Raw genomic sequence first — 230,686 nt, 5'->3', positions numbered from 1 at the left:
CTCCGCCGATTCAGTGCTCCCACCGGTAATCGAATGTGTGCTCGACATATGCTCCCTCTGTGGCGGATCTCCGGCGGACTCGCGTGGATGGGAGGAAGACCCACCAACTCATTTGTCCGGCCGGACATCGGCTCGGACCGCGCCAGACGCTTGTCGGATCGCAGTGGTGCAGCTGTGGAGATCTCCATCGGATCCACTTGTGTCGGCGGTGCGGGCGAACGGCCTATACGCCGCCGTTGAGTGAGCAGTGCAGGATTCGAAACCTGGACGACAGATAGCGACGTCCAGCGGGTTCGAGCGCCGCCATGAAGGCGGCGTGGCGAGTCGAGCGGTGTTGCACTGCTTTCGAACCCGGGCCCGTCCCGATCGCCGGGACGGCGTTCGGGGTGTCCGGGCCTTCGGGAAGAACGGAGAGTGGAGGCCCGGACACTTACTTGGACGGACCGACGGCGTGGTCGGTTCCCGGGCGATCTGGATGTGCGTTGGAACCTTCGGGTCCGCTCGCGACGCAGCGCCGTGCGTGGGAGTCCGGATGGCCGGTGCCGAAGGGGGTATTGACCCGACACGGGTGCATTTACACCTCAGTGACAGGTGGTCGGATGTTGAACGTCTGGGTTTAGCGCGGCCTCGGTTCTGGCAAGCACGTGATGGTGTGTGGCCGTGCAAACAGCTTGTTCATCGTGTGGACGTGAGACGGCTGCGGTGGCTGATCGGTGCCGACCGGTGCCGGTCTGGCTGATCAGCGGCGGCCGATGACAGTGATCAGTTCCAACCCCGTCGCGTTCCGATGACTCAGCTTTCGTCGATCCGGACTGGTCGAACTTGAGTGTCCTCGCGTTCTCGGAGACCGTTCGTACGCGGCTCTCGTTGAAGCCTTGGGAGTCGGTCGCCTCGATTTCGATTCGCACTGTCACGCTGGTGTTCTCGCCGGAACGAAGGTGGGCGAGCACCTCGTCGACAACATTTTGAACTCCAGCGCCGATCTTGTCGGAATTGAGGGTCTTCACCCCGTAAAAGCGTGTCGGCCAGACGATGTCGACCCTCGGACCCGGACCCGGCGACGGGCCGGGACCCGGCCGCGGGCCCGGGCGGGGGGCCGGGTTCGGCTGAGCGCTGCTGCTCCGCGATGTCGGGACGGACAAGAAGGAGCGAGTCGGTTGCGACCGGTGTACTCTCCTTGTCCTCCGGCGTCCAGAGACCGACGTACCGGACGGCGGCCTCGTCGTAGCCAACTGCGAGGGCGAATGCGTCCGTCTGCCAAATCATCGGCAGGTCATGGATTCCCGCGTCATGAACGCACCGATCGCGCAGGCGCGGCATGTAGGGGTATTGCGAGTACAGCCCCCACAACGAACCCAACGAGACGTGGCCGTCCTTCCAGATCTGCGGGATCTTGCCGATCGCGAGACGGATCGTCGCCGCGTCTTGCCGCGTCGTCAGGTCACCGTCGTTGCCCAGGCGTCGCGAAACGCGCTCTGCGAGAGTGTCGGACTGGCCCTCGACTTTGGTCTCCTTGATCAGGAAAGGCGCGCCCGGGTCGGGCTGCGCGGGAACCAACGCCCACGTGAAGCTCTGCAGTAAACGGGCGGTGACCGTCCAGTCGGCCTGAGCCGCCCGTTGCGACGCCTGGTTCTTCTGGTTCTGGATCAGATCGAGGTCCGTCTCGTTGGCTAGACATGCGTCCAGCCGAGATAGTCACGTGTCGAATTGTCGAGCTCCTCGACGAGCCGGGCCTCGTCGGCGGCGAGGTAGACGAGTGCGTTGCGATGCGTCCGGTTCGAGCTGCCGAGCACGCCGGTCTCGTTCTCGATGGTCACCGCGCTGAAACCCCGCACCACCCGCGAGGTCACGAACGCCTCCACGCAGTCGAGCTGGAACAACACCGGATCGGTCGGCGCCGCATCCGTCTCTACCGTCCTGCCCTGCACCACACGCAATGCGCGAATCACGCCGCACACGTTAGAACTACCTTGCCCATAAAGGTGGCGCCGACACGAGCACGATCACACCTCGAAAACAACGAACCTACGAGACCCCCAAACGTGCTGCTAGCAGTACGTTTCCCGCGAGCCGAACCTGTGGCAGTTGCAGTTGAACTGCTCGCCATGATGGCCGACCCGCTGCTCGCGCAATCAGCGATCGACCGGCTGCAATCGGCGGCGTTCGACCTGATCATCGAAGGACCCTCCTACCGGCAACGGCAGAAGCCCATTATCGCCACCACGACGAACAGCACAACCGGGAATTGACGAACCCCCGCACCACGGGCCACCATCAGCACACGGCCCCGCGACCGGGCAAGCCCGTTCCCACGCCTATGGTAAAATAGTGGCCCCTTCACCCTGGCAAGCGACACACTGGGGCGTCCCCGCGCGGCCATCCGCGAAACGCAAACTCAGGCAGACAAATCCGAAAATAGATCGCCAACACAGCCGACGGGCGAAAGACGAGGTTAGGCACAGGGATTGTGAGAGCGTTATATCACGGCGAGTATGCCCCTCCACTGCAAAACCAGTCGCTGTTGGCCAGCGTAGAATATGTCACTCCTTCATAACCATTGCGCATGTCTGATCTGTGACTCAGTGCCATCTCGCTCAGGTCGTTTCGAACACCGATGGGCCCAACCGACTCGACGAGTCGCGTCACCTTGCCGCGTAACCCACTGATGACCCGGTTCGCCTGGACAGAGTACCGACGTGATAATTTGTAGACTTCAAAACTTCGTTTGACGCGTGCAACGGTCACATGGTCCCACGATTCGGGAGGCTCAACAGAGAACCTCAGAAATGCTGGCGAGTCTTCGATTAGTTCAGCGTGAAGCCACTCGTCATCGTCGACTGTGTCGTAGTAGGGGTGAAAGGTTTGGTCGACTGCCGACTGGGGTACCGTATCCCGCTTCTCTTTATTGCAATCTGAGCACACCGGAAACAAATTCCCGACAGTAATGCACAGCGCGGGATACTTTTGTTTCGGAAGATGATGCTCAAGGGTTTTCACGACTCCAAATCCGCATACAGGGCACCGGTCGAGCTTTGAAATCGACATTAACTTGTCGTAGTATTCGCGGCCGGCCCTTCTGCCGACAAGCCCGCATGTATAGAGATTGTTAACAATATAGGTGGGATCGTTGAACGGATCTGCGGCGAAGTCGTTGGTGTCTAGCTTATGAAGCTCATGAACTGCAATGGCGGCCTCGAACTTTTCTTCCGCAGAAGAAATTCTCGGCGCATACTCCTGCATGTCTCGCTTGATTCCAGCGTCGACGAGGCCAGCGATGCATGCTTTAAAAACATCATTCGTTTTGAGAGGCGGGCGCTTGAGGATCAGCATCAGGGAATTTCGCCCGTCAGATCCTTTTCGGTCATCAAGATACGAGCTAGACCTCTGGCTTCGCTTCCTAGCTGGTGTTCGAAGCGCTCGAGCACATCCTGATATGTTGCAGCATCGCTAACGGCTTCACGAATGTCGCGATGGAATCCAGAGCCCTCGATTTCAAGGCCGAAAACGTCGTGTGTCAGGATGCCTACATTTTCACCGAATGTTTCAGTTTGTGGCCTCTCGGCGTTGGATATGTCTCCATGCCGCCGGAGAACCCAAACGCACCGACTCGGAACTTCTTGTAGTACCACCGGGGAATGCGTAGCTATGAAGGCTACACCGTTGCGCTCGGTCAACAAGTCGGACAATGCGCGAAGCAACGCGGCTAGCAATGGCGGATGCAAGTGCGATTCCGGTTCGTCCAACAACACAAGTGTTCGCTCGGATACCTTTTCGACAACTCGGGTGATCGTAAGCAACACGATCTTGTGGCCCGAACTGAGTGTATTGAATGTTTCTTGAGCTGGGTTCTCGGTGGGTGGTTTCGTCGAATGTCCTGGCGATTTTGGCGCCGTAAAGTTAGCGAGCTGTCCGATGTCGTATGATTCGAACAGAGGGTCGTTTTCGAGAGTTTCAATCGCGCTTAACCAACGGTCCTTCTTGGTAGTTGATGCCAGGACAATCCTGAGGCTAGATACAAATTGGGAATCCAGAGAGTATCCAGGCTTTCGACTGTCCTGCGATTCTTCGTCCTTGCGCCCAATGCGCGATGTCAAGCCGACATGCGAGAATTCGATCTTCGAGGCTGCATCATCGTTTTTTTCGAACTCATGAAACGGGTCAAAAGCGCTGAAAGCTATCATAACCATGTTGACAAATGGGATCCCGGTACCGTCGAGACTTTTCACACTGCCGGTTGATCTATCGGCACCGTCTGTCACGAGTGATCTCACGAGGTTGCGAAGTAATGTCGTCTTTCCGACGCCATTTCGGCCTATTAGGACATGTAGATTCGTGGGCGGATGGGAGTCCGGAATGACCGTAAAGTCAAGGATGGGGTGACGTCCAAAATGATCCTGCTGAGGCAGGTGATATTGGAATTGGTAGGAGACCAGGTGACTCCCTCCGCGCGCAATCCTCCGAAACTGGCCGGTGACCATGCGCGCGTTTATCGAACGGAATAGCGACGTTTCAGTGACGGGTTCTGACTCAGCAACAGAAAAGGAATCGTGATCGATCGCGATGTCGCGGAGTGATGTGAGAATATCTTCCCGAATTAAGGGACCCAGTTCTTGAATTCTTCGGTAGTACGAATCGTCTTGCCCAACGGAAAAGTAATTGTTGCCGAGGGGTCCGTGCCGCCCAGGCTCTAACGGCCTAGTTAGCGTTACAATTCCGACGTAGCCTATCTTCACGCCACCTAGGTCGACGATATGTTGGCCTGAATCATAGTACAAATCATAGAGTGTCGTAAATCCGAAGTCATTCCAATTGTCTGGCCGTAGCACTATACGCTTCGTCCCCGTGGAACTAGGATAACGACGGTCAGCAAGGACGGTGATTTGCATTGCGCCTCCATATCCTGGTCATGACGCTGTTGAGCCGATCGCGCCAAGTGTACTGAACCAGCCCGACACGTCGCAGGACAGCTGAGGGTTGATGTTGCGATTTGCTTTCCACGACGCCCAAAAATTTCGCGCGCTTGGCCGCACTCTGAGCACGGATGAGTGCCTCCGCTGTGGAGGTCCGAGGGACGCCGTAGAGCGCGATGCCGTCGACCATGACTACCTTCTCGACATCCTCGAACTCGAGGTCTTCGACCTCGCGAAGGTTGGGCGAGTAGAAGCTCTTCCCCAATTGCTCACAGGGCTGGCCCCAGCGACTTGAGCCATGATGTTTGTTGTGCGGCGAACTGCTCCACCAACTTGGTGACGGAGTCACTGATCCCGAAGCCGATGGTTTTCGTAGGTAGGCCCAGCCGATGGCTTCGATGCAGCCGTGACTGCGGACCACGGTGATCGTCCGGTCCGCTGGTGCGGACCCCCTGGTTCGTGGTTGGTGAGGACCGCTGATGCGGTGGTCGTCGTCCGCCTCGCCACGAAGCCGGCCGCGACGATGCCGGCGAGGAGGAAGCGCGAGGCGAGTGAAGGCGTGGACTGCGCGAGTGCGGTGTCTAGGGCCAGGAGCGCGACGAGCAACACGGGTACTGCGATGATCGCGCGTGTTCGGCGCGGGGTGACTAAGCTGCGGCGCCGTATGGCGTGGGCGGCTCAGGTGCTGCATCGCAGGGCACGTAGCCGCGTGCCGGTGCGGGTGGTGCGATTGGCGGCCGCCCATTTGCGGGCGTTTCGCCAGGTCGTCGCGGGTGATGGTGCCGGTGTTATGCGGGGACACTGATCCGTGCCCGATGCACAAATCACGTTTGGCCCTGATCATCCCGCCTGCTTTCGCGAGAGCGCCCCAAGTAGCATTTCGTGATCCGGGTGATCGCCACGGCGAGACCAAGTGTGAAGAGGGCGGAAGCAAGGATTGTCGTTCCGAGCCGCCCAGCGGTCCCCGGCAACTCGTTGCCCTGCGGACATGTGGTGACTGTCATTGCCGGCGATTATCGCGGTTCCGTTCCAGACGCTCCAGAAACCGTTGTCTGGCAAGCTCGTCAATCTCGCCCTCGGTCATCAATGTCACGTTGGCGCGTGCATTGATCAACGCGGCAGGTACGCACCATTTCGCGGTACGGCGTGTTCTCCTCGACCAACCCGAACTCACCGAGGTCGGCGTCGTCCGGGAGTTCGACCCTGAGAACCTGGTCACCTGTTGCGCCTTCGTTAATGTTCATCAGCGAATCGCCGAGAAATACGCCCGTCAGTTCGAGGGTGGCCACCATGTACGACCCGGTGGTGCCTTTGAAGCCGTGGCGGAGGATCGCCTCGGCTGCATCGGTGGTGTGGTAGCAGATCATGTTCCGTCGTCCCATCCTCGCGTATTGCCGTCGGCGTAGGTCAATAGTCGAGCCTGCCACGGCGGTCGGCAATGATGTCTTGTCTGCGGAGCTGCTCGTCATCGCGCATCGGCTCTGCGATCCGGGCGTCTTAGCGTGCTCCGAAGGACGTCCGGGGTAACTTCCACCTATACCAACAAGAACAAGGAGACCACCGGCACCATGGCGCAGACCAATGCCAACCTGATCTGGAAGATCGCCGACCTGCTGCGCGGGCCGTACCAGCCGAATCAGTACGGCGACGTTATTCTGCCGTTCACGATCCTGCGCCGGCTTGACTGCATCCTGGAACCTACCAAGGATGAGGTGCTTACCGAGTACAAGAGGCTCTCCGCGACCAAGGTCGACCCCGACGTGCTGCTGAAGGCCAAGTTCAAGCTGCCGTTCTACAACACCTCCCGCTGGAGTTTCGCCTCCCTGATCGGCGACCCGGAGGGCGTGGGCGACAACCTGATCGACTACATCGAGCACTTCTCCCCGAACGTGCGCGACGTGTTCGACGGATTCGGGATGCTCGACGAGATCGCCAACCTGGCCAAGTCCGACCGGCTGTACCTGATCGTCAAAGAGTTCGCCGCCATCGACCTGCACCCCAACGTCGTCACCCAGCACGACATGGGCTACATCTTCGAAGAGCTGATCCGCAAGTTCGCCGAGTCCAACAACGCACAGGCCGGTGATCACTTCACCCCACGCGAAGTCATCGCCCTGATGGTGGACATCCTGTTCCACACCCAAGACGAGGTGCTGACCAAGCCCGGCACCGTGCGCACCATCTATGACCCCGCCGCCGGAACCGGCGGGATGCTTTCCACCGCCTACGACCATCTGGTCGACATGAACCCCAAGGCCCGCCCGGTGCTCTATGGCCAGGACGTCAACCCCCGGTCCTACGCGATGTGCAAGTCGGACATGATCGTCAAGGGCCAGGACGTCGACAACATCTACCTCGGCGACACCCTCACCGATGACGGTTTCCGCAACAAGCGTTTCGACTTCCTGCTGTCCAATCCGCCGTTCGGCGTCGCCTGGAACACCCAACAGAAGACAGTGAACGACGAACATGAGCAGCGCGGCTTCGCGGGACGCTTCGGTCCCGGCCTTCCACGGGTCTCGGACGGGTCGCTGCTGTTCCTGCTGCACTTGATCTCCAAGATGCAGCCCGTCAAGAACGGCGAGGGCGGCAGCCGCCTGGCCATCGTTCTCAATGGCTCACCGCTTTTCACCGGCGGCGCGGGGTCGGGTGAGTCCAACATTCGGCAGTGGATCATCGAGAACGACCTGCTCGACTCGATAATCGCGCTGCCGACCGACATGTTCTACAACACCGGGATCTCGACCTACGTCTGGGTTCTGGACAACAACAAGCCCGCAAAGCGAAAGGGCAAGGTCCAGCTCATCAACGGCGTCAACATGTTCGGCAAGATGCGCAAGTCCCTCGGATCCAAGCGCAAAGAACTACGCCCCGATGACATCGAGCGGATCTGCCGCCGCTACGACGGCTTCCGCAATGAACACGACACCGACGAGCACCCTGCCGTCTCGAAGGTGTTCAAGGGTGAGGAGTTCGGTTACTCCACCATCACCGTCGAGCGTCCATTGCAACTGCGATTCACCCCCACCGAGGACAAGATCGACGAAGTCCTGGCCCAGAAAAGCATCGAGCGGCTCAAGCCAAGTGAGCAGGCCGCGATCCGCCAGGCGCTGACCGGGCTGATCGGGTGGGAGTGGAAGGCTCGCAACGACTTCATTACCGAACTCAAGGACGCACTGCGAAACGCAGGGTTGCCGAAACCTCCTGCCCCCCTGGTGAAGACGATCTGGTCAACAATTGGCGAGCACGACGACGAAGCCATCATCGTCACGAACTCGAAGGGCGACGCTGAACCCGACCCATCCCTGCGCGACACCGAAAATATCCCGCTCACCGAGGACATTGATGAGTATTTCGCCCGGGAGGTACTACCGCACGTTCCCGATGCCTGGATCGACCATGAAAAGACCAAAATCGGTTACGAGATTCCGTTCACCCGCCACTTCTACCGCTATGTGCCACCGAGGCCACTTGAAGAGATCCAGAAGGATCTCCGGGTTCTCGTGGCTGAGATCCAAGCCATGCTTTCCGAGGTAGGCGCATGAGTTGGCCTGCGTACCGGGACTGCACGCCCTCGGCGGTGCAGTGGCTCCGTGACGTTCCCACGCACTGGGAGGTCCGCAATCCAAAGACTCTGTTTACGCTCCATCGGGAGCCTGCACGTGAGGGCGACCGGCAGCTCACTGCGTCACAAAGTGATGGCGTGGTGTACCAGGACGAGTACATGGCGTCGCGTGGGACGAGAGTCGTTCAGGTTATTGAGGGGCAGGCTGGACTCAAACATGTGTCTGCCGGCGATTTCGTCATTAGTCTCCGAAGTTTCCAAGGCGGCATCGAATGGAGTGCTGCACCGGGAAAGATCAGCCCTGCTTACACCGTGTTGACCCCGCGACGACGAGTAGTGGAACGCTATTTCGTCTACCTGCTCAAGTCTGATGGATTCATCCAAGAATTGCGAAGCACTTCCAATCAGCTCCGTGATGGCCAGTCCCTCGGAGTCGAGCACTTCGCACAAGTGCCGGTTCCACTCCCGCCTCCTACAGAGCAGGAAGAGATTTCGCGATTTCTCGACCGCGAGACCGCCAAGATCGATGCACTGATCGCCAAGCAGGCGCAGCTCATCGCCACTGTGCGCGAGGACCGCACGGCCACCATCACCCGCGCCGTCACAACGGGCCTCGACAGCCGAGTGTTGATGAAGGCGTCCGAGCTTGAGTGGATCGGGGAGATCCCTGCTCACTGGACGGCGACACGCCTAGGACGTTTGTGCCGGTCGATTTCTGATGGTCCACATTTCTCGCCGTCCTACGTCGATGATGGGGTGATGTTCCTATCTGCGCGAAACGTCAAGGTGGACGGTTGGTTTCTCGAAGACGCGAAGTATATTTCCGAAGACGACTACAAGGAGTTCTCCCGGCGGGTGGTTCCTGAGGTCGGAGATGTCCTGTACACCAAAGGTGGGACGACGGGGGTCGCACGAGCTGTTGACCTCACTCAACGATTCCAAGTATGGGTTCACGTTGCGGTGCTGAAGCTCCGCCAGGGTCTAGTCACACCCGACTACCTGGCCTATGCCCTTAACAGCAGTGCCTGCTACGAGCAGTCCCAGCTCTACACACGTGGCGCTACCAATCAAGATTTGGGCCTTACGCGGATGGTGCGAATCGTCCTCGCACTTCCGCCACTCGATGAGCAGAGCGAGATCGTGAAGTTCCTTGATGAGCGATGCGGCAACATCGACGCGCTCATCGCCAAGGCCACCGAGGTGATCGAGACCCTGCGGGAGTATCGGTCTGCATTGATCACCGATGCGGTGACGGGCAAGATTGATGTGCGAGCGGCGGCCTAGCGGTGGCGCAGCAGCATCATGAGTCTTCGTTCGAGGCTGGAATCTGCGAGCACCTAGCCGCGCAAGGTTGGTTGTATTCGCTCACCGATGCCGGATACGACCGGGAGTTGGCACTGTTCCCGGAGGATGTGTTCGGCTGGCTATCCGAGACCCAGCCGGAACAGTTGGCGAAGCGGGTCAAGCCGGACCTGACTGGCGACGCATTGGCGAAGGCCCAACGCGGTGTGCTGAACACCTTGGTGAAGTCGCTGGGGGCTGATCCCAAAGCCAATGGCGGCACCCTGTCGGTGCTGCGGCGGGGTTTCAAGGACCTCAATGCGCAGTTCCAGATGTGCCAGTTTCGGCCCAACACATCGCTGAACGAGACGACCGCCAAGAAGTACGGTGCAGTTCGGCTCCGTGTCATGCGGCAGGTGCATTACTCGACGCAGAACGCCAACAGCATCGACCTGGTGTTCTTCGTCAACGGCATCCCGGTGGCGACCGCGGAGTTGAAGACCGACTTCACCCAGAACATCACCGACGCCGTCTTGCAGTACAAACTCGACCGGCTCCCGAAGGGGGAGCCGCTGCTGGGGTTCGGATCTCGGGCGCTTGTGCATTTCGCGGTGTCCAACAGCGAGGTGCAGATGACCACCAAGCTGGCGGGCAAGGACACGTTCTTCCTGCCGTTCAACCGGGGCAACAACCATCACGCCGGGAACCCGCCGAACCCGGACGGCTCACCCACGGCGTACCTGTGGAGGGAGATCCTGGCGCGTGACACATGGCTGGACATCCTCGGGCGGTTCATGCACTTACAGGTCGACGACACCGTCGACCTGGTCAGCAACAAGAAGATCCGCAAGCAGACGATGCTGTTCCCGCGCTATCACCAATGGGACGCGGTCACCCAACTCGTCGAAGCCGCCCGCGAGCAGGGACCGGGGCAGCGGTACCTGATCCAGCACTCGGCGGGCAGCGGGAAGACGAATAGCATTTCGTGGCTGACGCACCGGCTTTCGGTGCTGCACGACAAGGCGAACCAGGCGGTGTTCGATTCGGTCGTCGTGATCACCGACCGCAACGTGCTCGATGCCCAGTTGCAGGAGGCGATCCGTCAGATCGACCGCACCCCCGGCGTGGTCGCCCACATTGCCGGTCTGGGCGGGGCCAAGTCGCAGGAGCTGGCCGATGCGCTCACCAGCGGGACGAAGATCATCATCGTCACCATCCAGACCTTCCCCTATGCGCTCGAGCTGATTCGCACGCAAACAGACCTGAAGGGCAAAACCTTCGCGATCATCGCGGACGAGGCCCATTCCTCTCAGGCTGGGGAAGCATCGAAGCGGCTGAAAGCTGCCCTGACGGCCACGGAGCTGAGCGATCTCGACGACGGCGGCACTGTGGATGCCGAAGACGTGCTGGCGGCCGAGATGGCCGCGCGGGCCGAGTCGAAGAATCTGTCGTTCTTCGCGTTCACCGCCACTCCGAAGGCGAAGACGCTGGAGCTGTTCGGGCACAAGGGCGTCGACGGGACACCGCGCCCGTTTCACCTGTACTCGATGCAGCAGGCCATCGAGGAGGGTTTCATCCTCGATGTGCTGAAGAACTACACCCCTTACAAGACCGCGTTCCGGCTCACCCACAACGGGCAGACTTTCGAAACCGAGGAGACCGCCGCTACGGGCACAGTGCAGGTGTCCGGCGTCACCAGTACCGACTTGGTGGACAAGAGCGCGGCGATCAAGTCGGTAATGAACTGGGTGAAGCTGCATCCGACCAACATTGCGCAGAAGGTGCAGATCATCATCGAGCACTTCCGCGACAACGTCGGCTGGCGGCTGGACGGCAGGGCCAAGGCGATGGTGGTGACGTCGTCGCGCAAGGCGGCTGTGCGCTACAAACTGGCGTTCGACAAGTACGTCAACGAGCAGGGGTACACCGACGTCGCGGCGCTGGTGGCGTTCTCCGGTGAGGTCACCGACGAGGAGTTCGCGCTGGAGAAGGTGACCGAGACGTCGATGAATCTCGGTTTGAAGGGCCGCGACCTGCGTGATGCTTTCGCGACCGACGAGTACCAGGTGATGCTGGTGGCCAACAAGTTCCAGACCGGGTTCGATCAGCCGCTGCTGGTGGCGATGTATGTCGACAAGCCTCTGTCCGGGGTGGCGGCGGTGCAGACCTTGTCGCGACTCAACCGCGTCGCGCCGGGCAAGGACCAGACCTTCGTGCTCGATTTCACCAACACCGCCGAGGAGATCGTGGAGGCGTTCGAGCCGTACTACGAGGCCACCACGCTGGCCGATGTGACCGACCCGAACATCGTCCACCAGAGCATGAACAAGCTCGATGCCGCCGGGATCTATCAGGAGTCCGAGGTCGAGGGCCTGGTCGCCGACTACCTCGCCAACAAGGGCAATAACGCCCTGACGAAATGGGTCACGCCGGCCAGGGACCGCTTCCGCGACCGGGAACGCACCGCGCTGGATACCAACGATGCGGCAGCACTGGACGAACTCGTGATGTTCCGGAAGGACGTCGGCACGTTCCTGCGCCAGTACGACTTCCTATCCCAGATCGTCAATTACGAGGACATTTCGCTGGAGATGCTGTCGATCTATCTGCGCCACCTGGCCCCGGTAATCACCGCCGAGCAGCTCCACCACGAGATCGACTTGTCGACCGTGGACTTCGAGTATCTGGCTCAACGCGAGCAAGGCACCACCTCGGGCAAGCTCGCCGGTGGCATACCGCTGGAACCGGCCAAGGAAGCCGGCACCGGCACCGTCAAAGACCCCGAAATGGTGGCTCTCGAGGCGGTCATCGCCCAGATCAACGACCTGTTCTCCGGAGATCACCCCGACTCCAGCGTGCGCAACGTCGTAACCCAAATCAAAGACCGGCTCGAAGAAAGCGACACCCTGCAAGAGCAGGCCCAGAACAACACCCTCGCCCAGTTCTCGGCCAGCCCCGACCTGCAGAGGGAGTTCGTCGGCGCGGTTATTGGGGCGATGGCATCGTCCGAGGACTTGTCCACGCAGATCCTCAACAAGCCGGAGCTGTCGTCGAAGCTGCTCGGGGAACTGATTCCGATCATCTACCAGGGACTCAAACCGTCGGCCTAGGGACAGTCCCTCATTGAGCGATGACCTCGAGCCTGATCCGCACCGATACCGGATGGATCGAGCCGGTCCCGGAGTGCTGCGGGAACGGGCACCGGACGCACTTCTGCCGCGCGTGTGGCGAGGCTGTCTGGAAGCCGCAGATCGGTGACCCGTGCCGGTTGGCGAGCCTCGAAGTCGCTGAGGTATGGAAGCGGCCTGCCCTCGTGGGGGACGAGGCAGGCCGTGAATCTGCAGTGCTGGGGTTCGAGGATCGCCTTCCCCGACCGGGTTGGCGAGTCCCGATAAGTCATTGTGAGGTTTTACCTGGTAGGCCCGACTGCGGCCGGGCGTGACGAAGACGGGGGTTGAGGCTCACAACTCACGGGTAGAACGGCTAGCTGTCGGCGGTGCGCCGCGTTCAGCTAGCTCAAGCACCTTGCGGCGGAACTTCTTCGGGATAACGCTTCGGCACGGACACGGCTCCTTCGACGGGCGTCGTGACCAAGAGCAAACCGATCTTGCACAACCCGGGGCGCATCACCTCCTCTCGTATGAGGGGGCGAATCCACCGATCGGCAGCACTCGATGCACACTGACGCAGTGCAGAGAACGAATGGTTGTCGAAGGTGTGGCGCTCCGACGAGACTTCTACGTTCGTATTGCCCCGGATGCCATGAGTTCGCGCATACGGCCCTCGACCGCTATACGGAGCGTGCGAAGCAGATCCTGGGGACAGTTGGCCCGCTGAGTGATGAATGGGCCGATCTCAATCAATGGCTCGCGACCTGTGGGGTGCCCGCGGAGGATGCAGCGAAGCGCATCAAACGGTTCGCGTTGGATGGCCTCCGCCGCTACGTTGCGTTCGCGGAAGCCGACGGCGTGGTTACAGATGACGAGGTAGCGACATTTCGGGAAGCCATAGCGGAACTCAGATGCGAGCCGGACGACGTTCGGCCGCTGTTCGAGCAATTGGTGAGACGGAACTACCTCGACAACATCCGGTTCGGGACAATCCCGACCGTGACATCGCCCCTGCACCTCTCGATCGACGAGCTTTGTCACTTTGCGGAAGGTGCGACTCGTTGGCGACGCCTTAGTTCCGGCCCAGTTCAGTCGCCGGGGCAGCTCGTCGTCACGAATCGGAAGATTCGGTTCGTTGCGCACAAAAACGGTGGAGAAGTACCGCTCTCCAAGGTTCATCGGGTAACGCGCGTCGGTTTGTCTGAGGTCAGCTTCGAAGCCACCACGCAATCTCTTGCGGGATCGTTTCAGATACGCGACCCCGAATTGCTTGCGGTCATCGTGGATACGGCGGTGCGGATCGACCGGCGAATGCTGCTGGGCGGCCCCCAAGCATCCCGTTCTATTCCCCAGCACGTCAAATCTGCTGTATGGCAACGAGATAGCGGCCGATGCCGACAATGCAACGACAACAACTACCTTGAGTTCGACCACATCATCCCGTTCGCGCAGGGTGGCGCGACAACCGAGGGAACCTCCAACTCCTCTGCCGACGATGCAATCAGCAAAAGGGCAATCGCATCTAGCCTCGATCTTTCTTGGGGGACGTGCTGGCCTGATCGGGTTCGGAGTGGTATTCGTGGGCTGGTTTGGTTTCCGGCGAATGTTGATGCGCTCGACTCGAGGCGGTGCACGGCGGCGACGACGAGAACCGGATCTGGTGTGCGATCGTGCAACTCGCCGGGGACGTATGCGCAACCGTGTTTGGCGAGCTTCGGCGATGGGATGAGATCGCGCGTCCGTATGTCATCACACCGGTTCTGGGGAGTTGAAGGGGACGCGAAGCGTGAGGAAATTGTTGGCGAGGGCCGTGGCGCTGTCCCTGCTCAGCCCGGTCGAGTACGAGAAGTCGCTGGATGCGGCCCTATTGGCCGCGTAAACCACTGTCCACTTTCGGGGGGCTTCAGTCTCCCGGAAACGAAACTCAAGGCTCCAGCGCACGCCACCGGTCGAGCTCTGTGCGAGTCTTCTCGATACCCAGGGTGTCGCCGGGGAACATCTTCTCACGGTCGGCGAGCACATTCGCGAGATCGGCGACGGCGCCGGTTACGTCACCGCGCGTGCCCCGGAGCGAACCCAATATCTCGCGAGCGTTGAGCGTTTCGTGGTGCGTAGCACCGTGTACGTCGGTGTAGATGCCGGCGAGCTGGGTCGCCTCGTCGAGGACATCGTCACCATGCTCGCCGAGTTGGATACGAAACTGCAGGTAGCTCGACCAACTCGCCAGCGTGTTGCGGTGAGACAGGCCAAACATGTCGATGCGCTCGGCCAGTACGGCCTCCAGAGCGGCGATGGCACCCTTGATGTCGCCGGCGCGCCCGCGCATGTATGCCAGATTGCTGCGGTATCCGGACACGTCACGGTGGTGTGGGCCCAACGCTTTCTCGGCGTCGTCGAGGACCGCTTGGAGCACCGTGACGGACTCCGCCGGTTTGCCCGCTTCTCCGATCCAGTAGCCGAGGTTGTGTCGAATGTCGAACATCATCCGGTCGTCGGCCGCCAGCACGGTCTTCGCATCGGCCAGCACGGGTTTGAGGAAGTCGACCGCCTGAGCGGCGTTCCCGCCCTTGCCTATCCAGTAACCTGCCTCGTTCCCAGCGCTCAGCGTGCTGCGGTCCAGCGGACCGAAGACGCGCGCCATGTCGTCGGCGACCGCGAGCAGGCCTGCCACGGCGGCCGCGGGATCACCGGCCTGGCCGCGCTGGTAGGCCAAACTCGAGCGGGCCTCAAGCACCACCGGGTCGCGGGGGCCGAGAAGGCTTTCCGCATCTACGACAACACTTTTCAGCGTCTCCACCGCCTCTTTGCCGCTACCGGCGTCACCCTGCCAGCCGGCGAGGTCTCTACGCCAGCGGAACGTACAGCGATGCCTCCGGCCGAGACGGCGTTCGGACTCGGCGCACATGTCACGGGCATGGCGAATCGCGTGCTCGATCAGCGCGCCGTCGCCGAAGCTCCGGTTGGCCCGGTTCAACACCGGGTGGTTGTCCTCGCCGTTCCACAGGGCGTCGGGACAATGGTCGTAGAGGGCGAATGCGTTGGTGCGTAACAAGTCGGCTTGGCCGCGATCCTTTTCGATCTCGGGCCACGCCGTTAGGAGCGCGTCGGCTGCGGTCAGCGCGACCCTACGTTCGTCGGCTTGCAGGCTTTCGCGCACTGCCCGCTGTACCAATGCGTGGACGCGTGCCAGCGACGCAGTCTTCTCGTTGACTACGAGGTTGAACCGACCCAACACTTGCAGGGCGTCGTTGCAGTCGGTCGGCCGTAGCGTCTGTCCGGCCGCCGCCCCGATACGGCCCGAGATCCATTGCTGTGCTGGTCCGGTCGTGAACACCTGGGTGGGAATCCCGTTGGCGTCCAGTTGGCTGGCGAGTTCGAGCACGGGACGGGCGATCCCGCTGGGGCGGGACTCGTTCGCTGCGTCGATGGATACCTGCCAGGTGCTCGCGACGACACGTGCGTGACTGGACCCGGTACTGAAGTCGCTGAACAGTTCCTCGAGACGACGCGTGCGGTCAGCTAGCCGTGACCGGTACTCGTCGTACGTCAACTCGAGATCTTGCATGTAGGCCACCGCGTGGGCCATTGCCAGCGGCAGGTAACCGAGATCGGACGCCAACAGAGCCGCGCTACTCGACGGGCCCAACTTGTCTTGCAGGAATGCCTCCGCCTCGTCGGCAGTAAACACGCCCACCTCGACGTGCGAACCGAGCGAGAGCAGAGCGGTATCGCGGCGCCGCGTGGTAACGACCGTGCACCCGTTCGGCCGCTCCGGCGGCCAGCAGTCTCCGATGTCTTTCGGGTCTTGGAGATCGTCGAGCACCACGAGCCAGCGTCGCTCTGTGGTGGCGAGCCAGACGACGAATCGCCGTGCGGTGGCTGCGGCGTCAGCTCCGTCGAGCTGCAACCGATCGGCTGCTTCGCTGAAAACCGCGACAAGGCTTGCGCTACTGTCGGCGGCCACCCACACCAACAGATCCACATCGGTTTGGGCCCGTTGTGCGAAGTCTGCCGCCAGTTGCGTCTTCCCGACGCCGCCTAGTCCGGTGACGATCAGCGTCCTGCCCCAGCCGCTGATCTCGAAGTCGCTTGAGGCCGTACGCTTGTAAAAATCCTTCGGTTGTGGCCTCGCACCGATCTGTTGCGGCCAGGTGACGGGCGGGCGTTCGTTCCAGTAGTTGTTGACGACGCCTTGGCCGACGAGCGTGCCTTTGGAGTCCTTGACGATGACCCCCGCTGGGGCGAACGCATCAGTTGAAGGTTTGGGTGATGGTGGCGTGATCACCGACGACCGTGCCCTTCGAGTTCTCGACCGTTACAACGTATTTCCCGGCCTGTGAGCCGGCAGGGTCCGCGTTCTTAAGCAGTTCGGTGGCTACCACGCGGATCGTGTCATCGATATCGGCATCGGTGAGCTCACCGCCGAGGTCGACCTTCAGCTTCTCGGGATCCTTCTCGTTTACCACCGCCGGGTCTTTGCCTTTTTCCGCGAGTTTGCCGCCGATGAGCTTCTTCAGCGCGTTGTAGGCCTCGGTGATCGCTGTCCCGGCGACGTTTGTAATTCCGGTGGTCGCGCCGGCCGCCAACGCCGCGATCACTAGGGAAACCGGTTCCATCGCCGCTCCTCTCCATGGACTCGTCGCGTCAAGTATGGTCGAGCAAGCTGGCCGTGACGTGAGTATCGCACTACCTCACTCTTCGTCGCGCCACCGATATCCGTCGAGCTAGCCTCGATCTTTCGTGAGTGCGCCGTGTCGGCCTGAGCGGCATCGGATTGGGTGGCGCGACGGCAAATCCGGTATTCGGCTGTGAGCGAGCGCCCGGCACGGTCGGGTGGGTCCGGGTCCATTTTTTGAACTTGTGGACCCGAGATTTTTGACAGCATGTTCCCGCGCTCGTGATCTAACCTCTCAGCGCCCGCGCCCGCAGTGCCAGGACGACGGTGGCCATGTGGCGATCCAAAGCTGCCGTCGGGCACGGACCACCGCCATGCTGGGGTGCTCGAGGCCAGCGATCGAGCCCGCGTCGCGCACGAACTCGCGGCTGGGATGCTTCGTGTGAAGGTGGCGCGTCGGCCCGTGCGCTTCCGGCGGCGTGAGTGCCGCCGCCCGGGCCGTCGCGCTCCCAACCTAGCAGGTTCCGAACATGCGTTCGATTTGTGAGTACCGGTAACGGAAATTACGCCATAATCACTGGTCGGTAGCATTGCGCCCCTCGCAAATCCCCTCCATCTCCAACTCGTGAACCCGAGTGCGCGGGCGACCGAGAGTGGTCAGCCGCGCCTTACGGGAGGCGGGGGAGATGTGCGAAACCTGCAGTGTGGCGTTCAGGCTGCGGCGGTCCGGGAGGGCTTGTCTCGGAATGGGAAGCATGCTGTCCGAGACGGTCGCCGGGATTCGGTCGACATCCACCTGTCGCCCTTGGGGTTGACTCGACAACGGCTCGTGACCCAGTCATCGCCGCGCGCGGAGTGGCTAGAGACAGGGGCCCTGCCTCGCGACGAATCGAAACTTGGTTTGTTCGACATCTGTTGAGGACGCGCGGGTCGGGCGACGGTTACGCCCGGCCCTGGGAATCGCCTCGGCCGCACGGGACTCGATCGCCCACCACGCGCAGGAGGCCGGTGATGTTCGAGAACCGGTCGATCTGCTTTGAGCCGGCAGTGCTGCGCGAGGTCCTGTGGTGAGTCGAGAAGCTTGCTGCGGGAACGACGCCGCGTCGCCACGCACCCGGCGTGGGACAGACCCGAGCTGGTCGCGCACGCGCCATGACGTGTGGAGCTGAGACATCACGCGGGTGCACGGTCCGCCCTCACCTCACCGCACGTAGAACAGTGTTTCCTCTGTCACCCAAATCGCGGCGTAGGTCGCCTGTTACCCCTGTGCTACATACGGGAGCACAGCGTTGTCGGTGACCACCCGTAGGATCGCGATGTGAGTTTTGGACAGGTTGAGCCGATTTGCTGGTGGTGCAGTGCTGGAGCCGATTCCCGCGAGCACCGAGTCAAGGCGTCTCAGCTCCGAAAGATGTTCGAGACTTCAGACCACCTGATGCTGAGCGGCAAAGAAGGCGAGCACCCTACGCGCTTGAATGGCGTGAAGGCGAAGCCGATGCTCTTTCCGAAGATTCTCTGCGCGAAATGCAACAATGCCCGCAGCAAGCCGTTTGACGAAGCATTTGACGCTTTCGTTCAGAAAGTTTGGAACGATCCCGAGTACTTCCGCCATCGGGCAGAATTCGACATGAGCGACATCTTCCACGCGGATCCAGACGGTGAGATGAAGCTGGCACGTTACTACGTCAAAAATATCGGCTGTCGCATTGCCGAGATGGGCTTCGCCGTCCCGCAACAGATGATCGACTTCATGAACGGCGCACCTGTCATGCCGAACGGTGTGATCCTGCTCTACAAGGACTTCTCAAACTACGATCAATTTCGGCGTGCGGGGGTAGATGGGCACTACCCATTCGCGAACCGCATGTATACACCGGCGGCTCCCGAAGCGGGTCCGCTGATCGCAGTATGCGCCGAGGTTCAGAATGGTCCCGTTGGTGCCATCTTTTGGTGGGACGCTTCAACCAATCTCGGCACAACGTTCTGTCTCCAGCGCCGGACGTTTCTAAGGGATCGTCGCGAGTTGCCGTATCAAGAACTGCACGAGGATGAGTGGAAGCGCGCAATCCTTATGAAGCGCGCACAAGACCAACAGGGCATTCCTCCGTCGCCTAGCCGGAAGATGTCGGGATAGGCGGCGTAAAAGCTCAACGCGCCCTCGACGAGGTCCGCCGTGCGACCTTCTCGCAGCCAGCGCGGACGACGCGGCACAAGGCCGGGCCGGGCATGGATCAACCGGCGCCGACTGCTGCGCGGAGGCGGTCTTCACACTGCGTACGTAGGCCACACGCGCCGCTTACGGCCCGGATATAGTGCTGCAAATGGGCGCTGAGCGGCCAGAAACCGGCAGGCCAAACCGCTGCCACCGTGATCTCGACGGTCAGCTGTGTCGAGCCTTTCTTCCGACTGGGGTCGTAGAGTCCGATTGTTGTGGAGGGTTGAGGAGTGGTTTGCGGCCGGAGACACCGCCTGCAGCCGTACGGCGGGCGTTGCTCTCCATCGTGCGCAGACGAATCAGGCCGGACTCGAACTCCGCGAAGGTGGTCGACAACATCGCGAACACCGTTCGCCCGATAGGCTCCCGCGGGTCGTGGACAGTGCCGTCGAACATCAACAGCACATCGCGGGCCTCGAGATCGGTGGCGTTCGCGCTGATCGGCGACCGAGCGGGCCACCCGGTCCAGCGAGGTGACGACCAAGGTGTCCCGAGCGGACAAGGCCGACATGGCCGCGGTTAACGCTGGTCGGGGTCTGTCCGTGCCTATCAGCCCGTGATCTACATGAATGGAGTCATCGGCCACGCCTACGACTCGCAGCTGATCGCGCGGCCCTGTTCGTCGTCCGTGGACGACGAACAGCGTGCGTACCCGATCAACATGCACTAATCGTATTCTACGAACAAACCCCTTCACGTAGCACTCGCCAATGCGTTCTCATGGAGATTGCCGCGCGACATACCTGACGGCAGGAGGCGCGGAAACTGCACTACCGCGGGGCCGGGCCTAACGGGTATGTAGGCGATCCCGGCGCCCGACTCTCTAGAAGGTCTGCGACACAGCGATTGCGGCGACGGGCGAGGGACAATCCACCTCTACGATCGGCGCAGGACCCGCGGAACCTGTGCTGCCTTGCACCCGCCAGACTGCAAAGGACGAACGACGTGGCTTTCACCAGTCTTGCTGTCAACGTCATGCTTTCCGGACCCGGCGACGTTCGACCGCACCTTGATCTGATCGAGAAGGTCATCTACGACTGGAACCGCGAGCGTGCCATCCACAGCAGTGTGGTGTTGCTACCGCGCCATTGGTCGACCGACACTGTCTCGTCTTTCTCACTCGGTCTCGACGGGCAGGCTGAGATCAACCGACAGCTGGTCGACCAAGCTGACATCGTGTTCGCGGTGTTCCATGCCAAGCTCGGAACGCCCACCCCACGTTCTGTTTCGGGGACGGCCGAGGAAGTCGAGAAGGCGATCGAAGATGGTCTTCCTGTGCACGTCTTCTTCTCGGAGGCACCGGTCCCTCACGACCACGACCCGGACCAGTATGCCGCCCTTCGTCGGTTCCGTGAGTCGCTTGGCCCGCGCGGCCTATACCGTGCCTTCACGACCGAGGATGACGTTCGTGGATTCGTACGGCAGTCATTGGAAGCAGACGTTGCCGCCATCAATGCGGACCCGGCCGAGACCCCCGTGGCTGGCAAGCAATCGGGCGCGCAGCTCACGGCGCGATACGACTTCCGCGAAGTGACAGAGACAGACGCAAAGGGGCGGACGAGAACCCGTAAGAAGGGGGAACGGATTGTCGTTCGCAATGCCGGTGATCGGACCGCCTACAACGTGACTGTCAAACTCGAGCCAGGAGGGCAGGGAGACGCGCCATTTCTGCACACCGAGGATCGAAATCCGGCGCATTTCGAGGCGATTGCTCCAGGAACGGAGGTTGGCATCATCACTGCACTTCACATGGGTGTTGCGCTGACTCAGCGAGTGATTTTGCGGTGGGAGGAGGAGAACGAGCCTCGCGAATACAGCCACACTCTGACGCTCTGAGGAGGGTCAGTCTGTGGCTGCACCTTCTGGCCTGTCTTTCGAAAAGTTCAGATAGAGCACCTTTCCGCGTTCGGCGGCCGAAGCCGAGGGTTGCAGCCGAACGTTAGATAAATCTTCAATCGTGAAAGCGCCTTGTCTGCCTTTGAGCAGCTTCATCGCTGGGGGATCCTGCATTCTTGAAGTAGGCAACGAGCTGAGACCTGTATATTTCGTCCACATCAGTTCGAATCCTCCGTGTGGGATTTGGAGCATAAGTGACGGCGATTTGGAAACAACTTCGCCCTCGGCATTTTCGGATGGGAAGTAGTGGTCTGAAATTTGGAACCGGGCGTCCCTGGGTGAATATATATCGCCTTCGCTGGAAGTGCCAGGTTGACTAGCATTGCGTACTAGGCATTCGGAACTTAATGACAGCTCTTGCTTCTACGGGCCTTTTGAAGCGAACGTCGAGTCCGATCCAGCTGCTATCAGGTGCGCCAGTCCAGGTAGACGTTTGACGCGGACCGGCCCGGCCCGACCTGAAGGCGACGCCGCTACACTGCAACAACCGCGGCACCCACCAGAAATCGCAAGCGGCTTCGCGCGAGCGCAATGCGAGTGGGGCCTTACGCGCGCGGGGGAGTGTTGGTTACGACCGTTCTCCGGGGTAGGTGAGGCGTCTGGCGGGCTGCTTGCGGCCGCACATGTGAACCGCATTGCTCAATGACTGCGGAGCATTGTCGCGACTTGCACGACAGCGGCTTCGAAGCGGTCCCGCCCGCCCGGAGAGTTCAATCCCCGGTCTGAGCAATGCGGGATATTCCCCGGTACGACATACAGTTCCCGATCGATTGTCGCGCGCGCCCATCCATCACGTGCGGCGACTCCCAGCAACAAGACGATTTCGAGTCGTGGACACAGGTCGACGAATGCGCGAGTCCACTTGGCCGCCTTGTCGCGTTCTCCCGGTGTCGAACCGCCGTTCCGGACACCGGCCACGGGGAACGGGACGGCGTTCCAGTGGACAACGTCTGACCACATGACGCCATGTCTTGCGTACGACTCGCGGCAGTTTCGGGCGGTGCGATCGTTGTTGTCGAGGCTCAACAGTCCGGAGCCGGTCCCCGCTTCAGCCTTTGTGGAGGGGTTGTCCAGCAGCACCAACAACCGTGCATTGATCCCTCCCAAATCGGGATCGACGTACGGCACGTAACCTCGCGGCAGGTTGAGAGAATCGGCAATCCGGTCGGAGAGCTCGTTGAGTGGACCGACGTGCGGTTCCTGTATCCGGGATAGCTTCTCTGCAACGACTCTGGGATCAGCGTTGCGCCCGTTCGGCATTCGACTTGCTCCTCCCTGGCGAAACGACCTAACCAGGCTGCATCGACCAACCCAGTTCTATGCCGGGCGAGCGGGTAGGACAACGATGGACGCGTCGGAGCTGCGCGCGATATCGATTGCCACGTCGGTTTGACGATCGGTGGTGTCGATGCCGCTCCCCAGCTCGCGTAGCCGACGGGATGTGCGAAGTAGTTTGTCGACGTCGCCGGCCTTGAACACGACGTCTCGCACTCCGTGCGAGCGGTCCAACTCGAGCATCGACAAGCCATGCAGGAGGGCGTCGATATCCGTTTCGAGCTTCGCGACGCGTTGCTGGTCACGGTTCAGGGTGCGGACAAAGCTGTCGAACGAGTTGGATCGATCCATCTGCGCGTGCTCCACCGCCTGGAGCACGATGACGCGCTTCTTCAGGGCGATGGCCAGGCTGGCGAGTTCGAGGTGCGCGCGGAACTCACCGGATTCTTCATCGATTCCAGCGAATTCCTTTCGCAGCGGGGCAAGTTCGACCCGCCCCTCTTGCAGTGTCTTGAGGCCGCGCTGCCACTTCTGCAGGCGCAGTTCGGCATCCGCGAGTGCGACGCTGATGGAGTGCACTGCGGAGTCCAATCCCAGCGATGCGCCGACGCGGCCTTGGTCGAGGAGAACGGCAGTAGCTTTTTCGATGGCGTCGCGGCATCCGTTGAGCCGGCTCTTCTCACTTTCGAGCGAGTCGCTGTGGAGCTTCTCCAGGAGTTTGGTGATGTTCTCGACTGCCCGTTGGCGCTTGTGATCAGCCTGGGCGCTCACCCCGACGGCTACAGCCAGCATGACGAGTGGCGCGGCCACGGTGAGTGCGGCAGATCCTCCGACTGCTACGCCGGCCGTCGCGGCGGAGCCAGTCGTTGTGCCGGCCACCGCCGCTTTTCCGGCGACCGGCACGAACGTCTCCTTGGCTGCCCTGCCAGAGGTTCCGATGAGCGCACCAAGCACACTGCCGGGTTCCGTCTTCGACAGCATCGGCTTGATGAACCCGGTGCCGATCTGTGCCGCGACTTTTGCCGGCACAATCATGCGATACAGCGTCTCGAGGCTCGTGCCGATGCCCACGACGGGGGCTGCTCCTGGCGTTTCGGTGATCAGTTGGGACAAGTGGGTGGCCAGCGGGCTCGAACTTTCGAGGTGGATGCCTTGACTGAGATTGACCGACTTGGGGAGCGGGTGCGCTTCGAGAGTGACGATCGGAGCATCGGCTAGGACAGCAAGCACGGTCCGCAGTTCCTCGAGGCGTTCGGGCGACATGGGCTCGTCACCTGCAATGGTGGGGACGCTCACTTCTCGGGTTGCCAGCGTCCACACCGGTACCTGGTTCGCGTTCTCGTCGACCACGGTGAGCCTTCCTCGCAACTGTTGTTCACCGTAATCGAGTAGAGCGAGGAAATGGTTCGGAAGGTCAAATGATCGATCCCGCAACGTTGACTCGGCAGGGGCGCGGATTTGCGTGCTGACGGCGCACGGTGAACACGGTCCACGTGTCGCCGACCAACGCCGTCCGAGGTCATGGTCGATACATCGACATTGGCAGACGCCGGACGGGTGTTGCGCACGACCGAAGGCCCGGAGCCAGGGGGAGGACAAGGCCGGCGGTACTGCCGCGGATCGACCTGTGCGAGCCGGCCAGCTGGGTCGGGCCAGCTCCCGAACCGGATGACAGGCTGGGTTGGTCCGGTGGTGATCGCCACCATGCCGCCGTGAGGCATCGGGAACGACCGTGACCCACCGCGCGGGTCACGCGCGTCGCGCTGGGAGTTGTGATCAGCGCTTCGATCAGAGCGGGATGAGCACCCTTCGATTGCAGCGGAGGTGGCGAATCCGGTGTTGTCCGCAGGTTTCTCGCACGCGGGCAACTTCCTGTGGGGCATAGCGTTTCACCCGCATGTAACACCGCGATCTTCGCGGGTGACAGGTATAGCGAAAGCGATCCGAGCCGCAGGGCAATCTCCTAGGTAGGCGTTCGATGACACAGCCCGGTTGGTACCCGGATCCGCAGGACCCGCGGCGACAGCGCTGGTGGGACGGTCGGCAATGGGCACCGCCAGCGCAATGGGCCCCGCAGCAGCCACCGCCCCGGAAGCGGTCGGGTGCCGGCAAGGTGCTGCTCGCTATCGGTGGCGCGGTTGTTGTCCTCATCGTGATCGGCGTGCTCGTCGGCCCGGACGACGAAAAGAACAGCGCGAGCACCACTTCCGCGACAGAGACCATCTCGCCCGAGGCAGTGCGGGGCGAGGCCGAGCGCCGCGCCGCCGAGGCCACCAGCGCTGCGCAAGCCTCCAGTGCCGCTCGGGCTGCGGTCGATGCCGAGCGCGCTCGCAATACCGACCCTGCCAACTATGCGCCGATCAGTGACCAGGATTTCGCGATTCTCGCGAAGGATCCCGCCGCCCACACCGGTGAGCGGATCGTCGTGTACGGGCGTGTCTCGCAGTTCGATGCGAACACCGGAGCAGACACCATGCGGATCAGTGCGGGCGGGCAGCCGGCGGACTGGTACGACTACGACGTGAACGCGATCGTGATCGGCGACGACCCGGGAGTGCTGGCCGAGGTCGTCGAGGGGAATCTCGTAACGCTGCACGTGCGCGTGAACGGCGAGACGTCGTACCCGACCTCGATGGGCGGTGAGCTCGCCGCACCCGAGTTCCAGGCCTACATCGCCGAGGTCACCGGCACGACACCGTGATCCGGCGCGGGCGACGCGTGACCGGTTCGTTCGCGGTGCCCATGTCGTCGGTGGCCGCTCGCGCGTCACGACACCTTGGGCCCGCGTCGGTGCTGTTTTCGGCTATTGGCCGCGACGGTGCAGTTACTCACTCGCTCGGCATGCCAGGACATATTGCCGAGTACAACCATCTGTCGGTGCGCTGTGTAAGGATCCCGGCGTGTCCGTTCCGGCTCGCCTCGACGAGTATCTGATCGCCCCGGTCTTCGCTCGCGCCCAGGTGCTCGCACGCCCCTGCCCTGTCCCGGTTGCGGCCGGTGTCTACGGCTGGTGGTTCCGTGAGCTACCCGCGGACATCGATACCAGCGGTTGCCGGACGCGTGATGGTCTGACGCTGCTCTACACGGGGATCAGTCCGCGGCGCCCGCCGCAGAACGGCCGGGCACCAAGCAGGCAGACGTTGCGCACGCGGATCACCTACCACTACCGAGGCAATGCCGAAGGATCGACGCTGCGGAAGACACTGGGCTGCCTGCTGGGCGCCGAACTCGGTATCGACCTCAGGCGCTACGGCTCTGGCACGCGCCGGCACTTTGGAACCGGAGAAGCCATCCTCAACCGTTGGCTGGAAGCCAATGCCTTCGTATCCTGGATCGCTTGCGATACGCCGTGGGTGGTCGAAGAGGAACTCATCCAGTACCTCGACGTGCCGCTCAACATCGACACCAACAGTCACAACGCGTTTTACCCCAAGCTGAAGGAGGTCAGAGCGGCCGCGGTTCGGCACGCAAACGAGTTGCCGGTTCTGCCGAATCCAGGGCGGTCCCGAGTCGTGTAGCAGATCGATGGAATCGCGGCGAACGCTCGCTTGGGAGCATCGATATCACGATCGCCATGCGGTCGCGGATTTGTGCGAACGTAGCAATAGGGTAAACGCGACGATCGGTAACGCCGAGCAGCGGTGACCCGATGGTGGGCTGTTACCAGAGAGCTTCCTGCTCCGAGCCCCCGAGCGGACCAGCACAGTACGCCGCCTGGGCGCGCGGATTGGTCTCGGCGCCGGACCAGTACTGCACATCGTAGGTTTGGCGAGCAGCACCGTCGCCGGAACTCTTACGCTTGAGCATGTCGCAGGATGCGCTAATCGCAAGGTGGTCAGGGGTCCAGACTCGGACGGCGCTGAATTCTTCTGTGAGCCAGATGTCCTGACGGTCGGTTCCGCCGACGCCGTCGGCGTCTCGGACGTCGAATTTTATCGTCGCGCCTTCGGAGCCGTCGGTTCGGACCGGCGTCACAAAGTACCAGCCTCCGGGTGTGAACTGGTTGAAGAGGTTGTAGGACTCGTGCTGTGCCACGTAGGTGACCTGCGCATGCAGCATATTGAAGCGGGCGTCGGCGTGCGCCGTCCCACTGTTCAATGCCGAGACGGCGAAAGTTGCGCCGATAGCGATCGCGGCGCTGATGATTTTGATCATGATGAACTTCCTGCGCGTTTTCGGTTTGGTCGTTGTGTTCTCGAGCGGGTGGCGATCTTCCAGCACCGCGTGACTCGCGTTCGCTCCGCGCGAACTTAGGTGCATCGTGTTAGGTGTAACGACCGCGGGACCAGCCTCGGAATGCACGACGGACTAGCGTTCGAGTGTGTTGTCGGGCAGACCCGCATATTTGTTACGAAGGTGGATGGACCCCCGCGAGGTTGGGCGTCGGGAGCGATCGCTGGCTCAACGAATCCCTACGACGGCTTTATTCAGCGTCGCCATTCAGGGTGGTTACTCCGCGATCCGTAGCACGGCGTCTCAAGAATCGTATCCTATTCCAGTGAGACCGATTTCGGAATTCTCACGGTCATTCGAGTTGGTGGGGGTAGTCGTGACGATTCAACTCGTGAGTCGGTGCCGACGTGGTCGGACCGCCATTGGAGTGGCTGTTGCGTCGATCGGTGCTTGTGTGCTGTTGCTCGCTGCGTGTGGCTCGGTGGGAGAACGAGCACCGGGTGCGGCGACCCCGACGACCGCTGGTGCCGTGCAGACGGCCGAACCGAATACGTCCACGCCCGCGCCGCCACCCCCGGTCGAGCAGGCAACCGATGCCGCCCCGCCGGAGGCGACCGACTCAGGCCCCGCGGCAGCGAATCCGCAAGCCGGTGATTGCGACATCGGGACCGACGGTGTGCAGGCACCCTATTGCGCGGCGGCGGGGGAGAAGGTCATCGAGTATTGCGGTGACTACGGCGTGCAGGAGAAGGGCACCACCTTCTACACCGACGGCACCACGGGTTGGACTCAATACTGTGCCGACGTTTGGATGACCGGCTACGACGCGGCGCACAGTGATGTGTCCGAGTCGAGCCCGTGTCCCGGGCTCGGCTACCGACCGATGACCCAGGCCGAATGCGACGTGGTCCTGGACGCCGAGAGCAATGCCGGCGTGCCAACGTGGGATCAGGATTCCGACACCTGGACCGACGAGAACGGCGACGGCGTGATGCAGGGGTACGAACGATGCGGTACGGCCTGTGGTGACGCCCCCACGAGCGGCGAAATCCAGTCGCGGTGGGCGTGTGAGCAAGGGACGATGGACGCCGCGACATGTCGGCAACTCGGCTACTGAGAAGAGGAGTTTATTCAGTCGTGTTTCGACCCACCCACTTCTCGCAATCCTCGAATCGAGGATTGTTGTGGACCAGCTATGGACCACACGTCATGCACGGTGCGCGCTTTCTGCACGTCGGTGGGGCGGTTGGTTTCGCGCATATCGTGCGTGACGTGCATAAACGGGTGAACACCAGTTCTGGGGGTCAAGTGGTCGCAGGGGCCAAATCCTGTCAGCCCGACCGTGTTCAAGTCATTCCTTAGGAGCGGGTCGACCCTTGGCCCGGGGCGAAGGAAACCGGCCATGTCTCGAGCACGTGTCCAGACTTCCTGCGTGCTGTGACGCGTCGGCCGGGGCGCTTTCCGCGGCGTGTGTGCCGCCGACTGGGCCGTTGCGCTCCCAACCTCGCAGGTCTCGAACACGGGTTCGATTTTCAACTGCCGATAACAGCGAGTATGACGTTTACCTGGTAGGTAGCGCTGCGGCCGGCGCGACGACGACGGGGTTGACACGGCTTTGGGTTCGTCGCTGCAGCACCCTGGTCCGACGTGCTCGTTGCCAAATTGACTCGCCTCGACCCGTTGACGTGCCGACCTCCGGACCACGACCCCCGAACACCAGCGAAACCGACGGGCCACCGGAGTCGTGGACCCCTGCGCAACCCGACAGGGTCGGGCTCCCGGTTGTGCGCCGACACCATAACCAGCGCATCAGACCCCGTGCAGGTCGGGCTAACGGGGCCCACCGCGGTGATCATCGTTCCGGCATCGTTTTCGCAACGAGGTGCCGACCGTGGACGTCTGACGCCGGGTTGCGTCCATGAGGATGGTGTACGAGCCGGTTCAGGATGTGCCCGGCGTGTCGTAGCCGGAATGTAGGTGGTCACCGCGTGATTCTTCGAGAGAGCTACCAACTCGACTCGACGAAAGAGCACGCGATGACCATTGCCCACGATATCGACCTGCACCAGTTCCTGACCGATCGCCTCACCGACGCCAGCCCCGATCTGCTGCGCAGCCTGTTGTCCACGTTCATCGACGCACTGATGGGCGCCGAGGCCGGCAGCCTGTGCGGGGCAGGTTTCGGTGAACGCTCCGCGGACCGCATCAACTCCCGCAACGGATACCGCCACCGCGACTTCGACACACGCGCCGGCACACTCGACGTCGCGATCCCCAAACTGCGTCAGGGCTCGTACTTTCCGGACTGGTTGCTGCAGCGCCGCAAACGCGCCGAGCGGGCACTGACCTCGGTGGTGGCCACCTGCTACCTGCTCGGGGTCTCGACCCGGCGGATGGAAAAGCTCGTCGACTCGCTCGGCATCACCTCACTGTCGAAATCACAGGTCAGTGTCATGGCCAAGGACCTCGACACCCAGGTGGAGGCATTCCGCGGGCGGCCTCTCGACGCCGGCCCGTACACGTTCGTCGCCGCCGACGCCCTCGTCCTGAAGGTCCGCGAGAACGGGCGGGTGGTAAATGTGCACGCGTTGGTCGCGGTCGGGGTGAACGTCGAGGGCTACCGGGAAATCCTGGGGTTGGAGGTGACTTCCGCCGAGGACGGCGCCGGCTGGCTGGCGTTCTTCCGGTCGCTGGTCGCCCGCGGTCTGAGCGGGGTGCGACTGGTGACCTCCGACGCCCACGCCGGCCTCGTGTCGGCGATCGGCGCCACCCTGCCCGGGGCCGCGTGGCAGCGGTGCCGGACGCATTATTCGACCAACCTCATGTCCCAGACACCGAAGAACTCCTGGCCCTGGGTGCGCGCGCTCCTGCACTCGGTCTACGACCATCCCGACGCCGATTCTGTTCATGCCCAATATGATCGGGTGATCGATGCCCTGTCGGAGAAGCTTCCGAAGGTCGCCGATCACCTCGATGCGGCCAGGGTCGATCTGCTTGCGTTCACCGCGTTCCCCAAGCAGATCTGGCGCCAGATCTGGTCCAACAATCCCCAGGAGAGACTGAACAAGGAGATCCGGCGCAGGACTGATGTCGTCGGGATCTTCCCCGACCGCACCGCCCTCATCCGACTCGTCGGCGCCGTCCTCGCCGAGCAACACGACGAATGGATCGAAGCCCGCCGCTACCTCGGCCTCGACGTGCTGGCCCGATCCCGCGCCACCCTCACCACACCCGAACCCACCGAGGAGGTGACACCAGCGGCACTGACCGCATAACCATCAGACGAGGAATCATGCGACGACGTCGTACACCACCTCACGGGACTTGACCTGACGCCGGAGATCCCTCTCCAGGTACTCATATCGAGGGCCGAGATCGAGCATCGCCGTCGAGCGCGTCCGGCACGACTAGGCCTGCTGTTAACAACCGTGGGATCTCGTACGACTAGGCAACCGTGGGATCCCGTACGACGTCATCGACCGTGACGCTTGCTGATGGACAGGTCGATGCAGGAGTAGATTCCTCGGTGCCGAGGTATCGTATATGGACGGAGCGTCGAGAGGCTTGCGACTATAACGTTCCCGTAAAGAAGAAACACCTTCCAGCGATCCAATCACTTTTCTCAGGCGATTTAGATCAGGCCGCTGAAACGCTATTTGTAGATGCTGAACTAGTTTGCGAACCGGACGGCCTTCGCGGGCCTTGGAGCATTGCGGTTCGAGTAAAAGGGCGAACAGTAGGATATATCCGTAGGAGCGATTCTAAGAAATGGGCGCAACCACTCCGGAGGATCCTTGCATCTGGGTACATTCCGATAACTAGGTGCCGAATTTGGGCATTCGAATTTGACCGCTGGGGCCGGCACGAGATTGAGTCGATCATTAATATCGCGTTCGATGATCCAATCGAAGCCATACCCCAGAATGGGCCTCCGCTGGGGCCGCACACACTTCTGCCAAAATCGGCTATCGTGCAAGTTTCGAAGCAGGATCTGTATTGCAACGAAATACAAAAATACGTCGCGCGAAACGACTATGCCTTGGTTGTCGCAACTCTCCACGAAGCCAACCTAAGGGCCAGCAGATCGACGCCGTTCGTCGAAGTTCGGATTTCGAATCTGAAGGTGGGCGAGTTGAGCTCCCCGATGAGCCAGAGATACCTTCCGCTGATACGATATTTTGCCCACAAGGGTCTCACTGTTGCTTGTTGGGGCGATATTCAACGCACTGAGTCTCGACCAAAGCTTCGGATTGATGGGATCCGCTGGGATGAAGCGACTCCAGACGTTCTCGATGGTCCACCGGTCGTCGTTCCCCGACTCATAGCGGAGTGCGAAGATCCTCTGCAGTACGACGTTTCGGATCTTAGCGAATATATGCGGCCGCGAGATCTCATTCCGAAGACGCGCCGCTCGGCGGTCGAAATTCCCGAACCGCCGGAGGGATCTGTTGTCCGGTTTGTCATGGCCGGGTGGTACAACTACATCGCGATTAGGCGCGGGGATCATTGGGAAACCTCAGCATCATTTTCGGGACTTGTAATCGAGCAAGTAATGAGATGGAGCGAATTGCTCAAGTTAGTTCGAAGATTCGAGATCGTTGACGAGTGGGCGCCGGTTTTGGACTGTACAAGCGATGCGCGACTGCTCGAATGGAGAAGTGTCGTACGATTCGCGGTGGTCGGGGAAACGGTCGCTGCGATCAATGTATGCAACGACCTATCGTCAGACGGCAATTGGTTTTCCACGCTGACCGACGCGACAAACCGCAGGTTGCCAGAAGGCGTCCGGCTGCATTCGCTTGAAGATATTGCAGTCGGGACCGAGACGCATATTGCGTCGTCGTGGCGAGACTTGGTCGAACCGCCAAAACCCTCGGGGCGCACTAGGTGAGCGCACGCGCGGCGCGACACAGAGTGCCGCTGTTTGCGTACAGCGAGGAGGCGCACGAGTTCTGGCCTCACTCGATTGGGGGCCGTTCGGCTGTCCGGAGGGTGAGCAATTCACCGGTCGCTGTTCATCCAGCCGGCACGGTAGACGGGCAGCGGGACGCCCGCTGGGAGTCAGGTGCGACACACCGGTCACAATGGCACCGCTTGGCTCGTCAGTACCACACCATAGAGTGGCGGCGGATGCAGGAAACCGCAGGTAAGGGGAGCATGCGATGGCGGACCGGTCGGCGATCGAGTGGACCGAGGCGACCTGGAACCCAGTAACCGGCTGCGACCGCGTCTCTACCGGTTGCGATCACTGCTACGCGATGACCCTGGCTAAGCGCCTGAAGGCGATGGGTTCGGCGAAGTATCAGGTCGACGGCGACCCGCGCACTTCCGGTCCCGGCTTTGGTGTCACGGTCCACCAACAGGCCCTCGACGAGCCGCGGCGCTGGCGCAACTCGCGCGTGGTGTTCGTGAACTCGATGAGTGACCTGTTCCACGCCCGGGTGCCGCTGGACTTCATCCGCGAAGTGTTCGATGTCTGCCGCGACACCCCGCAACACACCTACCAGGTGCTGACCAAGCGGAGTGTGCGTCTGCGTCGGGTCGCCGACAAGCTGGACTGGCCGAAAAACCTCTGGATGGGGGTGTCGGTGGAGAACGCCCAGGCCCTGTCACGCGTTGACCATCTGCGCGAGGTTCCGGCCGCCGTCCGGTTCCTGTCCTGTGAGCCGCTGCTCGGGCCGCTCGATGGGATTGATCTCACCGGTATCGGCTGGGTGATCGCCGGCGGCGAGTCCGGTCCGCGGTACCGACCGATGCAGCTGTCCTGGGCGCAGGGCATCCGCGACGCGTGCCAAGATGCTGAGGTGCCGTTCTTCTTCAAGCAGTGGGGTGGCCGCACCCCGAAGGCGGCCGGACGCGAGCTAGAAGGCCAGCTGTGGGACGAGATGCCCAGCGCAGCAACGGGTTAGGAAGCACCGCCGTCCTCTCCTTCATCCGGTCCCGCTTCGAAGATTCGAATACGGCACGTGGCCGGCCACGGTGAGTTCTTCGGCGCGGTTGCCGGAGACAATCGGACCACGAGTCCCTCGCGGAACAACTCGTCGAGGGCGGTGCGCACGTGAGGTTCTGTGTGACCGAGGATTTGCGCCCGGCTGACCAGCGCGGTGAAGTCGTGAACACCGATGCGCTTCCGGAAGTCGTCGATCAGGGGTTGGATGTCAGGTTCGAGCAAGCTTGGTTGAAACGCCGTGGCGGCGCTGGCCCCGCGGCCGCTCGTAGGGTCCGCGGACCACTTGGCAGAGTTCCAGCATTCGAGACCAGCTTGATGATGCGTTGCGAAGATCAGTGAGTACCGGGTGTACCGGCGCGCGACGTCAACGTCGAACGATGAGGTGTGGCACCCGAGCGCTTCGAGCTTGTCGCAGTAGAGCTTGACGAGCGCGGCCTTGGACTGCGCAGTGGTGAGCCTATCGGGAACGTTCTTCCAGGAGTCGTCGCCGTAGAGGCTGCCCATCACCGACACCATGGCGGGGTTGGTTCGGTAGCGGTGCGCTTCGTCGGCCATGAACGTGATCACGGCGTCGTTTTTGGGAACCGTCACTGTCTCGGAGACGATGGACCACGGGATCTGCTTCAGCCCGTACGGATCGATGATCCATAGAGCCTGTTTGCCCCGAGGTGCGTGCTTCTGCCGCACCTCGCCCACGATGTCCTCGAACTTCTTCGGGCCGACCGGCACGTGCTGAATGCCGTCGTCTAGAGGCAGACCCTTCATGCGTCCGTCCAGGGCCTCGCAGCGTCGCGGGTCCAAGTCGTTCGTCACGTAGGTGAGCGGCTGGAAGTTCGGGCGGCAGATGTGTTCGCGGAACAGCTTTGCGGTCATGATCGCGCTGCCGTCGAGCCCGTCGGAGTACATGCCTGAACCGGCGAACCCGTCGATAATCGTCCCCGGCTTTGCCCACCTGCCTTGCAGCACCTTGCCCATCCAGCATGCGATGTACCGCCGGTAGAACGCATGCTTGAGGCGGGTATGCGGGTCCGATTTGTAGTCGGTCTGGGAGCGCAAGTCTTCTCTGCGTGTCACTTCGGCGCTCCTCCCGTCAAGGTGGAGCGTATCTACCAGAATGGCCACTGCCGGGTAGCCGCGCCGCGTGCCCCGAACAGCCGGGTGTGGACAGTAGCGCCGGTGTTTAGGAGTCGGCGTCCACCGTGAGGAGGAGTTCAGTGACCACCTCGACGGCGACCTTCGTGCCGGTGTCGGTCAAGTGTTCACGGATCTGCGCTGTCCCCAGGACTGAACTGAATCGTCTGAAAGTCTTTACATGGCTGGCCCGGTGCTGGCTGAACCGTGCCGGGTTTCGTGCCGCTCCTATGCTGGTGACGGCTCCGGCTGGAGTGTCGTTTGTTGAGCGTAGTGGGCGGCCTCGAATTCGTCGGGCGCGACGTAGTTGAGGCGGCTGTGCAGCCTCGCCCGGTTGTCCCTGTGGCAGTTGCAGTTCGCTGGGGCGAGGTATTCGGCGACGACGTCGTCGCGGCGGCGATGATCGACCGCCTCGTGCACCACGCCGTAGGTTTTCTCCCTCAAAGGCGACAGCTACCGACTCAAAGACCGAGACCTCGGCCGCGTCCCCGCGACCACCAAACAAACCTAGGAAGGGGTCCAGATTCACCCGTCGAAATAGGGTTCACATTCAGGCGACGTTGACAGGTGAATTCGTCATCCATATCTGAGTCGACGCAGTAACCCCGTGCCCGGTTCCGTCGGCACCACAACAACTGCGGTGCGCTCGTACGGCATGCGGGCAATCCCCCTCAGCCATCGGCGACGTGCACGCGAACCGGCGGCGGAGAAGATCCGTAGGCGTAGCCGTTTGGGTTCCCTGCACCTGGCCGGGTCGGTGTGAAGGCCAGCATTCGGGTCCACGCGGTCAGTTCGTACCCGAGTTGGACGATTTCTAGCCAGATCGGGTTCTGGTTCACCCATGCAGCGGAAGACTCTGTAGACCGGTCCGTTTGGTGGTGCGGATGCGGTCCTCGCGGTCGGGCCCTGGGCTCCGGTGTCGCACATTGAGAGCGGCAAGTTGTCCGCGGGCGGTGTTGGTGACGAACGCGGCCAGGCACGGCCCGTCGTGGTCGGCGAACCGTGACTGGGCGCCGCCTGCGCCGTCGGCGCGGATCAGGACTATCCGCGCGACCCGGTCGCCCAGATTCGATGGCAGCCTCGCCAGCGCCATCTTGATGATGGTGACGTAGTCCGCGGCAGTGTTGAACGGGCGCTGCCGGGACGCAGCAGCATCGCTACCGGTCCCGCGTGCCGCCGTCACCGTGGTCGGCGAATACGCACAATGGGTGAAAATCCGAAGCTTCACTTGGAGTTTGGTGCCCCGCCTGCTCCTTGTCCGAGCGTGCCGTCACCAAATTCGCATGGAGGTCCACGATCACGGGCTCTTGGCGGTGGTGCTGTGGTCGGGGGCGTGCTCATCGGCCGCCGCCCAGGCGTACTTGCGGACCGTGGTGATCGCCGCGGCCTCCGTGAAAATACGAGGTCAAGTCGGATCTGCGCCGTGCGAACAGCCGATACTACCAACCTCGTCCGGATGTGTTCACACCCGATGGTCCCCCACTGGTCGATGAATCTACGGCGCACGATTCGGCGCGCTGCTCCCGACAGGGGCCGCCACGTCACCTAAGGTAGCTCATCACGCGCGCCAAATCTGGAGGACGACAAAGGTGTACAGAGCACTGTTGATCTGCAACTCCGTGTACCCAGCCGACCCTGCGCGGTTCCCTGCGCTCAACGGGCCGACCAGCGATGGCCTGGGGCTATGGCGTCAATTGACAGATGCGGATACAGGACTATTCAAAATAGACGATGTAGACGTCCTGTTCGAAAATGGGCAATCAGAAATTCTAGAGACTATCGACCGCATCTATTCGAGAGCGTCTAACGACGACACAGTGCTTCTGTACTTCTCAGGCCACGGCTTGATAGCGAACGAAAAACTATATCTGTGCGGGCGTGATTCGATCGGCCACTCTATTCGCGCAACTGGCATTAGCACTGAGCTAATCTCAGACATTATCCACGCCAGCAAGGCGGGGGTATCGGTAATCATTCTCGATTGTTGCCATAGCGGAGGCTTCAAAGGAAATACAATCGATGATGTGGCACTACGTGAACTCAGCGGAGAAGGACGTTACGTCATTACCGCGACAACCCTTACAGAGCGTGCATTAGACGCCTCCGAACGCGGAGCTCCAAGCCCGTTTACAGCTGCGCTAATTCAGAGCCTGGCATCCGGTGCAGACGATGCCAACAGTGACGGCTTCGTAGACATCGACGACCTGATGCGAGATTTGCAGGACCGTGTCCCACCTAACGCACCTCGTCCCGAGCGGGATTTTGATGGCTCAGGTATTGTGCGGATTGCGCGACGGATCTCCCATACAAGTGAGGACCGCGCCGACATCGCAACGAGAATCACGCAAGCGCCAGACGCCCAACCAACGACGATTTTTAAGGAAGGCTTCTCTGCAGGACTCGCACTATCCCCTAGAAGCCGAGGGGACATTACGCGTGCAGATGTCCGGCGGTGGGTTCCCGTAGCTCTGGCCAGTATGTTAGCGTTCTCAACGGGAGCTTACACGCTGTCAACGATTTCGACCTACGTTGGCAATCGAGACGACGAAAAGTTAGTCGCCCTTTGTGCTGTCCTCGTTGGCGGAGCGCTGCTTTCATTATCCCTGATCGAAGCCGCATACTTCTGGTATCACAAGATTACATACCTGCCACGGCGCGAAATTATTGAGACGCTAAGGGCAAGTCCGCCGAGAGTGTTACGCCCTGTCCAGTACGCTGTCTTTATCGGCGCCTTGGCAATCGTGCTGTCTCCTGTATCAGGTCGCGGATACGTCATGTGGGAATGGATTGTCTGCCTTTCCTGCCTCGGCGCGACTCTTCTGCTGTTCGCATTTCGTTGGCTCAATCGCGGCGACGAAGCCATCTCCACAGCTGGAGCGCTCACAATTATCGGTAACGTGGTCCCGGTCGAAACTGCGACCGCAAATGGACACTGGGAGTACCCTTCGGGAATGCAGAGTTACGATGGAATTATCTACATCGCAATTGGACTCGCGCTGTCGACGGCTTGGTACTTCCGCTCGCCGAAGGTGGTCGTGGCTGGAATGCTCGCTCTTTTATTCTTATGCTTGTTGGCTAATGCAGGAACTGCGATCTATGAGGTTCACTCGTACTGGTTTTCCACAGCGTGCGCGTTGGCGATCGGAACTGCAGGCGCGGTCCTTGGTTCCGGCGAATACATACCACTTCATGGCAAACTGGCGCGCCAGCGACATAGCGTCTGAGCTCGTACACGCGAAGGCTGATTCCGATAAGATCCATTACGTCGGAATATCAGGCGTTGCGTTATAGGGAGCTCGATCTGGATATGGTCAGAACTTAGCAATTCGATTGGGAGGAGAAAAGTGTCCGATGTCGTTGCCATAGTTGGCGTTGTTGTGATACTGGTGGGGTTACTAATGGTAATCGCAGGAAGTCTCCTAGCCGCACGGGAGCAATTTGACACGCGATCACGCACAAAGGGGCTCTCGGCAACAATCGACAGTCTCGCAAAACTCGCGGATGCGCTCGCTAAGCATCCCGTCGGCCTTAGGATCGTCTTCCTCGGCATCTTACTGATAATCATCGGAGGGCTGCTCGCAGGCGCTACGTCATTGCTAGGGCCTTAGCCCGGAGATTTCACGCTGATTCAGCGAGTTTGTGTGTCGGACATGGGGAAGGTGACCCTGCCTGGGAGAATGCGGATTGCTGAGGTCCGTGTTCACCCTCGTGGAAGGTCACCTTTCTGGTGCGTAAGTCTACGTCGCCCTACCCGCAGTTGTCGGTAGCGGCTACCGGTTCCGGTGTCGTGTCTCACGCGGGCGCGGTGGTGCTGCTGCGCACCGCCGAGAAGGCCGGCCTGATCAGCGAATTGTCGGGTGTGCTGAGCCGGTGGCGCAAGCCGCTGGCCTCGCACGATCCGCCGCAGAGCTGAACGCACGACCCTCCGCGGTCACTTTATAGTCGAGCTATTCATGACGAACCTCAGGCGGCGCGATCGCCCCATCGACACCGGGACGCGACCGCGGGCGTCGTCGGCGAAGGCGATAGCGACGCTCGGTCGCCGCCGGATAGGAGCCCGTTGCTGTATAGGTTAGTGCGGCGAGTTTCTCTGCCACGAAGCTGATTTCATCGATTACGTGGTCGATGGCATTAAATTCGGCGCCAATGTCCAGGCCGATATCGCCTCGGTGTTTGCGACGGGAATTCGCATTGAGTTCTAGTCGGTTTGGATGACGACCTAGACTCGGGCTCCTTGCGCTTCGTTTATGAGCGGTTTGATGATGAGCGGGAATTCGCGGCGGGCCGCTGGATTGCGGCATTCTAGTGAGCACCACCGGTTCAGAGTCCGTCGACAACGGAGCCGAATCTGGTCCCTCGTAACGAACAGTCGGTTCGAGGCGCCTGGCAGAGGACAGCGAACCGCGTCTCGCAGATTGCTGCCAAGCGTCATTGGAAAACGTGAACATCAGTGTGGTGGCGTCGTCGTGAGGTCAGAGGTCCGGGGACGGCACACTGCACCTCGGCGACGGCGGGTGCTCGGCCACAAACGATCCCATATAGCTATGCGCCTTGCGAGTCGACCATGTATTTTCGCTGATGATGGTCGTTCTCAATATTTGATCGGATGCTATGGCCAAAATCATCGCGTTTGACGAAGAGGCCCGTCGCGGCCTCGAGCGTGGCCTGAACAGCCTCGCCGACGCAGTAAAGGTGACGTTGGGCCCCAAGGGTCGCAACGTCGTGCTGGAGAAGAAGTGGGGCGCCCCCACGATCACCAATGACGGTGTGTCCATCGCCAAGGAGATCGAGCTCGAGGATCCCTACGAGAAGATCGGCGCCGAGCTCGTCAAGGAGGTCGCCAAGAAGACCGACGACGTCGCGGGCGACGGCACCACCACCGCCACCGTGCTCGCTCAGGCGCTCGTGCGTGAGAGCCTGCGCAACGTTGCGGCCGGCGCGAACCCGCTCGGCCTCAAGCGCGGCATCGAGAAGGCCGTCGAGGCCGTCACCGCGCGCCTGCTCGAGACCGCCAAGGAGGTCGAGACCAAGGAGCAGATCGCTGCCACCGCCGGTATCTCGGCCGGCGACCCGTCCATCGGCGAGCTCATCGCCGAGGCCATGGACAAGGTCGGCAAGGAAGGCGTCATCACGGTCGAGGAGTCCAACACCTTCGGCCTGCAGCTCGAGCTCACCGAGGGCATGCGCTTCGACAAGGGCTACATCTCGGGCTACTTCGCGACCGACGCCGAGCGCCAGGAAGCCGTGCTCGAGGATGCCTACATCCTGCTCGTGAGCTCGAAGATCTCGACCGTCGAGGACCTGCTGCCGCTGCTGGAGAAGGTTATCCAGTCCGGCAAGCCGCTGGCGATCATCGCCGACGTCGAGGGTGAGGCCCTGTCGACGCTGGTCGTCAACAAGATCCGTGGCACCTTCAAGTCCGTCGCCGTCAAGGCGCCGGGCTTCGGTGCCCGTCGCAAGGCGCAGCTCGCCGATATCGCCATCCTCACCGGTGGCGAGGTCGTCAGCGAAGAGGTTGGCCTCTCGCTGGAGACCGCAGGCCTCGAGCTGCTCGGTCAGGCGCGCAAGGTCGTCGTCACCAAGGACGAGACCACCATCGTCGAGGGCGCGGGCGATTCCGACGCCATCGCCGGGCGCGTCGCGCAGATCCGCAGCGAGATCGAGAACAGCGACTCCGACTACGACCGCGAGAAGCTGCAGGAGCGCCTGGCCAAGCTGGCCGGCGGTGTTGCGGTGATCAAGGCCGGAGCTGCCACCGAGGTGGAGCTCAAGGAGCGCAAGCACCGCATCGAGGATGCCGTGCGCAACGCCAAGGCTGCCGTCGAAGAGGGCATCGTCGCCGGTGGTGGCGTGGCCCTGCTGCAGTCTGCCGCTGCCGTGGACCAGGTTGACCTAGCTGGTGACGAGATCGTCGGCGCGAAGATCGTCCGGATAGCGTTGGAGGCTCCACTGCAGCAGATCGCTATCAACGCGGGAATAGAACCGCACGCTGTCGTCGAACAGGTCCGGAATGCTCCGCTGGGCGTTGGACTAAATGCGGCGACTAGCGTAGTGGAGGATCTGTTTGCGGCGGGGATTGTCGACCCGGTCAAGGTGACGCGTTCAGCGCTGGAGAACGCGGCGTCCATCGCGTTGCTGTTCCTCACTACCGAAGCGGTTGTTGCAGACAAACCGGAAGACCCGTCGACCGGGGTGTCGGCCCAAAATCCAAAATATGTCGAACACGTTAGAGTTGGATCCCAGTCCGACTTTGAAGCTCAGGTCAATCTTCGTGCTGGCCAACGGATTGCGGTTACCCTGGCCGAGGTGCCTTCGTCGGGCTACGTCTGGGAGTTGCGGAGTATGCCACGCCTGCTTCGGCTGACGGCTCACGGCGACATTGTACAAAGCGCTGCACCTACCCGAGGCGACGATGAGGATGAGGATGAGGATGACATGTTATTCGACATGGAAGTCGACCGAACGTACGCGTTTGCACTGGATACAACTTTGTTGTCAGCGTACGCGAATGAACCTGCGACGATCGTATTCGAGCTAAGACGACCGTGGGAAACGGATTTGCCACCTAAAGCGACAGTGCTGGTCGCTGTTCGACTAACGAATACCGCAGACAATATACACCCGTTGGCTGCTCCACTTGGGACAATCGAAGTTGGGCCGGTTGACTTCTGATGGATTGGGGTTCTCAGGAACGGGTTGTGATTGACCTGCGACCCGCCGCACTCGATTCATGGCCGGCCAGGGATCAAGCTGATCCCGAGATCCGCGCCAATTCTTGCGTCGCTTTCGCGACAACTGCGCTGCACGAACTCAAGCGATTTGTCAACTCGATTCAGGATCTGAGCGAGGCATCGTTGATTCTTGTGACCGCCAATAAGGGAGCGACGGGCATCAAGCTCAGGCACGCTATTCTCGCGCTTGAAAATAGTGGTCAACTCAGCAGGGTGGAATATCGTCAACTTGTCCAGTCAGGGAGTGCCTCAGTCCTATTGACATCGACCGATCTAAGTTGGAAGCGCGCCCGAATGGCTCGTATCGAGGCTTCCCCGCAAAATATTTTGAGGCAGCTGCAGCAAGGGAATCCGGTGCTACTCGGTCTCGAGCTAATGTCCTCGCTATTCTTCGCTGACCAACGCGGAATTGTTCACCTTGAAGACGGGGATCTACCTCGCGGTGGTTATCACGCGGTCGGTGTGATTGGGCAGGCGGTCGTCGGAGGAGGGGACTACTTTCTGATTCGTAACTCGTGGGGCATCGGATGGGCTCGTGGAGGATACGCCTTGCTATCGACCGCATACGTGCAGAAGTATGGAAAGTTGGCTGTGGTAGTCGATGAGTTGCTGTAAGCCGCTCGAGGAAGGGTAGTCATGACAGCATTTGGGATGGGTTACAGCGCGCTAAAAGAAGTGGAGGTTGGTGCCGAGTCCCAGCTAGCTCCGCCGGAGCAATCGCCCTCAACAGGAGGAGCCGAATGGCGAGATAGACTGCTCACGTTTATACCAGGCGACATTGTCGGTGGGTACACGCTGATAGCTGCTATGATCCCCGACGAGATAGAAGTCGCCTGGGCAGTCGCGATAATTTTCACGCTTCTCTCCCCATTCGTTGTCTTCTGGGGACTAAGCGTGAAAGCTGATGAGGTCGACACGCGCATTCCGCGTAGCGACATTCCCTGGTTTCGGATTTTCGCCGCCCCCATTTCATTTGCGGCCTGGGTGTTCGCGCTTCCTGGGAGCCCAGCTGACTCATTTGGCGACCAAAACGGCTGGATGAAGCCGGCAGTTCTGGTCTTGGTTGCCATAGTAATTTCAGGGCTAGCTAAAAAGTATGATCGTGCGCCTGTCCTCGCCTAATGAAGCTACCCGTAATTCGCCATTGCGAATCCCGCGCGCCGTTCCGCAAGGTACGCCCTTGACCGCGCGCAACCGGAACCGAGCGTTGCCACTATGCCGATTACGCCAATCGCCATTGGAGGAGGCATGTGACCTGTCAACTACGTCGCTCAGGTCAAGTACGCCGGTCCACCCGCACCGCCGATTCACTAAGAAACTGGGCACGCGGCCAGCTCAAGCTCGCCGGCCTTGTCCCGCGAGAAAGTCAGATCGAGTAGTTTTGGATCGGTGGAACTTCGGCTGTCCGACTCCGACCTTGAGGTGACCGCACTACTACACATCCCCGCGAGCTTGTCGTTGCGTTCGAACGCCTCGATCGACTGCTGGCCGAAGTGGTTCAGAATCACCTGGTTCTCGACCTCCGGAGCGGGCTGGCGAAAATTGTGCAGGCACTTCATCAACTCAGCGGACAGCACGACGCTGATCGTGTTCGGACACAGATCGACTTACTCGACGCCGCCATCGAGGCAGTGCAGCCAGCCCAGTCATGACCAACGACTCCGCCGGGCGGGCGGGCCTACGCCGACAATCTCACATCCGTCTGGTCTGCCGGCCTGACAGGTGGTGTGACTGAGGTGATACCGCCAGCGCGCCCGCCGGCTTTGACCAATTAGTCGATGGCGCCACGGAGTTCGATCCCGTTGCGTCTCACGGCACTGGGAATCACAACCCGGTGATGGTTGGCTGGTGGTTCAAGTCACGCGCGGCCATCAGCGGTAATGGCTAGGGTCCTGTGCGAGGGTGGGGCGGCTTCCAGTTCCGATACGTGCGTCCGGCGACCTGGACGCCGCGCTCAGTGAGCACGGCGCAGATCGACTCGACCGGGTGCCCTGCGGCACGCATGTCATCGATGAATTGACAGATCAGCGGTGGCGAGGGTCGAGTTCTCTCGCGAAGAAGATCGAGGCCGCCTTCAGGATCTCGTTGGCCTCCTTCAGGTTTCGATTCTCGCGTTCGAGTTCCCTGATCCGCTGCTGCTCCGCGGTCGTGGCGCCGGGTACCTGCTCGGCGTCGATTAGGGCCTGCCGCGTCCACGCTCGCAGCGACTCCACTCCGATGCCGAGCTTGGGGCCGATGGCTTTGCACGCCGCGTACGGGGACGGGTACTCGTCGAGGTGATCGAGCGCCATTCGCACCGCACAGTCACGCTGATCGGCCGGGTATCGGTTGGGCATGAACTGCATCCTCCTCAAGGAAGGAAACGGCATCAAACCCGGCGCGGTTCACTCCTCGACCTCGCAAAAGCTCAGCGGGAACCGGTGATAGAGCCACACGCAGTGGGCGGGGATCTCTCGGGTAGCGGTGCCCCTTGTACGACGACGTTGCGGCGATCACGACCACCGAACCTGGCAGCGACCAGCCAACCCACCACCTTGACAGTGCCGCGGTAACGTATTCGCTGAGAAATAATGGACGCCTTGCCCAGTCTCTCCCAGGTGTAAATTACTTCGCCCCAGAATGCATCCGCCGTATCCGATTTTACATCTTCGAATCCGGAATCCAGATTGTCGAATTGCGTTCCCAAATTCTTATAGGTTCTGAGGTCGGTATGTACATTCACATACCCGACACGAAATATACTGTTCAGTACGGGGTCGGTATTGTCCGGAACAACGCCCCCATTGGAGTAGAACACCTGATCTTGAACCACCGCCGACGGAACTCTGAAGTGATATGGTACGGGATCGTTTTCAGCCACGATATGTAGCACGTGGACGCTGGACGGATATTCAGAGGACGGCCGTGTTATCGGCGCTCCAAACGTAACAACGTTTGTGACGTTTAGCGTACTGTCCCGAAGTCGCAATATTCTGCGCATCTATGCCGCCTTGACTGTAGCCGACGAGGATAATCGGTACCCTGGATTAGCTTCGACGGCTTCATCTAGCACCGCTAACAGCTTCTCATCGGGATCGGCCCATAGCGCCGCACCGAGGTTTTCACTCCACGGCTGATTTGGGCCTATAAAGTCCGATGTCATTCCGCCGATATAGACGATTAGACGATCTTCATCGTCAGTACCGCGGACTTTCTCAATATAGATGCCGTGCTCGTTTTTGGTCACCTTGCGAAGTCGGTCGTAGAGTGCGGCGGTGGAGACGGCCGTCGCGCCGTCTTGGCCGTCGATGGCGGTTCCGGCCCCTCCCTGATATCTGATGAACCGTCGCACGACCGCCCGGTCCGCCGTGACCTGGTCGAAAGCGCGCTTCAATATCATCAACGGAAGGTACGTCACTCGGTGCGCCGTCGCCGCCGATGCCGCCAGTTGCGTCACCCGACGAGGCGGTCGCATCACCGCCCCAACCACCCGAACCACCCTGGTAACCGCCTCTTGCGCCGTCGCCGCCGTTGCCGCCCTTTGCGTCGCCGTACGAGGCGGTCGCGTCACCGCCGTCGCCGCCCCAACCACCGAAGTCGTTGCCTATGGCGCCAGCGCCGCCGTTGCCGCCCTTTGCGTCGCCGTACGAGGCGATCGCGTCACCGCCGTCGCCGCCATCACCGCCTTTGCCGAAGCTATCGCCGCCGCTGTTGCTCCGTTGCCCCCGTCGCCGCCGTAGGCGGGCCCTTGTGCGCTGTCGGCATTCCCACCGTTCCCGCCGTGTCCACCCGCATTGGTGCCAAACGCGCCGTCGGCGCCGGCTGCGCCGTAAGCGGTTCCGCTTCCCTGGGTTGAGGCATCACCGCCCTCGCCGCCGGACCCGCCGACGATGCCGGCGGACCCAGCGGGGCCGCCTTTAGCGGCCGCACTTAAAGCGGTGTTATAGACTGGCCACGATGGGCTTCCGTTTTCGTCCATGCCCCGATAGCTGAAATTGTTTGCGGAACGCTAGCACGGCGGAGGGGGCGTGGCGGGCGGTAAACTGCGCCGGCCGACACGATCGACGGAAACCTGCTGTGGGGCTGCGCATAACGCAGCCGCACGGTGGGCAAATCTGGAGCTCCGAGTGTAACGAATTCCGTAGCCAAACGATTGCTACGGTCGATTCTGCTCAACGCGCCGACGTGGGCGGGTGCGACCAGACCCCCAACGCTGTCCCGGCGAGACCGAGGTGCCCCGGGTTGCACGGAGCCGATCGCCTCGACGACTGGTCACGACGTCCGAGGCGATGCGCACGCCGGAACCGAGCCACACGCACTGCGTGACAGCTGGGGCGGGTCGAGGGGGAGCGAGGTGTTGCAGGACGTGCGTCATGTGGGTGGTCTCCTGGTCGTGGGTGGACCTCGAGAATCGAGCGATCAACTCGGGGAGCCGATCGGTGGTCGACGGCGCGCTCACGGAGCGCTGTTCACAGTGACGTCCGTCCGGTCGGGTAGCCGAATATCGCAAAACGATAGGCGGACAAGCGTTCAGGGCGCTGTCCCACAAACAACGGACCGCCCCTGCGGCGGGCATCCAGGTTTAGCCGGATGCAGCGTCGGGGGCTGCTGGTCGCATACATGGTGTGCTCGAGGTGACCTGGTAGACGAGGCCGACCTGGAGCACAATGCGACGGTCGAGTGACGATCTGGCCTAGGAACCGCAATCATCGCTGTTGGGAGACCTTCCTTCGCCGCCGACGCGCGATCACGCCACTACCGTGAAATCTGCCCTTAAAGCAGGCGGCCGCGCATCAACGAACGCCGCTCGCCACGCGGAACAGCCGAGATTGGCTGCATACACTCGCAGTGTGGGGGTCAGGGGTTCGAGTTGCCTGGCTCGCCCAGTCCGGGTTCACCCGGCTACGGCGAGTTTCGACTCGGTGCGACCCCCTTTCGGCCAGGGAGGATATCGGTGTTGGTGCGCATCGGTGTTGTCCGTGACGGCGATGCGGTGCGGCACCGAACAAGGGGGAGGTGCTCGATGATCTCGACCAACAAGAGGTGTGCCCGGTTCGGGCGCGGCACGCGGTGTCACGGCATCCGGTGTCACCCGATCACGGTGTTGGTCGAGTGTCCATGTGGCCGGTATCTGGCCAACGGGTCGGATGGACTGGTCCAGTTGGTCCAGTTGGGGGAGTGAGTCCGGTCTGACCTGGTAATTCCGAAATCACTTGGGGTGGTGTCCATTTCACACGCGGAAGGTCGCTGGTTCGATCCCAGCCGGGACCACCACAAAACCGCAGGTCAGGGCGTTGTAACCAAGATCATTTCCAGAGTCGTCTAACAATAACGGTCAATATTTGGCCATATCCGGACAGATCCTCCTGGCGAGTCTTCCTCGATCGCGGTCGTCGTTTGCATCGATGGCTGGAACGGCCGGCTGGACGGGGGTGTGGGTTGGGTATCGTCGTTGGTCATCGTGTATCGAACCTGGGACGTTCTAGTCCGGATGAAATAGATTGCTGTTCAGTAGGATTCGCAGGTTCGGACTGTACCGGCGGTGTGTAGGGAGTGATCCGATCGCCCGTGTCGACTGGGGCGTGAACCGCGGGGCGGGATTCCCGATGGGCGTGGTATCTCTCGGCGCGGTGCGTCGGTGGGGGTGTGACCTTCCGCTCGCGAGATGCACCGTCGGGCTCGACCACGACAGTCGGCACAGGCCGATCAGCGTGATCGCCGGCTCTACGCGGGATTGAGGAACGGTTTGCCGACAGCCAGTGCCCCACGCTGGACGTCACGCTCCAACGCGAAGGCATCCTTGCCGTTTCCCACTGTGACGTAGCGGTATTCGAAGCGATCATGGATGTAGTTTCGCGTGAGCGCGTCGAGCGACAACTCACCGTCACCGATCTGGGCCTGCTGCTGATCGGAGAGGTGCGGCACCACGAACCGGTCGCAGACGTACACGCAGAATTGGTCGCCGCTTCGCCGGCCCTGGGCGTGTGAATTCAACCGCGTCCATAGACCCTTGGCCTTGGTGGGTTGGTCGGGTGCTTGGGTGTCTTCGGTTGTCATCGCTCGGCCCGACATTCCGACGTAGATCAGGCGGCTGTCATCCCAGATGGTGTAGACACCGGCGGCGACTTTCGGCACCGATTGGTTGGGCCAGTCCGAAAAGCGGTGACTAGGGCCAGTTTCCAGCGCCGCGAGCAGGTGCTGGTCTGTCATCAGAACGCCGGGTGCAGTTCCTCGGGCGCGACCCACGGCGCCCGTGCACCACGGACCGACACGTCATCGAGGGCACGTTTGAGTGTTGCTGACCGTTCTGAGGGTGAGTCACCGGTCTGGGCCATCAGGGTTGGCCGCAGCGGGTGGTAGCTGCTGATCAGGTATTCGTTGCGGATGTTGAGTCGCTCGACGTAGCGCTGGTGTGGTGGGCGGTCGGACTTTTCGTGCCAGCTGTTGCAGCGCGCGCATGCCAGGACCAGATTCCACACACCATCGACAGGCGCGCCGCCGACCAGGGGTCCTGCTGACCAGGGGAAGAGATGATCGACCTGGCAGGTGGTCGCCGCCCCGCTGGCGATCTCGATAGCAGTAAAGCAGTAGAAGCAGTGGCCCTTCTGGTAGCCGTTGAGTGCGGGCCGCGCTCCGGTGATGGTGGTGCGCCGCCGCGGCACCAGCAGGGTGGCGGTTTCGGGTTCGAATTCCACGGTCAACAGGTGGCGGGGGAGGTTGAGTTCCCATGCTGTTTCCACCAGCCGCCAGCGGGCCTCGGCCTCGTCGCGCAGGTTGGGGCCGTGTCCGTCATCGAGCAATTCGCGCAGGTGATCGGTGATGCGTACGCCTTTGTTGGTCTTGCGCTCATCGATGAAGAACCGTTGCGGAACTTCTGACTGGTCGACGATGTGGAAGGCGTCGATCACGTTCTGGAAGCCCAGCCTCGCGGTCTTGGCGCGCAGGCCTTCGGTGTCGAGTTCGCCGCTGTTGAATGCTCGGCACGCGTCGAGGAACTGACTTTTTTGGAAGGTGCCCTGCTTGTCGTGTGTGCGGAGATGTTCGGCGACGCGCGTAGCGAAGGGCAACGCGAGCACATCGAGGGTGACCAGCTCCGCGTCGGCGCCGACCTCGAGCAGAGCCCCTGCCAGGGCGAACTTGTACGAGGCGACGTTCTGACCGAACAGCACGATGGCTCGCCAGTACGCATCCAGCGACGGAACCTCGTAGGCGAACCGAGCGACGGCATCTGCACGGTCCATCAACTACTCCTCACCCCATTTGCGCTGATTCAACAGCATGACCCCGACACGGGGCCCGGGTTCAGGGAGCTCGCCAACGTGTCCTCGTCACCCCATCGGCGTGCAAAGGATGCCACCGGGGCGTGCTGCTACTTCCGGTCATGTAGAAGACTGTGATGGTGGTGGGTGCGGCACTGACTGCGCTCACGTTCGTTCCGGCCGTGGCCTCGGCCGATCCCCGCGCCGGGCTGCCGACCGGGCTGGGACCCGGGTGGTCGACGGTGACATGATGAAAGTTCTCGAACGCCGTGCGCGGTGAAGTGACCGTGCGGATCCTCGGGGTCGATGCCCCGGAGACGAAGAAGCCCGGCTACACCGTCGGCTGCTGGGGACCCGAGGCTGCCCGGTTCGCCACTGACACGCTGCTCAACCAGCCCGTGCAACTGGTCACCGACCCGACCCAGGATCGGGTAGACAGGTATGGGCGCACGCTCGCGTATGTGGTGAAGGTCGATGGGTGGAACTTCTCGGTCGAGGCCGCCCGCGCCGGAGTCGTGCACAGCTACGTGTACAACGATCGCCCGGTCGTGAAGGCGACCGAGATCGCGGCCGCCGAAACACACGCCCGCGACGCCGGGACCGGTCTGTGGGGCGCCCCGTGCAACGGCAACACCGACTCGGTGTCCGAGATCGCGGTCGCCCCGCCGGCTCCCGCGCCGGCACCGCCGGGAGGGGACGTGTACTACAAGAACTGCCGCGCGGCCTGGGCCGCTGGCGCGGCGCCGCTGCGCACCGGCGACGCGGGGTACCGTTCCCCCCTCGACGCGGACGGCGACGGCATCGCATGCGAGGTACGCCCCAACTGATATGCAGGGCAGATCTGTCAAGTGGGCGCCGTCGGAATGGTCTGCTGCGCCAGATCGATGCGGCGCTGTGAATGGTGCGACGCAAGCGTGATCCCGATTGTCGATGAAGCCCGGCGCGTCGGCACAACGCTGCCCGTGGGATTGAGCCCATTCCCGCGCTGTCAACGTCGGTCACGAAGTAGGGTCAGACGAGTGCAGGCGAGGCAACTGCTGTGACGACCGATCCTCGGCAGCGGCGAAAAGCCGCTCTCGATCGCAGGATCAAGGCGTGCCGCAAGTGCGACCGCCCCGACCGCCTGAATGAGCCCGGCGTCACCGAATCAGCGCCGGGTTTCGGGTCGATCGACTCACCCGTCGGGATTGTCGGTGAGGCCCTGTGCCAGGCGTGCATGGAGAAGCAGGAGCCCTTCTTTGGCGGCAGTGGGCGCGTCCTCGATCGCTGCTACGAGCGAGCTGGACGCGACAAGACGGACCTGTTCATCACCAACTCGATCCACTGTCACCCGCCCGACGATCGAGACCCGTACCCACATGAGACCGACAACTGCGCGGGCTTCCTGCGGATAGAGCTGCGTGAGATCGTCCAGCCGCGCCTGGTGATCGGGGTCGGCAAGTTCGCCAGGGCCGCGTTGCTGTCGCTTTATCCCTATCCCGAGGCACGAGAGCTGAATTGGCCCTTCCGTGTTCCCCGGTCTCGGATGTCTGATCCGTCGGAGCTGACATATCTCTTGTTCCCTCCGCACCCCTACTGGATCATGACCCGGCCCCCACCGGAGCGAGAGAAGTACGTGCGGAGACTGGCCCGCGCGATCGAGTGGGGCTTCGACGCCGTGCGGTAGGATGCATACCCAACTTGCCCTAGGGTTATACGTCGATGTCGGGGGACTGTTGCCCTGCAACAGTTTTGTGACACGTCGACCGGCCGGCGGTGCGCGCCGATCCAGAAGCGTCACTCATCGGCACCTGTGCACCCAATGTGGCTACCGGCGCATGCGCGAAGCCTTGGCAGGGGTGTCGCAACAAGTGCCGGATCCATCCGATCTACCCAACATCGGTTATTAAACCCCACTCGCACCGCGCCTGAATGGATTCCTTCAGGGAACCGCGTGGGTTGTCCCGCGAAGCCATGACGATCTGCGTGCGTGCTCGAGCCCGTCGCAGCATGACCCGCTCGACCGCCGCGTTGATCGCTTCGTCGGACATGTCGATGTGGTCGAGCAGCAAGATGTCGGCATCGCTGGATAGCTCGGTACCGTCCAGGCCGGCTAGGTCGACGTAGTCCACTGTCACGTCGCTGTTCTCGTGCTGCGCGTGGTGCCCGAGCGCATGGAGCAGGTGCGTCTTGCCGGCGCCCGGCTCACCCCACAGGAACAACGGGTTGTATGCCCGGCCGGGACTCTCCGCCACGGCAGCGGCCGCAGCGTGACCGAATCGGTTGTTCGCGCTGATGGTGAACGTGCGAAACGTCAGGGCCGGATCGAGCGCGCCGGAACTGGGCATGTGACCTCCACAGGCTTGAGCGGGGCAGCGGCGAAAGCCAGTGTGCCGGTGCGGAATGGAGCGGGCAAGGGCCGGGGACGTAGGCTGTGGACAACCTCGCTATTCGAACGGGCGTTCGAGTACAATGGGGCGATGTCCCGCCTGCGCCGAACCTGTCGTGGCTGGGAGGAACAAGCGCCGACGCATTGCCCCGCGGGCCATCGGCTCGGGCCACGCCAAGCGCTGGTCGGGTCGCAATGGTGCGCTTGCGGATCTCTTCACCGAACGCACTGGTGCCGGCGTTGCGGCCGGACGACCTACACGCCGCCGCTCGGGAAGCGGTGCAAGGTGCAGGATCTCGATGGGCGGTAGCTGGTTCACCATCACAGCAGATGTCGGGGCACCCACCGAACTGTTTGGTGGGGTCAGGGGGTTGGTGCGAACTCTGCGACCCAAAGGCACCACGGCAACGGTACCTAGTCTCCAACACTCGCGGTGGGGTCACGGTCCGCAGCACCAGCGGAAGTTCATCGGGGATGAGAGGTTCGACTGGGCGAGGGAGTTGGCCTCCGACGCCCGCGTGGTCATCGAAAACGTCAAGGACGACTACAACCATCGACACCGGCGTTCGGCGCTGGATACCTGACACCGGCCGAGCATCGTTGCCCGATGCACCCACACAAATCATCCTGTCGGCTGCGAGATCGCCTGAACGGCGAGCCAGTCACCACCTGGCTCCAGAATCACCTGGACCGACTATCGGGGACGTTCCAGCCGGTCGAAACAAATCCATGATGGGGCGGGGCGACATGATGGCTAGACGTCTGGGAATTTTGGCGCGTAGGTGACAACGATCCTGAGTCGGTGGCAAAGGTCGCGCCACCGCTGGTCTCGTGGCTTGCGTTCGAGAATCAGGACCGGCGTGACCTTCTGGGGTAGCAGCTGTTGTTGATAGTCCAACAGCTGGCCGATCCCGAGCCGTATTTGCTGGTCTTGGTCGGTGGCGGACAGACTCTTGACTTCCCCAACGAAGACTCTGGATCCGTTCGCCCACCCGACGTCGAACCGGGGTGCAGTGTTGAGCGGGGCGTGTACCCGTATGTCATGGCCGTGCAAGTGACGCTCCAGCGCTCTTAGGGTTTTCTCGTGAGCTTCGGTCGCGGCGTCGAGCTTTGACAGATCGACCGTGAGCGCATTGCCCTCGCGGGTCGTCGGCTTCCGGATCTTCAGTGGGCCACCGAGTATTCCTTGGCCCTCGGGGCGTTCTACGACGACGGTGCGACGGGCCTTGGTGAGGCGGAGGCAGTGCGCTGGTTGTCTTCGCAGCAGACTGGCGAACCCGGCTTCGTCGACGACGTGCACGTGGTCTCCGTCGCGGCGTCGATCGTCCGCCTTGATCAGTTTGCGGCTGTACTCCCGGTCGGGGTCGGACACCACATTTACGGGGAGTCCGCCCCAAATCAGCAGCGTTGTCGACGACGAAATGTCGGTGGCGGCGCGGTGGGCACCTTTTGTCTTGGCGCGCCGCATACATTCGGTCTGATTGACGTGTTCGTTGCCGATACGCACCCTACCGGTGATGGTCGCGTCTTCTCCCTTCAAGGACGTCACCCATCCATTGCAGTTGCCCATAAGGCTCGTATTCCCGCCTCTTGTCGATATTTTGAAGGTTCTTCCGTCCACGGTGCCATAGTTAGCCTTGCGCTTAGATTCCAACGCACGACACGGGCCATAAGGCCAACCGGAGTTCGAGCGATCTGCACCGAGCGAGTTTTGCATTTTTTCTGGTGCGGGTTCGGGTTCGGGGACGGGGCAACCCAGGGCATGCGGTTCGTAGCTTCGAGCACCTTGACGGGCCGCTCCCTGCGGTCGAGATCGTTCGGCGACCGCTCTCGCCTCGCCTGACTCGGCAACAGCCGCCGGCACCACAGAACCCGCATTCCGCCCATCGGCAGGATGCGGGTTCACCTTTTTCGCCACCGAACCAGACCGCCACGCTCACGCCGCACAAACTGTTCAACTGTTCAATGGCCGTAATAGCGGCTGCTGCAACGCCGTTCAGGTGTAACGACCACGAGAACCCGCGGCGATATTTACCAGCCGCAACAGTTACGGAACTGCACGACAGCCGTAACTGTTACGCCTGAACGGTTCCGTCCGGCGGAGGGCGGGACGAGAGGGAGCGGTGGGGAACGAGCATGCGGTCGATTTGGCGTCACCGCGCGGGGTTGTTCGTAAGATCCAGGTCATGCCATTGCACAGTGGCGACACCTTCGCTGGCTTCACGGTTGTGCGCCTGCTGGGGTCCGGCGGTATGGGCGAGGTGTACCTGGCCCGGCACCCCAGGCTGCCGCGACTGGAGGCGCTGAAGGTCCTTCACACCGACGTATCCGCGGATCCCGACTATCGCGCACGTTTCGAGCGGGAAGCGGACATCGCCGCCACCTTGTTTCACCCGCACATCGTCGGGGTGCACGATCGTGGCGATTCCAGTGGACAGCTGTGGATTTCGATGGACTATGTCCAGGGCACCGATGTCGACCACCTGATCAGGGACCGCTATCCGACCGGCATGCCGGCCGATGAGGCAGCCAAGATCATCACCGCCATCGCGAGTGCGTTGGACTACGCGCACCAACGCGGACTCGTTCACCGCGACGTCAAGCCGGCCAACATTTTGCTTGGCGATGCAACCGGGGATGACCAGCGCGTCTTGTTGAGCGATTTCGGGATCGCCCGCGACGCCACCGAGGTCAGCGGGCTGACCACCACCAACACGACGGTCGGGACGGTAGCCTACGCGGCGCCGGAGCAACTGATGGGGGAGCAGCTCGACGGCCGCGCCGACCAGTACGCCCTCGCAGCCACGGCCTTCCATCTGCTCACCGGGACAACGTTGTTCCCGAACTCCAACCCGGCAGTCGTCATCAGCCGCCACCTCAGCACACCGCCACCCAGCCTGGCGGAGACTCGTCCCGACCTCGCCGCCCTGGACCCGGTCCTTGCCACGGCGCTGGCGAAGAATCCCGACGACCGGTTTCCCCTTTGCACGGACTTCGCACGCGCCCTGGCCGATCAGACCGGAGTAGCCCATAAGACAACGACGCCCATGGCCGTCACTACACCCGCACCGGCTACCCGAACTCTCGCTGCTGCTGACCTATCCGACACCCCGCATGCGCGGACGACGGAAGGCGTTGGCTCGCGGAGATGGTGGCTGGTTGCGGCAGCCATCATTGGTGTCGCTGCGCTGGCCGCTGTAGGTGTTGCGGTGTGGCGGCCGTGGCAGCAGAGCAGTTCGACCAGCGCTCAGATCACGAGCGTCGTACCACCGCCGGTCATCGCCACGACAGAACCTCCAGCTACCACGCCGATCGCGCCACCGCCGGTGACAACTACCGGGCTACCACAGGGGAACGGCTACGCCCTTACAGGCTGCTATACCTCTCGAAATCCCCCGACAGACCGTCCGACCACTGTCCGCCTGGTGTCTTGCATAAGCGGTGGGATGGAGTTGCGGAACATTGCATGGGATTCGTGGGGACCATACGGCGCTGATGGAATGGGTACGGTAAATAAGCTGGTTTGTGAGCCGACCTGCGCCAACGGCTACTACGTGGGCGTCCCGGTGGTAGTACATGCCTGGAACGCCACGCCACCCCCGTACAACTCCACTTGCCCCAGTGACATCGAGTTCTATGCCGACATGATCTTGGCTTTCCCGAATAGCGAGCCGCCACCGGAAGCAAGCATGGGGGCCGCCCTGTCTAGGTATAGCGGGATGCCTGCGATCCAGTTCACCACCTATAACAACTCAGCTCCGCCGATCCGGGTTATGCCTCCGCCGTCGTGTTGATCAGTGTGTGATGAGTACGTTTCGTCCGAATCGGGCCCCGCCATTGCGGTCTGTCACGCAACGAATTTGAATCCATTTCCGACGAACAACCGCCGTATTCGGCTGGGCGCTATGACTTCCGCTATCAACATTGACGGCACATCACGATCAACCGCCGGTCGCCGACGTGAAGTGGGCCGCGATGCGCCGATTGATTCGACCCGACGACGATCCTTCCCCGCACCGCGCTGACGCAGCTTCAGCGCAGAAAACCGTCCAATCTCAGCCGAGCCGAACGATTGAGCAACGAAGGCGGGGCAGTCCCACGCATCGGCAGCCCTCCGTTGCGCGTTACCGAACATTTAGGGCCGCCGATGTCCCCCGCCTTCACTTCGAGTTGTGCCCGTCGCGGCGCAAAGGGTCGGGCTTGCTCTGCATCTAGCACATGCATAATACTTCATGTATTGTTTGGGCATGTCGGATACCAACGCGCAGTCGTTCGCGCAACTACGTGAGAGGGCGGGGCTGTCACAAGCGCAGGTTGCTCGAGTGCTTGGCGTCTCTCAGGAGGCTGTCGCGAAGCTCGAGCGGGGAAGCAATCCCCGCGTCGCAACGGTATTCGCATATTCGGTGGCGCTTGGTGGATCAGCCGAGGTCACCGTCACCCTGCATGGGAAGGACTACACCCTGTTGTTTTCCGCGCCAGCAACTGCCGATACCGCCGAAGTCACCGCATGGAGCGTTCGAGGTTGGAACGACCGCGCCCACGAGAGTGCGTGCCTTGGACGGGGCATCATCGCGATCAGCAACGGGGACGAATTCGACGAAAGCATGGCGGCAGGAAGGTCCGATGCCGAGTTGCGTGCGGTGATCGCCGAACGGTATCCCGACCGGACCGCGCGCGCGATCAGTGTCTTCGTGGGCTATTCGCGCGCCTTCGGCGAAAGAGTCACAGTTGGGGATGTGATTGCGATGCCTCTCTCGGGGCATCGAGACTCCGGTGGCAATCACGCCGTCACGGTCAACGGGGAACTAAGGTGGATCAGCGGGTACAACGTCGCGATTGGCGTCGTCACTGGTGAGTATGCATTTGTGCCGGAGGAACCCGACCCCTTCCTTCGGCACCGGCGAAGCGTCGACTGGTTGGCGGTTTTCCCCGTCGATAACCTGGAGCGCGACGTCCGCTTAGCTGTAAACGCGCCGGGCACAATTAAGAAGATTAACGCGGACGACGCGGCACAACGAGTTCTTCGGATCGCACGATGAATGCGATCGTGCTTACCGCCGACGTGCAGATCGCGCGCGCGATTTGTGCTCCAACTCATTTCGACAAGATCGCCCGTCCTTGCCCGTCTCGTGGGTTCATCAACGCTTCGTCGGACTGGGTGGTCCACCGGAGTTCGTTTACCAGCCTGCGAAGAACGCGCGCGCAAGGGGACTCGCTTGTGGCGAGCGGCATTTCGTCGTCGTAGTGGCCGACGGTTCGAACCATGTGGGCCGGCACGGCGAGGTCGAATTCCGAGTCGAGTGCCCGTGCATGCTCGATGAGAGATCGCCCTCTTCGTCGGTCGGCCGCCGCCGCCGAGCACAGGCTGCGGCGGCGATGGAACCGCGACAGCGCTCGCCGACGGTGCCCTCGCGGGGCTGCGGATTGCGGTGGTCACCGGCTGGCAAAAGCCTGCCGAGCGCGCGGAAACGATGCACGCCTTCACCAGCGGGGAACTCGATGTGCTCGTCGCGGCCACGGTGATCGAGGTCGGTGTCTCCGTACCGAACGCGACGACGATCACGATCCTCGACGCCGGCAACTTCGGGCTCGCGCAGCTCCACCAGCTCCGCGGCCGCGTCGGGCGTGGCCTACATCCAGGGTGCTGTGTGCTCACCGGTGATGTGTCCGACATCGGGCGCGCCCGGATGGACGCGATGTGCAACCACAGATGGCTTCAAGCTCGCCAACGTCGACCTCGAGCTCCGCGGGCCCGGCGCGCTGGCCGGCACTGCCCAGGCCGGGCACCGCGCGGGACTGCTCGTGGCGGACCCACTCGCCGACGCCGACCTGATGCACGCGGCCCGCGTGGACGCGCAGCAGAGGCTGGCCGCTGACCCGCAGCTGGCGCGCCGACCGACGCTGCGCACCGAAGTGGAACGCGCACTGGGCGACAACGCCCACTACCTCAGCCGCAGTTGACGCACGCCGACGGCAAGCCGTCCGAAGGCACGGCGCACGAACGGCGGGATGGTTGGCTTGCCGCGCCGGTCGGCGACGTCCACTGGATGCCGCGGAATTGCAAACTGTCTTGAACGTGGTCGATTTCGAGACGCAGGCATTGGCGTCACCGATGTGCTGACAGTCGACCAAGGCCGTGTCCGCACGGAACGGGTGGGCCTTGCGGATGGGTTGGCGTTGATGGCGGTGGTGTGGGATCGCGTACACGGGACGTCAGCCAGGCCGGGACCCTGGCGGTGCCGGGCGTGGCAGGTCAGCCACAGTTACGGCCCTGCTAATCCTGCTGCATCCCGGTACTAGCACTTCTCCGTGCGTTTATGTGAAGCCTCACAGGCGGTGTGCGGCATGCAGCGAATTGACAGGATTCCTGATGATTCGAACGACGCCCTCGTGTTAGTGTTCCGCAAACAGCGTCTGGTGTCGGGGATGACCGAGGGCGGAGACCTTTCATGGCAGGTCGAAAACGGCGGAATTCTCGGAGCGGTCGCCATCGTAAGGCTTCGACCAAGACGGCCGACACCTGTGTGCAAATATTGCGGGTGGGTGTCGTGACCGCGGGTCTTGGCGCGGCGGTTGTGGCAGGTCAGGGCGTCGCTGCCGCGGGACCGGTTGGCGGGTCGGGCTCGGGTCACGCGTCGGGCACGTCCGCCTCGTCGAATACCTCGTCGTCGTCGGATTCCTCGACAAAATCGGGAGCGTCGTCGACAAGATCAGGCGCGTCGAAGTCGTCCAGCACCGACAAATCGTCGACAGCCACGTCGAAGTCGGACTCCGCCGACAACTCGTCCACTGCCACGTCGAAGTCGGACTCCGCCGGGTCCGGCAACACCGACTCCGCCGGGTCCGGCAACACCGACTCCGCCGGGTCCGGCAACACCGACTCCGCCGGGTCCGGCAACACCGACTCCGCCGGGTCCGGCACCACCGACTCCGCCGGGTCCGCCGGGTCCGGCACCACCGACTCCGCCGGGTCCGGCAACACCGACTCCGCCGGGTCCGGCAACACCGACTCCGCCGGGTCCGGCAACACCGACTCCGCCGGGTCCGGCAACACCGACTCCGCCGGGTCCGGCAACACCGACTCCGCCGGGTCGGGCACGAGCACGACGGACTCCACCGCTGACCTGAGCGAGGCGACCACTCGATTCGACACCGCAACAACGCAATCCGTCGGACACCCCTCAACGACACGGTCGGACGGAAAAGCTGCGATCACGTCTGCGTGGACCCCGGAGCACGGGGCCTCATCGACGAACAATGACGACTCCCTTGCCGCCGCGAAGGCGCGAAGTCTCAGCGGCAGCTCGTCCAAGCCGTCGGATGGGGCGGGTTCAACCCAAGCATCAGAGATCTCGACGCTTGACAGCGCGGCACCACCCGCGATCACCACATCGGCCGAAGCAGCGACAGCGGTGTCGGCAGCAGTCGACCCCGTCTCGCAGAATGCCGTCACCACCTTGGTGGCCGGTCTGCTGACCGGTGCGGGGTTCGGCCCGACGCAACCTACCGGTCCTACAGCGCCGAGCGTCGTCTCCGAACTGCTTGTGGCGGGCTACCGCCAACCGAACACGTCAAGTTCTCCGACAGCGTCGCAAACGGCTGAGATTCAGTCGAGCGAACCCTCGTTGTCCAGCGAGTTCGCCATGTCTGCCAACGCGATTGCGACGGACTCTTCCAGCTTGACCGAATTGCCTGATGGTGGCCAGCAAGTCGAGCCGGCTCTCGTAGCCGTATCGGCGAATAATGCCCTTGCGGTACAACCGCCCGGATTTCAGATCCGCGACGAGGCGGTTATCTACACCAACCTGACCGACCACGAGGTCAGGGTCATATATCAATTCGACGATCTGCCCGAACAAGAGACGACCGCGCAACCCGGGGAAACGATCACGCTTTCCAGCTGCGCTTCGGCATCGACAGTTTGCAACTACGGTGCCGTTTCGCGTGATGCGCAGGGGCGAGAGACCGTTGATGCCATCACCACCATCCGCAAAGACGGTGAAATCGCACCCGGCCCGAACTCGCAATACACACAAGTCTCTGGCACCGGATACTACAGTTCGGGATTCGCCGAAGACGGTGCCGATGTCGTCTATACCAACAACACCGGCGAGACCGTCACAGTCCTCTACTACACGACTGGCATCGAGGACCGACAGGTCACCACTGCCCAGCCCGGGCGATCGGTCCGCCTTCCGGGATGCAGTGAATCGACCGGTGAGTGCATCTATGAAGCTGGGTCCGGGGATCCCGAAGACCCCGATTGGCAACCGATCTCGACGACGAGGATCAACAACTCCGGAACCGAATTCTACGAAGTCGGCGGATACGGACCCACACTCGCTAGGGACGAGAATGGAGTGGCCTACACCAACACGACCGACCGAAATACGATGGTGGCCTTCGAGGATGCAAACGGGAACCGCGTCTATGTCACTGTGCCGCCCGGACAGTCGGTCGTCCTTCCACCGTGCGATGGAGTGGGCAACACATGCCGTTACATCGCGATTGTGCCCAACATCGATGGCGAAACCGCTGACTCACTGATACTCGTGGCCGTCGAAACAGATGAACCCGACGTGCCAGAGCAGCCGGGCGTACCGCCGTCTGCACCCCACGCCCAGGCACCGAAAACGACCAGGATTCCCCAGCTGGTCCGTCCAGCACCGTACAATTCCATGCAAAGCAGCCGTGGCAGCACTGGAGCGAACCAGCTCGTTTCGGCCTCGACGTTGGGCGACGACGGATGGCGTGTCTCCCCAGCGCAGATCAATTTTTGCAACCAGATGGGGGGAAGCGCCGGTTATGCGTGCGCCGGATACGAACTCGGGAATGCAATCGGTCGCGGAGACGTAGGTGCGATCCTGTCGGCGAACATGGGGTTGCTCGGCGACACGCTCAAGGCCAAGTACCCGGGCGGGGTCGGCTACGGCGTCGGCGTTGCCCTCAACGTCTGGTCGTACACCGTCGGAGAGGCAACGCACACAGACTTTTCGAGCAAGACAATGGGGGAGACTATCGCCTACGGCGCCGCCAACCCGCAGGTGGTCGTGCAAGAGTCAATAAAAGCAGTCGGAGTCGTCGCGACCAACATCTGGAGCGCTTTCGTCCCTTGGTGAACCGTGCCGGGTTTGATGCCAATGTCGTAACTTTGGCGTCTTTGCAGGTCAATGGCTTGTATCCGGGAAAGCTGTTGCAGCGGTGTGGGTTTGGCTGATGAATTGTAGGTTGATCCAGCGAAGGCGATGTGGTGGACCGGGCGGTTTTCGGTGCTCAGAATTGCTTCTAGAGAATGGTTGTGCTGCAACTTATTCCACGTACAGTGTGCATCTATGGCCGACAGGAATCCGGTAGTAAACACGGTCGTGAAGACCGGTTGACCGACGGAATCGGCCTAGGTGTGCTGACCGGGCTGGTGCACCGAGATCTCGTCGATGAGGTGCCCGCCGAGACCGGGCGCACCGAGGGTCGTCGCCGCCCGCTTCCGCCCCGGGTGGTGGTGTATTTCGTATAGTAGCCGGCCAGGACCTCGGTGATCGTGGCGTCCCACAGGGCCCGCTTCGAGGGCGCCCGCTTGACCCAAGCGTAGAACGTGCGCGGGGCGACCGGCACACCGTGCTCGGTCAGCACGCGGCAGATCGGAGCGACCCGAAGCGGTACCTGTTCTCGGCGATGAACGCGCAGACCGATCTGGTCAGCGGCGGTTGCGCGGATCGCTCTCCCGCACGAAGAAAGACATAGCCGCCTTGAGGATTTCGATGGTCTGCTCGAGCTCGGCGTTACGCCGCTTGAGTGCCCGGATCTCCGCGGCAGCCTCACTGGACATCCCTCACGCTGCCCGTCGTCGACCTGCACCGTCGCCGGTGGGACACTCGGGATGAACTGAGGATCGCGATCGTCACCTGGATCGAACGCACCTACCACCGCCGTCGACGCCAGACCGCTCTCAGGCGGTTGACCCCGATCGAATTCGAAGAAATCATGACCACACCGGCCAGTCAGGCCGCATGACTAACACTGTCACCTATCGGTGCAGCAGACCATTTTTTTAGCAGCCGCAGGTCGGCGCCGGCTTTGCGTGCAAGCGCAAGCATAGGTATGGCGCAGGTCGTGGACGCGGAGGCTCGGTCGCCCGAGAGTCGCAATCGAGGCCTTCCAGGCGACCGCGGCGCAATGCCTAGGTGTGTCAGTGCCTGGTGCTATCCATGGTGCAGTACGCCGAGATGGAGGTAGTTCATGGTGCAGAGCACGCCGGTAGAGATCGTCAGCGACGAGCTGGTGCTGGGTCCGGTGACGGTGAATTTTCAGCGGACGCTGCGAATCCCCGAGACGGGGTTGCATCCGCTGCCGCCGGGTCTGGGCCGGTTTCCGTTGCGGCGGGTCTCGGATTATCCCGACACGGCACCAGCCGAGTGGCTGGGTCGTGGCGGCGTCATGCTGCCGATCTACCAGCGCGAGGCCCTGTGGCTGTCGTTCCATGCTTCCGAACCCACTGCTCTGCAAGTTGGTGTGGGCAAAGTGTGCGCGGTCAGCGGCTTGCCCTGGATCGAACACCTTGTTGGTGATCCGCAGAATTACGTTGCGCTGCCCGATCAGCCTTGGCTGGAGGGTATCAACGCCGGTGACGGGTTCATCCGCCAGTTCGTCGCCGCGCCGCTGGGTTCGGGGGCCACCGTCGAAGGTCAGGTCACCGGGCAGGAGGCCCATGGCGGAGTGCAACTGCGCGCCGTCGGACTGACCGAGCAGGCGCTTGCGGAATGGCATGCGGCGCAGGCGTTGCGCACAGACATGGTCGGTGACGAAGCGTGCTGCGCGGACCTGATGGCCGCCGGCATGCTCCCGGCGCCCTCGGCGAGCATGGGGCTGGGGGCCGGCGGGCGGATGCGGCAGGAGGTGTACACCGATGATCGCTCGCTCGCTGACTACGACGAGAGCGGTGCCCGGCGGGTGTTCGTCCATTTGTGTTCGGCCGCGCGGTGGACTGCGATCACTGGTGAGTTGGCGCCGCCGACGCCGGTCGACCGGGACGCGTACGTAGACGCTGGGCTGCCGTGGTTCGATTATTACGACGCTGACGCGCAGGGCCTCGCGCCGTCCAAGATCTTGTCGAAGGTCGAGAGCGTCGGCAAAAAGCTTGGCACCGAAGAGGATCCGTTTGTGCCCGTCGACCCGAAGACGGTGGTCACCATCGGTGGGGTCAGCCCCGACGTGGTCACCGACGGGAAGTGGTAGCTCGTTCGGTCTGATCAGCCGAAAGTTCGCAGGCTGCGGGGCCGACAGTCAATCGAGCCTTCGTGGTCACCACGCAGGACCACGACTGTGACCTTTTCTGTTGGCGACATCTCGCCGCAATGCGCGCAGTAGGTCATTCTGGCAGTGGGTGTCGAGATCGCCGACGCCGACTATGGCATGACCGGGCTCGAAAGCGCCTGCTAGAGTCCACGACGCCGTCGAATCAGGGCGGGAAGTGAAGCGTTGTGCGCCTGCTCTGCCCGTGGGGCTGGGCATTCCTATGCGTCGCTGAGTGCCGCGGAACTAGTGAGCTTCAGGTTTCGGACCCGCACATGGACGGAAGTGGCGGACTCGTCGGAGTTAGTGTCGATCTCGCGGTCGAGGAAGGAGTACCCAGTCCCTCGTGGTCCCCTCGTGCCTATATACCTTGCCAACGCTGACAGTTCCGCACTCTTCGCAGCGGTGGGCTGGCCGCGTTTCGATAGCATAGGCGATCTGTGGGCGCGCGCGTCGCGTTTCGGGTGGGATTGCCTGCACTCGTTTTGCGTACGCCTGCAACGCCGCCGATAGTCTGCGAGCTTCGGAAGGCGCGAGTGTCTCGCCGAAGTCTTCGATTTTGCGGAGGACTTCCTCCACCTCCAGTGCAAACTCGTTCGCACGGACCGTCTCCACGACTTTCGGGTGCTCGACATGGTATAGCAGGCGACTATCCAGGAAGCGGAAGAATTTTGTGCCTAGTTTGTAGCAACCATCGTCGGTACGGCGATCGCGAAAGAGCTCGTATCCGTTGTCCAAAACAGCTACGCGATCGTCGTTGACGAACTCGACGCAGCGCAACCGAACCATCCCACCGGTCACCACTCCCGGGAGTGCGCCCCCGTCTTCTTCGAAGACGACGCACTCGACGCCCGGCTTGAGCCAGTCGAATGGTTGCTGAACCTGTTCGTCTGCCATTCCGCTGAAGAGCCTTTCAGTTTGGTTGTCGGAATCGATTGTCGACTATCTCTACGCTGCCGGCTCAGCACAGGTTGACCTTCTCGAAATACTCGGAGTGCCCGTTGACGCGATCGCTGACGTCGTGATCTTTGATGGCGGAGAACTCTGTAGTGAACCCGCGTAAACCGACAGCAACGCTCCCGGCCTGGGCGACTGCGTAGAGGATCTTCAATACCGCGTCGTTGGTCGAGTAGTAGTTGTGTACTGCGTCGATTACGGACTCGCTCAATGGGCGCCAGTCCTGCTTCTTTCCTTCTGCCGTGCCCAATAGGTGAACAGTCTCGATCGAGGGTGCCACCCTGCTCGTAGCGAGTGTCTCCGCGGCGGTGATCATTGCTCGGCCACCGAGGCTGTGTCCGACGAGAACGTACTTGTCGCATTGTGTGTGCGCCAGAATGCCAGCCAGAGCCACCCCAGTTCGGTCTGCACGGACAACGGCCGTGTGCCAAGGGTTCTTGGCAACGTCGGCGGCGAAAAGGGCCGGCGCGAGGGGCATTAATTTCTTCGCGGCGGCCTTGCCCGCTTGTGCCGCAACCATGGCACCGGCACCCGCCGCCTCCTTGACACCGATGTTCTTAGCGACAAATGCCGCCAGCGACGTTAGTTCCTTACTGCCCCAGTGCAACAGGTAGATTGGAGAGTCCGGATAGCGCCGGTCAACTAGTTGTACGGCTGTGTTCCAGTTCTGGTTGCTCTGGGTTAGGAATCCGCGGGCGATGATTACAGGCGTCCCACTGCCGTGTCGAAACCGTTCGATCCGGAACGATTTGTCTTCGCTGATGTAGGCGTTGGTGACGCTCACACCGAGGGCGGAACCGAGTGCCGCACCTGTCGCGGCGACGACAAACGTCCCGCCGACCATTCCAAACCCGCCGGCGGCGATAGCGCCACCACCTAGGAACGCAAGCCCGTAACTCGAGGCGGCCGCACCGCTGTAGCCGGCGAGGACTCCGATGGCGCCTCCGACCGCGGGCGCAGCAAGTACGCCCGCGGTTGCTGCCGCTCCCGCTAAAGCAGCACCCGCCAAGGCGAGGCGTGAGCCACGTGAGAGGTTGCGCTTCTCGAAGACGTGCAACGATTGGTAGTCGTTCAATGAATCGACCTTGCGTTGCGCCCGTTCGAAACTGGGTAGCTCGTGGCGGTGTTCTGCGCAGAACCGCGGAATGCGGATCGAACCAAACCCCCGCGTGGCCATGTGACTGCAGCGAGGCGCAGCGCACTTCAGTGTGGGTGACCCGCACGTCGTGCACATGTACGTGGCAACGCTAACGGCACCTTGATCGACCTTCTGGTGGTCAGTGAACGTGTAGCACCCCGAACACCAACCCTCCCTGCTGCCGGTCACCAGGCAATCAATGAGTGACGCCACTCCCTTGGCGGCCTTGGCGTGGACCTCGGCTTGCTTCTGGTGACTGGCTTTCTTTTCTTTCAGCAGGTACTTCCGCGCTTGCTTCTCATGTTTGGCATAGGCCCACGTGTTGTGGACAAGGGCCGGGTTGTGGCGCATCAGGGGATCGCCATATTTTTTGGGTTCGATCGTGTTCAAGTCTCCAGAGACCCTCAGGCGAAGGCCGCGTGGTGACCGAATCTCAGCGACCATCCCGAAGGGGGAATCCGTGTATTCGATCGTCGCCGACATGACAGACGTACTCCTGACCATTGCGGTGCCTGGGCAAGCCTAAGTGCGAACATCCGCGCGCACTACCGAGTCCGTACAAATTCGGGTCCTCCGGAATCAGAGTGCGTCTATCCATTCCTGGAGTTGGTCGGAGTGGATCAGTGACCGCAAGGTGAAGTGGCGAAGGTTCCGGAAGCCGAGGGTCACCCCACGCACGTGTTCGAGGCGCCCGTTGATCGCCTCGATGGGACCGTTGGACACACGGGTCTGCTATAGCATCGGTGGCTCTGGACTGGCTTGCGGGCCGGTGGGCCTGTTCGGGAGGGTCGCGGCCGGGAGCGACACGGGTGCAGGCGAGGACGTATATGACGGCTGGAACGGACCGGAACGTGCAAGACGCACTGAGCAGCCGAAACGGGACAGCTGTGGAATCGGGGTCGAGTCCGCCCCGGCGGCCGCACGCGTGTGATCGCACATCTGGTCCCGCACCGCTTCGGTGGCGCCGGGCGGGACAAGCGTCAGCCCGTTGCGTGTCGCATCGGTTGCCGTCCGCGTGCCGCGGAGAATGGTGGTGCCAGCTTTGATGACGTCGCGGGGAGGGGAACGCAGTGTCCCAAGAATATCCCGACGCCGCCGAAACGTAGCGGAGAGGTGAGGCGGTGCGGAACGCGAAAGCCCGCGGCGATGCGGCCCCGGCCAAGGGGACGTGCTCGACTCTCGATCATCACGAGGCGGGCCTGGTTCGGGCGTGGCACGCGGTGCCGCGGCACTAGGTGTCACCCGAGGACGGTGTTGGTCGAGTGTCCATGTGGCCGGTATCTGGCCAACGGGTCGGTTGGACTGGTCCAGTTGGGGGAGGTGAGTCCGGTCTGACCTGGTAGTTCCGAAATCACCTGGGGTTGTGTCCATTTCACACGCGAAAGGCCGCTGGTTCGATCCCAGCCGGGACCACCACAAAGTCGCAGGTCAGAGCGTTGTAACCAAGCTCATTTCCAGAATTGTCGCAACGATAGTGGTCTCTATCCGGCCAGATCCGGTCAGATCCTCCTCTCGAGTCTTCCTCGATCGTGGTCGTCGTGTGCATCGGCGGTGGGAACGGCCGGCTGGGGATGGGGGTGGGTCGGGGAGTCGTCGTGGTCATCGTGTATCGAACCTGGGTCGGTCTCAGCCGAATGAAAGATATTGCTGTTCAGTAGGATTCGCGGGTTCGGATCGGGCCGGCGGTGTGTAGGGAGCGATCCGATCGCCCGCGTCGACTGCGGCGTGAACCGCCGGGCGGGATTCGCGATGGGCGCGGTATCGCACCGGTACGGTGCGTCGGCGCGTGTGACCTTCCGCTCGTGAGATACACCGTCGGGCCGTGATGAAATGAATGGTTGCTCGACCTGCACCGCCACAACAAAAGCGGTGCACGTCGAAGTGGCCTCCCCCCAGTCCGTGGAGGCATCGCCGACGGCGAGCTCGAGATCACGAGCTGCTACACGCCCGACGACGCGCTCGGGCGCTGACCTGATGGCCGTCAACCTGTACACGGCCAAGCCGACCGTCCAGACGCGCCCTTCGTGCGGCCGTGTTGCCGTCCACGACCAAGTCGGTCGTCGTGATTGTCGCGCCGAGGCCTTGACTGCTGGTTCGACCCTGAGCAGCGCGATCGTCACCGGCACGCATAGGTACGTTGGATCCATGAGTGACAGGGTCGTGTTCAGCGGCGTGGTCTCGGCGGGTCTCGTATTCGAACTGTCCGACGACCGGCACAGGGCTACGGTCGCCACCCTGGGGCCGGCCACTGAACGCATCGTCAGCTTCGGTCCCGTCACCAAGCGGACGGCCCTGCGGTACGCGGTCGGTCGACCCGGCGAGTGCTCAAGCGTCTTCCGCGTATGGGCGAACAAGGGGAAGCTCGATGTCTACGCCTCGATCCGGACGTGGAAGGACTGGGCCAAGTTCTCATTCCATCAGAGCGGCCGATTCATCTTTCACCTGTCCTCTGTCGATCATCCGGGTGCCGAGTGGGTTGGGAGGCCCGACTCCGACAACAGGCGGATAGACGACTGGGACAGGCCGGAGCCGTTCGTGCCCGGGTGGACGCACTTGATCACGTTCATGGTCCCTACCGAGGACGTACGGCCGGCTGCGAACTCCGGGTAGGAGGACCACAGGAAGGTTCGGTGGGTCAGGAAGCCCGACCGCGTCGACACCGTGACCGAGTTCCGGGTGGCGATCGGTGACCCGGGGATGCCGTTGATTGACGCCGGGCGGGCCGAATACCTGCTCGACGCGGGGATTGTCGACGGCTTCGTGCTTGCCAGCGGGCGGTTGGTGCTCGTCACGATGCACGTCACGCACCTCGACGAGACCGGCCGTCGGCTCCTCGCGGATCTCCGGGATGAGTACGTGCGCAGGGCATCGCGTGCTGGATTCGACCTGTCAGAGGACCTCGGTCCTCGGTTCGCCGACCACACGATGCAACCTGACGGCCGCCATGCTCTCTGGGACATCGGACCAATTCAGGCGTGACCCGTCACATCGGCGGTGTATCACGTCCCGACAACGGATCGTCACTATGTCCCGGGACCGAGCAGATCGACGTTGCCGGAGGACGCCGCGGTGAGGGCTGTGCCGGTGCTCAGCCAATTGCCCGCTCGAGGCAGGCGGTCGCTGAGCACCGATCAGTTCCGTCTGCGCCAGAAAGAGTTCGGGGAGAATCACTCCGGCGCCAGAATCTGTCCGACCGCGCGTCCACCGAGCACGGTTCATGGGTCCCCCATAACAGGAACGCGGGCCCGGTGCGGCGATGGCAGTGCTGAGGACATGTAGTTCGTCGTTGCGCTGAGTTGATCGAGATTGCCGACGCGCAGCCCTGCAACGATATTCGCCAGCGGGATTCCGATCGCCTTGATCCGCACCTTCCGGTTTGTGGGAGCTGCCGGAACGGTAAGTTCCACCGTCGACGTTGTGGGATGCGTTGTCGCCAACGGATAGACGAGGTACGACGTGGGAAGCACGGTCCACCCGGTATAGCACTGCGCGTAGAGCAAGAGCTGGTAGATATCGGACTGGGAGATCTCCCATTCGTCGTAGCGTTTGTACTTCGCGTCGATCGCAGCCTGCTGGTTGCCATCTCGGACGACCAGATCAGGTGCGATTGATCGGCGCGACAAGCCATCGACGGTGATGAGCGAGGGATTTCGTTGTTGCGCACGCAGGTCCAACCCAGTTCCGTCGAAGACTCGGGCCATCAGCCATTCGACGAATCGCTCGAAGAGTGCGTTCATATTGATCAAAAATGACTCGATCTGGGGCCTATCCGATGGCGTAGTGTCGTCAACCCGACCGAGTCTCAACAGTGATCGGCACCACGTGTGCGCGACCCGGTAATGGGCGTTGCGGCGCCCATAGACGACCGGCGTCGTGAGGAGTTTGCGTACTGTCGGGATAGTCGGAGCGGTGACGGCCAGTTGAGCTTCCAGATCCGCTGCGCGGCGACGTATATGGGCATCGGTGGTGCCGCGCCGCGCGGCCCGCACTCCCGCCAGCAGGAGATGATTCTCGACGGTGTCGCGGTCAAACTCATCGAATGTGCATGCCAGGGACGTGAACTGGCCGTGGTATACCGTCGCCTGGCGATAGACGTCAAGCCGTCCACGAAGGAAGGGCAGGTCGGCAGAATGGTGGCGGTAGTCGCGGATCAGCCCCCGGACCACGACATCTTCGGTGTGTGTCACCACAAGTCGGCACAGCAGTTCGATCGCGTCCTCGGCGGGATTGTCCGAAAGGCCCCGGAAGTAGCGGGGAAGATCCTGCAGTGGACTGCCATCGGTGATGGCAAGCATGGTAAGTACACCCAGGTCGTTGCCGGCGAGTTTCGGTACGACACGAACACGTAACTCTGGAGTCAGGTTGACGCTACCCACCCACGATGATGACCGAATCTGTACGCGGTCGGTGGAGAGCCACCCGACTGACAGGCGATTTCCCAGCACGCTTGTCATGCGCTCCTGGCCCTCGACGGATATCGGCGCCAGGGAACAGGTCTCGGTGCAGTGTTCAGCGAGTTCGATCATTCTGTTGTCGACTGAACCTTGAGTCCGTAGTGGTCGGCCAGTGCCGCGACGAGGCGGGAGTCGTCATTCACGAGCGGTGTCAGGCGCGAGTTTGCGGCGTCGACGATGGCGCTGCCCAGGTAGTCGCGGAGTTGCCCGTAGTCGTCGTAGGCGATCTCCTGGAGTAGGGGGATGATGTCGGTGCGGACGATTTCACCGAAGGTTTGAGCGGACTCGATGGGTGTTCCATGGTCGAGGAAGTACGAGTGTCCGATCTGTCGCTCCCGACCGACGCTGTGCGTGATTTTCCTGTTCAGTTCTGCGAGGAACTGGTCGAGGGGCAGGTCGTCAATAGTCGTCTCGGACAATAGATCGGTGATGGGCATCAGTTCGATGAATCCGAACCGACGCCGGAGTGCGGCATCGAGGGAACGGATGCTCTGGTCGGCGGTGTTCATCGTGCCGAGGATTATGACGTTCGGAGGGATGGCAAGCCGGTCACCGCTGGTTGGCAGCGTGACCGACTGTCCGCGGCGGCTTTTTTCGACGACCGTCATCAGTTCGCCGAACACTCGCGGTACGTCGGCGCGGTTGATCTCGTCGATGATGATGACGTGGGGGTCGGGGGCATGTTTCGTGGCTTCTTGCGCAATGCGTTTCATAACGCCGTCGCGGAGTTCGAGCTTCAGTTCGGTTTCGCCGGATTTGGGTCGGAAACCTTCGATGAAGTCTTCGTAGGCATACGAGGCGTGGAACGTGATTTCCGTGAGGTGATTGTCGGAGGTGTTGGCGCCGAGAAGCCATGACGCGAAACCCTTGGCGGCACGGGTTTTCCCCGTGCCAGGCGGACCGTAGAAGATCAGTTGCCCTTTGCGGTCGAGCACCTTCTTCCAGGCGGCGTACCTTCGCTCGTCCTCGGGTGTGATCTCTGGGGGGAATGGAGGAGGTTCGGGGTGATGGTCGGGATCGAGGATCTGGTCGATCTTGGTCGAGGGGATCTTGGCGATCGTCGTTGTCGCCCAGAGCTTCACCGGCTCAGAAAGCTTGTGAGCCAGGCTCGTATCCCAGTCGACATTGATCGTGTGCTTGTACTCTGCGCGCTCGGGCCGCCACTGATAGCCGGTCGCAGTGACGGTGCCGACACCGAGGATCTCGGAGGTTCCGCGGTTGGCGACGATCTTGTCGCCCTCGCTGATCTCGACCATGCGCCAGAGCTCTTTCGCTTTGCGTGAGACGGCCGACTTGTTGCCCTTGTATTCGTAGGCCACGCCGAACGCTGCGGTGAAGTCGTCTTCGGTATCGAAGACCGACAGATCGCCGATTTCATCCCAGCCGACACAGATATAGCCGCCTGCCAGGCATTCCTCCCACAGCCGGCCCTTCTCGCCAGGAGCGATCTTCCAGTACTTCGGAGTGTGCGAGCCCGGCGGAGGGGACCACGAGTACAGAAGACCGATGAATTCGAGTGCATCACGCTCCGCCAATTGGGGTTTTCCACGGAGGTGTCGCAGGATACGGCGGTTGATGTCGATCGCATCGCCTGATGTGTCGAGGCCGAACTCGGTCGCGAAGTGAACCAGATGGTCGTAGCTGTAGATCGGCAAAACGTGGTCGGGGAAGTAGAGGAACAACGACTTGAGCCGGACGACCCGGGCTCCCCGCAGGATGTCGATTTCCGAGGTCGAGGTCCAGTCCTCGGCTCGTGCCCGGTCGAACATCTCGATGAAACCGGCTCGCAGGGCATCCCACGCCTCGTCCGCGCTGCCATAGCCGCTCGGATACGCCCATTCGCCCGTGTTGCGTCGGAAGATCACGTGTTTGTGTGCGCTACCACCGGCGATGCTGCCGAGGTCGGGGGTTCCCCACTCGAGAAAATACGAGTAGCTGTTCCGGTAATCGGGAGTGTTGAGTGCGTAGTCATCCAGTGTCAGGCTGGGCCAGCTGTCGAGCGGAAAGCGCGCCAGGAATGCGTTGCGCTGGTCGTCCTGCCGCGCGCGCAGATCCTCGGGGCGGCCTCCGAAACCCGCGTCGAACGCATCACTGAACTCCATGTCCGGCTCCTCGCGATGTTGACGCACTTCATGGCCGACACAGCCATGGTAGAGAGCGGACGCCCCCTTTCACCGGAGTTTCCTAACGGCTGGTCGGGCTGGCCTCCAGGGTCGATGAGGTCGCGACGTCCGAATAAGACTAGCTATTCGTTGCCGCTTTAAAGGGGTACTCGGTCCGGGATGGTCCACCCGGCCTTAGCAGGTTGGCGATCTCGTGCATGCGATGCTGACCCCTACTCGACGGGTCGAGCCCACGCGATCTGGGTTTCACGTCATTCGGCTACCGTGGGCGTGTCCGGTTCGGCGTCTGCTATCAAGGCTGTCGCAGCGGTCAATACTGACCGTGCGTTCTCTGTCAGGCGGATCAATCCCAGACGATCCAGTACTGCACGAAATAGCTCGTCCTCCGACTGCAGATCGTCACCTAATGACAAGTCGGAGAGGTGGTGACAAAGTTCAGCCGGAGGGACCAGATCGAGGCTACGCGGCCCCAATTCCCTTGGCGATACATCCGGTTGACTCGGCAGGCGGAATGTCCGGGGTTTCAAGCCACTCTCGTTCAATGGATTGTCCGAAGTGATATGGCCGTGGCGTTCTGCGATGGATATGGCGCGGTTGAGCAGTCGCGCTATCTCTTTCCCGACTCGATGGCCGCCGTAGGCATCCCGATACGCATTGTGTATCCGATGGCCGAGCACTGGCCCCTCGGCCGACACGATCTTGACGACGTTTGCTTCCATCTCTTCGAGGGACGACTGATTGACGGGCGGGAGGGGCTCTCCGAAGGAGACGTAGGGTCGCAGCACCGACCCGACAGTCGTTTCGAGGTTAGGCACAACACGTAGGTCGGCTTCCGGGACACGTTCAGCGGCCCGCGTGGGAACCTCGACAATGGTGTGTTGCCGGTCGATTTCATCGACCGCGTCTAGATCGTCGAGCAGTTCGTGTTCGACATTGCTTGACTTGGCAGAACGGTGTCGTCCGCCAGATGATGTCTCGATGTCCAGGTCGACATCAGGTGCATGATCGACGATCTCGGTCGAGTTTGCGTCGATGACGGAATTCAGTTCGCGGAGGGCATCTCCGGCATCGGCGACGTCAGCGATTGCTTCGTCGACGAGAAGCTCGTCGATTGCGCCGGCGATCTCATCGGGGACGTCCTCGTCGAAGCTCGGGTCGATCCAATCAGCGGTTCGTATGTCGAGCTCGTCGAGTGTGTCCCACAGCTTCTTCAGCGACGATGCCATGTCCGCGTAGAAGATGGATTCACGGATGCGGAAGAACTCCCATCCGCAGCGCTCGAGTTCTCGTTGTCGGGCCAGGTCGGCTTCGTAAACATCTGGCCCATGCCAGAAGTCGCCATCGCACTCGACTGCGAGCTTGCCTTTGGCTCCGATGATGACCAGGTCGATGTTGTAGCCGAGGGCGGGGTACTGAGCGTGGACTGTATATCCGCGGTCGATGATGCGGTTGTAGACGCGTTGCTCGAAAAGCGAATCGAACGGAGCAACGAGCACATCGTCAGGGACAACGCCGAGAGACGGGCCGTCATTCCGCGCCTGGTTAGCCACCCCGTAGCAATAGTCGAGCAGCTGATACCGCATGTCCTCCGTATTGCCGAGGTCCTCTCTCGCCATCGAGTGGTAGACCCACATCTGATCCTTGGCGCGCGACGCAGCGACGTTGAAGCGTTGCACATATTGCGTGGCGGTGAGTGCGGACAAGCGCCGCGTCTCGGATGGCGCCTTGACCATCGATAGGAACGTGATGTCGCGTTCGGACCCTTGGAAGTCGGGCGCATCGCCGCATCGCAACTCGCGCGCAGTCCACTCTTCCGGCGGAACCGCGTCGAGCAGCCTGTGTTCGATAAGCCTCGCTTGCTCCTTGCCCAGCAGTGAAATGACGCCGATGGTCTTGCCATCGTATTGTGGCTCCGCCAAGCACTTTCGGATCTGGTCGACGATGGCCTCCGCTTCGACCGGGTTCGTCTTGTTGTCGGTCTCGTACCCGTCTTCGAGGTGGACGACGCGGATCGGTTCCAATCGCTCGGCTCCGAACTGGCGCACAGGGACGAGTCTGATGCCTTCGGGTTCGTATGCGATGCGATTGGAGAATCCGATGATTTCGGGTACGCACCGCCGATGTTCGACAAGAGTGATGCGGCCACCGAATCGCATCGTTGCCTCGTCGAAGTAGCTGCGCTTCGGGTCGAGCCACGATGCGCGGTAGGGGTCGGTCGCGAGGTATTGGTTGGCGAGGTCGCGAAGCTGCTGTTGATCGACTCCCACCGCGGACGGGGACACCTGTTTGTCGTCGCCGATGACGACGATCTTCGGCGCGAGGTACTGCAGGAACGATGCCTCCAAGCCCGCCTGCGATGCTTCGTCCACGATGACGACGTCATACAAATTGGGTTGGACGCGAACTTGTTCGGCGATGCGGTAGATCGGCATGATCCAGACCGGAACCGATGGGCGGCATCGGTCCATCGCCTCGGTGATCTCGGCACGCTTCTTCGCTGCGTACTTACCCGTGCCCTTACCCAGGGATGCGACCAATTGGGCGTACTGGGTGAGATTCGCGCGCGCGCTTCCCGTCAGCCTGCCTGGTGCCACCGCATGTGCCCATGCCCGTTCGGCGGCAAGGTGTTCCACCTCATTGCGGATCTGGCGATCAATGTCGCTCAGCTTCGCCTTGAGAACGTTGACGTCCTCATCGTCCTGGGCAAGTATCCAACGGCTGGTCAGTTCCCAGCGCCAAGCTTTTTCGTAGCTGCCGAGTCGTTCGTCCCACTCGAATGCGCCAGGGTCGGCCACGATGGCGTCCGCGAGTCGTGGAGCGGACGCCATAAGCGCCGCGTGTATCCGCTCCCGGTTGGCAACGGTGTTGGCTACGCGGTGCAGGTGCTCGAGCCTTACTCGTGCGGCATTGAATCCGCTGAGGTCTCGCTCTGACATAGCGCGAACAAGTTCGGCCGTGATCGGCACCAGGTTGGGTCGCGGTCGGCGTTCGCACACCTCATCGACAAGCTGCTCGATCGGATGTGATGCTGCCGCCGCTTCGTCGGTGGCGGCCGCGGCCTCAACGAGGGTCGCATAGCGACGGATCTCTTCCAGGTCGTTCCAATTCGGAACAGGGAGTGAGTTTCTCGTGAACCACGCTCGTTCGACTTCGACTTGCTCGCCTAGAGCGAGGACCTTGTCGAGTTGTTCGACTTCGGTCCGATGCCACTGGACCCGCTCTCCGAAAGTGTCTTCGTGAGGAATCACGACCGACACCGGCCAGGCCTGATCCATCGCCGTGACGGTGCGACTCGCCTCAACCCAATCGATCACGGCTGCCAACTGGTCGGTCGTCGTGGCGGGCACACCGTTGACCTTGACGTCCCTGAAGAACCCGTCACTCTGCTTAACGGTCTTCGACGTGAACGCACCCACCTTCGGTGCACCGTCCGCCTGAACCTTGATTTTCCCGCCCGACTGCAAATACGCCAGAAGTGTTTTCGCGACTTGCTGCTGCACGCTGAAGTCGCCGGGGACGACAACGGTGGTCGTTGGTCCGAGCCTATCGAGAATCAGCGAGGCGCTATCCCCCAAGGCCTTGACCTGCTGAGATCGTGAGATCCAGGTCTGCTGCCGACCGCTGCGGACGTCGCTCAAAGCGTCGTTCATCCACGTTTCGTGCCGCTGCTCTAGCGATACCGCGCGCTCGGCAAGCGCAGAAACTCTTTCTCGCAATTCGTGCCGTAATGCGGGATCGAGGGATCGTACGAACTCGAACGACTCGTGCGACAGCAGGACACCGAACTGCTCCCTGGTCGAAACGGCTTGCTGCTCGCGAAGCACCATCGCTGTGAACGCGTCCGAAGTCGGTACGACGGCCTGGGATGGCAGCTGATCGACGGCTTCGGCTTCATGGTCGATCACGTCGCGATCGAGAAGGATGGCCCGCCATCGTTTGATCTCGTCGTCCGACACGGTGCTATCGCCGCCGCGCGGGTCGACGTCGAACTCTCGAATCCATTCGTACTGTGGCTCGTCCTGCAGGTTGCGGTACGCAATCGACGCGAGGGTGCCTTCGACCGGCCCGTCGGTACGCGTTTCGATCTCCATCTTCCGAACCTCGACCAGCCGCGCCTGGGTCTCGGCACGTTGGCGCCGCAACTGGTCGAGCTTCGCATGGTGCTGCTCGATCGCTCGCGCTGATTCGGCCGGTTCGAACTCGTCAGCGCGACGCGAGATGTTCTCCACCGCGGTACGCAGGTCCGCCATATCCGAACGGGATTGGCCGATTACCGACACCGCCAGCGACCGAATCTCACGCGGCAACTTGGCGCGGACTTCACGCAGGGCCCGGTCTGTATGCGCCGTGATCAGCACACGCTTGCCCTGTGCGAGAAGGTGTGAGACCAGCGCGGCAGCGGTGTGCGTCTTGCCGGTACCCGGGGGACCTTGCACCACCGTTTGAGCTGTCGCGTCAACGCGATCGATGACTCGGCGTTGCGCCTCGTTGACCGGTAGCGGAAGGAAGTCTTCCTCGTCGATGGTGACGACTGCGCCCGGCGTGTCGTTCGGCTGCGCCTCTGGTTGTTGGTCGGGGTCGATGAGCGGCAACACACCGGAGGGAACCTCGTTGCTCGCGAGGATCTGCGCCACGATCTGCTCGTAGATCTGAACAAGTCCGCGATTGGTGCGGCGGCGCAGGATGAACGCCGGCGCGAAAGCCCCGCGAGGGTCGGCGCCGGTCGGGGCCTTCAACACGTCGTCATAAGAAGCGTCAGGGTCGAGTCGGATGATCAGCCGCCGGCAGATGTCGCCGACGGCCGCCGCGTCGAGCACATGTGCCGAGTACTCACCGGCGGCCACTCTGATCTCATCTATCGCGGCGGGGGAGGAAACCAAGCTCGGATCCAGCATGTCGAGCTCGACAACGACGGACTGCGGTGACGGCACTTGGCGGACGGTAAGCGTCCCCGACGACTCGTCGAAGGCGACTGCGACCTGCGCCGTGGCGACGTGTCGTTGGACCTGCGCATGACCTTCAGGGCGCCAGGCGAGGCAGCCGACGCCCACGACGAGCTCGAACTCTTCACTATGGTCGGTCGACTTCAGATAGATCGCGAAGAGATCCTTGTACAGGTCTCGCGCTACCGCATCTTCGCGTTCGCGATCGGCCCATGCTTGCCAGGTCGGCAGCCATTCTTCGAACGCCTCCGACACACCGACGGCCTCACTGAGAAGGACACGCCGCCGGTCGCGTTCGTCGTCCGGCGATTCGTCGTTCACGTCCTGAGGCGCCGTCCACTTCTCCGGCTCGTCAGTGAAAATCGCCTCGCGCACAAACGGATGCTGGTCGATATCGTCAAACGGTCCGCTCACCCACTCGACCAGCCTTGCGGGCAGGTCAGGCGGGTCCAGCCGTGGGACGCGGTCGACCTCGACCAAGGGTTCCTCAGCCTCGAGATTCGCACTTCCGTGGCGACTCCGAACCGCGGGGTGGGTTGGCAACTTACTGAACCAGACCACCTCTTCGAAGCCTTCTACGGTGTGCACAGGCTTGACGAGGAGCTGCTGAGTGCGTCCGAGGAATGTGAACAGGTTTACGGCTTTGCGAACCAGACCGTCCTCGTCCGACTGCAGATCAACCAACTTCAACACTCCCATCAGCGACTGAACGGCCCCATTGGGTCGGGAGACTTCGTGAGCTGAGGACGCAACCGGCGGCTGGCCTCCGGTGGTCAGCGTAGTAGGCGGTCTCAAGCCCGCGGTGGGATGGAGCCGGAGTGCTCGTGGAGGCCGTCGGTGGTACTACCAGTCGACCCAGCGGGCGGCTGTAAGTTCGCCGTCCGCGAGGGTGCGCCAGGGGTGCGTAGTGTGATCAATTCACATGCGTGCCGAGTCGCCAAGACCGCCCACGACTGTAAGACGCGATGAGCCGCCGGTCGCGCAAACACCTAGTGACAATTCTCGTCAGCGTCGCTGACACGAACGGCCATGTCGTTGCTGATTCTTCCGTGCCCGAACACCCGGCAGCCGAGCCGCACAACGACTCGAAGAGTACGGCGCCGAGAGGATTGAAGGGGCGGCGCGTCAGGCGCGACCTCTTCAATTTACTGCTGGCTCGAACTAATTGCCGACTCCACCATACCTATCGAGCTGTCGATGACACCTAGCTGCGAGTCCACGATACCTATCGAGCTGTCGATGAGTCCTAGCTGCGAATCTAGCGAGCTCCAATTGGACTCCGACGATGAGTGATGGAGTTTCGCGTCCTCTTTGATGTCGTCCAGCAAGTCCGCGATGACCTTCAACTGATCCAGAAGTTCTCTAAACTGTGCGTCGTTCACCCGGTTGCCCTCCTACGCGGACTTTTGCCGCAGGATTGCGGCGAGGTCGACGGTACCGGCCGGGGTCGTTGCTTCGGCGGCGACCAGAAATCCAGCGTTGCCGCACGCTGGGTTGCAGATCTCGTCAGAAGGCTATGGAGGTTATGTCCTGTCGCCAAAATGTCCTCGACGCCGCCGCAACGCCGCGGCGAGGTGAAACCGGGCGGATCGCCCTGAGCCCGATCAGCTGGCCATTCCGGTACGCGGTGGAGCACCATGGAACAGCCGACATTGGCTGCACCTGGCAATGCGGGAGTCGGTGCGACCTTCGTCCCGAGAGAATGTCGGTGCGCATCCGTGCTGTCCGTGGTGACGGCGATGCGGTTCGGCATCGGCCAGGGCGAGGTGCTGGACGATCCAAATCATCACGAGGGGTTCCCGTTCGCCGTGGCACGCGGTGCCACGGCATCCAGTGTCACCCGATCACGGTGGTGGTCGAGTGTCCATCTGGCCAATATCTGGCCAACGGGTCGGACGTACCGGTCCAGTTGGTCCAACTGGAGGAGGCGAGTCCGGTCTGACCTGGTACTTCCGAAATCACTTGGGGTTGTGTCCATTTCACACGCGGAAGGTCGCTGGTTCGATCCCAGCCGGGACCACCACAAAACCGCTGGTCAGGGCGTTGTAACCAAGATCATTTCCAGAGTTGTCAGTCAATAGTGGTCTCTATTTGGCCAGATCCGGACAGATCTTCCAGGCGAGTCTTCGTCGATCGCGGTCGTCGTGTGAATCGATGGCGGGAACGGCCGGCTGGGCACGGGTGTGGGTCGGGGTGTCGTCCTGGTCGTCGCGTATCGAACCGGGACCGTCTCGGTCGAGTGAAATAGCCTTCCGTTCAGTATGATTGCGGGTTCGGGTCTTTATTGGCGGTGTGCGGTGTGAAGCGATCGCGCGTTGGCGGCCGTGGCGTGGGCACGCGGTGCGTCGACCGGTGTGACCTTCCGCTCGCGTGGCGGAAGGTCACGAACATCTGGCCGGAGTCCCGATTCGAATCAAGGTGCAGGTCAGCGACCGAATCGGAATGGCCGCTGGACTCGGCCACCAATTCCGTCGCCGATGACGTTCCGCCTGGTGACTCCGCTGGCACCCAAGGTCGTGGCACCGAGTGCCGTTCGCGATGCGCCGAGCCAACGGCGGCCGAGAGGATCTAGGGCGGTGCCACTCCGAGCGTCTGTACGACCAGTTCAAATCTTCGAGTATGTCGATACGACAGAAGCTTTCGCGCATTTCTTCCATGGCGTGCATACGGGTGACGGCGATCCTACTCGCGCTGAGGCCGTCGAAGCGGCGATTCTGAAAGGCGCTGTGTCCCTGTTAATATCGCGCCATCTTCTGCTACGGAAGGAGCGCCGCTGCGGCGGGACGCTCGGAGGCAGCGCAGAAACCCTCAACGTTCTCGGGGGAGCCCAACCCGTGGTGATTGGGTCGGTTGTGAGGAGGGTTTCTGATCGTCCGTTGATCGTCTTTGCGGAGCGGATTCCATGGACTATCACGTTGCCATCACCGGTGCAGTCGATCTGTCTTCGCCACGTGTGCCTTCAGTTTCGTCAATGCCCGGTGCTGCGCAACTCGCACCGCGCCCGCTGTGCTGCCCGTCATTGCCGCTGTTTCCTCCGCCGACAACCCCATGACCAGGCGCATGATCAAGATTTCCCGGTGCTTCTGCGGGAGCGTCTCGAGCAGTGCGGTCACTTCCCGGGACGCTTCGTACTCCAGCATGCGCTGTTCGGGCCCGTAGTCATCGGTCACGACATCGGGTACATCGGCCATGGCCTCGGCTTTGTTGCGCGAGGCATTCCGGTGCGCATCTGCAACTTTGTGCGACGCAATGCCGTAGACGAAAGCCATGAACGGCCGGCCCTTATCCCGATACCGCGGCAGCGCGGTCATCACCGCGAGACACACTTCCTGCGCCACATCGTCGGCGGACGTGTTGCCCCGTGCATGGACGCCGACGCGCGTGCGGCAATACCGGACGATCAGCGGCCGGACCATTTCGAGCACCCGGCCGAGCGCGCCCCGATCGCCCTGGGCGGCTGCCGCCACGGCTGCCTCCAAGTCGTCTACAGCGGTCGGCTTTCCTCGAACAGGACTCTGGTGACGTCGGCTGGACTGTGCCGTGCGGGCTGAGTTAGTGATGACTTCGGCGGCCGTTGTCACCGTGGGGCTCATCGGTTTACGGATATCAGATGTGACTGCTTGCACACCGTCGACGATGGGGTCTTGCTCTGTGTCTGTGATCACGCCTGCACGCCGCTGGACCATGGCAGCGCGGTCTGCTGAGACACGCGAGCGTAGTGCCTGCACGGCCGGTCGATTCAGGGACGACCATGCCATCAGTTCCTCAAGCTGATCTTTCATCTGCTCTTCCCGATCGCTGTGTGTCATTCGGCCGCCCTCCCTTCGCTCTCAGATGTGCAACCCATGGTCGCTTGTGCTTCAACTTCGCCCATCGTCCCTCGATCGTCTTGGACGCGAGCCCTCCGAGCATCTCGCCGATCTCCCCATACGTGTAGCCCACTGCCACCCACCACAGCAGGCACCGCTCGTCTTCGGTCAGGTCGGCGAGTTCTCGTCGGACGTATTCCTGGTCGTACATACGACCGGCGAAATCGATCTCGAACCGACTCTCCGGAAAATGCGAGCCACCTCCGGAGCGTTGGGCGGGAAGTTCCTCCCCTGCTAGTCCTGTCGGTGTGGATAGGCCGTCGAGATCCCCACGGCGCTGAAGTTTGCGGAACTCGTTGACGAACTCTTGTACGCACCGGTTGACGAAGTAGACCCGCAGCGCGGCGCCGCCGTCCGCGCGCCATCCTTTCCCTTCCATCGCGGCGGCGCGGAACTTTCTCAGCGCAGCGATCACGGCTTCGTTCACGAGATCGTCGGCCACATCACCGGTGACACGTGCCCGCTGAGCATCGGTCGCCCGTAGCGGCATGCCCTTCTCCCTCGCAATGGCGTAGACGTTGCGGGATCCCACCCACCCGTCCATCACGGCGATGCCGTACCCGACGATCCCCTCGACGATGAAGTCCCACGCCGGTCCCACGAAGCCCGCTTTACGTGCGATGTCGAATAAAGCGCCATCGGCGTCCGAAGCACCATCGTCCGAGGCGCTATCGGGGCCGCCCGCCGTAGACCGGTCCACCCCGGTCGGAAGTTCTTCCGCGAGACGCCGATAACGCGGATCGAGCGCGGCGTCTCCTCGCCGCAACTTGTCGGTGAGTGAAAGATCCTGCTCGTCGGGGACGACCGGGACCTCGAACGACGGCCGGCGCGGGTCGTCCCCGCCATCGTCGCCGTCGTCGCCGAACGTCATTCCACCTCCTCGGATCCCCTTCGAGTCGTTATAGGCACCTCACACCGATAACCCCTGAGCTCAGGCGGCGGCGGTCCGCCGTGACGGGGAACTGTGTGCAATTGAACGCCGATGACACCGTTCGTGAAGGCGCAAGCGACAGACATGGGGATGCCGCGGCATCCCATGGCGCTAACGTTGTTGGCGGATTGGCGCTGGCCCTGATGGGTGCCGGATGGGTGATCGCCCGGGCGAGTGGGTTGCTGTCATGTTGGCGGGCATGCTCGCGTGATGTCACTGCTTACTCAATCCGGCGAGACGCGCCAGATGACGCCCGTTGACGTTGGCCTCGAACACGCAGTCTGCGCGCTGCCGATGGGGCCGGCGGCGAGTGCCCACGTTCATGGCTACGGAGCATGTTGCAGGGCCGTACACGATGCAGTGCATGTACCCAACTGCCCCCGGTGCTTACTGCACGGCACGGCCTCGGCCTCGGCGGCACGGGCAGCCGTCAGGGCCGAGCCTCCTGCAATCATTAGGGCTACAACAACTCCGACGATCGAAGTCCACATGTGCTTGGTCCACTTCGGAAATTGGCTGGCATTGATGGTCTCGCTGACTGGCCGGTCAGATATTTTATCCAGCACGCCGCCAGAAAGCAGGGCACACCGAACCGAATTTCCACATCGCTGCACTACGCCCACCAACACCACGGCTGCGGGGCGCGGCGTGGACGTCGGGCTTGGAGCGCGGCGATAGTCTCCGGAGATGCCGTCACTGAATCCCAACCTCGTCGGAAGGGTGTTCCCGCCGACGACGTACCTCGTTGGCCGCGAGAAGATACGCGAGTTCGCCCGCGCGGTCCGTTCGACGAACCCGCTTCACCACGACGTCGAGGCATCTCGGCCCGCCGGCTTCGCCGACGTCGTCGCACCCACGACTTTCACCACCGTCGTGCAGTGGCCATCAATTATTCAGGTCGTCGAGACGCCCGACACCGGGCTCGACCTCCACCGCGTCGTTCACGGGGCCGAGAAGATCGAGTACCGCCGCACGATCGTCGCCGGTGACGACCTGAGCACCACGTTCACGATCACCGACGTCGCGGAGCGTGCCGGCAACGCGATTCTGTCCAACCGCGCTGCTCGAAATGGTGACGTAGTCAGCCAATTGGTCCCCGACCTCTGATGCGCCATGAATCAGAACCACGTCTCGGCTCATTCGTTCTCCTTGTCTGGGGACACGGCAGGTGAAGGATATCTCGATTCGGACTGACGAGAGCTCACCAGGATCGAAGGTCGCCAGACTGACGCCGACCCAGGTCGGTGGCGTAGAGCCGGAGTCTCGATCGGCGCGGTATCTCTGGGTGCGGTACGTCGGCGCGGTGTGACCTTCCGCTGGCGAGATGCACCGTCGGGCTCGACCACGACAGTCACCATCGGCCGACCAGCGCGATCAGCCGACTCGCCCCGTCGAGCACCTACGTGTTCCCGACCTGGCCGGGTCTAACAGCGGTCTGCTGCACGAGCGGGCCACCCAGAACACTTACAGGCGATTCATTGCTACGGAACCGGGATCGGTTCGAGCGGGTTGCCCGGGGTGATCGAGGAACAGTTCTGCGGTGCTGGCAGGTCGGCGAAGCGCTGCTGGATCCAGGCGATCGAATGCGTCAGCCAGGGCACCAAACTCGCGATGTGGCCGAGCAGATCGTACTGCTCGTAGTGGACCTTGGTGCCCTTCGCGCAGTAGTTGCGGGCCAGCGTGCGCACATCGCCGGCAATCATCACCCCGTCGCCGGCTCCGATGCCCGCCTTGTCGCCCGGCGTGCCCTCAGCCACACCGAAGGCGCCCTGGCCGATGAACAACGGGATGCTCGGCGTACCACCCGTGCCCATGATCAGCTTGTTGGCCGCCTCGACGTAGAGCGGAAGGCTCTCGGGAGTCGGGTACGCAGGGATGATCAGCTTCTGCCAGGTCAGACCCTTGTAGCGGCCCAGGACGTCGACGATCGAGGCGCTCTGCATCTCGTTGAAGACCGCCACACCGGTCGCAGTGAGGTAGGGCGTGAAATCGATCTCGAACGCGCGCGCGATACCGACGAGCGCCATCGGCAACACGCCACCCCAAAACCAGGTTCCCTCGACGTAGTGCAAGTTGTGCGCCGGATCGACCAACACTCCGCCCATCGCCGCGCCGATCATGCGCGCGTTGACCTCGGGTGCATACGTCGCGGCGAGTTCGGCGGCCCACTCGGTGGCGATCGCACCGCCGGAGTAGCCGAGCATCGCAATCCGTGCGCCGTCGGGGAGCCCCACGGTCGAGGACGGTGAAAAGGCGGCGCGGATCGAGTCGAGGGTGTTCATGCCGTACTCGGGCCCTGCGGCGAAGTCGGCCCGCTGGCCCTCGGTGTCGGGGACGATCACCGTGTACCCCTCGGCGAGGAACGGACCGAAAACCGTCAACTCCACGTTGGGAACGAGTCCACCCAGGGTGACGCCACCCGAGATCGCATACGACGGCTCGTCTTCGTGGTTCAGCGAGTCGTAGGCGGACTGGTAGGAGATCACCTTTGGGTTCGCACCCTGGTCGGGTGGCTGAATGACCGAGGTGACGTTGACGGTGGGATTGCCGGTCTGGCTGGTCGACCGGTACAGCAGCTGGGTGGCCTTGAGCCATGTCGGGACACCGAATGCGCGGTAGGGAAAGCTGCGAGTCTTGAACACCGTTCCCGGCCCGATCCCCGCCAGGCTACCGCTGTACCGGTAGAAGGGATCGTCTTTCGGCCGCGGCACGGCTATGCCCGGCTCGCGACCGGGGTCGTGATGCCAATCTGTTGGTCGCAGTGATTCAGTCATCGCTCCCCTTTAGTCGGCCGCCTGGGGTGGCGCTGGCGTCGCTGAGCCGGGATCGTGATCCACACCCGACGGCAGAATTCGTCGCACCCTCCAGGCTGGGAATCAGGCGTTTTCCGCGTCGATTAGTTTCTGGCCGACTTCGCCTACGGCCTGTTGCGCCTCCGCTGAGTCGACATCGTTGAACAGCGCCATCACCTGCTCGGGGCTGGGATGCACATACAACTCGACCTGGATGTTGTCAGGGTCGCGAAAGACGACAAGAGGGCCGAGTGGAGTCTCTTTGATGCCTGAATGCGCGACACCCATCTCGTCCAGATGGGTTAGCCAGCGCAGCATTTCGTCGCGATCGGCAACCTCGAATGAGATGTGGTCAAGCCCGATGCATCGCTCGTCGAATACGCTGGTCAGCGGTTCGTCATGTGTCTTGACCGAAACAACCACACCGGTTGGGTGAACCAAATCCCGGTTCTGATAGGTCTCGCCGCCTCCACGATGAACAGGTGTGAATCCCATAATGTCGTGCCACCAGGCGGCTGCTCGATCAAGATCTGTCACCGTCAACTCAACATGCGAGATACCCTTCAACGCTGGCATGAGGGTGTGTCCTTGCTCCTCGAAGCGCACTCATTGTCGTGTGCATTGCGCCATGTCGACCGGATGGTTACGACTACGGGTCGACAGGCCGGTGGTAGGGGCCAGCACGTTCTCAGGCCAAGATTACGCGGCACCATCGGCACCGGTGTGTGAATGGATACCGCGGTCGTGGGAGTTATGGAAGCAATTCGAATTCTTGCCAGCCAGCGAACCGAGTTTCGAGACTCCACTATCCTGCGGTTGCCGCCGCCTTGGACGATGTCCTGGGCGCCTGCACGGGCAACGGGGAGCGTTGATCGGCCGCCCGCGTTTCGATCATGCACCCCGACGATGTGCCGGTAAAAACACGATCCGGCCCGACGAGGGGCATGTCTATGACTACGAGTGGGAAACCGGCCCGAATCCGTATGGCTTCACGAGTTCGGTGCGGGTGGCCGGCGATCCGAATGCGGTGATTCCACCGCAATCGGTGGACGATCATCGAAGCGCGATCCGCAACTTTCTCGACCTGATCAACCCGGAGATCGGCTACATCGGCGACTGAGTCGAGCCTCGGGGGATCAGCAGGCCTCGGACGTCGTCAAACACTGGTGCCATGAAAGCCGGCCGACACGAGTGGGAGATCTCGGACGTCGTCGAGGACGTCTCGCCGGCCGACTGGATTCTGGCGGCGATCCGGTCGTTCGGGGCGGGTATCGGAGCTTTGGTGCCGCCGGTGTTCGCGGCACACAGCAGGCTGCTCCACCCCGCGTACGGCGTGCGCGAACGAACAGGGCTGCAGGTCACAATCACTCGTCCGGTGGAGGACGGTCGCCGAACATACGCGCGCGGTCATCCACCCCAACCGTGGAGTGGGGTTCGGTCCTCGAAGCCGGCATCCGCAACGGCCGTGGCGACGGAAGTGGAGTCGTGTGGGCGACTTCGCCCGACACCGGCCAGCTCGACCCGCACGATTTGCCGGTCGCTGCCGACATCCTCGCCATGCAGACCTCATGTCCGGACGACTGCTGGTTCAGGTTCTGGGAAGGGCTGGGATTCAACGACATAGACGTCGACGGTCCTCGGATGGCCTTGCCCGAGCGCCATCACGTTCTCTTCCACGGAGCCGTGGCCGACGCGGTCACCCGATTCCAAGGCTTCGCGCCGAGCATCTGGTGGCCCGCCGACCGGGCATGGTTCGTCGCCACGGATGTCGACCTCATGTCGACCTATGTCGGCTCCACCACCGAATGCGCGAGCCTGCTCCGCGATTCGGGAGAACTCGAGGCAATCGAAACCAGCGCGGACCGCACCACGTGGTGGGACAGCGACACCATCAACCCCCTTCCGCCGGAGCCGATCTGACGGTCAGAACCGTCCGGCGTCAGTCATAAGCGGCACGGCCACAAAGTCGCTCTCACGGTGGCAAATTGGATCCCGGGTGGATCAGAACGCCTCGACGAATCGGTACCAGTCGCCGGCGACATGCTCATATCCGATGTCCCCGTCGTGGCGAGGTTCGCCGGGTACGGGGCGGCGCCCGGTATGTGCGTGACGCCAAGGAATCGATCAGCCCGCCGCGGGTGTGTCGGATTCGGTGCGTGTTCTGGGATCTCGATGCATGGGGACGTGGGTGGTGGCGCAACTAGAATGCGCGAGTGTCCGTGTTGCGAGCAGTCTGGTGGGCGTTGGCCGCGGTCGCGGTGGCTCTGACCGTGTGGGACGGTAGTTCACCCATATCGGATGTGGATATGTCGTGCCGCAAGACCGGCGTGTTGGACCTCGACGGCGCTCCGGCTTCGGCACAGTGCGACGACTCGATAGTGCACGTGGTGGGCGTGTGGCCGCTGGTCTGGCTCGGGCTACTCGTGGCGATCCCACCGGTGGTCGCGGCGCTCGCAATGCGGCGATGGGTGTCCTGGCTGGCCGTCGCTGCGCTGGCAGGGTTGGCGTTCGTTGGAATGGGGAACTGGTCGACATTCTGGGGCTTGCTACTGAAGGCGGTCCCGCTGACAGCCATCGCAGTGATCGTCGCCATCGTCCAGCAGACGCGGCACCCGGCAGGAACGGGTAGTCGGATGGGTTGAGTTGCTGCTATAGGGCGCGGCTGCTCGTCGCACGACAGTGACCTCGCGGACCTCCTGGAGGGGATGCTCGCCATCGTTGCGGGCGCGGCGATCGTGCGGGTGATCGTGTTGCACATCCGGCTACGGCGCGTGTTCGCCGTCGACCGCCGCTCCCCGCCGGGCGGTCATCGGCTTTCGGTGGGTGCCGGCGATACCGGCCGCGGTGACGGAGTACGCGCGGTCGGGTGTCACCAGCGCTCGGCGATGGCGCCCCGGCACCCCGGGGGCGAGGCGGCCAGCCGCATGCGAGGTGTTCCATCCGAGGGCGCAGGTCAGTTCACGTGGCGCACCGACTCATTGAAGGCGAGTATCGCGTATCGAGCAGCGTTGAGTGGTGCGGGCCTGCTGCCCGGCCGCGGGCACGTGGTCGGTGCCGGTGGACCGGATGGCGCGGGCGGGACAGCCCCGGCCCGGGGCGGTCACCGGGGGAGCACGAATCTCGGTGTCGGAACCCGGACGTTCTGGTAGACGAAGTAAGGGGAGCTCGCGCTGACGCACGCGATGTGGACGTCCTGACCGGCGAACCACAGGGTCCAGATCGGCTGCGCGCCGCCGACGATGACTTCGTCACGCAGACCGCTGTACGGCGTCGGCCCGACGGTTCCGAGCAGGCAGGTCCACGTTTCGCCGGCTGGTGCCGCCAGCACGATTTGTTCGCCGCTCGGCGTAATCGATGGGGACGCGGTTGCTGTTGCATTTCCGCCGACCGCGAGGGCAGCGGCGATGAGGCTCGCGTATCCGATCGTCCTCGATCTCATGTTCGGTTCTTCTCCGTTGGGTTTCCGGACGGTTCGTATCGGTCGCGACTGGAATCGGTCGCGAACGACAGCGTGTTACGGGGTCGTCGAATCGCAGTGCGCGGAGTGGCAGGCAACATCGGGCTCGTCCGGCCACCCCGTGAAACTTGCCGGTGCTCGAAACGTGCTGGCGCACCGACTCGTTGACACCGCTTGGGTGCGCCGGCGACGTATCGGCGCGGTCGGCTGGGTCGGCGGCGTTCGGAGTCGGCACGCGCCTAAATGGCGTGCTCGCGGGCCCGCGGCGCGTTCGGACGCGCGCGGCGCGGACGAAGGGCGTCGGTTACTTCACTGCCGCGGCATCGAGGGCCGCACCGAGCGTCGTATGAATCGTGAGACGCTTGTCGAGGCCGACTAAACGCAGCGGTCGCCCGACGACAGGTCCGTCTGCGACGACGGCGAATCTAGCGAATCGGCCGATCTGTTCGTGCGTGGCGATGAGTACCGTCATGCCCGTCGAAGCGAGGAACTCCACCCCGGTTAGGTCCACCATGACCGCGGCCGGTCGGTTCTCGAGCGAATTCTGGATCGCGTCGGTGAGCAACCAGATTGTCCTGCCATGTCACGGCGATTTCGACCCCGTTCGCGGCGATCCCCGGCTCGGCACTTCCGGCCGAGTCATCTCCGCTCTGAGATTCCGCCACCGCTCACCACCTGTTCAACCAGCCCACGTGCTGCAGCGCGCGGACTGGCACGTCGGACGACGACCTGCTCATACTCCGGTTCCTTTGAAGAGGGACAACGATGAGACAAGGACCCGCCGGGTTCGCCCCGGGCCAGACTCGTTCCGCCTCCACACCGATCACGACGGTGTGGAGGCAAGCGAACGGTCGCCTCACTTTTCGATATCGAAGAACGAATCGCCGTCCTCGGGTGTGCCATCGATCTGTCCGTCTGTGCGGCCGTGCACAGTCGGGTCCAGCCGATCGATTGCGTCGTTGGACTGCAACTGGATCGACTCATCGTCGGTGTCCATGTCGGGGTCGATGGCGTCGGCGTCAGTGGGGTCGATGTCGTCGGGTCCGACGTCGGGGACCTCGGCGGCCAGTCGCTCGTCGAGGGTTTCGTTCTCTTCGGCGTCGATCCACTGCTCGGGCGGATCGACAACCGTGTCGCCGTCGTCGTTGCGGACCTCGTCGGAATCGAGTTGCTCCGCTGGCGTCAGTGGGTTGTCGTCGGGGACGTCACGTGCCATGCACACCATTGTCGACGATCGCAGGCACACCCGGCGCTAATCCCGACGACGTGCACCGGCGGGGCGAACCCCACTTTCTCCTCCCGCCTGCGTTCACGGTGCGGCGCGGTCTCCCCCGAGGCAAAGTTCAGGGTGGAAATCCGGTGCTTCCCCGATGTGTAGGAATGCTCGGGCGCACAACACTGGCAGGCATGACAACCTATGAAAATGGTGGCGTGAAGCGCCTGACCCGCTCGAGTTCCGACAAAATGCTGGCCGGTGTCTGCGGTGGCCTCGCGGAGTACACCGGCTGGGACATCGCACTGATCCGCTTGGCGCTCGTCGCGGCGACCGTCTTCAGCGGCGGCGCGGCCATCATTGCCTATCTGGCCGCGATCGTGATCATGCCGGCGCAGTGAGACGCATCCTCCGCCGGCGATCGCTCCTCGGACAAGGCGGAGCATCCCCCCGCCGGTCGGTGGTTCAGGTGAGCGCGGTCGTCGCGGCGTCGAGGCGGTCGCGGGCGGCGCGGCATTCGCGACCGAGGACGCACATCTGCTCAAACAGTTCGCCCTCCCTGGCTGTTTCGGCGACCTGGGTCAGGCGCGCGCCGGCGATCGAGTAGCCGCGGCGATAGGACTGGGACAGGATGGCGAGGGCGTAGTGGCTCGCGTCATGGGCGCGAGCGTCGCCGATCGCCACATCGAGTAGAGCTCGCCGGAGGTAGTCGCTGCGGGTGCCGGCGTCGCGCTGCAGTTGTCGGCGGTGCGGGTCCGCAGCTTTCTGCGAGCGAGCCAACTCTCGGCGTAGTCGCGCAGCATCACCGACGAGGCCGCTGCCGTGCCCCAGGGTGCCCATCTCGATCTCGCGCTGCCGGTCGGCCAGCCACCTTCGGCCCGGCCTTGGGAGGTGTACGTCATGGGCGCGGTGTACAGCCGCCCATCCGGCCCGAGGTAGCTCGCCTGGTACTTGCCGTTGGGCAGCTTGCGGAGCCGACCGAACTGGCGGCGAGAGCGACTGGTCATGGTGTTCCTCCGTGCGAGCTACTTGCAATAGGGCGTGCAATTCCGTGCAAGAGAATCCTGTCGGAGCACCACAGCGGACCCGTGAATAACCATGAATAACAGGGCATTTGGGCTGGCCGGGGGAGTGCGTCGAACACGACGCTAACAGATTCAAGTCCTGTCAGCCCGACAACGAATCGTTTCGCCTGGTCAGGAGCTATTTGTGAGGAGAGATCAGAGGTTGAGCGGAAGTCCGGCGGTCTGGGACGCAGCGGGACGTCGAGAGCGTTTTCCCAGTTCAGAGGCTCTTTCTTGCGAATCAATTGTGGTTAATTCGGAGGGCGCACCGGTATTCTAGCCGTAGGTCTTCCGGTGAAAAGCGTTGTGGCGCAAGTGGTCCACAACGGGTCCACAGCGGGATTTCGCGCCGCCGGCGGCAGCCGTTCGCTGGTAAACCCCGCCCGAACAACTTGATCGGGTCGGCGCGCCGCCGGTCCGCGCCGATGCCGAGAGTCCCGCGAACGCGACTTCGGGCGTCGGCCAACCCAAGGGCAGAGTTGGAGCCGCTTCTTTCGCTCGCGCGGATATGGATGGCCCCTGGCGTTCAGCTCTGGAATGGAGCGAAGCGGCTCGGGGGTGCGACTCCAAGGCGCGGCGACGGTGGCATCGAGGTCGTCGGTGCGAGGTCTGGGCGTATCGGGGGTTAGCTTCCGGGGCGACGGGTGCACCAGACGCCTTCGTCGGGTTTGGCTGATGAATCCGGGGTGATGTCCGAGCAGTCGACTGGTTGGTTCGGGGATTCGGTTTGATCGGCTAGTCGTGGGCACAGGTGTGTGATCGCGAAGTGGACGCGGTAGGTGAATATTGGTTTGTCCGTGTCGGACAGACCCGTCGCGTAGTCCCGTAGCGAGCGGGTTCCTTGTCTGCGATGGTGTTGCAGTCGGTGTGACCGGTTTCGACGAGTTGGCCTCGTGTTTCGCGGATGGGTGTGGAGGTTCTCACGCCGTCGAAGCCGGTGAGTCCGGGGAGTCCGCAGACGGCACGCGCGTAGGCGGCGTCGGCGCCGGGTTGTATGTGGGCTTCGATGCCGTCCTTCCACACCGATCGCCGGTATTCGGCGATCGCGCTCTGCCGGGCTGCGGTATTGGTGGAGGGTTCCCGTTGGAGTCGGTGCATGACTGCCTCGTCGATGGTGAGGTTCGGTAGATCGTCGTCGATGCAGGGCACATCGGCGCGGAGTGCGATGTTGCTCGGTACTTGGCTGAACAGTGCAACGGCAGGGGTCGATGCGTTGGTCGGGGCCGGGGCCGGGGCCGGGGTCGCGTCGCTGGTGGAGTCGGAGGTCGTGCTCGACCCGCCGCAACCGGTCAGAATGGCCCCAACGGCTGCCACCAGAATCGGCGCTGTACCGCGAAGCATGCCTGCGTGGAAGGGGCGGGGCAGCAACATTGTTCAGTTCTCCTCGAAGAATTGCCCGGCGAAGTTTTGGCACTCGGTCCTTACCGACCTGAAGAATCGGGGCGTCAGGGACATCTTTTTCGTCGTCTGCGACGGCGTGAAAGGGTTGCCCGATCGTCGAGGCGCCGGCGTGTGCCGCGCCCTGCAGCGCATTGGCACCGATCCCGCCGATGCCCATCACGATGACGGTGTCACCGGGGCGCACGGGTGCGGAGTTCACCGCACCCCCAACCCTTCGGTACTCCCCAGCTGAGCAGGGCTGCCTGCTCGAGTGGCACCGACTTGTCTATCTTGACCACCGAAGCCGTTGATGCCGTGGTGTATTCGCTGAATGTGGAGACTCCGCGCTGCTGGCCGACGGGTTACCGTCGAGGTGCATGCGGAAGCTAGTGGGATCCTCCGCACGGGCACCGGTCAACAGCGAAGCGCCGAGGTCGCACAGGTTCGACAGTCCGCGGGCGCAGAACTCGTATCGACCGCAGGCGGGGGACTGTCCCCTGGTTTGCGGGGTTTCGCCCAGGTCGAGTTCGGGTGCGGTGGCCTGCGAAGTCGCCACCGAGGTTCGGGCGGCCTGTGAGGGGACCGAGGCCGAGCCCGTGGTGTGGAGACACCACGGGCTCGGCACGCGCAGTTATTGATTGCGGCTGGTTTCGGCGGCTCGAAGCTGGTTCTTGAGCGCCAGAAGCACCAGCGCAGCGGCGAGCATGACCGCTCCGACTACCCAGAGTCCAGCGCGGGAGTTGCCGGTGAGGTCGAGTAGCCATCCCGTCATGTACGGCGCTGCCAGGCCGGCGGTGGCGCCCACGGTGTTGACCAGTGCAATGCCGGCCGCCGCGCCTGCTCCGGTGAGGAAGGAGGACGGCAGGTACCAGAAGACCGGGAATGCGGCGAAGATCCCGACGGCCGTGATCGAGATGACGACCATCGCCGCCATCGGTGAGTGCATATAGAGCGCCACCGGGATGCTCACCGCGGCGAGAAGCATGGGGAAAAATACATGCCAGACTCTTTCATTCTTGCGGTCGGAATGCCGCGACCAGAAGAACATGGCGATGGCGCCGGCGGTGAACGGCACGGCGACTATCAGTCCGGTCTCGAAGACGGAGAAACTGGTGTCGAAGGTCTCGGCGAAACCGGCGACGATGGTGGGGAGGAAGAAGGACAGAGCGAAGAGGCCGTATCCCAATCCGAAGTAGATGACACCCAACGCCCACACCTTGGGGTCGCGCAGGCTCTGCCGGGCCGAGCCGTGACCCTCCGGCGTTCCGGCTTGTTCGCCGGTCATGGTGGTATCGAGCCACTCCCGTTCGGGGGTGGTGAGCCACTGAGCCTGGCGGGGCCGGTCCGTCAGGTAGAACCACGCGACGATGCCGAGCAGGACGGTGGGGATTCCCTGCACGAGGAACAAGACCTGCCAGCCGGCCAGGCCGAGGAACCCGTCCGCGTATTGGACGATGGCGCCGGAGAGGGGGGCACCCAATGCCTGGGAGATGGGGAGGGCGAGCATGAAGATGCCGGTGAGGCGGACACGCATCGCGCGGGGGAACCACCACGTCAGGTACAGGATGACGCCGGGGAAGAAGCCCGCCTCGGCGATGCCGAGCGCGATTCGGGCGATGTAGAGCCACGTGGCGCTGGGCACAAAGGCCATCAGTGCGGAGACCAGTCCCCAGCTCACCATGATCCGGGCGATCCACCGGCGGGCGCCGAAGCGGTTCAGAGCGAGATTGCTGGGCACTTCGAACAAGACGTATCCGATGAAGAAGAGCCCGCTGGCGAGTCCGTACATCGTGTCGGTGAGCCCGAGGTCCTCGCTCATCGTCAGCTTCGCGAAGCCGATGTTGGTGCGGTCGAGGTAGTTCAAGAAGTACGCGAGCGCGAGGAACGGGATGAGCCGGAGCGCTACCTTGCGCATCACTCGGTCTTGCATCGTGGTGTCGTCCGGCACCGAGGGTGACTTTCGAACGTTGGAAATCATGGGGAGCAACCTCCTAATGGGTGTCCTCGCATAAGCGGTCTCGGAGCGCCGATCGGCTGCGGCCGCGTCCTGGAATTCCCCCCTCGTGCGGGAAGATGGCCGGCCCCTCACCGGGTTACAGGGCCACAGTCGCAAGACGCCACGACCTTTCAACGGGTGGCGACTACTTGTGACCCGCGAGCGAGGCCGTAGACGCGGTCACGGGTGACCAGAACGCCCGTAGAGATTCAGGCGGTTTCGGTGATCGGGCGATCGACCCAGCTCATCAGGTCGCGCAGCTTCTTGCCGGTGACCTCGATCGGGTGCTCGGCGTTCTCCTTGCGCAGATCCTCGAGTTCGGTGTTGCCGTTCTCGACGTTGGCAACGAGGCGCTTGGTGAACTCACCGGACTGGATGTCGGCCAGGATCGCCTTCATCCGCTCCTTGGTGCCGGTGTCGATGACGCGCGGTCCCGACAGGTAGCCACCGAACTCGGCGGTGTCGGAAACCGAGTAGTTCATCCGGGCGATGCCGCCCTCGTACATGAGGTCGACGATGAGCTTGAGCTCGTGCAGCACCTCGAAGTAGGCCATCTCGGGCGCGTAGCCGGCCTCGACCATGACCTCGAAACCGGTCTTGACCAGTTCCTCGGTGCCGCCGCAGAGCACGGCCTGCTCGCCGAACAGGTCGGTCTCGGTCTCTTCCTTGAAGGTGGTCTCGAGGACGCCGGCGCGGGTGCCGCCGATGGCTTTGGCGTAGGACAGCGCGAGCGCCTGGCCCTCACCCTTCGGGTCCTGGTCGATGGCGATGAGCGCGGGAACGCCCTTGCCGTCGACGAACTGACGACGCACCAGATGGCCGGGGCCCTTGGGGGCGACCATGCCGACGGTGACGAACTCCGGAGCCTTGATCAGGTCGAAGTGGATGTTGAGGCCATGGCCGAAGAACAGCGCGTCGCCGTCCTTCAGGTTCGGCTCGATCTCGTTCGTGAAGATGCTCGCCTGCGCCGTGTCCGGGGCGAGCACCATGATCACGTCGGCCCACTCGGAAACCTCCGCGGGGGTACCGACGGCCAGGCCCTGCTCCTCGGCCTTCGCCCGCGACTTCGAGCCCTCCTTCAGGCCGATACGCACATCGACGCCCGAATCGCGCAGGCTCAGCGAGTGCGCGTGACCCTGGCTGCCGTAGCCGATCACAGCGACCTTACGGCCCTGAATGATCGACAGGTCGGCATCGTCGTCGTAGAACATCTCGACCGTCAAATTTCCTTCATTGGTGAGCACGTTGCTGCTTTCTCTTCTTCATATCTGGTGGATCGGTTCGATGGTCAGGCCTCGCGCGTGGACCTTGTGGGTCTGCACGCTGCCGTTAACTGAATTGCCGTGCCGTGCTGCGGGTGTGACGTACGGCTGGTGCTGCTGATCGGCGGTTCCGCGTCAGACGCTGAGCATTCCGGCCGCCATGAATCCGCCGTCGACGGGAACGACGTGGCCGTTGATATAAGCCGCGTCGTCCGAGGCGAGGAAGCTGACGGCGGCGGCGATCTCGTCCGGTTGGCCGTACCGCTGAGCCGGCACCAGCTGGTTGTAGGCCGCGCGGGTCGCGGCGGTGTGGACCGCCTGGGCCTGCGGCGTTTCAATCGGCCCGGGAGCGACGGCATTGGCGGTGATGCCGTGGGGCGCCAGCTCGATCGCCATCTGGCGGGTCAGTCCGATGAGGCCTGCTTTGGTGGTTCCGTAGGCGGTGCGACCCGCGCCGGCACGCATACCGCTGATCGAGGCGATGTTGATGATGCGTCCCCATCGCTGTTCGAGCATCAGTCGCGCAGCATGCTGACCGCAGCGGAACGCGCCGGTGAGATTGACGTTCAGGCTCGCCTGCCAGTAGTCGTCCGGGCAATCGACGAACGAGTGGATCTTGGCGAACCCGGCGTTGTTGACCAGAATGTCGCAGCGCCCGTACGTTTCGGAGACCCACTTGAACGCCGCCTCGATCGAGGCCCGGTCACCGACGTCCATCGCCAGAGCGTCCGCACTCATTCCGCGGTCCTTCATATCGGCTGCGAGAGCGCTGGCACTCTCCTGATTCAGGTCGGTGAGAACCACATGTCGACCTGCCTGACCGAGCCGCTCTGCGATGGCGGCACCGATCCCGGCACCCGCACCGGTGACCAGTGCGACGCGGTTGTCCTTCATCTCGGTCTCCTCGGATTGTGATGTGGGGGAGTGTCGGTGGGCCCTGCCGTGTCGGGTCCCCGGTGAGGTCAACGGCCGGTTGTGACCGGAGCGGGTTCCAGGTCGGCATCGGTGTGCTGCCCGGACAGTTCTGCATCACCGCTGGCCCCCGTGCCACGGGAGTCGAGAATCTTCACGATCAGGGCGGCGATGATGACCCCGACCCCGATGATCCAGAATCCCGATGCGGTGTTGCCGGCGGTGGCGACGAGGCCGATGAGAAGCGGGCCGACCAGTCCGCCGAAGTTGCCACACAGGTTGACGAAACCAACCGAGGCCCCGGCCTGGTTGCGGGGAACGATCTGCATCACCCAGGTCCACCAGAGTGCGAGGGCTGCGTAGATGGAGCCGGCGGCGACGACGAGCATCGCGAAACTGAAGACCGCTCCGAACTGCACGAAATGTTGGACGATCATCGCTGTGCCGCTGATCGCGATGGGCAGTGCGATGAACGAACCGAGTGAGCGGCCACTGGCGACGGCACGCTTGGTGACCAGATAGAGAGCGGCGGTGCCGACGAGGAACGGGATGGCCGTCAAGAGTCCGACGAGGAACGATCCTCGTCCGGTGAGATCGCCGATGACGGTTGGCAGCCACAGGGTCAGTGCGTAGATGCCCATGACCCAGAAGAAGTAGATCAACGCCAGCAACCACACCACCGGCCGCATGAACACCTGCAGCAGGGTCGATTCGTCGGTGGTCTCCACGGTGCGGGTGGCGATGATGTAGTCGCGTTCCTCCGCGCTCAGCCGCGGGTGGTTTTCCGGCTTCTCCGTGGCCGAGAAGTGCAGCCAGATCGCGACGAGGATGGCGGGAACGGCTTGGATGATGAACATCGCGCGCCAGCTGGTGACCTCGATCAGCCACCCGGACAGCGGTGCCATCACCGCCGAGGACAGCGGCACGGTGTACATCGTCAAGGCGACGGCGATGCCGCGTTCACGGGAGGGGAACCAGCTGATGAACATGACGGCGAAGGCCGGGAAGATGGCGCCCTCGGCGAGCCCGAGGACCATGCGCGCTGCCATCAGGACCGGCAGGTTGTGGACGACACCGGTCACTGCTGCGGACAGTCCGATGATCACCATGCACGCCACGATGATGTTCTTGGCGTGCCCCTTGCCGGCCCAGGCGCCGGCGGGCAATCCGCTGAGCACATAGCCCCAGAAGAAGGCCGAGAACACCAGGCCCATCGCCGCCGCGCTCAACTGCAGTTCACTGGCCATGTGGGGGGAGGCGACACTGATGTTGGTGCGGTCCATGAAGCAGATGAAGTAGGTCACGAACAGCGGGATACCGATTCGTGCCCACCGAACCTGTCGGATGTCGATTCGGGGTGGGCGTTCGGCCGCGGACGTCGGAGTCATTGCGGGTCCTGTCTTTCGTCCTGATCGAGTGGCCGGAGGAAGGGCTTGCTAGCGGGTTCTGCACCGCCCTCCTTACCGAGGAGGCCAATGAGCGTGATCTGAGTCACGATCTGGTGCGACTGTGTTCCCCGCAAGGCTGCGACGTCAAGCGAGCACCCGAAACCGCAGGAAATCGGTCCACATTATGAAATTGTTGACCGAGATCCAGGTCACCTTTTACAGTCGATTGCAAGCCGGGATGCCGAACTGCATTCCAAACCCGCGAAACGCCCGTCCGGGAGGATTCCATAATGCGGAACGATTCCACCGAATCGGTGTCGGCCCGCGCCGGCCGGGACGCGCTTCCGGGTTCGCAGAGTGTGCGCCGCGCCCTCGATCTGCTGTCGATGGTGGCGGGCTGGGATCGTGTGGGCGGGCTATCCCTGGCGGAGTTGGCCTCGGAGAGTGGGCTCAGTAAGCCGACGGTGCATCGATTGCTGTCGGAGCTGGTGAGCACCGGCTATCTCGAGCAGGCCGAGGACCGTCGGTACCTGCTCGGTCCGGAGGCGTACACCGTCGGAAATGCCGCCGAACGGCGGCACGGACTGCAGCAGCAGGCCCTGGCCTCGGTGGTGCGGCTCGCGCAGGTGTCCGAGGACGCGGCCTTCATCTCGGTGCGCCGCGGCACTCACTCGGTGTGCGTCCACCGGGAGGAGGGAACGTGGCCGATCCGCAGTCACGTTCTGCAGGCCGGCGACCGGTACCCGCTCGGCGTCGGCGCGCACGGCATGGCCTTGCTCGCTGCCCTGCCTCCGCAGGTCGCCTCCAGTGTGATGGCGGCCAATGCACCCGAACTGGCCCAGCGGTATCCCGACCTGACGCCCGACCGGTTGCTCGAGCAAGCCGAGCGCACCCGCCGGCGCGGGGGCATCGCGGTCAACGAGGGCATGGTCGTACCCGAATCGTGGGCGATCGGGATCGCCGTTCTCGACTCCCATGGCGAACCCGCGCTCGCGCTGAGCATCGCGGCCATCAGCTCCCGGATGGGACCGGACCGACAAGCGCGTCTGGCGATCCTGCTCAAGGAGGAAGCCGCCCGGCTCGCCCCAACCCTGCGCACCGAATCATCAGCCCTGTAACCACAACCACCGCGGCCACCTGCCCCTGTCGCCGCGACACCGATATCGGAGAAAACATGACTTCTCGCACTTCCATCACCGGGTGGGGACACTCGAAATTCGGCAGACTGAACGAACCTGACATCACCGCCCTGATCGGTTCCGTCGTTCCCGAAGCCCTCACCCACGCTCAGTTGGAGCCCAGTGAAGTCGACGGCATCTTCGTCGGCGTCTACAACAACGGCTTCTCCGACCAGGACTTTCAGGCGTCCCTGGTGTCGCTGTCGATGCCCGAGTTCCAGCACACTCCCGCGATGCGCGTCGAGAATGCCTGTGGCACAGGAAGTGCCGCAGTTTACGCCGCATGCGACTTCATCGACTCCGGCCGCGGCGACGTCGCGTTGGTCATCGGTGCCGAGAAGATGACCGCAGTCGATACCCCTCGCGCCGGGGAGATCCTGCTCTCCGGCTGCTACCGGCCCGAAGAATCGAACGTCACAGGCGGATTCGCCGGTGTCTTCGCCGGAATCGCCCGCGCCTACGCCGAACGCTACGGAGATCCGAGCGCGGCAATGGCCGCCATCGCCGCCAAGAATCACCACAATGGCATGAGCAACCCGTACGCCCAGCTGCACAAGGACCTCAGCTTCGACTTCTGCAACACCGTCTCCGACAAGAACCCCTATGTGGCGGAGCCGTTGCGGCGCACGGACTGCTCCCTGCTCTCCGACGGCGCAGTGGCGCTGGTGATCACCAGCGCCGACCGCGCCCAGGCCGCACCGCGCCGGGTGGCCTTCCGCGCCCGCGCCCACGCCAACGACTTCCTCCCGCTCTCGCGCCGCGACCCGATCGAGTTCGCCGGCGCCCGCCTGGCCTGGAATCGGGCACTCGAGCACGCGGCGACCTCGACCGTCGACCTCGATTTCATCGAAACCCACGACTGCTTCACCATCGCCGAACTGATCCAGTACGAAGTGTTCGGGCTGGCAGAACGCGGCCGCGGCCACGAGGTGGTCGACGAGGGACTCGCCCTGCCCGACGGCAAGCTCCCCATCAACCGCTCCGGCGGCCTGAAAGCCAAGGGCCATCCGATCGGGGCCACCGGGGTGTCGATGCACGCGATCGCGGCCATGCAGCTCACCGCCGAAGCCGGCACCTTCCAACTCCCCACCGCAGACCTCGGAGGCGTATTCAACATGGGTGGTACCGCCGTCACCAACTACGCCTCCATCCTGGAAAGGTGGTGACCAGCGTGTCCGCCCTCGAGACCAGCACCGCACCGCAGCGCACCACCAACCTGGCCACCCTGCTCACCCAGGCCGCCGCCCGGCTCTCGGACCGGCCCGCCGTCATCCGCGGGGACGACACCTGGACGTGGGCCCAGCTCGACGACCGGGTCAGCGCCCTGGCCGCCGCGATGCGCGGCCATGGACTCACCGCCGGATCGGTGGTGCTGCTCCACAGCCCCAACTGCATGGACACGCTCACCGTCTTGTTCGCCACCTGGCGGCTCGGGGCGGTCATCGTCCCCACCAACTGCAAGCTGGTACCCGACGACGTGGCCCCCCTCGCCGACCTCGTCACACCGGACCTGGTGATCTGCCATGACACCTGCGCCCCCCACGCCGAAGCGCTGAACGGATACGAAACCTGGGCGATCGGCGACGACCGCGACGCCGCCCGGTTCGGCAGCGCCCACGTCGCGGAACTGATCGACAAGCACCTCCCCGACGCGGTCGGCGTCGACGCACCGGTCCATGTCGGAACTCCGGCCTGGTACTTCTTCACCTCAGGGACCAGCGGGCGACCGAAAGCCGCGGTGCTCACCCACGATCAGATGGCGTTCGTGGTCACCAACCACCTGTGCGATCTGATGCCGCAGCTCACCGACCGCGACGCCACCCTCGTGCTGGCACCGCTCTCGCACGGCGCCGGGGTGCACGCCCTGACCCACGTCGCCCGCGGAGCGGCGATCGTGCTGACCGGCAGCGACTCCCTCGACGCCGGTGAGGCCTGGCAGCTGATCGAGCGGCACGCGGTCTCGACCATGTTCACCGTCCCGACCATCCTCAACAAGCTGGTCCAGGCCGCCGACGGTCACGATCCCGCACGCAGCAGTCTGCGCTACGTCGTCTATGCGGGCGCCCCGATGTCCTCACGGGACCAGCGGATCGCCCTCGAGGTCCTCGGCAAAGTGCTGGTTCAGTACTACGGCCTGTGTGAGGTCACCGGCAACATCACCGTCCTGCCACCCGAATTGCACGGCACGACACCGGAACCGGACGGCATCGGGACTGCGGGCTACGCCCGCACCGGCATGACGATCAGCATCCAGGACGACGACGGCCGCGAACTGGCCGCCGGTGAGCGGGGCGAGATCTGCGTATGCGGGCCGGCCGTATTCGCCGGCTACCTCGACAACCCCGAGGCGAACCGAAAAGCCTTCCGCGACGGCTGGTTCCGCACCGGTGACCTCGGCTACCTCGACGCGTCCGGACTGCTGTACATCACCGGGCGGGCCTCGGACATGTTCATCTCCGGTGGCTCCAACATCGACCCCCGGGAAGTGGAAGAAAAGCTGCTCAAGCATCCCGACGTGGTCGCCGCCGGTGTCGTCGGCGCTCCCGACCCCACCTGGGGAGAGGTCGGCTACGCCCTCTGCGTGCTGCGGCCGGGCTCGACCCTGACCACCGACGAGCTACTCACCTGGTCCCGATCGAACATGGCCCGCTACAAGGTGCCCAAGCGGATCGAATTCGCACCCACCCTGCCCACCTCCGGCTACGGAAAGGTCACCACCACCCTGCTGAAGAACGAATTCTTCCAGTTGGGGCTGTGGCCGAGCGAGGTCGGCTCGTGACCGTCCCCGACATCTCCCTGCTCCCGGAGGTGCCGCGACTCGAGCACCCGGGCCCGCCCGCATCCCAGCGGGTGGACGCCTATCCGGCGACCCTCCACCACATCGACACCGAACTCCCCGCAGGTCAGGCGCTGCTCCCCGCCCTGCACGACGCGGTATTCGCACGCGGATTCACCAGTGCCTTCGGGGAATTGCGCGGAGGGACATTCCAAGCCTTCGACTACTACATCCCCTCGATCTGCCACGCCGGTACCAGCGTGGCGACCTTCAGCGAACCCCGGCGGGGCCAGGGCCCCGCGACCTTCGTCCGCGGCGGGGTGACCATCGGAAAGCGTGACGGCGAGATCTTCGCGCACTGCCATGCCCAATTCGTCGGCGCCGACGGGGTCATGCGTGCCGGGCACCTGATACCGGACTCGGTGCTCCTCGGCGCCGGTGTCCTGGCCGATCTCTACGCCACCGACGACGTCGTCATGACGGTGACCCCGGACCCGGAGATCAACTTCCCGGTGTTCCAACCAGAACCGGCGCAGAACCACACCACGACACACGCGGGCGGGCTGCGTTCGGTGGTGGCCCGGATCCACCCCAACGTCGACATCGTCGCCGCCGTCGAGGACCTCGCCGAGACCCACGGGTTCGACAACGCGGTCGTGCGCGGCAAGATCGGGTCCTTCATCGGCGCCACCCTCACCCAGGGCACACAGGTCATCACCGCACCTGGGCCGGCCACCGAAGTGATGTACCTCGACGGGGCGATCACACGAGACAGCGACGGCCGGGCACGGGCAGAGCTGTCCTGCGCCGCCGTCGCGATCGACGGCAACGTGTACACCGGGTCGCTGGTACGCGGCCACAACCCGGTCGCCATGACCTTCGAACTCGCTCTCTCCGAACCAGTTAGGACCCCACAGTGACCGACGATCTCGGCCTCACCACCCCGGCGAAGAGCACCCCTGCCACCTCACTCGACGGGAAGATCGCCCTCGTGTTCGGTGCGGGCACCGCTCCCGACGGGTGGAGTAACGGCGGTGCCATCGCCCTGACCTATGCCCGCGCCGGCGCCACCGTCATCTGCGGGGACATCGACATCGCGGCAGCGACCCGCACCGCGGACTGCATCACCGCGGACGGCGGCGACGCCACCGACCTCCAAGTCGACATCACGACCGAAGACTCCGTGGCTGCCGCCGTCTCCACCGTGATCGACCGGTATCACCGTGTCGACATCGTGCACAACAATGTCGGCGTGACACAGATGGGAAGCCCCGTCGACCTCACCACCGAGCAATGGCGACGCGCCCTCGACATCAACCTCACCGGAGTCTTCCACTCCCTCAAATACGTGCTGCCGCATATGCGCGCGGCCAAATCCGGGTCGATCATCAACACCTCGTCCCTGGCCGCGATACGGCACACCGGACTGCCCTACAGCTCCTACTACGCCACCAAGGCCGCGGTCAACCACCTGACCGCCACCTCCGCGGTCGACGAAGCGCCCCACGGCATCCGCATCAACGCCATCATGCCCGGCGTCATCGACAGTCCACTGATTTACCGCCAGATCGCCGGCCAGTACGCCAGCGTCGAGGACATGGTCGCCGCGCGCAATGCGGTCGCTCCCATCGGCCGGATGGGCACCGTCTGGGAGATCGCCAACGCCGCCCGCTTCCTCGCCAGCGACGACGCCAGCTACATCACCGGAGTCTGCCTGGCAGTGGACGGCGGGCTCGGATCGCGGTGCATGGCATGACCGGCACCCTGCAGTCCACCGCACCGTCCCCTGCTGTGCTCGCTGCCCTACCGGCGGCCTGCACCACCACCGACCCCGCCGTCCTCGACGCCTACTCCCGCGATCAGGCGAGCTGGGCACCCCACGGCACCCCCGTGGCGTTGGTTCGACCCACCACCGCGGACGAGGTACAGCAGACCGTCCGCGCCTGCTACGACCGCCACGTTCCCGTCGTCGCCCGCGGCGCCGGCACCGGCCTGGCCGGTGCTGCGAACGCCGTCGACGGTGCCGTCGTCATCTCCTTCGAGAAGATGAACCGCATCAAGAAGATCGACACCCTCGAACGCTATGCCGTCGTCGAACCGGGCGTCGTCAACGACGACCTGCGCGCCGCCTGCGCCGCCGAAGGGCTCTGGTACCCGCCCGATCCCGCCAGTTCCCCGTGGTCCACCCTCGGCGGCAACGTCGCCACCAACGCCGGCGGCCTGTGCTGCGTCAAATACGGCGTCACCCGTGACTACGTGCTCGCCCTCGACATCGTCACCGGAACCGGGGAGCGGACCCAGGTCGGCCGCAGGACGGCCAAGGGCGTCGCCGGATACGACCTCGTCGGATTGCTCACCGGATCCGAGGGCACCCTCGCCCTGGCCACCGAGATCACCGTGCGTCTGCGCCCCCTCCAGACGCCGCCAACCACCATCATCGGTTCCTTCGACTCCACCGTCGATGCCGGCAACGCGGTCCGCGCCGTTGCCCGCGCCGGACTCACCCCCGCCGCCCTCGAACTCATGGACCGCCACTGCCTCGAGGCCATCGACCGATGGAAGCGGATGGACCTGTCCACCGACGCCAACGTCCTGCTCCTCGCCCGCACCGACACCCCGGGGGACAGCGGCATCGAGGAAGCCGGCGCCATCGTGCAATGCTTCACCGACTCCGGCGCGACCTGGGCGACGCGATCGAGCGATCCCGACGAAGCCGAGGCGCTGTTCGCCGCCCGCAAACTGGCCTACCCCGCGGTCGAACGCCTCGGAAACGTCCTCACCGAAGACGTGTGCGTCCCCAAAGACCAACTGCCGGCCATGCTCGCCGCAGTAGCGGAGATCGCCCACCGCAACGACACCTACGTCGCGACGATCGCCCACGCCGGCGACGGCAACCTCCACCCCCTCATCGTCACCACCCCCGGCGATGCCGACCAGGAAACCCGTGCGCGGCGCGCGTTCGAGGAAATCATGGACGTCGCACTCGACCTCGGCGGCACCATCACCGGCGAGCACGGCATCGGCACCCTCAAAATAGCCGGACTCGCACGGGAACTGCCGCCCGCCGTCCAGCAGATGCAGACCGCCATCAAGAACGCCCTCGATCCGCGCGGCATCCTCAATCCTGGAAAGGTGTTGCCGTGACAGCCTTCGTCAGCATCAACGGGCACGAGCCGACCATCGCGGCGACCGCATGGGTGGCACCAAACGCCACCCTCATCGGTGATACACACATCGGCGACGAATCCGGTGTCTGGTACAACGCAGTGGTCCGCGCCGACGCGGACCGCATCACCATCGGGGCGCGGACCAACATCCAGGACGGGTGCGTCCTCCACACTGATCCGGGAAGTCCGTTGAGCATCGGCTCCGGGGTGTCGGTCGGACACAACGCGGTACTGCACGGCTGCACGATCGACGACGACGTTCTGATCGGCATGGGTGCGATCGTCATGAACAACGCCAGAATCGGTAGCGGAACCATCATCGCCGCCGGTGCCCTGGTATCCGAAGGTGTTGTCATCGAACCGAACTCTCTGGTGGCAGGCATTCCCGGCAAGGTTCGGCGCAGCTGCACCGAAGACGAGCTCGACCAGGTGCGCCGTAATGCCGACAACTACGTCAAGAGGTTGACCCACTACCGCTGAACCGGTGCACGTACGGCCCCGGTGTCCGCGGGCGGCGGGGCGGTACGCGCCACCTCGGTCGTTGCCGTCGTCGAACCGATCCGGGGAAGGGGAGCGCTGACCAGTACGAACCCGGTAGATCCGTCCGTGACATTCCTGCCCAGGCCAGAGTCACCGGGCACGGCAACGGGTCCAGCGGCTCGGCCTGCTCGTCGGGGGAATAGTGATCCATGAACGGGCAGTCGATGGCATCGTCCATCACCTCCAACATCCGCGCGGTGCTAAGGCGGTCACCGTGACACGCGCCGTCACGGAAACCGAGGCGGCGGACCACTGCGAACCTGAGACTGAGTGGCGCTATCGGACGGGCGGCGCGGGTGAGCGCGCGGAGCCTGCGTATCTTTCCCAGGACTTGTTTATGAGAATCGCTGTCCCACCAGAAGCCCGCCGGGGAGAAGGCGCAGACGCTCGCGGCGCGCCCACGCGGTGCCAACTCGATGGCCACCTATCCGCCCAGAGAGATCCCGGCGAGATGCGGTCGCGCCAGACCATGCTCGTCCAGATAGTGTTCGGCCGCGTCCACCACGTCGCTCACCCCCGCCGGACGGCGCTGGATGGCAGGCCCGCCGCGATGCCCGAGCAGAGTCGGCGCGTCAACATCGTGACGCTCGGACACCAGCGGAACAACGTCGTGCCAGATGCGGCCAGAGGCGGTTGCCGAATGCAGCAGGACCAGGGGCGACTTCTCTGAACTCACGGCAAAAGTGTGACACCAGCCGTGCGTAGTCCTTACGCGCTCGCGATGGTGGTGATGATCTTGGCCGCCTCGGCGGGCATGCCTGCGGCGGGCACACCATCGGGCCGCCGGGATTACCGGTCTGAATCGCCCACTCGTTGCCCGCTGTCGCGCCCACCCCGGAGGTCGGGGCCCAGCTGCAGCCCTGACGATTCTGTCGACCGCGCGGTCCGGGCTATCCGCCGGTGCCGGGCGGGACTCCGATCGCAGGCAACACCAGGGTGCATTCGACCGGTTGCGGGTGTGCCGGGTCGAGGGCGTTGAGGACCAGTCGGGCACTTGCGGGGTCGGAGTTGATCGACAGGTGGTCTGCGTAGTCCTGCGGGCAGAAGTCCTGAATGGTGTAGTTCGTCGAGCCGGGTTCGTTGATGATCCCGGTTGTATAGGGAACGACGATCTCGTCGTAGCGGGTGACGATCTGGGTGTAGGCGACGCCGGGCACCGTGATCCCGCCCTCGTTGAGCTTTCGGGTGAACGCGGACGTGGCGAGGAATTCGAATACCGAAGGCCCGCCCGCAGAGCCGGTGTCGATCCCGGTGGAAGCAAGCTCTTGTCCGCCGAGTCCGTGCACGGCGGGAGCGAGTCCGATCATTCTCGAAACCTTTGCCGCACCGCCACCGAACTTGAGGTACCAGTAGGGCATTGTGGCGCCCTCGGAGTGTCCGACGAGTGCGACCTTCGGCGCTCCGGTCGCGTGTCGTACCCGGTCGACGAACGCATCCAGCGTGGCCGCGCTGCTTTCCATCGACGTAAGACCGCCGATCAACGAATCGGGGTTGCCGTCGGGAGAGCCGTAAGTCAAGGCGAAAACACAGTACCCATTGTTTTTCAGCAGCGGTCCATAGGTCTGCCAATTGTCGTTGCGATTAGCGAGCAAGCCGTGGAGCAGGATGACCGGTTCGGGGTGCTCCGCCGACGGCTTGCAAGACCAGTCGTTGGTTCCCGGTGGGCTGGTGCCCGGGCCCAACAGGGTCTGCACTGCACCGCGGACGGCGTCGATGAGGAACTGGTTGGGCACCGGAAGGGGTGCCGCGGGTGTGGGGTCGGCGTGAGCGGTCGCCGCAACACTCGGAAGCGCGACGGCAAACGCGGCGGTAGCGAGCACGCCCAACCGGAGCGCACGAGCCCTGAGCGAACTCTTCGCCTTGCTTTTCGGGATCCCCATGTCTGAGAGGATCGCATGGTTAGGGTGCGAGACAATAGCCGTTTGGCTAGTTTTCCTGTGCTGGCCGCGTGATTGAATTTTGCCGCAATCGGATCACCCCGCGCCGAGCCCTTTCGCCGGGGCAACGATCTCGCAGAGACTTCCGGTACCCCCGGATCATGCGAATCGATCGTCGAACGACCCGAAGGACAGGATCAGGAGGCCGCAGCATGAAGGTCGACCGACCGCCGGAATTCCACTCGGTCACGCCGCGCATGGTCGTGAGCGACGCCGCAGCAGCGGTCGAGTTCCTGCGCGCGGTCTTCGATGCTGTCGGCCAGGTGCAAGCCGGGCGTCCGACGGAAGTGCGCATCGGTGACTCTCTTGTCATGGTGACCCCGGCAGGCGAGCGCGAACTGTTCCCCGCTTTTCTCTACGTCTACGTCGACGATGCGGACCTGGTCTATAACCGAGCCCTCACCGCCGGAGCAATGAGCATGGAAGCGCCGCTCAACACCCCCTACGGCGACAGACGGGCCATGGTCCGCGACCCGTTCGGCAACGTCTTCCAGATCGCGCACCGCACAGACGAACGCTCCTGAGTCAGCCGCATACCGATCCACAGATCTTGACTATTCCTGACGACCGCTGCTTCCACCGCTACCGGCTGGTCGCTGGCGGTCATGAACGAGTGATCGCCACCCTGTCTGCTTCCTTCCGAGGCGTGGTGACAGCGCATGGCCGACCCGCGAAACACCTATGAGCAGACCCCGCGGTCGACGCTCGATGCTAGATACGCGGATACGGTTCAGCCGAAACCCCTTCCTGCGGTGTCTAATCCGCGTATATCAGTCTGACCGCGCGGTGCCAACGACACGCTCACCACAGACTCGCCGAGGAAGCAGCCAGGCGCCGTCGGGGTCGCTCCCCGGCGGCGCCTCACCATGCCACTCGACAGACTTGACCTACATATCAGGTGGTCAGGCCTGCGGGAACGCGCTGCCGAAGAGGGGTCACTCGACGGACTGCTGACCGATGCCCTGGCCGTGCTGGAGTCGACGCTCTTCGACGAGTCGCAGGCGTGGGGCCGGCGCGACCTCGGAAATCATCTGGTGGGGCACGTCGAGGCGTTGTGGTCGGTCGCGGCGGGTGCGGCGGATACCGCCATCATCGTCCGAGCGATGAAGATGTGTTCGTGGGCCGTGCGCCAACTGCTTGCCGCTGCGGACCTGACCCGAGCGATCAAACTCGGACGTTGCGCCCCGACCGACTCGGAGCAAGTGTTGGGTCCCGACCACCCGGACACGCTGGCCTCCCTTCAGGATCTCGTTGGCCTCCTTAAGGTTTCGATTCTCGCGTTCGAGTTCCCTGATCCGCTGTAGTTCCGCGGTCGTGGCGCCGGGGATCTGCTCGGCGTCGATCATGGCTTGTCGCGTCCACACGCGCAGCGACTCCACCCCGATGCCGAGCTTGGGGGCCGATGGCTTTGCACGCCGCGTACGGGGACGGGTACTCGTCGAGGTGATCGAGCACCATCCTCACCGCACGCTCACGCTGATCGGCCGGGTAAGGGTTGGGCATGAACTGCATCCTCCTCAAAGGAAGGAAGCGGTATCAAACCCGGCACGGTTCAACCTGAAGGGATCACCAGCGCCGCGACGCATCCGCCGCCCCCGGCCTACGACGGGCGCGGTGATGGCCGAGGGGCGTCAGTGGAGGGCGGGGTCGCGTGATGGCCGCCGCGCCTGCCGGCGGTGGTGAAAGGCCGGACGTGCCGCGGGGCGGGTGGGTCAGGACTCGAGTGTGTGGGTGGCGAGGGTGCGGGCGATGCCGGTGAAGAGCCGAGCGAGGTGGTTGACCAGGGCGGCTCGCTCGATTGCGAGTTGGCCGTCGGCGAACGCCCACAGGGTGTCGGACCAGCCGCCGATGAGCAGGAAGCACGCCGTATCCAGCATGTGCTGGTCCGGGGTGCCGAATTCGGCTGCGGCACGTTCAAGATAGGGGCGCGCAATGGCGACGGAACTCAGTAGCAGCGCGTTGCGGCGACGGGCGATGGTGGGCTCGGCGGGGCTGTGCAGGATCTGCAGCAGGCGTGGGTCGTCCACGAACGCTGAGACGAGGATGTCGATCGCCTGGTCCACGGTCGCGTGGGGCTGGTTCGCCACCAGTTCTGCGACGTTGTGTCCCAGGTCCTGCTCGAGTCGGTCGACCAGGGCGTCGAACAGTGTCTCGATATCGGTGAAGTTCTCGTAGAAGTAGCGGTTGTTCAGGCCGGCTTCCTGGCACACCCGGCGGACCGTGACCGCCGCGAATCCCTCGCTGTCGAGCAGGTGAAGAGCAGCGTCGAGCAGCCGTTCGCGGCGTGCGTTCTTCCGGTCCGCGAACGGCACACCGGCGTAGCGCTGCCGCGCGGCGTCCTCGGCGCTGCTCATGCGGATCGACTTCGCGGCGACCATTGCGTTCCCACCCGCCCGACGATACTTTGGCAACAGTTGTTACCAAAGAGGGAGGGGTCGATTTTGAGCATCGAGATTCCTGCGACGGCCGGCGGGGAGTCCATGCTGCCCGGAACACCACTGCGCGAGTTCGAGGCGTTGCACACCGAGCACGACTACATCCTGGACACCGAATTCGGCGAACTACCGGCCGAACTGCGCGGCACGCTGTACCGAAACGGCATGGGACGCTGGGAATCCGGTGGTTCGCCGATGGGTCACATCTTCGACGGCGACGGAATGCTGGCCATGTTCACCATCGACGGGGGCGAGGTCCGTTTCCGCAACCGCTACGTGCGCACCAATCACTACCAGCGTGGCAATCGCTCACGAGGTCCGGCGGGACGCGGCACCGGGACGATGCGCGGCAACGGGGGAATACTGGCGAACGCCCTGCGCTGGCCACTGTCGAATCAGGCCAACACCAACGTCGTCTGGCACGCGGGCAAGCTGCTCGCCTTGTGGGAGGGCGGCCGCCCGCACGCAATCGACCCGGAAACGTTGGCCACCGACGGTATTCACGACTTCAACGGTGAACTCAAGGGATTCGGCTCGTTCTCCGCGCACCCCAAGATCGACCCGCGCACCGGCGAACTGTTCAACTTCGGCACAACGTTTTTCCCCGCCCCCGGCATCGTCGCCTACCGCGTCGATCCGACCGGCAAACTGCACAAACTTGCGAGCTGGCGCACACCGACACCCCGGTTCAACCACGACGTCGGGCTCACCAGCAAGTACCTCGCTTTCGCGATCTCGCCGATGGCCATCTCACCGATCGGCATGCTCCCGGTCTTCGCCGGCGCGCGACCACTCAGCAGCGCGATCGGCTTCCGCCCGGATCTGGGCACCGAGATCGTGCTGGTCCCACGCGACGGCGGGCGCAGGATCCACGCGTTCACCGAAGCGCAGCTGCACTTCCACATCGGCAATTGCTATGACGACGGCGACGACACGGTACTCGAATTGGTCCGCTACAACACCGATTTCGACACATTGTGGAACTACTTTCACACCGGCTACCGATACCTGTCGGACAGACCGATCCTCGGTGGCCCGCTCACCCGGTTGCGGGTGACGAAGTCCGGGCGCGTGCTGCGCGAAGACCTCACCGACGGCTTTTCGGAATTGCCACAGATCGACCCCCGCGCCACCGGGCGCCGCAACCGCTACTCCTACACCGTCGACGTGGTCCACGCCGGGCAAAGCGACCTCAACAGCGCGAGCGGCTCGCTCTCGCACGCCGGGATCACGACTCTCGATCACGATCGAGGCGTCGAATCGACCTACGAGGTACCGAATTACGGATCGGTGAGTGAAGCGGCCTTCGCGCCGCGCTCGGAATCGGCTCCCGAAGGCGACGGCTGGCTACTCAGTGTCGAGTACGACCGCGACGAGCACCGCTCGCGGTTGATCGTCCTCGACGCGCAAGCGCCCGAACGGGGGCCCGTCTATGCGGGCAAGCTGCGCCATCATCTGCCGTTCGGATTACACGGAACGTTCGTCCCGCGCCACGCGGACTGAGTTCGGGAAACCGGGGAGCTCGGGTGAAACCGGGGATGATCGGGTAAACCGGTACGTTGCAGATTGTGGGTATTTAGCTTCGTTCGTACATTCGGGGTCGATCAGTTTGTCGTTAGCGTCTGGTTCCGGCGATTGTGAGGAATGGCGTACCTGCGACTCGCTGAACGGCGGTGTCGACAAGGTCTTGGCCGGCGATGACGCGGCGGGCGTCGTCGAGGTCGAGGCCTTGTCCGGCGACGTAGGTGCGGAACATCCAGAGATAGGGCAGGCGTAGGGGCGTTGGGAGACGTGCGCTGCGGGCGAACCGGCGCGCGTCGTCGAGGTGGCAGCTGCGGTCGGTCTCCGTGATGAGCAGTCGGCCGCGGTCTTTGAGGACTCTGACCATCTCGTGGACACCCTTCTCGCGGTCGGGCCAGTGCTTGATGGAGGCGATGCTGACGACCGCATCGAAGGTGTTCTCGGCGAACGGGATGTCCAGTGCCGAGGCGGTTTGGAAATGAAGTCTCTGGCGATCCTTCAGGGGAAGGGCGGTGCTGCGCTTGTTCGCCCGTGCGATCTGTTCGGCTGATAGGTCGATGCCGGTCACGCTTATCCCGGGATGCAGGCTGATCAGTCGGTGGGCGAATTGCCCTCCACCGCAACCGACTTCGAGCACCGAACCGCCGTCAGCGACGGCCGTGCAAATGTCTGCGACGACATCGGACACCGCGTCGAGCACTGCATCGGCCGCGACCGTGTCATAGAACCACGACACGGCGGGGCTGTATATCGCCGTTATGTCCGTCACCGACACAGCCCACTCCTCGAAAACGCTCACGCTCATCCACATGGTCTGTGAGCACACGCTAACCGGTCTATGCCGGCGACCTGTTGGCGACGCCACCCGAAATGGGGTGGGCCACGCGGCAGGGTGTTCCGAATCCCCGACATTGGTACTACGGTCGGTAGTAGTGCGTTGAGACAGGGGAGCCAATGGCGCAAGTGCAGTTGAGTGCGGGTCCGGTCGAGTACACCGACACCGGGGGTGAGGGTCCGGTGCTCGTGTTCGTGCACGGTCTGTTGATGAACGGCACAGCGTGGCGGAACATCCTCGATGATCTGGGTCGTGATTTCCGGTGCGTGTGCCCGACCTTGCCCCTGGGCGGGCACCGCTTGCCGATGAACCCCGACGCCGATCTTTCCCTCACCGGTATCGCGAAGCTGCTCGCAGAGTTCATCGAGCGCCTCGACCTGGCGGCGGTGACCATCGTCCAAAACGATTGGGGCGGTGCCCAGGTGCTCGTCGCCACCTCCGACACCACGCGTCTGGCCGGGCTGGTGTTGACGTCGTGCGAAGCGTTCGACGTGTATCCGCCGGTGCCGGCCCGTGTCATCGTGCTGGCCGGCCGGATTCCGGGCGGGCTTCGGCTGGCGATGGCTGTGCTCAACACCCGGTTGGGGCGGCGCGGGCCGGGCGCGTGGGGGTGGATGAGCAAGCGCCCGATCCCCGACGCGATTGTCGATGACTGGTTCCGGCCCGCCACCGAGCAACCACAGATTCGCCGGGACCTGCGTAAATATGTTCTCGGTGTTCCACCCAGTGCCGAGTTGCTCGCCATCGCGCAACGCAGCACCGGCTTCACCAAGCCCGTCACGGTGGCGTGGGCGACCGAGGACCGCATGTTCCCGGTCGCGCTCGGTCGTCGACTCGCCGCCACTTTTCCGCACTCACGATTCGTCGAGATCACCGACAGTTACACGCTGATCGCCGAGGACCAGCCGCAGCAGCTGATCACCGCGATCCGCGGGCACTTCGGGCCGGCGCAGTAGATCGCTCTGGGGCTGGGAGGCACCGGTAATGGAACAAGTTCGATCGGCAAGACCACGCGCGGGGATCGTCGGCGGGGGAATCGGCGGGCTGACGGCCGCGATCGCGCTCGGCAAGGCAGGGTGGGCCGTCACGGTGTACGAGCGTGCGCCCGAGTTCACCGAAGTGGGCGCCGCGGTCGTGTTGTTCCCCAACGCGCTCGCGGCGCTCGACGAAATCGGTGTCGGCGACCAGGTGAGGGCGGTCTCGCTTCGCTACAGTTCGGGCGCGATCAGGAATCTGCGCGGGCGGACTTTGGTGTCGCGCAGAAGTGGCGATCTGGCGGGCGGCCGCGATCTGGCAATTGTGCACCGCGCCGAGCTGATCGATGTGTTGGCTCGCGCGATTCCCTGCGAGTGTCTGCGCACCGGAACCAGGGTCACCGGGGTGGGTGTCGGCGGCGAAATCGTCACCGACGCCGGCGTCGATTGTTATGACCTCGTCGTCGCCGCGGACGGTGTGCACAGTGTTGTCCGCCAGCAGATCTGGCCCGGGGAGGGGACCGTGGAACGGACCGGGGTGTCTGCGTGGCGCTGGATCGTGGATGCACCGCCGCTAGGTTTCGTCGGACAGGTGTGGGGGATTGCAGGGGAGTTCGGCATTCTCCCGTCGGCGGGCGATCGCACCTATGCCTTCGCGGGTGCACGACGCGGGATCGGTAGCCTCGAGTATTTCGCCGATTGGCCCGAACCGGTGGCGCAACTGGTCGCGAACGCCGATCCCGCCCGGATCATCGAAGACGAGCTACTCGAGATTCGGACCCCGAAGTCGTTGACACGAGGCAAGGTTGCGTTGATCGGCGATGCCGCGCATGCCATGCGCCCACACCTGGGGCTGGGTGCGGCCCTCGCGATCGAGGATGGGGTCACACTCGCTGCCTACGCCGACGATCTGAGGGGCTACAGCAAGGCGCGACGTCGTCGAGTACACGCCGTGCAATGGATTTCGCGACGCATGTCGACCGTTGTCATGCCGGCGAATCGTCCGCTCGCTGTGGCGCGTGACGTCGCCGTGCGAATGAGTCCCGACGCCCTCGCCTTGTCGATATACGGAGTGATCAAGCGCTGGCGCCCGCAACCGATCGCCTGCCCGCCACACGAGGCTGCGAGCAGATTCAGCCCCTGACGTTCGTCGGCGTGCGTGATTGGGGACTCCTGATCGCTGGTGGGATGTGATGCGCTGGCGACCGGGGGTGGCGAGTTGGCAGCTCAGGTCGAAGGCAGTGCTCCACCAGTGGTGTGGTGGCACAGCCCCCTTTGTCGATTCCGCGTCGCTCGAGTTGTCGACAACGCTGTTGGGCCGGCAACGCCGTCTGGTAATCATCGACGGACCGGGTCACGGCCGCAGCGGGGCGTTGCCCTCGCCGTTTACCGGCACGGGTGTGCCCACACAGCCGTGCCGGTCTTCGAGCACATAGTCATTGACGGCGCCCCCGACTTGGTGGGCTGCGCGTATGCCTGAATTCACTGCGACGGTTGGTCGGCGTGCACCCAGGATCGCCGGGCGACGAAACCACTGTGTTTTTGTCGGTGCTAAGCCTGGGTTGGTGCCGCCGTGCAGATCAACAGATGGGGTGCACCGTTGCTGTCATTGATCCGACGGTGTTGCACCGTGAAGCCGGCACTGTGCAGCGTGTCGATCACCTCGGGTATGGGACGAAGGCGGAAGCCGTGGCTGGTGAACGGTAACTTCGCCATCGCTTCGGGGTCGGCCACGCCGACGACGAGGCGTCCCGAGGGTGCGATCACGCGGGCCAGTTCGGTGAACGCTTCCCCCAGCCCGGGGACGAAGTAGATCGTGTTTACGGTCAGGGCGCCGGTCAAGGCCCCATCGGCGAACGGCAGCCGGGTCAACGACCCGTTGTGCAACGTCAGCCGGCCCACCGCGATGTCGCGGCGATAGCGCCTTGCGGCCTGCGTGAGCATCGTGTCCGACACCTCGACACCATGGACCCGCCCCGTGGAACCGACGCTGTCGAGCAACAACCTCAGGCCTACGCCGCCGCCGAATCCGACATCGGCCAGCACGGCATCGTTGTCGGCATGTAATTCCTGCACGGCCGCGTTCACGAAGGCGCGGTTGCCCCGATTGAGCGCGAGCCCAACGACCCGGCCACCCACACCGCGTGGATGGCCGAGCTGCTTGGCGATACCCGCCATCAAAGCGCCCCGGGCGGCCATCTCGTGACCATACCGGCGCGAGACGTTCGACACCTGCACAAACTCGGCGACGCCGGAGTCGGTAAGCGCCGCAATCTGAGCCAACTCGGTGCCGCGGTGTGAACGGCTGCAGCGGGCCTCCGATTCCGACCGGGCCATCGATTCCTACCGGGCCGTCGGGGGATGACGGTGACACGCCGCAACATGTGCTGCTAGTCTCGCCGGACTTTGCGATGTGGCGGCGATCACTCCGCCCACATGTGGGTGGAAGGTGGCGACGATGCCGGCTGGCGGGATGCGGCGTGGCGGTTTGGTTGTGGCGGCGGCGCTTTCGCTGGCCATGGGGCTGTGCAGTCCTGCATCGGCGTCCGCCGGGACGGTCTGGATCGGTGATGTCGGCACTGTGTCGGCGGCCCGGGCGGAGTGCGGTCCGGGTTCGCTGCCCGAGACCGGACTGCAGGGTGACGTCCCGGCCGAGGACCGCAACAACGGCCGCAGCATGCAGGGATACCGCTGCAATATGACCCGGGTCGGTCAGTATCAGGGCAAGGGCGCCGGCACCGTGTCGGCGGACTACGACCACTGCTCCTATACCGGCACGTTGTTCCCCGCCTCGCTGAACGAGCCGCAGGGCGTGCAGGTTATCGACGTGGCGGACCCGAAAAACCCCGTGCCGACGACCACGTTGGGTGAGCCCGCGATGGTCGGCGGCACGTGGGAGAGTCTCAAGGTCAACAAGGAACGCAAACTGCTCGCGGCGACGGCTGTGCCAATGATCGAGGGCGCCGGGTACTTCTCGGTTTACGACATTTCCGACTGCGCGCACCCGAAACTGCTCAATACCCGCGCCGGGACCGACCTGACGATGCCGCTCCCGTTTCTCTCGCATGAGGGCGGCTTCTCTCCGGATGGCAGGACGTACTGGGCCTCCGGGGTCGCGCCGGGTGTGATGAGTGCGATCGATGTCTCCGATCCCTCCAACCCGCGCATCATCTGGCAGAGCGTGCAGGGCCTGTCCGAGCACGGTTTCGGGATCACGCCGGACGGCAACACGATGTACCTGTCGGTGATGAGTGGGATCACCATCCTCGACATCAGCGCGATCCAGCGCCGCGACCCGTATCCGGTCGTGCCGCAGTTGGGCACGTACCTGTGGCAGGACGGGCAGTTCAACCAGCACAGCATTCCGGTCACCTACAGCGGTAAACCGTTCATCTTCAGCCCGGATGAGGCGGGATCGGGTGGGGTGAAGGTGTTCGACGTGTCCAACCCGTCGGATGCCAAGCTGGTCAACCGGATCAAGCTCGAGATCAACCTGCCCGACAACATCGACTCCAACGTGCGAAGTTCGATGGGCGGCGGCGCATTCGCGTACGACTCGCACTACTGCAGCGCGAACCGGCCGGTAGATCCGACGGCACTGGCGTGCGGGTGGTTCGGCTCCGGTGTTCGGGTGTTCGACGTACGGGACCCGCGAAACGTCCGCGAGATCGCGTACTACAACCCGCCCGCGCAGAAAAACAAAACCGCCGAGCTGACGAACTCCCCGCATGCGCTTGCATCGTCGTCCTTGGCCGTTCCTCTCGTCGACTCCGCTTCGATCGCGCGCGCGATCGCGGAGGGCAAGATGGATCCGGCGGTCGCGCTCGGTCCGCGCGCCGGGAACCTGGTCGGTGACATGTCCTCGGACTGGTGCTCGTCGCCGCCGTTCTTCCATGGCAACCAGATCTGGGTGACGTGCTCCGACAACGGCTTTATGACCTTGCAGCTGGACAACAACGTCTATGCGGCACCGGCGAACCAGGACACCGTTGTCGGCTCCTGACGCGCGGCGGCGGTCGATTCTCGAGACACCGCGCCGACGCCGCTGGACCCGCACCTTCTGCCGCTGGGCCGGGGGAGTCGCGGTGCTACTGGTCGGCGTACTGATCGGATCCTGGTGGCAGCAGGGGTCCGACGGCGTCGAGGTGACAATGTCGAAGGCCGACATCGCCTTCGCTCAGGACATGTCCGCGCACCACGCCCAGGCAGTGTTGTTGGCGCAGACGCTGCCGCGGGGCGTGGTCCGCGTAATAGCGGATCAGATCATCACTGCACAGAACGCCGAGATCGCGACACTGCAGGGCTGGTTGACACTTGCAGACCAACCGATGACGCCGCCGCCGCCGATGAGTGCGTCCATCACGGGCCATCACGGGCCATCACGGGCACGACGGGGACGGGCACGGCGATGGTGCCGCCCCGATGCCGGGTATGGCGAGCACCACCGAGATCGCCCGGCTCGCGCAGGCACGTGGAGTCGACGCCGAGGCACTGTTTCTGCAGCTGATGATCCGTCATCACACCGGTGGCACCGTCATGGCCCAGGATGCGTTCCGTGCCGGGTTGTCGGCCCCGGTGCAGCGGACCACGCTCGCGATGATCCGCGACCAGGGCAACGAGGTGGGTGTCATGTCGGCGCTCCTGGCGGCCCGGCATTCGCAGCAGCTGCCCTACCCGTGAGCGCACCGAGCCCAGACGCACCAGGGCGCCGCCACCGATATCGGTGACGGCGCGGTGGCCGCTTGCATGGTCTGAGTTCGCGGCAGCTATTTGGCTCCGTACCGACCGCTCCCGATGGTGGCATTGCGCATGGTTTGGGCAGTCGTCACCAGCGAACTGTGTCGTCCTCACCGGCGACGACGTGCTCAGGACTGTGGGCGAGCGGATTCTTCAGCGGGCGCCTTACTTCGAGCTCACGACGCCAGGACGCCAGGACGCCAGGACGCGTGGACGCCAGGACGCGTGGGTGGGGTGCCTGGGTCGGACCCGAACTAGCGGAATCGATAGCGCCGGGTTACAACCCGCCAACACTATTCCGAGCGAGTGCTCCCGTAGCGAATGTCGGGTGCGGACGCCGTAGACGGGTGGAGACGCCGGCATCGGGCGTGTCGCCTCCGTTGCCACCCCGCGCAGCGGGCAGTCGTGGAATTGCTTGCCGCGGGCGGTGGGAGGGAAAAGTGCAGTGTCCCAAGAATGTCGCCGACGCCGCCGAAACGTGGCGGGGGAGATGAGACGGGCGGGAACGTGATGGGCCTGCTGAGTTGAGCAGTCCGTTGCGCCGCGGGAAACCGCGGAATTTGGCGAGATTGTCTGCATACACTGGGAACGTGGGGGTCGGCGGTTCGAGTTTGCTTGGCTCGTCCGGGCCGGGTTCATCGGCCTAGGGCGAGTTCAACCTTGGTGCGCGTCCCCCGTCGCAAAGAGGATATCGGTGGTCGTGCGCATCGGTGTTGTCCGGTGGTGACGGCGATGCGGTGCGGCACCGGCCAAGGGGAACTACTCGAGTGTCTCGATCATCACGAGGTGGGCCCGGTTCGGACGTGGCACGCGGTGTCACGGCACTCGGTGTCACCCGATCAGGGTGTTGGTCGAGTGTCCATGTGGCCAGTATCTGTCCAACGGGTCGGTCCAGTTGGTCCAGTTGGTCCAGTCGGGGGAGGTGCGTCTGGTCTGACCTGCTAATTCCGAAATCACCTGGGGTTGTGTCCATTTCACACGCGGAAGGTCGCTGGTTCGATCCCAGCCGGGACCACACAGTAAAGCCGCAGGTCAAAGGGCGTTTTGAAATTCGATTCTCCGATCAAGGAAATGTAATTCCCGCAGTCCATAGGGCCAAACGTGGGAAACGGCCGTTTCCGAATCAAGGCACTGGGTGCCACTGCTTATTGCGAGTAACAAGAATGGCACAGGGTGCCGCAGAAGTCTTGGTGGCTGGTCAACCCCGGAGAGTGCAGGGCCGTCGTCGGCGAGTTTTCACCTGGCGAGTTCTACTGTGGGACTGGAACTGTCGGGGGAGTGAAAATTCCTCGGAGCGTGTGGGCGACGGAGGAGGACACGCGGAAGGGCCCGGAGCGTGGGTTGACGAGACGGGCCCCCGGCATGGTGGGATTGGGCGACTCGGACGAACTTTCTCAGCCACACGTCGCGACGCCGGAGGCGGCGCAATGCTTTTCGCGGGTGTCGCGTCAGCGGCTGCCGTGTTTCTTGATGCGGACAGATCTGGGTGATTGAGCGGGAGCGGCGTTTGTCCGGTAGGGCTCTGTGTCGCGGCAGCCCTGTTCTTCGATGACCGATCGGATCGCGGTAGCGCTCGTGTGGAGATCCTTCGGCCTGGGCCTTGTCATCTCGTGAACAGATGCGGTGGTGGCTGTCGCCTGGTTCCACGAGGACCCGCACGTAGTTCGCTGACGAGTTCGATATCCGGCCGCGGAGATTATATTTGGAAGGGTTTGAAATTGACCGGAGCTCCGCTCTATGCGCTCATCCAGAGCAGGAATCGCACCCGGTCGAGTCGAGCGAATAGTTGCCGTGCCTCGTCGTTGTCGGGGCAGGGGTGGCCGCCGGCGTGGAGTTCGGCGATATGCAGCTCGTGCGGGTCGAGGTCTTGTCGTTGTGTTCACCGGGTACGGCCGGGGTCATATTTCTATCGGACGCTGGAAACACGCTCTGTGGTGCCGGTTTCGGCGGTGTTCAGGGCGGTGTGATGGCAACGGCGGGCATCCATTGGTCGGGTTCGAGTGATCCTCGGCCACAGTGCACACCGACAACGTCCGGACGAGAGTTGGCGCGGATCCGATCAAGCTGGGGCCGTGCGGCGCTCCGACGCGGTCCGAGCGGACCGGACCGGGGCTCGAATTAGTTGTGGCGGTGGTCAAACCGGATTCAACTGGCCTCGTGTGTCTTCTGGGTTGCGATCCACGAGGCGATCTGTGCGCGTGATGCGAAGTCCAGCTTGGCGAGTATGCGTTCGACGTGACCGTCGATCGTGCGTGTGGAGAGCACGAGCATTTCGGCGATCGCTCGATTGCTCATGCCATCAGCGACGAGATTGGCGATTTGAGTTTCTCGTTTGGTGAGCGGGGACTTCACGGATGCTCGGATACGGCGGGGTGAACTGTGGCCTAGTGCCAAACCTACGGCGTCGTCGATTGTCATCGATGCGTTCTGCCGCGCGAGCTGCGAGACCGTCCGGTCACCGAGATGTTGCATCACCGACGCCGCCGAAGTGGTGGAGTCGGCATAGAGGTGAGGACCGAAGGCCTGAACATCGGTACCGAGTCCCGTCCAGACCGCGGTGGCGGCACCAGCGAGTTCGGCAGCAGTCTTGAAATCTGCTGTCGACGAGGCGATCCAGGACAACAGTTCAACGGTCAGTGCGGTACAGATGCTGTCCTTGAATTCGCGCTGCATCGTGAGAGCTTGAAGTGCCGCCTTCTTGGCGAGTGCCATTTCACCGAGGCGCCAGTGGCACAACCCAGTGATCCACAGGGCGTATGTGCGGTTCCACTGTTCACCGTTGTCCTTGCTCATCTTGATCGCGCGACGACAAGTTTGCAGCGCTGCGTCGAGTTCGGGGTGATATGTCTGTGCCATTGCGAGTTGGAAGAGACCCGTGAGAACTGATGCGGTGTCGCCGAAGCGTGTGTGCACGTCGATGCATCGGCGGAACAGTTTGATTGCTTCCCCGGTGTCGCCGGAGAACAGTAGATGTATCGCCGACCATTGCATGGCATGTGCGGACAGTTTGCTGTCTTCGAGTGCGGCAGCAACGGACTCACATTCGGAGAGGTAGTAGGCGGCGGCGTGGCGGTCTCCCTGCATGAGTGCGATCCATGCTGCAACCCATAGCGCATTGCCTCGTTGTGCGGCGGGTTCTACTGTACCGGAAAGTATTTGGTCCAGCCATCGGCGGCCGTCACTGAGGAAGCCGCCCGCGACCCAGTGGTACCTGAGCAACGAGGCCAGTTCCGCGGCAGATCCGATTTCCGGTGGGGAGCTCGCAGACCATTCGAGTGCGGAGAGCAGGCTGGCGTGGTCCGCTTTCATGACAGCCAGTGCCGCGGCCTGGCCCGGGCCGCACCAGCGGTCGACCATGATGGCGGCTTTGCGGAGAAAGTGGTCTCGATGACGGCCCTTGAGCTGCTGGTATTCCCCGGATGCGCCGAGGAGCTCGGAGCCGTACTCCCGGACGGTCATCAGCTGCCGGTAGCGAACACTCTCACCGGTGCGCTCGGTGAGGATGATCGACTTCGCTACCAGTCGGTCGAGCAGATCGATGATGAGTTCCGGGTCCAGCGCGCCGAACCCGCATATTTCCTCCACGGCGTCGAGGTCGAAGGTTCCGGGGAAGATCGAGAGCCTCGCCCACAGGAGTTGTTCACTCTGCGTGCAGAGGTCGAAGCTCCAGTCGATCAGGGCGCGCAGGGTCTGCTGTCGCGGCATCGCCATCCGGTTGCCACCGGCAAGCAGGCTGAAGCGTTTGTCCAGTCGGTGGACGATCTGCGTCACCGAGAGCGACCTCAGTCGTGTGGCTGCCAGTTCGATCGCGAGGGGGATTCCGTCGAGCCGGTCGCAGAGCTGAACTACCGCCTCGACGTTTTCGTCGGTGACGGTGAAGTCGGGCAGGACGTTGCGGGCGCGATCGACCAGCAGGCTCACTGCTTCGTAGTGCGCTATCGCTTTCGCGGTGTGTGATTCCTGGGCGGGCGGGCTGGACAGCGGCGGGATCACACAGAGGTGCTCGCCGCCGATTCCCAGCGGCTCTCGACTTGTCGCGAGAACTCGCAGGCCAGGAGATTCGTTCAATAACACTTCCACCAACGCCGCGCACACATCGAGTAGGTGCTCGCAGTTGTCCAGCACGATCAGCAGTTGCCTCTCGCGTAGGTAGCTGATCAGCTTCTGTTCTGGGGGGCGGTTGGACTGGTCCGGCACATGTAACGCCGAGACGATCGCCTGTGCAAGACGTGACTCGTCCTCGAGGCTGGCGAGCTCGGCGATCCAGACGCCGTCGCGCAGGCCCCGGCGTGATCGATCCGCTACCTCGAGGGCGATACGGGTCTTGCCGACACCCCCGGGTCCGGTCAGTGTCACCAGGCGTGACTCGGACATCAGGTTCTTCACTTCGGACAACTCTCGACGTCGTCCGACGAAGCTGGTCAGGGAGGCCCGCCCACCACCGGCCGAGTGCGTCGAGGTCGCTTCTGGCATGGCAATCAGCTCGTTTCTTGCACTGAACGGCCGGGGGTTTGCCGGAGTCTCTCGGCTACCGCCACCTCGACCGAGGTGACCCGCTGATGTTAGCGCTGCCCGTACTCGACTGGCGGCAGGGAGTCGGTCGCCGAGTGCAGTCGCATATCCAAACCAGGCGACCCACGACGCGGTCTCGCGTGAGGTCGGCCCGCCCGCTCCAGCTTGTCCGACGTCGATGAGCTCGGTTTTGTACAGTCCCACAGCTGATTCCATGAGGCAGTGCCGAACGCATACCCGACGGTCCGATCGGGCCGGCGATCCCCCGAGTGACGCAATGCCTCGGTGAACACAATCGACGTGTACCGACTTCCAGCGCGTGTGGTGAACCAAACCATTCGCAGTGAACGGAATTCGGAATCGTGCACGCCCGGTTTCGTCGTCGGATCCCGCCGCGCCTCGACGGCGATCCGTGTTGCCGGCTCCCTCAACTCCTGTGGACACTTCCGCTGTGTTGCCATGCTCTCATCCTTCACGGGTGATGAGAGTCTCTCAGCGGATCCAGTGCTGTTCACACCGGTGCGCTGCAATGTCCGGATTCGATGGACCAGAAACACAGGTAGTCGGTGGGGTGATCTCCCCCGCGCGGTACCGGGGTGGACGACGCAATGCTTGATGACACCCCCACCGCCCTAGGTGCGACACATTCGCCGCCCAGATCTTCGGTGGCCCAACGGAAGGACCGTCATGACTGCCGGGCAGACCTCTACCTCGACCGCCGATTACGACGCCATCGTCATCGGTGCCGGCTTCGCTGGGCTGTACGCACTGCACAAGCTGCGCGATCAGATGGGACTGCGCGTCCGGGTCTTCGAGGCCGGCGACGACCTGGGCGGCACCTGGTATTGGAACAGGTACCCGGGCGCACGCTGCGACATCGAGAGCATCCACTACTCCTATTCGTTCTCCGCCGAACTCGAACAAGAGTGGGAGTGGTCCGAGAAGTACGCTTCGCAGCCCGAGATCTTGGCGTACCTGAACCACGTCGCCGACCGGTTCAACCTGCGCGATGACATCGAGTTCGCGACGCGGATCACCTCGGCGGTCTGGAACGATGACCGCGGACTCTGGCAGGTCGGCAGTGGGGACGGCTCCGTTTCCACCGGGCGCTACCTGATTTCGGGCGCCGGCAACCTGTCGGTCCCGAAGAATCCGGAGTTCGACGGCATCGACACCTTCGTGGGCGAGGTCTACTTGACCGGAAAGTGGCCGCATGAGGGCGTGGACTTCACCGGGAAGCGGGTCGCCGTCATCGGCACCGGGTCGAGCGGAATCCAGGCGATCACCGAGATAGGTAAGCAGGCCGGTCACCTCACGGTCTTCCAGCGCACCCCCAATTACGCCACCCCGCTCGGGAACGCCCCGTCGGACCCCGTCCGGGTCGGTCAGGTCAAGGCCAACTACCCGGCGGTGCGTGATGTGGCGAGAAGTTCGTTCATCGGCGTCCCGTACGACCAGGCACACCCCTCTGCACTCGGGGTCTCGCCCGAGACCCGGCGCCGCATCTTCGACGAATGCTGGGACGAGGGCGGGTTCCGGTTCTTCATCGACACCTTTCAGGATGTCTTGTTCGACAAGGCCGCCAACGACACCGTCTCCAACTACGTGCGCGAACGGATCCGTGAGCGGGTCAGCGACCCTGTCGTGGCAGAGAAACTGTCGCCGACGAACCACCCGTATGGCACGAAGCGGCCCCCGTTCGAAACCAACTATTACGAGACGTACAACCGGGACAACGTGAGGCTGATCGATGTGGCCAGTTCGCCGATCACCGCGGTGACCGAGAACGGTGTCCGCACCGCCGAGGGCGACTACGACTTCGACGTCATCGTTCTCGCCACGGGATTCGATGCCATGACCGGGCCGCTGTTGGACATGGGCATCGTCGGGCGAGATGGTCGCAAGCTGTCCGACAAGTGGGTGGACGGGCCGCACACCTACCTCGGGCTGACCATTCACGGGTTCCCGAATCTGTTCCTCATCACGGGACCGCAGAGCCCCTCGGTGCTCTACAACATGCCGCTGGCCATCGAGGACCACGTCGACTTCGTCGCCGACGCCATCGACCACCTTCGCCGGAACGGTCTCGACACCATGGAACCGACACTCGACGCCGAGACCAAGTGGGTCGACCACGCGAACGAGCTCGCCCAAGCCACCCTGCTCCCCGGAACCGACTCCTGGTGGATGGGCGCGAACATCCCCGGCAAGCCGCGTGTATGCCTGGTCTACCTCGGCGGCGCTCCCGCCTACCGGGAGATCTGCGCCGATGTCGTCGACAAGGGTTACGAGGGATTCACCCTGTCGTGCGAGGGAGTCGCACGACAACTGACCCCCACGCAGGCCTGACAGGTCCCGCTCGACCCCCCGCCAGAACCGAAGCGACAGACACCCCGGCCCGCTCGGGTGGAGCAATCAGCTTTTGCTTCCTCCGAGTGCCCCGGCCCAGCCAGTCACCCCATCCTTCGAGGAGGATCCGATGCCAGTCGACGCCGCAGTACAGGACTTGATCAACGGGTTGAACGCGCAACGCGTGCGCTCGTTCGAGCAGATGAGTGTCAGCGAAGCCCGCGACCTCGTGGCCACCTTCACCGATCTACAGGCCCCGGCCCGCGAGGTAGCAAAAGTCGTCGACACGACCTACCCCGGCCCCGACGGTGACCAGCACATCAGGTTGTACATCCCCGATGCCCCCGGCCCGTTGCCGATCGTCGTCTACTTCCACGGCGGCGGCTTCATCGCCGGTGGGCTCGGTGTGGTGGACGAGCCGTGCCGCGCGTTGGCCAACGACGCCGCAGCCATCGTCGCCGCCGCGAGCTACCGGCTTGCACCTGAACACAAATTTCCGGCCGCAACCGATGACACCTTCGCCGCGCTGCAATGGGTCGCCAACAATGCGACCGACTTCGGTGGGGACGCGAACCGTATAGCAGTTCAGGGTGATAGTGCCGGCGGCAACCTCGCCGCAGTCGCCGCCCAGCGCGCCAGGGACGAGGGCGGACCGCACCTAGTCGCCCAAGTGCTGACGTACCCGGTCATCGATTCGACGGCGAAGTTGCCGTCCAGGTATGAGTGCGAGGAGGGCTACGTCATTACCGCCGCCGGCCTCGATTGGTTCTGGCAGCAGTACCTTTCCTCTCCGCAGGATGCCGACAATCCTCACGCGACACCCTCGAAGGCTCCTTCGCTGGCAGGGTTACCACCCGCCCTCGTCCTCACCACCGAATACGAGGTGTCCCGCGACGAGGCCGAGGCGTACGGCAAGCAGCTCGTGAACGCCGGCGTACAGACCGACATCATCCGATTCGACGGGCTAGTGCACGGCGTCTACTGGATGTCCGGGGCAGTTCCGCGCAGCTCCGAAATGCACACAACCATCACCGACTTCCTCATCGCACGGTTCACCGACCGATCGCGGCAGCAGGAAATGACACAGTAGAGAACCGATGTCATGACATGATCCGGAACGGCCGGGGAACCATTGTCCCCGAGAGGGACAAACCGTGGGAGGCTACGGCATCGAGTGATCCGGGACGCAATCGCGCAAGCGTTTGTTGTTCTGCAATACCGGCTCGCTAGTGGTCCTACGAGTGGAATTCGGTCCGGTCGGATCGGCAACAAGCGATCCCGCACAAGGGGTGTCTTGTGCGGAACCGCTTGTTGCTGTGTCGTTAGCGTGAGAGTTCTTCGAGCACTTTGCCCTTGGTTTCGATGCCGAACACGTACTGGATCCCGATGCCGGTGACGATGAATCCGACCAGCATGGGTCCGATCGAGGATCCGGCCCGCAACCAGGCGCTGCCGAACCCGGTGCCGATCGCGCGCGCAGCCGGGTCGGGTACGATCCTGCCTTCTCCGGTACACGATGAGGAACACGATCCAGCCGACCATCGCGACGAGGATGAAGCTGATGCCGCGATAGACGAACGCCGACCCGCCCTTGATCGTCCGCTGCAGGTGTTGATCCGGCCGCGGGGCAGTGGGCGCGTTGGTATAGATCCGGGTCGAGCTCAAAGCCGCATGACCGAGGATCGCCTGGACCACGTCGAGTGGGACCGAGACTGCCCAACGGGTCTTCGCCGAACGTGGATTGGCGGCATCGCTCGAGGACATCGCCCGCGAGTCCGGAGTCGGAGTGGGCACCTTGTACCGCCGGTTTCCTACCGTAAAAAGTTGATCGGCGCGGCCTGCGCGAGAAGGTGGCCGAGTACGCCGACGCTGCGAAACGCGCGCTGAAACACCCCGATCCGTGGCAGGGCTTCTGCTCTTACGTGGAGACCATGTGCAGCTTGCAGGCCGCGGTCCGTGATGTCGGATCGCTGCTGCTGGAACGCTGGGCCGCCGCGTAGCTCGCGCGGTTCCGCAGCCGAGATAGGTCCCGCCTACTTTTGAAGGCGGCGCACCCGCGCCTGCATCGCTAACCCCGAGGGACGGGCGTCGAACGACACCCATGCAGGAATTCGCTCAGGATTCTCGCGCACTGTTACCGCACGGGTGGGCGATCGTGCCCTGAGAAGTGCCGCTCGGGGGTTCGTGCTGAGAAGCTGGGGTGTCGGTTCCGTCCGGATCGGCCGGTGATCCGGTCCTGGTCGCGTGAGGAGGAGGTTGGCAGGGTGGTCGATCAGGCGAAGCCGTCGTCGTTGGTGCCGGGCGCACAGGCGTTGACGCGGCGGCTGCTGGTGGACGATCCCGCGCGGGTGGAGCACATCAGCGGGGTGGCCGCACGTGCGGTCGCACTGTCGGGCACGGTCGATGTCGGCGACCGCGACACCCTGGTGGCGACGGCGTGGCTGCACGACCTCGGCTACGCCCAGGATCTGAAGGACATCGGGTTCCACCCGATCAATGGCGCCCGCTACCTCCGCGCCCGCGGTTGGCCGCCACTGGTCTGTGAACTGGTGGCGCACCACTCCGGGGCACGGTTCGTGGCCGCGGTCCGCGGGTTCGATGCGGAACTGGCCGAGTTCGGATTCGTGCAGGACGCGCTCACCGATGCGTTGACGATTGCCGATCAAACCTCCGGCCCGCACGGGCAGACCGTGACCGTCGATCAGGGGTTGCGCGACATGCTCGACCGGCACGGCCCGGACTCACCGAACGCCCGCGCCCACCCGCAGCGCGAACCCTACATCCGTGCCGCCCTCGCCCGCGTCGAAGACCACCGGAGCAGCGGTGCACCCGACCCCGACCGCGGCGGGTAGCCACACCGTCAGTCCAGTCGGGGGCCACGCCTGTTCGATCACCACGGTCCGACCGGACCACGATGCAGGGTGCGGCCAGAACCGGAACACCGGCCGGCGCAGCATGTTTCGCAGCGCTACCAGTTCCCGATTCAGCTTCACGGTGGACCCCGGTTCGGCCGCGGCATGCGGTGTTGGGCAGGCATGTCACCCGATCACGGTGTTGGTCAAAGTGTCCATGTGGCGAGCATCGGGCCAACGGGTCGGACGGACTGGTCCAGGTTGACCAGTGGGGGGAGTTGCGCCGTGCTGACCTGGTAGTTTCGAAATGACTTGGGGTCGTGTCCATTTCACACGCGGAAGGTCGCTGGTTCGATCCCAGCCGGGACCACCACAAAACTGCTGCTCAGGACGTTGTGACCAAGATTATTTCCAGAGTTGTCAGACAATAGTGGTCTCTATTTGGCCATATCCGGACAGATCCTCCTGGCGAGTCTTCGTCGATCGCGGTCGTTGTGGTGCATCGATGGCGGGAACGGCCGGCTGGGCACGCGCGCGGGTCGGGGTGTCGTCGTGGTCATCAGTATCGAACCGGGGACCGTCTCGTTCAGGTGAAATAGCTTTCTGTTCAGCGTGATTCGCGGATTCAGGTCTTTACTGGCGGTGTGGGGGTGCTGATCCGAACGCGCGTTCGCGCCGTGCCGTGGGCACGCGGGGCGGGTCTCCGATGCGCGCGGTAGCGCTCGGTACGGTACGTCAGCGCGGTGTGACCTTCCGCTCCGGTGGCGGAAGGTCACGAGGCTCCGCCCTGGGTCCTGATTCGCGTCACCATAGCCAGAGGATCGGGAGCGCCGAGAGGTCGAGTTCGTCCACGAGGTCGGACGCCGCTGCGTCGATGACTTTGTAGGCGAATTGCGCCGGCAAGCGTGCCGGTGGCAACCGGGTGCGTCATCATTGTGCCTCAGCAACTGGCACGGACGATCGCACTGTTTCACATCGAAGGTAGGCGCGCGCCGAGCCGGCGCCGAAGTGGGCAGTCTTCAACAGGAAGCTAACGAAGTGAAGCGATTTGATTTGCGCAGTTTGACCGTTCCGGTGATTGCCGCGCCGATGGCCGGCGGCCCGTCCACTCCGGCGCTCGTGGCCGCGGCGACCAACGCCGGGGGTCTTGGCATCATCGCAGGGGGCCTGCTCATTGCCGAAGCCCTCGCCAGCACATTCGAAACCACCGCCGCCCTAACGTCAGGCCCATTCGGTGTGAACCTCTTCGTACCGCAGCCAAGCGTCTGTACACAGCGTGAGCTCGCAGAGTATGCCCGTACCCTTGAGCCCGAGGCGCAGCGCTACGGTGTCGAACTCGGCGCCGTGCAATACAACGACAAGCAGTGGTCCGCCCAACTGGCGATGGCACTCGATGTCCGCCCGGATCTGCTTTCGTTTACATTCGGCGTTCCCAGTGCCGAGGAGTGCTCGCAGCTACATGGCGCCGGGATCAGCACACTAGCCACCGTGACGACGCCATCGGAAGCCGCAATGGCCGAGGCCCATGGCGTCGATGCAATCGTTGTACAAGGCCCGTCAGCCGGCGGCCATCGCTCCACATTCAACCCTGCCCACCAACCCCCCAGTGAGCTGCTGCCCGCGCTCCTTCACGCAGTGCGTGCCCGAGTGGATATGCCCGTCGTCGCGGCTGGAGGTATCGCCACAGCTGAGGACGTTGCCGATTCCCTCGCGTCCGGCGCGATCGCCACGCAGGTCGGCACAGCGCTCCTATTGGCCGACGAAGCGGGCACCCACCCGGCTCATCGCGCTGCGCTACAGGATGAGGGTTTCACCGAAACCGTTGTCACGCGGTCATTTACCGGCCGATACGCGCGCGGACTGCGCAACCGATTCATCGACGATCACGATAGCGCGGCGCCTCTGGGGTTTCCCGAGGTGGCGCACATCACCGGTCCTCTGCAGACGGCCGCAGCACACCGCGGCGACCCCCACGGTATGGCCTTATGGGCGGGCACCGCGTTTCGTCAGGCACGCGCCGCTTCGGTCGCAGAGATCATGCACGCACTGCTCTGACTACGACGGAGCATCCCCCCGCAACCAGGTGAGGTGTCCGATCGGCTGACTCACGCCCTTCGAAGACCGCACTGCGCCGCTCAAGAAACGCGGTAATACCCTCCGCGGCATCTCGGCTGGGCAAGACCACGCGATTCCAATCGAGCAGGGTCTGCGCGGCCGCATCGCGGGATGCACGCTCGGCGTCCCGTGCGAGGCTGTGATGACGGCGATGCGGTGCGGCACGGACCAAGGCGAGGTAATCGAGTGTCTCGATCATCACGAGCTGGGCCCGGTTCGGACGTGGCACGCGGTGTCACAGCACTCGGTGTCACCCGATCAGGGTGTTGGTCGAGTGTCCATGTGGCTAGTATCTGTCCAACGGGTCGGTCCAGTTGGTCCAGTTGGTCCAGTTGGAGGAGTTGAGTCCGGTCTGACCTGGTAGTTCCGAAATCACCTGGGGTTGTGTCCATTTCACACGCGGAAGGTCGCTGGTTCGATCCCAGCCGGGACCACCACAAAACCGCAGGGCAGAGCGTTGTAACCAAGATCATTTCCAGAGTTGTCAGTCAATAGTGGTCTTTTTTTGGACAGATCCGGACAGATCCGGACAGATCCTCCTGGCGAGTCTTTCGTCGATCGCGGTCATCGTGTGCATCGACGGTGGTAACGACCGGTTCGGCATGGGTGGGTCGGGGTGTCGTCGTGGTCATCTCGTATCGAACCTGGGTCGGTCTCGATCCGATTGAAATAGATTGACGTTCAGTATGATTCGTGGGTTCGGGTCTTTGCTGGCGGTGTGCGGGGGTGAACCGATCGAGCGTTGGCGGCCGTGGCGTCGCACTCGGGGCGGGATTCTCCGATGCGCGTTGTATCTCGCGGCGCGGTGCGTCGACCGGCGTGACCTTCCGCTCGGGTGGCGGATGGTCACGGATTGCGCGCCCGGTTCCCCGATTCGCAGCAAAGGCGCAGGTCAGCGCCCGAACCGGAGTGCGCGGTTACCGATTGCGCCTCCGGTGACATTCCGCTTGGTGACTCCACTGGCACCGAACATCGTGGCACCGAGTGCCGTTCGCGATGCGTCGAGCGATCCGGGGCCGTGAGGAACTCCCGAAATCGGTCGCGGTCTTGTTTTCAGTGCTGGCCCGGTTCTCAATTGCGGACCACCCGGACGACGTCGTCACGGAACTCCCTGGGATACGGCTTCGGCACAGTCCACATCCTTCCAGCAGCGCCTCTCGGCACCACAGATCAGATTTCACCTATCCGTGCAGCACTCCCTGACGTGTATGTCGTGGGCTCCGGCGTCGTTCGAATCAGGATCAGTTGGTGCCGAGCTGAAGCGCGAGCAGCGCGGAGGAAGCCACGAGAACGACGAGGGCGGGGGCGAAATCGAGCGCCTTGTCTCCCGCGCGAGCGTGATATACCACAGCACCGATCATCATGGCGCACGTTCCGAGGATTGCGGCGATTCCCAACCCGGTGAATCCGAAGGTGATCCCGACGAGACCAAGGGCCGCAGCGCATTCCGCGAGACCGATCAGACGTGCGAGGGGCACACTGACGCCGAGGTGATCGGTAATTGCGCGCGAACTCCGCAGACCGACGAGTTTTCCGATGCCAAGGAATCCGAGGAAGACGGCAAGCAGCAGCGATATGACGATGATGGTGTTGTGCACCGTATGTTCTCCAAAGCGGAAGAGTGTGAGGGGTGGGAGGTTTGCGTTAGCGCGCGGTGCGCTGTCGTGCGTGTGTTCTATGCCGTCGCCGAAGCCGCTAGCACAGGGGAGGGGTCCATGAAGATCAGGTACTCGGTGACTTTTCCGTCGCTGACGCGGGTGCGGGTAACGGCGGGAAGGATGAACTGCTCGCCGTTCTGCATGGTGTAGGTGACCTCGACCCGCAGGGCTGTGACGTCACCGTCGGCCCATTCATCGATGATGTGGTGTCGCATGCCGGCCACGGATCCCAGGTAGGTCGCTACCCAGTTCTGAATGTTGTCGCGACCGGTAACGAGGTCGTTGTTCGCCATGCGGAAGGAACAGTCGTCGGAAAAGTAGCCGAAGAAGGCTGCGATGTCGGTGTCGGCGGCAGCGAGGAGTGCGCGACTGGTCTCCAGACCGCTGGTGGTGTTCGTGGACATGAATTGCTCCGATCAGAGGCGGACAGGGATGAATTGGGGGAGCTCAGCGCGAGGGCGGGGCGTCGCGGAAGCGGTGTCGCATGTGGCCGATGTTCTCGACGTAGGTGAGGAGTTCGTCGCGTGCGGTGATGAGGCGCTTGGGTTCTCGTGCCCAGCCGACGCCGGCGGGCGTTCCGGTGAAGATGAGATCGCCCGGGAACAAGGGCAGGACCGCGGATAGGTAGGCGATGATGTCGGGAATAGAGAAGATAAAGTCGGAGGTCCGGGCCTTCTGCATCTGTTCACCCGACAGGGTGCACCCGATCTCGAGGTCGTCGGGATCGGCGAACTCGTCCGGAGTTACCAGCACGGGCCCGATCGGGGCGAAGCCGGCGAAAGACTTGCCCAGACTGAACTGGGCGGGGGCGGGCGGTTTGAGTTGGACCACACGATCGGACAGATCCTGGCCGATCGTCAGGCCGGCCACATGGCTCCAGGCGTTCTCCGACTCGACATGCCGGGTTGGTAGGCCGATCACCACGACCAGCTCGGCCTCGAAATCGACTGCTGCCGATGGTAGGTCGATCGTTGTCGTGGGACCGGTCACGGAGCCGGGGAACTTGGTGAACACCTGGGGAGTGGCCGGGAGTTCGAGCCCCGCTTCGGCGGCATGGTCGCGGTAGTTCAGGCCGATGGCGAAAACCTGCGGCGGGCGCGGCACCGGCGGTCCCAGTGCGGTCGCGTCCAGTTCGGTCACCGGACCGTCGGGTGCTTCGAGGGCCCACTGCCGAAATTTGCGCCACTGGGCGAATATTGCAGAGGGATCGCTGGGGAAGCGTCCACCGCTGGCGGTGTTCACGTCCACTACGCCAGCGGCGGTGATCAGGCCGAGGCGATTGTGCTGGTTGACGATTCGCATTGTGGCGAACTCCTTTGCGGGCATCCACGCCTCTCGGAACACCGGGAGGGTCGCTCGGTAGCCGAGATGGGCGGACGGCCCATCGTCGATTCTTTCAGGTCCGGCGGCGGACGTGGCATCTATCACTATGCCCGCAATATGTTATAACAGCAACCGTTCGCGGAAAGTTCTTGTATCGAGAGATGCGGAGATCGGGGCAAGAGGTCGGGCTGACTCCCGGTTGCCCCGGCGCGTTCGATTGACGCGCTCAGTGACCGAGAAGAGACGAAATTGTCAGTGCAACACGCAGTTTGGTCGTAGGCGCCCCTGCAGGGTGCGCGCAAAGCGTCATGGCCTGGTTGACCCGGTAGGTCACGGTGTTTCGGGAAACGTGTTCGATCTGGGCGACCTTTGCGAGGCTGTGGTCCAGGTCGAGGTAGTGCCGCAGGGTCGTGCGAAGTTCGCTCAATCGCGGATCCGTACCGGCGAGCCGTCCGAGGTGTCGCTCCACGAAGCGGCGGGCGGCCTCGAGATCCGACAGCAGCAGCACCTCCAGATCGATGTCCTCGTGGGCGGTGGTGGATGCGGTGGTGGAGGAGGAGAGGCTGCGGACGACGCGTTCGACTGCGCGTGCTTCGGCATGGCTCTGCCGGAATCCGTTGGGCCCTGTTCCGGGTTGCCCGAGCACGATGTGGGTGGCCTCGAATTCCGGCAGTCCCGGTGCTTGCGGGGGGTGTGGTGTGCCCGGAATGGCGGCCCAGGCCCAGATGCTGCGTGATCCGACCGGCACGATGAGGGTGGAAGTGGGCGGCGCCCATCGACGCAGGACGGGTTTGATCACGTTGCGAAGATCGTGTCCGGTTGTGTGGCGCGATGTTTCGTCGGTCCAGGCGATCACCGCCAGGTGCTGGGAGTCGAGCGAGTAGCCGAGTATCTGCTCGGTGTGCTCGCTGTCGAAATCGTCGCCACGCAGGATCGCCTCGACCAGGTCGAGTCGCGCTGCGGAAATACTGGCTGACCAGGTGCTTTGTTCGTCGAGGAACGCGGCGGCGGCCGCCCTGGTGAACTCGTCGAGCTCTTCGAACAACAGAACCGAGATCCGCCGAACTTCGGCGGTCGTCTCGGCGCGCGGTGCCAGCGCACTGGCGCTGTCGAGCAGTGCCGCGGCGAGCACCGCATATCCCACGCGGATCGAGCGCAACAGATCGTCGAGTTCCATCCCTCGTCTGGCGAAGTCGCGCGCGATGTCGACCACCTCCGCGCCGGCCAGGGAAATGTGTTGCCCGCCGAGGTCGCAGACCAGGGTCAAGGCCCGCAGCACGGTCGAGGTGGTGGCGCGACGAATAGCGTTGAAGTTCGAAACCCCTTCGCCCAGTTGCGGAATATCGGCGGTGATCCGCTCGGCAATATCGTTTCCGACCTCGACGGCCCAGCCGACCGCGCCATCGCCGAGTGCTCCGCGGACCCGTCCGCCGTCGGGTCCGAGCCATTCCAGTTCGGGACCGTGCGCGCGCTTGCCGGTGAGTTGGACCGCCCAGTGTGGCATGTCGTCGTCCTTCTCGGAGCGGGAGGTTTGGGTTCCAGCCCAAATCGGGCGTGCGTTCCTGTGATGCAGACAGTGGTTTCACGCCTCGGATCTGCGTTGCAATTGTGACACAAGCCACAAGCCCGTCGGAAGACGGTAAACACTCTCACAACATGGAGGGTCACCGATGACCGCAACACCCAAATTCGCGCACGTAGTGCTCCAGACGAGCCGACTCGAGCAGATGCGCGACTGGTACTGCACAGTGCTGAACGCGCACGTGGTGTACGAAGGACACGGCTTGTGCTTTGTCACCTTCGATGAGGAGCACCACCGCATCGCGTTCCTGGGCGCTCCGGTTCAGCTGGATCCGAAGTCGCCGACTGCCGCAGGTATGCATCACACCGCCTACACCTTCGACACCCTCGACGACCTGCTCGACCGGTACGAGGAACTCGAAGGTAAAGGGATCTCGCCGAAAGTCCCGATCCAGCACGGTGTCACGACCTCGATCTACTACCAGGATCCGGACGGAAACTTCGTCGAACTACAGATCGACAACTTCGCGACTCCCGACGAAGCCACCGACTACATGCGGGGCCCCGAGTACGGCGGCAACCCGGTCGGCGTCGGTTTCGACCCCGCGCTGATGCGCCGGGCGCGCCAGGCCGGCACACCACCCGCTGACCTGATCACGCGGTCCTGGGCCGTCGAAGCGAGCCCCGACCTGCCCGACCCGATGAGCGTCCTGGCCGGCGCCTGAAACTCCCGAACCTGCTTCTCACGCAGATTCGCCTCGGCATTACCTGCTCGATTCCGCAGTCCACCATTCAACGCAAGGATCACCCATGTCTACAACCATCGACATCCCCGTCCTCATCATCGGCGGCGGCGGATGTGGTCTATCCAGTTCGATCTTCTTGTCCAACCTCGGCATCGACCATCTGCTCGTCGAACGGCACCCGAGCACGTCGGTCCTGCCGAAGGCGCACTACCTCAACCAGCGCACCATGGAGATCTACCGCCAGCACGGTGTCGCCGACGCCATCTACGAAGTCGGTTGTCCGATCGAGAAGTTCGGTCAGATCCGGTGGATGACCTCGCTCGGCGGTGACGGCGTCCTGGATCGCAAGGAAATTCACCGGATGGACGCGTTCGGCGGAAACAGCCTGCGGGAGCGTTACGATGCCGACAGCCCGGTCACCGCGACCAACTACCCACAGTTACGGCTCGAACCGTTGCTGCGCGCCGAGGCCGAGAAGCGGGGCGCCGAGCGGATCCGCTACAACCACGAGGTGCTCGACTGGGAGCAGACCGACTCCGGTGTCGTGGCCACGGTGGTCAATCGCGACACCAACGAACGATTCACGGTCAACGCTCGTTACGTCATCGCGGCTGACGGGGGCAAGAGCGTCGGCCCCCGCGAAGGGGTCGCGATGGTCGGCCCGACCGGCATGGTCGACATGGTGAGCACCCACTTCACCGCGGACCTCTCGGAGTACTGGGACGACCAGACACTCATCACCTGGTTCCTCAACCCCGAGGGTGAAAGTTCCTGGGGGGCAGGAGCGATGGTGCAGATGGGCCCGACGTGGGGACGCAATTCCGAAGAATGGGTCGTGCACTTCGCGTTCCGGCCCGATGACCCGGAACGGTTCAACGAGGAGGCCATCGTCCCCCGACTGCGCGAGCTGCTGCGCTTGCCCGACCTGACGCTGCAAGTGCATAAGGTCAGTCACTGGATCCTGGACCGCATCGTCGCCGACCGCTGGCGCGTCGGTGACATCTTCCTGGCCGGCGACGCGGCGCACCGCCAGCCGCCGACCACCGGTCTCGGCTTGAACACCGGCATCCAGGACGCCTACAACCTCACGTGGAAACTGGCCCAGGTGATCAAAGGCTCCGCCACCGACGCCCTGCTCGATACCTACGAAGCCGAGCGCAAACCGGTCAGCACCGACGGAGCGGACTGGGCGCTGATGGCATTCGCCAACCACACCGTGATCGACGCCGGGATCGGGTTGACCCCCGGCGCGCCCCTCGAGGTCAACGTCGCGGCTTTCCATGCGCTGTTCTCTGACGGACTGCTTGGCGACGCGTTGCGCGCGAGGGCCGAAACAACCATCAATACCCAGCAGGCCGAGTTTCAGGCCCACGACGTGGAGATCGGCTATCACTACGCAATCGACGGTGCGGCCGTTGTGGCGGACGGATCCGCGCCGCCGCCGCGGTCCGCGACCGGGACGATCTATACACCTTCGACCCGGCCCGGTCACCGGTTGCCACATGCCTGGCTGGACAAGCAGGGTGACCGGATCTCCACCCACGACATCGTCGACAACACCGGCGTTTTCGGGTTGATCACCGGCTCCGACGGTTCGGCGTGGGCGCGCGCCGCCGAGGTGGCCGCCGACAAGTTCGGCATCCGGGTCAACGTGGCCCGCATCGGTGCCGACCTCGCCGACGAACACGGCACGTGGGCGAAGTTGCGCGAAATCGGTGACGGCGGAGCGATCCTCGTCCGGCCGGACAACCACATCGCCTGGCGCAGTGTCGAACTCGCCGAAGACACGGAACACACCATGACCGCGGCGTTCGAAGCGATTCTCGGCCGCCACTAGCGGCTCGGCGTCGGTGGGGCGGTTGACTAGGACTGATCCGCGCCGCCTCACCGACTTTCACTTCCCCACAACCGATCCATTAAGCTCGGAAGGAATCCCCTCGATGTCGAGCGAGACCCGCGAACTTCTGTGGACCCCACCCCCGGGGCGCGTCGCGGATTCGAACATGGGCCGCTACCAGCGGTGGCTCGCCGATACCCACGGCGTGACCACCACCGATTACCAGTCGTTGTGGCGCTGGTCGACCGAGAACACAGACCAGTTCTGGGGCACAATCTGGCAGTACTTTCGCGTGGAGTCGCTCGACGGTCCACCGGCGGAGGTCCTGGCGTCACATTCGATGCCCGGCGCACGCTGGTTTCCGGGTACACGCGTGAACTGGGCACAGAACCTGCTGCGCCGGTTCCAGTCGGAGGCAACCGCGATCGTCGCCCTCGACGAACGCGGCACCCGCAGCCACACCTCCGGCGTCGAGTTGACCCAGCAGGTCGCCAACCTCGCCGCTCATCTACGAGCCATGGGCGTACGCCCCGGTGACCGCGTCGCGGCCGTGCTGCCCAACACCGCGCCGGCGATAGTGTCCATCCTCGCCTGTGCCAGCGTCGGAGCCGTGTGGTCTTGTTGTGCACCGGACTTCGGGCTGAAAGGACTCGTCGACCGATTCAGGCAAATCGAACCTGCACTGCTGATCGGTGTCGACGGCTACCGGTTCAACGGGAAGACCAACCACCGACTCGATTTGATCGCCGAACTGCGCGCACAGCTTCCGACTGTGCAGCACACGATCCTGGTCCGCAACCTCGACCCCGAGGTGCCGGCACCGGAGGGCTACCACGACTACGACGATCTGATCCGCGGCGAAGCGACAGCCAGCTACGAGCCGGTTCCCTTCGACCACCCACTGTGGATCCTCTACAGTTCCGGCACCACCGGCCTGCCCAAGGGCATCGTCCATTCACACGGTGGGATCTTGTTGGAATCGCTCAAGGCCAACGCCCTGCACTACGACCTCGACGACAGCGACCGAGTGTTCATCGCGGCCAGTACCGCCTGGGTCGTCTGGAACATGCTCGTCGACGCCATGGTCACCGGTGCCACCGTGATCACCTACGACGGCAGCTTCACCGCCCAGGGCCCCGGCACGCTGTTCGGCATCTGCGGCGAGCACGGAGTCACCCGTTTCGGCACCGGCGCAGCATATCTGAGCATGTGCGAGAAATCTGGCGTGAAGCCCGGCGCGGACTACGACCTGTCCGGTCTGCGCTCCATCATGAGTACCGGCTCGCCCCTGCCCGACACGACATGGCGATGGGTGTACGACGCGGTCAACGCCGACGTTCACCTGGGATCCGACAGCGGCGGCACAGATGTCGCGACTGCGTTCGTCGGCGCGAACCCGCTGCAACCGGTCTACCGCGGTGAGATTCAGGGACCGTGCCTCGGCGTCGCAGTGCAATCCTGGGATCCCGACGGCCGACCGGTCGTCGACGAAGTCGGCGAAATGGTGATCACCGCGCCGATGCCGTCGATGCCGATCTACTTTTGGAACGATCCGGACGGGCTGCGGTACCACGACGCGTATTTCGGCACCTTCCCCGGCGTGTGGCGACACGGCGACTGGATCAGTTTCACCCCCCACGGGACGTGTCGAATCCATGGCCGATCCGACGCCACCATCAACCGCGGCGGTGTTCGCATGGGTTCCGCCGACATCTACCAGGCTGTCGAGTCCCTGCCGGAGATCACCACCGCACTCGTGATCGGCGCGGAACTGCCCGACGGCAGGTATCACATGCCGCTGTTCGTGGTGCTCGAACCGGGGATCGACCTCGACGATGCGCTCACCGAGAAAATCCGCACCACGATTCGTACAGCGGTGTCACCCCGACACGTCCCCGACGAAATTCTCGCGGTGCCGGCCGTTCCCGTCACCCGCACCGGGAAGCGGCTCGAGATCCCGATCAAGAAACTGATCCAAGGGGCTGCGCCCGAGGCCGCCCTCAACCGGGCGACAGTCGCCGAGGCCGCGACTTTGGACTGGTTCATCGACTACGCCCACAACTTCAACCAGGCCGCCCGGAGCCGGTGACGACGCTCGTGGACCACACCAGCTCGCCATCGCGCGCGGCACGCAGGTGTGACGGTGGTTCATTCGGTGAGGATCGCGCTGTCGACGGCAGGCGGCACGCCACCGCGGGCGGCCTGCCGGATCAACATTCCCACCTTGGTGGCGACCGCCAGCGCCGACCACCTCAACGCGTGGACGGGTTGCTACAGAACCACTCAGATCATCGCGAACAGTACCTTCGTCCTGAGCCACTCCCAGGCAGTTTCGTGCGAGACATCGATCCAACATGAACCTAGTGCTCCCGCACGCATCGGTGCAATATATTATAACAGGTAGGCGCCTCGCCGGTGGACTGCCGACGTTGGCCTGGTATCGCGGTGTGGATCAGACAACAGCGGTGGGGTTGCTCTGCGCGGTGAGGCGTTGTGATCATTAGCGCACTGTCAGAAGGGAATTCGCTGTGTCCTTGTCGGTACAGAATGTAGGTCTCATTGTCGGCAGCCTCCGTCGTGAGTCGATCAACCGGAAACTGGCGTCTTCGATCGTCGGATTGGCTCCGGATCGACTCAAGTTCACGGAGATTTCATTGGCGCAGTTGCCTATGTATAACGGCGATCTCGAAAACGACAGGCCAGCGCCGGTGCGGCGGTTTACCGACGCGGTCCGCAACTGCGATTCCGTTTTCATCGTGATGCCGGAGTTCAACCGATCGCTGCCGGCAGTGCTGAAGAACGCCATCGACTGGGGGTCCAAACCGCAGCCGGAGAACGTCTGGTTGGACAAGCCCGTTGGGATGACCGGCATTTCACCCGGCGCAATCGGTACCGCGGTCGGCCAACAGCACCTGCGCCAAATATTGGGCGTGCTGGGTGCGGCCGTGGTCGGCGGCGAAGCCTACCTGACCAACCGCCCCGAGCTGTTCGATCCCGCCGGGATGCTTGCCGACTCCTCGACCGAAGAGTTCCTGCGCAACTACGTGACCAGATTCGCCGACTTCGCCGACAAACTGCTAAGGCAATGACCCACCATGACCAGTGACATGCACACCGCCACATCCGCTGGAGGTACCGGACGCCTCCCCGTCGCTGCGACACACGCGGCGTTCCTGTCCTGCCAGCAAATCATCGCCGATTCGTACGCGCGGGCAGACGCGGGACGGCGAGCCTCGGTCGCTGAACTGTTCGTCGAGGACGGATGGCAGCGTCTGGGCCCGATCCTCATGCAGGGACGTGCCCGCATTCGAGAAGTGATGGCCACCCGCGATGACGACGGCCGACGAACCCTGCACACGACGACCGATCTGCGGATCACAGCAGCCCCGCGGCCCGACGAATTGCACCTGTCCTACCATCTCACGTTGTACGTACTCTCGGGTGAAAGACCTTGCATCCCAGATTCATTGGCAGCGGTGACAGATGTATTCGTGCGCCGCAACGAACAGTGGTGCCTGCAGAGCCGAGACCTGTCGCTGCTGGCCCCCACAGACTGACGACTCTCGGCAGCGGCTCGTCTGGACTCACTGGAACCCTCCCCGGACACACCCGGGACGGACTGGAACACACGCCGTTGACGCGATGCCGGACCGCTGTATGCGCGCGGGCTTCACGGCAGATTCGTTATATGATTGCACGAACGAATCACAAACGGGAGGCAGAGCATGGCCGCGACCGCCGGCGCCGACGAGAAGCCCGCGCTCGTACGGTCCCTGACCACCACATCCGTACCCGAACAAGTATCGAAAGAGATCAGACGTGCAATCTTGTCCGGCAATCTCGAGCCGGGACAGACCTTCTCGTTGCGTGAGATCTCCGGCCAACTCGGCGTCAGCTTCATTCCGGTCCGTGAAGCATTGCGTGAACTGGAAGCTCAAGGGCTCGTTGTCATCCGACCCGGCAAGAGCGCGATGGTCGCCCCGTTGAGTCATGCCGATTTGCACGGCATCTATCGTTTACGACGTCAGATCGAACCGGAGATCGCTGGTCGCGCGAGCAAATTGCTTACAAACGCCGATATTGCCCGCGCCGAAGCCTATCTCGCCGTGTTCGCTGACGAGACTCTGGACATCGATGACATCTACGAGGCGCACCACGCCTTTCACTATCAACTGCTACGTCCGGCGGCGACGGAATGGGATCTGCGGATTCTGGATGGATTGTGGCTCGCTGCCGAACGTTATGTGCGGTTGGCGTTCGCCGGCCGAGACGCCGATCCGGACGAACCGCACCGCCGCTGGCACACCCACCACGAACTCCTGACGGCCACATTGACCCGCAATGTACGCACCGTCGCGACCGCCACCCGCAAACACCTCGACGACAACGAACAGATCGCGTTACGGGCGCTCGATCCCATCGCGCCTTGACGTTGCAGTCGCAACCCTGAAGCGGCGGCCAGTCGAAGGCGGCGTCCGGGTCTGCCCGATGTTCCTGAAGGCGTCGGTGCCGATCAGTCGGCTGCTCACCTGTCCGGAAATCGCCATGAGCGGAACCGAATCCATCTGTGCGTCATTGATCGCGGTGACCAGGTTGGTGGCACCGTGCCAGGTGGCGTGGCGCGTTCCATTGTGCGCGTTGGCTCTCGGTGTGGTGCGCGTTCAGCGTCTCGTTGTGTGCGGGTTGCCCTCGGGTTGCTTCAGAGCGAGTTTGCGGTAGCAGAGCTGTCGCACCAGGCGGCAGATCGGTTGGTCGAGGCCGTGGTCCTTGCTGGTGTTGACCAGCCAGAGCACGCGTTGGTAGAAGACGGGCGGAGTGATTCCGAACGTGGGGAGGATGTATTCGTCGCCGCCGTCGAACTGGTGCCACCGGGTGGCGAATTCCAACATCGAGTGTTCTTTCGGAGTCATGGGTTCGTCGCTCGCTTCCCGTCGGGTCAGGTCAGATCGTGTGCGGTGAAGCCGTTTTCGAGCGTGTGCTTGACGGCGGTGAGGTACCGCGCGGCGTCGGCGCCGTCGACGATGCGGTGGTCGTAGGAGACCGAGAGGTAGGCCATGGATCGGACGTTGATGGTCAGGTTTCCGTCGTGGCGTGCCGGGACCAGGCGTTCGACCACGGCGCCGGTTCCGAGGATCCCGGTTTGGGGCTGGTTGATGATCGGGGTGTCGAACAGTGCGCCGCGGCTTCCGGTGTTGGTGAGGGTGAAGGTTCCACCGCTCAGCTCGTCCGGGGTGATCGTGGCCGTGCGCACCTTGTCCGCCTTGTCTGCGATCGCCCGGGCGAGCCCGGCGATGGTCAGGGTGTGGGCATCGCGGATCACCGGCACCATCAGGCCCTTGTCGCTGTCGACGGCCATTCCGAGGTGCACGTGGTCGAAGTAGGTGACCTCGGTGACCTCGGGGTTGAGCGAAGCGTTGAGCATCCGGTGGGCGGCGAGAGCTTGGACCGCTGCTTTGGCGAAGAACGGCAGGAACGAAAGCTTCACGCCGGTGCGGGCGAGAAACGCGTCTTTGTGTTGCGCGCGCAGGGCGGCGATGGCGGTGACGTCGACCTCGAGAACGCTGGTCAGCTGCGCGGACGTCTGCAGTGACTCGACCATGCGCTGGGCGATGGTCCGCCGGATCCGAGGCAGCTTCTCGACCGTGCCGCCGGACCCGGCCGACACCGCCGCGGCGTCGGTCCGGGCGGGAGGCGGCGTAGCCGCGGGCGACGGCGAGCGCACCTCGGGCGCGGGAGCAGGTTCCGGCAAAGGAGGCGAGGCTTCCGGTGCCGGTGCCGGCGCCGGTGCCGGCGGTGGCGGTGGTGGCGGCCGGTGGCGGCGTGGCGGCGCCGGACTCCGCTGCGATGATCGCGAGCGCTGCGCCGACGGCGACGACACTGTCCTCTTCGACGAGGATCTGGTCGAGGGTCCCTCCGGCTGGGGCGGGAATCTCGGTGTCGACCTTGTCGGTCGCGACCTCCAGCAGGGGTTCCTCGGCCTCGACGCGGTCGCCGGGTGCTTTGAGCCAGCGGGTGATGGTGCCCTCCTCGACGCTCTCGCCCAGGGCGGGCATGTGCACCGTGGTGGTGGCTGCGATCTGATCGGTTGTCATGGGTAGCGGGCTCCTGGGTCGGGTCCGGATCAGGGCTGGATGTCCAGCGCCGCGCGCACGATGCTGTCGGTGTCGATGCCGTGATAGCGGTAGACGTCGTCGAGCGATCCGACCTGGCCGAACTTGCTGACTCCGAGGGCGGTGCTGCGCACCTGGTTGATCCCGGACAGGAACGCCAGGGTGTGGGGATGCCCGTCGAGGACGGTGACCATCGGCGCCGCGCGGTCGGCGGGGAAGAGCTGGTCGAGGATCCAGCTCTCGCCGGTGCCGCGCCCCTGCCGGGCCTGCAGTGCCTCGAACAGCAGACCGGGACTGGTGACACACACGACGTCGGCCGGCACCCCGGTCTGCTCGAGACGCTCCGCGGCGGCGAGCGCTTCGGTCAGCAGAGCTCCCATCGCGACGATGGTGAGCTGGGCACCCTCGCGTCGGACCAGTGGGTAGCCGCCGGCCACGACCTGACGTCTGCGGCGTTCGCGAGCGGCGGGATCGGCCGGCACATCGGCCAGGGTCTGGTCGACGGGGCGAGTGGACAGCCGCAGGTAGGCCGAGGACCCGTCGGGGCGGCCCATCCTGGACAGGCTGGCGAGCAGCGTCCACTCCACGTCGATGGCGAAGGCGAGGTCGTAGCTGATGCAGCCGGGCTGTTCCAGACCGATGGTGGGCGTCTTGATCGACTGATGCGCGCCGCCCTCGGCGGCCAGGGTGACCCCGGAGGGCGTGCCGACCAGGATGGATTGGCCGCCTGCGTAGATGCCGTAGGACCAGGGTTCGAGGGCGCGCTCGACGAAGGGGTCGTAGAGCACCCCGATCGGGAAGAGCGGTTGCCCCCAGCGGCTCCAGGTGGCGCCGAGTTCGCCGATCAGGCCGACAAGGTTGGTCTCGGCGATGCCGAGTTCCATGTGCTGGCCGGTGGGGCGCTCGTTCCAGTGCATGATCGTCTCGGCGTCGTCGGCGAACCAGTTGTGTCGTTCGTCCGACGACCACACGCCCACCTTGTTCACCCAGCCGCCCAGGTTGGTGGTGGAGCTGACATCGGGGCTGACCGTCACTACGCGTTGGGCGGCCTCGGGCGCGGCGCGGGTCAGATCAAGCAGCGCACGGCCCAGCGCCGCCTGGGTGGTGGAGGTGCCCTTGGGGATGCGGCCGAACTCGGTCGGGATGCCGACCTCGGGCAGAGCGGGCACCGGGTCACGGTGCAGGTGGGCCGCGGTCGTCTCGCACAGCCGCGCTGCGTCGGTGTCGGCCGGGAAGCGCTGCCACGGCTGGTTCGGGTCGTACCCGATCCCCTCGGCGAATCGGGTGTACTCGTCGACGCTGAGCAGAGCGGAGTGGTTCTGCGGATGTCCCTGGGTGGGTAAGCCGTAGCCCTTGATGGTGTAGGCGATGATCACCGTCGGGCGCGTGTCGTCGATCTGCCGGTATGCCTGGATCAAGGCGGGCAGGTCGTGGCCGCCGAGGTTGCGAATCGCTGCGGTGAGGGTGTCGTCGTCCAGATCGGCGATCAGGGCGGCGATCGGTTCGCTTCCGGCACCGGTTCCAGGGAGCCGGGTGCGAACCTCGGCGGCGCTGCACCGCAGCAGCCGCTGGTACTCCGGGTTGGACATGTCGAGGATGCGCGCGCGCAGTGCGCCGCCGCCGGGGCGCGCGAACAGCGATTCGAGCAGCCGTCCGAACTTGACGGTGATGACCTGCCAGCCCGCGGCGTCGAACATCTTCTCGAGCCTGCGCGCGGCGATGTTGGGCACCACGCGGTCCAGCGACTGGCGGTTGAGGTCGACGATCCACACCACCTCGCCCAGCTCCGCGATGCCGGGATCCAGGATCGCCTCCCACACCGCGCCCTCGTCCAGTTCGGCGTCGCCGACCAACGAGTACTGGCGACCCGAGCCCGTGGTGGCCAAATGGGTGTCGACATAGCGGCGGGCCATCGCTCCCCAGATGGGGGCGGTCGCTCCGATGCCGACTGACCCGGTGGAGTAGTCCACGGTGTCGGGGTCCTTGGTACGGCTGGGATAGGACTGCAGACCCCCGAACTCGCGCAGCGTCGTCAGGTACTTTTCGTCGAGTTCACCGAGCAGGTAGTTGATGCCGTGCAGGACGGGGGAGGCGTGCGGTTTGACCGAGACCCGGTCACCGGCGCGTAGCTGGACGAACCACAGCGCCGTCATGATCGAGACCATCGACGCGCACGAGGCCTGGTGCCCGCCGACTTTCAGCCCGGTGGGATTGGGTCGGACCCGGTTGGCGTGGTGGACGATCGAGGTGGATAGCCACAGCAGCCGCCGCTCGATCGACTGGAGGGTGTCGAAATCCGGATCGCCGGCGGCGCTCGATGGCGCGGAGCTGGTCGACGTGGCAACGGGGGCGGGGTTCATGAACCTCTCCTAGCGAGCAGGATATTGCGTCGGCGCAGCGTGCGACTGCGGCGGGAATGGGTTTAGTGGCCGTTTTGCGCGGAGGCGGGTGGGCTCGCTTCGCACGGGCGAGGCAGGTGGTCGAACCGATGGGTTGCGTGGTCGACCACGTCCTGCCGAGGGGTGATAGGGGTGGAATAGGGCGTTGCTAGAGCATCTTGCTATATGTGATAACAGCGGCGCCCAGCCACCTTGTTTCGTGCATTTCGTAAGCGGTGTCACAATTCAAACCAATTTCCGCCCGGTTCACCACGGGCTGTGAACCAAGAAAGATTGCAAACATTGGTTCGAAGCCCATACGGCCGATCCCGAGAGGGAGACGACCGAGGGGCCGAAGCGTGCGCACTGGTCTGCGGGCTTGGCGTCGAGCCGCATCGCAGCGGCCGAGCCCGGCTGGCTCGGCCGCGAAGCCGGCCGATCCGGACTGCGCGGCGCATCCACGAGCGGGCGTACTCGCCCTCGCACGATCAACGCCGAGGTCGCACCACGCGATCGCTCACTCCGGGCTGGTTCAGAGACCAGAATCCGATGCGAACCCTGTGTCCGGCACCAGTGCGATCGAGGTAATAGCTCCGTTCTACTTGTGGTGTAGGACACAGCAGGGCGGTATTCCGGCGGAAGCCGATGCGATACGTCGCCTGTGCATTCGACTCCTCTCCAATGCACACCGGCTTCGGCTGTGGTTCGACAAAAGGAGGTGCCCGTTTCGATCTCCTTCCAGCAGTGCGTCATTCACCGCGGTCCTGACGGGCCGGGACCCGGCCCCGCCGGCTACACCATCGACAATCCGAGGAGCTCTTCATGACCAGAAACATCACCGCACACCCCAGTGAACTCGAGATCACCCGCGACCTGCTCGAAGCCGCCGACACCGACATCGCCCGATTTTTCGGCTACTTCTCCGAGGACTGCACCTTCCGCATGGGCAACAACGACACGATCCGAGGCAGCCGAGCCATCCAGAAGTGGGTCGCGAGCTATCTCGGGGCGGTCGCCGGGATGCGGCACGTGATCCTGGAGGAGTGGCCTGCCGGAGCCGTCACCGCTCTGCGCGTTGACGTCACCTACACCATGAACGACGGCGCCGAATTCACCCTGCCCGCGGTGACCCGCACCCGGGTCGAGGACGGGAAGGTGACCGAGTACCTGATCTTCATGGACCCCGGCCCTGTCACCGCCGGCCGCTGACCCTGCCGAACCCTCGCACGCAGTCGGCGTTCTGGAACCACGGCATATCTTGTCTGAACGGAGCATCATGATTCACCCCATTCACCCCACACCGGAGAACCTCGACGAGAAGGTCGACACCTCCTACCGGCGTCCGGTGCTGATCTCGGGAGCCGGCCCGGTGGGAATGATCCTCGCGCTGGAACTCAGCCTGCACGGAGTCAAGAGCACCCTCGTCGAACAGAACCCGCAGACCACGCGTTTTCCCAAGATGGACCTCACCAATGCGCGCAGCATGGAACTGCTCGCGCGTCTGGGTCTGGACGTGGAGATTCGCTCGGCCGGAGTCGGTTCCGGCTACTCCCACGACGTGGTGTTCTGTACCTCGATGGCCGGCCGCGAGGTAGGCCATTGGAGTTACCCCAGCGTCGACGAGATGTCGGAGTGGATCGCCTCCCGCAACGACGGCACCACGCCGGCCCGCGCCTGGCAGCGGGTCACCCAGATCGAGGTCGAGAAGCTGCTCATGCGTCGCTGCCTGGCCGACGACAACATCGAGGTTCTGCGACCGTGGCGCGTGAGCGAAGTCGCGCACGGCGAGGACGGGGTCAGGGTTCGGATCGTCTCCCCGGTGGGCGGCGCCGATCACACCATCGAGGCGGACTACCTGATCGGCTGCGATGGCGCCGGCTCGGTGGTTCGGCGCGCCATGGACCTGCAGATGGAGGGCGAGCGTGGGGTGATCACCTTCTGCCAGGTCCACTTCAAGTCCCGGGATCTGGCGACGCTGCACGCGCACGGGCAGTTCTGGCACACCTTCTTCGTCGGAGGCGGCGTCGGGGCCATCATTGCCCAGGACGAGCGCGACACCTGGACTCTGCAGACCAGCGCCATCACCGACGGTGTGCGCACCGCGGACATCGACAAGCAGCAACTGCTCGACAAAGTTTGCGGCAAGCACCTCGAGGTTGACGAGGTCCTGCAGAGCAGCGTCTGGCAGGCCAACGTCCTCGTGGCCGACCACTACCGGCTCGGCCGGCTGTTCGTGGCCGGTGACGCCGCCCACGAAGTCATCCCCACCGGGGGATACGGGCTGAACACCGGCATCGCCGACGCGGTCAATCTCGGCTGGAAACTCGCTGCGGTGATCAACGGTTTCGGCGGCGACGACCTGCTCGACAGCTACGAAGCCGAGCGCCGCCCGGTCGCGCTGCTGGCTCGGGACTGGTCTTTCCGGCATCTCAACGTGCACGTCGCGGCCCAGCAGCTGATCGACCCCGACCTGATCGAGTCCGACAGCCCCGAAGCCGACGCGCACCGCACGACGCTGGCCGACTACTTCGCGGCCAACACCGGAGAACACGAGAGTTACGGTGTCGAGATGGGCTACCGCTACCACTCCGCGGTGCTCGCCGACGACGACGCGAGCGGTCCCGACCCGGACGTGTCCACATACACCCCGACCACGGTCCCGGGCGCGCGGGCTCCGCACGTCCGCCTCGCCGACGGCACCTCCGTGATCGATGCGTTCCGCGACACCTTCACGCTCGTCAGTTTCGTCGGCAGGGAGGTAGCCCGGGAGCTGGCCGCCGTGTCCAGGGAGGAGGGTGTCCCCTTCCGGATCTTCGCGATCGACGACGCGGTCGCGCGCACGATCTACGAGCGGGACCTGGTGCTTGTGCGCCCCGACGGTCATGTGGCCTGGCGCGGCGACACACTGCCCGAGGACGTGCGAGCACTGCTGTCGACCGTCACCGGCCGCAGTGCGCTGGCGGCAACTGCCTGACCTCGCATCGAAGCGGCGTACGCACCGCCACCGCCCGCGCAGTCGTCCGTCATCCCGCGAAACTGTGACGTGGACTTCGATCACAGCGGTGCGTACGCGACCGGGCCCGAATCGCCGGCCGACGCGAACCATCGGCGTTCTCGAGGTGCGCGGCGCGCTCGGCCTGATCCTGCCACCGCTGACCGCTATCGCGGTGGGTCTGGCGATTGCGGTGGCGGTCGCACTGGTGGTGCTCCAGGTCTGTGCTCTCGCGCTGCATCTCAGGCGCGGCGAGGTCGGGCTGATCGGTCTGAACGTCATTTCGATCGTCCTGGGCGGCGTCGCGGTCTGGTTGTCCACCACCTGGCGGCAACGGACGAAACGTCAAAAGTGACACTTTGCCCACGTCGCGTTTGAAGGGTTGCCACCTGCGCCGCGGCGGCAGTTAGGCGCCAGTTGCGATGGTGCGCCACATTGGCGACGCGATGCCGGCGCCCGACTCGACTGCTGGGGCCGGTTCAGCCGGTTACTGTTTGGCAAGTTCTCCAATGCGATGACGCCCTGTGGGATCTGCGCTGCGAGCTAGGCGAAGGGTGCGCATTCCGGGCGCGGTTGTCGGTGACGAATGGCAGGCTGGAGCAGTCTGCGCTTTGTACCGATTCGCCAGTCGATGCACAGGTCGACAAATCAAGTCCTAGTCCCGCTCGAAAGGAGCGAACTTGGCGCGATCGCCGTTATTGCCGATGTTTGTCGGGTTGGTCCTGACCGTCAATCTCGTCGTGAGGCTGAATCCGGAATGGTGGTGGTCCCTGGCATACGCAATCGGGATTTTCAGCAGCGGCTTTGAAGCCTGCAGGTTGTCGATCAGGAAAAACCAACAGCGCGAGGCCGAGGGCCGACCTGCGACCGAAGGCTTCCTGAGAACATGGTGGCAGAACGCGGTTGGAACACGCGAGGGGTGAGTCCCACCCAGAAGCTAGCGAATCCTGTTGCGATCGCGAAGGCGATCATTGGTAATCGGCGGCATACGCTCTGGCAGTGTGGGGGTCAGCGGTTCGAGTTGCTTGCTCGCCCGGGCAGGGTGGCGCTCGGCACTACGGCGAGTTTCGACTCGGCGCGACCCCCTTTCGTCCGGGGAGAATATCGGTGGTGGTGCGCTTCGGTGTTGTCGGTGGTGACGGCGATGCGGTGCGGCACGGACCGAGGGGGAGGTACTCGAGTGTCTCGATCATCGAAAGGTGTGCCCGGTTCGGGCGTGGCACGCGGTGTCACGGCACTCAATGTCACCCCCTTAGGGTGTTGGTCGAGTGTCCATGTGGCCAGTATCTGTCCAACGGGTCGGTCCAGTTGGTCCAGCTGGTCCAACTGGAGGAGGTGAGTCCGGTCTGACCTGGTAGTTCCGAATTCACCTGGGGTTGTGTCCATTTCACACGCGGAAGGTCGCTGGTTCGATCCCAGCCGGGACCACACAGTAAAGCCGCAGGTCAAAGGGCGTTTTGAAATTCGATTCTCCGATCAAGGAAATGTAATTCCCGCAGTCCATAGGGCCAAACGTGGGAAACGGCCGTTTCCGAATCAAGGCACTGGGTGCCACTGCTTATTGCGAGTAACAAGAATGGCACAGGGTGCCGCAGAAGTCTTGGTGGCTGGTCAACCCCGGAGAGTGCAGGGCCGTCGTCGGCGAGTTTTCACCTGGCGAGTTCTACTGTGGGACTGGAACTGTCGGGGGAGTGAAAATTCCTCGGAGCGTGTGGGCGACGGAGGAGGACACGCGGAAGGGCCCGGAGCGTGGGTTGACGAGACGGGCCCCCGGCATGGTGGGATTGGGCGACTCGGACGAACTTTCTCAGCCACACGTCGCGACGCCGGAGGCGGCGCAATGCTTTTCGCGGGTGTCGCGTCAGCGGCTGCCGTGTTTCTTGATGCGGACAGATCTGGGTGATTGAGCGGGAGCGGCGTTTGTCCGGTAGGGCTCTGTGTCGCGGCAGCCCTGTTCTTCGATGACCGATCGGATCGCGGTAGCGCTCGTGTGGAGATCCTTCGGCCTGGGCCTTGTCATCTCGTGAACAGATGCGGTGGTGGCTGTCGCCTGGTTCCACGAGGACCCGCACGTAGTTCGCTGACGAGTTCGATATCCGGCCGCGGAGATTATATTTGGAAGGGTTTGAAATTGACCGGAGCTCCGCTCTATGCGCTCATCCAGAGCAGGAATCGCACCCGGTCGAGTCGAGCGAATAGTTGCCGTGCCTCGTCGTTGTCGGGGCAGGGGTGGCCGCCGGCGTGGAGTTCGGCGATATGCAGCTCGTGCGGGTCGAGGTCTTGTCGTTGTGTTCACCGGGTACGGCCGGGGTCATATTTCTATCGGACGCTGGAAACACGCTCTGTGGTGCCGGTTTCGGCGGTGTTCAGGGCGGTGTGATGGCAACGGCGGGCATCCATTGGTCGGGTTCGAGTGATCCTCGGCCACAGTGCACACCGACAACGTCCGGACGAGAGTTGGCGCGGATCCGATCAAGCTGGGGCCGTGCGGCGCTCCGACGCGGTCCGAGCGGACCGGACCGGGGCTCGAATTAGTTGTGGCGGTGGTCAAACCGGATTCAACTGGCCTCGTGTGTCTTCTGGGTTGCGATCCACGAGGCGATCTGTGCGCGTGATGCGAAGTCCAGCTTGGCGAGTATGCGTTCGACGTGACCGTCGATCGTGCGTGTGGAGAGCACGAGCATTTCGGCGATCGCTCGATTGCTCATGCCATCAGCGACGAGATTGGCGATTTGAGTTTCTCGTTTGGTGAGCGGGGACTTCACGGATGCTCGGATACGGCGGGGTGAACTGTGGCCTAGTGCCAAACCTACGGCGTCGTCGATTGTCATCGATGCGTTCTGCCGCGCGAGCTGCGAGACCGTCCGGTCACCGAGATGTTGCATCACCGACGCCGCCGAAGTGGTGGAGTCGGCATAGAGGTGAGGACCGAAGGCCTGAACATCGGTACCGAGTCCCGTCCAGACCGCGGTGGCGGCACCAGCGAGTTCGGCAGCAGTCTTGAAATCTGCTGTCGACGAGGCGATCCAGGACAACAGTTCAACGGTCAGTGCGGTACAGATGCTGTCCTTGAATTCGCGCTGCATCGTGAGAGCTTGAAGTGCCGCCTTCTTGGCGAGTGCCATTTCACCGAGGCGCCAGTGGCACAACCCAGTGATCCACAGGGCGTATGTGCGGTTCCACTGTTCACCGTTGTCCTTGCTCATCTTGATCGCGCGACGACAAGTTTGCAGCGCTGCGTCGAGTTCGGGGTGATATGTCTGTGCCATTGCGAGTTGGAAGAGACCCGTGAGAACTGATGCGGTGTCGCCGAAGCGTGTGTGCACGTCGATGCATCGGCGGAACAGTTTGATTGCTTCCCCGGTGTCGCCGGAGAACAGTAGATGTATCGCCGACCATTGCATGGCATGTGCGGACAGTTTGCTGTCTTCGAGTGCGGCAGCAACGGACTCACATTCGGAGAGGTAGTAGGCGGCGGCGTGGCGGTCTCCCTGCATGAGTGCGATCCATGCTGCAACCCATAGCGCATTGCCTCGTTGTGCGGCGGGTTCTACTGTACCGGAAAGTATTTGGTCGAGCCATCGGCGGCCGTCACTGAGGAAGCCGCCCGCGACCCAGTGGTACCTGAGCAACGAGGCCAGTTCCGCGGCAGATCCGATTTCCGGTGGGGAGCTCGCAGACCATTCGAGTGCGGAGAGCAGGCTGGCGTGGTCCGCTTTCATGACAGCCAGTGCCGCGGCCTGGCCCGGGCCGCACCAGCGGTCGACCATGATGGCGGCTTTGCGGAGAAAGTGGTCTCGATGACGGCCCTTGAGCTGCTGGTATTCCCCGGATGCGCCGAGGAGCTCGGAGCCGTACTCCCGGACGGTCATCAGCTGCCGGTAGCGAACACTCTCACCGGTGCGCTCGGTGAGGATGATCGACTTCGCTACCAGTCGGTCGAGCAGATCGATGATGAGTTCCGGGTCCAGCGCGCCGAACCCGCATATTTCCTCCACGGCGTCGAGGTCGAAGGTTCCGGGGAAGATCGAGAGCCTCGCCCACAGGAGTTGTTCACTCTGCGTGCAGAGGTCGAAGCTCCAGTCGATCAGGGCGCGCAGGGTCTGCTGTCGCGGCATCGCCATCCGGTTGCCACCGGCAAGCAGGCTGAAGCGTTTGTCCAGTCGGTGGACGATCTGCGTCACCGAGAGCGACCTCAGTCGTGTGGCTGCCAGTTCGATCGCGAGGGGGATTCCGTCGAGCCGGTCGCAGAGCTGAACTACCGCCTCGACGTTTTCGTCGGTGACGGTGAAGTCGGGCAGGACGTTGCGGGCGCGATCGACCAGCAGGCTCACTGCTTCGTAGTGCGCTATCGCTTTCGCGGTGTGTGATTCCTGGGCGGGCGGGCTGGACAGCGGCGGGATCACACAGAGGTGCTCGCCGCCGATTCCCAGCGGCTCTCGACTTGTCGCGAGAACTCGCAGGCCAGGAGATTCGTTCAATAACACTTCCACCAACGCCGCGCACACATCGAGTAGGTGCTCGCAGTTGTCCAGCACGATCAGCAGTTGCCTCTCGCGTAGGTAGCTGATCAGCTTCTGTTCTGGGGGGCGGTTGGACTGGTCCGGCACATGTAACGCCGAGACGATCGCCTGTGCAAGACGTGACTCGTCCTCGAGGCTGGCGAGCTCGGCGATCCAGACGCCGTCGCGCAGGCCCCGGCGTGATCGATCCGCTACCTCGAGGGCGATACGGGTCTTGCCGACACCCCCGGGTCCGGTCAGTGTCACCAGGCGTGACTCGGACATCAGGTTCTTCACTTCGGACAACTCTCGACGTCGTCCGACGAAGCTGGTCAGGGAGGCCCGCCCACCACCGGCCGAGTGCGTCGAGGTCGCTTCTGGCATGGCAATCAGCTCGTTTCTTGCACTGAACGGCCGGGGGTTTGCCGGAGTCTCTCGGCTACCGCCACCTCGACCGAGGTGACCCGCTGATGTTAGCGCTGCCCGTACTCGACTGGCGGCAGGGAGTCGGTCGCCGAGTGCAGTCGCATATCCAAACCAGGCGACCCACGACGCGGTCTCGCGTGAGGTCGGCCCGCCCGCTCCAGCTTGTCCGACGTCGATGAGCTCGGTTTTGTACAGTCCCACAGCTGATTCCATGAGGCAGTGCCGAACGCATACCCGACGGTCCGATCGGGCCGGCGATCCCCCGAGTGACGCAATGCCTCGGTGAACACAATCGACGTGTACCGACTTCCAGCGCGTGTGGTGAACCAAACCATTCGCAGTGAACGGAATTCGGAATCGTGCACGCCCGGTTTCGTCGTCGGATCCCGCCGCGCCTCGACGGCGATCCGTGTTGCCGGCTCCCTCAACTCCTGTGGACACTTCCGCTGTGTTGCCATGCTCTCATCCTTCACGGGTGATGAGAGTCTCTCAGCGGATCCAGTGCTGTTCACACCGGTGCGCTGCAATGTCCGGATTCGATGGACCAGAAACACAGGTAGTCGGTGGGGTGATCTCCCCCGCGCGGTACCGGGGTGGACGACGCAATGCTTGATGACACCCCCACCGCCCTAGGTGCGACACATTCGCCGCCCAGATCTTCGGTGGCCCAACGGAAGGACCGTCATGACTGCCGGGCAGACCTCTACCTCGACCGCCGATTACGACGCCATCGTCATCGGTGCCGGCTTCGCTGGGCTGTACGCACTGCACAAGCTGCGCGATCAGATGGGACTGCGCGTCCGGGTCTTCGAGGCCGGCGACGACCTGGGCGGCACCTGGTATTGGAACAGGTACCCGGGCGCACGCTGCGACATCGAGAGCATCCACTACTCCTATTCGTTCTCCGCCGAACTCGAACAAGAGTGGGAGTGGTCCGAGAAGTACGCTTCGCAGCCCGAGATCTTGGCGTACCTGAACCACGTCGCCGACCGGTTCAACCTGCGCGATGACATCGAGTTCGCGACGCGGATCACCTCGGCGGTCTGGAACGATGACCGCGGACTCTGGCAGGTCGGCAGTGGGGACGGCTCCGTTTCCACCGGGCGCTACCTGATTTCGGGCGCCGGCAACCTGTCGGTCCCGAAGAATCCGGAGTTCGACGGCATCGACACCTTCGTGGGCGAGGTCTACTTGACCGGAAAGTGGCCGCATGAGGGCGTGGACTTCACCGGGAAGCGGGTCGCCGTCATCGGCACCGGGTCGAGCGGAATCCAGGCGATCACCGAGATAGGTAAGCAGGCCGGTCACCTCACGGTCTTCCAGCGCACCCCCAATTACGCCACCCCGCTCGGGAACGCCCCGTCGGACCCCGTCCGGGTCGGTCAGGTCAAGGCCAACTACCCGGCGGTGCGTGATGTGGCGAGAAGTTCGTTCATCGGCGTCCCGTACGACCAGGCACACCCCTCTGCACTCGGGGTCTCGCCCGAGACCCGGCGCCGCATCTTCGACGAATGCTGGGACGAGGGCGGGTTCCGGTTCTTCATCGACACCTTTCAGGATGTCTTGTTCGACAAGGCCGCCAACGACACCGTCTCCAACTACGTGCGCGAACGGATCCGTGAGCGGGTCAGCGACCCTGTCGTGGCAGAGAAACTGTCGCCGACGAACCACCCGTATGGCACGAAGCGGCCCCCGTTCGAAACCAACTATTACGAGACGTACAACCGGGACAACGTGAGGCTGATCGATGTGGCCAGTTCGCCGATCACCGCGGTGACCGAGAACGGTGTCCGCACCGCCGAGGGCGACTACGACTTCGACGTCATCGTTCTCGCCACGGGATTCGATGCCATGACCGGGCCGCTGTTGGACATGGGCATCGTCGGGCGAGATGGTCGCAAGCTGTCCGACAAGTGGGTGGACGGGCCGCACACCTACCTCGGGCTGACCATTCACGGGTTCCCGAATCTGTTCCTCATCACGGGACCGCAGAGCCCCTCGGTGCTCTACAACATGCCGCTGGCCATCGAGGACCACGTCGACTTCGTCGCCGACGCCATCGACCACCTTCGCCGGAACGGTCTCGACACCATGGAACCGACACTCGACGCCGAGACCAAGTGGGTCGACCACGCGAACGAGCTCGCCCAAGCCACCCTGCTCCCCGGAACCGACTCCTGGTGGATGGGCGCGAACATCCCCGGCAAGCCGCGTGTATGCCTGGTCTACCTCGGCGGCGCTCCCGCCTACCGGGAGATCTGCGCCGATGTCGTCGACAAGGGTTACGAGGGATTCACCCTGTCGTGCGAGGGAGTCGCACGACAACTGACCCCCACGCAGGCCTGACAGGTCCCGCTCGACCCCCCGCCAGAACCGAAGCGACAGACACCCCGGCCCGCTCGGGTGGAGCAATCAGCTTTTGCTTCCTCCGAGTGCCCCGGCCCAGCCAGTCACCCCATCCTTCGAGGAGGATCCGATGCCAGTCGACGCCGCAGTACAGGACTTGATCAACGGGTTGAACGCGCAACGCGTGCGCTCGTTCGAGCAGATGAGTGTCAGCGAAGCCCGCGACCTCGTGGCCACCTTCACCGATCTACAGGCCCCGGCCCGCGAGGTAGCAAAAGTCGTCGACACGACCTACCCCGGCCCCGACGGTGACCAGCACATCAGGTTGTACATCCCCGATGCCCCCGGCCCGTTGCCGATCGTCGTCTACTTCCACGGCGGCGGCTTCATCGCCGGTGGGCTCGGTGTGGTGGACGAGCCGTGCCGCGCGTTGGCCAACGACGCCGCAGCCATCGTCGCCGCCGCGAGCTACCGGCTTGCACCTGAACACAAATTTCCGGCCGCAACCGATGACACCTTCGCCGCGCTGCAATGGGTCGCCAACAATGCGACCGACTTCGGTGGGGACGCGAACCGTATAGCAGTTCAGGGTGATAGTGCCGGCGGCAACCTCGCCGCAGTCGCCGCCCAGCGCGCCAGGGACGAGGGCGGACCGCACCTAGTCGCCCAAGTGCTGACGTACCCGGTCATCGATTCGACGGCGAAGTTGCCGTCCAGGTATGAGTGCGAGGAGGGCTACGTCATTACCGCCGCCGGCCTCGATTGGTTCTGGCAGCAGTACCTTTCCTCTCCGCAGGATGCCGACAATCCTCACGCGACACCCTCGAAGGCTCCTTCGCTGGCAGGGTTACCACCCGCCCTCGTCCTCACCACCGAATACGAGGTGTCCCGCGACGAGGCCGAGGCGTACGGCAAGCAGCTCGTGAACGCCGGCGTACAGACCGACATCATCCGATTCGACGGGCTAGTGCACGGCGTCTACTGGATGTCCGGGGCAGTTCCGCGCAGCTCCGAAATGCACACAACCATCACCGACTTCCTCATCGCACGGTTCACCGACCGATCGCGGCAGCAGGAAATGACACAGTAGAGAACCGATGTCATGACATGATCCGGAACGGCCGGGGAACCATTGTCCCCGAGAGGGACAAACCGTGGGAGGCTACGGCATCGAGTGATCCGGGACGCAATCGCGCAAGCGTTTGTTGTTCTGCAATACCGGCTCGCTAGTGGTCCTACGAGTGGAATTCGGTCCGGTCGGATCGGCAACAAGCGATCCCGCACAAGGGGTGTCTTGTGCGGAACCGCTTGTTGCTGTGTCGTTAGCGTGAGAGTTCTTCGAGCACTTTGCCCTTGGTTTCGATGCCGAACACGTACTGGATCCCGATGCCGGTGACGATGAATCCGACCAGCATGGGTCCGATCGAGGATCCGGCCCGCAACCAGGCGCTGCCGAACCCGGTGCCGATCGCGCGCGCAGCCGGGTCGGGTACGATCCTGCCTTCTCCGGTACACGATGAGGAACACGATCCAGCCGACCATCGCGACGAGGATGAAGCTGATGCCGCGATAGACGAACGCCGACCCGCCCTTGATCGTCCGCTGCAGGTGTTGATCCGGCCGCGGGGCAGTGGGCGCGTTGGTATAGATCCGGGTCGAGCTCAAAGCCGCATGACCGAGGATCGCCTGGACCACGTCGAGTGGGACCGAGACTGCCCAACGGGTCTTCGCCGAACGTGGATTGGCGGCATCGCTCGAGGACATCGCCCGCGAGTCCGGAGTCGGAGTGGGCACCTTGTACCGCCGGTTTCCTACCGTAAAAAGTTGATCGGCGCGGCCTGCGCGAGAAGGTGGCCGAGTACGCCGACGCTGCGAAACGCGCGCTGAAACACCCCGATCCGTGGCAGGGCTTCTGCTCTTACGTGGAGACCATGTGCAGCTTGCAGGCCGCGGTCCGTGATGTCGGATCGCTGCTGCTGGAACGCTGGGCCGCCGCGTAGCTCGCGCGGTTCCGCAGCCGAGATAGGTCCCGCCTACTTTTGAAGGCGGCGCACCCGCGCCTGCATCGCTAACCCCGAGGGACGGGCGTCGAACGACACCCATGCAGGAATTCGCTCAGGATTCTCGCGCACTGTTACCGCACGGGTGGGCGATCGTGCCCTGAGAAGTGCCGCTCGGGGGTTCGTGCTGAGAAGCTGGGGTGTCGGTTCCGTCCGGATCGGCCGGTGATCCGGTCCTGGTCGCGTGAGGAGGAGGTTGGCAGGGTGGTCGATCAGGCGAAGCCGTCGTCGTTGGTGCCGGGCGCACAGGCGTTGACGCGGCGGCTGCTGGTGGACGATCCCGCGCGGGTGGAGCACATCAGCGGGGTGGCCGCACGTGCGGTCGCACTGTCGGGCACGGTCGATGTCGGCGACCGCGACACCCTGGTGGCGACGGCGTGGCTGCACGACCTCGGCTACGCCCAGGATCTGAAGGACATCGGGTTCCACCCGATCAATGGCGCCCGCTACCTCCGCGCCCGCGGTTGGCCGCCACTGGTCTGTGAACTGGTGGCGCACCACTCCGGGGCACGGTTCGTGGCCGCGGTCCGCGGGTTCGATGCGGAACTGGCCGAGTTCGGATTCGTGCAGGACGCGCTCACCGATGCGTTGACGATTGCCGATCAAACCTCCGGCCCGCACGGGCAGACCGTGACCGTCGATCAGGGGTTGCGCGACATGCTCGACCGGCACGGCCCGGACTCACCGAACGCCCGCGCCCACCCGCAGCGCGAACCCTACATCCGTGCCGCCCTCGCCCGCGTCGAAGACCACCGGAGCAGCGGTGCACCCGACCCCGACCGCGGCGGGTAGCCACACCGTCAGTCCAGTCGGGGGCCACGCCTGTTCGATCACCACGGTCCGACCGGACCACGATGCAGGGTGCGGCCAGAACCGGAACACCGGCCGGCGCAGCATGTTTCGCAGCGCTACCAGTTCCCGATTCAGCTTCACGGTGGACCCCGGTTCGGCCGCGGCATGCGGTGTTGGGCAGGCATGTCACCCGATCACGGTGTTGGTCAAAGTGTCCATGTGGCGAGCATCGGGCCAACGGGTCGGACGGACTGGTCCAGGTTGACCAGTGGGGGGAGTTGCGCCGTGCTGACCTGGTAGTTTCGAAATGACTTGGGGTCGTGTCCATTTCACACGCGGAAGGTCGCTGGTTCGATCCCAGCCGGGACCACCACAAAACTGCTGCTCAGGACGTTGTGACCAAGATTATTTCCAGAGTTGTCAGACAATAGTGGTCTCTATTTGGCCATATCCGGACAGATCCTCCTGGCGAGTCTTCGTCGATCGCGGTCGTTGTGGTGCATCGATGGCGGGAACGGCCGGCTGGGCACGCGCGCGGGTCGGGGTGTCGTCGTGGTCATCAGTATCGAACCGGGGACCGTCTCGTTCAGGTGAAATAGCTTTCTGTTCAGCGTGATTCGCGGATTCAGGTCTTTACTGGCGGTGTGGGGGTGCTGATCCGAACGCGCGTTCGCGCCGTGCCGTGGGCACGCGGGGCGGGTCTCCGATGCGCGCGGTAGCGCTCGGTACGGTACGTCAGCGCGGTGTGACCTTCCGCTCCGGTGACGGAAGGTCATGCGGTGCCCGCACGGCCGTCCCACTTCGCCAGAAAGGTGCAGGTCAGCGCCCGAACCGGAGTGGACGCCGGACGCGGCTACCCTACTGCCTCCGATGACGTTCCGCCTGGGTGATTCGACTGGCACCGAACACCGTGGCACCGCGTGCCGTTCGCCTTCCGCCGAGCGAGCCCTGCGGCCCCAGGGCGAAGGCCGATACGCGGAAGCCGACGCTGCAAGGCTATTGACTAGATCGGCGCGGATGTTGTTGCCTCCTGCGCCGTTCGATGAGCGAGGCCCAAGGCCTCGATGGACTGTAGCCGATTTCGGTCCGCAAATTTCCCCGGCGCCGCGACTTTGGCGGGTTGAGCCGGCAGAACGGTCGAACTGTTTCTGTCTTCTCCCAACGACCTCGCTGCGCCGAAACCGCAGTGAGGATGCGGACTTAGGAACCCGACCCGATCTCGGAGGTTGCTGCTGATCGTGGCGAGGAGCTCCTGGGTCCTCAACCGCGATGCAGTACGAGCGGTCGCGTTCGCACCGAGCTGCACGACGCGCGCAGCGAGGTCGGTGACGCCGGCATCGCAGTACTACCGCAGGCGGGTGAGTATGGCCTGTTCGTCTCCGGCGGAATGCCGCAGCACTATCTGAACCGCAGGCGCGTGCGTCTCCTCGGCTAGGCGCGTGCCCACGGGGGATCACACCGCCATGGGCTGTCAACCTGCGAGTGCTGGCCCAATGCGCGAATCAGATCACCTAATACGCACAGATCCGGGTGAAGCGGGGTCTGTGCCTTGCGAGTGCTGATAGCGGCATCCTCGATCGCTTGGGTCAATTGGTTGTGGTCGCTGCTAATCAACTTGCGCCCGACCAGCCATTTCTTGATGTCGACGGGACCATTCTTGAAACCTGCTGATTCCCTCTTCCATGCGGCAGTCAGATTCGGCCAATCCTTGTTCGTTCGCGCGAGAATCCGATCTACGGGCAGGTAACAGATCACGTCAGGCTGACTCAGCCCAAAGACGTGTATCCGATCGAGCCGCCCAGTTTCGAGGGCCCGCAACGCTAGTTGGTGAAGGAATAGTGCTTCCGCGGTCTTCCCGCCGTCCTTTAAGGTATCCACGGCCGAACGTGCCTGGTCGAGTTCACCCACCTGCACGAAGTCGATGATCCGCTGCCAGTCACGATTAATCCGATCGTTTCGGAGGTTGTCTAGGACCAAAATTATGTCGGCATCCGTTCCGTCGAACAGCAGCCTTGCTTCGGCGAGCGATACCGCCGATTTGGCGCCGTGCATCGGTAGTATCGTGGCGGGCGCATGGTCGAGTTGGTCCCTGAGTAGATTGCTGAAGACGAGCTCGTCGTGGCGGCCTTCAACAACGACTGCAATCCGCAGGAGGGAGAACAGATCTGCAACCGCCACGCCAAGTTCGGTGCTACTGACTTCTGCTGAGAGTCTGTCGACCATGCTCAGCGAAAGCGGTTTGACCGCTGTTGCCCCACTACCTCTTTGATGTACGTGTAAGGGTGTCACTTGTGAGTCGGCGAGCATGTGCGTTGAGTGGGTGGCCACGAGTACCGCGACGTCCTCGCGTGCAGCGAGCGCCGCGAGGCCCGTCGGGATGCGCCGCTCGGCATGCTTGTGAAGTCCTCTTTCGGGTTCGTCGCAGAGGAATAGGTTTCCCGAGTAAGAGGTTGCGACGCGGACCGCAAGTTGGGCCCACCTCAGTTGAGCAGAGGAGAGATTGTCGAGCGGGAGCCAGTTTCCGCGGGCGTTGAACAACCATCGCGGCCGCCGCCCTCGAAACCAGCTGTCAACGTTCCCAAGTTCGTATCTCAGTTCGGGCGCGCGGTCGATCATGTCCTGGAAGACGCCGTTCGTGCGGCGCTCGATCTCGTTGACCAGGGATAGCATCGTTGGGTGAAACTCAGTGGTGTCGGCGTTTGTGGCGCTGACGGGAGCAGCCTCCACATACTCCAGGTAGGTATGATCGATCAGGATCGAGTCTTTACCTTTGGAATATGAATCATGGAGTGCATTCGGGAATCGTCTGAGCGCATAGTCGAGGGTCTCTTCGTCGTATTCCTTTTCGTCCTTACCTAGCTGATGTAGCAAAGCAAAATTGATTTCATCGACAACGACAATCGCGGGAATCTGCAACCAGTCGGGCCAAAGCGAGTGCGCAGGATTACGGGGTCCGCCTTTGGATCGCGTAAGTCGGCTCGGCTGAAAGAAGGAATACAGGAGCTCTTGGCTTACATATCCGTACGCGATCTGGTGCGTGAAATCGCTTGGCCGTATGGAGCCGTCACGGGGTAGGTGACGTTTGTGTGCTGGAAGGTCTGGAGCTATTGGGTCGTCATCTGCTTCATATTCGAGGTTGCTAACCTCTCGCAGCATCTTCTGCCATTCTTCCCCCTCGTGGGCTACTCCGGAAAGCCATACTCGCCACGAGGGTTTGTCGCGGGAACCTGTTGCCTGCAGTGATAGACGGCCTTGGCTGGCTGCCTCAAAATAGGCGCCTTCCGCGGAAGTGTCCACTTCCATAGTGGTGAGCAATATTTCGACGGTGGATTTAAGCTTTTCACCGAATGGTTCGAAGCCCATTTTCTTGTTGATCCGAAGCTCGGCCAACATATTCTCTTGTTCAGTTTCGCTGCGGGTGTCCCACTCGGGATCTGCCTCGATTAGTTCATGCTCGTCGGTCATGTTGTCGACCCACGATCCGAGTTGGCCGTGTTGCTTGGCGATGGTTTTCCGTAGTCCGGCGACGACCTGGCCGAGAGGAAAACTCGTTGGTGACGCCTGCGGGTCGAGAACGCGAATATGGAGGAACGCGTAGCCCCCGTCGCGAAGAACGCCGGTTGCTGCACTGTTGATCTGGCTGAGGATCCATGACTTTCCGGCCCCGTTGAGCCCGTACAGAGCGGAAACGCCGGCATTGAACTCAATATGCACTGGATCCGAAAGCGGACCAACTCCTCCGACCGTCGCCCCGGTAACTTCATATTCGCCGACACCGATCGCCATTGCGCGGACTCTACCGGCCTCCTGCGGAGGCTCAGGAGGGACGTCTGCTTCACCCCTCGATCGAGTGCAGCGGCGGACCCGAAGCGCGATGCCCAGTGGCGGGAAGTGCATGCGAGCAACAGTTCGTGAGGAGATCAGGCTTGACACGGGCAGGCCGATCCGCATCCCCGAGGCCTGGTCGATCGGCTGAACGCGGGGCAAACGGTGACAGTGAAATCGGGAGCGCGGAAACTGGCTGGTCGATGACTTTGCTGGCTGTTCGCCTAGAACTCCGTGGTCGATGCCAGGATCGGTGGTCGTGACCGCTGCATCGTCATCGTACAAAGGGACACGGTACCCGCGGAGATCATCGCTCACTGCGTGTGGCTGTGTCACCGGTTCCCGCTGAGCTTTCGTGAGGTCGAGGAACCGACGCTTGCGAGTGTGGTGGTCAGCTACGAAACGATCCGGGTTTGGTGTGTGGAGTTCGCCGCAGTACTACGGCAACCGGCTGCGCCGGCGCCGGACCCGCCTTGGCGACAGGTGGCACCTCGACGAGGACTTGATCTCCATCAACGGCACGATCTACTACCTGAGGCGTGCGGTCGATGAGCACGGCGCGGAACTCGACATTCTGGTCCGGCAACGACGAAACGCGCTGGCCACCAGGAAGTTCTTCCGCAAACTTCTCAGGGGCCGGCGATGCGTGCCGCGGGTTATCGTCACCGACGGGGTTGAGCAGCTATCGCCTGAACAGAGGAGGGTCGAATGAACATGAAGCCAGTCGTTTCCGGCAACACGCCTTCGTGTCGGCTACAACTACGGCGTGCGGGAAATCGAGCGGGCCCGGGCGGGGCGGTAGCCCGTTCGGGTGGGTCACCATCGAGCGCCCACGGAATCGACACGGATTCAGGCAAGACACCACGCCGCGACACCAGGACAAGCGTTGACCAGGCCGAGTTACAAAGCCAGTCGGCGATCCCCACGGACTCGGATGCATGCTCACGACCAGGAGGGGGCTGCGTATACCTCGAGGCGTTCTTTGCGCACGGTGAAACGAAGCGCCCTTCAGTGCCGACATCCTGCGTGACGGCATAGCTTCTGGGCTTCACTGGCATATGCTCTGTCTCCGTCGGTTGCGTATGTGAGGAGCTAAAGAACGATCCATCAGTGGCCGACAGCCGCGCGGGAAACCCGCGGGGAGTCGAAATAGGAGCGCAGGAAGGTCCGACCAGCGGAACGGCCGCGGTTCCGCTGGCGGTCAATCTCTGGCCAAAGCTAATCGACTATGGGGGATGGCGGTCGCACCGCTTATGGCAGGCCTTCCCGGGAAAACTGACAACCGGAGCGCGGGAGGGCTCGCACACAGGGATTTGTACCCGCCTCGCCTGCCAGCGAGAGAAAGGATTATTTGAATGACTGAATACCGATGAAACGATAGCGACAGTTCGAAAGGCGGCAAGTTTCATTAAACAAGTTATCGTTCTGGTTTAGAATGAGGAAGAATGGCACATTGGGAATTACGGACAATCAAGCGAGGCGCCCTGAGCCTCCACTACTATATTGCCGGCTCGGCAGACTTTTCCGGATCGACGATTGTCCTTTTGCATGGCTTTCCGCAGGATTTGAAAACTTGGGAGCCGATCTCGCGGAAACTTTCCTCTAATTATTGTATAATAGTTCCTTTGCAGCGCGGATATTCGATGGGCGCTAGTCCATGGAATCCGTTCCGATACAGGTTGTCGGAACTGCGGAATGATATCGCCACTATCCTAGATGCGGAAGGTGCTGGGCCAGCCAATATAGTTGGCCACGATTGGGGCGGGAGCGTTGCATGGAGCCTTGCGCGCGAGAGGCCCGAGCTAGTCAGAAGGCTGGTAGTTTTATCGATGCCTGAGCCACGCGCGCTTGCGAGAGCATTTTTTGGCAAACAGGCTATTCGATCTGGATATATGTTATTGCTGATGATTCCGTTCTTTCCCGAAATGCTCGTCACGATAATGAATGGAAAGTTTGCGGTCAAACTGCTTGAGGCAATGGGTTTGAATCGGATAATCGGTCAGCGGTATGTGCGTAATATAGTTGAAAACCGCGGTGGAAGGTGCGGGCCGTTCAACTGGTACCGTGCTCTGCCGTTCAACCTGCCGGAGGCGCTTTCCAAGGTGATCGTGGTCGCGCCCACGCTGCACATATGGTCGATTGACGATGCCGCTGTGGATTTTTCCGGTATACGCGAGAGCCAGCAATGGGTTAGATCCTATGATCTGGAGATCATCGAAGGAAGTCATTGGATTCCCGAGCGTGATCCCGACCTTGTCGTGCAGTTGATTCGTCGTCATCTGGAGTCGGGTGAACAAATTGACAATTGACCGTATCGACCCTTTTCTGTCCGAGCGATCACTTGCATGGTTGTCGCTGCGAAGGATTCCACCAGAGATACTCCTAGCTCCTGCTTTTGCCTCTGTGGTGCTTTTTGTCGTCCTGGCAAAGTTTTCCAATTCACTCTCGATGGACGACGTCCCACTGGCTGTGTGTCAGGATGTTGGACATCTGCTTGAGTCATCCAAACTCTCCTGCGTTAACGAGCCATCGGTTCCGGCAGCAATGCCGCTCGCGCGCGACGTGTGGTCCATCGTGTTGATGTTCGCAGCAGTGCTCAGCCCGTACCTTGTTTACAAGCAGTGGACAGGATTTCACGCCCTGATTCCCACCCTTTCGCGTAACGGCCTAATCCTGGATCGATACCCTGGGTCTGATGCTGTTGGCGCGCTGACTCTTGAAGTGGACGCGATGAATCGATACTTTCGCGGTCCTGGTTCGTCAACCCTCTTTACATCGCTAATTGCAGCAATAGCTATGGCAAGTTTGATGGTGGGCGAGCGTGCCGCGATATACCGGCCATTGGCTCCGCCATCAGACGCTGAGTGGCCAACTAAGGTTTGGGATAAATGGTGGGCAAACCCGGCCATAAGTAGCTGGAGTTGGATGCTATATTTTGTAGTCGGGTTCGTTGCCGTGTATTATATCGTGCGCATGAACTTGGTCGGCAGTAGAGTTGTACTTGGGCTGTGGCGTGTACGCCGTAGAGTTCTCTACGGTGCTGACGTGGATAACGCTGACGGCGACTACGGTTGGAAGCCCGTAACTCGAATCCTGTCTGCAACGTGGGTTGCGTTGATATTACACGGGGCGGGGCTTCTTTCATTGATGGTTCTGCTCGACATCCCGAACTGGGTGCTGCTTGTTCCGCTACTTGGCCAATGGTTGGTGCTACTGCCCTTCTATACGATTCTTCCGTTGGTCATAGTAATGAGGGACGTAAGACGGTTTCGCAAGATGAAGGAGAAAGAAACCCAGCTCGTTCTTGCCGCGATTCCGTCGAGCGACGTAGTGCAGCGAACGACGGTCGCCCAGCGACTTCGCGATATTCGAGATCTGCCGCTACTTTTGCCCTTCCATAAGTGGTGGACCGCTCGCAGCGTGATCGGTGCCATCTTCGCTTTTGCGGCCGCCCTATGGACGACTGCGAAAGTCATCTGGGACGTGAATCTACTGTCATGAGGCGATTTCCGTCTCCCGCGTTCGGAGAGTCAAATGAGTTTCGGCGTGCATTAGAAGTATATCTCAGGAATTGGGGACCGATTGTTTGGCGGGAGCGGGTTGGTAGCGGCGATTTAGGCGCTAACCATGACCTCGGCGAGGTCTTCCTCGCGCTGGGGGCAATCGAGACAGATTCCCGAGTTATTTCCAAGAAGGTGCGCGTTGCAGGGCTTGAACGCAGCGATATTATCCACGAGTTTCTAATCGCCTGGATGGCGGAGGAGGCTGAGCATGGCAGAATATTTTCTGAGCTCTCTCGCAGGTGTGGAGTCGAGTCGTCGGCGCCGTCGCGGGTCGGCATTGGTTGGCTAAATAGAACTATACTTCCGATCTTGGGGCTACTGGCGCCGCGTCTAATGAGAGCGGCCTACTGCACTCAAGGTGCGCTGCAGGAGTTTGTAGCTCTTCAAACTTACTTATACATTTCGGATCGGATTTCAGATCCGGGTGTTCGTGACGTGGTTCGAGAGATTGCGCGCCAAGAAGCTCGTCACCTCAGATTCTACAAGTCCTGTGCGAACGCGCATTTAGAAGGTAGCCGGTCGGTGCAGATGATTGTCCGCATAATATTGCGCATATTCTGGGCACCGCCTGGCGTAGATCTTCTCGGGGAGCGAGAGTTCGTCCGTATCGCGACTCCACTTCTGCAGGATGAGGGCTACCTTGACCGCTTACGTCAGCTAGATCAGTTTGCGGGGAATATAAAGGGTATGCAGGACCTCAATTTGATGTCGTCGTGGATTGCAAGGCTTGTTCAACCCACCCAGCGGGGTCTGGGTTGTTCTGAGCAGCCAGAACGGAAACGTCGTGGCATTGGTGGGACATATTGAAATGAACCCGAGACAACGAACGGTTGCCGGCCTCAGTCGACCCGGGGGCCTCCCGTGCATGGATCGCAGTAACGTCCCGCACCGCTTTGGGGCGAGGCAGGCTCTGGGGCGCGTTGTCGCGATCAGGCGACTGTGAATCACGGGGCGTGTCGCCTTCGTTGTCGCCCGCAGCGGGAGATCGTAAAGTTGGTCTTGCTGTCGGCGGGGAGAAGAATGTGCAGTGTCCCGGAATGTCCCGACGCCGCCGCCGAAACGGGGCGAGGAAGGTGAGACGGACCGGAACGCGATCAGCCCACCGAGGCGGGCACATCGGTACGTGGCGGTACCCGCCGAACGGTCGAGACTGGGTGCACACTCTCTGGGAGTGTGGGGGTCAGCGGTTCGCGTTGCTGAGCCCGTGCAGGCCGGATTCAGTGGCCTACGTGAGGTTCAGTCGGTGCCGGACCCTCTGTTCCGAGACGATATCGGCGGTGCGGCACCGACAAAGGGGGTGCTCGACGATCTCGATCGTCACGAAGTGGGCCCGGTCCGGGCGCGGCACGCGGTGTCACGGTACTCAGTGTCACCCGATCAGAGTGTTGGTCGAGTGTCCATGTGGCCAATATCTGTCCAACGGGTCGGTCCAGTTGGTCCAGTTGGTCCAGTTGGAGGAGGTGAGTCCGGTCTGACCGGGTAATTCCGAAATCACCTGGGGTTGTGTCCATTTCACACGCGGAAGGTAGCTGGTTCGATCCCAGCCGGGACCACACATCAAAAGCCGCAGGTCAAGGCATGTTTCGAAAGGCCATTCTCCGTCTTCGATAACCGTATTCCGAGCCTCCATCTGACCAAAATCTGTCCAAAACGATTATCCGCTCGCGTGGCGGAAGGTCTCGAAGGCCCGCACGGCGTCCCGATTCGCATCAAAGGTGCAGGTCAGCGCCCGAGCCGGAGCCGGCGCTGGGCCGCGGCTACCCATTCCGCCTCCGATGACGTTCCGCTTGGTGACTCCACTGGGACCCAACGTCGTGGCATCGAGTGCCGTTCGCGATGCGCAGAGAGCGGCACAGTGCCGGGTTTGTCGACACCGGTGCGGAAGTCAGTCCGTCCATGGACTTATCGGTTGTGATTCGGATTTCTGAGCAGGTTGATTCCTGTCTCCACGTCCACACTGAGATTTGGGACGCAGCACCTTCCTCTGAGGCCGGTAGTGTGGCGGTCTACGGTGACCCCGCGCCCGAGGGCGTCGACTCTCGGACCTATGTCGAGTGCGCGGGGATGAGCATGAACTCCGAATCCAACCGACGCGGACAAGACTGCGGCGGGACAACAGCATTCGGGTGCACCGACGGCGAGCGGCGCACGCTGAGGGTGGAGGTGGATGGGTGGATGATCGAAGACGGCGGACTCGCCCCGCCGGCTGTCGGTGCGGTGTTGTCGACGTGGCTGGTGTTTCGGCACGGCGTCACCCCGGATCGCGACGATCCCGAGGCGAGCGCACTGCGGGCGATGGCCGATTCCCATGGACACCGACAACGCGGCCGCCGAGCTGCGACGGCTCGACACCAGCGGCCCGCTTGCCCTGTTCACCACTCTGGAAGCCCCTCCGATCGCCGAGATCGACGGCGAGTACACCGGCGCTCTGCTGGCCCAGCCCAATCTGTTCGCCGTGGTGACCGGAAAGGTGGCCGTGGGCAACCCGCTCGGGCCTTGGCTGTGCAAGGCATTCCGGCCCGTCGATGAGGACGGCGGGCGCGGCTACGACACTTTCGGCGAGTTCGGCCAGGTCCGGCAGCGCTACCCGATGCGCACGCTGTTGGCCCCGTCCCGCGACGACGGCGCTCCGGCCTACACGCTGATCTATCGCGCCTACACCGATGTGCGGGGCGAGCCACATGGTGGACGAGGTGCGGCGCGCCGCACCCGGCGACTACCTGGGCACGGGAATCTGGGGATTCACCGACGCTCTGCGCCGCGTGCCCCGGCCCTTCCTGCTGACCTGCCCGGTCGGCCCGTACCGCGGCGACATCGGCATCGTCCGGCCTGCCTTCACGCCCGGCTCCCGCGAGCTGCCCGGCCTACCTGCCTGACGCCCCTCACCTATCTGTCCCCACCCGAGCGAAGGAATCATGACCACATCCCCCCGCACCGCCCTGATCACCGGCGCGTCCGCCGGCATCGGCGCGACGTTTGCCCACCATTTGGCCGCAAGCGGCTACCAGCTGCTGTTGGTCGCACGCCGCGCCGACCGGCTCCGAGAACTCGCCACGCAGCTGACCGAACGCCACGATGTGCGCTGCGAGGTGTTCGCCGCCGACCTCACCGACCCCGCCGCACCCGCCGCGATTGTGGAGTACGCCGACCAGCAGGGCTTGGACATCGACGTCCTGATCAACAACGCGGGACTGTCAGGCAAGACCGCGTTCGCTGACACCCGATGGGACGCCCTGGCCGGGGAGATCCAGCTGATGGTGACTGCACCGACCGAACTCGCACACCTGGTCATCCCTGCTATGAAGAAGCGCCACTGGGGCCGCATTATCAACCTGTCCTCGGTCGCCGCGTTCGCTCCACCCGGAGCCAGCCTGCTTTACACCGGCATCAAGTCCTACGTCCTCAACACCTCGCAAGCCCTCGACATGGAACTCAAACCCCACGGCATCCACGTCACCGCCCTGTGCCCCGGCTTCACCCACACCGAATTCCACGACGTCATGGGCACTCGCGACAAAGCCGACCACCTGCCCCGCATCCTTTGGCAGCAGCCCGACGCCGTCGTCACCGAGGGCTTGGCAGCGGTGATGAACGGCAAACCCGTGTGCGTCCCGGGCATCGTCAACAAGATCTCCGCCGCCGCCATGAAGCCGTTGCCTATCCGCCTGGGCTACCTCGTCGGAAAGACCTTCAACCCCTTCAAGAACAGCTGAACCCTCACCGCGCTTTCAGCGACGGCCCGGGCACCTGGCCGTTGGTTCATTCTGAGAGCCACCGACCAGGTCATGCGACCGACCAGGGGACTGTCCCTTGCTCCTCTGTCAAGCAGCGACCGATAGCATCGATTCATTGTCGGTGATCATGGCGCGATAGACGATGTCGGAGAGTCGTCGTTTCAGTACTCGCATCGCTTCCATGCCGCCATCGCCGTTGGCTTTGCGTCGGTCGAGTAGCGCGCGTGCGGGTGGATAGCAGCGGGCCTGGGTCAGTGCGATGCGGTGCAGTGCAGCATTGATCTGACGATTCCCGGTGCGGGAGAGTCGATGTCGCTCATGGTTCGATGACCAAACCGGCAGCGGTGCGGTTCCGTTGTGCCGGGCGAAGGCATCCTTGGAGCGGAACCGTCGCACGTTTGCGGTCTCGCCGAGGATCTTTGCCGCGGTCAATGGCCCGCACCCCACAACGGCCAGCAGTGATGGCGCCGGGACGCGAACACGTGCCGTGATCTCGGTGGTCAGCTCATTGATCTCGACAGTGAGCCGGCGAAGATGCTCGACCAGCCGGCGCGCCAGTCGGGTGACGAGTCCGTCGAACCCATCGAGGTGAACCGCGATCTTGTCGAAAGCGCTGGTCCTGTCGATTTTTTCGGCGCAGTCCACGCCGGGTCGAGCTCGTGCAGGTGCCATCGCAGCCGAGCGATGATCCGGCACCCCGCGCCGAGCCCTTTCGCCGGGGCAACGATCTCGCAGAGACTTCCGGTACCCCCGGATCATGCGAATCGATCGTCGAACGACCCGAAGGACACGATCAGGAGGCCGCAGCATGAAGGTCGACCGACCGCCGGAATTCCACTCGGTCACGCCGCGCATGGTCGTGAGCGACGCCGCAGCAGCGGTCGAGTTCCTGCGCGCGGTCTTCGATGCTGTCGGCCAGGTGCAAGCCGGGCGTCCGACGGAAGTGCGCATCGGTGACTCTCTTGTCATGGTGACCCCGGCAGGCGAGCGCGAACTGTTCCCCGCTTTTCTCTACGTCTACGTCGACGATGCGGACCTGGTCTATAACCGAGCCCTCACCGCCGGAGCAATGAGCCTGGAAGCGCCGCTCAACACCCCCTACGGCGACAGACGGGCCATGGTCCGCGACCCGTTCGGCAACGTCTTCCAGATCGCGCACCGCACAGACGAACGCTCCTGAGTCAGCCGCATACCGATCCACAGATCTTGACTATTCCTGACGACCGCTGCTTCCACCGCTACCGGCAACATCGGCGCCGGCCGCTTGCCCGCCGGCGCGTTCAGCACCGCCCAACACTTCTCCAGCGCTGCAACGACTTCCGCGTCTAACTTCGGTTCACGTGGCGGTCTGGGTCGAACCACCCGTGGCACCAGCGCCTGCCGCAACGCCCGCCGCGCGTAGTCGCGGTGGAACCCGGTCACCGCGCACACCGAGTCCAAGATCGCCGCCTTGCCGGACTGCTCGCATCACGGTGCCTCACCGCTTGGGACCTGGTGATCGCCTTCCGACTCGCCAACGTCAACTCCGTCACCCCGGTGAACCGCAAAACCCCAGCTCACAGTTGGAGGCGCGCCGAACGATCCGGACCTTCCCCAATGAGGCAACGTATCGACCGACGCGGACCTTTCGGGTGAGTCAACGCGGGGCCTTCCCTCCGGGGCATGTCGGTGTCAAACTCTGCGCGTGACGAAGTGGACCGCGCGCGATATTCGCCCGCAAGATGGCCGGAAGTTCATTGTGACCGGCGCGAACAGCGGTCTCGGCGAGGTGACCGCTCGCGCGCTGGCCAACGCCGGGGCCGAAGTGGTACTCGCATGCAGAAACACCGACACCGCCGACGCGGTTGCGGCATCGATCGGACCCAATGCCACGGTCGCAAAGCTGGACCTCGCCGACCTTGCCTCGGTGCGCAGCTTCGCCGAGTCGGTGGACCGTGCCGACGTGCTCATCAACAACGCCGGAGTGATGGCGTTGCCGCAGTACAAGACCGCCGATGGCTTCGAGATGCAGTACGGCACAAACCATCTCGGACACTTCGCACTCACTGGTCTGCTGCTGCCCAAGATCGCCGACCGCGTGGTCACGGTGTCCAGCATCGCCCATCGAACGGGCAAGATTTCGATCGACGACCCGAACTGGGAGAAGCGCAAGTACGAGCGTTGGCCGGCCTATGGTCAGTCGAAGCTGGCGAACCTCATCTTTGCCCGCGAACTGCAGCGACGCCTCAGTCGATCCGGCTCGAAGGTGGCATCGATCGCCGTCCACCCCGGGGTCGCGGCGACCAACCTGCAATCGCATTCCGAGTCGTTCCTCGATCCGTTGATGCAGCTCAATAACAAGATCATGGCCCAGAGCGCCGAGATGGGCGCGTTGCCGAGTCTTTTCGCGGCGACGTCGCCCGACGCGGACGGTGGCGAGTACTACGGTCCCCGGAGCTTTCTCGGGACGCGTGGATATCCGGGGAAGTCGGGATCGATCGCGAGGTCCAAGGACACCGCAGTGGCCGCTCAGCTGTGGGAGCTGTCCGAGCGACTCACCGGGGTGACCTACCAGTTCAACTGAGCCGCAGCTCAGTCCTGGCCCGCTCAGTCCTGGGCGATGACCAGTTCGACGTCGATGTTGCCGCGCGTGGCATTGGAGTATGGGCACACCGGGTTGGGGTGGTTTCGTATTCAGTTGCGGTTCCAGTTGTCGGGCCCGGGACAAGCCAGCGGTATGCCCGTCGTCATCGCGGTTCGGTCGCGCTGTCGATGGCCAGAATCGCGGGCCCGTATTTGTTGGCGATGAGGGTCCACGGGTCGGCGTAACGTCCGCGTCGTTCCCGGCGCCGTTGCGCGATCAGGAGTGACCTGAGAACAAGACGAAGGACCGGACCGACCAGCCTGAGGACGCGACGCGCGGCGGGGGTCTGTGATTCGGCTACCCAGGCAATGGTCTGTGGCCAGTCGTGGTGCTGGTAGTCGAGCAGGGATTGCGATTGCGTGGTATCGAACCAGCCGGTGAAGCTCCAGCCGCCATCGTCTTCCGGGTCGCCGGGCAAGCTCGCCCGCGGGCCGAGCCGGCCGATGCCGATGGCTTCCATCATGTCGTCTTCGACGTCGCGGTGGGTGTGCATGTAGCTGTTGTTGCCCGCGATGAGCAGGACTTTGCCGTTGATGGTCTCGCGTCGGTCGACGGTGTTGGCGAACGCCATTCCGACGTCGCGCGCGTCGACACAGTGCAATCGGTTGTCGCCGGGGCTGGCACGCATCAGCAACAGGTAGTCGCTGTTGATGTTGCCCGCACCGTCAGGAGACAGCACGCCGCCCAACCTCAGGATGGCGTGCGGCAGTCCACTATCGGTGATGACATTTTCCGCGAGTACTTTGTCCTGGCCGTACTGGTCGATCGGGTTCACCGGGGTCTGCGGCGTGATCAGTTCGGGGTACCGGTGAGGGTTGCGCGAGCCGTAGACCGCGGCGCTCGAGGCGAAGGCCACCAGCGGGGGATCGGGCAGGGCGCGAGCTGCGCGGACGAGGTTCGCGGTGCCCTCGACGTTGACCTTTCTGGCCAATGCGGGGTTGCGGTAGGACGGTGGGGAATACATCGCTGCCAAATGGATGATCGTGCTGGGGCGATGCTTGGCAGCGATGTCCTCGATGGCCGCAGCGTCGAGTAGGTCGGCGTGGACAACTCGCAGCGTGCCGGGGTGTCCGGCTTCGGCCATCGCCTTGGCGACGGCCATCGTGGTCTCGGTGCGTAGGTCCATGGCGATGACGGTGCGTCCCCGCGACAGCAGTACCTCGGTGCAACGTTTGCCCACCTGACCGAATGCACCGGTGATCAATATCGCGTCGTTCATTTCTGCTGCTTTCGTGCCACGGCCGCACCCGCGGCGTTACGCAGCCATACGGGAACCCGGAAGGAGAAAAGCGGGTTGAAGATGTCCTCACGAAGCCGCGTGAGTTTCGATGTCTTGATGTACCAACGGCCGTCGATCTTCGCGTACGTCTCGTGGTAGTGGCCGTAGCCGAGCAGGTTCACTCCCGGGGCCACCCGCACGACGTCTTGCAGGGCCCAGATCCCGCGGGCTGTCGTGGGGGTGGTGAGTTCGATCTCGGGGGCTTGCACTTGGTGCACGGTGGGCTGAGTGGGTTTGCCCAGTTGTGTGCGCAGGTACGCCACCATGGCGTCGGCACCCTCGATGAGGCGGCCTCCGGACTCGGCGGTGTCGCTGACGAAGTCGTCGGTGAAGACCCCGCGCCACGCTTCCCAGTCCTTGGCATCGAGGTGGCGGCAGTAGCGGGCTTTCAGCTGCTTGATCGCCTCGATGTCGTGAAACTGTTGCAGATCAACGGCATTCGATGCCGGCCCGTCGTGGTTCGGTGTGCTCATGTAGACCCCTTCGAGGTGTCGGCGCAGGGGCCCGTCCGCTCTGCTGTTCGGATATTCGAACTCTATGGTTGAATAGTTAGGCTAGAGACGGTCGTGACGGTAGTCAACAGCCGGCACCGCCTGGAAGGGTTTCCGCCACAGGACGAATTCGCTGGAGGGATGCGGCGACACTCACGCGTGAGTCCGGCCCGCGAGCCTGGTAGTAGCCTGCGTCGACCCACTTCGGATCTAGGAGCACTTGTGTCCGGTTCGTCTCCGCCGACACGGCGCGTGGTGAACGTCATCGAGCTGCTTGCCGAACGTCATCCCGGGCCCACGCGGCTCAGTGACGTCGTGCACGCTCTGGGCCTCAATAAGGCGACGGCGCATGCGATCCTGACCGAACTGTGTGATGCCGGTTGGGTTACCCGCGACCCGGTAGACAAGGGGTTTTTCATCGGCGGCGGATTGGGCCGGGTCGCGGGGCAGATCGATCAATCGCGTTCGGTGGTGCTCGCCGCGGCCGCGGCGGTCGCGGCGGTGGGGCGCGAGTTCGGCTGCGCCGCGTCGGTGTCCGAACGTGTCGGAGACTCGCTGGTCATCTCGGCATTCATCGCCGGAGGCGGCGACCGGTGGAGCGTGTCGGTCGGTGACCGCCTGCCCTTCGCCGCACCCTTCGGACCCGCATACGCCGCGTGGGCACCGGAAGCGCAACGTCGCGCCTGGGTCGAACGCAGCGGGGTTGACACCGCTGCGTTCGCGGCGCACCTCGGCGAGCAACTCGAACAGATCCGCGCCGACGGGTACAGCGTGGAACGGCTGAGTCCGGAAACGGTCTCGGCCATACCGATCATGACCAGACTGCACACCGACGCAGCATCGGCCTCGATGCGCGAACATCTCGACGAGATACTGGTGGAACTCAGTGGCGCCGTGCCGCTTTCAGGGTCGGTGCAGTCTCGGACACAACAGTATGTGGGAGCGATCTCGGCGCCGATCTTCGATGACCGCGGTCGGGTCAGATTCAATATGTGCGTGCATCCGTTCACCACGATGTCCTCGCAGCGCGTCAAGCACATCGGGCGACATCTCAGCGAGGCTGCCACAGCCATCATGCGGGCCGTCTAGATCACGTTCTGCCACATCGTGTTTCAGGGGCGGGATGGGTGGGCGGCCAAGAGTTGCACCAGCCCGGCGATCGCCAGATCCAGTTCGAAGTTGAACTGCTCGTCGACGCCGGGGCCTTCGGCGTGAGCGTTCGCGACGATCCGGCGCAAAGCGGGAAACTGGTCTTCGGGGGCATGCGCAAGGGCATCGGCGACTTCGGCTTCCTGTGGCGTGACTCCGCCCTGCTGCCTGAGTAGTTCGTTGTGCCCGGCGGTCATGGCGAGATTAGAGATCGTGGTCAGTGCGCGGCGAGCCAGGCGGTCGTCGAAGCCGGCGGTCAACAACGACTGCAGGACGTGTTCGGCCAGCGCCATCGACGCGGAGCCGCCGATACCGTGGATCTGGATGTGCGTCGCTGTGACGCCTACCTGCACAATGCCGCGATGATAGGCGTGGGCGTATGCCCGCAACGTCGATTGCCAGTCGCCATCGGATGGTAGTTCGGCGCCCCCCAGTTCGGATTCGAAGTGGTCGATGACCATGAGGTTCAGCAGGCCTTCGCGGTCGCTGACGTGGTAGTGCAGCGCCTTGCGGCTTACGCCCATGGCGTCGGCGACGGCCTTCATCGAGAAGTCTTGCCGAGGCACGCTGCGTGCCGCGGAGACGATCTGCTCACGGCTGATGCGCGGCGGACGCCCCCGTCCGGGGCGTCCCGACGGCTCGCCCTCGGTGTCGTTCGTGTCCATTGCCTCGGTACTCACCGAGACCAGCCTAGGCGCAGATCAGAGGACCGGCCTGCGTTCATCCGACGCTGCACGAGGAGCACCGCCTGCCCGCACGACTTCGGCACATCACGCCAATCACGTCGGTCATGCGTCGCGGCACCGCAGGACCCCGGTGCTGTCGATCAGCCGCTCCGATTCGATGGACCGGCGAATATTCACCGCGCGGCGGAAAAGTTGCCAAACGGCAATTGCGGGTCGTAGGTTCAGCGCGTGCGACATGCTGCGCCCCATCACCTCGTCGAGTGGACACTCGGCCACGCAACCGAATCGTCGATATGTACTCCGAGCCGGGGAGACCGAAGATGAGTGACCTCCGCGAGGATCAGGCTCAGATCGCCGAGGTGCTGATCCGTTATGCCACCGGCATCGACCAGCGGGACTGGGATTTGTTCCGGACCTGCTGGACGGCTGACGCGGTCGCCGACTACGGCGCGATCGGCCAGTTCTCCGGCATCGACGCGCTTACCGACTTCATGTTCGCCTCGCACGACGCCATGGGTGACACTCACCATCGATTGTCCAACTTCGTCATCGACGTCGGCGTGGGTGGCGACGCCGACAAGGCCACTGCCCGGTCCTATGTGCACGCCATCCTCATCGCGACCCCCGGTGACTCGGGGAGCTGGATCGACGCGGTCGGGCACTACGACGACGTTCTCATCCGAACCTCCGACGGTTGGCGTATCAGCCACCGCACCGTGCACATGTCCCGGGTCATGACCGCGGCGGGTACGCATTGACCACGGCCGTCGACGGCACCGATTTTGTTCGCAAGTACGGACACTGACCATTACCAAGTCGCATGGAGCGAGGGAATACGATGCGTGCAGTCGTGTTGCGGGACAACCGGTTGGAGGTCCGGGAAACCGATGATCCGGTGGCCGGCCCGGGGGAGCTGCTGATCCGCCCGCTCAGTGCCGCGCTGTGCGCTTCGGACGTGCACTACATGGATCACCCCAACAGTGCGCCGCGGTTCGTGTGGGACGCCGACCGCGACACCGTCTTGGGGCACGAATTCATCGGCGAGGTCGTCGGTCACGGACCCGGCGGCTCGGAGAACTTCCCGATCGGCACCCGAGTCACCAGCATGCCGCTGCTGTTGGGCGCCGGGCAGCCGCACGTCATCGGTCACGACCCGGACGCTCCCGGCGCATTCGGGGAGCTGATGCGGGTCTCGGAGGTGATGACCCGCGTCGTGCCCGATGGCGTCCCCGACGACGCGGCCGCCGTGGTGGACGCCTTCGCGGTCGGCGAGTACTACGTCCGGATCTCCAACATTGCCCCTGGTGAACTGCCACTCGTCATCGGCGCGGGAGCGATCGGTCTGTCGGCGGTCGCGGCACTGAAGGCTCGTGGCATCGAGCACATCATCGTCGCCGACTACAGCCCGGCCCGCCTGGAATACGCCCGGACGTTCGGCGCGACCGAGGTGGTCAACCCCGCGGAGCGTTCACCCTATGAGGTGTGGCGCGAGCTCGCCCAAAGCACCGGCGCCACCTGGCCCCAAGTGATCTTCGAGTGCGCCGGTGCCCCCGGGCTGATCCAGAACATCATCGACTCCTGCGAATTCGGTACCCGCATCTTCGCCGCCGGCAGCTGGACCGGGGCCGACACCATGATCATTCCCGCTGCCATGCACCAGGGCCTGGCGATGCAGTTCGGCGGCGGACCGCATCCGCAGGACTGGTACGGCACCCTCGACGCGGTCGCCGACGGCCGCCTGGATCCGCTGCCCGCCATCGGCAAGGCCATCGGCCTCGACGAGGTCCCCGATGCGCTGGACCAGCTCCGCAAGGGTCAGGGACCCCCGCGTGTCGTCGTGCATCCGACTACTGCGGCCCGGTAGCCGACGATGTCGGGCAAGAGCCTGGTGATCGGCGCCAGCGGATTCCTCGGGTCCCACGTCACCCGCCAATTGGTGGCCGAGGACGCCGATGTCCGCGTGATGCTTCGCCGCAGCAGTTCCACCAGGGGTATCGACGATCTCGACGTCGAACGCTGCTACGGCGATGTATTCGACGACGAGGCACTGCGGGTGGCGATGGCCGGCTGCGAGGTCGTCTACTACTGCGTGGTCGATGCACGGATGTGGCTGCGGGACCCCGCTCCGCTGTTCCGCACCAACGTCGAGGGGCTCCGTCACGTACTCGACGCTGCCCTGGCAGCCGAGCTGAGGAAGTTCGTCTTCACCAGCACCACCGGGACGCTCGCCATCAGCGACGGGACCCCGGTCACCGAAGACGACCCGCACAACTGGAACCAGGGCGGGGCCTACATCGCATCGCGCGTCGCCGCGGAGAACCTGGTGATGCAGTACGCCCGCGACAAAGGCCTGCCCGCAGTCGCGCTGTGCGTCTCGACGACCTACGGTCCCGGCGACTGGGCACCGACCCCGCACGGATCCCTGATCGCCAGGGTCGCTGCGGGAAGGTTCGCGTGCTACTTCGACTGGTCCGCGGAGGTCGTGGGCATCGAAGACGCTGCCCGGGCAATGCTTCTCGCGGCCGACCGCGGCCGGGTGGGGGACCGCTACACCATCTCCGACCGCTACTTGAGCACGCGCGAGGTGCACGAGATCACCGCCAGAGCCGCCGGCGTCACCCCACCGTTGCTGAAGCTTCCCATGCCGCTGCTGCGCGTCGCCGCCCGCACCAACGACGTCGCTTCCCGTCTGCTGCGCCGCGACCTGCCCTTCACGGTGGCAGGGCTGCACATGGCGGAGTTGATGTCACCGCTGGATCACGGCAAGGCCGAGCGGGAACTGGGGTGGAAGCCCGCCCCGGTCGAAGAATCCATTGCCCGCGCCGCGGAGTTCTTCACTCGCCGCCACGAGTAGCGAACGACGCAGCGACGCTGCACAAACCCTAGGAGGAGCATGACTCTCTCGACGCCGCCGGTAGCGCTGCCGGGTCCGATCCGTCAGATCGGCTTCGTGGTCAACGATCTCGACCGGGCACTCGAGTCGTGGGTCGCGCTCGGCGTTGGACCGTGGTACGTAGTTCGTGGGCAGCAGCTGCGAACGCTTTACCGCGGCGAGCCGTGCGAGGTGACGCTCACCATCGCCCTGGCCAACTCCGGGGACATGCAATTCGAAGTAATCGCACAAGAAGGCGGTGACCCCAGCATCTACACCGAGTTCCTCGCCAGCGGGCGCGAGGGATTCAACCAGTTCGCCTATTGGGCAACCGATTACGAGACGGCAGTGCAGTCCGCCGGGGACGCCGGCTGGCCGGTGGTGTGGTCGGGCGGGGAGGCCGAAGGAGTGCGGTACGCCTACTTGGAGCCCCCGAACGGTCCCGCCCCGATCATCGAAATCTCCGAACTCAACGAGATCACGAACGGGCTGGGGGACTTTCTTCGTGCTGCGGCCGACGGCTGGGACGGCGCCGATCCGATCCGCTCCTTCACAGGACAGTGACGGCATTACGGGTGAGCACACTACTCGAGGGACAACGGATCGTGGTGACGGGCGCAGCGACTGGCATCGGTGCTGCCGCGGTCGAGGTGTTGAGCGCTGCCGGCCACGGTCGCGGCGACACATCACTCCACCCGACGCCCAATGACCTGCCGGCGTTCTGGCTTCGCTGCGACGGTCGCGACCCCGCGATGGTCACTGCGACGGTTGGCGCGTCGTCCCAAGTTCGGATCGTCTACAAGACTTGACGACAGGAAGATGATCATGACCGTCGAAGAACCGTTCACGCGCCAATCCACCCTTCTGCAACTGTCGCGGAAGCCGATTGGTCGCCCGATCAGGCCGCTCATCGCGCTACCGGCGAAGTCGGCTGCGACGACCAAGGACGAAGCTCGTTTGTTCGCCCGGCGCGACGCCGTCCGCCTCAGACTCGCGTCCCGCCGGGGAAGCGGCGTCGGGAAATGAAGAGCGTGGCCGTCGACAAGTCGAAGTACGGACCCTGGGCACTCGTCGCCGGCGCGTCCGATGGCGTGGGCGCCGCATTCGCGGAGGCGATCGCTCGCAATGGCATCAACGTCGTCCTGCTCGCCCGCCGCGCAGAGATACTGAACCAAGTCGCGGAAAGCATCCAGGGCCGCACCGGCGCCGAAACCCGCGTGCTAGTCACCGATCTCAGCGCACCTGACGCCACCGAGTCGATCGTCGCCGCCACGGCCGATGTCGAGATCGGCCTGGTCGTGTATTGCGCCGGTGGCGACGCGGACTTCGCACCCTTTCTCGAGAACTCGATCACTGCGTCCGAACGGATGCTCCAGCGCAACTGCCTGATTCCGATGCAGCTCAGTCACCACTACGGACGCGCGATGGTCCAGCGAGGGCGCGGCGGCATCGTCATCCTCAGTTCCGGGGCGGCGTTCGTCGGGGCCCCGAACATGGCCGCCTATGGAGCCACGAAGGCGTTCGACATGATCTTCGCCGAGGCTCTCTGGGCCGAACTGCGGGATCAGGGCGTAGACGCACTCGGGGTCGTGCTCGGCGAAACCGACACGCCCTCGCTGCGCCGCCTGCGCGGGGAGCGTGGGCTCGCCGGCCCGGACGAGCCCGTCCCTGGCGCGACTGCTGTCGAAGAAGTTGTCAGCGCGGCGTTCAAGAGCCTCGGAAAGGACCCAACGTGTATGGCCGGCAAGCAAATTCGGCGAGGTGCCAGACTTATCTCCCCGATTCCGCGCGGCGTGCTGGTCCGGTTGATGGTGCGGATGAGTCGTCGGGCGATGGGATCCGATGACAAATCCGCCAGATGACCCGGACGAAATGGTCGGCCCGGCAATTTCACGGCACCGTCGATTCCCGCCCCCCCTCGAGGGACGAGATGAACGACCACCCCCGGGCGACGCCGATGATCGGGCGTGTCGCCTCGCGTTGTCGGGACAACCCCGGGAACCGGTGTTGTTGCCGGCCTGGGAGGAGGTAGCCCGTGTCCCAATGTCCGCCACGCCGCCGAGCGTGCGGGGACGGCGATGCGGTGCGGCACCGACCAAGGGGAGGGTTCGCGTGTCTCGATCATCGAAAGGTGTGCCCGGTCGGCCGTGACACGCGGTGCCCCGGCACTCGGTGTCACCCGACCACGTTGTTGGTCGACTGTCCATGTGGCCAGTATCCGGCCATCGCGTCGGACGTACCGGTCCAGTTGGTCCAACTGGGGGAGGTGCGTCCGGTCTGACCTGGTAATTCCGAAATCACTTGGGGTGGTGTCAATTTCACACGCGGAAGGTCGCTGGTTCGATCCCAGCCGGGACCACCATCAAAGCCGCAGGTCAAGCCGAATTTTCGGTTCGGATGTACCAGAAAATTCCGACCATAGACGTTGTCATACGGCCAAAATCCGGCCAAAATGAAATTCCGTTCGCGTGGCGGAAGGTCCGGACTGCCCGCCCGGCGTCCCGATTCGCGTCAAAGATGCAGCTCAGCGCGCGAATCGGAGTGGACGCTGGTCCCGGCTACCAATTCCGCTTCCGATGACGTTCCGCTTGGTGACTCCACTGGTACCGAACGTCGTGGCATCGAGTGCCGTTCGCGATTGAGCAGAGAGCGCTAGGCCACCTGCTGGCGGTACTGCGGGCCGAGGAGCCAGTTGATGGTTCACGTCATGGCGTTCAAAGATCAGCCGTCATACATCATCAAGATGCGCGCAAAGCCCGGAAAAGGCGATCGCTTGTTCGAACTGGCGACCATCGGGATGGAGAAATCGAACTCATCAGACCGGTTCATCATGCTGCGCGAAGACGCCGATCCGGATGTCTTGTGGAATATCGAGGTGTTCCGATCGGTCGAGGCGAAGGACGCCTACGAGACCGGCGACATGGCCGACGAATTACGTGACGAGATCATCGACCTTCTCGCTGAGCCGCCGATGCGCATTGAGGCACACCCTTATTCGGCCATACCTACTTTGCCTGGCGACACCGAATGAACGATTTTTGGTTGTGCGGGCCACGCAGTAAGTGGAAGTTTGAAATCTCTTCCACAGCAACACTTTAACTCGACCTGCTTGGCGACCGATAAAGTGATTACGACACATCCCCTGTTGGGGGCGTCCAGTAGACGGCGAAATCATCCTCCCGGGGCCTCAGAGGCGCGCAGGACGTCGACGCGCGCCGTCCGTTCGTCGATGTTGCCTGATACCAGCCGGTCGTCACCAGGTTTCTGGAGCGCCTTTCGCAAGCGTGCCGCCACCATGCGGGCGATGAGGACCAGTTCGACCAGGTGAGTTCTGCTAGGTCGACGTGTGGCTCGAGGTTGGCATGCGCATCGGGTGTCACCCGATCGCGGTGTTGGTCGAGTGTCCATCCAGCCGGCCCTTCCCCGCCACCGACGCGTATCGAACCTTGGTTGGCTTCGGTCGAGTGAAATAGATGGACGCTGAGTAGGATTCGTGGATTCGGGTCTTTGCTGGCGGTGTGCGGGGGCTTGATCAGATCCGCGTTGACCGTGGCGTGGACACGCCGGGCGGGATTCTCGATGGGCGCGGTATCGCTCGGTGCGTGCGTCGGCGCGGTGTGACCTGCCGCTCGGGAGATGGTCCGTCGGACTCAATCACGGCAGTGTCCACCGGCGGACCGGCGAGGCTTGTGTAGAGCTGGATCCGCCGCGTGTCTCGGTCCGGTGCTTGTGCGGCGGGGGGCCGTCGGCGATCCATTCGGTGCCGTCGGCTCAGCCCTCGTTCAACGGATGGAACCGCACTGCATTTGAGCGTGGATGTCGCCGGGGAAGCATCTTGCGGCAAATCCCCGAAGGTAATCGAGAAGTTCAGGAGTGGACTGACTTACGGATCCCGCTGGGGGGAGTCGATGTCCTTGTGAACGATGTCGCCTTCCAGCGGCCGGTGGACGACTTTGCCGACCTCGCCGCCGTCGGGGAGGAATCGTTGCGGTGTGTTGGTTGCCCCGACGTCGGATCGCGGCGGTCGAGCCGTTGCGCGTCAAGTCGAGGCGTATTCCGGCGCCGCTGATCGGCCCGCGAACTCCGCGTCCTCGGGCACGGCTTCGGCGTGTTCGGCGCCGGCGTCGGCGATGCCGCGAGCGATCGCACCCCGCGCGGCCAGCCACATCACGATGCCGGCGACGAGAACGAGGCCTTCGCTGACGGTGAGGGCCCAGATGAGGCCATCGAGTCCGAACCAAGCGTTGGCGAGGATGACGATCGGGATGAAGAGAATTCCTTGGGTCATCGACATGATGGTCGCGGGAAGCGCTCGACCGGTGGCCTGGAACAGCGACGTGATGAGTCCGGCGAATCCGTTGAAGACCATCGAGACCAGTTGCGCAGTGATGATGGTGGTACCGAGGGCGAGGAGTGTGTGGTCGGCAACGAAGGCCGAGAACACCTGCTCCCGGAATAAGAACACTATGCCCGAGAACGCGATTGCGATTGTGCCGACGGTCAGCGCGGCGGCGCGCACGGATGCCGAGAGACGATGTGCGTCGCCTTTCCCGAACGAGTAGGCGAGCAGTGGCAGCACTCCGAGCGTCACACCCATGATCAGGAACTCCGGAACCTGCGCGATGCGGACCGCGACACCCATCGCGGCGAGCGGGCCGTCGCCGTAGGCCGCTGCGAGGTTGTTGAGCACGAGAGAGGTGACGATGAGGAACCCGGCCTGCAGAAGTTCTCCGACGCCAATACCGAACACCGGCTTGATGATCGAGGAAGAAAGCCGGAAGTGTTTCGGTGCGAGGCTCACGTGTTCGCTGTGCCGGGTGAGCCAAGTGACGAAGTAGCCGGCGGTGACGGCGTTGGCGAGCCCGACCGACATCGCGGCACCGGCGACGCCCCAGTGCAGTACGAGGATGAACAGCACATCGAACACGACGTTCGCGATCGTCGACGCGATCAGCCCGATCATGACCTGCCGTGCCGCACCTTCGGCCCGGACGAGTTGCTCGAGACAGAACGATGCGGCGAGCACCGGGACGAAGGCAAGCATGACCCCGACGAACTGACCGGTCGCCGGCACCACGCCCCCGCTCGCGCCGAGCAAGCTGACGAGCGGATCTAGAAAGACGAGGCCGAGGACGCCGAGGACTGCCCCGACGATGGCCGCGCCCCACACGGAGAACGAGGCAACGTGTTTGATCTCGCCGGCCTTGGCCGGTTCGTTCTCGGAGACTCCGAGCAAACGTGAGATGAGCGCGCTGCCACCGGTTCCGAACACACCCCCGACCGCCATGATGAGGCCGAGGATCGGCGAGCCGAGGGTGACGGCGGTCAGTAGCGTCGCGTCGTGAAGCGAACCGATGAAACCGGCGTTGACGACGTTGTAGAGGGCGCTCACGATCAGCGCCGCGGCCATCGGCACGCAGAGGTGCACGAGTGCGCGGAGGATCGGCGCGGTGGACAGGTACCAGCGGTTGGTGCCGACGGCGTTCGCATCGGTGGAGTTCGACAGGCTCATGATTGCTCCTTCGGGGCAGGGTGTGACGCCGGCAGGACGTCAGGGCATGACTGAGAGCGCGGCGACGGGCGCCGACGCGGCGAAAGGGGGATCAGCGTGCGTGGTTCAGCGGCGCACGCCTCGGGTCATTCCCGGGTGGGCCGGGGCAGTTGTGCGGTGACCTTGCTGAGCAGTGTGTGCAGGGTGTCGCGCTCGCTTCGGTCGAGCGGGGCGAGGATCGATTCCTCTGTCTCCCGCATGGCGTCGTCGAAGCCGGCGATGAGTTCGATGCCGGCGTCTGTCGCGTAGACGCGTTTGCTGCGCTCGTTTCCCGGCTCGGTCCGACGCTCGACGAGCCCGCGCGCCTCGAGCCCCGATAGGAGGCTCGAGACACTTGCCGGGGTAGTCCGCGTCATCTCGGCAATATCGCGCTGGATCGCCCCGGGCTCCTTGGTCAGGTAACCGAGGACGAAGCTTTGCTGGTGGCTGAGGTCACGGTCGCGGATCCATTCGAGACCAGCCTGCTGCTGTGCCCACCCGATCCACCGGAGCAGTTCGAGGTTGCTCGCCAAGGGAGGTGTCGCGTTGTTCATAGTTAGAACTCTAATGATTAGAGATCTAACTGTCAACGTCCTCACTCCCTGACGCCAACCAGCCAATGACCCGTCTGGCCACTTGCTCGGAAGTCCAGGGCCGTTCAAGTCCGGGCGCCCATGCTCGTACAGGCCGGTGTCGTCAAGTCGGATTCTCCCGGACCAACAGCTGCTCACCCTGTCGGGGAACGGTCAGGGATCTAGGGCGCCCGCACTACGGGCCGCAAGCCGGGCATCGGAGCGCAGGCGTGGTCGAACGGCCCGGGCAGCCGGAATCCGGGTCTCGCTGCCGAGTGCGCGCTACCGCGCCGAAGTTGACATATCCGCCGATTCCGAGCAGGACCAGGTTGGCGAGCACCTCGGTGGTGACCATTCCCGCGCAGTGTCGGACAGGGCGACGGTACGGTCAGGCGAATGTGGATCACCGGGCGTGTCGCCTCCGTTGGCATCGGCGCAGCGGGAGCTCGTGGAATTGGTTGCTGCCGGCGGCGGGAGGGAAAGTGCAATGTCCCAATAATGTCCCCGAGGCCGTCGAAACGGGGCGCGGTTTCGGCCGCTCGGGTCGCGCCGCCATCGGCTATGACTACGACACGTTCGCCGCTGACCTCAACACCTTGATCGAGGTCCTTGATGTCACCGACGTCGTCCTGGCGGGATTTTCGATGGGCACCGGGGAAATCGGCCGCTACCTGGGCAGCTATGGGCCGGACAGGATCGACAAGGCGGTCTTCATCGCCGCCCTGGAGCCTTACCTGCTGCGAACCGACACCAACCCTGCCGGTCTGGACGGCGTGGTCTTCGCCTCGGCTCTGGCCGTCGCGGTCAAAGACCGCTACACATTCCTTCATCAATTCTGTGCCGACGTCTACAACACCGACGAGACCCTCGGCATCCGCGTCAGCGGCGACGTCATCGAAAGCTCTTGGCAGGTGGCGTGTTCGGGGTCGGCATATGCATCGGTCGCCGCGGTGATCACGTGGGCTACCGACTTTCGGACCGACGTGGCCAAGATCGCCGGATACGACATCGGCGTCTTGATCGTCCACGGGACTCACGACCGGATCCTGCCGATCGATGCCACCGCTCGTCCGTTGCGCGCTCTCCTTCCTCGTGCCCGATACGTCGAGATTCCCGGGGCGCCCCACGGTCTGCTGTGGACCTACGCCGAGGACGTCAACCACGAACTACTGGCGTTCCTCGCCCACTGAGCCCGGTCCGCAGACGCCCCCGGCACCATCTTAAGGAGCATCCCGGTGAGCAAGCATTACGGCGCCATCGCGTTCACCGAGGCGGTCCGCGACGTCCAGCGCGACCACGGCAGCCAAGTGTTCTACGACCGCAAACGGATTCAAGGCGCAGCGGTACCAGGTGCCGACGTGCTCACCGAAGACGAGCAGCACTACCTCGCGGAGCGGGACAGCTTCTACCTGGCGACCGTCAGCGAAACGGGCTGGCCCTATGTCCAATTCCGTGGCGGCCCAAAAGGGTTCCTGCGGGTCGTCGACGACCACACCATCGGGTGGGCTGATTTCCGCGGCAATCTGCAGTACATCAGTACCGGCAACGTCGCCGGCGACAACAGGGTCGCCCTGATCGCCATGGACTACCTCCATCAGCGCCGGCTGAAGATCTACGGCCACGCCCTCATCGTCACCGCCGAACAGGATCCCACTCTGGTCGAGAGCTTCGCCGATCCCGCCTACGACGCCGTTGTCGAGCGCGTCGTTTTGGTTGCCGTCGAGGCCTTCGACTGGAACTGTCCTCAGCACATCACTGTGCGGTTCACAGTGGAGGAACTCGAAACACACCTCGCTCCGCTGCGGCGCCAACTCGAAGAGCTGCACGCCGAGAACACCCGGCTACGCGACAAGCTCGACCGCGGTGAGTAGCTCGCCTTCACCCACCCACGACGGCGACGTGGCCAGGGCATCGGTCCCGGACAGCCCCATCCGCCCCGATCCCGCAGCGAGGGAACGTGCCTCGGCGTTCACGCTGTGGGTGATGGCGGCGTGCACCGCGACGATCGTCACCGCGCTGTCGGTCGTGCCCGGCTTCGGTTGAGACCCGATCGATCATCGCTTCACCCCGAGAAAGGAAAACGTGATGGCGACACTGACGTCGGTGAACGTCGGCATGCCGAGGAATGTCGAATGGAATCAACGCACTGTCTACACCGGCGCGTGGAAACAACCGGTGACCGGGCCCCGGATGGTCCGTCGGCTCAATGTCGACGGCGACGGCCAAGGTGACCTCGGCGGCCACGGCGGGGAAAACCGCGCCGTCCTGGTCTACCAACTCGACTCCTACCGGCACTGGTCGCAAGTCTTCGACCGTGACGACCTGGCGCCAGGTCTGCTGGGGGAGAACCTCACCGTCGACGGACTGCCCGACGACGAGGTGTGCATCGGAGACCGGTACCGGATTGGGCAGGCGGTCCTCGAGGTCACCCAGCCGCGGGTCACCTGCTACCGCGCTGGCATGCGCATCGGCGAGCCCCGGATGGCGGCACTGTTGGTTTCGCACGGGCGACCGGGGTTCTACTGCCGGGTGATCACCGAAGGCGAAGTCGAAGCCGGCCAGGAGATCGTCAAGATCAGCTCTGGACCCGAGCAGGTGTCGGTCGCCGAGATCGACGCACTGCTCTATCTGCCCGGGCACTCCCGCGACGCCCTGCAACGCGCACTGCGCATCCCGGCACTGAGCCCCGGCTGGCAATCGTCCCTCTGGAGCCTGGCGGAGCAGACCCAGAACCCGGCTGGATCCGGCGGGAACGTCGGACTGACAGCCGCTGCGGGTAGCCCACCGCCGGCATGGACGGGGTTTCGCCCCCTACGTGTCAGTGCTGCCCACGACGAAAGTCAACATGTACGCTCAGTCTCGCTGATCGACCCCGACGGTGCGCCACTCCCGAAATGGCTTCCTGGACAGTCGATCACGTTGCGGCTCTATCCAGACCCGAACGGCGCGCCGCTGGTCCGCAACTACTCGCTGTCCAACCGGCCAGGGTCCGCGGATTACCGGATCAGCGTCAAACGAGAGCCACATGGCCTGGCCAGCGAATACATTCACGCTCACGTCCACCCCGGTGATCACCTCGACGTCGCCGCACCACGAGGCACCTTCTTCCTCAACGACGCAACCGCGCCGCTGATCCTGCTCTCCGCCGGAGTGGGAGCCACCCCGGTGCTCTCGATGCTGCACTGGCTCGCGGCGACGCACTCGGAACGTCCGCTCTGGTGGCTGCACGGCGCTCGCAACGGAGCGGAACACCCGTTCGCCGAGGAAAGCCGCGATCTACTGAAACAGTTGTCTGCCAGTCATTCCCACATCTTCTACAGCCGGCCAAACGCGGCCGACCGACTCGGAATCGACTTCACCGAGCAGGGCCGGCTGTCCCGCGAAGCGATTAGCGGCCTCGGCCTACCACGCGACGCAGACGCCTATCTGTGCGGACCGTCGGAATTCATGAACGGCCTCAGCTCCAGCCTGGCGACCTACGGACTGGATCCCTCTCGCGTGCACTCCGAACTCTTCGGCGCCGCAGCCGCCCTCACACCCGGAATCGCTGCGAGGTCGATCCCTCCGCACCTGCCCGTAGGACCGCCCGGACTCGGGCCTGAGGTTCAGTTCGCGCGCAGTGGACTCTCGGCACCCTGGGGACCGCCCAGTACCAGTCTGCTCGAATTCGCCGAAACCTGCGACGTCCCGACCCGGTGGTCCTGCCGCACCGGGGTATGTCACAACTGCGAGACCGCATTGCTGTCAGGCACCGTCCGCTACGACCCCGAACCCTTGGAACCGCCCGCCGAGGGCAACATCCTGATCTGCTGTTCACAACCCACCGACACTGTCGTGATCGACATCTGACCAGCAGCCCGTCCGGGGCGCATGGCCCACGAGCGCAGGTTTGAATCCGGTCGCCGCAATCAGCGGGAATGGCTCCGGAAGCAAAGCTTTCGGGGCTATTTCGCCGAGAAATGGCTCCGTCGTTGTCGCCTCCTATCGTGATGGCCAGGTGTTCGATGATGGCGGCCAGGCCGACTGCCGCCGTGCGTTCCGTCGGTTCGGCTGGGTGTTTTTGTGTTATTTCACTGAACTGGGTCGAGCGCGCCGATAGAGTCTGCTCATCGTTTCCGTTGCTATCGGCACGCTCGAGGAACGCATCCCGTCAAACCGCGAGGTGCGCTCCGGAGGTCGTGGCGTCACATTTGGATGGTCACCCGCGGCTTTTGGCGGTCACGTTGCGGATCCCGACCGCGTTCGGCCGGTGTTGTGGTGACCGATAGCGCACCGGGGAGCGATGGGCGTGCCAGGCTCACCGTCTGTTGTGATCACGGTCACGAGGATCGGCCGCTGGTCTGGGAGTTCGAGCGCATCGCATCGGAGTTGGGCTCCTTGGAGTGGGTCGAGTTCGGCCGTGGTCGTGAGGCGCTGCTCGGCGCCGACGGCGGACTGTATCGATTCGAGTGCGATCGGTGCGGGTTGGCCGTCGAAGGGCGTGCCGATGTCGTCGATCCGGAGTTCGACCGACTGGCCAGCCGCGGGATTCGTCGTATCGCGCTCGATCGTCTGCGTGCGGTTGTTGGGGCGTAGCGGGCATGAGCGTCGGGCCATTGTCGAGCCGAGTGAGCCATGCGCGGCTGGGCTGGGCAGGGTCGCACACAGTTGATGCAGTCCGACCACCACCGTAGGAGCAGCGTATGAGCACGACCGAATCTTCCGCCGAGCACGCGGACGCCGGAACGTGCGCACCGCAGGTCGAGTTGAAGTTCGAGGCGGTGGTCATTCCCGTCGCGGATGTGGATCGGGCCAAGCGGTTCTACGCGAGACTCGGGTGGCGCCTGGATGCAGATTTCGCCTTCGATAACGGCTTCCGGGTCGTGCAGTTCACGCCGACCGGCTCGGGGACCTCGGTGCAGTTCGGCGCAAACATCACCACGGCGACACCGGGTTCGGCCCAGGGCCTGTATTTGGTGGTCTCCGACATCGAGGCCGCGCGCAGCGAGCTCGCGGCGCAGGGTGCCCAGGTCAGCGCGGTCTTCCATCCGGGCGCGCCGGGCGCGCAGTTCCGGCCCGCCGACGCGAGCAATCGCATCGATGGTCCTGCCGACGACAGCGCCAGCTACAGCTCCTTCGCCACCTTCGACGACCCGGACGGAAACGGCTGGCTAGTGCAGGAGGTCACCACCCGGTTGCCCGGGCGCATCACCACCTCGCAGACCAGCTACTCCTCGGAGCACGACCTCGTGGCGGCCTTGACGCGGGCCGCGGCGGCGCACGGTCGGCACGAGCAGCGCAACAGCGGGCAGTACGACGAGAACTGGCCGGCCTGGTATGCCGCGTACATGGTCGCCGAACAGGCAGGTACGCCCTTGCCGCTCTGAATCACCAACCCCACCAACATAGTTCGGAGCATCGAATGTCCACCATTCATATGCACCAGAGCACGGTGCGGCCCCGAGCAGCTCCTTGCCGCCCTCACCGACTTCGGGCCGGGCAGGTCGCATATCTTCCGTGACGTGCATACCGGCGACGCCGATTTCACCGCGCTGAGGCCATCGAAGCGGTGCTTCTGAAAGGCATTGTGGCCCTGCTAATCTCGCCGCAGTCTTCTGCTACAGAAGCACCGCCCGCGGGGGGAGTGGACACGGCTCGCCGACGGCTCGGTGTCTACGATTCGACGGGCGCCCGAGCGGCCGGCGGCATCCGGTCCTTGAGGCAGGAGAGCAGCTGCCACGTTGAACAGGACGAGCCGAGCGAGTCCCATTGGTGCAGTGCGCCATTGCCATGGGGGCCGTTCTCGGTTCAGTATGTCCGGCTCACGGACTGGGTCGGGGTCGGTGGGTCTCGTCAGGCGGCCTCGGGGGCTGGGAAGGCCGGGGGCGGCACTGTGCCGAGCTGTATGCGAGCCCCGAACTCGTCGCGCACGCCCCAATGTTCGGCGAGGAGGCCGTTCTCGGTGCGGTAGATGTGGGTAGTCGGCATGGCGTAGGTCTTGCCGGCCGCGCCTTGGCCGTGGATCGCGTCGACACCGACACCGTGTGCGACCGCGCGGATGACGACTCGCTCGTCTGTCTCGAAGGCGTCCTCGATCTTGTAGCGGATCTGCAACACGTCACGCACAACGGCGAGGATCTGTCTGTAGCCCTGCGGTCCGGGTGGCAGGGGGATGGGAGAGCCGTGGTCGACGAAGTCGGCGGTGACGGCCTGATCGAGGCAGGAGAAGTCCCCTGAGTTGATCGCTTCGAAGACGTTGAGCGCGTGGGATAGCGCGGTCATGACTACAATCCTTCCATTGGAACATCAATCCAATGGAATGGTAGTCGATTGGAATCCAGGTCACGAGACAAGAGGGTGTACAACACCGAGCGGCGAGCCGAGCAGGCGCGCCTGACCCGTGCGCGCATCCTCGACGCGGCGCGCGATCTCCTGCTTGCCGATGGCTTCTTTGCCATGACTGTGCCGCTGCTGGCCCAGCACGCCGGGGTAAGCCCTCAGACCGTCTACAACGCCGTCGGCGGCAAAGCTGAGGTCGTCAAGGCGGTGTACGACGGGCTGCTGGCCGGCGATGATGATCCGACGCCGATGAGCCAGCGGCCGGGGTTCGGGGCTGTCGTTGAGGCTCTCGACGCAGCGGCGTACGCCCGTGCCTATGCTGCCTGGTGCCGGCGGATCTGGGACCGGGTCGGCCCGTTGCTTGGGGTGATCCTGGCGCACGGGCCGGGCGGCGACGTGGTCCTGGAGGAGTTCGTGACCACCATCGATCGCGAGCGCCGTACCGGCAATGCCAACAGCCTGCAAGGACTCCGTGAACGTGGCGAACTCCCCGGAGGTCGCTCCGTCGACGAGCTCATCGACGTGGTCTGGACGCTCACCTCACCCGAGGTGTACGACCGGTTGGTGCGCCGCTCCGGCTGGCAGCCAGCCGCATACGAGGCGTGGCTGAGCGTCCAGTTGGAAGCGGCGCTGACCTACTAGGCCAGCATCCCGGCGGGGGTGGCCTGCACTGCCCTGCGCTCACGGATGCACGGACCGGCGCGTGGGCGGATGCTCAACCCCAGTGCACGCGGATTTGGCCGCCAACCCGACTGATTCGGCTGTCTGTGCGTGTACGCGGCGGAAATCCCTCTTCCTCTTGGCATGAACACCCACACGCCTCCCAAACCTTCCACGCCCGCGTTCGGGCACCAGAAGTTCGACCAACCCGATACCTGACGTCAATCGTGGCGGGAGTTGACCCGCACCCGACGTGGCACGCGAACGCTAGGCCCGAATCGCCAAGCCACCACTAACCTTGGCAGTGCAACTCGCATAGGTAGTGCGATCGGCAAAGCCGGGCAGGCCCACAACAATCCCTCAGTGGGACGAACCACTCGCTGGCATAGGCGCCTCAGGCCGGGGCCTCGGAGTGCAAACCCCGGGCGATCTCGTCGAGTAGTTCGTCGACGTCATCTTCATCGCTACCGGGATAGTTGTCGACAAAATGTTGAAGACGTTGCCGCTGAACGGCCAACAGACGTTCGGCTTCGCGCTGGCCCGCCGGTGTGATGACCGCCAGGCCATTGCCGATGGCGATCATCCCGCGCTGCTGTAACTGCTGCGCGGTCTCCTCGACGACCCGGAGCGGCGTCTGGGAAACCTCGGCCATCAGACCGATGTCGCGAGTGCCCTCTTCGGCTACCCGGCTGACCATCCAGGCCTCGCCACGCGTCAGCGAGCTGTCGGCCTGATCGACCACCAATTCCCAAGCCCGAAGCTTGTCTTCGCGGCCGAGGGCCCGCCAGATCAGAAGCCGCAACTCCTCCAACGATGTTCGCTCACCGGACAGACCGAACGATGCCCCGATATCGGGCATTTTCGTGACATCGCGCAACGGGATCTCGGGCAACAGCCAGGCCAGGACAAATGCCAGTGCTCCGATGGGGACGGCCACGATGAACACGGTCCCGAACGCGTCGACGAAACCACTCAGGAACCACTCCTGCACAACAGGTGGGCAGGTCGGGAGCCCGGCCGACGAGGCTTGCAGGATCTGCGAAGAACATCGTCCCACTGCCCCGTCGGGCACGTTGCCCGACAGGTTCGATTCCAGTTGAGAATTGAACACCGCACCGAATACGGCCACACCCACCGATGCGCCGATCGTGCGGAAGAAGGTCGCACCGCTGGTTCCGGTTCCGAGGTCGCGGAACTCGACGGCGTTCTGGACCGCGAGAACCAGAACCTGCATCACCATCCCCAGCCCGCTACCGAGAACGAAAAGATACAGGTAGATGGTCAGATCTGCGGTCGAACGATCCATCGTCGACAACAAGAACAGACCGACGGTGAAGATCGCGGTGCCCACAATCGGGAATACCTTGTAGCGTCCGGTCCGGCTGATGAGCTGGCCACTGCCGATCGAGGTGATCAACAAACCCGCCATCATGGGGATCATGGTCAGGCCCGACTCGGTGGCCGTCGTCCCCCGCACCGTCTGCAAGAACAGCGGCAGGAACGTGATGGCCCCGAACATCGCGAACCCGACAACAAAGCCAACGGCTGCGGCAACGGCGAACACCCGGTTGGCGAACAACCGCAGCGGCATCACCGGCTCCGGCACGCGTCGTTCCACCATGACGAACGCAACAACGCACACCACACCGATGACGATCAGTGCGAGCACCCGACCAGAAGTCCAACCCCACAGTCCACCAAAGCTTGTCACCAACACGATGGATGTGGCAGCAGATGCGAGTAGCAGCACACCCACGTAATCGATCATGGGTTTGACCTGGGCCGTGGTGGTCGGCAGCACCAGAATCACCGCGACCAGGGCAACCGCCCCGATCGGCAGGTTGACATAGAAGACCCACCGCCAGTTGAGGCTGTCGACCAAGAATCCGCCGAGCAACGGCCCTGCGACACTCGCCAGCCCGAACACTGCACCGAAAAGCCCCTGATAGCGACCGCGTTCACGTGCGGGAACGACGTCGCCGATGATGGCCTGCGCCAACACCATCAGGCCACCCGCGCCCACCCCCTGCAATGCACGGAAGCCGATCAATGTCGCCATCGACCCGGCCAGGCCACACAGTGCCGAACCGACCAGGAAGATCACCACACTCGCGATGAACAGCGGCTTGCGCCCAAACAGGTCGCCGAGCTTGCCCCAGAGCGGCGTGGTCACCGTCGTGGCGAGCATGTACGACGTGACCACCCACGTCAGATGGTCGGCTCCCCCGAGATCGTTGACGATCGTCGGCAGCGCCGTCGCCACGATCGTCTGATCGAGTGCCGCCAGGAACATCGCCAGCATCAGGCCACCGAAGATGGCGTAGATCTTCCGCTTCTCCAGTTCGACCGCAGGCGCACCCGGACCAGAAGTCTTGCCTTCGGTCATCGCCCGGTCCCGTCTCGTCGGCCTCGCGTTGCAGCTAGAGTCTCCCACCGAGTCGATCAGTTTGCGGAGAGAACGAGCTTGGGACGCGGTGTCGGACGGCCCCGGCCCCAAAGATCTCGGATTCTCGAGGCAACCCTGTCCCGTTGAACCATCTCGAGTTTTGAACCATCCGAGTTCCATGCACACTCGGGATTCTGTGAGCCGACCGCTTGGCTGTCGTCCAATTGATCGTAGTATTCGGCTTCTGCTTCCGCGGGTGGGATGCGTCCGAGGCGGTGCATGAGGCGCTGCTGGTTGTACCAGGCGACGTAGTCGGCGGTGATGAGTTCGACGTCGGCAAGGTTGCGCAGCGGGCCGCGTCGAAACGGTGAGTCTGCACGAATGCACTCGTTCTTGTAGAGCCCGATGGTCGTCTGGCGAGCGCGTTATCGTAGGCATCGCCGACAGTTCCGATCGAGGGGTCGCAGACCAGACAGGGACAGTGTTTCGCCGAAATATATTGAGTGTATTGAGATCCGGCATCCGAGTGGTGGATTGCGCCGTCGATCCGGTGGCCTTGCCGGGCACGCAGCGCAGCGGCTTGGCGGATCGCGGATTCCACGAACGGGTCTGCTTCGCCGCCGCGGTTTCCCAGCCGATGATCGCGCCGGCGTAGGCGTCGATGACGAACGCGACATAGACGAATACGCCGGTGACGAGTTTTGAAATAGGTGAAGTCGGCGACGACCAACGCCAGCGTCCGACAGGTGTCGCGACGTGCCATCGTATGCAAGGGCCTGCAAGGTACCCGGTCCGACGCCGGGTTCGGTGAGCCAGATCGAGCCGACCTTCGCAGCCGCGCCGTCGCGGGCAGGTAGCGCTGGCGCTGCTCGTCGGATAGCTCATTGTCGCGCTGACAACGAAGCAACGGGTCACGCTCACCGGGCTCCCTGGCACCGGCACCGGCACCGATCTTGTGGGTCGAGCAGCGCTGGGTCAATGCCGTTTTCGCGCGCGCACATGCTTGATGAGCAACAATGGGTACCCGATGACCGATGACGCCGAACGACAGCTCGCCGCACGGATGGCAGAGCTGGCCCGCCAAGTCGCCGCACCGAGCAGCGTTGAGGCGGTGCTATCTGGTGTCACCGAGACCGCGCTCGAGATCATTCCTGGGGTCGACGCCGCTGGCGTGCTGTTGATAGCCAAGGACGGCAAATTTGAAACCCATGCCGGCACCGCGGAGATTATGCACGAGCTGGACAGTTTGCAAGACGCATTCGGCGAAGGGCCATGTGCAGAAGCGGCGGTCGACGAGCTGATCGTGCGCACGGAAGACTTTCTGGTCGAACAGCGATGGCCCCGGTTCTCGCGGGAGGCCGCGAAGAGGGGCGTCCGCAGCGGGTTGTCGTTCAAGCTGTACACCGGCACGAACACTGCCGGCGCCTTGAATCTGTTCGCGTTCGAGCCGAGCGTGTTCGACTCACAGGCCGAGGCGACGGGTTCGGTGCTTGCGGCGCATGCCGCCGCAGCGATCCTGGCAAGCCGACGCGGCGAGCATTTGGAGTCGGCCTTGGCCTCCCGCGACGTGATCGGACAGGCCAAGGGGATCATCATGGAGCGCTTCAAGGTGGATGCGGTCCGCGCCTTCGAATTGCTGCGTGAGCTGTCTCAGACCGGCAACACCAAGCTGGTGAAGGTCGCGCAGGGCGTGGTCGACACGGCCCGCGAGTAGCGCCGCCGCTTCAATCTGGGCCAGTCCGATCCAAGCCGCGGAGGGCTCGCGGCCGCAGCCCGACTTGTTGCTGTCGTTGTGGGCGATGGCGGCACGAACAGGCTCGAGTTCGCAAGAGGGGGGAACCCACGGGTATACTTCAACCGGTTGGTACTCCAATACAGCGGTATCAATGACAGTCCGGCGGTCTAACAGCATGCCGTGAGCTTCAGCTCGACACCGGATTCCTACGATCAGCCAGTCGTTCGACCCGTGCTTCCCAGCGATGACTGGGGCCGCGCCTTTTTGAACGCGCCTGACCAAATCCCTCTCCATGGACGCCGCAGCCTTCGCTGAGTTGCGCGCCGTGATGACGCCTGCGGCGACATGCCTAGACGGCACCACAAGGAGTTACTGCATGACCACCAATAATCCTGCTGCCACCCGTCGCGCCGACGCACCGACCACGCCCGGCGTTGCGAACGCACACCCCACCCGAGTCGCCACCCGGCGCGGTGAGGAGACGAAGGCTTTCTACAAGACAACCGAATTCATCGTCTTCATTGTCGCCACCATTGGGGTGCTGCTTGCCTCCTACTTGGTTCGGTCAACCGACGCGCACGACGACTACTTCCTCGCCGATAAGGCATGGCTGTATATCGTGGTTCTCAGCGTTGGCTACATGGTGAGCCGCGGGCTGGCGAAGGCCGGCAATCGGCCCAACGACGCCTAATCGATGCCACGGGGAGGTCGGGACCGTCGTGCGGCCGACCTCTCCGTGGCATCCGCCACCAAAGCCAGCAAAGAAGACGTGGTCCAAGCCACTGCTCGGCCCACACACTCGCGAACAACCCCCACGTTGGCGGCACATGACATCAACCGCACATCTCGCTGTTCGAGCCCAATGATGCTGTGGCTCGGCTCAATCCTGCGCTGCCACGCGCAGCCACGATGGACGAGTCCCGCGAATTCGGTTCTGCAGCCCGGTCGTTTCGCTGAGCAGGACAAGCCCGCAGATCGAGATCACCCACGAACGCCTAGCCCGCCGGCCATCCCAGGAGGTCTCGGGATGATGTACACGACTGGTCACGCAAGGCGACGCGCGTTTGCAGCTACCGAATGGGAGCACGGTAATACCCGTCGAAGTCGCCAACCCCACACGAAAACTCTGCTTGCACAGAGTGTTCGCGTGCCGCAGCCCCGCACTGCAGAACACCCCGCAAGTCATATTCAGTTTTGTTCCATCGACGGATGGGCTTGGACAACCGGTTGGGTCGTCCGGGCTCACCCAGCCCGCCTTTGGCCCCAATCAAGAACGCGTCGATCCATCGAGGAAGGTAGAACCGTCGTGACGGACATCCATATCCCCAGTCCTTTGCGGTTACCGGTACATCGCGGCACCGGCCATGCCGGTAGCGACTCCACGATCGGCAGGACACCGGGAAACGGCTCGGCCGGAATTCGCGGCGCAACAAGCAGAGCGAACGAGCTCGAGGTCGGCGTCACTTGGCATGACGATCTCGTCGTTGTCGGTGTCAGCGGAATACTCGACATGGTGTCGGCACCCCAGCTGGCCGATTCGATTCAGAACTCTCTGGAGAACGCGCCGGCCGTCGTCATCGTGGATCTGACCGGTGTCGAGTTCCTCGCTTCGGCCGGCATGACGGTACTTCTCACCGCGCACCAGCACATCGGCGAATCTGCACAGTTCGCGGTCGTTGCAGACGGACCTGCCGTCGGACGACCGCTACACCTGGTCGGTGTCGATAAGCTTCTGACGATCCACACAACCCTCGCTGCAGCACTAGAAGCCTCCACGGTGAAGTGATACGTCCAAGTCGACCGGCAAATACATCGGTTCGAGCAAGCGGCAACGCATCGACTCAGTTAGCGCGCAAGTTCGCACCATGAAGTGGTGCGCTGACATGCGTGGCGCGGCCCGCGGCAAGGTCAAACGCACTAACCCGGATCTTCCATGGGATCTCGGTGGTGGGGCGCAACGCTACTGAGTCGCTTCGATCCTGCCGACTGCTAGAACCTCACGGTGAGATGTTGTTGAGCCAATCGACGAACGCCCAGAAGTAGGTCACGAGCGGCATGGTGCACCACAAGAGGTTCAGGACGATGAACTTAATCCAGGTTTCCACTGGGCTCGTCATACTTTCCATATTGTTCGCGATCTCCACACCGAAGTAGACCGCTGGCAGCGTGACCTCAACGATCATCCCCGCCATGATCAAGGAGAGTTGAGTGTTGGTGAACCGTCTGCCATTTCGAAAGAACTGCACCAGTGCGTACGCCTCGAAGAAGCCGACGAAGAGGGCGATCCACTCCATGACGACGATGAGCGGATCTCCGTTCAGATATCGGGCGTCGCCTCCTAATAGAACGGGTGACCACATGTACGTCCAGAACGACCCGTTCTCGACGCCCTCCTTGATCTGGTCGAAGAACAGGAGCCACGGCAGTTCCCAGATGAATCGTGGAATCAGGGCGATGAAGACCCAGACAATGACCATCGCGCCGAGCCGCTCCGACTTGGTGTGGTCACGGCGGCCTGGAAGCGGTAACCACGGCAGGGCGAGCGCCACCAAGAAACAACAGACGACGAGGGCGACCAGGGTGGTGGACGCGACGGTGTGGGATACCCCAACCCGGTGCTCGAGATACCAAAATGCCGCATTGAGCGCAAAGAAGAACGCCAGCACGGCGAACAGTGCCTTTTGCAATGACGAGAATCCGCGCCTCGCCGACGAATCCCGCTTGTCGTCGCGGCGAATGGTTTCTGTCATGGATCAAACCTCCACCGAGGGTAGGGCACGCGATTGCGTTGCGTGAGCCGTGCGCCGCCCCGGCTTGACCATGCTCGAGCATGTCGATTTATGGCGCAGCGGTAGGTCGGCTCCACATCGCGTAGCATGGCACACGCCATGTTTTGTCTGCAAGGGGTTGCTGCGGTGCCGCAGGTGATGTTGGCTGCTGAGTCGACGGTGGGCGACTATCGCAGGTGCCATAAAGTGATGCGGATGATGCACCACGGTGAGTTGGGCGGCCTGCGGTGGTGACCGCACGCAGACGTCCCGACCGTCCAGTGACCGGCAGGCAAGAGCGCGGGGACCGGACCCGTGAACTCTTGATCGACGAGACGGTTCGGTGCATTCGTGAAGAAGGCTTTTCCGCTGCGAGTGCGCGGCACATCATCGAACGGGCCGGCGTGAGTTGGGGTGTCATCCAGCATCATTTCGGCGACCGTGATGGTCTGTTGCTGGCGGTGATCGAAGACGCTGTTGACCGCTTGGTGGGTTCGCTCGAAGCGTTGTCCGATCCTGCGCATGAAATGAACACCGATGAGTTGGTGCGGGCCACGTGGGAGGCATTCGCCAATCCAAAGGCGATGGCCGGGTTGGAGATTCTCATTGCGGCGAAGGGGTTGCGTGCCGGACTCGATACGAGGCACTTGGAGCGTCTCGGTGCTGCTCTTGCGGGCTTGAACGAGCGATTGGATACCGGCGACGACCACGCGCATGCCGCCGCATTGAGTATGCTGCTGTGGACCACCCCGGTCGCCATGATGATCGCCGAGATGTTCGCAACGCTTCCCCTCGCGGTGGGTGAGGCGCAGAAAGCAATTGCCAATCTGATTGATCAGCACCGCTGAGCGGCGCGTGTGCCATGGGAACGATGGACCCGAATCACCAAGCCGCCAATAACTTGACTGTGCCCTCAGCTATCGGTGTCATCCTCGTGGAGTCAGTTTCGGCCTTGCTCCTGGCGGCATTTGTCTCCTCGTCGCCGCCGGATTTCGCGTCACCCTCGAAGTCGCGCGGTACTCGCGCAATATCTCGAGCGACGTCGTCGTCGAGATCGAGCCCAGAGCAGATCGAACTCCTGCGGCGGCCGTTGACCGAGCCCGTCGTCGACTTCGCGGGCCGCTTCGACCGGGCCGCCCGCCTCGCCGACGGATTCATCTTCTTCGGCGCCTTGGGGCATCGATTCGGCCGTCGACTCGTGGAAGTCGGTGCGGGAACGACTCGATGGGCTCGACACGTCGGCGGAGGAATTCGGCGCGGAATACGTTGCGCTCACCCAGGGCTGGTCCAGTTGGTCCAGCTGGAGGAGGGTGAGGCTGGTCTGACCTGGCAGTTCCGAAATCACTTGGGGTTGTGTCCATTCGATTCGCATCAAAGGTGCAGGTCAACGACCGAACCGGGGTGGACGCTGGGCGCGGCTACCAATTCGGACTCCGATGACGTTCCGCTTGGTGACTCCACTGGCACCCGAATCGCTTGGCATCGAGTGCCGTTCGCGATGCGCCGAGCGAGCGGCGGGCGAGAGGATCTGGGCGGTCCGCTCTTATAGACCATCCGCGCGCCGTGTGGCTTATGGCGTCGTTGGCTCGTCGGCGCTTCCTGACGTGCATCATCTTCAGGTTCACCGCGGCGCTGACCGGCGCGGCGTACACGGACTCGCCCTTGCCCGGCTTCGACGGACTACTGCCCGGCACAAGCCGAGTACTGCGCCGACCAGGCCGCTACCGCGGGGAATTTCATGACCTTCATGATCGGCTCGGGCCAGATGCGGCGCTAGCCAAGGGAAGCGCGAATGCGCCCGTTGGCCAGTTGCCCCAGCCGACGGGCGCATTCGTGTATCCGCAGCTCAACTGCAGGGCGCCGGAGCGATGCCGTTGAAACGGTCGATAATCCACGATGCGGCCGCCGGTATGTTGGCGAACTCCGGGATACCGTGACCGGTGGCGGTGCTCGGGAGGATCGGTGGCAGCTCAATGTTGTTGAGCGTGACCGGTACTCCTCGTTCGCACCACGTGTGTGCGAGGTCGCGCACACGGGAGTTGGGTACCACGTCGTCATTGACGTTGGAGGTGAGCAGCACCGGTGCGGTGGGGGTCAGGTTTCCGACGGCCTGTTCCTCGATGATGCGTCGCCCAATCGGGTCGTTCGTAATCGCAGCGCCGAGTGGTTCGCCAGTCTTCGTCCACTGCGTGGTGTGCTGGAACGAGTAGTTCAGCAGAGTTTCCCCGACGCACTGATTCGCGGTGTTGCGCATCATGGCTCGGCCCGCGTCGTTGAGGACGCGGTCGAGCACCGGTCCGATCTCGGGATTGGTGCGTAGGGCACCGTTGAGGAAGTAGCCGACAGCCCCGATGAGCGTGCTTCCTTCGCCCCGGGCCAGAGTGTCGGCGAGCGCCACCGGCGGGGCACCCGCATACGTGCCCTGCACATTCAACTCGGGCGCATAGGTTGGCTGTAGCTCCGCCGCCGCCGCAACGGCATGGCCGCCCTGGGAGTAGCCCCAGAACCCGACCGGCCCCGATGTGCTCAGCGAGGTTCCCGGGAGCCGCTGGGCGGCTCGCGCGGCGTCGATGACCGCACGCGCCGAGTAGCCGCGGTTGATGTAGGGGTGCGGCCCCGGGGTACCGAGGCCGACATAGTCGGTGAAAACGACGGCGATCCCCTGCGCGAGCAGGTAATCGACAGCCAGTTGCTCGTAGGCCACCGACAAGTCGAACGGCGGTCGGTAGTGCAGCAGCGATTGCATCGCGATGGATGGCGCGCACTGGCGACCTGCGCCGATCGTTCCCGATGCCAGCGAGACCAGGGGGCGCGGCCCGCGGCCCTGCCAAGCAGTGCTTGGCTCGAAGTAGGTGCCGGACACGGGGATTGGACGACCGTCGTCATCGACGCTGCGATACATGATGCGCCGAGCCGAACCGGGGATTGCTCCCGTCGCCGTAGGGATCGACAGGATCGGTGTGAAGGCCTGTTCGCGAATCACATCGCCGGCAGCGTTGCCCGGCAATACCGCGGGCGGATCGTAAAAGGACCCCCACGGGCCGGACGGAGCGGGCACCTCGGGTGGGCTCGCCGAGGCGTGTGGCGTGGCGAATCCGCTGATCAACACACCGAAGGTCGTCGCAAGCACTGCCGACCAGGTCCGCACACCGCATTGCATCCGGTTCACTCCATCCCCCACGGCAGTGTCCGAGAAGTGGTCCAGGACACACCTGACGTCGCGTGACCCACATTACAGACAGCGCGTGTCTGAAAGTCAAGGGTGGTTTGACGGTCGTCGGGCAAGATTGAGCCGTGACTTCCCGGACGCCTCCGCACGCATCGACCGTGCGTGGCCGTCCGCGAGACCCCGGGATCGAGGCCCGGGTATTCGCTGCGGTGCAGACCGTCTACTGGGAGACCGGATGGTCGGGCTTCACCATCGACGCGGTGGCGAAGACTGCCGGGGTGGGCCGCGCGGCGATCTATCGCCGATGGCCCACCAAGATCGAACTGCTGATCGGGGCACTCGAGCAGGTGACGCCGCTGCACGACCCGATCGACACCGGCACCCTGCGTGGTGATCTGAAGGAACTGACGCGGCAACTGCTGTCCGGCTATCAGTCCCAGTCCGGATTGGTTGCATTACGGGTCGCGCTCGACGCGCGAGTCTTTCCCGAGCTTCTCGAGCCGCTCACGCAGACCATCAGCGTCAGCCGCTTCGCGACTACCCGCGATATCGTGCGACGTGGAATCGACCGCGGTGAATTGCCCGCCGCTAGCAACGTCACCATGCTGTTGGAAATGCTGACGGGGGCGGCCCTGAGCCACATCCTCTTTTCGCACGAGGCGGCCGGTCCACCAGCCGCCGACGCCGACTATGTCACGCGCCTGGTGAATCTGGTTCTCGCGGGGCCGGATTCCGCCTCCGAAATCTAGCGGACCGATCCTCAGTGCTGGGCGTGTGCCCGGTCCGGCCGCGGCACGCGGTGTCACGGCATCCGGTGCCACCCGATCACGGTTCTGGTCGAGTGTCCATGTGGCCAATATCCGGCCAACGGATCGGGCGTACCGGTCCAGTTGGTCCAACTGGAGCAGGTGCGCCCGGTCTGACCTGGTAGTTCCGAAATCTCCTGGGGTTGTGTCCATTTCACACGCGGAAGGTCGCTGGTTCGATCCCAGCCGGGACCACACACCAAAACTGCAGGCCAAAGTATGTTTTGAAATGCGATTCTGCGTTTCAGATAGCCGTATCCCGCGCCTCCATCCGGCCAAAATGTGGCCAAGCGCTTTTCCGCTCGCGTGGCGGGAGGTCACGAACTTCTGCACGGCGTCCCGATTCGCATCATAGGTGCAGGTCAGCGCCCGAACCGGGGTAGACGCTGGCCACGGCTCCCCATTGCGCCTCCGATGACGTTCCGCTTGGTGATTCCATTCGCACCCACGAGCGCGGCATCGAGTGCCGGCTACCGGCGACTCCCGCCGGTCACGACTGCGACGCGACTATCGAGTTCGGTCACCTGTTCGCGGCTGATTTGAGGTCGAGTGCGACGTCGGTGATGAGGTCTTCTTGTCCGCCGACGAGGCCGCGTTGCCCTACGGCCAGGAGGATGTCGCGCGTGTCGATTCCGTATTCGGCGGAGGCGGTTTCGGCATGACGCAGGAAGCTCGAGTAGACGCCGGCGTAGCCGAGGGTCAGGGTCTCGCGGTCGACCTGGACGGGCCGGTCCTGCAGCGGCCGGATGATGTCGTCGGCGGCGTCCTCGAGTGCGAAGAGGTCGCAGTTGTGTTTCCAGCCGTGTAGATCGGCGACGGCGATGAACGGCTCGATGGGGCAGTTGCCGGCGCCTGCGCCATGTCCGGCGAGGGAAGCATCGATACGCGTCGCACCGGATTCGGCGGCGACGACGGAGTTGGCGACGGCGAGCGAGAGGTTTTGGTGGGCGTGGATGCCGATCTGAGTGCCCTCGTCGAGGATGTCGCGGTAGGCGGTGACGCGTTGGCGGACGTCGTTCATGGTCAGTCGGCCGCCGGAGTCGGTGACGTACACACAGTGGGCACCATAGGTTTCCATGAGTTTGGCTTGTTTCGCGAGTTCGGCGGGTTCGGCCATGTGCGACATCATCAAGAATCCGGAGACGTCCATGCCGAATTCGCGTGCGGTGCTGATGTGTTGGGCCGAAACGTCGGCTTCGGTGCAGTGGGTGGCCACGCGGACGGAGGTGACACCCAGTGCGTGCGCATGTTCGAGTTCGGCGACGGTGCCGATCCCGGGGAGTAGCAGGGTGGTCAGTCGTGCGCGGTGGACGACGCTGGCGGCGGCTTCGATCCATTCCCAGTCGGTGTTGCTGCCGGGGCCGTAGGTGAGGCTGTGGCCGGCGAGTCCGTCGCCGTGGGAGACCTCGATGGCGTCGACGCCGGCACGGTCGAGTGCGGCGGCGACGCCGGCCACGTTGGCGGGGGTGATGTGGTGCCGGGTGGCGTGCATGCCGTCGCGCAGGGTGACGTCTTGGATGTAGAGGGCGACGCCGTCGTCGGCGGTGCGGGCTGGCGTGGTCATCGTGCCATCTCCAATGTTATTTTTTCGGCGATGGTTTCGGCGACTTGAAGCGCTGCCGAGGTCATGATGTCGAGGTTGCCGGCGTAGGCGGGCAGGTAGTGTGCGGCGCCTTCGACTTCGAGGAAAACTGAGACCTTCCACAGCGGACCGGGAACGGGGTCGTCCCCGATCAGGGTGGCGAGGTTGCCGTCGACCTTGCTGAACTGGACGTCGTGCTTGAGCCGGTATCCGGGTACGTAGGCCGACACTGTGGCGATCATCTGCTGCACGGATTCGCGGATGGCGTCCTGGTCGGGTGCGCTGACGAGTGCGAGCACGGTATCGCGCATGATCAGTGGGGGATCGGCGGGGTTGAGCACGATGATGGCTTTTCCGCGGGCCGCGCCGCCGACCTTTTCGATGGCCTTGGCCGTGGTTTCGGTGAATTCGTCGATGTTTGCGCGGGTGCCGGGCCCGGCCGATTTGGAGGCGATCGACGCCACGATTTCGGCGTAGTGCACGGCGGTGACGCGCGAGATGGCGGCGACTATCGGGATGGTGGCCTGTCCTCCACAGGTGACCATGTTGATGTCGGGCGCGGCCAGATGTTGGTCGAGGTTGACCGCGGGCACGACGTAGGGACCGAGTGCGGCCGGCGTCAGGTCGATCAGGTGTTTGTCGAAGGGCCGCAACGCTTCTGCGTTCGCAATATGTGCTTGGGCGGATGTGGAATCGAAGATGATCGCGATGTCGGCGAAGTCGGGGTGGTCGATCAGGCCATGGACGCCGTTGCTGACGGTGTCGATGCCGAGTCGTCGTGCTCGGGCGAGTCCGTCGGAGGCGGGGTCGATTCCGACGAGGACGGCGATTTCGAGGTGTTTGGCGACACGCTCGAGTTTGATGACGAGGTCGGTTCCGATGTTTCCGGAGCCGATGACGGCAACTTTCGTTCTGGGCATGGCGGTGTCTTTCTGATCTCAGGCGGTGAACGACGCGCGGACGTCGCCGACCCCGGTGATGGTGGCGGTGTAGGTGGCGCCGCGGGCGACGGGCACCATCGGTCCGAGTGCGCCGGAGAGGACGACGTCACCGGCATGCAGTGGCGAACCGTAGGACAGGCTGGTGTTGGCCAACCAGGCCAGGGCGTGCCAGGGGCTGCCGAGGCAGTCCGATCCGACACCACGCGAGATTTCGGTGCCGTTCTGGGTCATGGTCATTTCGATGGTGGCCAGGTCCGGTGTGTCGATGCGGGCGATCGAGTCGCCGAGTACGTAGAGGCCCGAGGAGGCGTTGTCGGCCACGGTGTCGGCGAGGCTGATGTTCCAGGCCTCGATGCGGCTGTCGACGATCTCGAAGGACGCGACGACCCGGTCGACGTAGTCCGGACCGGTGTCCGCGGTGATGGGTGCGGTGATGTCGCGGGCGAGGACGAACGCGATCTCGGCTTCGATACGTGGCTGGAGCAGTCGTGCGTGTCGGATCCGGGCGTCGTTGCTGCAGTCCATGTCTGCGAAAAGCACGCCGAAGTCGGGTTGGTCGACGCCGAGTTGTTGTTGCACCGCGGGTGAGGTGAGGCCGATCTTGCGGCCGACGATGCGGCGGCCGGCATCGACCGCGGCGGTGACGTTGTGGGTTTGCACGCGGTAGGCGGTGTCGATGTCGCGGGGATCGATCAGATCGATGACTGGCGGACAGGGCAACCCCGTGTGGGCGGCGGTCGCGAGGCGGTCGGCCGCGTCGATGACGATCGCGGATTCCGCTGCTCGGGTGGTGGTCATCTGTTGGTCCTTCCGGTGGCGGGCAGGGTCATTCGGCGAGGAACGCCAGCACGACTTTGTTGAAGTGCTCGGCTTGTTCCCACTGCGGCCAGTGCCCGGCGCCGGTGATCAGTTCGAATCGGCCGCCCGGGATCTTTTCGGCCATGTCCATGCCGGCACCGGCGGGCCCGGAGGGGTCGTTGCTGGTCCAGATGACCAACGCTTCGTTCGGAACGGCGGCGAGTTCGGCGTCGGTGATCCGGTTGCGCAGTCTGATGTCGTGGTCTTGCAGGCACAGAATGTGTCGCATGGAGTCGGCGAACCCGGGCTGGGAGTAGATTCCTCGGCGAATTTCGACGAGTTCGTCTGTGACGCTGGCATTGTCGGCCATCAGCCATTCCAGTCGTGCGCGGATCTGTTCGGGGCTGGGATCGTCGGCGGCGGCTTGGGACAGGCCGCGGATCTTCTCCATGACTTCGGGGGTGGACATGGTGCCGCCGGGGGTGTTGAGCACGAGCTTCCCGACCCGATCGGGGTGTGCGGCGGCGAATTTGACGGCCACCCAGCCGCCGAGTGATTCGCCGTTGAGATGAGCTTTGTCGATGCCGAGTGTGTCGAGCAGGCCGAGCAGGTGCGCGACGTAGTCGTCGAGTTCGAGGTCGGACTCGGCGTGGGTGGTGTAGCCGTGGCCGGGGTAGTCGAACGCGACAACTCGGTGCTGTGCGGCGAAGTCGGCGAAGTTGCGGGTGTAGGCCTCGAGGTGACCGCCGGTGCCGGGCATCAGCACGACTGTGTCCGGTCCTGTTCCGGCTTCGAGGATGCGGGTGTTCCAGCGGCCGACCTGGACGTGGCGGACGGTGTGGTCGAGTCCGGGGAACGATGTCCACACCGAGGGGGCGTGAGTCATGGTGGTTCCTTTCGAAACTGGTGCGGGTACGCCGTGATCCGCGGCTATGCGGGCAGCGCGGTGGTGACGGCGAAGCCGGCGATCCACTCGGGTATGGGGCGGTAGTAGCTCGACCGGACCCGGTAGGGCCCGTGGGCGGCGAGTGCTGCGTAGGCGGCGATCCAGGTCCGCACTTCGTGCGAGGAGTGCCCGGCTTGTTCGACGAACCAGTCCGTGGTCCAGGAATCGATCTGGTCGAGGTCGCCGGAGGCCAGTACCGCGAGCAGGTTGCGGTCCCAGTCGGGATTCAGGGGTTGGATCGTGGCGACACCCGCGGCGAAGTCGCGTCCGGCGTCGATGACACGTTGTTCGCGGCCTGCGCGTTGCTCGGGTGAGGGATCTCGACCGGCGATGAGCGTTTCACGGACCTGGGGTGGTGCGGTGTCGAGGCGAGGTACCGGTGGATCGTGGGACAGTCCGCCGGATCCGACGAGCAGCACCCGGCGATCCAACGCTGTCGCGGCCTGTCCAACCGCGTTGCCGAGCAGTCGGATCCGGCTGACCGGACCCAGCGGCTCACCGACGGAGTTGATGAAGATCGGCACGGTCGGCAGTGCCGTAATCGACCCGGTCAGCAGTTCCAACGCTTGGGCGAACCCGTGATCGACGTGCATCCGCTCGGAGAACGCGGTGTCCACGCCGGCGGCGAGTACGGTCCGCGCGATCTGGTAGGCGGCGTCTCGGTCGACGTCGAGCGGTCCGGCTTGGGTGCCCCAGTCACCGACCGACTGTGCAGCTGCGCCGATGCAGAACGGTGGCAGCAGGTCGTAGAAGACACCGTTGTAGTGATCGGGGGCGAAGATGACGACCAGATCCGGTGCGAAGTCGGCAATGAAGGTCCGGGCATCGGCGAAAGCGGCGTCGACCTCGGCCACGATGGCCGCGTCCGGGTCGTTTCGACCCATCAGTGGCGAATGCGACATGGTGCACAGTGCGACAGGCATTCTCAGCTCCCTCCGTCCGCGACCGCAGTGTCGGCGGGTGTGGCAAGAACCCCGGTCAGCGCAGTCTGGAGGTGCTCGAAGGCGTCGTTGTCGTCCCAGGTCGCTGGGCTGTGCCGCCAGGCGATGTATCCGTCGGGACGCACCAGTAGGGCGCCGGCTTCGTGGATCTCGCGGATCTGTTGCCAGCTGCGGTACGGGTCCTCGGTGCCTTTTGCGCCGATCACCACGGTGCGCAGAAACGGCAGGTCGAGTTTGTGTGCGGCGTTGACCCATGCGGTGCCGGCCAGACCGGTGATGAGCGTGTACTTCCCCTTGCCGGTGACGTCGAGGGTGGAGGTGCGGAGACCGTTGCTGTCGACCAACCAGGTGTGCGGCAGTTTCGCGCCCGGGCGGGTGGTGGCCTGTAGGTAGAGTTGGCGGTCCCGTTCCCACTCCTCCTGTCCTGCAGTGGGATCGGAGATGACCGCACCGGACTCGTAGCGCTGGTTCAGTTCGACGCCTTGGGCGTTGAATTCATAGTTCTTCAATTCCAGTGCACGACCGAGCGCTTCACGCACCTCGACGCCCTGGGGACTCGGATCGCGGAGCTTCTCGAGGCCGGCCGCGACGGGGTCGGCGGCCCCTTCGGTTCGGAAGCATTCGTTGATCGGTCCGTAGTCCACGCGAGATTGGTTGGCGCGTGCCACGATCTGGCGTCCGACCGGTTGGCGTTCGAGCGAGTACGACTCGAGCATCGCGGGGTCGGCGTAGCCCTTCACCACGAAGGCGAGTTTCCAGGCGAGGTTGAACGCGTCCTGGACGGAGGTGTTGGAGCCGAGGCCGCTGCTGGGTGGATGACGGTGCACGGCGTCGCCGCCGCAGAACACGCGCCCCTTCGAGTAGTGCGTTGCGCAGGCTTGGTTGACCTGCCACGTCGAGGTGGCTTCGATGTCGATCTCGAGGTCGGGGTCACCGACCAGGGTGCGGATCTTGGCCGTGATCTCGGCCGGGTCGAAGTCCGGGTCGCCGTCGGCCAGGTCGTAGCCCCAGCCGGCGATCCATTTGTTCCATGGCCGAATAGCGCGCAGCAGACCCATACCGATCTCGCCGAAGCTGCTGCCCGGGGCCATGATCCAGTGCAAAATGCTCGGCCGGTGTTGGACATATCGGCCCAGGTCGGCGTTGAAGAGAACATACGCGGTAGCGGCCCGCCCCATTGTTCCCTCGATTTCCAGACCGATGTCTTCGGCGATCTGGGAACGTGCCCCGTCGGCTCCGACCAGGTATTTGGCTCTGATCGTGTAGTCGCGGTTGAGGAGGTGATCACGGACGGTGACGGTGACACCGGTGTCGTCCTGAGTGTGGGAGAGGTATTCGGTGTTGAAGGTGTAGGTCGCGCCACGTGCGACGGCGTTCTTGAAGATCACCGGTTCGAGGTAGAGCTGCGGGATGTCGAGAAGTCCGCAGGGGCTGCCCTTGATGTAGTCCCCGACGCGGTCGTCGCCGGTGCCCCAGGTGCGGACCCGGGCGATCTCGTCGCCTGCCAGGCTGGTGGTGAACAGAGTGTCGCCCATCAACTCCCACGGGGTGGCGTACTTCTTGGCCTCCTCCTCGATGCCGAGGTCGCGCAGCACCTCCACGGCGCGCTGGTTGGTGATGTGCGCGCGGGGGGTATTGGCCAGCCAGTTCCATCTGCTGACGAGGTGGACCCGAACTCCGTAGGTGGCCAGGGCCAGGGCCGCGGTGGATCCGGTGGGTCCGGTTCCGACGACGAGTACGTCGGTGTCGAAGTCATTCATGGTTGTGTCGCTTCACTTGTCGATTGCGGGACGCTGATGAAGTTGGTGAAGCCGCCGTGCCGCGCGGGCAGGCTGTCGAGTGCTTCGTTGATTCTTTCCAGCGGGAACGTGTGGTGTTCGAACACCGACAGGTTCAGGACGCCGGCGCCGGCGAGGTCGGCCATGTCCTGGGCTTCCCCGGTCGAGAACCACAGGCTGCCCAGCAGCGAGATCTGCGAGCACATCATCGAGAACAAATCGACTTGGGGGCGCTCCATCATGCCGCCGATGTCGACGGCTATTCCGCCGCGCCGCAGCGTGGAGATCGCTTCGAGCATCGACTCGGCGGGAGCGCCGGGGCCGAGCGCGTCGATCACGATATCGACCCCCGCACCATCGTTATGTTCGTGCACCCAGCCGCGCAGATCGCCTGTGAGCGTGGACTTGACGTCGATGCGGTCGGGTGCGATCGCCTTGACGTCGGCGAGCAGTGCTTCGTCTCGTCCGGTGCCGAAGATGTGGGTGACGCCGAGACTGAGCGCGATCAGGCAGGCCCCGAGGCCCAGTGTTCCGGATATGCCGTCGATCAGGACGGTCGAACCGGGACCGGCGCCGGCTTTGCGCAGTGCCGAGAACGCTGTGCCGAGGTAACCGAACCGGGCACCTTCCTCGAAGCTGACCGTGTCGGGCAGTTTGACCAGGTTGCGTTGTGGTGCGGTCAGGTACTCCCCGAGGCCGCCGTAGGGGTAGGCGTCGAAGAGTTTCTGGCCGCCGGCGCCGAAGGCGAAGTAGCCCATGAAGGTGTAGCTGTCGCAGTTCTGGTCTGCCCCTTGCCGGCAGGCGCGGCACGAGCCGCAGGACAGGCCGGGGTTGACATAGACCCGGTCGCCGACCCGGATATCGGCGACCTGGCTTCCGACATCGGTGACCACGCCGGCGCTGTCGAGTCCGAACACCGCCGGCAGCTTGGGCAACGGCAGGTAGGGAAACCACTCGGCGTAGGTGGCGAGAACGTTCTTCAGGTTCGGTACGACGTTGCAGGCCTTGACTTGTACGACGACGTCGGTGGGGCCCGGGCTGGGGATCGGGAGGTATTCGAGTCGCATGGGCTCGTCGATGTTGTGCAGGCGAGCGGTGAGCATGGACTGCATCGGTGAAGCTCCTAGGTGATCGGCACGGGCCGAAAGTCGCTGTGGGGGAGGGACACAGGTGCGACGCCGCAGTGATGCGTTGCCGCACGAACCTCGGTTATGTGGGACCGCCGGTGGTGACGGAATTCGAGGTGAGTGCGTGGGTGACGTCGTCGATGGTGGAGATATCGGCGAGAAGTCCGAGCGATTCGATGCTGGCGTCGTGGGCGGCGGGGCTGGCCGCGCAGCAGGCATCGGCGACGATCACCGTGTGATAGCCGAGGTCGCTGGCGACGCGGGCGGTTCCCTCGACGGAGAAGTTGGTCGCGACGCCCGCGAAGGCGAGGCTGGTGATTGCCCTGCTCCGCAGCGCCTCGTCGAGTCCGCTGCCGGCGAATCCGCCGACGCGTTGGTGGTCGATGACGAGATCACCGTCGTGCGGTGTGAGGGGTTCGACGATCTCGGTGAGCGGGCTTCCCTGCTTGAGGCAGCCGGACTGTTGGACGACGCCCAGAATCGGGGAGTTGACCTGCAGGTCGGAGAAGTCCGGTTTCCATGCGACACGGGTGTAGACGACAGTCCCGCCGGCGTTTCTGAATGTGTCTGCAAGCGTGGCGATCTTGGCGATCACATCGCGCTCGACGACCTGCTGGTAGAAGAAGTCGGCGAAGGCGCCGTCGGGGCCCACGACGTCGCCCTGGCAGTGGATGATCATCAGTGCAGTGGTGCGGGGATCGAGTTCCATGGCGTATTCCTTTGCGGTGAAGCCGATTTGGTTGGTTCAGTTGTGGGCGAGAATGGAGTGACCGATGTTGTCGATGTCGCGTTGCGCGGTGAATGGGTTGGACAGAAACACCTGCAGAATGTCGACGCCGGCCTCGCGCATCAGGGCCGCTTTCTCTCGCAGCTGTCCGGGAGAGCCGTAGAGGCACCAGTAGTCGACGAGTTCTTTGGTGATGATCGGGCGGTGCTTGGGGTCGAGGCCGCGCAGATACTTCGCCCACACGTCGAGGTAATGCGGTTGATTTTCAGCAGTGGGGTCGCCCAGGTACTGCTGCGCGGCGAGGATCGATGCGTCCACGATTGCGTCACCGAGCTGGTCGCGGTGATCGTTCATCAACCCGGAGTTGGTGATACAGGAGGAGATCGGGCCGGAGCCGAAGCCGTTGGTGACGCCGTCTTCCCAGGTCTCGCCGTTCTCGAGCTGGTAGAACCAGGACAGTGACACCAGCTTCACCGAACCCGGTGCCCGGCCTGCATCGGCGACAGCTTTGTCGAGTTTGCTGCGGATCAGTTTGATCATGTCGGTGTTGGGTCCGAGGCAGTAGACGATCGCGTCGGCGTATTTCACGGCCTCGGCCAATCCGCGCGGGCCGCCTGCGGCAACCCAGATCGGGATGTAGTCCTTCACGTTGAGGAAGCCGCTGTCCTTGTCGAGGAATTCGACCTCGCGCTCCTGGCCCAGCCATTTGTGCACTACTCGGCGCCCAGCCATCAGTTCGCGTGACACCTCGATTGTGTGCATGAGTTCGGAGATCTTCGCCGGGCGGTTGCCCATCGAGCGCAACGCGTTGTTCGCCGTTCCGATGCCCAGAAACGTTCGTCCGGGTGCGAGCGCGTTGAGGGTCGCCATCGAGTTCGCGGTCACCGGTCCGATCCGTGTCAGCGGATTGGTGACCATCGTGCCCAGGTTGATCGTGCTGGTCTGGGCCGCGGCAAGGGCGAGGAATTGGTAGGGATCGCTGAACAGCAGCGGTCCTTCGCCCACCCCGAAGTGGGTGATGCCCAGGTCTTCGGCCCGCTTGACCATGGGAACCTGATCGATCTTGGCGCAGGTTCCGATGCTGAATTCCATAGCTTCTCCTCGTAGACCGCCGCGAATCTCGTCGCGGCCCATCGGCGGCAATCGCTATCGCGGGTGTTGGCGCTGCCAGCACATGCGCGGGAGAGGTACTCCCCGCCTGGAACGGTAGAATGCTAGCGTGCTAGTACACCATAACTCGCAGTGACCCAGACCACAAGTACTAGAATGCAAGTACTAGAATGCAAGTAGAAACGGCTACGGGAGGGGTCAAGAAATGACTGGTCGACGCGTTGGGTCGATCCTGCGATGACGACTGCGAATAGTTGGCCGTTGGACGCGGCGAGCGGCCCCGCAGCAGCACTTGCCGGTGCGCGCCTGTCCGGAGCTCGCCTGTCGACCGCGCTGTACGACACCCTCAAAGGGCGGTTGCTCGAGGGCAAATACGGAGCGGGGGAAAAGATTGTCGTCGAGACCGTTCGCCAGGAATTCGGTGTCAGCAAGCAGCCGGTGATGGACGCCCTGCGGCGCCTGTCCAGCGACAAACTCGTGGAGATCATCCCGCAGGTCGGCTGCCAGGTGGCCAGCTACAGCACCCAAGAGGTCGAGGACTTCTTCACCCTCTTCGGCGGCTTCGAAGGCACCATCGCCGGCGTCGCTGCGCTGCGGCGTACCGACCAGCAACTACTCGAGCTGGACATGATCTCCGCACGCGTCGACGGTCTGCTCAAATCCGAAGATCCGGCCCTGCGTGCCCACGGGTACCGCATCCATAACCGCGAATTTCACGCTGCGATACACACAATGGCGCACTCCCGGATCATGGCGGAAACCAGCCACCGGATGTGGGACCTATCGGACTTCCTGATCAACACCACTGGCGTGGTAAACCCGCTGTCGGGTGCACTCGGAGAACGGCAACACGACCACCATCGGATCACCGAGGCGTTGCGAGCCCAAGACGAAGAGGCAGCCCGTAAGGCAATGGAACAACACATCGTCGGCACCATCTCGGTGATACGTGCTGAATCCGCCGGGCCCGCTTAGGAGGCGAGGCCGGTCAGAGTGCGGGCGTCGGTCTGCCGGGGTGTGATTTTCGACGACGACCGCGCAGTTGCGCGTCGCGGCAACGTCCCGAATCGCCTCGAAGGGAGACGGCGGGTGGCGGCCCGTCATCACGGTCGAGCGAATGTGGATATCCAGGCGTGTCGCCTCCGTGACGCCCGAGTGCAGCGGGAGAATCGTGGAATCGGTCTTGCTGCCGCGACAGGGGAGGAGAGTGCGAGGTCCCAAGAATGTCGAGCTGGTATATCAGCTCGGACAGGCGACGGATCACCGGTCGCCCCCGCGCAACCCACGGCACCGCCGATGACCGACGGTCGCGTGAGCAGATCGCGGCTTGGTGGTCGCACCTACCCGTAGTTCGACCCCACCCGACCCCGCGTCTGCGCCCGCTCGGCGCGGATCACAGCGGTGACGGCGTTGATCAGCGCGAGGTGCGTGAATGCCTGCGGGAAGTTTCCCAGGTGCCGGCCGCTGTGCGGGTCGATCTCCTCGGCGTAGAGTTGTAGGCTGCTCGACGCCGCCAGGAGTTTGCCGCACAGCGTTCGCGCCCTTGATAATTCGCCGATCGCGACGAGGGCCGAGACCAGCCAAAACGAACAGATGGTGAATGTGCCCTCGTCTCCGGAGAGTCCGTCCTCGGTCTCGTCGACGCGGTAGCGCAGAACCATGTCGTCGACTGTGAGCTCGTCGGCGATCGCGAGCACCGTGTTGCGGACGCGCTCGTCGGTCGACGGCAGGAACCCCACGAGCGGGATGAGCAGCACCGACGCGTCGAGCGCCTTCGTGTCGTAATGCTGGGTGAACACGCCGCGTTCGTCGACCGCGTTGGCGAGCACGTCGGCGCGAATCTCCTCGGCCGCCGCGCGCCACCTTGCCGACAACGCGTCCTTGCCGCGCACCCCGGCGATGCGCGCGCCGGCGTCGGCGGCCATCCAGCAGGCCACCTTCGAGAAGGTGAAGTGCTGTGGCCCCGAGCGTACCTCCCAGATACCCTGATCTGGTTCGCGCCAGTGGTCGAGTGCGCGCTCCACCTGGGTCTGCACGATCCGCCACAGCCGGTCCTCGACCCGATGGTGTGGACCGGTGTGTAGATCGATCGCGCGCACCATCGCACCCCAGACGTCGTGCTGACGTTGGCTGTACGCGGCGTTGCCGACCCGCACGGGACGTGCGTCCTCGTACCCGGTGAGGTGGTCGAGCGTCGATTCGGCGAGCACCCGTTCGCCGTCGACGCCGTACATCAGTTGCAGGTCGCCGCCCTCGGCCTCCGCGACGTCGGCGACGAAGCGGAAGAAGTCGTTGGCCTCCCAGTCGAAACCGAGTGAGTTCAGGGCCCACAGGGTGCCCGCGGTGTCGCGTACCCAGGTGTAGCGGTAGTCCCAGTTGCGTTCCCCGCCCGGGGTTTCCGGCAACGATGTGGTCGCGGCTGCCACGACCGCACCGGTGGGGGCGAACGTGAGGCCCTTGAGGGTCAGCGCGCTGCGCTGCAGGTACCCACGCCAGCGATGGTCGGGGAAGTCGCCGCGGTCGAGCCAGTGCTGCCAGTGATGACATGTCCAGCGCAACCGGTCCGTCGCCTCGTGGAGGGTCGTCGGCGGAGCGTGCTCGCTCCACGACAACGCGACGAACCGGTGCTGGCCCTCCTTGAGCAGCGTGCGGGCGGTTGCCGTCGTCGCCTCGAATCCGATGTTGAGGTCGGTGGTCAGGCGAAGTTGTTGGTCGACCCCGCTCGCCGTCGCGACCGCCTCGTGGTATCCGTCGCCGCTGTAGGACCACTGCGGCGGCACCCGGCCGTAGTCGAAGGCGGGCGTGCAGTCGACGTTCACTTGCACCTGGCCGTTCACGCAGCGGATCACGCGGAGCAGCACGTGCGCCGCGTCGTAATCGGTTGGGGCGCGCCGATGCGAGTGCGACCGTTCGTGCTCGTGATGCCAGGGCCCGATCAGCAGGGCGTCGGTGACGACCAGCCAACCGCCCGGTGTCCACCAACTCGTCTCCGCGACGAGGGTGCCGGGGATGTAGCGCCGGGCAGCGGGGACGTGCACGCCGGCCGGGGCGATCCGGAACCGGCCGGCGTCGCGGTCCAGGATGGCACCGAACACGCTGGGCGAATCCATCCGCGGCAGGCACAGCCACTCGACGCCCCCGTCGGGAGCGACCAGGGCGGTGGTCTCGCAGTCGGACAGAAAAGCAAAGTCGTCGATCGGTGGGAAATGACTCGCGCCCGCGTCGATTTGCTGCGCCACATGGTCCACGGTGCGCCCGATCGGGGTGCGAGTCAACGCCCGTGGGCTCTGACCGAAAGCGCTGTGGCCGGTGCGCGCCGTCCGACGATCGGCGTGTTCATCTCGCGGGTGCCCTCGTAACTGTAGATCGCCCGCCCTCACCTCGGAATCTCCGCAGCCCAGGATCATCACGGAGCCTGAAATACCCGAGTATTCCGACAAGATCGCGAGAATTCGTCGACGACGTCCGACCGACAAGATCGGCGAGAACCTACATCGGTTGTACTTGTGTAGGTTCCACACCTCGTGTCGGCTGCCGGATTTGGTGTGGGTGGCGTGTCGGTTGTCCAAGTTTCGTGTCGGTACGAATCCCTACCCAGACAGTCCCCGCAGGTCACGCGTTGGCGGGTCGATTTGCTATTCCACGCGCTCGGCTTGGTTAGCCTGCGGTGTTCTCTTCCACGCGGAATCCGATCTTCACTGTCACCTGGTAGTGCGCGATGGCTCCGTTCTCGACGTGGCCCCGGGTTTCGACGACCTGGAACCATTCAACGTTCCGCAGAGTTTCGTTGGCACGCGCGATGGCATTCCGAATTGCCGCATCGGCGCTGTCGTGAGACGAACCGACAACCTCAACGACTCGGTATACGTGATCACTCATGGAGATTCCTTTCGGTCGTGACTACTTGGAGTTCTGGATGTTCGAGCTCGCGACCTCACATCGCATGCCCATCTAGGTGTCGGGTCTGCTGCACGTCGTTGTGACAGCCTGTCACCTATTCGTGCAGCAGAACCAGGTGGTGCAAGGTAGAGGTATCGGGGTTTCCGGCCTATGGCGCAATGGCTAGGTGTGTCGGTGCCTGGTGCTATCCATGGTGCGGTACGCCTAGATGGAGGTAGTTCATGGTGCAGAGCACGCCGGTGGAGATCGTCAGCGACCAGCTGGTGCTGGGTCCGGTGACGGTGAATTTTCAGCGGACGCTGCGAATCCCCGAGACGGGGTTGCATCCGCTGCCGCCGGGTCTGGGCCGGTTTCCGTTGCGGCGGGTCTCGGATTATCCCGACACGGCACCAGCCGAGTGGCTGGCTCGTGGCGGCGTCATGCTGCCGATCTACCAGCGCGAGGCCCTATGGCTGTCGTTCCATGCGTCCGAACCCGCTGCTCTGCAGGTGGGCGTGGGCAAAGTGTGCGCGGTCAGCGGTTTGCCCTGGATCGAACACCTCGTTGGTGACCCGCAGAATTACGTTGCGCTGCCCGATCAGCCTTGGCTGGACGGCATCAACGCCGGTGACGGGTTCATCCGCCAGTTCGTCGCCGCGCCGCTGGGTTCGGGGGCCACCGTCGAAGGTCAGGTCACCGGGCAGGAGACCCATGGCGGAGTGCAACTGCGCGCCGTCGGACTGACCGAGCAGGCGCTTGCGGAATGGCATGCGGCGCAGGCATTGCACACAGACATATTCGGTGACGAAGCGTGCTGCGCGGACCTGATGGCCGCCGGCATGCTCCCGGCGCCCTCGGCGAGCATGGGGCTGGGGGCCGGCGGGCGGATGCGGCAGGAGGTGTACACCGATGATCGCCCGCTCGCTGACTACGACGAGAGCGGTGCCCGGCGGGTGTTCGTCCACTTGTGCTCGGCCGCGCAGTGGACTGCGATCACTGGTGAGGTGCCGCCGCCGACGCCGGTCGACCGGGACGCGTACGTAGACGCCGGGCTGCCCTGGTTCGATTATTACGACGCTGACGCGCAGGGCCTCGCGCCGTCCAAGATCTTGTCGAAGGTCGAGAGCATCGGCAAAAAGCTTGGCACCGAAGAGGATCCGTTTGTGCCCGTGGACCCGAAGACGGTGGTCACCATCGGTGGGGTCAGCCCCGACGTGGTCACCGACGGGAAGTGGTAGCTCGTTCGGTCTGATCAGCCGAAAGTTCGCACGCTGCGGGGGTGTGGACCCGTCGCCACGCGAGTACGAGGCCGTCTACTACCGTCGTCACGAGCCTCAGCCGATATCTGGGGCCTCACGCCAGTAGGTTCTCCGGATAGTCCGGGGGTGATTCAGTTCCTGGTCGCAGGAGTTTGCCCGACCAGGAATCCGAAGTGGAAAGCTGGGCAGACCGGCAGACCACCCAGCGCTCATCAGAACAGGCCGTTGCCGTGCGGCAGCTCCGCGGGAATCGGGGCGATGACATCCCAGTGCTCGACGATCTTGCCGTTCTGCACACGGAACAGGTCGTAGTAAGCGACCGGGGTACCGAATTCACCCTCGGACTGCACCAGAACGAAATCGCCTTCGACGATCACCTTGTGAATCTTCTTGTACACCAGGTTCTTTCCCTGCTCGGCCCACTTGGTGACCGCAGCGCCGAACCCGTCCAGGCCGTCGGCAGCCTCCGGGTTGTGCTGGGCGTAGGTCTCGGTGGAGATGTAGTCGGTCAGCACCGAGTAATCGGCACCGACGAGGACCTTCTGCGCGAACTCGGTGACCAGGTTCCGGTTTGCCTCGGTCTTGTTAGTGTCGGTGACCGCAGTGGGGCCATCGGTCTGGCTGCGCCGGGACACGGTGCTGGTGACGACAGGTGTCAGGGCATCCCAGTGTTCGGCGAGCTTGCCGTTCTCATCGACACGGAAGATGTCGAAACCGACCAGCGGATCGGGACCGAAACCGTAATAGGTGCCCTGCAGGGCGACCAGATTTCCGTCGGCGATGACTCGGGCACCCTCGTACCGGAAGTCGGGTCCCAGGCCGGCGACCAGCTGGCGCAGGGCCTCGGGGCCGTCGGCGGCCAGGGCACTGTGCTGGGTGTAGTTCGGAGCGACCCAGCGGTCGACCGCGCTCGGGTCCTTCTTGCCGAACAGTTCGGCAGCGGCGGTCACGACGATGTTCTTGGCGTTGCTCATATCGGATTCCTTTCGGATACAGCGATTGGTGGGGGGTCTGAAACTGTCCTGTCGTCACCGCAAGCGGTGGGGGACAGGCCGAGCGCAGCACTCAGCGCGACAACAGCCGCCAGGGGACTCCGCCCGACACGTGATAGCTCTCCGCGCGCAGCAAATATCTGGATAGCTATCGGACAGGTCCTTTATCAGGGCTGCTGCGATCCTCTGCGCCGGAGTCCACTCCCTGCTGTCACCGGACTGATTTCCGACACCGACACGTTGGCGGGCGGCTACCACAAGTCGAACTTACGAGGTAAAACCCCATGAAACGAGGTACCCTGACGACTAGTGATGGCCAAAAACCGACAGGTTCCGGCTCCGAGGATCCCCCGCATCCCGTTCACCGCACCAGCCGGAGCCCCCACCGGGGTCGAAGTGCTGGCCTTGGACGACCTCCGCCGACGAGCTCCTGGCGAACAACTCGCGATCCCCCAGCGGCCGGAATTCCACCACCTGCTCACCCTTACCGGCGGCGCCCTGCGCCACACGGTCGATTTCGCCACCTACACCCTCGAACCCGGCTCCTGGGTGTGGATACGCCCCGGCCAGGTCCACCAATGGGGCGACCTCATCCGCGCCGAGGGCACCCTGATCCTGTTCCAGCAGGGGTTCCTCACCCCTGCCACCGTCACCACCGCCCGCATCGACGACCCGCACGCCCCAGTCCTGCACCGCACCCTGCCCGCCGATGCCGCCGCCCTACGCCTGGCCGCCGACCACCTCAGCGCCGAATTCCACGCCTTCGGACACCTCCCCCTGGAAATCCACACCGCCGCCCTGCGCCATCTACTGTCGGTCCTGGTGCTACGTCTAGCGCATCTCACCGCACCCGCCGACGCACCATCCTCCGAACCCGAACCCACCTACCTGCGCTTCCGCGATGCCGTCGAGCAGGACTTCACCCGAACCCGCCGCGTCGAGGACTACGCCCACGCCCTCGGCTACTCGGCACGCACCCTGTCTCGTGCCACGCTCGCCGCCGCCGGGGTCGGCGCCAAGGAATTCATCGATCGCCGTGTCGTCCTCGAAGCCAAACGCCTACTCGCGCACAGCGACCAGACCTCTGCCCGCATCGCCGACCGCCTCGGCTTCGCCAGCGCAACCCACTTCAGCAAGTACTTCCACCACCGCACCGGACAGACCCCGATCGCCTTTCGCGACACCATCCGCGGACATGGGGTCCGTCGCTGATTCGGTACCAGATCCAGGACCTTGCGCGGAATTCCTCGGGATAACGCTTCGGCACGGACGTGACGGAGCGCTTTACGAACGGTAGTGTTCGCAATATGACAGCACGCACTCTCCCGAAGTTCTTGTGTGCAGCAACACGCTCCTTCGACGGCGTCGTGACCAAGAGTCGAGCAAACCGACTCCGTGCAACCCGGGGTACATCAAGGTGCGCATCAAACGCGGGGCGGGGCAGTGACCAATCCGCGGCGCGGCTGAGTACGAATGCCTCGGTACCATCTACGAACAGTAGTGTTCACTTATGCGACCAGAGTTCTGTGAACGTTCCAGAGCTTCCGCCGCTGACTGTTGAAGGGGAACCATGGATGACGACCTGCAGGAATTCGCGCTGACTGGGGACATAGCCCAGGATGTGCGGCAGCGGATAGGGCTGCTGCGCCACTTCGACTCCACCGGTCAGCTGCCGTTCTTCCAACAAATCGACGCCGTCGACACACCGTTCGTCGAGGTTCACGGGCGGAAGTGCGTGTTGCTTGGCTCCAATTCCTACATCGGCTTGTCGACGCATCCGGACGTCGTCGCCGCGTCGGTCGAGGCGACGAATGAATTCGGGGCCGGCACCACCGGTAGCCGCCTGCTCAACGGGACCTACAGCCTGCATGTGGCGCTCGAACTGCAGATTGCGGCATGGTTGGGCCACGAGCAGGCGCTGGTCTTCACCACCGGCTATCAGACGAATGTCGGCACCATCCAGGCTCTGCTCAGCGACGATTGCCTCGCGGTGGTGGACTCGTTGGCCCATGCGTCGATCCGCGACGGGGTCCGGCTGAGCCAAGCGGTCGAAGCCAGGTTCGAGCACAACGACGCCGAGGGTTTGGCCGCAGTTCTGCGCAGCCATGCCGGCACTCGGTACCGCCGGGTTCTGGTACTCGTCGACTCGCTCTATTCGATGGAGGGCTCGACCGCTCCGCTGGAACAAATCATCGATATCTGTAAGAACGCCGGCGCACTCCTGATGGTCGACGAGGCGCACGGCATCGGAGTGTTCGGCTCCACCGGTGGCGGTTTGACGCAGCGAAACGGGGTCGCCAAGGATGTCGACATCCTGATGGGTTCTTTGTCGAAGGCGATCGGCGGCCTAGGCGGATTCGTTGCCGCATCAAGGGATTTCATCGACGAGATCCGGCTGAGCGCGAGGTCGTTCGTGTTCAGCACATCGGCGACACCCGGCGCGATGGCGGCGGCGTCCGCCGCAGTCGAGATCATCCGCAGCGACGAGGGCAGTGACCGCCGCAGCCGATTGGAGCGCAACTCGCGGCTCATGCGGGAAGCGCTCGCACCCTTGGACGTCGCCCTGCTCCAGTCGGACGAACACAGCCCCGACTGGTCACCGATCATTCCCATCCGGCTGTTCGACGAGTTGCGAACCGCCTTGAGCTGGAATCAACTTCGGGATGCGGGGGTATTCGTCACACCGGCGATCTATCCGGCGGTCTCGATCGGCAAGCCGATCCTTCGTGTCTGCATGACCTCTGAACTCAGCGAGGACGATGTCCTCAGTTCGGCCGAACTGCTCGCGAAGGAACTGTCCTGGGCCCTGGTGGATGCATGACCGGCGGGTTCCGTCTCGCCATCACGGGCGGAACCGGAGATTTCGGACGGTCCATGCTGAAGTGGGCCATCGGGAACGACGACATCAAAGAGGTCACCGTCCTCGGTCGCCGACCGACCGGGGTGGTGCACCCCAAGCTTCGCGAAGCGTTCCTCGACTTGAGCAACCATGTCGATCTCGACGCCGTCGCTGGTTATGACGCGCTGATCCATCTGGCGTACTGCGTGGAGGAACCCAGAAACAAGCGGCATGCCTATCAGGTCAATGTCGTCGCGACGCGGACACTTCTCGAGGAAGCGAACCGGGTGGGCATGGGCCGGCTGATCCTCACCTCCAGCGCCAACGCGCTCGGCGTGGCGGCATGCGGCACAGGAAAACAGTTGACGGAGAACAGCTATCCGGCCGGCGATCAGAATTCCGACCACTACTACTTCTATCACAAGGCGCTCGTAGAGCACCTGGCCAACTGGTACTGGGCGCATCGCGCCCCGGGGTGTACGGAGTTGGCGGTGGCACGGCCCTGCTACGTCGTCGGCGAGCACTTCGACAATTCGGGCCTGCAGGCGTTCCTGGCCAAAACCGTGATCTACCCCGACCCGGCACACTCCTACTACCAGTTCCTCTGGGACTCAGATCTGGTGCAGGCCTACGCCACCATTCTCACCGATGGCCTGACCGGGATCTACAACATCGCCCCCACCGACCAGACCAGCGTCAAAGAGATCGCCTCGATGACCCAGGCGCGCTTGATCTCCGGACCGCTACGCCTGCTGAAACCGGGCGCCGATCTGGCGTTCCGGCTGCACCTGTCCCGCTTCTCCGGGCACTGGGTGACACCCGGCGACCCACTGCTCGACTCCCGGTTGTTGCGCGAGACGACCGAGTGGAAGCCCTCGGCCAGTTCCGCAGAAGCGCTGCGCCGTTACATCAATCGCACCTGATCGAGGAAGGACTTCAGATGGACCGCACTGGACTCGAGGCACGGCTGTCACACGTGGCGGCCGTCCGCCGTCACCTCCCCGAACTCGCCGACCAGCTCGATAAGCTCGGCCTGATGGTCGCCGAAGATCCGGAGACGAACGTCGTCGCACTCTGGAAAGAGCACGACGGGCCCCGGCTTACCGCTCCGAAAGGCCTCGGCGGAATCGGCGCGACCTGTGTGGAAACCCTTGAGCTGCAACGTGGTGTCGGCTACCTCAGCCCCTCGCTCGCCGCGGCGACCACCATGCATTACCTGTCCGTGGCGGGCCTGGCCGACTTCGCGAACTCCGCCGATGAGGAGACCATCGGCCTGATCAAATCGCTGATCGAGAACCGTACCGTCTTCGCCTCGGGATTCTCGGAGGGCAAGATCGCCGGCAGCGTCTTTCGTCCCACTATGCAGGCCAGCCCCGCCGACGGTGGTTACACCCTGACGGGGCAAAAGAAACCGTGCAGCCTCGCCGACAGCATGGACTGTGTGATGGCCAGCGTGCTGCTCGATGACACCAAACAACGGGCCATCACGGTGATCTTCAACGGCAGCCCCGGTCTGAGTGTCAGCCCGCTGTGGACCAGCACGCCTCTGTCCGCCGCGCAAACCCACGCGGTGGTCTTCGAGGACGTCTTCGTACCGAACGATCTGATGATGGTCAGCGACGTCGAGGATGCCGACGGCCGCAACGAGAAATCCGGGTACGTCCTGTTCGGACTGATCATCACGGCAGGCTATGTCGGCGCCGCCACCCGACTCGCGCTCAAACTCGCCGACCGCGACGACTTCACCCCGGCAGACTTCGTCGAACTGTTCTCGCCGGTCGAAGGAGTGTGGCGCGCGCTGCGGATGATTGCGGCGCGTTATGACAACGGTGATCGCAGCGACGACCTGTTCGCCGACCTGCTGTGGATCCGTCTCGGTCTGCGCGACCAACTGCAGACGGCCGTGGCCCGCATGGTGGCGAAGGTGGGCGGCGTCGCCTTCGCGACCGATCCTGAGATCGCCTACCTGTCCTCGTGTATCTCGGCGTATTCGTTCCACCCGCCGAACCTGCGCGAGTCCGGCACCTTCCTGCTCGATCACGAGCTGGCCGGCGAGATCAACCTGACTCGCTGATCCCCACCTTGGCGTGCAGCTTCGCCAGGGGTGCGGGCGCCCACCAATTCCAGGTCCCGGCGAGCTTCATGACGGCCGGTACCAACACCATTCGGACGAGGGTCGCGTCGACCACGACGGCGATTGCGAGACCGATACCGATCATTCGCATGAACGCGACCTGACCGCTGGACAGCGCCACGAAGACGATCACCATCAGAACCGCGGCCGCCGTGATGACCCGCCCGGCGCCGGCGATCCCGAGTGCCACGGCCTCGTCGTTGTCCTCTTTCCGGCGGGGCGACGCGAGCCAGTGTTCACGGATCCGGGACAGCAGGAACACCTCGTAGTCCATGGACAACCCGAACGCGGTCGCGAACAGGAACACCAGCACGTCGGCGACCAGCGTTCCGGTGGGTGTTGTGCCGAGGCCGCCCAGGTGCCCCTCTTGGAACACCCACACCAGCGCGCCGAGCGTCGCCGACAGGGACAAGGTGGTGAGTACCAACGCTTTCACGGGGAGCAGCAGGCTTCCGGTGAGCAGGAAGATCAACACGAACGTCGTGATCGCGATGAGCAGGAGAACCGTGGGCAGCAGCCGGACGATCTCATCTACCGAGTCCTGGTTGAGCTGGTTGGCGCCGGTGAACAGTGCTTCGGCGCCGTGCGGCACCGGGACGGCGCGCAGCCGGTCGAGCTCGTCCCGCGACAACGCGTCCGACGATGGGTGCTCGATCGCCACGGAAAGCCATACGCTGCCGTCTTTCACCGCGGTCGGCAGCAGCGGCGGGCCGACGGCACGGCCCTGGACGTAGGAGCCTTTCGGGGCAGACACCGCGACGGCACCTGGCACCTCGGACAACGCAGCGGCGTAGGCGGCAATGTCGTTGTCGGTCAGGCTGCGCCCATCGGGGATCACGATCGAGGTGGCCGCGGCGGCATTGTTCGGGAACTCGGCGCGCACGATGTCGCCCACCTGACGTGACTGAGCACTCGCGGGCAGCACCCGATCGTCCGGCAACCCGAAAAGCGCGCTGAGGAACGGGGCCCCGAGAACCAGCAACAGCGCGACCACCGCCAGCGCGCACGGTATCGCGTGACCCATGACGAACTTGGCGGTTCGGTAGAGCAGGCTCTCTCGGACGTCCTGATCCTTGGGCCCGCGGCGGAACATGGTACGGATGTTGAACGATTCGATCCGGTCGCCGAGGAGCTTGATCACCGCCGGGGCGACGATCACGGCGTAGAGGCCGGCGAGCGCCACCACGCCGCAGCCCGCGTAGGCCATCGATCGCAGGAAGTACATCGGGAAGACCGCGAGTGCGCCGACCGCGAGGAACACGGTGCAGGCCGAGAACAGAATGGTGCGGCCGGCTTTTGCCACCGCCCGCCGCAGGGCCTCATCGCGATCACCGACCAGTTGATACTCCTCGCGGTACCGGCTGACGAGCAGCAACGTGTAGTCGATCGCGAGTGCCAAGCCCATGGCGGTGGTGAGGTCGAGTGCGAAGATCGAGACGTCGGCGAAAAGAGTTATCCCGCGCAGCGTTCCGAGGGTCCCGACGATGGCCAAACCGCCGACCACGAGCGGTAGCAGCGCAGCGAACACCCCGCCGAACACCCAGATGAGCACGACCAGGGACAGCGGCAGTGCGATGGCTTCGGCGATGAGCAAGTCCTTCTCGGACTGCTCGTTGATCTCCGCGGAGACCATCGCCGTGCCACCCGCCAGCACGATGAGACCGTCACGCTCGCCGGTGACTCCGTCGGCGACCTCCTTGCCGTGCTTGGGCGCATCGTCCTCGCCGCCGGTGATCTGGACGATCACCACGGCGGTCGCGCGGTCGGCGCTGAGCAGAGCCTGGCCGGCGGGAGAACCGTCCCAGGGGGATTCGATGCCGCCGACGTGCGGGTCGGCTCGCAGGTCAGCGACGAGAGCGCGTCCGGCCGCCGCGGCTGCCGGCTCCAGCACACTGCCTCCACCGGTGGGTCGCACCACGAACGTCAGATCCATGTCGCCCTGGCCGAACGTGTCGGTGAGCACCTTTGTCCCGCGCGCCGATTCGGAGCTCGGGTCCTGGAAACCGGCAGCGCCAAGATGTTCGGTCACGGTCGCGCCGCACACCCCGGCGACGATGGTCAACAGCCCGACAACCAGAAGCACTCGTTTCGGGGCCGCGATGACCACGCGGGCCAGCAATGTGAGCACACCGCGGATGCTACGGGTTCGCGCTGATGGACCGTGGGGAGTTCGGTGCTCGCGCACGCGCTCAGTGTGCCGGCCTCTCGTTGTCACGAGAGTGTCACAACTCATGAGCGACACCCGCGAACACGAACGAACGCCCACGAGCAATATGCGCGGGTAGGACCGCGAATTGCGTACACCCGCGAATACCCCCGGACGGGTCTACACGGACTTAAAATTCGCACAGTGTCGGTTCGAGGCCGACTAGGGATCTTTTCCCGGCGCCGCGGCTGATCCCCGGCGAGAACCTGGTGCCGATGCGGCGAAGGCGCGGCTAGTTTTCAGCGAGCGAACCCAACCACTTCGCGACGAGGTCGCTCACGAAAGTGCGCGCTTCGTCCAGTTGCATCGTGCGTTTGGGGGGTCTGCTGCACGGATAGGTGCCAATTTGACTGCCCTATCTCGCGGGTTCCAGTTCTGGTGGCCAACAGGCAGCCCTTAGGAAAGGCTGATCGACATGCATCGTTGCCACCGCAGCGATCCAGAACCTGTACGGCGGCGATGGGGCAATGGCGCGGGCACGTGATCCGCAGATCATGGCCGATGCTGCGATGGCGCTGATCTCGGATACTCCGGCGCGCCGGATCCAGACGCTGCTCGACGTCGAGATCTTGGCGGAAGCGGGTGTCACAGACCTCAGCCGCTACGGCGCACCCGAGGGTATCGAATACGACATCTTCGTCGATGCACACTGAATATCGGCGGGCGTGAACACTCACGGTCTCATCCGGCGGGAAGCCGTCGAATAAGACCGTGAGTGTTCAACAAATGTCCCCTGGCGTCGAGGAATGGCGTGGGGCAACAACGAACTGCTGCGAAGGGGGCCAGCCCGGGCCGCACTGGATCGCGCGCACGTGCTGTTAAGACGCGGGGAGCTGAGCGCATCCGAGCGTGCGGATCTCGAGACTGAGGCCCATGTCATCGAGGCTGCGGCGAGGTGCTATCAGGATCAGGTTTTCGGTATCGAGGGACTCATTGCAGAGTGCCTGGCGCGGCCCGATTCACTACGGCCATGGGTTGTTTCGGCGGCAGCTGACCTCGCCGTCTATGCAGCCGTGTACCGCTTCGCCTTCGACGATGCTCGCCGGACACAGGATTGGGCGGTGCCGTATCACGAGCGCACCGGCCACTACGGCCTCGTGTGGGGTTACTGCATGACGGGTCTCGCGGACATCGAGGAGCTCGATATCGCCGGCGCGGAAGACAAGGTCCGGACCGCGCTGCGCATCGCGGTGGAATCGGGTGGGGCGCATTCCTTCACCGCACGGTTGGCGAGCGCGTTGCTCGGCGAACTTCGCTACGAGCAGGGTGCACTCGAGGACGCGCAAGGGCTTTTGGAGGAGACGTACGCACTTGGGTCCGAAAGCGTTGATTTCATGGTCGGCCCCTACGTGATCGGTGCCCGAATCTTTGCGCTGCGAGGTGATCTCGACGCAGCCGCGGAACGGCTCGACGAGGGGAACAAGATCGCCGCAGATCTCTCGCTCCCACGATTGCGGGCGCGGGTGGATAACGAGCGAGCGCGACTGCGCCTGCCGAATCAGCACTGGCCGGCGCCGGTCGTGGACTATGACGATCGCCGTGAACCTGCCGACGGCGTGGACGCCATCACGATTCACTTCGATGAGTCCACGGCGATCATGGGATTGCTGCGCGACGGCAGCGAGGAGAGCATCGACCTCGCGCTCGTCTGGGCCACCGATTGGGTCGATGCCTTGCGCGGCACCGGGCGCTACCGAGCGCTGCTGCAGGCCAACCGGCTACTCGCCGTGTGCCTGGACGCGGCGGGTCGAGCCGAAGAAGCGGAGTTCGTGTTGGCGGTGGTGGCGGCCCAGTGCCAGCCACGGGGGATGATCCGCTTCGTGCTGGATGGGGGACCGCATGCTCCGGAGCTGATCGAGCGACTGTGTCGACGCCGCCTCGATGGACCGTGGGATGAAAGCTGGCCCGAGCTGCCTCGCGCCTTCGCAACCGAACTGCGCGCGGCATCGGGTCGGTAGGCGGCAAGGCCGATTTGACTCGTCCGGCAGTCGTCGCAGCTTTGGGTGCTGCGAGCGCGACGTATTGTGCCTAGCCGGTTCCCGTGTTGTGTTACCACAGAAGCGTTTGGTAGTCATGTCCGTCTCGTCGGCGATCTCGCGCGGGTGTCCAAGCGACTCGTATTCGGGGACATCGATAACGAAGTGGGTCTCGGGCGCGTCGAGTTCCTGACCTAACGGCCGACGACTCGAGCTGAAGCGCAATGCGCGGATCGGCTTGTTGCCGATATTGACGACGACGGTGGCGCAGAATCAACATATGGCTGGCAATCGTGTCGCGCTGGTTCTCGGCAGCGGGGGTGCCCGGGGATACGCCCACATCGGGGTGATCACCGAACTGCGTGAACGCGGCTACGAGATCGTGGGGATTGCCGGATCATCGATGGGGGCGCTCGTCGGTGGCTTGCAGGCCGCTGGAAAGCTCGACGAATTCGCCGGGTGGGCTATGTCGTTGACGCAGCGTGCAGTGCTGCGTCTGCTTGATCCGTCGATCACCTCCGCAGGGGTGCTGCGGGCAGCGAAAATTCTCGATGGCGTCCGCGACATCGTGGGCGATGTCGCGATCGAGGACCTGCCGATCCCCTATACGGCGGTGACCACAGATCTGATCGCGGGCAAATCGGTGTGGCTGCAACGCGGCCCGGTCGACGCGGCGATCCGGGCATCCATCGCGATTCCAGGATTCATCACCCCGCATGTCCTTGACGGTCGCCTGCTCGCCGACGGCGGCATCCTCGATCCACTGCCGATGGCGCCGATCGCGGCCGTCAACGCTGACCTCACAATCGCGGTCAGTCTCAGCGGAGACGAAGTAGGCGGCCGCTACGAGCCCACCGAAGCCGAACCCAGAGCGACCACCGAATGGTTGACGAGGATGTGGCGCAGCACGTCCTCCCTGCTCGACACGAATGCGGCGCGGTCACTCCTCGACACGCCGACAGGGCGGGCCATATTGAGCCGGTTCGGCACAGCACAGGAAGTCACCGACGAGGCCGGGGCGGAAGCCGAGTCCGACAGCGACGACGAACTCATTGACGCCGCTAAAGAAGAGTCGGTGCCCAAAATGGGCAGCTTCGAGGTGATGAACCGCACCATCGACATCGCCCAGGCCGCGCTGGCCCGCCACACTCTGGCGGCCTACCCGCCCGATCTGCTGATCGAGGTGCCCCGAACCGCCTGCCGCAGCCTGGAATTCCATCGCGCCGCCGAGGTCATCGACATCGGCCACGAGTTGGCCGCGCAGGCCATCAAGGCCCTGGAAGCCTGATCGGTCTGACCAGCAACCAGAGCACGCTTCGATGTCACAGAGAGTGTCCGCGGCGCCGATCGAGCCTCGGACGCCGACACGACGGCCGGGTCAACGCGGAAGGTCGCTGGTTCGATCCCAGCCGGGACCACACACACTAAACCCTCAGGTCAAAGCATATTTTGAAGGTGCCATTCTCCGTTTCGGATAGGCTCAATTCAGCCACCATCTGCCGGTCGATCTCGACCAGTTCATGGGTGCGGTCCGTCAGATCGACGAGTTCTTCGTGCAGGTGGTTCAGCTCCCGCAGTCCTGAGCGCCGCGCGAGTTCGATGGGGGCCGGCGGGGCGGCGCGCAGCGACGAACTGGGTGATGCCGCGCAGCTGCTGATCAATTTCGACGAGTCCGGCCTCGGCGAAATGCCCGGGAATGGCGTCTCGATCGAAGATGCGCACGCCGCATACTTTCGCCCCGAGCCTCAAGGCTTGCCGAGCAATCCGGGTCTCGCGCCCATAGCTGGTTGATATCGCGATCCATCCGCCGGGCGCGAGGACGCGGATCATTTCTCGCAGCGCCGCGATCGGCTCCGGAATGAGATACAGCGCCGCGAAACAGCACACCGCGTCAAAGGTGCCATCGTCGAACGGCAGCTCATGAGCGTCCGCCCGTATGTACACCGCGCGCCGGTCGGCGTTGGTCCGTGCGGCCTGGGCGAGCATCGCCACCGAGTTGTCGATCCCGATCGCCACACTCTCGCCCGACAGTCGTCGCGCGAAGTGGCTGGTGAAGTTTCCAGGGCCGCATGCGACATCGAGGACGCGGGTGGCCGCGGCGATCCGCAGTGCGGCGCCCGCGCGTTCCTGCTCTGCCGTTTCGGACAGGCCGTGCAGGCTCAGGGCAGCTACTTCGACCGGCCGCCACAACCGCTCGTAGCACGCGGCCACCGTCTTGCTCTGCATCGCACGCTGAGCGAGGGTGGGGCGCGCCGCCGGCGCAGGCGGCAACAAATCGATGAACCCGGCGTCCGTGCAGTCCGTCGAATATGTTGCGCACTCGCGAATCAACCCGCGCGCGATCGATGCCGACCAAACACCGTCGGGCTCAGCGGGCGAGCAGAATTGCCGCTCGGTCATGGTGTGATCACGATGACCGGGCAGATTCGGTTCGGCACTTTTCCAGAGTTTTCGGAACAATGATGGTTTCTATCCGGCCAAATCCGGCGCCGTACCCAGGCCGCGTTGTAAGGAAAACCCTTGGGCCGATGGTATTTTGAGCGCCGAGACCTTCGCGGTGCGGCGCAGTGCGACATGGTGTCGGCCATCGGTGGATAGCTCCGACAGCCGACACCGGGCGGTCAGATTCTCTCGATGATGGTGCCGGTGGCGAGCGCGCCGCCCGCGCACATGGAGATCAGCGCCGTCGAGGCGTCGCGGCGCTCGAGCTCGTGCAGGGCGGTGGTGATCAGGCGTGAACCGGTGCTACCGACGGGATGGCCGAGCGCGAGCGCACCGCCGGCCATTGACGTTGACCTTGGCCATGTCCGGACCGTGCACCTGCGCCCAGGACAGCACGACGGAGGCGAAGGCCTCGTTGACCTCGAACAGGTCCAAGTCGCCGATCTTCATGCCGGCCTTCTCGAGCACCTTGGCGGTGGCCTGCACCGGGCCGTCGAGATGGAACTCGGGCTCAGCGCCGACGAGCACCTGGGAGACGATCCGTGCGCGGGGCGCGAGGCCGAGTGCCTTGGCGCGATCGGAGTCCATCAGCAGCACCGCGGCGGCGCCGTCGGAGATTTGCGACGCGGTGCCCGCGGTGTGGATGCCGCCCTCGATGACCGGCTTTAGCTTGGCGATGCCCACCCAGCGCGGTGTCGCGCAGACCCTGATCGCGGGTGACATCCTGCGTCTCGCCGGTCGGGGTGCCCTCGCCGACGAGCACGGGAGCAGTTACTCCCAGCACCTCGCGGTCGAACCGGCACTCGGCCCAGGCCTGCTTGGCGAGGGCCTGCGAGCGGACGCCGAGCGCCTCGATGTCGTCGCGGGTGATGCGGCGGCGCTTCGCAATCCGCTCGGCTGCGTCGAACTGGTTGGGAATGTCGATGTCCCACGACGCCGGACGGCGCGAGCCGGCCTCGGTACCGACGTTCGCGCCGAGCGGGACCTGGCTCATTTGCTCGACGCCGCAGGCGATTCCGATGTCGATAGCGCCGGTGGCGATGAGTCCGGCGATGATGTGGTTGGCCTGTTGTGCGGAGCCGCACTGGCAGTCGATCGTGGTGGCGCCGGTCTGCCACGGCAGGCCCGCCGCCAGCCAGGCGGTGCGGGTGACGTTGTTGGACTGCGCGCCTGCCTGGGTGACGCAGCCGCCGATGACCTGCTCGACGAGGAGGGGATCGATGCCCGCGCGCTCGAGCAGGCCGACCTGAACCGCACCAAGGGTCTCCGCCGCGTGCAGGCCGGATAGCCAACCCCCGCGCTTGCCGATCGGCGTGCGGACTGCATCGACGATGACTGGTGTACCCACGGTGAACTACCTCTCGAAGAAAGAACCCAAAACTGGAACCCGTTCCTTCATAGCAGGCGACTCGCTAAATTGCTAAGATTCGCAAGTAGCGTTCGGATTGTGGAATGATCCCGGCAAGGCAGATGTCGGAGGTCCACGGCCCCAACGGAGAACGACAGGAGGCGGCATGGTGGCGAACTCGCGCCAACCGCTCTATCAGATGAAAGCGGACTTCTTCAAGACGCTTGGCCACCCGGCCCGCATCCGGGTCTTGGAGTTGTTGAGTGAGCGTGATCACGCCGTCTCCGAGATGCTGCCCGAGGTCGGGATCGAGCCGGCGAACCTGTCGCAGCAGCTGTCGATCCTGCGGAGGGCCGGGCTGGTCACCGCCAGACGGGAAGGCCTATCGGTCTCCTATGCACTGACCTCACCGAAAGTCGCGGACCTGTTGGCGATCGCCCGGGGGATTCTTACCGGCGTCGTCGCGGGCCAGGCTGAGCTGCTCGAAGACCTGCCGGAGTCCGCCGCGCTGGTCGGCGACTCCGCCGGCTGACAGAAGTGCGCGGTTGATGGAGTCGTGCAATCCTTTGGCTTCGTTAGTTGCTAATGTTAGCAATTAACTATACTGCGAGATTATCGGTACCGAGGAAGCTGCATATGTCTGAACCGGGAGGCCCGAGCGGACCCGCGAACACGACCGGCCCTGCAGGTCGCCGCGTGGTCGGCACTTTTGCGTCGGTTGCCGAACTCTTGCCCCGGTGGATCGAGTGGAAACCCGCGCTCCGCGCACCCGGCGCCGACCTACTCGCGGGCCTGATCGTCGCGCTGGTGGCATTGCCGCTGGCCTTGGGTTTCGGTGTCAGCACCGGCCTCGGCGCCGCCGCGGGCCTGACCACCGCGGTCATTGCCGGTGCCGTGGCGGCGGTGTTCGGCGGTTCCCGCTTCCAGGTGTCCGGTCCGACCGGGGCGATGACGGTGGTTCTGGTGCCGATTGTCGCCCAATACGGCCCGACGGGGGTGCTGGCGGTCGGACTGATCGCCGGGGTGCTGTTGGTGGGTCTGGCGTTCGCGGGCGTCGGCCGGGCGGTGCGGTACATGCCCGCCCCGGTGATCGAGGGTTTCACCGCGGGTATCGCCGTTGTCATTGCCCTGCAGCAGATCCCGGCCGCCCTGGGGATCTCCGGCGCCGAGGGCGAAAAGGTGTGGCAGTCCGCGTTCGATGCCGTGCGTAAATTCGTGGCGGATCCGTCGATACTGGCACCGTCGATCCC

184 protein-coding genes, 3 tRNA genes and 20 pseudogenes are annotated in these 230,686 nt (G+C 63.7%); 117 read left to right on the top strand and 90 right to left on the bottom strand.

Features of this window, described 5'->3' with window-relative positions:
* Positions 1-581: 581 nt before the first annotated feature.
* Together OG921_RS04730 and OG921_RS04725 are read right to left on the bottom strand one after the other, a co-directional pair.
* Positions 582-1,007 carry a hypothetical protein gene (locus tag OG921_RS04730; RefSeq protein WP_266111221.1) on the bottom strand — a complete coding sequence of 142 codons (426 nt, stop codon included), beginning with the start codon at positions 1,005-1,007 and terminating at the stop codon, positions 582-584.
* A gap of 663 nt (positions 1,008-1,670) precedes the next feature.
* Positions 1,671-1,949: a hypothetical protein gene (locus OG921_RS04725; protein WP_266111220.1), complete on the bottom strand. Its 279-nt coding sequence runs from the start codon at positions 1,947-1,949 to the stop codon at positions 1,671-1,673.
* Positions 1,950-2,093: 144 nt separating this feature from the next.
* Here OG921_RS04725 and OG921_RS04720 point away from each other — a divergent pair.
* Positions 2,094-2,249: pseudogene (locus OG921_RS04720) on the top strand (ATP-binding protein); the annotation flags it as partial.
* 232 nt (positions 2,250-2,481) lie between these two features.
* On the opposite strand, the gene OG921_RS04715 reads toward OG921_RS04720, so the two are convergent.
* From OG921_RS04715 to OG921_RS04705, 3 genes are all read right to left on the bottom strand, one after another.
* Positions 2,482-3,330 carry a hypothetical protein gene (locus tag OG921_RS04715; RefSeq protein ID WP_266111219.1) on the bottom strand — a complete coding sequence of 283 codons (849 nt, stop codon included), beginning with the start codon at positions 3,328-3,330 and terminating at the stop codon, positions 2,482-2,484.
* A complete protein-coding gene (locus OG921_RS04710; protein ID WP_266111218.1) occupies positions 3,330-4,886 on the bottom strand; it encodes an AAA family ATPase in 1,557 nt (518 codons plus the stop codon). The genes OG921_RS04715 and OG921_RS04710 overlap by 1 nt, the downstream gene beginning before the upstream one ends.
* 1,088 nt (positions 4,887-5,974) lie before the next feature.
* Positions 5,975-6,277 carry a hypothetical protein gene (locus OG921_RS04705; protein WP_266111217.1) on the bottom strand — a complete coding sequence of 101 codons (303 nt, stop codon included), beginning with the start codon at positions 6,275-6,277 and terminating at the stop codon, positions 5,975-5,977.
* Between the two features lie 201 nt (positions 6,278-6,478).
* On the opposite strand from OG921_RS04705, the gene OG921_RS04700 reads away from it, so the two are divergent.
* Genes OG921_RS04700 through OG921_RS04690 form a run of 3 tightly spaced genes read left to right on the top strand, consistent with a single transcriptional unit; the run spans position 6,479 to position 12,866 of the window.
* Positions 6,479-8,455 carry a class I SAM-dependent DNA methyltransferase gene (locus tag OG921_RS04700; RefSeq protein WP_266111216.1) on the top strand — a complete coding sequence of 659 codons (1,977 nt, stop codon included), beginning with the start codon at positions 6,479-6,481 and terminating at the stop codon, positions 8,453-8,455.
* The gene (locus OG921_RS04695) at positions 8,452-9,759 is read left to right on the top strand and encodes a restriction endonuclease subunit S (protein WP_323182686.1); all 1,308 of its coding nucleotides are present in this window, start codon (positions 8,452-8,454) and stop codon (positions 9,757-9,759) included. Before OG921_RS04700 ends, OG921_RS04695 begins: the two co-directional genes overlap by 4 nt.
* A gap of 2 nt (positions 9,760-9,761) precedes the next feature.
* Positions 9,762-12,866, top strand: coding sequence for a type I restriction endonuclease subunit R (locus OG921_RS04690; protein ID WP_266111214.1), 3,105 nt, complete (start codon positions 9,762-9,764; stop codon positions 12,864-12,866).
* A gap of 627 nt (positions 12,867-13,493) precedes the next feature.
* Here the strand turns inward: OG921_RS04690 and OG921_RS04685 are convergent.
* A complete protein-coding gene (locus tag OG921_RS04685; protein WP_266111213.1) occupies positions 13,494-14,300 on the bottom strand; it encodes a hypothetical protein in 807 nt (268 codons plus the stop codon).
* Positions 14,301-14,317: 17 nt separating this feature from the next.
* On the opposite strand from OG921_RS04685, the pseudogene OG921_RS26670 reads away from it, so the two are divergent.
* Positions 14,318-14,392 (top strand): annotated as a pseudogene (locus OG921_RS26670) (HNH endonuclease); the annotation flags it as partial.
* A gap of 398 nt (positions 14,393-14,790) precedes the next feature.
* Here the strand turns inward: OG921_RS26670 and OG921_RS04680 are convergent.
* Together OG921_RS04680 and OG921_RS04675 are read right to left on the bottom strand one after the other, a co-directional pair.
* Positions 14,791-17,151: a tetratricopeptide repeat protein gene (locus tag OG921_RS04680; RefSeq protein ID WP_266111212.1), complete on the bottom strand. Its 2,361-nt coding sequence runs from the start codon at positions 17,149-17,151 to the stop codon at positions 14,791-14,793.
* On the bottom strand, positions 17,117-17,482 hold the full coding sequence (locus OG921_RS04675) for a hypothetical protein (protein ID WP_266111211.1): 366 nt from the start codon (positions 17,480-17,482) through the stop codon (positions 17,117-17,119). The genes OG921_RS04680 and OG921_RS04675 overlap by 35 nt, the downstream gene beginning before the upstream one ends.
* A 1,317-nt stretch (positions 17,483-18,799) precedes the next feature.
* Between OG921_RS04675 and OG921_RS04670 the strand changes: the two genes are divergently transcribed.
* Positions 18,800-19,615: a hypothetical protein gene (locus OG921_RS04670; RefSeq protein ID WP_266111210.1), complete on the top strand. Its 816-nt coding sequence runs from the start codon at positions 18,800-18,802 to the stop codon at positions 19,613-19,615.
* A 97-nt stretch (positions 19,616-19,712) separates the two neighbouring features.
* Here OG921_RS04670 and OG921_RS04665 read toward each other — a convergent pair whose 3' ends face one another.
* Entirely contained in the window at positions 19,713-20,282 is a 570-nt protein-coding gene (locus tag OG921_RS04665) for a recombinase family protein (RefSeq protein ID WP_266111613.1), read from the bottom strand.
* A 359-nt stretch (positions 20,283-20,641) separates the two neighbouring features.
* On the opposite strand from OG921_RS04665, the gene OG921_RS04660 reads away from it, so the two are divergent.
* The gene (locus OG921_RS04660) at positions 20,642-21,532 is read left to right on the top strand and encodes a hypothetical protein (protein WP_266111209.1); all 891 of its coding nucleotides are present in this window, start codon (positions 20,642-20,644) and stop codon (positions 21,530-21,532) included.
* 6 nt (positions 21,533-21,538) lie between these two features.
* On the opposite strand, the gene OG921_RS04655 is transcribed toward OG921_RS04660, so the two are convergent.
* The 3 genes from OG921_RS04655 to OG921_RS04645 all read right to left on the bottom strand — a co-directional run bounded on the left by OG921_RS04655 (position 21,539) and on the right by OG921_RS04645 (position 24,217).
* Entirely contained in the window at positions 21,539-21,688 is a 150-nt protein-coding gene (locus OG921_RS04655) for a hypothetical protein (RefSeq protein ID WP_266111208.1), read from the bottom strand.
* Between the two features lie 543 nt (positions 21,689-22,231).
* On the bottom strand, positions 22,232-22,852 hold the full coding sequence (locus OG921_RS04650; protein WP_266111207.1) for a uracil-DNA glycosylase: 621 nt from the start codon (positions 22,850-22,852) through the stop codon (positions 22,232-22,234).
* A gap of 57 nt (positions 22,853-22,909) precedes the next feature.
* Complete coding sequence (locus tag OG921_RS04645) at positions 22,910-24,217, bottom strand: hypothetical protein (RefSeq protein ID WP_266111206.1); 1,308 nt, start codon at positions 24,215-24,217, stop codon at positions 22,910-22,912.
* A 628-nt stretch (positions 24,218-24,845) separates the two neighbouring features.
* Between OG921_RS04645 and OG921_RS04640 the strand changes: the two genes are divergently transcribed.
* Both OG921_RS04640 and OG921_RS04635 read left to right on the top strand, forming a co-directional pair.
* Positions 24,846-25,568 (top strand): DUF2510 domain-containing protein, encoded by a 723-nt coding sequence (locus tag OG921_RS04640; protein ID WP_266111205.1) that lies wholly within the window; start codon positions 24,846-24,848, stop codon positions 25,566-25,568.
* A 199-nt stretch (positions 25,569-25,767) separates the two neighbouring features.
* Positions 25,768-26,385 carry a GIY-YIG nuclease family protein gene (locus tag OG921_RS04635; protein WP_266111204.1) on the top strand — a complete coding sequence of 206 codons (618 nt, stop codon included), beginning with the start codon at positions 25,768-25,770 and terminating at the stop codon, positions 26,383-26,385.
* 142 nt (positions 26,386-26,527) lie between these two features.
* Here the strand turns inward: OG921_RS04635 and OG921_RS04630 are convergent, their stop codons facing one another.
* Positions 26,528-27,022 carry a hypothetical protein gene (locus OG921_RS04630; protein WP_266111203.1) on the bottom strand — a complete coding sequence of 165 codons (495 nt, stop codon included), beginning with the start codon at positions 27,020-27,022 and terminating at the stop codon, positions 26,528-26,530.
* A 499-nt stretch (positions 27,023-27,521) separates the two neighbouring features.
* On the opposite strand from OG921_RS04630, the gene OG921_RS04625 reads away from it, so the two are divergent.
* The 4 genes from OG921_RS04625 (at position 27,522) to OG921_RS04610 (ending at position 32,949) form a co-directional block, all read left to right on the top strand.
* Positions 27,522-28,157 (top strand): hypothetical protein, encoded by a 636-nt coding sequence (locus OG921_RS04625; protein WP_266111202.1) that lies wholly within the window; start codon positions 27,522-27,524, stop codon positions 28,155-28,157.
* A 919-nt stretch (positions 28,158-29,076) separates the two neighbouring features.
* The gene (locus OG921_RS04620; RefSeq protein WP_266111612.1) at positions 29,077-30,315 is read left to right on the top strand and encodes an IS256 family transposase; all 1,239 of its coding nucleotides are present in this window, start codon (positions 29,077-29,079) and stop codon (positions 30,313-30,315) included.
* Positions 30,316-31,010: 695 nt separating this feature from the next.
* Complete coding sequence (locus OG921_RS04615) at positions 31,011-31,931, top strand: hypothetical protein (protein WP_266111201.1); 921 nt, start codon at positions 31,011-31,013, stop codon at positions 31,929-31,931.
* 271 nt (positions 31,932-32,202) lie between these two features.
* Positions 32,203-32,949, top strand: a complete 747-nt coding sequence (locus OG921_RS04610) for a DUF5131 family protein (RefSeq protein WP_266111200.1) — start codon at positions 32,203-32,205, stop codon at positions 32,947-32,949.
* Here the strand turns inward: OG921_RS04610 and tcmP are convergent.
* On the bottom strand, positions 32,946-34,112 hold the full coding sequence (tcmP, locus tag OG921_RS04605; protein ID WP_266111199.1) for a three-Cys-motif partner protein TcmP: 1,167 nt from the start codon (positions 34,110-34,112) through the stop codon (positions 32,946-32,948). The two genes, OG921_RS04610 and tcmP, sit on opposite strands and share 4 nt — an antisense overlap.
* Positions 34,113-34,349: 237 nt before the next feature.
* On the bottom strand, positions 34,350-34,544 hold the full coding sequence (locus tag OG921_RS04600) for a hypothetical protein (RefSeq protein WP_266111667.1): 195 nt from the start codon (positions 34,542-34,544) through the stop codon (positions 34,350-34,352).
* On the opposite strand from OG921_RS04600, the pseudogene OG921_RS04595 reads away from it, so the two are divergent.
* Positions 34,479-34,632 (top strand): annotated as a pseudogene (locus OG921_RS04595) (ATP-binding protein); the annotation flags it as partial. The gene OG921_RS04600 and the pseudogene OG921_RS04595 overlap by 66 nt on opposite strands.
* Positions 34,633-34,956: 324 nt before the next feature.
* On the opposite strand, the gene OG921_RS04590 reads toward OG921_RS04595, so the two are convergent.
* Positions 34,957-35,349 (bottom strand): hypothetical protein, encoded by a 393-nt coding sequence (locus OG921_RS04590; RefSeq protein ID WP_266111198.1) that lies wholly within the window; start codon positions 35,347-35,349, stop codon positions 34,957-34,959.
* Positions 35,350-35,710: 361 nt separating this feature from the next.
* Here OG921_RS04590 and OG921_RS04585 point away from each other — a divergent pair, with 361 nt between their 5' ends.
* From OG921_RS04585 to OG921_RS04565, 5 genes and pseudogenes are all read left to right on the top strand, one after another.
* Entirely contained in the window at positions 35,711-37,345 is a 1,635-nt protein-coding gene (locus OG921_RS04585) for a caspase family protein (RefSeq protein ID WP_266111197.1), read from the top strand.
* 503 nt (positions 37,346-37,848) lie between these two features.
* Positions 37,849-38,022, top strand: a pseudogene (locus OG921_RS04580) (IS1380 family transposase); the annotation flags it as partial.
* A gap of 710 nt (positions 38,023-38,732) precedes the next feature.
* The gene (gene groL, locus OG921_RS04575; RefSeq protein WP_266111196.1) at positions 38,733-40,793 is read left to right on the top strand and encodes a chaperonin GroEL; all 2,061 of its coding nucleotides are present in this window, start codon (positions 38,733-38,735) and stop codon (positions 40,791-40,793) included.
* A 26-nt stretch (positions 40,794-40,819) separates the two neighbouring features.
* On the top strand, positions 40,820-41,467 hold the full coding sequence (locus OG921_RS04570; RefSeq protein ID WP_266111195.1) for a C1 family peptidase: 648 nt from the start codon (positions 40,820-40,822) through the stop codon (positions 41,465-41,467).
* 21 nt (positions 41,468-41,488) lie between these two features.
* Positions 41,489-41,974, top strand: a complete 486-nt coding sequence (locus tag OG921_RS04565) for a hypothetical protein (RefSeq protein WP_266111194.1) — start codon at positions 41,489-41,491, stop codon at positions 41,972-41,974.
* Positions 41,975-42,162: 188 nt separating this feature from the next.
* On the opposite strand, the gene OG921_RS04560 is transcribed toward OG921_RS04565, so the two are convergent.
* The 6 genes from OG921_RS04560 to OG921_RS04535 all read right to left on the bottom strand — a co-directional run bounded on the left by OG921_RS04560 (position 42,163) and on the right by OG921_RS04535 (position 48,000).
* On the bottom strand, positions 42,163-42,429 hold the full coding sequence (locus tag OG921_RS04560; RefSeq protein WP_266111193.1) for a hypothetical protein: 267 nt from the start codon (positions 42,427-42,429) through the stop codon (positions 42,163-42,165).
* Between the two features lie 447 nt (positions 42,430-42,876).
* On the bottom strand, positions 42,877-43,188 hold the full coding sequence (locus OG921_RS04555) for a hypothetical protein (protein WP_266111192.1): 312 nt from the start codon (positions 43,186-43,188) through the stop codon (positions 42,877-42,879).
* A gap of 71 nt (positions 43,189-43,259) precedes the next feature.
* Positions 43,260-43,712: a hypothetical protein gene (locus OG921_RS04550; RefSeq protein WP_266111191.1), complete on the bottom strand. Its 453-nt coding sequence runs from the start codon at positions 43,710-43,712 to the stop codon at positions 43,260-43,262.
* Between the two features lie 120 nt (positions 43,713-43,832).
* Complete coding sequence (locus tag OG921_RS04545) at positions 43,833-44,231, bottom strand: hypothetical protein (RefSeq protein ID WP_266111190.1); 399 nt, start codon at positions 44,229-44,231, stop codon at positions 43,833-43,835.
* Between the two features lie 2,324 nt (positions 44,232-46,555).
* On the bottom strand, positions 46,556-47,041 hold the full coding sequence (locus OG921_RS04540) for a hypothetical protein (protein ID WP_266111189.1): 486 nt from the start codon (positions 47,039-47,041) through the stop codon (positions 46,556-46,558).
* A complete protein-coding gene (locus tag OG921_RS04535; RefSeq protein ID WP_266111188.1) occupies positions 47,041-48,000 on the bottom strand; it encodes an HNH endonuclease domain-containing protein in 960 nt (319 codons plus the stop codon). Before OG921_RS04535 ends, OG921_RS04540 begins: the two co-directional genes overlap by 1 nt.
* Positions 48,001-48,371: 371 nt before the next feature.
* Here OG921_RS04535 and OG921_RS26595 point away from each other — a divergent pair, with 371 nt between their 5' ends.
* Positions 48,372-48,917, top strand: a complete 546-nt coding sequence (locus OG921_RS26595; RefSeq protein WP_323182683.1) for a thermonuclease family protein — start codon at positions 48,372-48,374, stop codon at positions 48,915-48,917.
* Positions 48,918-49,129: 212 nt separating this feature from the next.
* A complete protein-coding gene (locus OG921_RS04520; protein ID WP_266111187.1) occupies positions 49,130-49,756 on the top strand; it encodes a uracil-DNA glycosylase family protein in 627 nt (208 codons plus the stop codon).
* Positions 49,757-49,958: 202 nt separating this feature from the next.
* Here OG921_RS04520 and OG921_RS04515 read toward each other — a convergent pair whose 3' ends face one another.
* Both OG921_RS04515 and OG921_RS04510 read right to left on the bottom strand, forming a co-directional pair.
* Positions 49,959-50,417, bottom strand: a complete 459-nt coding sequence (locus tag OG921_RS04515) for a DnaA/Hda family protein (RefSeq protein ID WP_266111186.1) — start codon at positions 50,415-50,417, stop codon at positions 49,959-49,961.
* A 795-nt stretch (positions 50,418-51,212) separates the two neighbouring features.
* On the bottom strand, positions 51,213-52,007 hold the full coding sequence (locus tag OG921_RS04510) for a hypothetical protein (RefSeq protein ID WP_266111185.1): 795 nt from the start codon (positions 52,005-52,007) through the stop codon (positions 51,213-51,215).
* A gap of 637 nt (positions 52,008-52,644) precedes the next feature.
* Between OG921_RS04510 and OG921_RS04505 the strand changes: the two genes are divergently transcribed.
* The 4 genes and pseudogenes from OG921_RS04505 to OG921_RS04495 all read left to right on the top strand — a co-directional run bounded on the left by OG921_RS04505 (position 52,645) and on the right by OG921_RS04495 (position 56,419).
* Positions 52,645-54,252, top strand: coding sequence for a serine/threonine-protein kinase (locus OG921_RS04505; protein ID WP_266111184.1), 1,608 nt, complete (start codon positions 52,645-52,647; stop codon positions 54,250-54,252).
* A gap of 453 nt (positions 54,253-54,705) precedes the next feature.
* Positions 54,706-55,497 (top strand): helix-turn-helix domain-containing protein, encoded by a 792-nt coding sequence (locus OG921_RS04500; protein ID WP_266111183.1) that lies wholly within the window; start codon positions 54,706-54,708, stop codon positions 55,495-55,497.
* A gap of 285 nt (positions 55,498-55,782) precedes the next feature.
* A pseudogene (locus OG921_RS26665) lies at positions 55,783-56,073 on the top strand (helicase-related protein); the annotation flags it as partial.
* Between the two features lie 46 nt (positions 56,074-56,119).
* A complete protein-coding gene (locus tag OG921_RS04495) occupies positions 56,120-56,419 on the top strand; it encodes a hypothetical protein (protein ID WP_266111182.1) in 300 nt (99 codons plus the stop codon).
* A 667-nt stretch (positions 56,420-57,086) separates the two neighbouring features.
* Here OG921_RS04495 and OG921_RS04490 read toward each other — a convergent pair.
* On the bottom strand, positions 57,087-57,563 hold the full coding sequence (locus tag OG921_RS04490) for a hypothetical protein (RefSeq protein WP_266111181.1): 477 nt from the start codon (positions 57,561-57,563) through the stop codon (positions 57,087-57,089).
* 307 nt (positions 57,564-57,870) lie between these two features.
* On the opposite strand from OG921_RS04490, the gene OG921_RS04485 reads away from it, so the two are divergent.
* Together OG921_RS04485 and OG921_RS04480 are read left to right on the top strand one after the other, a co-directional pair.
* Positions 57,871-59,577, top strand: coding sequence for a hypothetical protein (locus tag OG921_RS04485; protein ID WP_266111180.1), 1,707 nt, complete (start codon positions 57,871-57,873; stop codon positions 59,575-59,577).
* A gap of 209 nt (positions 59,578-59,786) precedes the next feature.
* Positions 59,787-59,966 (top strand): annotated as a pseudogene (locus OG921_RS04480) (transposase domain-containing protein); the annotation flags it as partial.
* A gap of 2 nt (positions 59,967-59,968) precedes the next feature.
* Here OG921_RS04480 and OG921_RS04475 read toward each other — a convergent pair.
* Positions 59,969-60,310: pseudogene (locus tag OG921_RS04475) on the bottom strand (IS3 family transposase); the annotation flags it as partial.
* On the opposite strand from OG921_RS04475, the pseudogene OG921_RS04470 reads away from it, so the two are divergent.
* Both OG921_RS04470 and OG921_RS04465 read left to right on the top strand, forming a co-directional pair.
* Positions 60,299-60,469: pseudogene (locus tag OG921_RS04470) on the top strand (IS3 family transposase); the annotation flags it as partial. The pseudogenes OG921_RS04475 and OG921_RS04470 overlap by 12 nt on opposite strands.
* 225 nt (positions 60,470-60,694) lie before the next feature.
* On the top strand, positions 60,695-61,690 hold the full coding sequence (locus tag OG921_RS04465; protein ID WP_266111179.1) for a hypothetical protein: 996 nt from the start codon (positions 60,695-60,697) through the stop codon (positions 61,688-61,690).
* A gap of 360 nt (positions 61,691-62,050) precedes the next feature.
* Here OG921_RS04465 and OG921_RS04460 read toward each other — a convergent pair whose 3' ends face one another.
* The 3 genes and pseudogenes from OG921_RS04460 to OG921_RS04450 all read right to left on the bottom strand — a co-directional run.
* Complete coding sequence (locus OG921_RS04460) at positions 62,051-62,644, bottom strand: hypothetical protein (RefSeq protein WP_266111178.1); 594 nt, start codon at positions 62,642-62,644, stop codon at positions 62,051-62,053.
* Positions 62,645-62,708: 64 nt separating this feature from the next.
* Positions 62,709-64,325 carry a DUF726 domain-containing protein gene (locus OG921_RS04455; RefSeq protein ID WP_266111177.1) on the bottom strand — a complete coding sequence of 539 codons (1,617 nt, stop codon included), beginning with the start codon at positions 64,323-64,325 and terminating at the stop codon, positions 62,709-62,711.
* Positions 64,326-64,421: 96 nt separating this feature from the next.
* A pseudogene (locus OG921_RS04450) lies at positions 64,422-64,562 on the bottom strand (transposase); the annotation flags it as partial.
* A 1,425-nt stretch (positions 64,563-65,987) separates the two neighbouring features.
* On the opposite strand from OG921_RS04450, the gene OG921_RS04445 reads away from it, so the two are divergent.
* A complete protein-coding gene (locus OG921_RS04445; protein ID WP_266111176.1) occupies positions 65,988-66,452 on the top strand; it encodes a hypothetical protein in 465 nt (154 codons plus the stop codon).
* Between the two features lie 66 nt (positions 66,453-66,518).
* The gene (locus OG921_RS04440) at positions 66,519-66,821 is read left to right on the top strand and encodes a hypothetical protein (RefSeq protein ID WP_266111175.1); all 303 of its coding nucleotides are present in this window, start codon (positions 66,519-66,521) and stop codon (positions 66,819-66,821) included.
* 236 nt (positions 66,822-67,057) lie between these two features.
* On the opposite strand, the gene OG921_RS04435 is transcribed toward OG921_RS04440, so the two are convergent.
* The 4 genes and pseudogenes from OG921_RS04435 to OG921_RS04420 all read right to left on the bottom strand — a co-directional run.
* Positions 67,058-68,368: an McrC family protein gene (locus tag OG921_RS04435; protein WP_266111174.1), complete on the bottom strand. Its 1,311-nt coding sequence runs from the start codon at positions 68,366-68,368 to the stop codon at positions 67,058-67,060.
* Positions 68,365-69,978 carry an AAA family ATPase gene (locus OG921_RS04430; protein WP_266111173.1) on the bottom strand — a complete coding sequence of 538 codons (1,614 nt, stop codon included), beginning with the start codon at positions 69,976-69,978 and terminating at the stop codon, positions 68,365-68,367. The genes OG921_RS04435 and OG921_RS04430 overlap by 4 nt, the downstream gene beginning before the upstream one ends.
* A gap of 692 nt (positions 69,979-70,670) precedes the next feature.
* Positions 70,671-76,055 (bottom strand): AAA domain-containing protein, encoded by a 5,385-nt coding sequence (locus tag OG921_RS04425; protein ID WP_266111611.1) that lies wholly within the window; start codon positions 76,053-76,055, stop codon positions 70,671-70,673.
* 58 nt (positions 76,056-76,113) lie between these two features.
* Positions 76,114-76,262 (bottom strand): annotated as a pseudogene (locus tag OG921_RS04420) (IS3 family transposase); the annotation flags it as partial.
* 392 nt (positions 76,263-76,654) lie between these two features.
* Here OG921_RS04420 and OG921_RS04415 point away from each other — a divergent pair.
* On the top strand, positions 76,655-76,960 hold the full coding sequence (locus OG921_RS04415; protein WP_266111172.1) for a hypothetical protein: 306 nt from the start codon (positions 76,655-76,657) through the stop codon (positions 76,958-76,960).
* A gap of 1,323 nt (positions 76,961-78,283) precedes the next feature.
* Here OG921_RS04415 and OG921_RS04410 read toward each other — a convergent pair.
* Both OG921_RS04410 and OG921_RS04405 read right to left on the bottom strand, forming a co-directional pair.
* Positions 78,284-78,841: a sigma-70 family RNA polymerase sigma factor gene (locus OG921_RS04410; RefSeq protein ID WP_266111610.1), complete on the bottom strand. Its 558-nt coding sequence runs from the start codon at positions 78,839-78,841 to the stop codon at positions 78,284-78,286.
* Positions 78,842-79,127: 286 nt separating this feature from the next.
* Entirely contained in the window at positions 79,128-80,102 is a 975-nt protein-coding gene (locus tag OG921_RS04405; protein WP_266111171.1) for an RNA polymerase sigma factor, read from the bottom strand.
* 747 nt (positions 80,103-80,849) lie between these two features.
* On the opposite strand from OG921_RS04405, the gene OG921_RS04400 reads away from it, so the two are divergent.
* Positions 80,850-81,269 (top strand): MaoC family dehydratase N-terminal domain-containing protein, encoded by a 420-nt coding sequence (locus OG921_RS04400; protein WP_266111170.1) that lies wholly within the window; start codon positions 80,850-80,852, stop codon positions 81,267-81,269.
* A 374-nt stretch (positions 81,270-81,643) separates the two neighbouring features.
* Here the strand turns inward: OG921_RS04400 and OG921_RS04395 are convergent, their stop codons facing one another.
* Both OG921_RS04395 and OG921_RS04390 read right to left on the bottom strand, forming a co-directional pair.
* Entirely contained in the window at positions 81,644-82,936 is a 1,293-nt protein-coding gene (locus OG921_RS04395; RefSeq protein WP_266111169.1) for a lipase family protein, read from the bottom strand.
* 102 nt (positions 82,937-83,038) lie between these two features.
* Entirely contained in the window at positions 83,039-83,530 is a 492-nt protein-coding gene (locus tag OG921_RS04390; protein ID WP_266111168.1) for a VOC family protein, read from the bottom strand.
* A 145-nt stretch (positions 83,531-83,675) separates the two neighbouring features.
* Between OG921_RS04390 and OG921_RS04385 the strand changes: the two genes are divergently transcribed.
* The 3 genes from OG921_RS04385 (at position 83,676) to OG921_RS04375 (ending at position 85,596) form a co-directional block, all read left to right on the top strand.
* The gene (locus OG921_RS04385; RefSeq protein WP_266111167.1) at positions 83,676-84,074 is read left to right on the top strand and encodes a hypothetical protein; all 399 of its coding nucleotides are present in this window, start codon (positions 83,676-83,678) and stop codon (positions 84,072-84,074) included.
* Between the two features lie 302 nt (positions 84,075-84,376).
* Positions 84,377-84,874, top strand: coding sequence for a hypothetical protein (locus OG921_RS04380; protein ID WP_266111166.1), 498 nt, complete (start codon positions 84,377-84,379; stop codon positions 84,872-84,874).
* Between the two features lie 293 nt (positions 84,875-85,167).
* Positions 85,168-85,596 carry an ABC transporter permease gene (locus tag OG921_RS04375; RefSeq protein WP_266111165.1) on the top strand — a complete coding sequence of 143 codons (429 nt, stop codon included), beginning with the start codon at positions 85,168-85,170 and terminating at the stop codon, positions 85,594-85,596.
* A gap of 458 nt (positions 85,597-86,054) precedes the next feature.
* Here the strand turns inward: OG921_RS04375 and OG921_RS04370 are convergent, their stop codons facing one another.
* The 3 genes from OG921_RS04370 to OG921_RS04360 all read right to left on the bottom strand — a co-directional run bounded on the left by OG921_RS04370 (position 86,055) and on the right by OG921_RS04360 (position 87,627).
* Complete coding sequence (locus OG921_RS04370) at positions 86,055-86,393, bottom strand: hypothetical protein (RefSeq protein WP_266111164.1); 339 nt, start codon at positions 86,391-86,393, stop codon at positions 86,055-86,057.
* Between the two features lie 322 nt (positions 86,394-86,715).
* Complete coding sequence (locus tag OG921_RS04365; protein WP_266111163.1) at positions 86,716-86,976, bottom strand: STAS domain-containing protein; 261 nt, start codon at positions 86,974-86,976, stop codon at positions 86,716-86,718.
* A 291-nt stretch (positions 86,977-87,267) separates the two neighbouring features.
* Positions 87,268-87,627 (bottom strand): hypothetical protein, encoded by a 360-nt coding sequence (locus tag OG921_RS04360; protein WP_266111162.1) that lies wholly within the window; start codon positions 87,625-87,627, stop codon positions 87,268-87,270.
* 191 nt (positions 87,628-87,818) lie between these two features.
* Here OG921_RS04360 and OG921_RS04355 point away from each other — a divergent pair, with 191 nt between their 5' ends.
* Positions 87,819-88,025: a PspC domain-containing protein gene (locus OG921_RS04355; protein WP_266111161.1), complete on the top strand. Its 207-nt coding sequence runs from the start codon at positions 87,819-87,821 to the stop codon at positions 88,023-88,025.
* A 64-nt stretch (positions 88,026-88,089) separates the two neighbouring features.
* On the opposite strand, the gene OG921_RS04350 is transcribed toward OG921_RS04355, so the two are convergent.
* Positions 88,090-88,464 carry a hypothetical protein gene (locus OG921_RS04350; protein WP_266111160.1) on the bottom strand — a complete coding sequence of 125 codons (375 nt, stop codon included), beginning with the start codon at positions 88,462-88,464 and terminating at the stop codon, positions 88,090-88,092.
* A 1,623-nt stretch (positions 88,465-90,087) separates the two neighbouring features.
* On the opposite strand from OG921_RS04350, the pseudogene OG921_RS04345 reads away from it, so the two are divergent.
* Positions 90,088-90,183, top strand: a pseudogene (locus OG921_RS04345) (transposase); the annotation flags it as partial.
* A 3-nt stretch (positions 90,184-90,186) separates the two neighbouring features.
* Here OG921_RS04345 and OG921_RS04340 read toward each other — a convergent pair.
* From OG921_RS04340 to OG921_RS04320, 5 genes and pseudogenes are all read right to left on the bottom strand, one after another.
* Positions 90,187-90,552: pseudogene (locus tag OG921_RS04340) on the bottom strand (alcohol dehydrogenase); the annotation flags it as partial.
* A gap of 147 nt (positions 90,553-90,699) precedes the next feature.
* Positions 90,700-92,046, bottom strand: coding sequence for an MFS transporter (locus OG921_RS04335; RefSeq protein ID WP_266111159.1), 1,347 nt, complete (start codon positions 92,044-92,046; stop codon positions 90,700-90,702).
* A 227-nt stretch (positions 92,047-92,273) separates the two neighbouring features.
* Positions 92,274-93,275: a ketol-acid reductoisomerase gene (gene ilvC, locus OG921_RS04330; RefSeq protein ID WP_266111609.1), complete on the bottom strand. Its 1,002-nt coding sequence runs from the start codon at positions 93,273-93,275 to the stop codon at positions 92,274-92,276.
* A 186-nt stretch (positions 93,276-93,461) separates the two neighbouring features.
* Positions 93,462-94,220: an SDR family NAD(P)-dependent oxidoreductase gene (locus OG921_RS04325; RefSeq protein WP_266111158.1), complete on the bottom strand. Its 759-nt coding sequence runs from the start codon at positions 94,218-94,220 to the stop codon at positions 93,462-93,464.
* A 68-nt stretch (positions 94,221-94,288) separates the two neighbouring features.
* A complete protein-coding gene (locus tag OG921_RS04320) occupies positions 94,289-95,626 on the bottom strand; it encodes an MFS transporter (protein WP_266111157.1) in 1,338 nt (445 codons plus the stop codon).
* Between the two features lie 290 nt (positions 95,627-95,916).
* Here OG921_RS04320 and OG921_RS04315 point away from each other — a divergent pair, with 290 nt between their 5' ends.
* The 7 genes from OG921_RS04315 to OG921_RS04285 are packed head-to-tail and all read left to right on the top strand — an operon-like array spanning position 95,917 to position 103,227.
* Positions 95,917-96,744, top strand: a complete 828-nt coding sequence (locus OG921_RS04315) for an IclR family transcriptional regulator (RefSeq protein WP_266111156.1) — start codon at positions 95,917-95,919, stop codon at positions 96,742-96,744.
* Positions 96,745-96,800: 56 nt separating this feature from the next.
* A complete protein-coding gene (locus tag OG921_RS04310) occupies positions 96,801-97,970 on the top strand; it encodes an acetyl-CoA acetyltransferase (protein WP_266111155.1) in 1,170 nt (389 codons plus the stop codon).
* Between the two features lie 5 nt (positions 97,971-97,975).
* Positions 97,976-99,583, top strand: a complete 1,608-nt coding sequence (locus OG921_RS04305) for an AMP-binding protein (RefSeq protein ID WP_266111154.1) — start codon at positions 97,976-97,978, stop codon at positions 99,581-99,583.
* Complete coding sequence (locus OG921_RS04300; protein WP_266111153.1) at positions 99,580-100,500, top strand: DUF296 domain-containing protein; 921 nt, start codon at positions 99,580-99,582, stop codon at positions 100,498-100,500. Before OG921_RS04305 ends, OG921_RS04300 begins: the two co-directional genes overlap by 4 nt.
* Entirely contained in the window at positions 100,497-101,336 is an 840-nt protein-coding gene (locus OG921_RS04295; protein WP_266111152.1) for an SDR family NAD(P)-dependent oxidoreductase, read from the top strand. The genes OG921_RS04300 and OG921_RS04295 overlap by 4 nt, the downstream gene beginning before the upstream one ends.
* The gene (locus tag OG921_RS04290) at positions 101,333-102,724 is read left to right on the top strand and encodes an FAD-binding oxidoreductase (RefSeq protein WP_266111151.1); all 1,392 of its coding nucleotides are present in this window, start codon (positions 101,333-101,335) and stop codon (positions 102,722-102,724) included. Before OG921_RS04295 ends, OG921_RS04290 begins: the two co-directional genes overlap by 4 nt.
* Positions 102,721-103,227 (top strand): gamma carbonic anhydrase family protein, encoded by a 507-nt coding sequence (locus OG921_RS04285; protein WP_266111150.1) that lies wholly within the window; start codon positions 102,721-102,723, stop codon positions 103,225-103,227. Before OG921_RS04290 ends, OG921_RS04285 begins: the two co-directional genes overlap by 4 nt.
* 484 nt (positions 103,228-103,711) lie before the next feature.
* On the opposite strand, the gene OG921_RS04280 is transcribed toward OG921_RS04285, so the two are convergent.
* Positions 103,712-103,963 carry an alpha/beta fold hydrolase gene (locus OG921_RS04280; RefSeq protein WP_266111149.1) on the bottom strand — a complete coding sequence of 84 codons (252 nt, stop codon included), beginning with the start codon at positions 103,961-103,963 and terminating at the stop codon, positions 103,712-103,714.
* A 214-nt stretch (positions 103,964-104,177) separates the two neighbouring features.
* Complete coding sequence (locus OG921_RS04275; protein WP_266111148.1) at positions 104,178-105,167, bottom strand: triacylglycerol lipase; 990 nt, start codon at positions 105,165-105,167, stop codon at positions 104,178-104,180.
* A gap of 209 nt (positions 105,168-105,376) precedes the next feature.
* Here OG921_RS04275 and OG921_RS04270 point away from each other — a divergent pair, with 209 nt between their 5' ends.
* On the top strand, positions 105,377-105,748 hold the full coding sequence (locus OG921_RS04270; protein ID WP_266111147.1) for a VOC family protein: 372 nt from the start codon (positions 105,377-105,379) through the stop codon (positions 105,746-105,748).
* Between the two features lie 342 nt (positions 105,749-106,090).
* A complete protein-coding gene (locus OG921_RS04265) occupies positions 106,091-106,528 on the top strand; it encodes a hypothetical protein (protein ID WP_266111146.1) in 438 nt (145 codons plus the stop codon).
* Positions 106,529-106,936: 408 nt separating this feature from the next.
* On the opposite strand, the gene OG921_RS04260 is transcribed toward OG921_RS04265, so the two are convergent.
* Positions 106,937-107,578 (bottom strand): TetR/AcrR family transcriptional regulator, encoded by a 642-nt coding sequence (locus OG921_RS04260; protein ID WP_266111145.1) that lies wholly within the window; start codon positions 107,576-107,578, stop codon positions 106,937-106,939.
* Between the two features lie 87 nt (positions 107,579-107,665).
* Here OG921_RS04260 and OG921_RS04255 point away from each other — a divergent pair, with 87 nt between their 5' ends.
* Entirely contained in the window at positions 107,666-109,162 is a 1,497-nt protein-coding gene (locus OG921_RS04255) for a carotenoid oxygenase family protein (protein ID WP_266111144.1), read from the top strand.
* A gap of 112 nt (positions 109,163-109,274) precedes the next feature.
* On the opposite strand, the gene OG921_RS04250 is transcribed toward OG921_RS04255, so the two are convergent.
* Complete coding sequence (locus OG921_RS04250; protein WP_266111143.1) at positions 109,275-109,949, bottom strand: class I SAM-dependent methyltransferase; 675 nt, start codon at positions 109,947-109,949, stop codon at positions 109,275-109,277.
* Between the two features lie 185 nt (positions 109,950-110,134).
* On the opposite strand from OG921_RS04250, the gene OG921_RS04245 reads away from it, so the two are divergent.
* Both OG921_RS04245 and OG921_RS04240 read left to right on the top strand, forming a co-directional pair.
* A complete protein-coding gene (locus OG921_RS04245) occupies positions 110,135-110,971 on the top strand; it encodes an alpha/beta fold hydrolase (RefSeq protein ID WP_266111142.1) in 837 nt (278 codons plus the stop codon).
* Positions 110,972-110,999: 28 nt separating this feature from the next.
* On the top strand, positions 111,000-112,133 hold the full coding sequence (locus OG921_RS04240) for an FAD-dependent monooxygenase (RefSeq protein WP_266111141.1): 1,134 nt from the start codon (positions 111,000-111,002) through the stop codon (positions 112,131-112,133).
* A gap of 407 nt (positions 112,134-112,540) precedes the next feature.
* On the opposite strand, the gene OG921_RS04235 is transcribed toward OG921_RS04240, so the two are convergent.
* Positions 112,541-113,188, bottom strand: coding sequence for a class I SAM-dependent methyltransferase (locus tag OG921_RS04235; RefSeq protein WP_266111608.1), 648 nt, complete (start codon positions 113,186-113,188; stop codon positions 112,541-112,543).
* Between the two features lie 319 nt (positions 113,189-113,507).
* Between OG921_RS04235 and OG921_RS04230 the strand changes: the two genes are divergently transcribed.
* The 4 genes and pseudogenes from OG921_RS04230 to OG921_RS04215 all read left to right on the top strand — a co-directional run bounded on the left by OG921_RS04230 (position 113,508) and on the right by OG921_RS04215 (position 116,741).
* Positions 113,508-114,992 carry an LVIVD repeat-containing protein gene (locus OG921_RS04230; RefSeq protein WP_266111607.1) on the top strand — a complete coding sequence of 495 codons (1,485 nt, stop codon included), beginning with the start codon at positions 113,508-113,510 and terminating at the stop codon, positions 114,990-114,992.
* Positions 114,952-115,293: pseudogene (locus OG921_RS26590) on the top strand (DUF305 domain-containing protein); the annotation flags it as partial. The gene OG921_RS04230 and the pseudogene OG921_RS26590, both read left to right, overlap by 41 nt.
* 127 nt (positions 115,294-115,420) lie before the next feature.
* The gene (locus OG921_RS04220) at positions 115,421-115,669 is read left to right on the top strand and encodes a DUF305 domain-containing protein (RefSeq protein ID WP_266111140.1); all 249 of its coding nucleotides are present in this window, start codon (positions 115,421-115,423) and stop codon (positions 115,667-115,669) included.
* 954 nt (positions 115,670-116,623) lie between these two features.
* A tRNA-OTHER gene (locus OG921_RS04215) sits at positions 116,624-116,741 on the top strand.
* Between the two features lie 1,130 nt (positions 116,742-117,871).
* On the opposite strand, the gene OG921_RS04210 is transcribed toward OG921_RS04215, so the two are convergent.
* Positions 117,872-120,199: a LuxR C-terminal-related transcriptional regulator gene (locus OG921_RS04210; RefSeq protein ID WP_266111122.1), complete on the bottom strand. Its 2,328-nt coding sequence runs from the start codon at positions 120,197-120,199 to the stop codon at positions 117,872-117,874.
* Between the two features lie 726 nt (positions 120,200-120,925).
* Here OG921_RS04210 and OG921_RS04205 point away from each other — a divergent pair.
* From OG921_RS04205 to OG921_RS04180, 6 genes are all read left to right on the top strand, one after another.
* Complete coding sequence (locus OG921_RS04205) at positions 120,926-122,587, top strand: NAD(P)/FAD-dependent oxidoreductase (protein ID WP_266111121.1); 1,662 nt, start codon at positions 120,926-120,928, stop codon at positions 122,585-122,587.
* Positions 122,588-122,717: 130 nt separating this feature from the next.
* Positions 122,718-123,677 (top strand): alpha/beta hydrolase, encoded by a 960-nt coding sequence (locus OG921_RS04200; protein WP_266111120.1) that lies wholly within the window; start codon positions 122,718-122,720, stop codon positions 123,675-123,677.
* A gap of 651 nt (positions 123,678-124,328) precedes the next feature.
* Positions 124,329-124,415 (top strand): TetR family transcriptional regulator, encoded by an 87-nt coding sequence (locus tag OG921_RS26585; RefSeq protein WP_323182707.1) that lies wholly within the window; start codon positions 124,329-124,331, stop codon positions 124,413-124,415.
* A gap of 22 nt (positions 124,416-124,437) precedes the next feature.
* Positions 124,438-124,587, top strand: a complete 150-nt coding sequence (locus tag OG921_RS04190) for a hypothetical protein (RefSeq protein WP_266111119.1) — start codon at positions 124,438-124,440, stop codon at positions 124,585-124,587.
* Positions 124,588-124,851: 264 nt separating this feature from the next.
* Positions 124,852-125,439 (top strand): HD domain-containing protein, encoded by a 588-nt coding sequence (locus tag OG921_RS04185; protein ID WP_266111118.1) that lies wholly within the window; start codon positions 124,852-124,854, stop codon positions 125,437-125,439.
* 1,038 nt (positions 125,440-126,477) lie between these two features.
* A complete protein-coding gene (locus tag OG921_RS04180; RefSeq protein WP_266111139.1) occupies positions 126,478-127,494 on the top strand; it encodes a nitronate monooxygenase in 1,017 nt (338 codons plus the stop codon).
* Positions 127,495-128,795: 1,301 nt separating this feature from the next.
* On the opposite strand, the gene OG921_RS04175 is transcribed toward OG921_RS04180, so the two are convergent.
* The 4 genes from OG921_RS04175 to OG921_RS04160 all read right to left on the bottom strand — a co-directional run bounded on the left by OG921_RS04175 (position 128,796) and on the right by OG921_RS04160 (position 132,039).
* Positions 128,796-129,152 (bottom strand): DoxX family protein, encoded by a 357-nt coding sequence (locus tag OG921_RS04175; protein ID WP_266111138.1) that lies wholly within the window; start codon positions 129,150-129,152, stop codon positions 128,796-128,798.
* Between the two features lie 77 nt (positions 129,153-129,229).
* Entirely contained in the window at positions 129,230-129,616 is a 387-nt protein-coding gene (locus OG921_RS04170) for a nuclear transport factor 2 family protein (protein ID WP_266111137.1), read from the bottom strand.
* A 43-nt stretch (positions 129,617-129,659) separates the two neighbouring features.
* The gene (locus tag OG921_RS04165; RefSeq protein ID WP_266111136.1) at positions 129,660-130,514 is read right to left on the bottom strand and encodes a fumarylacetoacetate hydrolase family protein; all 855 of its coding nucleotides are present in this window, start codon (positions 130,512-130,514) and stop codon (positions 129,660-129,662) included.
* A gap of 247 nt (positions 130,515-130,761) precedes the next feature.
* Positions 130,762-132,039, bottom strand: a complete 1,278-nt coding sequence (locus tag OG921_RS04160; RefSeq protein WP_266111135.1) for a CdaR family transcriptional regulator — start codon at positions 132,037-132,039, stop codon at positions 130,762-130,764.
* A gap of 166 nt (positions 132,040-132,205) precedes the next feature.
* Here OG921_RS04160 and OG921_RS04155 point away from each other — a divergent pair, with 166 nt between their 5' ends.
* From OG921_RS04155 to OG921_RS04130, 6 genes are all read left to right on the top strand, one after another.
* Positions 132,206-132,781 carry a VOC family protein gene (locus OG921_RS04155; protein WP_266111134.1) on the top strand — a complete coding sequence of 192 codons (576 nt, stop codon included), beginning with the start codon at positions 132,206-132,208 and terminating at the stop codon, positions 132,779-132,781.
* An 85-nt stretch (positions 132,782-132,866) separates the two neighbouring features.
* Positions 132,867-134,639 (top strand): FAD-dependent monooxygenase, encoded by a 1,773-nt coding sequence (locus OG921_RS04150; RefSeq protein WP_266111133.1) that lies wholly within the window; start codon positions 132,867-132,869, stop codon positions 134,637-134,639.
* A 103-nt stretch (positions 134,640-134,742) separates the two neighbouring features.
* The gene (locus OG921_RS04145; RefSeq protein WP_266111132.1) at positions 134,743-136,728 is read left to right on the top strand and encodes an acetoacetate--CoA ligase; all 1,986 of its coding nucleotides are present in this window, start codon (positions 134,743-134,745) and stop codon (positions 136,726-136,728) included.
* Between the two features lie 439 nt (positions 136,729-137,167).
* The gene (locus OG921_RS04140) at positions 137,168-137,728 is read left to right on the top strand and encodes an NADPH-dependent FMN reductase (protein WP_266111131.1); all 561 of its coding nucleotides are present in this window, start codon (positions 137,168-137,170) and stop codon (positions 137,726-137,728) included.
* A 6-nt stretch (positions 137,729-137,734) separates the two neighbouring features.
* Entirely contained in the window at positions 137,735-138,196 is a 462-nt protein-coding gene (locus OG921_RS04135; RefSeq protein WP_266111130.1) for a nuclear transport factor 2 family protein, read from the top strand.
* 168 nt (positions 138,197-138,364) lie between these two features.
* Positions 138,365-139,069, top strand: coding sequence for a GntR family transcriptional regulator (locus tag OG921_RS04130; protein WP_266111129.1), 705 nt, complete (start codon positions 138,365-138,367; stop codon positions 139,067-139,069).
* A gap of 63 nt (positions 139,070-139,132) precedes the next feature.
* Here the strand turns inward: OG921_RS04130 and OG921_RS26580 are convergent.
* The 5 genes and pseudogenes from OG921_RS26580 to OG921_RS04105 all read right to left on the bottom strand — a co-directional run.
* A pseudogene (locus tag OG921_RS26580) lies at positions 139,133-139,243 on the bottom strand (thiamine pyrophosphate-binding protein); the annotation flags it as partial.
* A 57-nt stretch (positions 139,244-139,300) separates the two neighbouring features.
* Complete coding sequence (locus tag OG921_RS04120) at positions 139,301-139,528, bottom strand: hypothetical protein (protein ID WP_266111666.1); 228 nt, start codon at positions 139,526-139,528, stop codon at positions 139,301-139,303.
* A gap of 47 nt (positions 139,529-139,575) precedes the next feature.
* Positions 139,576-140,238, bottom strand: coding sequence for a 2-oxo acid dehydrogenase subunit E2 (locus tag OG921_RS04115; protein WP_266111128.1), 663 nt, complete (start codon positions 140,236-140,238; stop codon positions 139,576-139,578).
* 304 nt (positions 140,239-140,542) lie between these two features.
* Positions 140,543-140,692: pseudogene (locus tag OG921_RS04110) on the bottom strand (biotin/lipoyl-containing protein); the annotation flags it as partial.
* A 68-nt stretch (positions 140,693-140,760) separates the two neighbouring features.
* Positions 140,761-143,109: a transketolase C-terminal domain-containing protein gene (locus OG921_RS04105; protein WP_266111127.1), complete on the bottom strand. Its 2,349-nt coding sequence runs from the start codon at positions 143,107-143,109 to the stop codon at positions 140,761-140,763.
* 840 nt (positions 143,110-143,949) lie between these two features.
* On the opposite strand from OG921_RS04105, the gene OG921_RS04100 reads away from it, so the two are divergent.
* The 4 genes from OG921_RS04100 (at position 143,950) to OG921_RS04085 (ending at position 147,042) form a co-directional block, all read left to right on the top strand.
* Entirely contained in the window at positions 143,950-144,336 is a 387-nt protein-coding gene (locus OG921_RS04100; RefSeq protein WP_266111126.1) for a nuclear transport factor 2 family protein, read from the top strand.
* A 67-nt stretch (positions 144,337-144,403) separates the two neighbouring features.
* Entirely contained in the window at positions 144,404-146,101 is a 1,698-nt protein-coding gene (locus OG921_RS04095; protein WP_266111125.1) for an FAD-dependent monooxygenase, read from the top strand.
* Positions 146,010-146,474 (top strand): DoxX family protein, encoded by a 465-nt coding sequence (locus OG921_RS04090; protein WP_266111124.1) that lies wholly within the window; start codon positions 146,010-146,012, stop codon positions 146,472-146,474. The genes OG921_RS04095 and OG921_RS04090 overlap by 92 nt, the downstream gene beginning before the upstream one ends.
* A gap of 325 nt (positions 146,475-146,799) precedes the next feature.
* On the top strand, positions 146,800-147,042 hold the full coding sequence (locus tag OG921_RS04085; RefSeq protein WP_266111123.1) for a hypothetical protein: 243 nt from the start codon (positions 146,800-146,802) through the stop codon (positions 147,040-147,042).
* Positions 147,043-148,677: 1,635 nt separating this feature from the next.
* On the opposite strand, the gene OG921_RS04080 is transcribed toward OG921_RS04085, so the two are convergent.
* The gene (locus OG921_RS04080) at positions 148,678-151,005 is read right to left on the bottom strand and encodes a LuxR C-terminal-related transcriptional regulator (RefSeq protein WP_266111122.1); all 2,328 of its coding nucleotides are present in this window, start codon (positions 151,003-151,005) and stop codon (positions 148,678-148,680) included.
* 726 nt (positions 151,006-151,731) lie between these two features.
* Here OG921_RS04080 and OG921_RS04075 point away from each other — a divergent pair.
* The 5 genes from OG921_RS04075 (at position 151,732) to OG921_RS04055 (ending at position 156,245) form a co-directional block, all read left to right on the top strand.
* Positions 151,732-153,393, top strand: coding sequence for an NAD(P)/FAD-dependent oxidoreductase (locus OG921_RS04075; RefSeq protein WP_266111121.1), 1,662 nt, complete (start codon positions 151,732-151,734; stop codon positions 153,391-153,393).
* Between the two features lie 130 nt (positions 153,394-153,523).
* Positions 153,524-154,483, top strand: a complete 960-nt coding sequence (locus OG921_RS04070; protein ID WP_266111120.1) for an alpha/beta hydrolase — start codon at positions 153,524-153,526, stop codon at positions 154,481-154,483.
* A 651-nt stretch (positions 154,484-155,134) separates the two neighbouring features.
* Positions 155,135-155,221 carry a TetR family transcriptional regulator gene (locus OG921_RS26575; protein ID WP_323182707.1) on the top strand — a complete coding sequence of 29 codons (87 nt, stop codon included), beginning with the start codon at positions 155,135-155,137 and terminating at the stop codon, positions 155,219-155,221.
* 22 nt (positions 155,222-155,243) lie between these two features.
* A complete protein-coding gene (locus OG921_RS04060; protein ID WP_266111119.1) occupies positions 155,244-155,393 on the top strand; it encodes a hypothetical protein in 150 nt (49 codons plus the stop codon).
* A 264-nt stretch (positions 155,394-155,657) separates the two neighbouring features.
* Entirely contained in the window at positions 155,658-156,245 is a 588-nt protein-coding gene (locus OG921_RS04055) for an HD domain-containing protein (RefSeq protein WP_266111118.1), read from the top strand.
* A 1,431-nt stretch (positions 156,246-157,676) separates the two neighbouring features.
* Here OG921_RS04055 and OG921_RS04050 read toward each other — a convergent pair.
* The gene (locus OG921_RS04050) at positions 157,677-160,031 is read right to left on the bottom strand and encodes an AAA family ATPase (protein ID WP_266111117.1); all 2,355 of its coding nucleotides are present in this window, start codon (positions 160,029-160,031) and stop codon (positions 157,677-157,679) included.
* A gap of 457 nt (positions 160,032-160,488) precedes the next feature.
* On the opposite strand from OG921_RS04050, the gene OG921_RS26570 reads away from it, so the two are divergent.
* From OG921_RS26570 to OG921_RS04025, 5 genes are all read left to right on the top strand, one after another.
* Positions 160,489-160,782, top strand: a complete 294-nt coding sequence (locus OG921_RS26570) for a DDE-type integrase/transposase/recombinase (protein WP_323182678.1) — start codon at positions 160,489-160,491, stop codon at positions 160,780-160,782.
* 733 nt (positions 160,783-161,515) lie between these two features.
* Complete coding sequence (locus OG921_RS04040) at positions 161,516-162,379, top strand: alpha/beta fold hydrolase (protein WP_266111116.1); 864 nt, start codon at positions 161,516-161,518, stop codon at positions 162,377-162,379.
* The gene (locus OG921_RS04035) at positions 162,360-163,571 is read left to right on the top strand and encodes a hypothetical protein (RefSeq protein ID WP_266111115.1); all 1,212 of its coding nucleotides are present in this window, start codon (positions 162,360-162,362) and stop codon (positions 163,569-163,571) included. The genes OG921_RS04040 and OG921_RS04035 overlap by 20 nt, the downstream gene beginning before the upstream one ends.
* 2,743 nt (positions 163,572-166,314) lie before the next feature.
* Positions 166,315-166,509, top strand: coding sequence for a hypothetical protein (locus tag OG921_RS04030; RefSeq protein ID WP_266111114.1), 195 nt, complete (start codon positions 166,315-166,317; stop codon positions 166,507-166,509).
* A gap of 39 nt (positions 166,510-166,548) precedes the next feature.
* Positions 166,549-167,346 (top strand): SDR family oxidoreductase, encoded by a 798-nt coding sequence (locus tag OG921_RS04025; RefSeq protein ID WP_266111113.1) that lies wholly within the window; start codon positions 166,549-166,551, stop codon positions 167,344-167,346.
* A gap of 108 nt (positions 167,347-167,454) precedes the next feature.
* On the opposite strand, the gene OG921_RS04020 is transcribed toward OG921_RS04025, so the two are convergent.
* Positions 167,455-168,039, bottom strand: a complete 585-nt coding sequence (locus OG921_RS04020) for a transposase (RefSeq protein WP_266111112.1) — start codon at positions 168,037-168,039, stop codon at positions 167,455-167,457.
* Between the two features lie 136 nt (positions 168,040-168,175).
* On the opposite strand from OG921_RS04020, the gene OG921_RS04015 reads away from it, so the two are divergent.
* Together OG921_RS04015 and OG921_RS04010 are read left to right on the top strand one after the other, a co-directional pair.
* The gene (locus tag OG921_RS04015) at positions 168,176-168,547 is read left to right on the top strand and encodes a VOC family protein (RefSeq protein ID WP_266111111.1); all 372 of its coding nucleotides are present in this window, start codon (positions 168,176-168,178) and stop codon (positions 168,545-168,547) included.
* Positions 168,548-169,051: 504 nt separating this feature from the next.
* A complete protein-coding gene (locus OG921_RS04010; protein WP_266111110.1) occupies positions 169,052-169,930 on the top strand; it encodes an oxidoreductase in 879 nt (292 codons plus the stop codon).
* 163 nt (positions 169,931-170,093) lie between these two features.
* Here OG921_RS04010 and OG921_RS04005 read toward each other — a convergent pair whose 3' ends face one another.
* Together OG921_RS04005 and OG921_RS04000 are read right to left on the bottom strand one after the other, a co-directional pair.
* Entirely contained in the window at positions 170,094-171,209 is a 1,116-nt protein-coding gene (locus OG921_RS04005; protein WP_266111109.1) for an NAD(P)-dependent oxidoreductase, read from the bottom strand.
* Entirely contained in the window at positions 171,206-171,742 is a 537-nt protein-coding gene (locus OG921_RS04000) for a nuclear transport factor 2 family protein (protein ID WP_266111108.1), read from the bottom strand. Before OG921_RS04000 ends, OG921_RS04005 begins: the two co-directional genes overlap by 4 nt.
* Before the next feature lie 240 nt (positions 171,743-171,982).
* On the opposite strand from OG921_RS04000, the gene OG921_RS03995 reads away from it, so the two are divergent.
* A complete protein-coding gene (locus OG921_RS03995; RefSeq protein ID WP_266111107.1) occupies positions 171,983-172,849 on the top strand; it encodes an IclR family transcriptional regulator in 867 nt (288 codons plus the stop codon).
* Between the two features lie 23 nt (positions 172,850-172,872).
* Here the strand turns inward: OG921_RS03995 and OG921_RS03990 are convergent, their stop codons facing one another.
* Positions 172,873-173,589: a TetR/AcrR family transcriptional regulator gene (locus tag OG921_RS03990; RefSeq protein WP_266111106.1), complete on the bottom strand. Its 717-nt coding sequence runs from the start codon at positions 173,587-173,589 to the stop codon at positions 172,873-172,875.
* A 326-nt stretch (positions 173,590-173,915) separates the two neighbouring features.
* On the opposite strand from OG921_RS03990, the gene OG921_RS03985 reads away from it, so the two are divergent.
* The 9 genes from OG921_RS03985 to OG921_RS03945 all read left to right on the top strand — a co-directional run bounded on the left by OG921_RS03985 (position 173,916) and on the right by OG921_RS03945 (position 179,498).
* Entirely contained in the window at positions 173,916-174,353 is a 438-nt protein-coding gene (locus OG921_RS03985; RefSeq protein ID WP_266111105.1) for a nuclear transport factor 2 family protein, read from the top strand.
* 80 nt (positions 174,354-174,433) lie between these two features.
* Positions 174,434-175,459, top strand: coding sequence for a zinc-binding dehydrogenase (locus OG921_RS03980; protein ID WP_266111104.1), 1,026 nt, complete (start codon positions 174,434-174,436; stop codon positions 175,457-175,459).
* A 6-nt stretch (positions 175,460-175,465) separates the two neighbouring features.
* A complete protein-coding gene (locus OG921_RS03975) occupies positions 175,466-176,449 on the top strand; it encodes an NAD-dependent epimerase/dehydratase family protein (protein ID WP_266111103.1) in 984 nt (327 codons plus the stop codon).
* Between the two features lie 39 nt (positions 176,450-176,488).
* The gene (locus tag OG921_RS03970; protein ID WP_266111102.1) at positions 176,489-177,031 is read left to right on the top strand and encodes a VOC family protein; all 543 of its coding nucleotides are present in this window, start codon (positions 176,489-176,491) and stop codon (positions 177,029-177,031) included.
* A gap of 11 nt (positions 177,032-177,042) precedes the next feature.
* Positions 177,043-177,276 carry a hypothetical protein gene (locus OG921_RS03965; RefSeq protein ID WP_266111101.1) on the top strand — a complete coding sequence of 78 codons (234 nt, stop codon included), beginning with the start codon at positions 177,043-177,045 and terminating at the stop codon, positions 177,274-177,276.
* Positions 177,277-177,292: 16 nt separating this feature from the next.
* On the top strand, positions 177,293-177,493 hold the full coding sequence (locus tag OG921_RS03960) for a hypothetical protein (protein ID WP_266111100.1): 201 nt from the start codon (positions 177,293-177,295) through the stop codon (positions 177,491-177,493).
* Positions 177,490-178,329, top strand: coding sequence for an SDR family oxidoreductase (locus OG921_RS03955; RefSeq protein WP_266111099.1), 840 nt, complete (start codon positions 177,490-177,492; stop codon positions 178,327-178,329). The genes OG921_RS03960 and OG921_RS03955 overlap by 4 nt, the downstream gene beginning before the upstream one ends.
* 379 nt (positions 178,330-178,708) lie before the next feature.
* A tRNA-OTHER gene (locus OG921_RS03950) sits at positions 178,709-178,829 on the top strand.
* 333 nt (positions 178,830-179,162) lie between these two features.
* Positions 179,163-179,498 (top strand): putative quinol monooxygenase, encoded by a 336-nt coding sequence (locus OG921_RS03945; RefSeq protein ID WP_266111098.1) that lies wholly within the window; start codon positions 179,163-179,165, stop codon positions 179,496-179,498.
* A 1,008-nt stretch (positions 179,499-180,506) separates the two neighbouring features.
* On the opposite strand, the gene OG921_RS03940 is transcribed toward OG921_RS03945, so the two are convergent.
* From OG921_RS03940 to OG921_RS03930, 3 genes are all read right to left on the bottom strand, one after another.
* Positions 180,507-181,979 carry an MATE family efflux transporter gene (locus OG921_RS03940; RefSeq protein WP_266111097.1) on the bottom strand — a complete coding sequence of 491 codons (1,473 nt, stop codon included), beginning with the start codon at positions 181,977-181,979 and terminating at the stop codon, positions 180,507-180,509.
* A 125-nt stretch (positions 181,980-182,104) separates the two neighbouring features.
* Positions 182,105-182,551: a MarR family winged helix-turn-helix transcriptional regulator gene (locus OG921_RS03935; protein WP_266111096.1), complete on the bottom strand. Its 447-nt coding sequence runs from the start codon at positions 182,549-182,551 to the stop codon at positions 182,105-182,107.
* Between the two features lie 214 nt (positions 182,552-182,765).
* The gene (locus tag OG921_RS03930; protein WP_266111095.1) at positions 182,766-182,924 is read right to left on the bottom strand and encodes a hypothetical protein; all 159 of its coding nucleotides are present in this window, start codon (positions 182,922-182,924) and stop codon (positions 182,766-182,768) included.
* 127 nt (positions 182,925-183,051) lie between these two features.
* On the opposite strand from OG921_RS03930, the gene OG921_RS03925 reads away from it, so the two are divergent.
* The 6 genes from OG921_RS03925 (at position 183,052) to OG921_RS03900 (ending at position 187,935) form a co-directional block, all read left to right on the top strand.
* Positions 183,052-183,759, top strand: a complete 708-nt coding sequence (locus OG921_RS03925) for an alpha/beta fold hydrolase (RefSeq protein ID WP_266111094.1) — start codon at positions 183,052-183,054, stop codon at positions 183,757-183,759.
* A gap of 45 nt (positions 183,760-183,804) precedes the next feature.
* A complete protein-coding gene (locus tag OG921_RS03920) occupies positions 183,805-184,440 on the top strand; it encodes a pyridoxamine 5'-phosphate oxidase family protein (protein WP_266111093.1) in 636 nt (211 codons plus the stop codon).
* Positions 184,433-184,612, top strand: coding sequence for a hypothetical protein (locus OG921_RS03915; RefSeq protein WP_266111092.1), 180 nt, complete (start codon positions 184,433-184,435; stop codon positions 184,610-184,612). Before OG921_RS03920 ends, OG921_RS03915 begins: the two co-directional genes overlap by 8 nt.
* A 42-nt stretch (positions 184,613-184,654) precedes the next feature.
* Entirely contained in the window at positions 184,655-186,418 is a 1,764-nt protein-coding gene (locus OG921_RS03910; RefSeq protein WP_266111091.1) for an MOSC and FAD-binding oxidoreductase domain-containing protein, read from the top strand.
* Positions 186,419-186,826: 408 nt separating this feature from the next.
* On the top strand, positions 186,827-187,144 hold the full coding sequence (locus tag OG921_RS03905) for a hypothetical protein (protein ID WP_266111090.1): 318 nt from the start codon (positions 186,827-186,829) through the stop codon (positions 187,142-187,144).
* Positions 187,145-187,251: 107 nt separating this feature from the next.
* Positions 187,252-187,935 (top strand): VOC family protein, encoded by a 684-nt coding sequence (locus OG921_RS03900; protein ID WP_266111089.1) that lies wholly within the window; start codon positions 187,252-187,254, stop codon positions 187,933-187,935.
* Positions 187,936-188,401: 466 nt separating this feature from the next.
* On the opposite strand, the gene OG921_RS03895 is transcribed toward OG921_RS03900, so the two are convergent.
* On the bottom strand, positions 188,402-188,830 hold the full coding sequence (locus tag OG921_RS03895; RefSeq protein ID WP_266111088.1) for an ester cyclase: 429 nt from the start codon (positions 188,828-188,830) through the stop codon (positions 188,402-188,404).
* Positions 188,831-188,905: 75 nt separating this feature from the next.
* On the opposite strand from OG921_RS03895, the gene OG921_RS03890 reads away from it, so the two are divergent.
* On the top strand, positions 188,906-189,529 hold the full coding sequence (locus OG921_RS03890; RefSeq protein ID WP_266111087.1) for a TetR/AcrR family transcriptional regulator: 624 nt from the start codon (positions 188,906-188,908) through the stop codon (positions 189,527-189,529).
* Between the two features lie 412 nt (positions 189,530-189,941).
* Here the strand turns inward: OG921_RS03890 and OG921_RS03885 are convergent, their stop codons facing one another.
* Together OG921_RS03885 and OG921_RS03880 are read right to left on the bottom strand one after the other, a co-directional pair.
* Entirely contained in the window at positions 189,942-191,933 is a 1,992-nt protein-coding gene (locus OG921_RS03885; protein ID WP_266111086.1) for an MDR family MFS transporter, read from the bottom strand.
* Positions 191,934-192,112: 179 nt separating this feature from the next.
* A pseudogene (locus tag OG921_RS03880) lies at positions 192,113-192,663 on the bottom strand (DDE-type integrase/transposase/recombinase); the annotation flags it as partial.
* 297 nt (positions 192,664-192,960) lie between these two features.
* Between OG921_RS03880 and OG921_RS03875 the strand changes: the two are divergent.
* The 3 genes from OG921_RS03875 (at position 192,961) to OG921_RS03865 (ending at position 195,454) form a co-directional block, all read left to right on the top strand.
* Positions 192,961-193,647, top strand: a complete 687-nt coding sequence (locus OG921_RS03875) for a GAF and ANTAR domain-containing protein (protein WP_266111085.1) — start codon at positions 192,961-192,963, stop codon at positions 193,645-193,647.
* A gap of 397 nt (positions 193,648-194,044) precedes the next feature.
* Positions 194,045-194,359 (top strand): hypothetical protein, encoded by a 315-nt coding sequence (locus tag OG921_RS03870; protein WP_266111084.1) that lies wholly within the window; start codon positions 194,045-194,047, stop codon positions 194,357-194,359.
* Between the two features lie 615 nt (positions 194,360-194,974).
* A complete protein-coding gene (locus OG921_RS03865; protein WP_266111083.1) occupies positions 194,975-195,454 on the top strand; it encodes an STAS domain-containing protein in 480 nt (159 codons plus the stop codon).
* Between the two features lie 203 nt (positions 195,455-195,657).
* Here OG921_RS03865 and OG921_RS03860 read toward each other — a convergent pair.
* Positions 195,658-196,418: pseudogene (locus OG921_RS03860) on the bottom strand (hypothetical protein).
* 341 nt (positions 196,419-196,759) lie between these two features.
* Here OG921_RS03860 and OG921_RS03855 point away from each other — a divergent pair.
* On the top strand, positions 196,760-197,284 hold the full coding sequence (locus OG921_RS03855; protein WP_266111082.1) for a TetR/AcrR family transcriptional regulator: 525 nt from the start codon (positions 196,760-196,762) through the stop codon (positions 197,282-197,284).
* Positions 197,285-198,282: 998 nt separating this feature from the next.
* On the opposite strand, the gene OG921_RS03850 is transcribed toward OG921_RS03855, so the two are convergent.
* Entirely contained in the window at positions 198,283-199,617 is a 1,335-nt protein-coding gene (locus OG921_RS03850; RefSeq protein WP_266111081.1) for a lipase family protein, read from the bottom strand.
* A 113-nt stretch (positions 199,618-199,730) separates the two neighbouring features.
* Here OG921_RS03850 and OG921_RS03845 point away from each other — a divergent pair, with 113 nt between their 5' ends.
* Together OG921_RS03845 and OG921_RS03840 are read left to right on the top strand one after the other, a co-directional pair.
* Complete coding sequence (locus OG921_RS03845; RefSeq protein WP_323182673.1) at positions 199,731-200,354, top strand: TetR/AcrR family transcriptional regulator; 624 nt, start codon at positions 199,731-199,733, stop codon at positions 200,352-200,354.
* A 134-nt stretch (positions 200,355-200,488) separates the two neighbouring features.
* Positions 200,489-200,606: transfer RNA gene (locus OG921_RS03840), tRNA-OTHER, on the top strand.
* 325 nt (positions 200,607-200,931) lie between these two features.
* Here OG921_RS03840 and dmpG read toward each other — a convergent pair.
* From dmpG to OG921_RS03795, 9 genes are all read right to left on the bottom strand, one after another.
* Positions 200,932-201,975 (bottom strand): 4-hydroxy-2-oxovalerate aldolase, encoded by a 1,044-nt coding sequence (dmpG, locus tag OG921_RS03835; RefSeq protein ID WP_266111080.1) that lies wholly within the window; start codon positions 201,973-201,975, stop codon positions 200,932-200,934.
* The gene (locus tag OG921_RS03830; RefSeq protein ID WP_266111079.1) at positions 201,972-202,913 is read right to left on the bottom strand and encodes an acetaldehyde dehydrogenase (acetylating); all 942 of its coding nucleotides are present in this window, start codon (positions 202,911-202,913) and stop codon (positions 201,972-201,974) included. The genes dmpG and OG921_RS03830 overlap by 4 nt, the downstream gene beginning before the upstream one ends.
* 18 nt (positions 202,914-202,931) lie before the next feature.
* On the bottom strand, positions 202,932-203,732 hold the full coding sequence (locus OG921_RS03825) for a 2-keto-4-pentenoate hydratase (protein ID WP_266111078.1): 801 nt from the start codon (positions 203,730-203,732) through the stop codon (positions 202,932-202,934).
* Positions 203,733-203,760: 28 nt separating this feature from the next.
* On the bottom strand, positions 203,761-204,618 hold the full coding sequence (locus OG921_RS03820; protein WP_266111077.1) for an alpha/beta fold hydrolase: 858 nt from the start codon (positions 204,616-204,618) through the stop codon (positions 203,761-203,763).
* 44 nt (positions 204,619-204,662) lie between these two features.
* Positions 204,663-205,601 (bottom strand): 3-carboxyethylcatechol 2,3-dioxygenase, encoded by a 939-nt coding sequence (locus OG921_RS03815; RefSeq protein WP_266111076.1) that lies wholly within the window; start codon positions 205,599-205,601, stop codon positions 204,663-204,665.
* Between the two features lie 2 nt (positions 205,602-205,603).
* Positions 205,604-207,379: an FAD-dependent monooxygenase gene (locus OG921_RS03810; protein WP_266111075.1), complete on the bottom strand. Its 1,776-nt coding sequence runs from the start codon at positions 207,377-207,379 to the stop codon at positions 205,604-205,606.
* A complete protein-coding gene (locus tag OG921_RS03805; protein ID WP_266111074.1) occupies positions 207,376-208,509 on the bottom strand; it encodes an alcohol dehydrogenase catalytic domain-containing protein in 1,134 nt (377 codons plus the stop codon). Before OG921_RS03805 ends, OG921_RS03810 begins: the two co-directional genes overlap by 4 nt.
* 97 nt (positions 208,510-208,606) lie before the next feature.
* The gene (locus OG921_RS03800; protein WP_266111073.1) at positions 208,607-209,233 is read right to left on the bottom strand and encodes a cysteine hydrolase family protein; all 627 of its coding nucleotides are present in this window, start codon (positions 209,231-209,233) and stop codon (positions 208,607-208,609) included.
* Positions 209,234-209,269: 36 nt separating this feature from the next.
* Positions 209,270-210,343 carry an LLM class flavin-dependent oxidoreductase gene (locus tag OG921_RS03795; protein WP_266111072.1) on the bottom strand — a complete coding sequence of 358 codons (1,074 nt, stop codon included), beginning with the start codon at positions 210,341-210,343 and terminating at the stop codon, positions 209,270-209,272.
* Between the two features lie 255 nt (positions 210,344-210,598).
* On the opposite strand from OG921_RS03795, the gene OG921_RS03790 reads away from it, so the two are divergent.
* Positions 210,599-211,336 carry a GntR family transcriptional regulator gene (locus tag OG921_RS03790; RefSeq protein ID WP_266111071.1) on the top strand — a complete coding sequence of 246 codons (738 nt, stop codon included), beginning with the start codon at positions 210,599-210,601 and terminating at the stop codon, positions 211,334-211,336.
* 365 nt (positions 211,337-211,701) lie between these two features.
* Here the strand turns inward: OG921_RS03790 and OG921_RS03785 are convergent, their stop codons facing one another.
* A complete protein-coding gene (locus OG921_RS03785) occupies positions 211,702-213,609 on the bottom strand; it encodes a glycoside hydrolase family 15 protein (RefSeq protein WP_266111605.1) in 1,908 nt (635 codons plus the stop codon).
* A 409-nt stretch (positions 213,610-214,018) separates the two neighbouring features.
* Positions 214,019-214,240: a dodecin gene (locus OG921_RS03780; protein ID WP_266111070.1), complete on the bottom strand. Its 222-nt coding sequence runs from the start codon at positions 214,238-214,240 to the stop codon at positions 214,019-214,021.
* Positions 214,241-214,482: 242 nt separating this feature from the next.
* Between OG921_RS03780 and OG921_RS03775 the strand changes: the two genes are divergently transcribed.
* On the top strand, positions 214,483-215,478 hold the full coding sequence (locus OG921_RS03775) for a hypothetical protein (RefSeq protein ID WP_266111069.1): 996 nt from the start codon (positions 214,483-214,485) through the stop codon (positions 215,476-215,478).
* A gap of 233 nt (positions 215,479-215,711) precedes the next feature.
* Here OG921_RS03775 and OG921_RS03770 read toward each other — a convergent pair whose 3' ends face one another.
* Positions 215,712-216,473, bottom strand: coding sequence for a nuclear transport factor 2 family protein (locus tag OG921_RS03770; protein WP_266111068.1), 762 nt, complete (start codon positions 216,471-216,473; stop codon positions 215,712-215,714).
* A 330-nt stretch (positions 216,474-216,803) separates the two neighbouring features.
* On the opposite strand from OG921_RS03770, the gene OG921_RS03765 reads away from it, so the two are divergent.
* From OG921_RS03765 to OG921_RS03750, 4 genes are all read left to right on the top strand, one after another.
* Positions 216,804-217,703 (top strand): AraC family transcriptional regulator, encoded by a 900-nt coding sequence (locus OG921_RS03765; RefSeq protein WP_266111067.1) that lies wholly within the window; start codon positions 216,804-216,806, stop codon positions 217,701-217,703.
* Between the two features lie 358 nt (positions 217,704-218,061).
* A complete protein-coding gene (locus OG921_RS03760) occupies positions 218,062-219,312 on the top strand; it encodes a pyridoxal phosphate-dependent aminotransferase family protein (RefSeq protein WP_266111066.1) in 1,251 nt (416 codons plus the stop codon).
* Complete coding sequence (locus OG921_RS03755) at positions 219,309-220,253, top strand: NAD-dependent epimerase/dehydratase family protein (RefSeq protein ID WP_266111065.1); 945 nt, start codon at positions 219,309-219,311, stop codon at positions 220,251-220,253. Before OG921_RS03760 ends, OG921_RS03755 begins: the two co-directional genes overlap by 4 nt.
* A gap of 17 nt (positions 220,254-220,270) precedes the next feature.
* On the top strand, positions 220,271-221,404 hold the full coding sequence (locus OG921_RS03750) for an acyl-CoA dehydrogenase family protein (protein ID WP_266111064.1): 1,134 nt from the start codon (positions 220,271-220,273) through the stop codon (positions 221,402-221,404).
* Here OG921_RS03750 and OG921_RS03745 read toward each other — a convergent pair.
* On the bottom strand, positions 221,388-223,592 hold the full coding sequence (locus OG921_RS03745; RefSeq protein WP_266111063.1) for an MMPL family transporter: 2,205 nt from the start codon (positions 223,590-223,592) through the stop codon (positions 221,388-221,390). The genes OG921_RS03750 and OG921_RS03745 overlap by 17 nt on opposite strands.
* 545 nt (positions 223,593-224,137) lie before the next feature.
* Here OG921_RS03745 and OG921_RS03740 point away from each other — a divergent pair.
* The 4 genes and pseudogenes from OG921_RS03740 to OG921_RS03725 all read left to right on the top strand — a co-directional run.
* Positions 224,138-224,323, top strand: coding sequence for a hypothetical protein (locus OG921_RS03740; protein WP_266111062.1), 186 nt, complete (start codon positions 224,138-224,140; stop codon positions 224,321-224,323).
* A 93-nt stretch (positions 224,324-224,416) separates the two neighbouring features.
* Positions 224,417-225,628, top strand: a complete 1,212-nt coding sequence (locus tag OG921_RS03735) for a hypothetical protein (RefSeq protein ID WP_266111061.1) — start codon at positions 224,417-224,419, stop codon at positions 225,626-225,628.
* Between the two features lie 298 nt (positions 225,629-225,926).
* A complete protein-coding gene (locus OG921_RS03730; RefSeq protein WP_266111060.1) occupies positions 225,927-226,934 on the top strand; it encodes a patatin-like phospholipase family protein in 1,008 nt (335 codons plus the stop codon).
* Between the two features lie 211 nt (positions 226,935-227,145).
* A pseudogene (locus OG921_RS03725) lies at positions 227,146-227,229 on the top strand (response regulator); the annotation flags it as partial.
* Positions 227,230-227,326: 97 nt separating this feature from the next.
* On the opposite strand, the pseudogene OG921_RS03720 reads toward OG921_RS03725, so the two are convergent.
* Together OG921_RS03720 and OG921_RS03715 are read right to left on the bottom strand one after the other, a co-directional pair.
* A pseudogene (locus OG921_RS03720) lies at positions 227,327-227,872 on the bottom strand (class I SAM-dependent methyltransferase); the annotation flags it as partial.
* A 395-nt stretch (positions 227,873-228,267) separates the two neighbouring features.
* Positions 228,268-229,436 (bottom strand): annotated as a pseudogene (locus tag OG921_RS03715) (steroid 3-ketoacyl-CoA thiolase).
* A 166-nt stretch (positions 229,437-229,602) separates the two neighbouring features.
* Between OG921_RS03715 and OG921_RS03710 the strand changes: the two are divergent.
* Positions 229,603-229,968: a helix-turn-helix transcriptional regulator gene (locus OG921_RS03710; protein WP_266111059.1), complete on the top strand. Its 366-nt coding sequence runs from the start codon at positions 229,603-229,605 to the stop codon at positions 229,966-229,968.
* Between the two features lie 104 nt (positions 229,969-230,072).
* The coding region (locus OG921_RS03705; protein ID WP_266111058.1) for a SulP family inorganic anion transporter at positions 230,073-230,686 on the top strand (614 nt) is incomplete at its 3' end.

The organism is Aldersonia sp. NBC_00410 (genome assembly GCF_026342035.1).
GTDB lineage: Bacteria > Actinomycetota > Actinomycetes > Mycobacteriales > Mycobacteriaceae > Aldersonia.
Note: the sequence above shows the minus strand (reverse complement) of the source record. Positions and strands in the feature narration are given on the sequence as shown.

What these genes read in the sequence shown, in the direction of transcription:
- OG921_RS04715 (WP_266111219.1), bottom strand. Translation starts at nt 3,330, where the DNA reads ATGCTGATCCTCAAGCGCCCGCCTCTCAAAACGAATGATGTTTTTAAA.
- OG921_RS04710 (WP_266111218.1), bottom strand. Translation starts at nt 4,886, where the DNA reads ATGCAAATCACCGTCCTTGCTGACCGTCGTTATCCTAGTTCCACGGGG.
- OG921_RS04705 (WP_266111217.1), bottom strand. Translation starts at nt 6,277, where the DNA reads ATGATCTGCTACCACACCACCGATGCAGCCGAGGCGATCCTCCGCCAC.
- OG921_RS04700 (WP_266111216.1), top strand. Translation starts at nt 6,479, where the DNA reads ATGGCGCAGACCAATGCCAACCTGATCTGGAAGATCGCCGACCTGCTG.
- OG921_RS04695 (WP_323182686.1), top strand. Translation starts at nt 8,452, where the DNA reads ATGAGTTGGCCTGCGTACCGGGACTGCACGCCCTCGGCGGTGCAGTGG.
- OG921_RS04675 (WP_266111211.1), bottom strand. Translation starts at nt 17,482, where the DNA reads ATGGAACCGGTTTCCCTAGTGATCGCGGCGTTGGCGGCCGGCGCGACC.
- OG921_RS04655 (WP_266111208.1), bottom strand. Translation starts at nt 21,688, where the DNA reads ATGAAGCTGCTCAAAGGCAGACAAGGCGCTTTCACGATTGAAGATTTA.
- OG921_RS04650 (WP_266111207.1), bottom strand. Translation starts at nt 22,852, where the DNA reads ATGCCGAACGGGCGCAACGCTGATCCCAGAGTCGTTGCAGAGAAGCTA.
- OG921_RS04640 (WP_266111205.1), top strand. Translation starts at nt 24,846, where the DNA reads ATGACACAGCCCGGTTGGTACCCGGATCCGCAGGACCCGCGGCGACAG.
- OG921_RS04630 (WP_266111203.1), bottom strand. Translation starts at nt 27,022, where the DNA reads ATGATCAAAATCATCAGCGCCGCGATCGCTATCGGCGCAACTTTCGCC.
- OG921_RS04620 (WP_266111612.1), top strand. Translation starts at nt 29,077, where the DNA reads ATGACCATTGCCCACGATATCGACCTGCACCAGTTCCTGACCGATCGC.
- OG921_RS04610 (WP_266111200.1), top strand. Translation starts at nt 32,203, where the DNA reads ATGGCGGACCGGTCGGCGATCGAGTGGACCGAGGCGACCTGGAACCCA.
- groL (WP_266111196.1), top strand. Translation starts at nt 38,733, where the DNA reads ATGGCCAAAATCATCGCGTTTGACGAAGAGGCCCGTCGCGGCCTCGAG.
- OG921_RS04565 (WP_266111194.1), top strand. Translation starts at nt 41,489, where the DNA reads ATGACAGCATTTGGGATGGGTTACAGCGCGCTAAAAGAAGTGGAGGTT.
- OG921_RS04555 (WP_266111192.1), bottom strand. Translation starts at nt 43,188, where the DNA reads ATGCCCAACCGATACCCGGCCGATCAGCGTGACTGTGCGGTGCGAATG.
- OG921_RS04545 (WP_266111190.1), bottom strand. Translation starts at nt 44,231, where the DNA reads ATGATATTGAAGCGCGCTTTCGACCAGGTCACGGCGGACCGGGCGGTC.
- OG921_RS04540 (WP_266111189.1), bottom strand. Translation starts at nt 47,041, where the DNA reads ATGACAGACCAGCACCTGCTCGCGGCGCTGGAAACTGGCCCTAGTCAC.
- OG921_RS04515 (WP_266111186.1), bottom strand. Translation starts at nt 50,417, where the DNA reads ATGCCCAGTTCCGGCGCGCTCGATCCGGCCCTGACGTTTCGCACGTTC.
- OG921_RS04505 (WP_266111184.1), top strand. Translation starts at nt 52,645, where the DNA reads ATGCCATTGCACAGTGGCGACACCTTCGCTGGCTTCACGGTTGTGCGC.
- OG921_RS04500 (WP_266111183.1), top strand. Translation starts at nt 54,706, where the DNA reads ATGTCGGATACCAACGCGCAGTCGTTCGCGCAACTACGTGAGAGGGCG.
- OG921_RS04495 (WP_266111182.1), top strand. Translation starts at nt 56,120, where the DNA reads ATGTGTCCGACATCGGGCGCGCCCGGATGGACGCGATGTGCAACCACA.
- OG921_RS04465 (WP_266111179.1), top strand. Translation starts at nt 60,695, where the DNA reads ATGGTGCAGAGCACGCCGGTAGAGATCGTCAGCGACGAGCTGGTGCTG.
- OG921_RS04460 (WP_266111178.1), bottom strand. Translation starts at nt 62,644, where the DNA reads ATGGCAGACGAACAGGTTCAGCAACCATTCGACTGGCTCAAGCCGGGC.
- OG921_RS04455 (WP_266111177.1), bottom strand. Translation starts at nt 64,325, where the DNA reads ATGTCGGCGACGATCGAATACACGGATTCCCCCTTCGGGATGGTCGCT.
- OG921_RS04445 (WP_266111176.1), top strand. Translation starts at nt 65,988, where the DNA reads ATGAGTGACAGGGTCGTGTTCAGCGGCGTGGTCTCGGCGGGTCTCGTA.
- OG921_RS04435 (WP_266111174.1), bottom strand. Translation starts at nt 68,368, where the DNA reads ATGATCGAACTCGCTGAACACTGCACCGAGACCTGTTCCCTGGCGCCG.
- OG921_RS04415 (WP_266111172.1), top strand. Translation starts at nt 76,655, where the DNA reads ATGGAGTTTCGCGTCCTCTTTGATGTCGTCCAGCAAGTCCGCGATGAC.
- OG921_RS04405 (WP_266111171.1), bottom strand. Translation starts at nt 80,102, where the DNA reads ATGACGTTCGGCGACGACGGCGACGATGGCGGGGACGACCCGCGCCGG.
- OG921_RS04400 (WP_266111170.1), top strand. Translation starts at nt 80,850, where the DNA reads ATGCCGTCACTGAATCCCAACCTCGTCGGAAGGGTGTTCCCGCCGACG.
- OG921_RS04395 (WP_266111169.1), bottom strand. Translation starts at nt 82,936, where the DNA reads ATGACTGAATCACTGCGACCAACAGATTGGCATCACGACCCCGGTCGC.
- OG921_RS04390 (WP_266111168.1), bottom strand. Translation starts at nt 83,530, where the DNA reads ATGCCAGCGTTGAAGGGTATCTCGCATGTTGAGTTGACGGTGACAGAT.
- OG921_RS04370 (WP_266111164.1), bottom strand. Translation starts at nt 86,393, where the DNA reads ATGAGATCGAGGACGATCGGATACGCGAGCCTCATCGCCGCTGCCCTC.
- OG921_RS04360 (WP_266111162.1), bottom strand. Translation starts at nt 87,627, where the DNA reads ATGGCACGTGACGTCCCCGACGACAACCCACTGACGCCAGCGGAGCAA.
- OG921_RS04355 (WP_266111161.1), top strand. Translation starts at nt 87,819, where the DNA reads ATGACAACCTATGAAAATGGTGGCGTGAAGCGCCTGACCCGCTCGAGT.
- OG921_RS04350 (WP_266111160.1), bottom strand. Translation starts at nt 88,464, where the DNA reads ATGGGCACCCTGGGGCACGGCAGCGGCCTCGTCGGTGATGCTGCGCGA.
- OG921_RS04335 (WP_266111159.1), bottom strand. Translation starts at nt 92,046, where the DNA reads ATGATTTCCAACGTTCGAAAGTCACCCTCGGTGCCGGACGACACCACG.
- ilvC (WP_266111609.1), bottom strand. Translation starts at nt 93,275, where the DNA reads ATGTTCTACGACGACGATGCCGACCTGTCGATCATTCAGGGCCGTAAG.
- OG921_RS04325 (WP_266111158.1), bottom strand. Translation starts at nt 94,220, where the DNA reads ATGAAGGACAACCGCGTCGCACTGGTCACCGGTGCGGGTGCCGGGATC.
- OG921_RS04320 (WP_266111157.1), bottom strand. Translation starts at nt 95,626, where the DNA reads ATGACTCCGACGTCCGCGGCCGAACGCCCACCCCGAATCGACATCCGA.
- OG921_RS04315 (WP_266111156.1), top strand. Translation starts at nt 95,917, where the DNA reads ATGCGGAACGATTCCACCGAATCGGTGTCGGCCCGCGCCGGCCGGGAC.
- OG921_RS04310 (WP_266111155.1), top strand. Translation starts at nt 96,801, where the DNA reads ATGACTTCTCGCACTTCCATCACCGGGTGGGGACACTCGAAATTCGGC.
- OG921_RS04290 (WP_266111151.1), top strand. Translation starts at nt 101,333, where the DNA reads ATGACCGGCACCCTGCAGTCCACCGCACCGTCCCCTGCTGTGCTCGCT.
- OG921_RS04275 (WP_266111148.1), bottom strand. Translation starts at nt 105,167, where the DNA reads ATGGGGATCCCGAAAAGCAAGGCGAAGAGTTCGCTCAGGGCTCGTGCG.
- OG921_RS04270 (WP_266111147.1), top strand. Translation starts at nt 105,377, where the DNA reads ATGAAGGTCGACCGACCGCCGGAATTCCACTCGGTCACGCCGCGCATG.
- OG921_RS04265 (WP_266111146.1), top strand. Translation starts at nt 106,091, where the DNA reads ATGCCACTCGACAGACTTGACCTACATATCAGGTGGTCAGGCCTGCGG.
- OG921_RS04260 (WP_266111145.1), bottom strand. Translation starts at nt 107,578, where the DNA reads ATGAGCAGCGCCGAGGACGCCGCGCGGCAGCGCTACGCCGGTGTGCCG.
- OG921_RS04245 (WP_266111142.1), top strand. Translation starts at nt 110,135, where the DNA reads ATGGCGCAAGTGCAGTTGAGTGCGGGTCCGGTCGAGTACACCGACACC.
- OG921_RS04240 (WP_266111141.1), top strand. Translation starts at nt 111,000, where the DNA reads ATGGAACAAGTTCGATCGGCAAGACCACGCGCGGGGATCGTCGGCGGG.
- OG921_RS04235 (WP_266111608.1), bottom strand. Translation starts at nt 113,188, where the DNA reads ATGGCCGCCCGGGGCGCTTTGATGGCGGGTATCGCCAAGCAGCTCGGC.
- OG921_RS04230 (WP_266111607.1), top strand. Translation starts at nt 113,508, where the DNA reads ATGGGGCTGTGCAGTCCTGCATCGGCGTCCGCCGGGACGGTCTGGATC.
- OG921_RS04220 (WP_266111140.1), top strand. Translation starts at nt 115,421, where the DNA reads ATGGCGAGCACCACCGAGATCGCCCGGCTCGCGCAGGCACGTGGAGTC.
- OG921_RS04210 (WP_266111122.1), bottom strand. Translation starts at nt 120,199, where the DNA reads ATGCCAGAAGCGACCTCGACGCACTCGGCCGGTGGTGGGCGGGCCTCC.
- OG921_RS04205 (WP_266111121.1), top strand. Translation starts at nt 120,926, where the DNA reads ATGACTGCCGGGCAGACCTCTACCTCGACCGCCGATTACGACGCCATC.
- OG921_RS04200 (WP_266111120.1), top strand. Translation starts at nt 122,718, where the DNA reads ATGCCAGTCGACGCCGCAGTACAGGACTTGATCAACGGGTTGAACGCG.
- OG921_RS04170 (WP_266111137.1), bottom strand. Translation starts at nt 129,616, where the DNA reads ATGTCCACGAACACCACCAGCGGTCTGGAGACCAGTCGCGCACTCCTC.
- OG921_RS04165 (WP_266111136.1), bottom strand. Translation starts at nt 130,514, where the DNA reads ATGCGAATCGTCAACCAGCACAATCGCCTCGGCCTGATCACCGCCGCT.
- OG921_RS04160 (WP_266111135.1), bottom strand. Translation starts at nt 132,039, where the DNA reads ATGCCACACTGGGCGGTCCAACTCACCGGCAAGCGCGCGCACGGTCCC.
- OG921_RS04155 (WP_266111134.1), top strand. Translation starts at nt 132,206, where the DNA reads ATGACCGCAACACCCAAATTCGCGCACGTAGTGCTCCAGACGAGCCGA.
- OG921_RS04150 (WP_266111133.1), top strand. Translation starts at nt 132,867, where the DNA reads ATGTCTACAACCATCGACATCCCCGTCCTCATCATCGGCGGCGGCGGA.
- OG921_RS04145 (WP_266111132.1), top strand. Translation starts at nt 134,743, where the DNA reads ATGTCGAGCGAGACCCGCGAACTTCTGTGGACCCCACCCCCGGGGCGC.
- OG921_RS04135 (WP_266111130.1), top strand. Translation starts at nt 137,735, where the DNA reads ATGACCAGTGACATGCACACCGCCACATCCGCTGGAGGTACCGGACGC.
- OG921_RS04130 (WP_266111129.1), top strand. Translation starts at nt 138,365, where the DNA reads ATGGCCGCGACCGCCGGCGCCGACGAGAAGCCCGCGCTCGTACGGTCC.
- OG921_RS04120 (WP_266111666.1), bottom strand. Translation starts at nt 139,528, where the DNA reads ATGTTGGAATTCGCCACCCGGTGGCACCAGTTCGACGGCGGCGACGAA.
- OG921_RS04115 (WP_266111128.1), bottom strand. Translation starts at nt 140,238, where the DNA reads ATGGTCGAGTCACTGCAGACGTCCGCGCAGCTGACCAGCGTTCTCGAG.
- OG921_RS04105 (WP_266111127.1), bottom strand. Translation starts at nt 143,109, where the DNA reads ATGAACCCCGCCCCCGTTGCCACGTCGACCAGCTCCGCGCCATCGAGC.
- OG921_RS04100 (WP_266111126.1), top strand. Translation starts at nt 143,950, where the DNA reads ATGACCAGAAACATCACCGCACACCCCAGTGAACTCGAGATCACCCGC.
- OG921_RS04095 (WP_266111125.1), top strand. Translation starts at nt 144,404, where the DNA reads ATGATTCACCCCATTCACCCCACACCGGAGAACCTCGACGAGAAGGTC.
- OG921_RS04090 (WP_266111124.1), top strand. Translation starts at nt 146,010, where the DNA reads ATGTGGCCTGGCGCGGCGACACACTGCCCGAGGACGTGCGAGCACTGC.
- OG921_RS04080 (WP_266111122.1), bottom strand. Translation starts at nt 151,005, where the DNA reads ATGCCAGAAGCGACCTCGACGCACTCGGCCGGTGGTGGGCGGGCCTCC.
- OG921_RS04075 (WP_266111121.1), top strand. Translation starts at nt 151,732, where the DNA reads ATGACTGCCGGGCAGACCTCTACCTCGACCGCCGATTACGACGCCATC.
- OG921_RS04070 (WP_266111120.1), top strand. Translation starts at nt 153,524, where the DNA reads ATGCCAGTCGACGCCGCAGTACAGGACTTGATCAACGGGTTGAACGCG.
- OG921_RS04050 (WP_266111117.1), bottom strand. Translation starts at nt 160,031, where the DNA reads ATGGCGATCGGTGTCGGCGAATATGAAGTTACCGGGGCGACGGTCGGA.
- OG921_RS04040 (WP_266111116.1), top strand. Translation starts at nt 161,516, where the DNA reads ATGGCACATTGGGAATTACGGACAATCAAGCGAGGCGCCCTGAGCCTC.
- OG921_RS04030 (WP_266111114.1), top strand. Translation starts at nt 166,315, where the DNA reads ATGGTGGACGAGGTGCGGCGCGCCGCACCCGGCGACTACCTGGGCACG.
- OG921_RS04025 (WP_266111113.1), top strand. Translation starts at nt 166,549, where the DNA reads ATGACCACATCCCCCCGCACCGCCCTGATCACCGGCGCGTCCGCCGGC.
- OG921_RS04020 (WP_266111112.1), bottom strand. Translation starts at nt 168,039, where the DNA reads ATGGCACCTGCACGAGCTCGACCCGGCGTGGACTGCGCCGAAAAAATC.
- OG921_RS04015 (WP_266111111.1), top strand. Translation starts at nt 168,176, where the DNA reads ATGAAGGTCGACCGACCGCCGGAATTCCACTCGGTCACGCCGCGCATG.
- OG921_RS04005 (WP_266111109.1), bottom strand. Translation starts at nt 171,209, where the DNA reads ATGAACGACGCGATATTGATCACCGGTGCATTCGGTCAGGTGGGCAAA.
- OG921_RS04000 (WP_266111108.1), bottom strand. Translation starts at nt 171,742, where the DNA reads ATGAGCACACCGAACCACGACGGGCCGGCATCGAATGCCGTTGATCTG.
- OG921_RS03985 (WP_266111105.1), top strand. Translation starts at nt 173,916, where the DNA reads ATGAGTGACCTCCGCGAGGATCAGGCTCAGATCGCCGAGGTGCTGATC.
- OG921_RS03980 (WP_266111104.1), top strand. Translation starts at nt 174,434, where the DNA reads ATGCGTGCAGTCGTGTTGCGGGACAACCGGTTGGAGGTCCGGGAAACC.
- OG921_RS03975 (WP_266111103.1), top strand. Translation starts at nt 175,466, where the DNA reads ATGTCGGGCAAGAGCCTGGTGATCGGCGCCAGCGGATTCCTCGGGTCC.
- OG921_RS03970 (WP_266111102.1), top strand. Translation starts at nt 176,489, where the DNA reads ATGACTCTCTCGACGCCGCCGGTAGCGCTGCCGGGTCCGATCCGTCAG.
- OG921_RS03960 (WP_266111100.1), top strand. Translation starts at nt 177,293, where the DNA reads ATGACCGTCGAAGAACCGTTCACGCGCCAATCCACCCTTCTGCAACTG.
- OG921_RS03955 (WP_266111099.1), top strand. Translation starts at nt 177,490, where the DNA reads ATGAAGAGCGTGGCCGTCGACAAGTCGAAGTACGGACCCTGGGCACTC.
- OG921_RS03945 (WP_266111098.1), top strand. Translation starts at nt 179,163, where the DNA reads ATGGTTCACGTCATGGCGTTCAAAGATCAGCCGTCATACATCATCAAG.
- OG921_RS03940 (WP_266111097.1), bottom strand. Translation starts at nt 181,979, where the DNA reads ATGAGCCTGTCGAACTCCACCGATGCGAACGCCGTCGGCACCAACCGC.
- OG921_RS03935 (WP_266111096.1), bottom strand. Translation starts at nt 182,551, where the DNA reads ATGAACAACGCGACACCTCCCTTGGCGAGCAACCTCGAACTGCTCCGG.
- OG921_RS03930 (WP_266111095.1), bottom strand. Translation starts at nt 182,924, where the DNA reads ATGGTCACCACCGAGGTGCTCGCCAACCTGGTCCTGCTCGGAATCGGC.
- OG921_RS03910 (WP_266111091.1), top strand. Translation starts at nt 184,655, where the DNA reads ATGGCGACACTGACGTCGGTGAACGTCGGCATGCCGAGGAATGTCGAA.
- OG921_RS03900 (WP_266111089.1), top strand. Translation starts at nt 187,252, where the DNA reads ATGAGCACGACCGAATCTTCCGCCGAGCACGCGGACGCCGGAACGTGC.
- OG921_RS03895 (WP_266111088.1), bottom strand. Translation starts at nt 188,830, where the DNA reads ATGACCGCGCTATCCCACGCGCTCAACGTCTTCGAAGCGATCAACTCA.
- OG921_RS03885 (WP_266111086.1), bottom strand. Translation starts at nt 191,933, where the DNA reads ATGACCGAAGGCAAGACTTCTGGTCCGGGTGCGCCTGCGGTCGAACTG.
- OG921_RS03875 (WP_266111085.1), top strand. Translation starts at nt 192,961, where the DNA reads ATGACCGATGACGCCGAACGACAGCTCGCCGCACGGATGGCAGAGCTG.
- OG921_RS03870 (WP_266111084.1), top strand. Translation starts at nt 194,045, where the DNA reads ATGACCACCAATAATCCTGCTGCCACCCGTCGCGCCGACGCACCGACC.
- dmpG (WP_266111080.1), bottom strand. Translation starts at nt 201,975, where the DNA reads ATGACCACGCCAGCCCGCACCGCCGACGACGGCGTCGCCCTCTACATC.
- OG921_RS03830 (WP_266111079.1), bottom strand. Translation starts at nt 202,913, where the DNA reads ATGCCCAGAACGAAAGTTGCCGTCATCGGCTCCGGAAACATCGGAACC.
- OG921_RS03825 (WP_266111078.1), bottom strand. Translation starts at nt 203,732, where the DNA reads ATGACCACCACCCGAGCAGCGGAATCCGCGATCGTCATCGACGCGGCC.
- OG921_RS03820 (WP_266111077.1), bottom strand. Translation starts at nt 204,618, where the DNA reads ATGACTCACGCCCCCTCGGTGTGGACATCGTTCCCCGGACTCGACCAC.
- OG921_RS03815 (WP_266111076.1), bottom strand. Translation starts at nt 205,601, where the DNA reads ATGCCTGTCGCACTGTGCACCATGTCGCATTCGCCACTGATGGGTCGA.
- OG921_RS03810 (WP_266111075.1), bottom strand. Translation starts at nt 207,379, where the DNA reads ATGAATGACTTCGACACCGACGTACTCGTCGTCGGAACCGGACCCACC.
- OG921_RS03805 (WP_266111074.1), bottom strand. Translation starts at nt 208,509, where the DNA reads ATGCAGTCCATGCTCACCGCTCGCCTGCACAACATCGACGAGCCCATG.
- OG921_RS03800 (WP_266111073.1), bottom strand. Translation starts at nt 209,233, where the DNA reads ATGGAACTCGATCCCCGCACCACTGCACTGATGATCATCCACTGCCAG.
- OG921_RS03795 (WP_266111072.1), bottom strand. Translation starts at nt 210,343, where the DNA reads ATGGAATTCAGCATCGGAACCTGCGCCAAGATCGATCAGGTTCCCATG.
- OG921_RS03790 (WP_266111071.1), top strand. Translation starts at nt 210,599, where the DNA reads ATGACGACTGCGAATAGTTGGCCGTTGGACGCGGCGAGCGGCCCCGCA.
- OG921_RS03780 (WP_266111070.1), bottom strand. Translation starts at nt 214,240, where the DNA reads ATGAGTGATCACGTATACCGAGTCGTTGAGGTTGTCGGTTCGTCTCAC.
- OG921_RS03775 (WP_266111069.1), top strand. Translation starts at nt 214,483, where the DNA reads ATGGTGCAGAGCACGCCGGTGGAGATCGTCAGCGACCAGCTGGTGCTG.
- OG921_RS03770 (WP_266111068.1), bottom strand. Translation starts at nt 216,473, where the DNA reads ATGAGCAACGCCAAGAACATCGTCGTGACCGCCGCTGCCGAACTGTTC.
- OG921_RS03765 (WP_266111067.1), top strand. Translation starts at nt 216,804, where the DNA reads ATGGCCAAAAACCGACAGGTTCCGGCTCCGAGGATCCCCCGCATCCCG.
- OG921_RS03760 (WP_266111066.1), top strand. Translation starts at nt 218,062, where the DNA reads ATGGATGACGACCTGCAGGAATTCGCGCTGACTGGGGACATAGCCCAG.
- OG921_RS03755 (WP_266111065.1), top strand. Translation starts at nt 219,309, where the DNA reads ATGACCGGCGGGTTCCGTCTCGCCATCACGGGCGGAACCGGAGATTTC.
- OG921_RS03750 (WP_266111064.1), top strand. Translation starts at nt 220,271, where the DNA reads ATGGACCGCACTGGACTCGAGGCACGGCTGTCACACGTGGCGGCCGTC.
- OG921_RS03740 (WP_266111062.1), top strand. Translation starts at nt 224,138, where the DNA reads ATGGCGCGGGCACGTGATCCGCAGATCATGGCCGATGCTGCGATGGCG.
- OG921_RS03735 (WP_266111061.1), top strand. Translation starts at nt 224,417, where the DNA reads ATGGCGTGGGGCAACAACGAACTGCTGCGAAGGGGGCCAGCCCGGGCC.
- OG921_RS03730 (WP_266111060.1), top strand. Translation starts at nt 225,927, where the DNA reads ATGGCTGGCAATCGTGTCGCGCTGGTTCTCGGCAGCGGGGGTGCCCGG.
- OG921_RS03710 (WP_266111059.1), top strand. Translation starts at nt 229,603, where the DNA reads ATGGTGGCGAACTCGCGCCAACCGCTCTATCAGATGAAAGCGGACTTC.